Source organism: Pseudomonas sp. F2 (assembly GCF_057174385.1).
The window spans coordinates 3329618-3556636 of record NZ_CM169904.1 but is presented as its reverse complement, the minus strand read 5'-3'; the positions used below and the strand labels follow the sequence as shown (position 1 = coordinate 3556636).

Genomic DNA, 227019 nt, shown 5'->3' with positions numbered 1-227019 from the left:
GCCAGAACGACACGACCTATCCGGGGGAGAAGGGCTGGTATCTGCCTTTGGTGTACAACAATGTGCTGACCGGCGAGCGGGTGATCAATCAGGCCAGTCTGGTGCTCGGACGCATCGTGTTTACCACCGCCAGTGTCGACACCACGGACCCTTGTGCCAGTTTCGGTACCGGCAAACTGGTCGAACTCGATGCGTTCAGCGGTAAGATGCTCAACTACGCGGTGCTCGACACCAATTCCGATGGCGTGGTCGACAGCAACGACACGATTTCCAGTGGCGTGGTGTTCACCGGCGGGATTCCGACCCTGAACGCCATCGTCAACGGCGGGACTCGCAAGCTCGTCAACGATTCCAGTGGCACCGTGACCACGCTGGTGGAAAAATCCGGTGGCGGCAGCCGTCGTATCATGTGGCGACAAATACAGTAAGTGAGAGTTTGAGGCATGCGCAGATTCAACCGGGGCTTCACCCTGATCGAGATCATGATCGTGATTGCGATCATCGGGATCATCATCACCATCGCCGCACCGAGCTACACCGAGTACCTGAAAAAGGGCCGGCGCGCCGAAGTGGTGTCGCTGCTTTCGGAACAGGCGCAGATCCTCGAGCGCTTCTACACCAAAAACAACGTCTACACCGGCATCACCGGTCTGAGCACGGGCAATGATTTTTACACCATCACCCCGACGATCGCTGACCAGACCTTCCTGCTGACCGCCACCCGCAAGGCCGGTACGACCATGGCGACCGACAAGTGCGGTGATTTCACCCTGACCAACACTGGCGTCAGAAGCATGAACAACGCTACCACCGGGCTGACCACCAAGGATTGCTGGGGCCGCTGAGGTAACTTCTTACGGGCGACTCTTTGCGCCCGCTGTCTTCATTACGGTTGGATCAAACATGACCAGGCAACAGCAAGTGGTGATTGTCGGTGGCGGGGTGATTGGCCTGCTGACCGCCTACAACCTCGCCTCCGAAGTGCGCAGCGTGGTGCTGCTGGATCGCTCGAACGTCGGCCAGGAATCGTCCTGGGCCGGTGGCGGCATCGTTTCCCCGCTGTACCCGTGGCGCTACAGCCCGGCCGTCACTGCGCTGGCGCATTGGTCGCAGGATTTTTATCCACAGCTGGGCGAGCGGCTGTTTGCCGATACCGGGGTTGATCCCGAAGTGCACACCACCGGCCTGTACTGGCTGGATCTGGAAGATGAAACCGAAGCACTGGCCTGGGCCGAGCGGGAAAACCGTCCGCTGCGGGCTGTGGATATCTCGGCGGTGCACGACGCGGTGCCGGTGCTGGGTGGCGGGTTCGCCCGGGCGATCTACATGGCCGATGTGGCCAACGTGCGTAACCCACGGCTGGTGAAGTCGCTGAAAGCGGCGTTGCTGGCGCTGCCGAACGTGACGATTCACGAACAATGCGAAGTCAGCGGGTTTGTTCGCGAAGGCGAGCGAGTGATTGGCGTCGAGACGTCCAAGGGCCTGATCCGCGGCGAGCAGATCGTGCTGACGGCCGGGGCATGGAGCGGTGATCTGCTCAAGACATTGGATCTGACGCTGCCGGTGGAGCCGGTCAAGGGCCAGATGATTCTCTACAAGTGTGCAGCGGATTTCCTGCCGAGCATGGTGCTGGCCAAGGGACGTTATGCGATTCCACGTCGCGACGGGCACATTCTGATCGGCAGTACGCTGGAGCACGAAGGCTTCGACAAGACCCCGACCAAGGTCGCGCTGGAGAGCCTCAAGGCTTCGGCAGTCGAATTGCTGCCGGCGCTGGCGGAGGCCGAAGTGGTGGGGCATTGGGCCGGTTTGCGCCCGGGTTCGCCGGAGGGGATTCCGTATATCGGCCGGGTACCGGGGTTTGAGGGTTTGTGGCTGAACTGTGGGCATTACCGCAACGGCCTGGTGCTGGCGCCGGCGTCTTGTCAGTTGTTTGCCGATGTGATGCTCGGGCGTACGCCGATTATCGATCCGGCGCCGTATGCGCCTGAAGGTCGCATTTAGTCTGATATTTTCTGTAGCCTGGCAGATCGCTTTCGCGAGCATGCTCGCTCCCACAGTTGATCTTTGTCGGTCACAAAATCCAATGTGGGAGCGAGCCTGCTCGCGAAGGGGCCCTCAATCCAGCCCGAGTTTCTTCAGCCGATAGCGCATCGAGCGAAATGACAGACTCAATCGCTGCGCCGCTGCCGTGCGATTCCAGCGGGTTTCCTCCAGCGCCTGCAGGATCAGCTTGCGCTCGACGTTCTCCAGATAATCCTCAAGGTTGTCGATCCGGGTAAGATCGGCGATGCCGCCCTCAACCGTACAATTACCTTCGCTGAGCCGTAAGTCCGCCGCCTCGATCAACTGGTTTTCACACAACGTGTGCGCCCGTTCGAGGACGTTTTCCAGCTCTCGCACATTCCCCGGGAAGCGGTAGCTCTTCAGCGCCTCAAGCGCCTGAGGGTGCAGGCGGGCCGCCGCTCGTCCGCTGCCTGCCGCCAGACGCTGGAGCATGTGCGCAGCCAATACCTGAATGTCATCGCGCCGTTCGCGCAGGGACGGCACACGCAGTTCGATCACGTTCAAGCGGTAATACAGGTCCTGGCGAAAGCGCCCGGCGGCGACCTCGGCCTCAAGATCTTTGTGGGTAGCACAGAGAATGCGCACATCGACCACCGCTTCCTGCTGCCCGCCGACACTGCGCACGGCTTTCTCTTGAATCGCCCGCAGCAGTTTGACCTGCATCGCCAGCGGCAGGTCCGCCACCTCGTCGAGAAACAGGGTGCCGCCGTGCGCGGCCTGGAACAGCCCGGGTTTGTCCTCGACCGCGCCGGTGAAGCTGCCCTTGCGATGGCCGAAAAACTCGCTTTCCATTAGCTCTGACGGAATCGCCCCGCAATTGACCGGCACAAACGGCTTGCTGGCGCGCGGTCCCTGTTCGTGGATCAGCCGTGCGACCAGTTCTTTGCCGCTGCCCGATTCTCCGCTGATGTAGACCGGCGCCTGACTGCGCGCCAGCTTGTCGATCTGTTTGCGCAGATCGCGCATGGGCAGCGAGTCGCCGAGCAGGCGCCGGTCTATCGACGTGCCGGCGCCGCCCACCGCCGGCATGCGCAACGCGGTGCTGACCAGTTCACGCAAGCGCGTCAGATCAACCGGCTTGGTGAGGAAGTCGAAGGCGCCAGCCTTCAACGCGTTGATCGCGGTTTCCAGACTGCCATAGGCGGTGATCATCGCCACTGGCAGTTGTGGATGACGTTGCTGAATGTGCTGCACCAGGTCCAGCCCACTGCCGTCGGGAAGGCGCATGTCGGTCAGGCACAGGTCGAACGCATTGCGTTGTAACAGCGCCTGGGCTTCGCCGAGGTTGCGAGCACTGAAGGTGTCGAGTTTCATCCGTCCCAGGGTGATTTCCAGGAGTTCGCGGATATCCGGCTCGTCGTCGACGATGAGGATTTTTTGCCGTGGGCTCGTGTTCAACTTTGTTTCCGTCCGTGAGCAAAGGTGATGCGAAAGCAGCCGCCGCCTTGGCGTGGTTTGAAGTCTAGGCGCGCCTGGTTGCTTTCGCACAGCTCACGGGACAGATAAAGCCCAAGGCCGGTGCCCTGGCTGCTGGTGGTGAAGAAGGGTTCGAACAGATGCGGTTGTTGATCAAGCGGTACACCAGGGCCATTGTCTTGGACTTCAAGCACCGCCAGCTGGCTCTCGGGGTCGATGAACAGCGCCAGCCAGACCTCGGCCTGCTCGTGCAGCAGGGCGCTGTGGCGCCAGCCGTTACGTAACAGATTGTCGAGAATCTGCGTGAGCTGATCCGGATCCATCAACGTGATGAAGTCCCCGGAATTGATCCGCAAATGAATCGACTGCCGCTCGCTCGCCTGTTCGCGGCTCTCGGCAACGAAGTGCTCCAGCCATGGCTTGAGATCCAGGCGCTGAGGGGCGCTCTGCTGGCGGCGCGACAGTTGCAGGACGTTTTCGATGACTCGGTTCATGCGCTGGGAGTGGTCTTGAATGATCTGCGTCAGACGCCGATCCGCACCATCGAGTTCCTCGGACTCGCCCAGCAGCTGCGCGGCGTGACTGATGGCGCCCAGTGGATTGCGGATTTCATGGGAGATGCCGGCGGTCAGGCGCCCGAGCGCGGCGAGCTTGAGTTGCTGGGCCTGCTGCGCGACTTGCGCCAGATCTTCGAGGAACACCAGGGTTTGCTGGTTGGGGCTCTGATCGAGGGCGATGAAGTTCGGTTGCAGTTCCAGGCCATTGCCGGGAATCTTCAGGCTCTGCGGGCGCAGGGTCGGGTTGCTCAGCCACAGTTGCAGGCGCTCGACCAATGCCGGCGAATAGTCGCTGATCAAATGGCCTTCAAGATGCGACTGGGCCAGCAGGGTCTTCGCACTGTGGTTGGCCAGCTGTACCCGACGCTGCTCGTCGAGCACCAGGATGCCGGTGCGCATGCGTTGCAGAATCAGAGCGTTGAGGGCTTCAAGGCTGGTGACTTCGCTGGCGCGCTGTTCGGCGAGATTTTCGCTGACTTCCAGGCGCCGGATCAAACCCTGGACCAGCAGCGATGCGGCAAAGCACAAGGCGCCCAGGGTTCCGGCTTGCAGATAGTCATTGGCGCTCAGGGGATGGCTCAGGCTCAGCAGGAAGCTTGAGCCGACAATGCCAAGTGCGCCGATGGCGGCAATCAGCAGGCCAATGCGCCGGCGCAGCAAGGTGTTGCTGATCGCCACCGAGACGATCAGCAGGTTGCCGATCGCGCTGGCCACCCCGCCCGCCGCGTAGAACAAACCGCACAGCAGCAGCACATCTACCAGCGCCAGACTGAACAACTGCGAGGGCCGCCGGGTATTTTCCAGAAACACCACCAGCAGGATGTTCAGCACCAGATACAACCAGCTGCCACTGCGCAGCAGATCGTCGTCGGCCGACGTCAGCAGGCGATTGTCCATATTGCTGGAGATCAGCAGCACCAGCGTGATGCCGACGCTCAAACGGTAAAGATGATAAAGGCGCAGCAGGCGCTGCGCCTGTTTACGGTCGGCGTTGGCGGCCTCAGCGATCACTGGCGCCCGGGCCTTGCTCAAGATGAGCCTGGCTGCAATACCATTGTTGCTGAAGGTTCAGCGCACGGTCGCGGGGCAGATGCACGCCGCAGTGGGCGCAGCGCACCATCGGTGCGGCGTCTTGCTCGCGGGGCGATTGAGCAGACGAGGCGGGCGCCTTGAATTTGCGCCACAGCCATACCGCGGCGAAAATCAGGACAATCCAGAACAGTAAACGAAGCATGATGGGCGGCTTTTCGGCTAATGATTCGGCAGTTTAGCCAAGGAGCCGGCAGGCGCACAGACTATTAACGCGCCGCCACAAAAAAGGGAGATCCGCAGATCTCCCTTTTTATGTACCCGATGTGATCAGTCGAACACGCCGAAGGTCATGTAGCTGAACCACGAACGATCTTCGTTGTTGCCTTCGGCTTCATGACGCTCTTCCTCGATCACGTCGCCGTTTTCGTCTTTAGGCTTGAGCTCGTTCGGGATCGCGTCTTTCGCGTCCTGGAACTGCTTCTGCACGTCCTGGTTGGCGCGGGTTTCTCCCGGCGGCAGCGGTGGACGCGACTCGATCAGGCCAAGAGTGGCCTTGCTCAGCCACGAACGGTTGTCGGCTTCGGCAACCGAAGGCACGAACTGACCGTCCTGCAGGCTTGGGTGATTCGGGTAGTTGAGTTTCAGGGTTTCCAGACTGGTAGCGGCCAGTTCGTCCAGGTGCAGACGCTGGTAAGCCTCGGTCATCACCGCCAGGCCGTCGCCGACCGATGGGGTTTCCTGGAAGTTTTCCACTACATAACGGCCACGGTTGGCGGCGGCGACGTAGGCCTGACGGGTCAGGTAGTAGTCGGCTACGTGGATTTCGTAGGCGGCCAGCAGGTTGCGCAGGTAGATCATGCGCTGCTTGGCGTCCGGCGCGTAGCGGCTGTTCGGGTAGCGGCTGGTCAGTTGGGCGAACTCGTTGTACGAGTCGCGGGCAGCGCCCGGGTCACGCTTGGTCATGTCCAGCGGCAGGAAGCGCGCCAGCAGGCCGACGTCCTGGTCGAACGAGGTCAGCCCCTTGAGGTAATAGGCATAGTCCACGTTCGGGTGCTGTGGGTGCAAACGGATAAAACGTTCGGCGGCGGACTTGGCAGCTTCCGGCTCGGCGTTTTTATAGTTGGCATAAATCAGTTCAAGCTGTGCCTGATCCGCGTAGCGACCGAACGGATAACGCGACTCCAGAGCCTTCAGCTTGGCCGTGGCGCTGGTGTAGCTGTTGTTGTCCAGGTCGGTCTGAGCCTGCTGGTACAGCTCGGCTTCGCTCAGGTTTTCGTCGACGACTTCCTTCGATGAGCAAGCAGCGGTCAATGCGAGGATGGCGATCAGCAGCAGGTGTTTCACTTGCATGGCGGCTTGCGTCCCTATGACGGCCGCTGTCTTGGGCGGGGCCGTCCTGTTATGATGAGCGCCCCGTTGAAAAGCCTCGGGGCAAAAGACGCCGTATTTAACCACAAGCGCGCAGCCGAAACCAAAGGCTGTGCCGACGCCCAGTCAGAGCATGTCCGATAAAATTGAACTTCGCGCAGAGGTGCCGTCCGATTTGGGCGGCCAACGCCTCGATCAAGTCGCCGCCCAACTCTTCGCTGAGCACTCACGCTCGCGCCTTTCCGCCTGGATCAAAGAAGGTCGCCTGACTGTGGACGGGGCGGTCATCCGCCCGCGCGACATCGTGCATGGCGGTGCCGTCCTTGAGCTGACTGCCGAGCAGGAAGCCCAGGGCGAGTGGATCGCCCAGGACATCGAGCTCGACATCGTCTATGAAGACGACGACATCCTGGTGATCAACAAGCCTGCGGGCCTGGTGGTGCACCCGGCTGCCGGCCACGCCGATGGCACCTTGCTCAATGCCTTGCTGCACCACGTTCCGGACATCATCAATGTCCCGCGCGCCGGTATCGTGCATCGCCTGGACAAGGACACCACCGGTCTGATGGTGGTGGCCAAGACCATCCAGGCGCAGACCAAGCTTGTTGCCCAGCTGCAAAGCCGCAGTGTCAGCCGGATCTACGAGTGCATCGTGATCGGTGTGGTGACCGCCGGGGGCAAGATCAACGCGCCGATCGGTCGCCATGGTCAGCAGCGCCAGCGCATGGCCGTGATGGAAGGCGGCAAGCCGGCCGTCAGTCACTACCGTGTGCTGGAGCGTTTCCGGTCCCACACCCACGTGCGGGTCAAGCTGGAAACCGGCCGGACCCACCAGATCCGTGTGCACATGGCGCACATCAACTTCCCGTTGGTCGGCGACCCGGCGTACGGCGGGCGTTTCCGCATTCCGCCTGCTGCGAACCCGACCATGGTCGAGTCGCTCAAGCACTTCCCGCGTCAGGCGCTGCACGCGCGCTTCCTTGAGCTGGATCATCCGACCACCGGTGAGCGCATGAGCTGGGAATCGCCGCTGCCGGAAGATTTCGTCTGGCTGCTGACCTTGCTCAAGCAGGATCGCGAGGCCTTCGTCGGATGAACTGGCTGACGCCGGACTGGCCTGCGCCGGCCAGCGTCAGGGCCTGTGTCACCACCCGCGAGGGAGGTGTCAGCGAGGCGCCGTTCGACAGCCTCAATCTGGGCGATCATGTCGATGATCGCCCGGACGCAGTCGCCGAGAATCGTCGGCGTCTGACCGAACATTTCTCTATAAAGCCTGCCTGGTTGCAGCAAGTGCACGGTATTGTCGTGGCCCATGCTGATCCGGGCGTGGTGGCCACCGCCGATGCCAGTTGGACGGCAACTCCCGGGATTGCCTGCACGGCGATGACTGCTGATTGCCTGCCGGCATTGTTCTGCAACCGGGCCGGTACTCGCGTCGCGGCGGCCCATGCCGGTTGGCGCGGGTTGGCGGCGGGCGTACTGGAAGCCACCCTCGATCATCTCGACACCGCTGCGGCGGACGTGCTGGTCTGGCTCGGCCCGGCCATCGGCCCGAAAGCCTTTGAAGTCGGCCCGGAAGTACGCGAAGTCTTCGTCAAGCAACTGCCGGAAGCGGCAGCCGCCTTCTTGCCCAGCCACAATGCTGGCAAGTTCATGGCTGACATCTATCTGCTGGCGCGTCTGCGTCTGGCGGCCAAAGGTGTCACGGCGGTTTATGGTGGCGGTTTCTGCACGGTGACCGATCCGCGCTTCTTTTCTTACCGCCGTGCGTCGCGCACGGGGCGCTTTGCCTCCCTTGTCTGGCTCACCCGCTAAGCTTGTCTGATCTACATCAATCTCCCGACGCTTGAATCTCCCAGAATCGACCGCATCTACAGTGGTATCTGGCAGGTTTCTTTATTCAGGATGGTTTTTAGGTCCGACCTGCTCAAAAGGAAGGTGACCCCATGCGTATAGACCGTTTAACCAGCAAATTACAGTTGGCGTTGTCCGACGCCCAATCCCTGGCCGTTGGCCACGATCATCCGGCCATCGAGCCGGCGCACTTGATGCAAGCCATGCTTGAACAGCAGGGTGGTTCGATCAAACCTCTGCTCATGCAAGTGGGCTTCGACGTCAACAGCCTGCGCAAAGAACTGACCAAAGAGCTCGATCAATTACCGAAAATTCAGAACCCGACCGGCGACGTCAACATGTCGCAGGATCTGGCGCGTCTGCTCAATCAGGCTGATCGTCTGGCCCAGCAGAAGGGCGACCAGTTCATTTCCAGCGAACTGGTGTTGCTCGCCGCGATGGACGAGAACAGCAAACTGGGCAAACTGCTGCTCGGCCAGGGCGTGAGCAAGAAAGCCCTGGAAAACGCGATCAACAACCTGCGCGGTGGTGAGGCGGTGAATGACGCCAACCATGAAGAGTCGCGTCAGGCACTGGACAAGTACACCGTCGACCTGACCAAGCGCGCCGAAGACGGCAAGCTCGATCCGGTGATCGGCCGTGACGACGAAATCCGCCGTACCATTCAGGTGCTGCAACGTCGCACCAAGAACAACCCGGTGCTGATCGGTGAGCCTGGTGTGGGTAAGACCGCGATTGCCGAAGGTCTGGCGCAGCGCATCATCAACGGCGAAGTGCCGGACGGCCTCAAGGGCAAACGCCTGTTGTCGCTGGACATGGGCGCGCTGATTGCCGGTGCCAAGTATCGCGGTGAGTTCGAAGAACGCCTCAAAGCGCTGCTCAACGAACTGTCGAAGCAGGAAGGGCAGATCATTCTGTTCATCGACGAGCTGCACACCATGGTCGGCGCCGGTAAGGGCGAAGGCTCGATGGATGCCGGCAACATGCTCAAGCCGGCATTGGCTCGCGGTGAGCTGCACTGCGTCGGCGCAACCACGCTCAACGAGTACCGCCAATATATAGAGAAGGATGCGGCCCTCGAACGGCGCTTCCAGAAAGTGCTGGTGGACGAGCCGAGCGAAGAAGACACCATCGCGATCCTGCGTGGCCTCAAGGAGCGTTATGAGGTTCACCATAAGGTGGCGATCACTGACGGTGCGATCATCGCGGCCGCCAAGCTCAGCCATCGCTACATCACTGATCGGCAGTTGCCGGACAAGGCCATCGACCTGATCGACGAGGCCGCCAGCCGCATCCGCATGGAGATCGACTCCAAGCCGGAAGTGCTCGATCGTCTGGAGCGTCGGTTGATTCAGCTCAAGGTTGAATCCCAGGCACTGAAGAAAGAAAGCGATGAAGCGGCGATGAAACGCCTGGAAAAACTCCAGGAAGAAATTGTCCGCCTCGAACGTGAGTACTCGGATCTGGAAGAAATCTGGAACTCGGAAAAAGCCGAGGTACAGGGTTCGGCGCAGATTCAGCAAAAGATCGAGCAATCGCGTCAGGAACTGGAAGCCGCGCGCCGTAAAGGCGACCTTAACCGCATGGCCGAATTGCAGTACGGGGTGATCCCGGATCTGGAACGCAGCCTGCAAATGGTCGACCAACACGGCAAGAGCGAAAACCAGTTGCTGCGCAGCAAGGTGACCGAAGAGGAAATCGCCGAAGTCGTTTCGAAGTGGACCGGCATTCCGGTGTCGAAAATGCTCGAAGGCGAGCGCGACAAGCTGATGAAGATGGAAAGCCTGTTGCACCAGCGCGTGATCGGTCAGGACGAAGCGGTGGTCGCGGTGGCCAACGCCGTACGGCGCTCGCGTGCCGGGCTGGCGGATCCGAATCGTCCGAGCGGTTCGTTCATGTTCCTCGGCCCGACCGGGGTCGGTAAAACCGAGCTGTGCAAGGCGCTGGCCGAATTCCTCTTCGATACGGAAGAGGCAATGGTGCGGATCGACATGTCCGAGTTCATGGAGAAACATTCCGTGGCGCGGCTGATCGGTGCGCCACCGGGCTATGTTGGCTATGAGGAGGGCGGTTACCTGACCGAAGCGGTACGCCGCAAACCTTACTCGGTGATCCTGCTGGATGAGGTCGAGAAGGCGCACCCGGACGTGTTCAACATCCTGCTGCAAGTGCTGGAGGATGGACGCCTGACCGACAGCCACGGACGTACGGTGGATTTCCGTAATACCGTGATTGTCATGACCTCGAACCTCGGCTCGTCGCAGATCCAGGAACTGGTCGGTGACCGTGAGGCGCAGCGTGCAGCGGTGATGGACGCGCTGACCAGTCACTTCCGTCCCGAGTTCATCAACCGGGTCGACGAAGTGGTGATCTTCGAGCCATTGGCGCGGGATCAGATCGCGGGCATTACCGAGATCCAGCTGGGCCGTCTGCGCAGTCGTCTGGCCGAGCGCGAGCTGAAGCTGGAACTGAGCCCGGAAGCGATGGACAAGCTGATTGCCGTGGGTTACGACCCGGTGTATGGCGCACGTCCGCTCAAACGTGCGATCCAGCGCTGGATCGAAAACCCGTTGGCGCAGTTGATCCTGTCGGGGCATTTCCTGCCGGGCGACACGGCAACCGGCAAGGTCGTGAGCGACGAAATCGTTTTCGACTGAGCGGTAAAGCCAATGAAATAAGGAAGGCCTCGCTTTGCGAGGCCTTTTTTTCGTTAGGCTGTTGAACTCTAAGGAAAAGGCTTGTAAAGTGCGCCCCGCAGTCAGTCACCTGCAGCATCTCAGCTCACTGAGCTGAAATCTGAAATAAGTTGCAAATCATTAACTTGAAAGCGATTTAGGGGGTTGACAGAGGTGTTCTAGGTTGTAGAATAGCGCGCCTCAGACACACGAACGCAGCGATGCGAACGGCGTCTAAGAGCTGTAAGTTTCACCGTTGTAAATTGAAATATGTAGTTCCGTGATAGCTCAGTCGGTAGAGCAAATGACTGTTAATCATTGGGTCCCAGGTTCGAGTCCTGGTCACGGAGCCAATTTCAAACCGGGGTATAGCGCAGTCCGGTAGCGCGCCTGCTTTGGGAGCAGGATGTCAGGAGTTCGAATCCCCTTACCCCGACCATTTTTGGGTCGTTAGCTCAGTTGGTAGAGCAGTTGGCTTTTAACCAATTGGTCGTAGGTTCGAATCCCACACGACCCACCATTTTTGAAACCAGGTAACACTGGGATCGAATCTTAAGATCAGAGGCCAAAAGCGCTGATCGAAGAAGGCGATCTTTGAAAGGTCGCCTTTTTTTTACCGGGGTATAGCGCAGTCCGGTAGCGCGCCTGCTTTGGGAGCAGGATGTCAGGAGTTCGAATCCCCTTACCCCGACCATATTAAAAATCCTCGTATCGAAAGATACGGGGATTTTTTTTGTCCTCGCGCCAGACAATTCCTTTCAAGTCATCGTACAACTTGCCGATAGCCCGCTAACGAGAGGGGCTGCCACTGTTCGCCCCTTCAATCTGGCCAATACAAGAATAAGGGCGTTCGTCATGTTGCTTCGTCAGTTGAATATTGCTCCACGTGCCGCGCTGGGTTTTGCCCTGATCGCGGTCCTGGTGGCGTTGCTCGGCGTATTTGCCTTGGGGCAGATGTCGAGCATTCGTGACAGTGAGGTCGCGGTCGAGAGCCAGTGGCTGCCGAGCATTCGCGGCGGTGACGAAATTCGCGAGCTGATGTTGCGCATCCGTACGATTTCCCTGCGCATGGCTCTTGATCAGGATCCGCAGAACATCGCGACTTACCGCAGCCAGATGGACACCCGCGACAAAGAACTGAGCGAGAAGATCGCTGCCTACGACAAACTGGTCACCACGGCGGAAGGCCAGCAGCTCTATGACCAGTTCAAAAAGACCTTCGCTGCCTATCGCACCGGCATCGCGCAATCCTTCACCCTGGCCGATCAAGGCCAGCGTGACGAACTGACCAAACTGTTGCTGATTGATATGAAGACTGTGGTCGATGGCTCCGGCAAACAGCTCAATGACCTGGCGGATCTGTTCGCCAGGCAGGTCACCGCGGAAAGCCAGAAATCCGCTGACCACTACCAGACCTCGCGCACCATCGTCAGCCTGTTCATAGCGCTGGCGGCGCTGGCCACGGTGGCGCTGGCAATGTTGCTCACCCGCAGCATCGTCCGTCCGCTGAGCAGCGCCGTCAGCGCTGCCGAAAGCGTGGCCCGGGGCGACCTGACCCGGCCGATCGAAACCCACGGTAACGATGAAGTCAGCCGATTGCTCAAGGCGCTCGCGACCATGCAGCAAAACCTGCGGGAAACGCTGCAAGGCATCAGCGGTTCGGCCACGCAACTGGCGAGCGCTGCTGATGAACTCAACGCGGTGACGGTCGACAGCACACACGGCTTGCAGCAGCAGAACAACGAAATCGAACAGGCAGCGACGGCGGTCAATGAAATGACCACAGCCGTTGAAGAAGTCGCTCGCAATGCCGTGTCGACATCCGATGCCACCCGCCAATCCAGTGAGTCGGCGCAACTGGGGCAGGCGCGGGTCAGTGATACCGCATCGGCCATCAATGCGCTGGCCAGCGACGTGCAGCACACTGGCGAGTTGGTGCAATCGCTGGCCAACCAGTCACAGGACATCGGCAAAGTGCTGGATGTGATCCGTGCCATTGCCGAGCAGACCAACCTGCTTGCGCTCAACGCCGCCATCGAGGCGGCCCGCGCAGGGGAAAGTGGGCGAGGTTTTGCGGTGGTCGCCGACGAAGTGCGGGCGCTGGCCTATCGCACCCAGCAATCGACGCAGGAGATCGAGCAGATGGTGCAGGGCATGCGCAGTGGTTCAAGCCTGGCGCTGGATTCGATGCAGGCCAGCGCTGCACGGGCCACGACCACGCTGGCATTGGCCGAGCGCGCCGGGGAGGCGCTGGAAACCATCACCGCTTCGGTGCATGAGATCCATGAGCGTAATCTGGTGATCGCCAGTGCCGCCGAAGAGCAGGCGCAAGTCGCGCGGGAAGTGGATCGTAATCTGGTGAACATTCGCGACCTGTCGGTCCGTTCGGCGACGGGTGCCGATCAGACCCGTGCGTCGAGCCACGAACTGTCGCAACTGGCCAACGCGCTGCAAGGCATGGTGCGCCGCTTTCAGCTCTGATGAGCGGTGATCGATTGCAGGAATGAGCCTGCTGATTTTGTGAGCTGCACAAAACAATGTGGGAGCGTGGCTTGCCCGCGATAGCGGCGGATCAGTCGACATCATCGCCGACTGACTGACCGCTATCGCTGGCAAGCCAGCTCCCACACGTTTTGGTTTTAGTGCAGCTTCAGGCGTGGCTCGGTACCTCGACCGATCTTGCTGCCCAGCATCAGCATCGCCGTGCGGAACGGTCCGTACAGCGCCATCTGGTGCATGCGGTACAGCGACACGTAGAACATCCGCGCCAGCCAGCCTTCGAGCATCACGCTGCCGGTCAGGTTGCCCATCAAGTTACCCACAGCGGAAAAACGCGACAGCGAGATCAGCGAGCCGTAGTCGGTGTAATTGTACTCCGGCAGGGTTTTGCCCTCGATACGCAGCTTCAGCGACTTGGCCAGCAACGATGCCTGTTGGTGTGCGGCTTGTGCACGCGGCGGCACGTTGCGATCCGAACCCGGCTGTGGGCAGGCGGCGCAGTCACCGAAGGCGAAAATGTTTTCGTCGCGGGTGGTCTGCAACGTCGGCAGCACTTGCAGCTGATTGATGCGGTTGGTTTCCAGACCGTCGATATCTTTGAGGAAGCCCGGTGCGCGAATCCCGGCGGCCCAGACTTTCAGGCTGGCCTTGATCACGTTGCCATCGGCGGTGATCAGGCTGTCGGCGGTCACTTCGCTGACCGCCGCATTGGTCATGACATTGACCCCGAGTTTCTCCAGGGTCTTGTGCACCGGGCCGCTGATGCGTTCCGGCAGGGCTGGCAGCACTCGCGGGCCGGCTTCGATCAGGGTGATGTGCATGTTCTCCGGTTTGATCCGGTCCAGACCATAAGCCGCCAGTTCATGCGCCGCGTTGTGCAGTTCTGCCGCCAGCTCGACACCCGTGGCGCCGGCACCGACGATGGCCACGCTGATCTGCTCGACCACATCGGTCTGTCCGGCGTGCGCGCGCAGATAGTGGTTGAGCAACTGCTGGTGGAAACGCTCGGCCTGTTTGCGGGTGTCGAGGAACAGGCAGTGCTGCGCCGCGCCCTGGGTGCCGAAATCGTTGGTGGTGCTGCCGACGCTGATCACCAGCGAGTCGTAAGGCACTTCACGCGCCGGTACCAGTTCCACGCCGTTCTCGTCGTAGGTGGCGGCCAGCTGGATTTTCTTCTGCGCCCGATCAAGCCCGCTCATGCGCCCCAGCTGGAACTCGAAGTGGTTCCATTTCGCCTGGGCAACATAGTTGAGTTCGTCTTCGGAAGAGTTCAGCGATCCGGCGGCCACTTCGTGCAGCAGGGGTTTCCAGATGTGCGTCAGGTTCGCGTCGACCAGCATCACGCTGGCCGTGCCGCGCTTGCCCAGAGTCTTACCCAGACGGGTAGCCAGCTCCAGACCGCCGGCGCCGCCGCCGACAATGACAATACGATGGGACATAGGGATAACTCGCAAGGTTTTTAAAGGAAATCGGTGCGGTTACCCGAGCGAGCGCCAGGCAGCTCATAGCGTCAGGTAACTGATAAGTCGGCTCAGCAAGCCCAGACCAATGGTCACTGCCAGCACCAGCACCAGGAGCATCCACGGCCGGAAAGGCCGGCGCTCGACACGGTGTTGGGACAACTGCAGGTACTCTTCGACATGCTTCTGGTCTTCGGGGTTCAGGCGGCTGGTCATAAAGGCCTCGTCAGGTAGACGTTGCTGAAGGTGGAGACGCTACAGCGGTTTTTATCCCGGGTTGAACGCAGCATAGCCACTGGCCGGAACCGGTTCGACCGAAACACCGTCGTCGAGGCGGATGATCCCGCTTTGTAACACCCGAGCGGTAATTCCGCCATGCCCGCGCACCGCTTGAAAGGTGCCGGGGCCGAGGTTGTTTTGCAGGCGCGCGCAGGGCTGACACCAGCCAGTGGTCTCGAATATTGCCTGACCGATGCGAAAGCGCCGACCCTTGAGACTAAACAGATTGATACCGCTGATGACCAGATTGCGCCGCAGGTCTTCAGGCTTGACCGGATGATCCTCTGACCGGCCCATCAACGCGCTGATCACGGCCAGGTGTTCGAACTGGATCAACGTCACCTGCCGCGCGTTGCGCACCCCCGGGCGGGCGTGATCGCCAGTCAGTCCGGCCTCCAGTCGTGCTTCCACCGCGTCGAGTTCGATCATTGGCCCGCGAGACTCGGGGCGCACGCCGATCCAGCGCACGCGTCCGGTCTGCGGGACGTCGGCAATCAACTGCTGCAGCGGCGTCACAGGCTGATTCCGACATCGAAGACGATGCTGCGACCGAGGTTGCTGCGCAGGAAATCCGGTGCATCAGGATGCGCGAACAGCACCCGGGCGAAGGTCGGCCCGACCAGCGACAGCGAGCGCCAGCCCTGACGCAGGTATTCGGTCGGCGGTGGAAAGTGGCTGTTGAGGTCCAGCACTTCGCGCTTGAGGCTGGCGAAGGCGATGATGTCCAGTTCGCCCAGATCCATGCCGCGTTCCTTGTAGTTGTGCGCTTTTTTGCGCAAGGTCGGCGCCAGCCGCAGCAAGAATTCATTGGCCGGGATCCGCCGTGGCTTGGCTTCACGGCGCACCAGTTGGCTGAGGGAAAATGCACTGCGGCGGCGTTGCAGTTCGTCGCGCCATTCGTCGTTGAGTCGGCGGCCTTCGTCGAGCACGAAAAACACTTCGAAATTGGCATCGCGAAACAGCACGTCCGGCGGCTCGCCAGCAGGGGCAAACTCATCGGCGCGGTAAGGAATGTTCAAGCCTTGCAGCAGGCGCTGGCAGACCCAACGCTCACGCTCCCATTTGCGGGCATTGGACAGGAACGCGTTGGCTTGCTCGGCCGCGATGGTGAGCAGGCGTAAATAATCTGAGTCATCCATAAGCCCAAGCTTAGCGTTCAATTGCGACAAGCTGAAAGCACCACGCGGCAATGTGTGTCAGTGGGCGGTTGCAATGGGCGGTGTAGACTGAGGAAAACCGTCCATTAATGCCAAATCGAGGGGATGAACGTGAAATTTCGCTGGCTGCTGGTGTTGGCTGTGATTCCGCTGTGGGCCCAGGCGCTGGAAATCGGTGAGCGGCTGGCGCCCTGGACGTTGCTGGATCAATACGATCAGCCGTTCACCCTCGATAACCGCACCACGACGCTGCTGGTGGCGCGCGACATGGACGGCGCCAAGCTGATCAAGCAGGCGTTGAAAGACCAGCCAGAAGGCTATCTGGAGGCGCGCCACGCCGTGTTCGTCGCTGACATCCAGCGCATGCCGGCGCTGATCGCGAAGATGTTCGCGGTTCCGGCGATGCGTGACTACAGCTATCGGGTCATGCTTGATCGTGAAGGCAGGGTGGCGTCGCGTTATCCCGGCGCCGAAGGCTCGGTGCTGTGGCTGCAACTCAAGGACGGCCGACTGCTCGAGCAACATGAGTACACCGACGCGGCCCAACTGCACGAGGCACTGGAGAAGGCCCGCCCATGATCGGCGCCGAGTTGCTGTCATCGCAAAGCCTGACGGTCGGCTGGCTGATCTATCTGCCGGTGCTTATCTGGGCGATCTGTCGTGCGCCGTGGGTCGAGTTGTTCAGCGACAGTCGCCGTCAGCACCTGCTGTTCGGCACCGTGTTCGCCGTGTTTTTGCTGTGGATGGTGCGCAGGGATTTCGACACCGGGGTTTCTTATCACTTCATCGGCATGACCGCCGTGACACTTTTGCTGGACTGGCCGCTGGCGATTGTCGGCGGGCTGGTGGCGCAGATGGGGTTGGTGTTGCTCGGGCGTCAGGATCTGCTGGCGGTCGGGGTCAACGGTACGTTGCTGATCCTGTTGCCGGTGTTGATCACTGAGTGCGTGGCGATCATCGTCGAGCGTGCCCAGCCGCGAAATCCGTTCGTGTATATCTTCTGTTCCGGATTCTTTGCTGCGGCGTTGTCGGCCTTGTTGTGCCTGACGTTGAGCCTGGGCCTGCTGTGGTACGACGGCCTGTTTGCCATGCCGGAATGGCTGGAAGACTTCATCGGCTACCTGTGGCTGCTGATTTTCCCCGAAGCGTTCATCAACGGCATGGTGATCAGCGCGCTGGTGGTGTTCAGTCCCGAGTGGCTGGAGACCTTCAACCGCACCCGCTACCTTTCGGCGCCGTGGAAGGACGACGATCCCAAGTCTTGATCCACATCAAATCCGTCACCCTCGCGGCATTTCATGCTCAATCAAATCCCTTCAGGAGCAGCGGCATGAGTGTTTACGAGTGGGCGAGGCAGGAAACGCGGCAGAGTCTGGAGATGGCGCTGGAGGTCGGTTTCGATCCGGGCCTGAGTTTGCGCGCCTTGCTCAGCGCGGTGGTGCAGCAGAGCAAGACGGTGCGCAACGCCGAAGACCTGGCCGATGAATTGCGCTTTCTCGCGGAAAACCTCGACGACGATCAGGACTACGGCTTCATGCGGCCTTGATCGCGATCAGTGACGCGGGTCGAAATCGCCGGAGAACATTTCGTCTTCGGCATCCGGAGCGACCGGAATCTTGTGCTCTTCGGACGCCCAGGCGCCGAGGTCGATCAGCTTGCAGCGATCGGAGCAGAACGGGCGGAATTTGTTCTCTGGGGTGAATTCCACGGGGGCGCCGCAGGTTGGGCAGTCAACGGTTGGGATCGGGCTCATGCTTGGCCTCCGGATAAAGTCAGGTAAAAGTGATGCAGACGCTCGACTTCGCTGTGCAGCCAGGCGAGGTCGCGGTCGTTGACCACCACATCGTCGGCACGGCTCACGCGGTCTTCGCGGCTCGACTGGGCCTTGAGGATCGCCTGGACCTGCTGCTCGCTGGTCTGGTCGCGCTGCAAGGTGCGCTCGATCTGCAATTGTTGCGGGGCGTCGATCACCAGGATGCGCTGGGTCATCGCGTATTGCCCGGACTCGATCAGCAGCGGTGACACCAGAATCGCATAAGGCGATTTTGCCAGCGCCAGATGGTGAGCGATTTCCTCGGCGATCAACGGATGCAGCAGGGCTTCGAGCCAGCGGCGTTCTTCCGGCACTTCAAAGATCAACTTGCGCAGGGCCGCACGGTCCAGCGTGCCATCGGCTTGCAGGACGCTCGGCCCGAAGTGTTCGGCAATCTTCGCCAGCGCCGGACGCCCCGGCTCGACCACCCAGCGCGCTGCGTGATCGGCGTCGACCACATGGATCCCGAGATCGATGAAGTGCTGGGCCGCAGCGCTTTTGCCGCTGCCGATGCCGCCGGTCAGGCCGAGAATCCAGGGTTTTTCCACAGGGGTATTCATTTCAAACCGACAAACTGCCAATAGAAGTCGGTTATTTGACCACCCCAGAGCAAGGCAATCCAGCCGGCAATTGCCAGATACGGGCCGAAGGGCATCGGCGTCGAGGTTTTCTGTTCACGCAGCCGCAGCAGAATCACCCCGACAATCGCTCCCACCAGCGACGACAGCAGAATTGTCAGCGGCAGAATCTGCCAGCCGCCCCAGGCCCCGAGCAGCGCCAGCAGCTTGAAATCGCCGTGGCCGATGCCGTCCTTGCCGGTCAGCAGCTTGAACAGCCAGAACACCGACCACAGCGCCATGTAGCCGGCCACCGCGCCCCACAGCGCGGCGTGTAGCGAGACGAACAGCCCGAAGCTGTTGACGATCAACCCCAGCCACAACAACGGCAACACCAGCACATCGGGCAGCAACTGATGTTCGGTGTCGATCAGGCTCATCGCCAGAAGGCCCCAGGTGAGGACGATCAACAAGGCGGCCGGCCAGCCGAACCCCAGATGCCAGGCGACGAATGCCGAGAGCAGGCCGCAAGCCAGTTCGGTCAGGGGATAACGTTTGCTGATCGGGGCGGTACACGCCGAACAGCGTCCGCGCAGCAACAGGTAGCTGAGCAGCGGAATGTTTTCCCACGGCCGAATCCGGTGGCCGCAGTGCGGACACTGGGAGTGCGGCAGCATCAGGTTGTAGGTCGGCAGTGGCGTTTCGCTCGGCAGGCCGAGGACGTCCTGCGCCTGCTGGCGCCAATCGCGCTCGAGCATTTTCGGCAGACGCCAGACCAGCACGTTGAGGAAACTGCCCACCACCAGGCCCAGCAGCAGGGCGGTGCACACAAAGGCCAGCGGATACAGACTGAAGAGTTGGTCGATAGGCATGTCAGATCGCTGAGCCGAGCTGGAAAATCGGCAGGTACATGGCCACGACCAGCCCGCCGACGATGACCCCGAGCACCACCATGATGAACGGCTCCATCAGGCTGGTGAGGTTGTCGACCATGTTATCCACTTCGTCCTCATAAAAACCGGCGACCTTGTCGAGCATGTCATCCAGCGCGCCCGACTCCTCACCGATCGCGGTCATCTGTACCGCCATGTTCGGGAACACCCCGGTGCTGCGCATGGAAAAATTCAGCTGCATGCCGGTGGCGACGTCCTGGCGGATACGCAGCACTGCACGTTTGAACACCACGTTGCCGGTAGCGCCGGCTACCGAATCCAGTGCCTCCACCAGCGGTACGCCAGCGGCGAAGGTGGTCGACAAGGTGCGGGCAAATCGCGCCACCGCCGATTTGTACATCAGCGTGCCCACCAGCGGCAGCTTCAGCAGCCAGGTGTCCTTGCGGTCGCGCAATGCCTGGGATGTCTTCAGCGCATGACGGATGCCGAACACTGCTGCAATCAGGGCGCCGAGCACCGCCCACCACCATTGCTGCATGAACTCGGAGATGCTGATCACCATCAGCGTGAAGGCCGGCAGTTCAGCGCCGAAACCGGAAAATACCGCCTGAAACTGCGGCACCACTTTCACCAGCAAAATCCCCGTGACCACCATCGCCACCAGCACCACGGCTGTGGGGTAGGTCATGGCTTTCTTGATCTTGGCCTTGAGCGCTTCGCTTTTTTCCTTATAGGTTGCGACTCGTTCGAGCAACGTATCGAGTGCACCGGATTGCTCGCCGGCATCCACCAGGTTGCAATACAGCTCATCGAAATACTGCGGCTTCTTGCGCAGGGCGGCGGCGAAGCTGTTGCCGGCTGCCACCTCTTGCTTCACTTCGTCCACCAGTTTGCGCATCGCCGGGTTGTCGAAGCCTTCGCCAATGATGTCGAACGACTGCAACAACGGCACGCCAGCCTTCATCATGGTTGCCATCTGCCGGGTGAACAGGGCGATGTCCTGGGCCTTGATGCGTTTGCCGAGGCTGAGCAAGGAGGTGGATTTCTTGCGCACCTTGCCCGGGTTGATGCCTTGTTTGCGCAGCTGGGCCTTGATCAGCGCAGGGTTCTGCCCGCTCAACTCGCCCGTGACCTTGCTGCCTTTGCGATCCGTGCCTTCCCAGGCGTAAATGCTGATTTTCGCTGCCTTGACCGCCATGTTCAGTCCTTGGTGACCCGGTTGATTTCTTCCAGGCTGGTGATGCCTTGCATGGCCTTGTGCAGGCCCGAGGTGCGCAGGTCGTCGAAGCCGTCGCGACGCATCTGGCTGTCGATTTCCAGCGAGTTGCCTTCGGCCATGATCAGCCGCTGCAGCTCGGAGGTGTTTTTCACCACTTCATAAATCCCCACGCGTCCCTTGTAGCCGCCGTTGCAGTGATCGCAACCGACCGGCTCGTAGATCGTGAAATTGCCGATCTGTTCCGGAGGGAAACCTTCCTTGATCAGCGTTTCGCGGGGGATTTCGATCGGTTTCTTGCAGTGGTTGCACAGCTTGCGCGCCAGGCGCTGAGCGATGATCAGGCTTACCGAGGTGGCGATGTTGAACCCGGGAATGCCCATGTTGTGCAGGCGGGTCAGGGTTTCGGCGGCACTGTTGGTGTGCAGCGTGGACAGCACCAGGTGGCCGGTCTGTGCGGCCTTGATCGCGATCTCGGCAGTTTCCAGGTCGCGGATTTCGCCGACCATGATCACGTCCGGGTCCTGCCGCAGAAACGAACGCAGGGCCTGGGCAAAATCCAGACCCTGTTTCGGATTGACGTTGACCTGGTTGATGCCTTCCATGTTGATTTCCACCGGGTCTTCGGCGGTGGAAATGTTGATGTCGACGGTATTGAGAATATTCAGGCCGGTGTACAGCGACACGGTTTTCCCCGAGCCGGTCGGCCCGGTCACCAGAATCATGCCCTGCGGCTGCTTGAGCGCCGCCATGTACAGGTCTTTCTGCGCCGGTTCGTAACCCAATGCATCGATGCCGATCTGCGCGCTGGACGGATCGAGGATCCGGATCACCACTTTTTCGCCCCACAGCGTCGGCAGGGTGTTGACCCGAAAGTCGATCGACTTGGTCTTCGACAGGCGCATCTTGATCCGCCCGTCCTGGGGTTTGCGGCGTTCCGAGATATCCAGGCTGGCCATGACCTTCAGGCGTGCGGCGATTCGCCCGGCCAGTTGAATCGGCGGTTTGGCCACCTCGCGCAGGATGCCGTCGGTGCGCACCCGCACCCGGAAGTTTTTCTCGTAGGGTTCGAAGTGCAGGTCGGAGGAGCCACTCTTGATCGCATCGAGCAGCATCTTGTGCACGAAGCGCACGACCGGCGCGTCATCGGCGTCGAGCCCGCCGATGGCGTCCTGGCGGCTGTCGTCGACGGACTCGACATCCATGCCGTCGAGATCGACGTCGGCCATGTCTTCGAGTCCGCTGGCGTGGGTGTCGAAGAACTTCTCGATGGCCTCGGTGAGCTTGTCGTCCTCCACCAGAATGGCTTCGGTGCTCAGCCCGGTGCTGAACTGAATGTCATTGATCGCCTGATGATTGCTCGGGTCGGAAATGCCCACGAACAGTTTGTTGCCACGGCGCCACAAGGGCAGGGCGTGGTGCTGGCGCACCAGTTTTTCACTGACCAGGCCTTTGGGCTGGGTTTCCTTGTCCAGGCAATTGAGGTCCATGAAGGCCATGCCGAAATGCTCGGAAGCGATCTCGGCCACCTGTGAGCTCTTCACCAGTTTGTTCTGCACCAGGTAGCTGACCAGCGACAACCGATTGCGCTGCGCCTGTTGCCAGGCCTGCTGGGCGCTTTTTTCCGTGAGCAGTTCGGCCTGTACCAACTGCTTGGCCAGACCGCTCAGAGCGATGTCATTCATGGGAATTCCGGAAGCTGACAGTTCATGACTTATAGCCTAGTCAAGTGACAGCGCCAAACACCCCCGGTGCAGGTGACAAAAAGTGTCAGATAGTGCGGTTACAGGTTGTAGGAAAGCGCGATATCGCGCGTTTATGCCCAGCGCACGGGGTCTGCAGGCGGTTGGCATGGCCTGTGCTGAGCTCTTTGCAGATCATGAGATTCCGACTCATGCATGGAGAGCCTGTCTATGAACAAACAAAAAGGTTTCACTCTGATCGAGCTGCTGATCGTGGTGGCGATCATCGGCATTCTGGCGACCATCGCCCTGCCGCAATACTCCAAATACCAGGCCCGTTCGAAAGTGACAGCAGGTCTGGCAGAAATCAGCGCGCTCAAAGTGCCGTTTGAAGACACCATCAATCAAGGTACGGATCCGACGTTGACACTGGTGGCGGGCGGCGCTTCCGCAACCACGTCGAACTGCACACTCGCGGCCTCTGGAACGGCCTCGACCGGTGCCGGCTCCATCACGTGCACACTGGTGAACGCTCCTGGGCCGGTGTTGGGTAAAACAATCACGCTGACCCGTTCAGGGGCTGCAACGGGCGCCACCTCGGGTGTGTGGACCTGCGCAACGACCGTCAACCCTGACTACTCGCCAAAAGGTTGCACCGCCAGCGGCACTTGATGCGACAGCGCGAATGGCAAATGCCCCGACTTTCGGGGCATTTTCATTTCCAGAGCAGAAAAAAAGCTTTAATAATTTCAGCCAGTTAGGAACTTTCCAGAAAACCGCAAGTTGCATGTCGATAATGCGCGGGTCATGCAAATTGCATGATTCCGAAAATTTATCTAATTGGTAACTAGTTGATTTATAAGGGTTTATTGTCTTTGGAAAAGTTGGCACAGCGTTCGCAATATACCCAGTAACCCTGCTGACAAGACAACCAGCAGACTTTCCAGAAAAACAGGAGTTACTCGTATGAAGAAGTTCGCTATCACTGCCGCTGCTGCTACCGCGCTGACCCTGACCATGGCTTCCGGTGCCTTTGCACAATCCACCCAGGCTACTCAGGCTCCAATGACTCTGGCTGCTGGTGAAATGACCAAGGCTAAAGAAGCTACTTCCGATACCTGGATCACTACCAAAGTCAAAAGCGACCTGGTAACCGAAAAAGGCATTCCTGGTACCGACATCAAAGTCGAAACCAACAAAGGTGTGGTTTCCCTGTCTTCTGACGTCGCTGTCACCGAAGCTCAGAAAACCACCGCTGTGAACATCACCAAGAAAATCAAAGGCGTCAAAGCGGTCTCCGCTGACGGCCTGAAAGCCGAGTAAGGCATGACTTCTCGCCTGGACCGGGAGAAGACGCGACAGACGGGCCGAGCAATACGTCTGCCGCAACTTTAGAGTTCATGCGAACGGTCACACGGATGTGACCATTACGGGCCCCGGCACTTGTGTCGGGGCCTGTTCTATTTGCTAGAAGCAAAAGATCGCAGCCTCCGGCAGCGCCTACAGGGAATGCATTTCACTGTAGAAGCTGCCGGAGGCTGCGATCTTTTGATCTTTCAGTTACCGCGCTTGCTGTTGATCTGCCGCAGGCGATTGCCTTCAAAGCGCAGGTATTGATACATGCCGTTGCTCGGGCCGTAGGTCCATTCCTCGACCTGAAATTCTTCGCGGCGGTTGGCGCTGCGCTTGTAGCCGAGGACATCGCGGCTGACCGGTTCGCCACACTTCTGCAGCACTTCGCTGGCACGGTCGCCGAGACTGACCAGTTGGCTGCCACAACGCAGCGTGTCGGAGGCCAGCGCAGGGCTGCCGGCGAGCAGCAGCGTCAAAGCCACCCGCCATTTGCGGTTCATCATTCGGCGTCCAGATGCATTTGCGTCACGACCCGGCCATCGCTCTCAGCCTCGCCCAGATTGGCATCGATGAAGTACACCCGGTCGTCCGCCAATTGGCCTTTGTCGACGAGATAGTCCTTGATGCTGCTGGCGCGTTCCTGTCCCAACTGGCGCAGCAGAACATCGCTGGAACTCCAGAACTTGATCACGCCGTCACGCATTTTCGCCGTGCGTTCTTCCTTGCCCAGATCCTTCCATTCGGCCGGCGGCTGGGTTTTCAGACGCGTGCGGTAGATGCCTTCGAGCAACGGGCCTTTCTCGTTCTCCGGTACTTGCAGCAGGGAAGCCTGGGCCGGCACCTTGTCGCCACGGCGCTGGAGCATCTTGTAGTAATTGTACTGGTATTCGCGTTCCAGACGCTGTTCGGCCAGCAGCGGCCCGTCGCTGCTTTGCGCGGCGGTGCCTTCGATCTCCAGGCGCAGGGCCGGACGTTCCTTGAGCGCCTGGGACAGTTTGTCCAGCGCTGATTCGGCGTCTTTGCTCAGATCGCTCGACCCGGGTGCAAAGGACACGGTGCCGAGGTCTTGGGAACCGCCGCCACTGACCAGTCCGCCAATCAGCTTGAACGGCGCGGCAGCGGCTTTGACGATCAGATTGCGCAGGGTCTGCCAGACAATCGGCATTACGCTGAATTGCGGGTTGTTGAGGTCGCCGGTGACCGGCAGTTCGATGGAAATCTTGCCATCGACGTCCTTGAGCAGGGCAATCGCCAGTTTCAACGGCAGGCTCACGGCATCCGGGCTGTCGACTTTCTCGCCGAGTTGCAGCTGCTCGACCACCACTTTGTTTTCAGCCTTCAACTGGCCCTTGGTGATCAGGTAGTGCAGGTCGAGATTGAGCCGGCCCTTGCGGATGCGGTAGCCGGCGAATTTGCCGGAATACGGGGTGAGCGTGGTCAGTTCGACGCGTTTGAAACTGGTAGCGATATCGAGGCTGGCCATCGGGTCGAACGGATTCACCGCACCTTTGATGGTCACCGGCGCATAGCGGTCGACCTTGCCCTTGACGTCGACGCTGGCCGGTTTCGCCTGACGGCTGTCGATGGTGCCGATCTGGCCGTTGAGTTGCTGGATTGCCGTGGCGAAGTTCGGGGTCAGGCTGAAGTCGGCGAAGTTGGCCGAGCCGTCATTGATCGCGATACCGCCAATGTGAATGCCCAGCGGTTTCGAGTGATTGGCGGGTTTGGCCGCTGCCGTTTTCGCCCCGGAATCGGCAGGTTGCGGGATCAGCAAATCATCAATGTTGGTGGTGCGGTCATCGTTGATCATGAACCGCACGTACGGCTGGAACAGGTTGACCTTGTCGATCGACACACTGTCACCGTGTTGATAGTTGATGCCTTCAACCACCACTTGCTGCCATTTGAGGAAGTCGCGGGTTTTCAGGGTGTCGAGGGTGTGCAGTTGATCGATCTGCGCGCGCCCGGTAACGCTGAGTGCCAGTGGCTCGGTGCTCTTGAGGTTGACCTTGAGGTCACTGCCGAGCATGCCGCTGCGCAGTTCCAGGCGAATGAACGGATTGATGTAGGACTGCGCGACACGCAAGTCGATGTCCTGGGTCTTCACGTTGAGCTGGGCGGTAACCGGTGCGAGGTTGACCACGCCGTCGGCGTTGATCTTGCCTTGTTTGCCCAGACCGCTGTCGAGCCTGACCTTGAAAGGCGAACCGTTGAGGCTGTCAAAATCCTGCAGGTCGATATTCAGCGGCGTCACATCCAGCGCCACCGGCGGGTTGGCCGAACGGTCGGCGAGATGCACGATGTAGTTGCGCAACTGCACATCCTTGAGCAGCACCTGCCAGGGCTTGCTCGGCGCCGCCGGTTCTTTCGGCGAGTCGGCGGCGGCCGGAGTGGACTTGGGTTCGGCGGCGGCCTTGGCGGCAGGTTTTGACGGCTGACTGGCGAACAGTTTCTGCCAGTCGAGCTGGCCGTCGGCCTCGAGCGCGGCCCAGGTTTCCAGTTTGTTGCTGCGGATCTTGCCGACCACCACTTGCTGTTTGGCCAGGTCCAGCGAGGTTTCGCTGACATCGAGGCGTTCGAGTCTGGCCAGCGGACGTCCGTCCGGCGCCTTGATTGCGAACGGCGCAATATTCACCGCGACGTTGTTCAGCAGCAGTTCGGTTTGTTTCGACAGATTCAGTTTGTACTCGGTGCTGAGGTTGATCACACCGTCTTCGAGCACCAGCGGCAGCGCGTCACGCACATAGGGCCAGAAGGATTTCATCTTGCCGTCGGTGACTTTCAGGGTTCCTTCAGAGGTGAACGGGATCAGGCTGAAGTTGCCCTTCCAGTCGATCTGCCCACCGGCCGGGCCGGCAGCCACCAGGGTCATGTCGGCATTGTCTTCGGGCAGGGTGCTGAGGTTTTTCAGTTCGAAGTCGAGTTTGTCGTAAAGGAACTCGATGGGCTCGCTCGGCCGCGCGTCCTCGAAATGCACGTTGCCACCGGCCAGCTGAATGCGGTCGATGCGCAGCGGGAACGGTTTGGCATTCGGGTCGGCCGGGGTCGGCTCGCTGGCGGGAATCTTGAACAGGCCGAGCAGATTGAGCTGGCCGTCCTTGGCGAAGAGAATTTCGGTCTTGGGCTTGTCCAGCTCGATATCGGCCAGGTGCAGTGCTTTGGTCCACAGGCTGTCGAGTTGCAGGTTGGCGTACAGCCGCTCGAAGCCGACCTGCTCCTTGCCCGGCTCACCGACGACCAGGCCCCACAGGGTGACTTCAAGGCTGAACGGATTGAGCTCGATGCGCTGAATATGCGCTGGCACCGTGGCGTAGTTCGCCAGTTGCTGGTTGGCAATGCGCAGGGCAATGCCCGGCAAAATCAGAAACCCCAGCAGGCTGTAGAGGGCCAGAGCAGTCAACAAGGCGCCAATCGCGCGAATCAATCCTTTGGGCATGTGCGGCTTCATCTGTCTGAATCGGAGTGCCTTGGAGTATGGCACGCGATTCTGGTTCCGAAGTACATCGTGGGGGGCAGGATTGTTCAGATTCTTCTGTAGGACCAAGACACTGTGGGAGCGAGCTTGCTCGCGAAGGCGGCGGATCAGTCGAGAAATATGCTGACTGACGCGCCGCCTTCGCGAGCAAGCTCGCTCCCACATTGGATGGTTGCCAGTCCCGCAGGGGGGTTACAGCTGCAGGATCAGGGTCTTCAGCGGTGGCTGTTGATCCAGCGACGGGAAGTCGGCGCCCGGGGTCATCACGCTCCAGTCGCGGACCGGTCGCCCGGCCTTCTCGGCACAACGCAGCACCTGTTCACGCCAGTCGTCCATGCTGACTTTCGCCAGGTTGTTGCAGCAGATCAGCACGCCGTTGTCGGCGGTGGTCAGCAGCGCCGGTTTGAGCAGGCTTTGATAGTCGCGCAGCAGGTCGACGGTGCCGAATGCGCTCTTGGCCCAGGCCGGAGGATCGAGCAGCACCAGATCGTATTGGCGCTGTTCGAGGCGCTGGTAGCTCGGCAGTTTCTGCCCGCGCCGCTGGCTGATCGGCAGCCCGGCGAGCTGACGGATCGCCGGGAAATAATCGGACTGGATAAATTGCATCTCGGGCAATTGCGGGTTGAGCAGGCCGTTCTCACGGCCGACCGCCAGATTGCCTTCGGCGAAATCCAGATTGCACACCTCGCGCGCACCACCGGCAGCGGCACTCAGGCCGACGCCACAGGTGTAGGCAAAGAGGTTGAGCACGCTTTTACCCTTGGCGTGATCCTTCACCCAGCCGCGAGTGTTGCGCAGGTCGAGGAACAGCAGCGGATCCTGGCCGGCATGCCGCCCGCGCACGCGGTAGTTCAGGCCCCATTCGTGACCGACCAGATCCGCCAGCGCGGCGTCATCGGCTTTGTAGACATTGTCTTCGCGGTCGATCCGCGAGTTGCCGCGGGAGCGGTCGTTGTAGACCAGCAGGGTGTCAAACCCCAGGGTCTGGTTGACCATGGCGTGCAGTTGCAGCAGGTCGTCACGCTCCAGCGTCTGGTGAAAGCTCTGCACCAGCAGTTGCGGACCATAGCGGTCGACGGTCAGGCCGCCGGTGCCTTCCTGGCTGCCGTGGAACAGCCGATAGCAATCGGTACCCTGGTTGTGCAGCTCAGCGAGCAGATCCTGGCGTTTATCGAGGGCGGCGCGCAGCGCCTGATTCAAGGAAGACATGCGTGCGCCTTGCTGGTGAGAATGGGGGCGCGGGAGTTTAGCAGCTTGGCGGGCAATCGAGTTGTGCCCTTCGCGAGCAGGCCGCTCCCACACAGGATCTATGCTGCAAATCAATCTCCTGTGGGAGCGAGCCTGCTCGCGAAGCTTTCAGGTCAGCAAACCCATCCGACGTTTGGCCCGCTGCACCGAACCATTGCGCATCGCCCAGCGCAGCATCGGTGCGCTGCGCTTGACGCTGGCGCGGATCAGCTGGCGTTGCAGCGGATTCTGCCGTATGCCGAACATGGCGCTGGCCCAGTCCGGCAGCAAGTCGATGCCGGCCTTCATCATCAGGTCGCCAAAAGGTCGGGCCAGCACGCTTGGGGCCGGGGCGTCGAGCAGCAGGCGCAGGACTTCGCGGCTGCGCTCATCACAGAGCAGTTGCGGGCGCAGGCGTTGTAGATAGTCGGCCACGGCCTGTCGCGATTTCGGCACCTCCCGCGCACCGAGGCGCTCGGCGACCACGGCGATTTCTGCGTAGTAGCGATCCTGATCCGCCCCCGACAATTGCGGGTTGCGGTAACGCAGATGCGCGGCAAGAAAGTGACTGACCTCGGCTACGTGCACCCAGGTCAGCAGGTCCGGATCGCTGGCCGCATACGGTCGGCCGTCCGGCGCGATACCGACCACTTGCAGGTGAATGGTGCGCACTTTGTCAATCAGCCATTCGGCGTCGCGGCGCGAGCCGAACGTGGTGCCGGAAACAAATTGACTGGTGCGGCGCAAACGCCCGAGCATGTCCTGACGAAAATTCGAATGATCCCAGACCCCGGCCAGCGCCAGCGGATGCAGCGCTTGCAGCAACAATGCGCTGATGCCGCCGATCAGCATGCTGCTGAAATCGCCGTGCACTTGCCAACTGATCGAGTCCGGCCCGAACAGCCCGGGATCGCCCTTGGGGTTTTCCAGATCGAGCTGACCGAGGGACAGCCCGGTCAGGCTCATGAGTTGGTTTTCGATACGGCTGCGGATGAATTCCATGACAACTCATAGATGATGAACGGGCGCGGCCGGGTGACCGCGCCACGGATGTTACTGATTGAGGCGCTTGTCGATCAAACCTTGCACCACGCTCGGATCGGCCAGGGTCGAGGTGTCACCGAGGCTGTCGAGTTCGTTGCAGGCGATCTTGCGCAAGATGCGCCGCATGATCTTGCCCGAGCGGGTTTTCGGCAAGGCCGGCGCCCACTGGATCAGGTCCGGTTTGGCGAAGCTGCCGATTTCCTTGCTGACGTGGGCCAGCAGTTCTTTCTTCAGCTCATCGCTCGGCTCGAAGCCGTTCATGGGGGTGACGAAGGCGTAGATGCCCTGGCCTTTGACGTCGTGCGGGTAACCGACCACAGCGGCTTCGGCGATGCTGTCGTGCAGCACCAGCGCACTTTCGACTTCGGCGGTGCCGATGCGGTGGCCGGAGACGTTGATCACATCGTCGATGCGCCCGGTGATCCAGTAGTCGCCGTCCTCGTCGCGGCGTGCGCCGTCGCCGGTGAAGTAATAGCCGGGGTAGGGCTTGAAGTAGGTGTCGACCATTCGTTGCGGGTCGCCGTAGACGCTGCGGATCTGCGCCGGCCAACTCGACTTGATCGCCAGCACGCCGCTGCCGGCGCCTTTGATTTCCTTGCCGTGTTCATCGAGCAGCACCGGTTGCACGCCGAACATCGGCTGTGTGGCGCAACCCGGTTTGATCCGCTGGGCACTCACCAACGGGCTGAGCATGATGCCGCCGGTTTCGGTCTGCCACCAGGTATCGACAATCGGGCAGCGCTGTTCACCGACCACGTTGAAGTACCATTCCCACGCCTCCGGGTTGATCGGCTCACCGACACTGCCGAGCAATCTGAGGCTTTGGCGCGACGTTTCCTGCAATGGCCCGGCACCTTCGCGCATCAACGCGCGCAGGGCAGTCGGCGCGGTGTAGAAGATGTTGACGTGGTGTTTGTCGATCACCTGCCAGAAGCGTGAAGTGCTCGGGTAGCTCGGCACGCCTTCGAAGATCAGTGTGGTCGCGCCGTTGGCCAGCGGGCCGTAGACGATGTAGCTGTGGCCGGTGACCCAGCCGACGTCGGCGGTGCACCAGAACACTTCGCCCTCGCGGTAATCGAGCACGTACTTGAAGGTCATCGCCGCTTGCAGCAGGTAGCCGCCGGTGGTGTGCAGCACACCTTTGGGTTTGCCGGTGCTGCCGGAGGTGTAGAGGATGAACAGCGGATCTTCGGCGTCCATCGGCTCCGGCGGGCAGTCGTCGCTGACGTCACGCACGGCCTGGTGATACCAGAGGTCACGGCCCTCGACCCAATCGACCTTGCCTTGAGTGCGTTCGACCACGACGACGGTGCTGACGTCCGGGCAACTGCGCAGGGCCTTGTCGACGTTTTGCTTGAGCGGTACGAATTTGCCGCCGCGCACGCCTTCATCGGCGGTGATCACCGTGCGGCAGTCGGCGTCGAGGATACGGTCGCGCAAGGAGTCCGGGGAGAAGCCACCGAACACCACCGAGTGAATCGCGCCGATCCGCGCGCAGGCGAGCATCGCGTAGGCCGCCTCGGGGATCATCGGCATGTAGATGCACACCCGGTCGCCTTTTTTCACGCCACGGCTTTTCAGGACGTTGGCCAGGCGGCAGACGTGGTGGTGGAGTTTTTTGTAAGTGATCTGCGCCGATTCGGCAGGGTCGTCGCCTTCCCAGAGAATCACGGTCTGCTCGCCGCGCTGTGCGAGGTGGCGGTCGATGCAGTTGTAGCTGACGTTTAGTTGGCCGCCGGCAAACCAGGCCGCTTCACCGGTTTTCAGGTCGTAGCGCTGAACGGTCTGCCACGGTGTGCTCCAGTCGAGGAAGCGCGTGGCCTGTTCGGCCCAGAAGTTGCTGGGGTGTTCAATCGATTCGCGGTACAGGCGCTTGTAGTCGTCCTGACTCAACTGCGCAGCCCGGCGGACGGCATCGGCTTTGGGGAACGTGCTGATATCGAACATGACGGTTCCTTATTCTTGTTGTGCGACAGGAATAAAGATGCGCCGAGCGGCCTGGAGGTTCAAGTCATCCCTGAAACAACTGTGGGAGCGAGCCTGCTCGCGAATGCGCTGTATCAGCCACAAAGATGCTGAATGACACACCGAATTCGCGAGCAGGCTCGCTCCCACATTGGAAATGGCTTGCCCACAGGATTTGTGGGCCAGCCGTTCACCTCACCCGCGGTGACGACCGCGGAAGTAGTTGATCAGGCCTTGGGTGGAAGCATCGTCAGCGCTGGTTTCATCGCTGCCGACCAGACGGTTGTAAACGCCTTTGCCCAATTCCTTGCCCAGTTCCACGCCCCATTGGTCGAAGGCGTTGATGCCCCAGACCACGCTCTGCACGAACACTTTGTGCTCGTACATGGCGACCAGCGCGCCGAGGCGACGCGGGCTGATGCGCTCGACCACAAGGGTGTTGCTCGGGCGGTTGCCCGGAATCACCTTGTGCGGCGCGAGTTTGCGCACTTGCTCTTCGCTCATGCCTTTTTCGCGCAGTTCGGCCTCGGCTTCCGACAGGGTTTTGCCGAGCATCAGCGCCTGGCTCTGCGACAGGCAGTTGGCGTACAGCCACTGATGGTGATCGGAGACCGGGTTGAAGCTGACGATCGGCACGATGAAGTCGGCCGGGATCAGTTGGGTGCCCTGGTGCAGCAACTGGTGGTACGCGTGTTGACCATTACAGCCGACGCCGCCCCAGATCACCGGGCCGGTATCGGTCGACACCGAGGTGCCGTCCTGACGCACGCTCTTGCCGTTGGATTCCATGTCCAGTTGTTGCAAGTGCTTGGTGATGTTGCGCAGGTAGTGGTCGTACGGCAGGATCGCGTGGCTTTGCGCGCCCCAGAAGTTGCCGTACCACACGCCGAGCAAGGCCAGCAGCACCGGCATGTTCTGTTCGAACGGTGCGCTCTGGAAATGCTGGTCCATGGTGAAGGCACCGGACAGCAGCTCCTTGAAATTGGACATGCCGATGGCCAGGGCAATCGGCAGACCGATGGCCGACCACAGCGAGTAACGACCGCCGACCCAGTCCCACATCGGGAAGATGTTTTCTTCGCGGATGCCGAACGCGACGGCCGCCGCGTTGTTGCTCGATACCGCGATGAAGTGGCGATACAGCTCGGCTTCCGAGCCGCCCTGCGCCAGATACCAGGCGCGGGCGGCCTGAGCGTTTTTCAGGGTCTCGAGGGTGTTGAAGGATTTCGACGAAACGATGAACAGCGTGGTTTCGGCGCGCAGCTTCTGCGTCAGCTCGTGGAACTCACTGCCGTCGATGTTCGCCAGGTAGTGGCAGCGCACGCCTTTCTGCGCATAGGACAGCAACGCTTCGGAAACCAGCTCAGGGCCGAGGAACGAGCCACCGATGCCGATGTTGACCACGTCAGTGATCGGCTTCTCGGTGTAACCACGCCACAGACCGTCGTGGATGCGGCCGACCAGATCGGTGATCTGGTTCAGCACCTTGTGCACTTCCGGCATCACGTTGACGCCATTGACCGACAGCTTGTCGCCCACCGGGCGGCGCAGGGCGGTATGCAGCGCCGGGCGGCCTTCGGAGGCGTTGACGATTTCGCCGTCGAACAGCGCTTTGATCGCGCCTTTCAGATCGACTTCATTGGCCAGGCCCACCAGCAGGTTGCGGGTCTCGGCGTTGATCAGGTTCTTCGAATAATCGAGAAACAGGCCGCAGCTGCTGAGCGTGAATTGATTAAAGCGCTGCGGATCGGCGTTGAAGGCCTCGCGCATGCTGAAATCCTGCATGGCTTGGCGGTGATCTTTCAACGCCTGCCAGGCAGGCAGAGCGGTAACGTCATGAGGAGTGCGGTAGTACGCCATCGCTGCGGTTTTCCTTTTTACTTGAACGGCCTTTTGAACACAGAACAGACCGATACGCCCTGGTTGGGCGAGGGTCAAATGCGTCGACACGATTTTTCAACGCAGGGCGAATACAGTAAACCTCGCGCTGCGATCTGTCTTGACTTCTTCTGACCTGTTCCCTGTACTTTTTTAACATCAAAACCGGGAACGGGCCGACCAACGGAAGGGGAGTGGCGCGTCGAAGCGGCTCAGGCGAGCTGAACCGGAATCGCGTTGCTGGTGTGGCTCAGCTCATTGCCCGGCGCCATGTACAGCATGCGCGGTTTGAAATTGACCAGTTCCGCTTCGCTGTAATGGGCGTAGGCGCAAATGATCACGCGGTCGCCGACTTTGGCTTTATGCGCGGCTGCGCCGTTCACAGAAATCATCCGCGAACCTTCTTCGCCACGAATCGCGTAGGTGGTGAAGCGCTCGCCATTGTCGACGTTGTAAATCTGGATCTGCTCGTATTCACGGATGCCGGACAAGTCCAGCCACTCGCCATCAATGGCGCAGGAACCTTCGTAATCGAGTACCGCATGAGTGACTTCGGCGCGGTGCAGCTTGGCCTTGAGCATGATGGCTTGCATGAGGGATTTCCCGGGTTGGAAACGAACGGCGGGCAGTGTGCCCGAAGGCTTTGGAGGCGGCAATATGGTCTGTGTGGACACCAGAAACCAATGTGGGAGCGAGCCTGCTCGCGAAAGCGTCGGAACAGTCGACATCGTTGTCAACTGACAGATCGCATTCGCGAGCAGGCTCGCTCCCACAGGGGTATTGCGCTGTTTTTTAAGCTGGGCTATCGAGATTCAGATGCAAGTTGTCGATCAACCGCGTGGTACCGAGGAACGCGGCTACCAGAATCACCAGATCGCGGTCTTCAGCCGTTGCCGGACGCAAGGTCAGGGCGTGGCGGATTTCCAGATAGTCCGGGCGCAGGCCGGCGGCCTCCAGCTGTTGCACTTGAGCGGCGATCAACGCCGGATAGTCGCGCTCGCCTTGCTTGATCGATTCGGCGATTGCGCTCAGGGTCCGATAAACCACCGGGGCCACCGCACGTTGATCTTCGCTGAGGAAACCGTTGCGCGACGACAGCGCCAGGCCGTCGGCGGCACGCACGGTCGGTTCGCCGATGATCTGGATCGGCATGTTCAAGTCATGCACCAGCGCGCGGATCACCGCCAGTTGCTGGAAGTCCTTCTGACCGAAGATCGCCAAGTCCGGCTGCACCATGTTGAACAGCTTGCTGACCACCGTCGCCACACCTTCGAAGTGCCCCGGACGGCTGGCGCCACACAGGCCTTCAGACAGTTGCGGCACGCTGACCCGGGTCTGCCCGGCCATGCCGTCGGGGTACATCTCTTCGACGGTCGGGGCGAACAGTAAATGGCAGCCGGCTTGCAGCAGCTTTTCCTGATCCGCCGCCAGGGTGCGCGGGTACTTGTCGAGGTCTTCGCCGGCGCCGAACTGCAGCGGGTTGACGAAAATGCTCGCGACCACGAAATCCACGCGCTGAGTGGCTTTGGTGATCAACGCAATGTGACCGCTGTGCAGGTTGCCCATGGTCGGCACGAAGCCGATGCGCTTGCCTTCACTGCGGGCGCGGGCCACGGCGGCACGCAGTTCGCGTACGGTTTTGACAGTGTTCATGCAGAGAATCCGTGTTCGATGCCTGGGAACGTAACGCCTTTGACTTCGTTGACGTAGGCCTTCAGGGCGGACTGGATGCTGTCCTGACCCTGCATGAAGTTTTTGACGAATTTCGGTACGCGACCCGTGATCGACAGGCCGAGCATGTCGTGCAGCACCAGAACCTGACCGTCGGTATCGCTACCGGCGCCAATCCCGATGACCGGAATCTTCACGGCCTGGCTGATTTCCGCCGCCAGTTCGCTCGGCACGCATTCGAGCAGCAGCATGGCGGCCCCAGCCTGTTCCAGCGAGATCGCATCGGCACGCATCTGTCGCGCCTGGTTCTCGTTGCGGCCCTGCACTTTATAGCCGCCAAGAATGTTCACCGCCTGTGGGGTCAGGCCCATGTGTGCGCAGACCGGTACACCGCGCTCGGCCAGCAGACGGATCGACTCCGCCAGCCACAATGCACCTTCAACCTTGATCATGTGCGCGCCGGCCTGCATCAGCGTGGCGCTGTTGGTCAGGGTTTGCTCGGTCGTGGCGTTGGCCATGAACGGCAGGTCAGCCAGGATCAGGGCGTCGGTGTTGCCGCGTTTGACGCAAGCGGTGTGATAGGCCATTTCTGCGATGGTCACCGGCAAGGTGCTGTCGTGCCCTTGCAGAACCATGCCGAGGGAGTCGCCCACCAGCAGCACTTCGACACCGGCCTCGTTGCAGGCGTGGGCGAAGGTCGCGTCATAGCAGGTCAGCATGGTGATCTTTTCACCTTTCTGCTTGAGGCTCTGGAGCGTGGTCAGGGTGATGGCTGGCATGTAAAAAATCCTCGTTCAGGCGCTCTGGAAACTACTGCGAGTAACGCGCGTGATTCTTCGTCTACTCAGGCGCACGGTCTTTTGTCGTGCTTATAAGGCCTGGATTGCGCCCGTATGTGCCGGGTTGGCGGCAGCGGGACGCCTATAGTCGTGAGGAGAACCTAGGAAGTCAATTGCGTGTGTTACCGCATTGTTACGAGGGGAGTGTTACCGGCGTTACTGATGCGATTCAGCGGCACGGCGGGGCTGATTGGGAGGTTTTTTGTCCGACAAAAAACGAACACGGAACATCGCTTTTGTGGCGAGGGGATTCATCCCCGATGGGCTGCGAAGCGGCCCTTAAATGGTAGTACGCATTAATCAGTCACACCGTATTAGCCGGTTTTGCGACTGCTGCGCAGCCAATCGGGGATGAATCCCCTCGCCACAGAGGCCCCATCCACAGGGGGAGATTTGCGTCAGGCGTGGGAGAGGCGTTCGAGGCCGACGAACGGGCAGGCGGCGAGCAGGTCAGCCAATGTGCGGCCATCGGCCAGGCGCAGATCCTTGGGGGCCAGTTCGGCCAGAGGATAGAGCACGAACGCACGCTCCTGAATCTGGTAGTGCGGGACTTTCAGGCGCGGCTCGTCGATCAGGCGATCACCGAACAACAGGATATCCAGATCCAGCGTACGCGGCCCCCAGCGCTCCAGGCGCTCCCGACCTTGATCGTTTTCGATGGTTTGCAGGGCATCAAGCAGGTCGAGCGGCGCGAGATCACTGTCGAGGGCAGCGACCGCGTTGGTGTAACGCGGTTGCCCCGGCAGCAGTGAATCGCTCTGGTAGAACGCCGAAACACCAGCAAGGGAAGTCTGCGGCAATTGCCCCAGCGCATTGAGCGCGCTGCGCAATTGTTCGGCCGGGTCAGCGAGGTTGCTGCCCAGACCGATGTAGATGCGTTCCATGCCTTATTCGCCCGTCGAGCTGGAAGCCCCGGCGCGCTTGCGCTTGGAGCCACTGCTGCGGCGACGTTTGCGTGGCGCACCGCTGGCGTCATCACCTTTGCCGCTGAGATCGCGGATCATGTCGCGACGTTCGCTGTCGTTGGCGTCCTGATAATCCGTCCACCATTCGCCCAGGCCGTCTGTTTCCTCGCCAGCGCTTTCACGCAGCAGCAGGAAGTCGTAACCGGCGCGGAAACGTGGATTGTCCAGCAGCAGGTCGGCGCGTTTGCCGCTGCGGCGTGGCAGACGTTCCTGCATGTCCCAGATTTCGCGGATCGGCATGGTGAAGCGCTTTGGAATGGCGATGCGCTGACATTGTTCGGCGATCAGCTCATGCGCGGCTTCCTGCATGGCCGGAATCGGCGGCATGCCACGCTCTTGCAGGCGCAATACGCGGGCCGGCAGGGCAGGCCACAGCAGGGCGGCAAACAGGAACGCCGGTGTGACCGGTTTGTTCTGTTTTATGCGCAGGTCGGTGTTGGTCAGCGCTTCGCTGATCAACGTGTGGGTGTATTCCGGGTTGTATTCCAGTGCGTCGGCACTGGCCGGGAACAGTGGGGCAAACAGTTGCAGATCGACCAGCATCTCGAAGGTGATCGCGCCGTGGCCGGAGAGGAACAGCTTGAGCACTTCCTCGAACAGACGAGCCGACGGGATCTCGCGCAGCATCGGCGCCAGGTCGCGGATCGGCTGCACGGTGTGCTTCTCGATGCCGAAATTCAGCTTGGCAGCGAAACGCACGGCCCGCAGCATGCGCACCGGATCTTCCTGGTAACGCTGCTTCGGATCGCCGATCAACCGGATCAGGTGATTGCGGATGTCGTGCACGCCGTTGGCGTAATCGAGAATGCGCTCACTGACCGGATCGTAATACAAAGCGTTGATGGTGAAGTCGCGGCGTTGCGCGTCTTCTTCCAGAGTGCCGTAGACGTTGTCGCGCAGAATCCGCCCGCTCTCGTTACGCGAAGACTGGTTGCTGTCTTCGTCGTCTTCATTGACCGGGTGATTGGCACGGAAGGTCGCGACTTCGATGATTTCGCGACCGAAATGGATATGCACCAGCTTGAAGCGGCGACCGATGATCCGCGCATTGCGGAATTCGGCTCGGACTTGCTCGGGGGTAGCGCTGGTGGCGACGTCGAAATCCTTGGGCGTGATGCCCAGGAGCATGTCTCGCACGCAACCGCCGACCAGATAGGCCTGGTAACCGGCGCCCTGCAAGCGTTCGACGATATTCACCGCATAGCGGCTGAATTGCCCCTTTTGCAGCGAATGTTGGCCGCTGTTGAGCACTTCAGGAGTGCTGCGGATGTGTTGCGTACGACGCACGGGTGTTCGGAATGACTGGAACAGCTTCTTCAGCATGGGATGCACTGTTTGAAGGAATGTTCGGCCATACCAAAGAATGACCGCATGATGGGCGCAGATTCTAGCATTTAGTCGGGGGATGGTGTAGGACGCAGCAGATTTGCGCTGCAAGCCGCAGGCTACAGGCATCGGGCAGGGTCGAAACGGAGGTTTTTGCCGAAAGACAGAAACTACAAGGGGAGCCGAAGCTCCCCAAGAAGTAGTTGCGTGCTCTTTTTATTATTGATTCGGGCTTCTTGTTTTTGTTGAGTGCCCTCGTCATGAAGCTTTTCCTTCATGACCCTCCCAATCGGGAGCCAAGAGCAAACGGATTGCTTTGGTCGCTGTGTTGCAGTGATCTTGCGATCCAACCAGTACAGGCTCTGTCTTAGGACAGTTTTTGTTGTTCTCGGCCTGGTCGTGGGGCTAGCCCCAAATACAACGCCTCTCCAAAAGAATCAGTTAGCTGCGCCTCTCGCCGTCTTGTTTTTATTGTGCGTGAGTCGATTCGTCTTATTTTTATTGTCTTGTGCATTGCTTGTTATTGTTCTTGTACCAAACATATAGCAGGTGCCGTGCCAACTTTTGCCAAGCCCAATAAAACAAGGGGTTAGGTCGATATAACGGTTTTCTCGGGGCGAAAAAAAGCCGGGGTTTCGTTACCGATAACCCCGGCTTCTGTTACGTGAAAAAGCTGAGGTAACAGTTTTTTCACGTCTTCAAGCGTTACCCGCACACTCGACAGGTAACGTTCAGCTCTCGCTGGTGACCCCGGTCTTGCGCCGTGGAATGCCCAGGCGCTGACGGCGTTCCCACAGGCACTTGCGGCTGACGCCCAGTTTGCGCGCCAGCTCGGTCTCGGTCATGTGGTCCTGATGCTCAAGAACGAAGTGCTGGAAGTAATCTTCCAGCGACAGGTCTTCGGTCGGCTCATGGCTGCTGTTGCTGGTGTTACCTGGGGTTTGCGCAGGCAAGCCGATGAACTCGTCGTCTTCCAGATCGCTCAACTCGATGTCGATGCCCAGTAGGTCGGCGGAGATTTCCGGGCTTTCGCTCAGGATCACCGCGCGCTCCACGGCATTTTCCAGCTCACGCACGTTACCCGGCCAGGAATAGTGCCGGATGGCTTGTTCGGCATCGGCGGCAAATTTCAGGTCGGTACGGTTGATGCGCGCACTCTGGCGGGCGAGAAACGCCGTCGCGATTTCGTTGACGTCGGCGCCACGTTCGCGCAACGCCGGCAGTTTCAGGGCAATCACGTGCAGGCGGTAATACAGGTCTTCACGGAACTGGCCGATTTTCGCCAGGCTCTTGAGGTCACGGTGGGTCGCGGCGATCAAACGCACATCGACCTTCTGCGACTGCACCGAACCCACGCGGCGAATCTCGCCTTCCTGCAGCACACGCAGCAGACGAGCCTGGGCTTCCAGCGGCAGTTCGCCGATCTCGTCGAGGAACAGCGTGCCGCCATCCGCCGCTTCCACCAGACCGGCGCGCCCGGCGCTGGCGCCAGTGAACGCACCTTTCTCGTGGCCGAACAGTTCGGACTCGATCAGGCTTTCCGGGATGGCCGCGCAGTTCACCGAAATCATCGGTGCCTTGGCACGCTTGGACAGGTTGTGCAGGGCGCGGGCCACCAGTTCTTTACCGGTGCCGGACTCGCCCTGGATCAGGACATTGGAATCGGTCGGCGCGACTTTGCGGATCTTGCTGTACAGGTCCTGCATCGGCGGGCACGAGCCGATGATGCCGATCTCGCCGTTGCTGTTGTCGACAGACGATTTGCCGCTGCCACTGCTCGGTTTGCCGGCAAGCGCTTCGCCGGCGGCAGGCGCCGACTGGTGATCACGCAGGATCCGCGCAACCGCCTGAAGCATTTCATCGTGATCGAAAGGTTTGGCGATGTAGTCCACCGCGCCCATCTTCATCGAGTCGACCGCCGAGCGCAGGCTGGCGTAGCTGGTCATGATCAGCACCGGTTTGCCCTGGCCGAGCTTGATCAGCTCGGTGCCGGGGGCGCCAGGCAGGCGCAGGTCGCTGACGATCAGATCGAATGTGGGAATACTGAAGCGTTCTTGTGCTTCCTGCACTGAACCGGCTTCGCTGACCTGGTACTGGTTGCGTTCCAGCAGGCGGCGCAAGGCGGAGCGGATAATGGTTTCGTCTTCGACGATCAAAATGTGCGGCATTGATTCGATACTCTCGACGGTCTCAGTTCACAGCGGACGTCGCTTCGACATGACGCGGTAAGGTCACCCGGATTCGGGTGCCGCGCTGGCTCTGTACATCAGCCGGGCTGTCGATGGTGATTTGTCCATAATGCTCTTCAACGATGGAATAGACCAGTGCAAGGCCCAGACCGGTACCTTCACCCGGGTCCTTGGTGGTGAAGAAAGGTTCGAACAATCGGTCCATGATGTTCTGCGGAATACCACTGCCTTCGTCTTCGACGATCAGATCGACCGTGTGTTCGCCGGCTTCACTCTTGACCCGCACGGCGCTGCCCGCAGGCGAGGCATCACGGGCGTTGGAGAGCAGATTGATCAGCACTTGGGCGAGCCGCTGCGGATCGCCTTCGACCCAGTGATCCGGATCGCACAGGTTGTAGAACTGCACTTCGAAGTTGCGTCGGTTCAGCGCCAGCAGACCGATGGCGTCCTGCGCGACTTCGGCCAGACAAACCGGTTCGTCGCTGTGCTGATGGCTGCCGGCGTGGGCAAAGCTCATCAGCGACTGCACGATGCGCGACACGCGCTTGGTCTGTTCGAGGATCTGCCCGCTGATTTCCGTCAGTTCGCCGTCTTCTTCGCGCTCTTCGCGCAGGTTCTGCGCCAGACAGGCGATGCCGGTGATCGGGTTGCCGATTTCATGGGCCACACCCGCCGCCAGTCGACCGATGCTCGCCAGGCGCTCGGAGTGCACCAGTTTGTCTTCGAGCATCTGCGTTTCGGTCAGGTCTTCCACCAACAGCACCAGACCACTGTTGCCCGGCGCCAACGGTTCGTCGATCGCCGCTTTGTGCAGATTGAGCCAGCGGGTCTGGCCGTCGAGAGCCAGGTGCTGCTTGTGCAAGTGCTCGTCGGGCAGGTTGATGAAGCCTTGCAGCAATGGCTTCCACGGATCGGCGATGGTGCTCAGGCGTGAACCGACCACCCGTTGCGCAGCGATGCCGGTGAGTTCTTCCATGGCCTTGTTCCACATCAGGATCTCTTGATCCTTGGCCAGCGAGCAGACGCCCATCGGCAACTCCTGCAAGGTCTGGCGGTGGTAGCGGCGCAGGGCGTCGAGTTCGGCGGCCAGTCCGGTGAGGCGCGAGTGGTAATCCTCGAGGCGGCTTTCGATGAAGTGGATGTCTTCGGTCACATAGTTTTCGCCGCCGGCCTTGTACGGCAGGAAGGTTTCGACCATGTCCTGCGCCACGCTCGGGCCCATCAGGCCGGAGAGGTTGGCTTCGATGCGGTCGCGCAAGCGGCGCAAGGCATAAGGACGGCGCTCGTCGAACGGCAGATAGAGGTCGCGCAGGGCCTGCTCGACTTCTTTCTGCGCCGCCTTGGCGCCCAGCGGTTTGGCCAGTTGCGTGGCGAACTCCTGGGGCGAAGCAGCATGCAGTTCGCGGCGTTGCGGACGACGCACGTTATCCACCGCGCAGGCTTCGGCGGCGCTGGCTTCTTCGGGGCTGGCGTTGGTGAACAGCGAGATCAGGGTGAACATCAATACGTTGGCTGCCAGCGAGGCGATCGCCGCCATGTGCCAACTGGTGTCGTCCAGCACGTAAATCATGTTCAGCAGGGGAATGTAGAAACCCTGCAGATTGCCGACCAGTGGCAACAGCATGGTCACCACCCACACCACAATCCCCGCCAGCAGGCCGGCGATAAAGCCGCGCCGGTTGGCGGTCGGCCAGTACAGCACCGAAAGCACGCCGGGCAGGAACTGCAGCGTGGCGACGAAAGCGACGATGCCGAGGTTGGCCAGATCCTGCCCGGCGCCGAGCATCAGGTAGAAGCAGAAACCGGCCATGATGATCGCGACGATCAGCGCCCGACGCGTCCACTTCAGCCAGCGATAGATGTTGCCTTCGGCCGGCGGCTGATAGAGCGGCAGCACCAGGTGGTTCAGCGCCATGCCCGACAGGGCCAGGGTGGTGACGATGATCAGGCCACTGGCGGCCGATAGCCCGCCGACGTACGCCAGCAAGGCCAGCGGTTTGCTGTTGGCGGCGATGCCGATGCCGAGGGTGAAATATTCCGGGTCGGTGGTGGCGCCGAGCTTCAGGCCGGCCCACAGGATCAACGGCACCGCCAGGCTCATCAGCAACAGGAACAGCGGCAGGCCCCAGCTGGCGCTGACCAGCGAGCGCGGGTTGAGGTTCTCGGTAAAGGTCATGTGATACATGTGCGGCATCACGATCGCCGAGGCGAAAAACACCAGTAACAGCGTGCGCCATGGGCCTTCCTGCAGGGGCGTGTGCAGGGCGGCGAGGGCGGTCTGGTTTTGCAGCAGCCACAGTTCGAGTTGTTGCGGGCCGTCGAACACGCCGTACAGCGCATACAGACCGACGCCGCCGAGGGCGATCAGTTTGATCACCGATTCGAAAGCAATCGCGAACACCAGCCCTTCGTGTTTCTCGCGAGTGGCGATATGCCGGGAACCGAAGAAAATCGTGAACAGAATGATCAGCGCACAGAACGCCAGCGCGACGCGGCTCTGGATCGGCTCACCGGTAAGAATGCCAATCGAATCGGCCACCGCCTGAATCTGCAACGCCAGCAGCGGCAATACGCCGATCAGCATGAAGATCGTGGTCAGCGCGCCGGCCCAGGTGCTGCGAAAGCGGAACGCGAACAGATCGGCCAGCGACGACAATTGATAGGTTCGGGTGATTTTCAGGATCGGATACAGCAGCACCGGTGCGAGCAGAAACGCACCAGACACCCCGAGGTAACTGGACAGAAAGCCGTAGCCATACTGATAGGCCAGGCCCACCGTGCCGTAAAACGCCCAGGCACTGGCGTAGACCCCCAGCGACAGGGTGTAGGTCAGCGGGTGGCGAATGATCGCCCGCGGGATCATGCCCCGTTCGCTGATCCAGGCAACGCCGAACAGCACCGCCAGGTACGCGGCGCTGATCAGGATCATCTGGGTCAGGCTAAAGCTCATCGGCATCTTTTTGGCTCTGCAGGATGAAGGTCACGACAATCAGGATCAACCACAGCAGATACGGCCGATACCAGGCGCCCGTGGCGTCGATCCACCAATCCATGATGGCTGGCGAAAACAGATAGATTCCCACGACCAGAAGCAGGACCAAGCGATAGATGTACATCCCGGCCTCTCTTTTTTATACGCGTGCCCGAAAACGTGCGGCGATGGTAACGGATGGGCGCGCCACTGCAAGTGTCGTCATTGCAGTTGCGCCTCGGGCAACGTCAGTGTGCGCGGGATCTTCGATGCATCCCAGTGGGCTGCGCCCCATTTGAGCAATTCCTCGGGGGTGGCATGGGCCAGTTCGGCACCGGGGTTTTGCCCCAGCGCACGCAAGGCTCGCAACAGCAGCGGCGTGGCCTGATCGGCCTCAAGCGGCGGCGAACGGTAGGATTTGCCGAGCTTGTTGCCGTCCGGCTGCGTAATCAGTGGCAGGTGCAGATAGCGCGGCTGACGCAGGCCCAGCAGTTCTTGCAGGTAGAGCTGGCGTGGCGTGGAGTCGAGCAGGTCGGCACCGCGCACGATGTCGGTGATGCCTTGCCAGGCGTCATCCAGCACCACCGCCAGTTGGTAGGCGTAGAGACCGTCGCGGCGGCGGATTACGAAATCTCCCACGTCGCGCCCCAGATGCTGCCGGAACTCGCCCTGCACCCGATCGATAAAGTGGTATTCCAGTTCCGGCACGCGCAGGCGGATCGCCGCATCTTGCTGTCCATGACCGGCATTGCGGCACAAGCCCGGATAAATCCCGTGATACGGCTCCAGCTGCTTGCGCGAGCAGATGCAGGCGTAGGCGAGGCCGTGATTGAACAGGCTGTCGAGCACTTCGGCGTAGGCGGCGTGGCGGTCACTCTGGCGCACCATCTCGCCGTCCCACTCGAAGCCGTAACTTTCCAGCGCCTTGAGAATCGCCGCCTGCGCGCCCGGTTCTTCGCGGGGCGGATCGAGATCTTCCATGCGCACCAGCCAGCGGCCATTCACCGAGCGGGCATCCAGATAAGAAGCGAGCGCCGCTACCAGCGAGCCAAAGTGCAGGTGTCCACTGGGGGTCGGGGCGAAGCGGCCGATGTAGGCGGGGTTTTTGGCTGTCATGGAAACGAAGCTACTTTTCAGGCGATACGCAGGTCAACGGGTGGGAGCGAGCAGGCTCGCTCCCACAAGGGCAAAAGGCAGAAACAAAAACGGAGCGTTCGCACGCTCCGTTTTTCGTTCAGGTCGAGATTACTTGCCGACCTGCTTTTCCTTGATTTCCGCCAGGTTCTTGCAGTCGACGCACATGTCGGCAGTCGGACGGGCTTCAAGACGCTTGACGCCGATCTCGATCCCGCAAGAGTCGCACCAGCCGTACTCTTCGTCTTCGATCAGTTGCAGGGTCTTGTCGATCTTCTTGATCAGTTTGCGCTCGCGGTCGCGGGCGCGCAGCTCGAGGGCGAACTCTTCTTCCTGACTGGCACGGTCGGCCGGATCAGGAAAGTTGGCCGCTTCGTCTTTCATGTGATCAACAGTGCGGTCGACTTCCTGCATCAAGTCCAGTTTCCACTTGGTCAGGATCTTGGTGAAGTGCGCGCGCATTGGAGCGCCCATGTACTCTTCGCCCGCTTTCGGGACGTAGGGTTCGAAACCGCTGAGTGTCTGACTTGCCTGTTGCTTTGCTTGGGTGGGCATGAAATGGACCGCCTCTACTCTTGTAATCCATTGCGCAGGATTGCTCCATCACCGACACCTGCCGGCCCTGCGGCTGCAAGCGGGCGAACTTACCAGATCAATTCGGCCTGCGCTACTCCCGGATGTCGAGGCCCCGGCGGGCGGCGCTTGCAGAAGTTTGGCAAGTCATGTCTGACAGTGATGGAGGCCTGATCAATCTCTGATTTTAGTCAATCCTGGAGCGTACGCGCATATCGTTACAGTCCAGCGTTCTTGAGGCTGTGACCGCGACGGGTTCTCGCTCGTTCCGGCAGACAGGTAGAATCGTCTCTTTTTCCCCGTCGAAGGAAAACCCATGGCTCAGCCCTACAGTGCGCGCAGTCGTGCGATCGAACCGTTCCATGTGATGGCGCTGCTGGCGCGGGCCAATGAACTGCAGGCCGAAGGTCACGATGTGATCCACCTGGAAATCGGCGAGCCGGACTTCACCACAGCCGAACCGATCATCCGCGCCGGGCAAGCGGCGCTGACGGCGGGCAAGACTCGCTACACCGCGGCGCGGGGCATTCCTCAATTGCGCGAAGCGATCTCCGGGTTTTATCAAACGCGCTACGGCTTGAACATTGATCCGCGAAGGATCCTGATCACCCCCGGTGGTTCCGGCGCCCTGTTGCTGGCCAGCGCCTTGCTGGTCGATCCGGGCAAACACTGGCTGCTGGCGGATCCGGGCTACCCGTGCAACCGGCACTTCCTGCGTCTGGTTGAAGGCGCGGCACAACTGGTTCCGGTCGGGCCGGAGGTGCGCTATCAACTGACCCCGGATCTGGTGGCGCGGCATTGGGATCACGACAGCGTTGGTGCGTTGGTGGCTTCGCCAGCCAACCCGACCGGCACCCTCCTGACTCGCGACGAACTGGCCGGATTATCCACAGCAATCAAGGCGCGGCACGGCCATCTGGTGGTGGACGAGATTTATCATGGCCTGACTTACGGCACCGATGCCGCCAGCGTGCTGGAAGTCGATGACAGCGCCTTTGTCCTCAACAGCTTCTCCAAATATTTCGGCATGACCGGTTGGCGTCTCGGCTGGCTGGTGGCACCGGATGCGGCCGTCAGTGAGCTGGAGAAACTCGCGCAGAATCTCTATATCAGCGCGCCGAGCATGGCGCAGCACGCCGCACTGGCCTGTTTCGAGCCGGACACCATCAGCATTCTCGAAGAGCGCCGCGCCGAATTTGGCCGCCGTCGCGACTTCCTCCTGCCGGCGTTGCGCGAGTTGGGTTTCAATATCGCCGTCGAACCTGAAGGCGCGTTCTACTTGTATGCCGATATCAGCCAGTTCGGCGGTGATGCCTTCGCGTTCTGCCGGCATTTCCTCGAAACCGAGCACGTTGCCTTTACCCCGGGGCTGGATTTCGGTCGTTATCAAGCGGGCCATCATGTGCGTTTTGCTTACACGCAAAACCTCGCACGCTTACAGGAAGCGGTGGAACGCATCGCTCGTGGCTTGAAGAGCTGGCAAGGCTGATGCGTTTTTATCCGGCTCTGGAAGAGGCGCGGCTGATTCGCCGCTATAAACGTTTTCTGGCTGATGTTGAAACGGTCAATGGCGAGCTGTTGACCCTTCACTGCCCGAACACCGGTTCGATGCTCAACTGCCAGGTTGAGGGCGGACAGGTGTGGTTCAGTCGCTCCAACGACCCGAAACGCAAGCTGCCCGGCACCTGGGAAATTGGCGAAACCCCGCAGGGCCGGCTGTTTTGCGTGAACACCGGCCGTGCCAACGCACTGGTGGAAGAGGCGCTGCAGGCGGGAGTCATCAACGAGTTGAGCGGCTTTACGGCGCTTAAACGTGAAGTGGCGTACGGCCAGGAAAAGAGCCGCATCGATTTCCGCCTCGAGTACCCGAGCGGCCCGGCCTACGTGGAAGTGAAAAGTGTCACGCTGGGATTCGACGGAACGAATGTCGCGGCGTTTCCCGATGCGGTGACCCAGCGCGGCGCCAAGCATCTGCGTGAACTGGCGCATCTGGCCCGTGACGGCATTCGGGCGGTGCAGCTGTATTGCGTTAATCTCAGCGGGATTGACGCAGTGCGTCCGGCCGAGGAAATCGATGCGGCGTACGCCGATGCCCTGCGCGAGGCGGTGGCATGCGGAGTTGAAGTGCTGGCCTACGGCGTGCGCTTGAACCACGAAGAAATGGTGATCGACCGGCGGCTGGACGTGTTGCTCAACGGTTAAACATCGATCCACACCCCTTGGGCGTCCTCGCGGCAGGGGATGGCGATCAGGGATTGCCCGGCGCAGGGGCCGGCGACGCATTCGCCATCCTCGATCAGGAACAGTGCGCCGTGGATGGCGCACTGGATCAGGCTGTTGCTCGGGTCGAGAAACTGGTCGGGGTGCCATTCCAGGCCGACGCCACGATGCGGGCAACGGTTGAGATAAACATAGGCCTGACCATTGCGGCGCACGGCAAACAGTTTGTTGCCGTGGATGTCGAACCCACGGCTGCCGGCCTCGGCGAGATCGGCGCCCGCGCACAAAAACTTCATGACTATCCTCAACTGTCGGCTCGTTTCAGGAAATGTCCGAGCTTGACGTTTAAATGCAAACAATTATCAAATGGCCGCCTTTGCCCACTGTGCGCGGCTGCCGCCAAGGATACTTGGCCTGCCGGATCGCTGCCCGGGAAAACTGTTCAAGGAAAGCTGCGTATGCGCCTGATTATCCGCGTTGCTGTGCTGTGTGTCGGACTGCTCGCCAGCCTTCAGGTGACAGCTGCCGACTTGCCACAGCGTTGGGTCAGTGCCGGTGGCGCGCTTTCGGAGTGGGTCAGTGCGTTGGGCGGGGAGTCGAAACTGGTCGGCGTCGACACCACCAGCCAGCATCCCGAGTCGCTGAAGAAACTGCCAAGTATCGGCTATCAACGCAACCTGTCGGCAGAGGGCATTCTCAGCCTGCGCCCGGACATCCTTATCGGCAGCGAAGAAATGGGCCCGCCACCGGTGATCGCTCAGGTAAGGAGCGCCAAGGTGCAGGTCGAACTGTTCTCGGCGCAGCCGGATCTGCCGACGCTGGAAAAAAACCTCACGCATCTCGGGCAGTTGCTCGGCGCGCAAGCCCAGGCGACGCAGTTGCTGGAAAGTTATCAACAGCAGCTCGCCACGCAGAAGGCGCGAGTCACCGAGTGGCAGATCCGGCACAAGGCGCCCGGTGTGCTGGTGCTGATCGGACATGCCGGCGGCAAACCGTTGATTGCCGGCAAGGACACTGTCGCCGACTGGCTGCTGCAACGGGCCGGCGGACATAACCTGGCAACGCATACCGGTTACAAGCCGTTCTCTGTTGAGTCGCTGGCCGGGCTTGATCCTGAGGTGCTGGTGTTTGCGGATCGCGCGTTGAGCGGTGAGGCGGCAAAAGCGGCGCTGTTCAAGGAAAACCCCATCCTCAATTCAAGCCGTGCGGCCAAGACCGGACGGGTACTGGAGCTGGATCCGACGCTGCTGGTCGGCGGGCTCGGGCCGCGTTTACCGGCGGCGTTGAAGGGTTTGTCTGACGGCCTCTACCCGACTGCGAGCGGCCAATGACCGTACTGGTCAAACCACGCAGCCTGTTTATCGGGCTGACGCTCCTGTGTTTGCTGGCCATCTGGCTGTCGTTGGCGCTGGGGCCGGTGAGCCTGCCGCTGTTCGATACGTTGCGCGCGGCTCTGCGCATGCTCGGTGTGCCGCTGGCGCCGGACGGTCTGGAGCAGGCTGAGCTGATTCTCGGGCAGATCCGTCTGCCGCGGACCTTGCTCGGCCTGGCCGTCGGCGGCGTACTGGCGCTGTCCGGTGTGGCGATGCAAGGTTTGTTTCGCAATCCGCTGGCCGATCCCGGGTTGGTCGGAGTCTCCAGCGGTGCGGCGCTTGGTGCGGCTGTAGCCATTGTCGGCGGTGCGTTTTTTGGCGGTTTGCCAGAGTGGTTCGGGCCGTATTTGTTGTCGGCGTGCGCGTTTCTCGGCGGGTTGGGGGTAACGGCGCTGGTCTATCGGCTCGGACGGCGCAACGGCCAGACTCACGTCGCGACCATGCTGCTGGCGGGGATCGCGCTGACGGCGCTGGCCAGCTCGGCAGTCGGTTTGTTCACCTATCTGGCGGATGACGCGACCCTGCGCACGCTGACTTTCTGGAATCTGGGCAGCCTCAATGGTGCCAGTTACGCGCGTTTGTGGCCGTTACTGATTATCAGCGCCGGTGTTGCGCTGTGGTTGCCGCGTCGTGCCAAGGCGCTGAATGCGTTGTTGCTGGGTGAGTCCGAGGCAGGGCATCTGGGGATCGATGTCGAACGGCTCAAGCGTGAACTGGTGTTCTGCACCGCGTTGGGTGTTGGCGCAGCGGTAGCGGCGGCGGGGATGATCGGTTTCGTCGGGCTGGTGGTGCCGCATCTGGTGCGTTTATTGGCCGGGCCCGATCACCGGGTGCTGTTGCCGGCGTCGGTGCTGGCGGGTGCGAGCCTGCTGTTGCTGGCGGATCTGGTGGCGCGGCTGGCACTGGCGCCGGCGGAGTTGCCGATCGGTATTGTCACCGCGTTTATCGGCGCGCCATTCTTCCTTTATCTGCTGCTGCGAGGACGTGCCTGATGCTGTGTGCGCACAATCTGCACATCCGTCGCGGGCGCAAGACCGTCCTCAGCGACGTCACCCTGCAACTGGAGCCCGGTGAGGTGCTGGGTGTGCTCGGACCGAACGGTGCCGGCAAAAGCACCTTGCTCGGTGCCTTGTGCGGTGAGCTGACGGCGAGTGAAGGCGGGGTGTTGCTCGACGACAAGGCGCTGAATCACTGGACAGGTACGCAACGCGCCCAGCGTCTGGCGGTGTTGCCGCAGGTCTCGACGCTGGATTTTGCCTTTCGTGTGGAAGAAGTGGTCGGCATGGGCCGCTTGCCGTATCAAAGTGGTCGGGTGCGCGACGACGAAATCATTGCGGCAGCGCTGGACGCTGCGGATGCCGGGCACCTGAGCGGGCGCAGTTATCTGGCGCTGTCGGGTGGCGAGCGCCAACGCGTGCATCTGGCGCGGGTTTTGGCGCAGTTATGGCCGGGTCAGGCCGGGCAAACCCTGTTGCTGGACGAGCCGACCTCGATGCTCGATCCCTTGCATCAACACACCACGCTGCAGGCAATACGCGAGTTTGCTGATCGCGGTGCGGCGGTGCTCGTCATCCTGCATGATCTGAATCTGGCGGCGCGCTATTGTGATCGGGTGTTGCTGCTTGACGGCGGGCGCCCGGTGGCGCTGGATACGCCGCAGCAAGTTTTGCGACCGGACTCGCTCAAAGCGGTGTTCGGTCTCGAAGTATTGGTGCAGCCGCACCCGGAGCGTGGGCATCCGCTGATCATCGCCCGCTGATTTCTCATCGAGGTGATGGCATGCGCGGGATCTGGTTGTTGGCGGTGTTGTGGCTTGCGGGGTGTCAGCATGTTGCTGCGCCACCACCGGTCAGCGGTGAGATACGCGATCTGCACAGCGGTCAGGTGCTGACCGCGCAGGAACTGCTGACACGTCTGGCCGGTGCGCAACACGTGATCATTGGCGAGCAGCATGACAATGCCGATCATCACGCTGCGCAGTTGTGGCTGTTGCGGTCGCTGGGTGAGCAACGCCCTCAGGGCAGTCTGCTGCTGGAGATGCTTACGCCTGATCAACAGCCGAACGTTGATCAGGTTCGCCATGCAGCAGCGCGGCCCACCGATCTTGCCGCCGCTCTGGACTGGCAGGATGGCTGGGACTGGAAGCTTTATGGACCGATCGTTCGCTTCGTCCTCACACAATCCTATCCGTTGCTGGCAGCCAATCTGGACGACAGCGAGATCCGCGCGTTCTATCGTCAGCCGCCGGCCTTGACCGGCGTTCGCAGCAATGCGGCAACGGTAAAAGCCACGCTGCTTGAGCAGATAAGCGACTCGCACTGTGGCTTGCTGCTCAAATCGCAGATGCCGGCGATGCTCAGCGTTCAGCAACAACGTGATCGACGCATGGCCGAACGTTTGCTGGCGGCACCAACCCCCGCCATGCTGTTGGCGGGAGCCTGGCATGCGCGCAAGGATGCTGGCGTGCCGCTGCATGTGCTTGATCTTGGCGCAGCCCAAGCGCCCACGGTGCTGATGCTGGCCGAACAGGGCGCCGAGGTCAGCGCGGCGATGGCCGATTACGTCTGGTACACCCCGGTCGCGCCTGCGCAGGATTACTGCGCACAGATGCGCAAACAGTTCGGTCAATGAGTTTTCCACAGGCAAAAAAAGACCCGGTAAAAACCGGGTCAAATAACCGTGATTAGCCTGATGAGGAGATAATCTGAGAGTCCGAACCAAGGGCTTTTCAGAATATCGACTGATCTCGCGATCAGTTGTGATAATCATAGCGATTCTCATTAACGAGTCAACCACTGTTTTTCCATTCGCGTGATTTAGTCGTGCAAATGGCCGGAATGCCCCGGAAACAGGGGACTCAATGCGCAGCTTTCACCGCACTCAGTTGGGTGATTTGCTGGTTGAGCTGGCCAATGCGCCGGGCCATGCTCTCGATCAGGCTGTGGGCAATCTTCGGATTGTTGCGGGTCATGCTCAGAAACTGATCGCCGGGAATCAACATCACTGTACTTGGCTCGCGGGCAATGACCGTGGCGTTTCGCGGCTCGCCTGTGAACACGGCCATGGCGCCGAAAATCTCGTCTTTGGGCACGTCGCCAACCTTGTGCCCGTCAACAAACGCTTCGGCATGTCCATCGATGATCACAAAGACGTGATCGGCGGCATCGCCCTGCTGGATCAACACGTCACCGCTCTCGACCTGTTTAAAGCCATTGGTGCTGCGAAACTCCCGTGGCTTCAGTTCGGCCACCGCGTGTGCCAGCAGCGCCATCTGCCCCAGCAGATATTCCAGCCATTGCTCAGCCCGTTCCGGCTCGGCGTACAAATGTCGGAACAGATCGGTTCGTCGATAGGGCAGCAAGCGCAATAGTCCATCGCTGCGCAGTCGGCAATCGGTCCAGGCGTCACCTTGCTGCAGGCCGATCAGATCGCCTTCCTGCCAGTAAAACAGCGCACGGCCACCGATGTAGCCGTGGATCACGCCTTCTGTCAGCAGAAACAGCTGATCGCGTGGGAGCTGCGCCATAAGGCCGTCAGAGATTTCCGGCTCAAACGCTGGCCCGCACGGCGCAAGCCCTTCTAGCCAGCGTGCCGGCAAGCTCTGCAAACGATTGATCAGCGCATCGATCGATGCCGATTGTTCCCCGAGCAGATACATGGTCGTCAGCGCCTGGTCAGTTCTTGTGACGCGAGGAGATGGCTTCGAGCTGCTTGTTCAAGGCGTCTTTGCGTTCGGCCGGGATATCGTTCCAGTGCACATCCATCAGTGCCCCTTCGATCGCGTACAACAACACCTTTGATGCGCGAAACCCGCGGGTACGCACGGCCCGATAGGCGTCCACCGCCCCCAGGCGACGCAAGTCCGAGGCGCTGTGGATGCCCACGGCATGCAGCCATTGCGCCGACGTCTTGCCAAGATTCTTCAGGTGTTGCAGTTCATCATTCATCAAGCCTCCTTGCGACGGCCGAATGGTGCGTGGGCGATCTTCTCAGGAGTGTAGCCATCAGTAGGAAAAGCGTGGTTGTTTGGTCGGATTAGACGCAAACGCTTCTAAGAAGGCAGCTGTGAACGCAGAAAGGAGGGAAGAAATGCGGAAATAAATGTGGGAGCGGGTTTGCTCGCGGAGGCGTCCTGTCGGCCGCAGGATGTATCGACTGACACCACGCCTTCGCGAGCAAGCCCGCTCCCACGCGGGAAAGGCGTCGGGTCAGAGAAAGATAAAAATATCAGCGGGTGCGATAGCGCAGGCGGGTACCAAAATTCATCGACATCAGGATCTCGTCGGCGCTCAGTTCCGGTGGGAAGTACGCACCGGAAATCTGCGCATGGGCCAGGCTTGCGCCTTCGAGTGATGAATTACGGAAATCGATGCCGCGCAAATCGGCGGAGCGGAAGTAGGCGTCGCGGAAATCCACGCCGTCGGCGTTCAGTTCACGCAGATCGAGACCACGGAAGTCACCACCGACCATGTCGATCGGGCCGTCGTTCGGGCGTTCCTTGTTGAAGCCTGCGATGTCGTCTTTGTGCAGCAAAGCATAAAGCGGGGTGTCGAGAAGTTTCGGCTGGCTCATGTCACATCACCTGTTGGTTTTATGACGCCAGTATAGTGCCACTATTTGACAGCCGTGAAGCCACCGAGGGCTTCACGGCCGAAATAGTTTCTTACAGGCCTGGCAGGCGCTGACGAATCTGCGCCACTACGGTGTCGAGGGTCCCGCTTTCATTGGTCTGTACGCGCTTGCTGCGCAGAATTTCTTCTGGCGTCAGTGCTTCGCGGCTGGCCTGTTGGGCCTCGATGACCGCCAGCGTGGCGTCGGAAGGGTCCTTCTTGTCGGCCTGACGAATCGCCAGCCAGCTTTCGATCACGGCTTGCGGAGCGTTGCAGTCGAGAATCAGGAATGGCGTGCCGGTCGCCTCGGCGACTTTCGCCGCGCTGTCACGTTGCTCGCGCTTGAGGTAGGTCGCATCGATCACCACCGGGAAACCGGCGTGCAGGATCACTCCGGCAATCTCATGCAGACGGGCATAGGTGGCTACGCTGGCGTCGGCGCTGTAAATCCCTGCCTGCACGTCGTTGGCTACGGTCTGCTCGCCGAACAGACGCTTGCGCTCGACGTCTGAACGCAGGCGAATCGCGCCCAGCGCTTCGACCAGACGCATGGCCACGTGGCTCTTGCCGACAGCCGATACGCCGTGGGTGATCGCCATGAAGCGCGAAGGGATGGTGCTGTAGCTTTCCGCCAGATTGGCGTAGTTGCGGTACTGGCGCAGGGTCGTGGCGCGCTGCACCGGAGTGGCGTCTGCCGGCATGCTGAACAGCGCGACTTTGGCGCGGACCAGCGCGCGATAGGCTTTGTAGAAGTTCAGCACTTCCAGGCCTTGATAGTCGCCGGTCAATTCCAGGTATTGGCTGATGAAGCGGCGGGCCAGGGATTTCAGACCACGGTCTTCCAGGTCCATCGCCAGGAAACCGGTGTCGGCCCAGACGTCGGTGAAGCGGAACGGCTCGTTGAACTCGATGCAGTCGAAGATCACCACTTTGCCATTGATCACAGTGGCGTTGCCCAAGTGAATGTCGCCGTGGCATTCGCGAGTGAAACCCTCGGCCTTGCGCTTGCTGAACAGTGCCTTGAGACGGTCGAAGCTGCTCTCGGCCCAGGCTTGCAGGGCCTCGAGTTGCAGCAGATCGTTTTTGTCGCTGAGGAATGGCAGGATCTGTTCGAAGTTCTGGCGCACCGGGGCCATTACGCTTTCTGGTGTACCGGCCTCGTGTTCGGCCGGGACTTTTGGCGCACTGAGGTGGAATCTGGCGATCTGCTCGGCCATTTCGTCGATGTGCTGAGTGGTCAGTTCACCGTTGGCTTGCAGGGTGCTGAGCAGGCCGGTCTGCGGGAATTGGCGCATCTTCAACACATACTCGATCACCGGGCCGTCGCCGCCCAGTTGCGGCGCTTCGACGCTGCCGGTCACCGGCAACACGTCCAGATACAAATCTTCGGTCAGGCGCTGATTCAAACGCAATTCTTCAGCGCAGAAGTGCTCGCGCGCTTCGAGGCTGGTGAAGTCGAGAAAGCCGAAATTCACCGGCTTCTTCACTTTATAAGCAAACGACCCGGTGAGGATCACCCACGAGATATGGGTTTCGATGACCTGGAACCCGTCGACGGGGTGCGGGTAGAGGGCCGGGTTTTGCAGGGCAGCGATCAGTGACTGGCTCACGGGCGATCCTTCAGAGACTGGGAAATTCGAGGTCGCCATTATGGCCGCTCGCCAGCCTGACGCAAACCTCGGAGCGCTCCTGTTGAGGATGAATAAAGTGCGTATAATCCGCCGCCATGACTCGAACTCGATCCCCCCGTACCAAGAAAAAACCACCTGCCAAGGGCCTGCGGCCGTGGCTGGGGTGGGCCATTAAACTCAGTCTGGTCGGCCTTGTGGTGCTGGCCGGCTTCGCCGTTTACCTCGATGCCGTGGTGCAGGAGAAATTCTCCGGCAAGCGCTGGACCATTCCGGCGAAGGTGTACGCGCGTCCGCTCGAGCTGTTCGTCGGACAAAAGCTGAGCAAGGACGATTTCCTCACCGAACTCGACGCCTTGGGCTATCGCCGTGAAACCGTGAGCAATGGCCCCGGCGCTGCTGCCGTCAGTGGCAATACCGTCGATCTGAATACCCGCGGCTTCCAGTTCTATGAAGGCCTGGAGAAACCGCAGCCGGTGCGCGTGCGTTTCTCTGGCGACTATGTGGCCGAACTCTCCGGGCTCAACGGCGGGAAGTTGTCCGTGGTGCGGCTCGAGCCGCTGATGATCGGCGGCATTTACCCGAAAAATCTTGAAGACCGCATCCTGATCAAGCTCGATCAGGTGCCGCCGTATTTGCTCGATACGTTGGTCGCCGTTGAAGACCGCGACTACTATAGCCACTGGGGCGTGTCGCCGAAATCGATTGCCCGGGCCATCTGGGTCAACACCTCTGGCGGCAAGATGACCCAGGGCGGCAGCACGCTGACTCAGCAGTTGGTGAAGAACTTCTACCTCACCAACGAGCGCAGTCTGAGCCGCAAGCTCACCGAAGCGATGATGGCGATGCTGCTGGAGCTGCACTACGACAAGAAGGAAATTCTTGAGGCCTACCTCAACGAAGTCTTCGTCGGGCAGGACGGTCAGCGTGCCGTGCATGGTTTCGGTCTGGCCAGCCAGTTCTTCTTCGGCCAGCCTTTGTCCGAGCTGAAGCTGCATCAGGTCGCGCTGCTGGTCGGCATGGTCAAGGGCCCGTCCTACTACAACCCGCGTCGCAACCCCGAGCGTGCGCTGGAGCGCCGTAACCTGGTGCTTGATGTGCTTGAGCAGCAAGGCGTGGCGACTGCCGAACAGGTCGAAGCGGCGAAGAAAATGCCCTTGGGTGTAACCACGCGCGGCAAGCTCGCCGACAGCTCGTTCCCGGGCTTCATCGATCTGGTCAAACGCCAGTTGCGTGAAGACTACCGCGACGAAGACTTGACCGAAGAAGGCTTGCGGATCTTCACCAGTTTCGACCCGATTCTGCAGATGAAAGCCGAAGCGTCGGTTAACGACACCTTTAAACGTCTGGCTGGACGCAAAGGCTCCGATGATGTGGAAGCGGCGATGGTCGTGACCAACCCGGAGACCGGCGAAGTGCAGGCGATGATTGGTAGCCGTCAGGCCAGTTACGCCGGTTTCAACCGGGCGCTGGACGCCGTGCGGCCAATCGGTTCTCTGGTAAAACCGGCGGTCTATCTGACTGCGCTGGAGAAACCGAGCCACTACACGCTGACCAGTTGGCTGTCGGATGATCCGCTGTCGATCAAGGGTGCGGACGGCCAGGTGTGGAAGCCACAGAACTACGACCGTCGCTCTCACGGCACAGTCTTCCTTTACCAAGGGCTGGCGCATTCCTACAACCTGTCGACCTCACGTCTGGGCCTGGAAGTCGGTGTGCCGAATGTGCTCAAGACCATTGCGCGTCTGGGTGTGACCCGGGAATTCCCGGCGTTCCCGTCGATGTTGCTCGGGGCTGGCGGCATGACCCCGATCGAAGTGGCGACCATGTATCAGACCCTCGCCAACGGTGGTTTCAATACGCCGATGCGTGGGATTCGCAGTGTGCTGACTGCTGAGGGCGAACCGCTCAAGCGTTATCCGTTCCAGATCGAGCAGCGTTTCGATCCGGCGTCCATCTACTTGATCCAGAACGCTATGCAGCGGGTGATGCGTGAAGGTACCGGCAGCTCGGTTTACAACGTGTTGCCCAAGACCCTGACGCTGGCCGGCAAGACCGGTACCAGTAACGACTCGCGCGACAGTTGGTTCGCCGGTTTCAGTCAGGATCTGTTGGCGGTGGTCTGGCTCGGTCGTGACGACAACGGCAAGACCCCGTTCACCGGGGCGACCGGTGCGCTGCAGGTCTGGACCAGTTTCATGCGCAAGGCCGATCCGCTGCCGCTGGACATGCCGCAGCCGGACAACATCGTTCAGGCCTGGGTCGATTCGCGTACCGGACAAGGCTCGGATGCCAACTGTCCGGGAGCCGTGCAGATGCCGTATATTCGCGGCAGCGAACCGCCACCCGGTGCCGCGTGTGCAAGCGAAACGCCTGCTTCGCCGGAGTCGGTGATGGATTGGGTCAAGGGCTGGATGAATTAAGCAAAGAGGGTTTCAAGTGAACAAGTGGTTGATTCCAGCGGTGACCGCCGTGGCTTTGCTCAGCGGCTGCTCTACCGTACAGCGTGGTTCGATCCCGGTGGTGGACTCCGGCACAGCCGTGTCCAACAGCGAACGGCTGTCGGCCAACGGCGGTTTCCGCAAGACGACAGTCAAACGTCCAGTGCAGGGTCAGGCGCAATCCCAGGCCATTCCGCAAGGCGATACCGGCGTGGTGGTGATGGTGCCGGGTGGCGGTGCTGCGACATCGGCGCCGATCAGCTCCTCGCCGATCGTTCCAGGTCCGGCGTCCGGTGGGATTACGGCGGGTCCGTACAATCCTTCGCCGGTCGAGTCGGCACCGATCAACACTGGCAGCTACAGCATGCCTTCGACGCCGAGCGGCATTCCTTCGGCCAGCAGTGGCGGAGGTCTGTCCGCCGACGAGCAACTGGATGGTCCGGTGCTCGCCTTGCTGACCACTGCGCAACAGCAGCAGGCCGGCGGCGACCTCAACGGTGCATCCTCCAGTCTGGAGCGCGCTCAGCGAGTAGCTCCGCGTGAGCCGCAAGTGCTCTACCGTCTGGCGCAGGTGCGCATGGCCCAAGGTGATGCGCCGCAGGCGGAACAGTTCGCCCGTCGCGCGCTGACCATGGCCAACGGCCGTCCGGATCTGCAAGCCAACCTGTGGGAAATCATCGCGCAGTCCCGTGAGAAGCAGGGCGACTCCGCCGGCGCTGCACTGGCTCGTCAAAAGGCCAAGGTTTCGCTCTGATGGACACCCGTTTCCCGAAAATCGCCGATCAATTGCTGCTGATCGAGCGTGAACTGCGCACGCAGGGTTGGTGGGATGAGATCCAGCCATCAGCCGAAGCCTTGAGCAGTGTCGAACCGTTTTCGGTCGACACGCTGGATTTCGAGCAGTGGCTGCAATGGATCTTCCTGCCGCGAATGAAGATGATCCTTGAGCAGGACTTGCCGTTGCCCAATGCCTCGGGCATTCAGGAAATGGCTGAAATGGTCTTCGCCCAGCGCAATCTGCAGGGCAAGGATCGCCAGTTGCAGGTGCTGCTTAAAGAGTTCGATCTGCTGATCACCGCCTCCCGCTAGAGCCGATCCCCTGTAGGAGCTGCCGCAGGCTGCGATCTTTTGATCTTGCTTTTGAAAACAGCATCAAAAGATCGCAGCCTGCGGCAGCTCCTACAGATTTTTATTCGCAGTTCTGCGCAATCTGCTTCTGCGCTTCGACAATGCGCTCCTGACGCTGCGCATCATCCAGCCGCCGTACTTGTCCCTCCACTTCCTCCCGCAAACGCGGATTGTTCTGCAATTGCGCCAGGTTCGTTCGTGCCTGCTCGCAAAATTCCTTGAGCTGCGCCTGCTGCTCCGCCACCTGTTTCTTCACCTTGTCGTCGATGGCTTTCTGATCGCCCAGCGCACCACTGCCAGGCATGGCGGCAGGTTTCGGTGGGGGCGAGGAGGGCGTCTGCACAGTCGTCGCCGGCAGCCCTTGCGGCGGCTGCGCATCGAAGTGCGTGACGCCTTGAGCGTCGACCCATTTGTAGATCTGAGCGGCCGAGCACCAGGGGGTGAGGCCGATCAGCAGAGTTAACAGAAGCGTTCGCATGCTGATTCCTTGGCAAAATTGCGCAATTGACGCTAACAGAGTAGCTGTTTTCAGGTTTTTTCTTGCGTTCTCATGTGCTTACCCACAATTAAGCACATTGACGGCTTGACTTGGAGAGGGCGAAACAGAAGAATCCAAAGTCCGCTGTAGAGGGACTGCCAGAAGCAGACCCACTCGGCAGATCATGAGGCGCCTATCCGCGTCGACCTGTTACACCCGCAACGCGTTACCTCGCGCTGGGTGGGAAAGGCCCGCAACACTTGGGACGATCCCAATACTTGCTCAGTCAGTGCTGACGTAGTCGGCGACCACCGTCGCTCATGCTCTGCCGAGAAGTAAACCTATTAAGACCCGCCCCTTTTTGTGGACGGTATTCTGGCGTTTTAGAGGTGAACAACGTGGAGCTTTTATCTGGCGGTGAGATGCTCGTCCGCTTCTTGCGTGACGAAGGCGTCAAATATATCTACGGGTACCCGGGTGGTGCTCTCCTGCATGTTTACGATGCCCTGTTCAAAGAACCGGAAGTGACCCACATTCTGGTTCGTCACGAACAAGCGGCGACCCATATGGCTGACGGCTACGCCCGTGCCACCGGTAAAGCCGGCGTGGTATTGGTGACTTCCGGTCCAGGCGCCACAAACGCCATCACCGGTATTGCCACCGCCTATATGGATTCGATTCCAATGGTGATCATTTCCGGTCAGGTGCCAAGCACCATGGTCGGTACCGACGCGTTCCAGGAAACCGACATGATCGGTATCTCCCGGCCAATCGTGAAGCACAGCTTCATGATCAAGCACGCCTCGGAAATCCCGGAAGTCATGAAGAAGGCGTTCTACCTGGCGCAATCCGGTCGTCCAGGCCCGGTCGTGGTCGATATCCCGAAAGACATGACCAACCCGGCCGAGAAGTTCGAATACGTTTTTCCGAAAAAAGCCAAGCTGCGCTCCTACAGCCCGGCCGTTCGCGGTCACTCCGGGCAAATCCGCAAGGCGGCAGAAATGCTCCTGGCGGCCAAGCGTCCCGTGCTCTATTCCGGTGGCGGCGTGATTCTGGGCAACGGTTCCGCACCGCTGACCGAACTGGCGAAAATGCTCAACCTGCCAGTGACCAACACCTTGATGGGCCTGGGCGGTTTCCCGGGTACTGATCGTCAGTTCATCGGCATGCTCGGCATGCACGGCAGCTACACCGCCAACCTGGCGATGCACCATGCCGACGTGATCCTGGCTGTTGGCGCACGTTTCGATGACCGTGTGATCAACGGCGCGGCGAAGTTCTGCCCGAACGCCAAGATCATCCACATCGATATCGACCCGGCTTCGATCTCCAAGACCATCAAGGCCGACGTGCCAATCGTTGGTCCGGTGGAAAGTGTCCTGACCGAAATGGTCGCGATCCTCAAGGAAATCGGCGAGACCCCGAACAAGGAGTCTGTGGCCAGTTGGTGGAAGCAAGTCGATGAGTGGCGCGGTGATCGCGGCCTGTTCCCTTATGAAAAGGGCGACGGCAGCCTGATCAAGCCGCAGACCGTGATCGAGACCCTGTGCGAAGTGACCAAAGGCGATGCCTTCATCACGTCCGACGTGGGCCAGCACCAGATGTTCGCGGCGCAGTACTACAAGTTCAACAAGCCGAACCGCTGGATCAACTCCGGTGGCCTGGGCACCATGGGCTTCGGTTTCCCGGCGGCCATGGGCATCAAGTTGAGCTTCCCGGATGACGACGTTGCCTGTGTCACCGGCGAAGGCAGCATCCAGATGAACATCCAGGAACTGTCGACCTGCCTGCAATATGGCTTGCCGGTGAAAATCGTCATTCTGAACAACGGTGTTCTGGGGATGGTTCGTCAGTGGCAGGACATGAGCTATGGCAGCCGTCACTCGCACTCTTATATGGAGTCGCTGCCTGACTTCGTCAAACTGGCTGAAGCCTACGGTCACGTCGGCGTGCGCATCACCGATTCGAAGGATTTGAAGTCGAAGATGGAAGAAGCGTTCGCCATGAAAGATCGTCTGGTGGTGATCGATATTTCGGTCGATACCAGCGAGCACGTCTATCCGATGCAGATCAAAGACGGCTCCATGCGCGATATGTGGCTGAGCAAGACGGAGCGTACTTAATCATGCGGCACATTATTTCCCTGCTTCTGGAAAACGAACCCGGTGCTTTGTCTCGCGTAGTCGGCCTGTTCTCGCAGCGCAACTACAACATTGAAAGCCTGACGGTGGCGCCAACCGAGGACCCGACGCTGTCGCGTCTGACGCTGACCACTGTCGGCCACGATGAAATCATCGAGCAGATCACCAAAAACCTGAACAAGCTGATCGAAGTGGTCAAGCTGGTGGACCTGTCGGAAAGCGCTCACATCGAGCGTGAGCTGATGCTGGTCAAGGTCAAGGCCACTGGCGCCCAGCGCGCCGAGATCAAACGCACCACCGATATTTACCGTGGACAGATCGTCGACGTCAGTGCCAGCGTGTATACCGTTCAATTGACCGGTACCAGCGACAAGCTCGACAGCTTCATTCAGTCCATCGGCACCGCATCGATTCTGGAAACCGTCCGTAGCGGCGTGACCGGCATTGCCCGCGGCGACAAAGTACTCAGCATCTAAACCAAATTAGCGAATGGCCTGAACGGCCTGGATATATAGGGGAAATTCATGAAAGTTTTCTACGATAAAGACTGCGACCTGTCGATCATCCAGGGCAAGAAAGTTGCCATCATCGGTTACGGTTCCCAGGGCCACGCCCAGGCGTGCAACCTGAAAGATTCCGGTGTCGACGTTACCGTTGGTCTGCGTAAAGGTTCGTCCACTGTTGCCAAGGCCGAAGCTCATGGTCTGAAAGTGACCGACGTGGCTGCTGCCGTTGCCGGCGCCGACCTGGTCATGATCCTGACCCCGGACGAATTCCAGTCCCAGCTGTACAAGAACGAAATCGAGCCGAACATCAAGAAAGGCGCCACCCTGGCCTTCTCCCACGGCTTCGCGATCCACTACAACCAGGTTGTTCCGCGTGCCGACCTCGACGTGATCATGATCGCGCCGAAAGCTCCGGGCCACACCGTACGTTCCGAGTTCGTGAAGGGCGGCGGTATCCCTGACCTGATCGCGATCTACCAGGACGCCTCGGGCAACGCCAAAAACGTTGCGCTGTCCTACGCAGCTGGCGTGGGCGGCGGTCGTACCGGCATCATCGAAACCACCTTCAAGGACGAGACCGAAACCGACCTGTTCGGCGAACAAGCCGTACTGTGCGGCGGTACCGTTGAGCTGGTGAAGGCCGGTTTCGAAACTCTGGTTGAAGCTGGCTACGCGCCGGAAATGGCCTACTTCGAGTGCCTGCACGAGCTGAAGCTGATCGTTGACCTCATGTACGAAGGCGGTATCGCCAACATGAACTACTCGATCTCCAACAACGCTGAATACGGCGAGTACGTGACCGGTCCGGAAGTGATCAACGCCGAATCCCGTCAGGCCATGCGCAACGCCCTGAAACGTATTCAGGACGGCGAATACGCCAAAATGTTCATCAGCGAAGGTGCAACCGGCTACCCTTCGATGACCGCCAAGCGTCGTAACAACGCCGCTCACGGTATCGAAATCATCGGCGAGCAACTGCGCTCCATGATGCCGTGGATCGGTGCCAACAAGATCGTCGACAAAGCCAAAAACTAAGTCGTCGTCCCTTGTACGAAAAACGCGGCCTCGGCCGCGTTTTTTCGTTTGAAACCGATGGTTCTGGTATAAAGCTGCATCGTTTGTGGCCGAACCGTCGTCACAGACACCTGTCGAAACTTTCCAAACCGTTGCAAGGTAATGTCCATGAGCGAACGTCCCGAAGAGCCGAACCAGGCTTCTGACGCCGAAAGCCTGCTGCCCATCGATGAACATGTCGAGGAAGGGCACGACGCAGAAGGTCGTAAAGTCCGGCATCGTGGTATCTATCTGCTGCCGAACCTGTTCACCACTGCGAACCTGTTTGCAGGGTTTTATTCCATCATCAACTCGATGAGTGCCCAGGCTGCCTTGAGCGCCGGGGATTCTGCGAATGCGAGCAAGTATTTTGCCTTTGCCGCGATCGCGATTTTCGTGGCCATGGTGCTCGATGGTCTCGATGGCCGCGTGGCGCGCATGACCAATACACAAAGTGCATTCGGCGCCGAGTATGACTCGCTGTCCGACATGGTTGCCTTCGGTGTGGCACCGGCGCTGCTGGCGTTCGGCTGGGCGCTGGGCGACATGGGCAAGGTCGGCTGGATGGTGGCCTTCATCTATGTGGCCGGTGCAGCGCTGCGTCTTGCGCGTTTCAATACTCAGGTCGGTACGGCCGACAAGCGCTACTTCATCGGTCTGGCCAGCCCGGCGGCGGCAGGCGTGGTGGCGGGGATTGTCTGGGCGTTCAGCGATTACGGTATTCAGGGTTCGAAGATGTCGTTCCTGGTCGCTCTGATGGTGGCGGCTGCCGGCATGCTGATGGTCAGCAACATCAAGTACAACAGCTTCAAGGAGCTGGATCTGAAGGGCCGTGTGCCGTTCGTGGCGATCCTCGCCGTGGTCCTGGTGTTCGCTGTGGTGTTCAGCGACCCGCCGCGAATTTTGCTGCTGGTGTTCCTCGCCTACGCGGCTTCCGGCCCGGTGCAATACCTGTTGCATCTTCGTCGGCACAAAAACGCCGAGTGATGTAATTTCCCGCATACTCCGCAGTCTATGGGTGCATCTGTCCTCCAAAGCTGCGGAGTTGTCATGCTGATCAAAATCCCCAAAGCGTCCGACTGCCATGAGTCGGATGTCACGCCTGAGTCCATTTATCTCTCCCGTCGTCAATTGCTCGGAGCTACTGCGGCCGGTATCGCCGTGAGCAGCCTGCCGCGTTGGGCCAGTGCCGAGGACGCGGCGCGCTATGCTGATGTCGAGCCAGGCAAGGCGCCTGCCTGGTTTGCCGAGAAGCTCCGTTCTACCAAGTGGGGGGCAGTCAACGTCAAGGATGAGGCGATCACGCCTTATAAAGACGCGACCCATTACAACAACTTCTATGAGTTCGGCACCGACAAGGGCGATCCCGCAGCCAATGCCGGCTCGCTGAAAACCGAGCCGTGGAGCGTGGTCGTCGATGGGGAGGTGGGTAAGCCCGGGCGTTACGCGCTCGAAGACTTCATGAAACCGTACCAGTTGGAGGAGCGTATCTATCGCCTTCGCTGTGTTGAAGCGTGGTCGATGGTCATCCCCTGGATTGGTTTTCCGATTTCCGCACTGCTCAAGCAGGTCGAGCCGACCTCTAACGCCAAGTACATTCGCTTTGAAACCTTGCAGGATCCCAAGAGCATGCCTGGGCAGCGCTCGGGTTTCGCGCTGATCGATTGGCCGTATGTAGAGGGCTTGCGTCTGGATGAGGCGATGAATCCCTTGGCGATTCTGGCGGTTGGCATGTATGGCCGCGAATTGCCCAATCAGAATGGCGCGCCGCTGCGTCTGGTGGTGCCGTGGAAGTATGGCTTCAAGAGTGTGAAGTCCATTGTGCGGATCAGTCTCGTCAGCGAGCAGCCCAAGACTACCTGGCAGAGCATCGCGGCAGATGAATACGGTTTTTATGCCAACGTGAATCCGACGGTCGATCATCCGCGCTGGACTCAGGCAAGAGAGCGGCGTCTGCCGAACAGTTTGTTCAAGCCGAATGTACGTGATACCCAGATGTTCAACGGCTACTCGGATGAAGTCGCTTCTTTATATACAGGGCTCGATCTGCGGAAGAACTACTGATGCGATATCCGTTTTGGCGTGCAGGCGTTTTTATTGCGGCGGCGATCTGGCCACTGTTTTGGTTTTATCAGGCGTTTGCCGATTTGCTCGGTCCGGATCCCGGCAAGGTGCTGGTTGATCGACTGGGGCTGGGGACGCTGGTATTCCTGCTGATCACGTTGAGCATGACGCCGTTGCAGAAATTGACGGGGTGGGCGGGCTGGATTGCTGTTCGCCGTCAGGTGGGGCTCTGGTGTTTTGCCTATGTGGTTCTGCACCTGTTCAGCTATATGGCGTTCATCCTTGGTTTCGACTGGTCACAGTTGGGTGTGGAGTTACGCAAGCGGCCGTACATTATTGTGGGTACGCTGGGTTTTCTTGGATTGTTGGCACTGGCAGTAACCTCAAATCGTTACAGTCAGCGTCGTTTAGGTGTGCGCTGGAAGAAATTGCATCGGGTGGTGTACGTGATTCTGGGGCTGGGATTGCTGCACATGTTGTGGATCGTGCGTGCTGATCTCAAGGAGTGGGCGATCTATGCCTTTATAGGTGCAGTGCTTTTACTGCTGCGTGTGCCTACAGTTGCCCGTCGAATCCCGCGTTTATTGGCTAAAAAGCAGGTTTTGCAATAAAACTGAAATTAACGGTTGACGGCAGATTCTGGAGGTCTATAATTCGCCCCACTTCCGGCGCAGTCGAAACGGAAAACTCCTTGAGATTCAAAGAGTTACGCAGTTTTCGACGGCGGATCGCTTCAGTTCATCGAAGCCTGGAAGGAGTTGAAGGAGCGGTGATGTTTGGCTCTTTTGACGGTTCGGTCTTCTCGGTCGAAAGCGGTGAAAAAGAGGTGTTGACAGCAGCGTGTAACGCTGTAGAATTCGCATCCCGCTAACGAGAGATCGAAGCGCAAGTGGTTGAAGTTGTTGAAGAATTCTTCAAAAACTTCTGAAAATAATCACTTGACAGCAAATGAGGCTGCTGTAGAATGCGCGCCTCGGTTGAGACGAAAGCTCTTAACCAACCGCTCTTTAACAACTGAATCAAGCAATTCGTGTGGGTGCTTGTGGAGTCAGACTGATAGTCAACAAGATTATCAGCATCACAAGTTACTCCGCGAGAAATCAAAGATGTAACCAACGATTGCTGAGCCAAGTTTAGGGTTTCTTAAAAACCCAAAGATGTTTGAACTGAAGAGTTTGATCATGGCTCAGATTGAACGCTGGCGGCAGGCCTAACACATGCAAGTCGAGCGGATGAGAGGAGCTTGCTCCTGGATTCAGCGGCGGACGGGTGAGTAATGCCTAGGAATCTGCCTGGTAGTGGGGGACAACGTTTCGAAAGGAACGCTAATACCGCATACGTCCTACGGGAGAAAGCAGGGGACCTTCGGGCCTTGCGCTATCAGATGAGCCTAGGTCGGATTAGCTAGTTGGTGAGGTAATGGCTCACCAAGGCGACGATCCGTAACTGGTCTGAGAGGATGATCAGTCACACTGGAACTGAGACACGGTCCAGACTCCTACGGGAGGCAGCAGTGGGGAATATTGGACAATGGGCGAAAGCCTGATCCAGCCATGCCGCGTGTGTGAAGAAGGTCTTCGGATTGTAAAGCACTTTAAGTTGGGAGGAAGGGTTGTAGATTAATACTCTGCAATTTTGACGTTACCGACAGAATAAGCACCGGCTAACTCTGTGCCAGCAGCCGCGGTAATACAGAGGGTGCAAGCGTTAATCGGAATTACTGGGCGTAAAGCGCGCGTAGGTGGTTTGTTAAGTTGGATGTGAAATCCCCGGGCTCAACCTGGGAACTGCATCCAAAACTGGCAAGCTAGAGTATGGTAGAGGGTGGTGGAATTTCCTGTGTAGCGGTGAAATGCGTAGATATAGGAAGGAACACCAGTGGCGAAGGCGACCACCTGGACTGATACTGACACTGAGGTGCGAAAGCGTGGGGAGCAAACAGGATTAGATACCCTGGTAGTCCACGCCGTAAACGATGTCAACTAGCCGTTGGGAGCCTTGAGCTCTTAGTGGCGCAGCTAACGCATTAAGTTGACCGCCTGGGGAGTACGGCCGCAAGGTTAAAACTCAAATGAATTGACGGGGGCCCGCACAAGCGGTGGAGCATGTGGTTTAATTCGAAGCAACGCGAAGAACCTTACCAGGCCTTGACATCCAATGAGCTTTCCAGAGATGGATTGGTGCCTTCGGGAACATTGAGACAGGTGCTGCATGGCTGTCGTCAGCTCGTGTCGTGAGATGTTGGGTTAAGTCCCGTAACGAGCGCAACCCTTGTCCTTAGTTACCAGCACGTTATGGTGGGCACTCTAAGGAGACTGCCGGTGACAAACCGGAGGAAGGTGGGGATGACGTCAAGTCATCATGGCCCTTACGGCCTGGGCTACACACGTGCTACAATGGTCGGTACAGAGGGTTGCCAAGCCGCGAGGTGGAGCTAATCCCACAAAACCGATCGTAGTCCGGATCGCAGTCTGCAACTCGACTGCGTGAAGTCGGAATCGCTAGTAATCGCGAATCAGAATGTCGCGGTGAATACGTTCCCGGGCCTTGTACACACCGCCCGTCACACCATGGGAGTGGGTTGCACCAGAAGTAGCTAGTCTAACCTTCGGGAGGACGGTTACCACGGTGTGATTCATGACTGGGGTGAAGTCGTAACAAGGTAGCCGTAGGGGAACCTGCGGCTGGATCACCTCCTTAATCGACGACATCAGCTGCTCCATAAGTTCCCACACGAATTGCTTGATTCATTGAAGAAGACGATAGAAGCAGCTTTAAGCTCCAAGCTGATAGCTCTGAGCTAATCAGTTACGCGCTCGAAATTGGGTCTGTAGCTCAGTTGGTTAGAGCGCACCCCTGATAAGGGTGAGGTCGGCAGTTCGAATCTGCCCAGACCCACCAATTTTGTATGGGGCCATAGCTCAGCTGGGAGAGCGCCTGCCTTGCACGCAGGAGGTCAGCGGTTCGATCCCGCTTGGCTCCACCATTAACTGCTTCTACTTGTTAGAGCTTAGAAATGAATATTCCGGCGTGAATATTGATTTCTAGTCTTTGATTAGATCGTTCTTTAAAAATTTGGGTATGTGATAGAAAGATAGACTGAACGTTACTTTCACTGGTAACGGATCAGGCTAAGGTAAAATTTGTGAGTGACTCTTAAGAGTTTTGCGAATTTTCGGCGAATGTCGTCTTCACAGTATAACCAGATTGCTTGGGGTTATATGGTCAAGTGAAGAAGCGCATACGGTGGATGCCTTGGCAGTCAGAGGCGATGAAAGACGTGGTAGCCTGCGAAAAGCTTCGGGGAGTCGGCAAACAGACTTTGATCCGGAGATGTCTGAATGGGGGAACCCAGCCATCATAAGATGGTTATCTTGTACTGAATACATAGGTGCAAGAGGCGAACCAGGGGAACTGAAACATCTAAGTACCCTGAGGAAAAGAAATCAACCGAGATTCCCTTAGTAGTGGCGAGCGAACGGGGACTAGCCCTTAAGTGGCTTTGAGATTAGCGGAACGCTCTGGAAAGTGCGGCCATAGTGGGTGATAGCCCTGTACGCGAAAGTCTCTTAGTCATGAAATCGAGTAGGACGGAGCACGAGAAACTTTGTCTGAATATGGGGGGACCATCCTCCAAGGCTAAATACTACTGACTGACCGATAGTGAACTAGTACCGTGAGGGAAAGGCGAAAAGAACCCCGGAGAGGGGAGTGAAATAGATCCTGAAACCGTATGCGTACAAGCAGTGGGAGCAGACTTTGTTCTGTGACTGCGTACCTTTTGTATAATGGGTCAGCGACTTATTTTCAGTGGCGAGCTTAACCGAATAGGGGAGGCGTAGCGAAAGCGAGTCTTAATAGGGCGTCTAGTCGCTGGGAATAGACCCGAAACCGGGCGATCTATCCATGGGCAGGTTGAAGGTTAGGTAACACTGACTGGAGGACCGAACCGACTACCGTTGAAAAGTTAGCGGATGACCTGTGGATCGGAGTGAAAGGCTAATCAAGCTCGGAGATAGCTGGTTCTCCTCGAAAGCTATTTAGGTAGCGCCTCATGTATCACTGTAGGGGGTAGAGCACTGTTTCGGCTAGGGGGTCATCCCGACTTACCAAACCGATGCAAACTCCGAATACCTACAAGTGCCGAGCATGGGAGACACACGGCGGGTGCTAACGTCCGTCGTGAAAAGGGAAACAACCCAGACCGTCAGCTAAGGTCCCAAAGTTATGGTTAAGTGGGAAACGATGTGGGAAGGCTTAGACAGCTAGGAGGTTGGCTTAGAAGCAGCCACCCTTTAAAGAAAGCGTAATAGCTCACTAGTCGAGTCGGCCTGCGCGGAAGATGTAACGGGGCTCAAACCATACACCGAAGCTACGGGTATCACGCAAGTGATGCGGTAGAGGAGCGTTCTGTAAGCCTGTGAAGGTGAGTTGAGAAGCTTGCTGGAGGTATCAGAAGTGCGAATGCTGACATGAGTAACGACAATGGGTGTGAAAAACACCCACGCCGAAAGACCAAGGTTTCCTGCGCAACGTTAATCGACGCAGGGTTAGTCGGTCCCTAAGGCGAGGCTGAAAAGCGTAGTCGATGGAAAACAGGTTAATATTCCTGTACTTCTGGTTATTGCGATGGAGGGACGGAGAAGGCTAGGCCAGCTTGGCGTTGGTTGTCCAAGTTTAAGGTGGTAGGCTGAGATCTTAGGTAAATCCGGGATCTTAAGGCCGAGAGCTGATGACGAGTTACCTTTCAGGTGACGAAGTGGTTGATGCCATGCTTCCAAGAAAAGCTTCTAAGCTTCAGATAACCAGGAACCGTACCCCAAACCGACACAGGTGGTTGGGTAGAGAATACCAAGGCGCTTGAGAGAACTCGGGTGAAGGAACTAGGCAAAATGGCACCGTAACTTCGGGAGAAGGTGCGCCGGTGAGGGTGAAGGACTTGCTCCGTAAGCTCATGCCGGTCGAAGATACCAGGCCGCTGCGACTGTTTATTAAAAACACAGCACTCTGCAAACACGAAAGTGGACGTATAGGGTGTGACGCCTGCCCGGTGCCGGAAGGTTAATTGATGGGGTTAGCTAACGCGAAGCTCTTGATCGAAGCCCCGGTAAACGGCGGCCGTAACTATAACGGTCCTAAGGTAGCGAAATTCCTTGTCGGGTAAGTTCCGACCTGCACGAATGGCGTAACGATGGCGGCGCTGTCTCCACCCGAGACTCAGTGAAATTGAAATCGCTGTGAAGATGCAGTGTATCCGCGGCTAGACGGAAAGACCCCGTGAACCTTTACTATAGCTTTGCACTGGACTTTGAATTTGCTTGTGTAGGATAGGTGGGAGGCTTTGAAGCGTGGACGCCAGTTCGCGTGGAGCCATCCTTGAAATACCACCCTGGCAACTTTGAGGTTCTAACTCAGGTCCGTTATCCGGATCGAGGACAGTGTATGGTGGGTAGTTTGACTGGGGCGGTCTCCTCCTAAAGAGTAACGGAGGAGTACGAAGGTGCGCTCAGACCGGTCGGAAATCGGTCGTAGAGTATAAAGGCAAAAGCGCGCTTGACTGCGAGACAGACACGTCGAGCAGGTACGAAAGTAGGTCTTAGTGATCCGGTGGTTCTGTATGGAAGGGCCATCGCTCAACGGATAAAAGGTACTCCGGGGATAACAGGCTGATACCGCCCAAGAGTTCATATCGACGGCGGTGTTTGGCACCTCGATGTCGGCTCATCACATCCTGGGGCTGAAGCCGGTCCCAAGGGTATGGCTGTTCGCCATTTAAAGTGGTACGCGAGCTGGGTTTAGAACGTCGTGAGACAGTTCGGTCCCTATCTGCCGTGGACGTTTGAGATTTGAGAGGGGCTGCTCCTAGTACGAGAGGACCGGAGTGGACGAACCTCTGGTGTTCCGGTTGTCACGCCAGTGGCATTGCCGGGTAGCTATGTTCGGGAAAGATAACCGCTGAAAGCATCTAAGCGGGAAACTTGCCTCAAGATGAGATCTCACTGGAACCTTGAGTTCCCTGAAGGGCCGTCGAAGACTACGACGTTGATAGGTTGGGTGTGTAAGCGCTGTGAGGCGTTGAGCTAACCAATACTAATTGCCCGTGAGGCTTGACCATATAACACCCAAGCAATCTGAATGCTCGAAAGAGACCAGATTGCGGTGTGTGAAGACGCAATGAACCGAAAGTTCGCGCTGCTCACAAACACCTGTATCACATACCCGATTTGCTGAAGCGAGGCCAGTTGGTCACGAGTCAGTACCCGAATTTCTTGACGACCATAGAGCGTTGGAACCACCTGATCCCATCCCGAACTCAGAAGTGAAACGATGCATCGCCGATGGTAGTGTGGGGTTTCCCCATGTGAGAGTAGGTCATCGTCAAGATTAAATTCCGAAACCCCAATTGCGAAAGCAGTTGGGGTTTTGTTTTGTCCGCAGGAAAGTATTTTTACTTAGGCAGCGAACAATTTTGCACAGTTATTTTCGAATCAGAACACTAGAATAGCCCCATCCTTTTCGGAGCCAGAGCCTTTATGTCAGATCCGGTTGACGCCCAAGGGCTGTCAGATTTACCGCTGGAAGACTTGGTGGCTTGTCATGAGTGCGACCTGCTGATACGCAAGCCCAAGCTTGCCCATGGCGAAAAAGCACTCTGCCCTCGCTGCGGTTACGAGTTGTACGCCCATCGCCATAATGTGGTGCAGCGCAGCCTTGCCTTGGTAATCGCAGCACTGTTGTTGTACATCCCGGCAAACTTTTTACCCATCATGCAACTCAATATCCTCGGACAATCTTCGCAGGATACGGTCTGGAGCGGCGTGCTCGGCTTGTTCAATACGGACATGCAGGGCGTTTCGATCGTTGTATTCCTGTGCAGTATGGCTATTCCGTTGCTGAAGTTGCTGTGCCAGTTATTCGTATTGCTGACGATCCGTTTCAACGTCGGGCGTAGCTACGGTTTGCTGCTGTATCGCATTTATCACCACCTCAAAGATTGGGGAATGCTCGAGGTTTACCTCATGGGCGTCCTCGTGGCGATCGTCAAACTGGCGGACATGGCGGCCATCACCGTCGGCCTCGGTCTGGCGTGTTTCATCGGTTTGTTGTTAGTTCAGATCTGGCTGGAAGTGGTGATGTCACCGCATCAGATCTGGCAGGCGTTATCAGGAGAGGATGCCCATGCGGGCGATTGATGCGGGCATTCTGATCTGTACCGAATGCCATGAATTGAACAAACTGGATGCGGACATCGACGAGCAGACCTGCACCCGCTGCGGTGCGCTGGTTCACGCTCGTCGTCCGAACAGTCTGGCCCGAACCTGGGCCCTGCTAATCACGGCTGCGATTATCTACATCCCGGCCAATGTGTTGCCGATCATGACGGTCAGTTCGCTGGGTCAGGGCGATCCCAGCACCATCATGTCCGGCGTGATCCAGTTGGTGCAGCACGGCATGATCCCGATTGCCGCAGTGGTGTTCATCGCCAGTATTCTAGTGCCGACGTTCAAACTGGTCGGTATCGCGCTGTTGCTGTTTTCTGTACAGCGCCGCCAGCCATTGTCTGCACGGCAGCGGATCTGGATGTACCGCTTCATTGAGTTCATCGGTCGCTGGTCGATGCTCGACATTTTTGTGATCGCCATTCTGGTGGCGGTTGTCAACTTCGGCCGGCTTGCCAGTGTCGAAGCCAATCTTGGCGCCATCGCTTTCGCCAGCGTGGTGATTCTGACGATGCTTGCCGCAGTAACTTTCGATCCCCGACTGATTTGGGATAACACGGAGTCGGACGACGACCATGACTGATTTGCCTGTAGCGAAAACCCGACCGGCCTCCAACTGGTCTGCCATCTGGGTACTGCCCCTGATCGCCCTGATCATCGGCGGCTGGCTTGGCTGGCGTGCCTATAACGAAACCGGTATCGAGATTCAGGTTCGTTTCGAAAGCGGTGAAGGCATCCAGGCCAACAAAACCGAGGTCATGTACAAAGGCATGTCGGTCGGTAAGGTGAAGACGCTCAAGCTCGACGACGAAGGCAATTCCAAAGGCGTGATCGCCACTGTGGAGATGAACAAGGACGTCGAACAATACCTCAAGACCAGCACCCGCTTCTGGTTGGTGAAACCAAGCGTCACCCTGGCCGGCATCACAGGACTGGAAACACTGGTTTCGGGGAACTACGTGGCCATCAGCCCGGGTGAAGGCGAGCCGACCCGCAAGTTCAAGGCCCTGGCTGAAGAGCCGCCATTGTCGGATTCCAAGCCTGGCCTGCACCTGACTATCAAGGCCGATCGCCTCGGTTCGCTGAATCGCGGCAGCCCGGTGTTCTACAAGCAGATCAAAGTCGGTCAGATCAAAAGCTACGTGCTGTCTGAAGACCAGAGCACCGTTGAACTGAAAGTGTTCATCGAACCGACCTACGCCAAACTGGTGCGCAAACACACGCGTTTCTGGAATGCCAGCGGCATCAGCATCGACGCCAACCTGTCGGGGGTGAAAGTGCGCAGCGAGTCCCTGGCGAGCATCGTCGCCGGCGGTATCGCCTTCGCTACTCCGGAGAATCGCAAGGACAGTCCACCCACCGATCCAAGCCTGCCGTTCCGTTTGTATGAGGACTTCGACGCCGCCGCTGCCGGCATTCGGGTCAAGGTCAAACTCAGTGACTTTGAAGGCCTGCAGGCCGGTCGCACGCCGGTGATGTACAAGGGCATTCAGGTCGGCAACCTGAAAGCGTTGAAAATCGATCCGGATCTCAACAGCGCCACGGCCGAACTGACGCTGGATCCTCTGGCCGAAGACTACCTGGTCGATGGCACGCAGTTCTGGGTGGTCAAGCCGTCGATTTCCCTGGCCGGTATTACCGGGCTCGAAGCGTTGGTAAAAGGCAACTACATCGCCGTGCGTCCGGGCGACAAAGGTGCTGCGCCGAAACGCGAATTCGAGGCGCGGCCAAAAGCCCCGCCACTGGATCTGCGCGCCCCCGGTCTGCATCTGGTGCTGTTCACCGATGTTCTCGGTTCGATCGAAGTCGGCAGTCCGATTCTGTACAAACAGGTCAAGGTTGGCTCGGTCCAGAGCTATCAATTCTCCAAGACCAAAAAACAGATCGTCATTGGCGTGCATATCGAGAAGGAGTACGAAAACCTGGTCAACGCCTCGACGCGCTTCTGGAATGTCAGCGGCATCACCCTCACCGGTGGTCTGACGGGCGGAATTCAAGTGAAGAGCGAGTCGTTGCAGACGTTGATGGCCGGCGGTATCGCTTTCGAAACCCCGCAAGCCAAGGCGCCGTTGCAGAAGCGTATTCCGCGCTTCCGTCTGTTCGCCAACCATGACGAGGCCAACCAGAAAGGCACGCTGGTGACGATCAAGGTCGACCGCGCCGATGGTTTGCGCCCGGGCACCCCGATTCGTTTCAAGGGGCTGGATGTCGGCAAGATTGAAGACGTCGATCTGACCGACGATCTGCAAGCCGTGATGATTACCGCGCGGATCACTGAAGTGCCGGAGAAGATTGCCCGGGTCGGCAGCCAGTTCTGGGTGGTCAAGCCGGAGTTGGGGCTGATCAAGACCCAGAATCTGGAAACCCTGGTCACCGGGCAGTACGTGGAAGTGCAGCCGGCGGCGAAAAATCTTGGCCCGCAGAAGAACTTCGTCGCGCTGGCGAATCCGCCGGAGGTGGTCAAGCAAGAGGCCGGTTTGAGTCTGGTGTTGAGTGCCGCCCGTCGTGGCTCGCTGAAACCGGGCGTACCCGTGACCTACCGGGAAATCACCGTGGGCAAGGTCACCGGTTATGAACTGGGGCAGACGGCCGACCGGGTGTTGGTGCACATTCTGATCGAGCCGAAATATGCGCCGTTGGTGCGCAGCGGCAGCCGATTCTGGAATACCAGCGGCGTCGGTTTTGACATTGGCTTGTTCAATGGTCTGACAGTGCGCACAGAGTCGCTGGAGACGGCGATTCAGGGGGGCATCGCTTTCGCTACCCCGGACGGTGAACGGATGGGCAACCAGGCGCGTGCGGAACAGACGTTCCCGCTGTTCGACAAGTTCGAGGATGAGTGGCTGACCTGGGCGCCGAAGATTTCGCTCGGTAAGTAATCCGGTATTGATGTGGCGTCTACAAAGACGCCATCGCTGGCAAGCCAGCTCCCACAGGGTTTCATGTCGTATACAGAATGTGTGTTCAACGCAAAAACCTGTGGGAGCTGGCTTGCCAGCGATGAGTTCCTCCTATTCAGCACAAATCCAAAGCCATAAAAAAGGGCCGCGATCCCAACAGATCGCGGCCCTTTTTGGTTTTCAGCTAAAGCCGGTCAAACCTCATCCAGCTCTGGCTCATCGGCTTGCACGTTGACGGTGGCCTTCACCACATCATGCCGGCGGATGTACTTCCAGTCCGCCTCATCGATGTAGATCCCCGCCGGGCCGCTGCCGCCTTCCAGGTCGATGGCGACACTGGCGCAGACCTGCGGCTTCACACTCGCCAGAATCGGCACGAAGCCCAATTGCAGGCTGGTTTCCAGCAATGCGGCCTGGTTCTTCTCGTCGATGTCTGCCGCCTCATCGAGGTAGTACGGCAGGCGCACGCGACCGGCCAGGTCGCGATCCATCAAGTGCAGCAACAAGTACATGTTGGTCAGCGCCTTGATGGTCATGGTGGTGCCGTTGGAGGCCGCGCCGTCGATGTCGGTGTGAATCACCGGCTGACCGTTGACCTTGGTGATCTCGAACGCCAGTTCGAACAAGTCCTTGAGGCCGAGCTGGTTGTGGTTCGCCGCCACCAGCCGTGCCAGGTATTCCTTGGCCTCTTCGTTCTTGTTGTCCTGCTCCGCGCTTTGGCTCAGGTCGAACACCGACAGGGTTTCGCCTTCTTCGTACTGACCGGCGCTGTGGATGATCTGGTCGATGTGCTTGAGCGCTTCCTTGTTCGGCGCCAGGACAATGCGGAAACTCTGCAGGTTGGATACCTGACGCTTGTTGATCTCGCGGTTGAACAGCGCCAGTTGGTGCTCAAGGCTGTCGTAGTCGCTGCGAATGTTGCGCAGGGTCCGGGCGATGTCGGTGACCGCCGCACGCCGCGCTTTGCCCAATGTCAGGGCTTCGTCGGTGCGGTGCGCGTAAGCGTTGATCAGCAACGACAGACGGCGCTCCATGTCGTCTTCGCTGTCGAACTTGGCCACGCCTTTCAGACGCACTTGCGCGTACAGCGCTTCGATCTGTCCGTCGGCGCGCAGCAGACCCTGCCAGCTGTCCTGATAGTCATTGAGCAGCGGCAGCAGGTTGTCCATCGAATCGTCGACCGGATCCATGAACGGCGTACCGAATGGCAGATCCGCCGGCAGCAGCTGACGGCGGCGCAGGGCATCGTCGAGGGTGCGTTGCTTGGCTTCCATGTCGGCGATCTGCCGGCCGACCAGTTGCAGCTTGGCCGAGAGTTGCTGGACGCGCTCGGTGAACGCGTCGCTGGAGCGCTTGAGTTCGTCCTGCGCCGCTTCCATCTGCGCCAATTGCTCGAGCTTGTCGCCCTCTTCGGCGCTCAGCGTTTGGGTGCGACGGAAATCTTCCAGGGCTTTCTGCGCGTCCAGCACTTGCTGGTACAGCGCTTCGGTCTGGGTCTTGCTCGCGGCGCGGTCGGCGGCCACGGCTTGCTGAGTCTTGAGCTGCTTGAGCTCTTTTTCCAGACGCTCTTTCTGGTCACGCAGCGCGGCGCGGTCGGCCAGCGCTTGCAGAGCCGGCGGCTCGATGTGCGAGATGTCGATCGACAGCCCCGGCACTTCGAAACGCTCGCCCTTGAAGCCATCGAGGATCAGCTCGACCGATTTGACCCACTCGCCATCGTCGTCGAGGGTGATGCCGTGCTCGCCCAGCGGCAGGCTGAACAGCGCGCTGTTGAACAGGCGCATCAGGCGCTCGACGTCCTGCTGCGAGAATTCTTCACGCAGGCGGGCGTAGCTGTTGTTGTCGGCGTGATCGAGTTGCTGCTTCACCGACTTCAGACGCTTTTCCAGATCGCGCAGACGTTCTTCCAGATCCTCGGCGCTGAACTGCCGGGACTGGGCCAGCGCACCGGCCAGTTCGTCGTGAGCGTCCTTGGCTGCGAGCAGTTGTTGCTCCAGCACTTTGACGTCATCGACCAGCGCAAAGCGGTTCTTCAGCACCGACAACTCGCCGAGCCAGCGCTGGATACCGGAGATTTCCCGCTCCAGACGCATCAGCTCCTGCGTGCCGCCACGCTGGTCGTTTTGCAGATCGTCCTGCTCGCGACGGTAGTGTTCGGCCTGAATCGTCAGTTCTTCCTTGCGTGCATTGGCGTAGTCCGACCAGGTGCCGAGCAACGAGTCGAGCAGCGGCGACAGGCGATGCAGTTTGCCGCGCAGCACGTCGCGCTGTTTTACGCCGTTGGCCAAGGCCTCGACCAATGGGCCGGCGGCGACCAGCGAGTTGTAGTCCTGCTCCATCCGGCGCACATCGCGGAAGGCTTCTTCGCACGCAGCAATGTAGTCGACGCTGCCGGAACGCAGGCTGTGCTCGAAGGCATCGAGGAACAGTTGCTTCAACTTGGCCGCAGTGATTTCGCGCATGTGCAGCAGGTTGATGAACAGCGCGCGGAAGGTCTTCAGGCTCTGCTCGCTGGTGGAGCGCAGCGGAATCAGCGTCAGGTCCAGCGGGATCGAGGTGTGCCCGCCCACCAGCAGACGACGCAATTCATCAGGCTTGAGTTCGTAGGCTTTCAGGCCTTCTTTCTCAAGGTTGCTGAACAGCTCTTTCTGCCGCAGGCAGGTATCGTTTTTCTGGTAATGCGCCAGGTCGAGCTTGCCGGCGTAAGCGAAGAACTGGTGACCGAAACCACCGCCCGGGCCGCGACCGACCACGCCGATCACGTGCGGGCCGTGAGGCAGATTGACTTCGACGAGGATGTAACTGGTGTCGGAGGCGAAGTAGAAGCGCCGCGATTGTTCCAGGCTGTACTTGCCGAAACTCATGTCCGACATGCGCGCCAGAATCGGGAACTGCAAGGCGTTGATCGAGGCGGACTTGCCGAGGTTGTTCGCGCCGTAAACCGATAGCGGTTCTTCCAGCGGGAACAGGCCGAGGCTGTAACCGGCGGTGTTCAAAAGGGCAAAGCGGCGAATGCCGTAGCGTTCCTGGCTCATGCGTCGGACTCCTGTTCTTCGGCAATGGCGCGGGCCAGTGCGTCTTCTTCGCTTTCTTCTTCGAATTCGGACAGATCAAGCGGATCGTCGGTTTCGAGGAATCTGGCTTCGGCTTCCTCGTCGATCAGCACCGGTGCCGGCAGTGGCAGCACGCTGTGCACGCTGGCCGCCAGATCGCGGTCCTGCTGCACCGACAGGCACACGTCGAGGAAACGGTGCATCGGCGGCAGGAAACGGTACACGCCGTTTTCTTCGCTGGCGAAACCGAGCTGGGTCATGCGGCGCATGATTTTTTCTTCCAGCTCTTCAACGGTCTGAACTTCGGCCTGGATGAACAGGTCGCGGTATTTATCCAGCAACGACGGCAGCTCTTCACGGCCGAGGCTGCCGCCGTCGAGCACGGCGATCGGGTCGCGGCCCTGATCGGCCAGATGCTCGACGAGGATGAAGGTGAACAGCGCCAGGCGCTGGGCGGTCTTGTTCACCGCCGCAGCGGCCATGTCCGGCACGAAGTAGTAGAAGCCACGGGTGTCGCAGACCAGCTCGAACCCCAGCGCCTTGAACAGCGTGCGGTATTGATCCTGGAAGTTCGACAGTTGCGCGTACAGTTCCGGGTCGCGGCGGCTGACGTGGTAGCCCTTGAACAGCTCGCGGAAGATCGGCGCCAGTTGGGACAGTTCGGATAGATCAAGATGCATTGGGGATGCTCGCAGAATCCTCGGCGGCGGCAGGGTCGCGGGCCGAGAGCAGGGCGAAGGAGCGCAGGCTGACCTGATGCTCGTGAGTGTGGTATTCGCGGCGTTCCAGACGCTCGCGGGTGAAGCGTTTTTCCCGCGACAGGCGCGAGAACCAGTACAGCAATTCGTCGGTGGCGCCGTCCGGTTCCTGTTCCAGCAGCCAGGTCATCAGATCCGGCATTGGCAGGGACTCTTCGCAACGCTCGACCATCTCGCGCACGGTGCGCGGTGCACGCGGGGCGTCGCCGGATTTCTGGGTCTTGTGGGCTTTGGGGAACCGCGCCGGTTTCGGCTCGAAACGCGCCAGGGCGTAGACGTAAGCTTCGACCTGACTGGCGCTGCCGAGGAAGGTGCTTTGCGGCCGGGTAAACAGCGGCATCGCCGCTTGCGGCACCGCATCGATACCTTTGCGACGGATCGCCGCCAGTGCCAGCGCGGCGCCACGGGTCACGGCGTTGTGTCGGCGCGCTTCTTCCCGCAGCGGCAGCAGCAGTTCGCGGGCATGACGCAGGGTCAGCTGGGCACTGGTCTGCATTTCGAGGATGCGCGCGTGGGTGCGCAGCAGCATGTCGTCATCGACCAGGTGGCCGAGGCGCTGCTGTTCGCTGAGCATTTTCAGCAGCACGGTTTCGACCTTGCGCACGCCTTGTTCGAAGGCGCCGTCCGCGTTCACCAGATCGATCATCGGCTCGACGTATTCGTCCCAGGTCGCCAACACTTCGGCATAACGCTGACGCAGCGGAATCTGCCGGTCGCTGGTCTTGGCCCGTTCGGCGACGGCCACCAGCGCCTGTTCGTCGTTGTCGAGTTTCTTCAATACGTCGCGCACGCGCATGTCGAGCAAGCGCAACTGACGGGCGAGGTCGTTGCCGTCGCGCACATCGAACGCGTCCTGAATGTAGCCGGCCAGCCGTTCGAGGTGGCGCAGATAGGCTTCGATTTCCAGGCACAGGCCCAGCCGGTGTTCCCGGCGCAGGTAGGCAAGGAAGTCGTGAATTTGCGCATTGAGCTCGAAACGGTTCGGGCTTTTCGCCACGGGTACCAGAATGTCGAGGCGAATCCACACGTCGAGCAGGCTGGTGATGTCCTGCGGCGTGCTGTCCAGTTGTTGGGCGGCCAGTTGCGTGCGCAGTTCGTTGAGGCTCAGGGTGCCTTGGTCGAAGTGCTCGCACAGTGGCTCAAGAAGTGCCCAGTGTTCAGCGAGGGCGCGCAAGACGCGCTTGGGTTCGATCATCGGAATGGCCGGCTGGTTGGCGATTAAAAGCCGCGATTGTACTGCATCAGGAGGGATGCGATTCACTCTCGGGACCGGCTGTCGCATTTTCTAAGGGAGCGAGCCCAGGTAAAGGCTATCGATCAACAGCAAGCGATCTTGAACGAAGGGCTGTAGAATCAGCCCACTTCAGTTATCCACAAGTGGCCGACCCTTTGCTTATCGAGTCCCGCCGCCGCGCCTATTTGAACGCCATGCAGGTGGTCAACTGGCTGCCGCGCACCGAATTGCCTTTCGCCGCCCCGTCGCGGCCCGAGCTGCTGGACATGCCCGAGCCTGAGCCAGAGGTCGCGGTGATGCCGGTAGTGCAGGCCGAGGCTCCGGCGCAGCCTGCCGCCCGTCCGGTCGAACGGCCGAAGATCGAAGTGCCGCGCCCGTCGCTCGCCAGTACCCGCAACGGCGCCAAACCGGTGGAAGAGGTCGAGGAGGCGCCAGTTGTCGCCAGACCCGCGCCGGTGCCGCCCCCGCGTTTCGCCCTGCAATTGCTGCGCGCCGGGGCTTGCCTGCTGCTGGTGGAGTTACCCACCGGCGAAGCGTTCCAGAGCCGCGATCCGGCCTATCTGTTGCTCAAGGACATGCTGCGCGCCGCCGGGCTGCCGGATGCGCCACAAATTGTCGGCGAGCCGGTGCGCTGGCCGTGGCTGAACCGCGGCACCATGGATCAAGGTCCGGAAGCGGCGCGCGACTTTGTTCAGGGTTTCCTCTCGGTACAGATGGAAGCGGCACCTTGCGCCTGCCTGTGGTTGATTGGCCTGCCGGCGGTGCGCTTTGCCGGTGAAGCGGACGCTGAAGCGTTCAACAGTGAGTTGCAGATCGAAGGCCTGGGCCTGGCCTGGGCCATTCCCGGTCTGGAATTGTTAATGGAAGAGCCACAGCGCAAAGCCGCTGTGTGGCAAGCCATGCGTCGGCTGATGGCGCGCTGGAAACCATCGAATGAGTGAAGCTGTATCGTTCCGCCCGATGACCGAGGCGGATCTGGACGCGGTGTTGAAGATCGAATACGCGGCGTACAGCCATCCCTGGACGCGCGGGATTTTTCTCGACGGGCTGGGTAAGTATCAGATCTGGCTGATGTTCGAAGGCCAGCAGCAAGTCGGCCATGGCGTGGTGCAGATCATTCTGGATGAGGCGCACCTGCTCAACATCACGGTCAAACCGGAGAATCAGGGGCGAGGGCTGGGGCTGACGCTGCTGGAGCATCTGATGTCGATTGCCTACAAGGCTGACGCTCGGGAATGCTTTCTGGAAGTGCGTGACAGCAATACCGCAGCGTTCAAGCTGTATGAGCGCTATGGCTTCAACGAAATTGGCCGGCGCCGGGATTATTATCCGGCGGTGGGCGGGCGTGAAGACGCCGTGGTCATGGCCTGCACCCTGGTTGACTGAATACCTGTAGGCGCTGCCGCAGACTGCGATCTTTTGATTTTGTTTTTAGAAGCAAGATCAAAAGATCGTAGCCTGCGGCAGCTCCTACAGTGAGTCGCGTCACATCAGGAGATCAGCGATTGCCATCCAGCGGATTACGCCGCGCCAGCTCCGCCTCATCCAGACCATTGCCGCCGCCGATATCGTCCTCGTCGACAATGCTCAGGTCCCAATCCGCCTGATTGCCTGCGCCAGCCTCTTCGGCATCGCGCGCACCGTCTTCACGAATCAGCGTTTCCGGGCTCAGATCATCGTCGGTCGGCTCATGGTCCGCCGTCGATGCACCCGTAAACCCGGCCTCACGCACGCGCTCGTTGGGCATCAGTTGTTCGCGTTCTCGCGCCGGGATCTCGTCACCAATCTTGGCGCTGGGTTCGTCTTCATCAAAATCCAGTTCATGCACCGAGCCCATGCGGTCCTCGTTATCATCGATCGGTTCCGGTTGCACCGCATCGTACGGACGTCGTGAATCAGTCATGGCAAATCCTCATACTGTGGGCCTTACTAGGTGGACTCACCGCACACCCAGGAATTCCAACGAAAACACTTGCGACCCTTGCGTGACCCCGACGGGTGGTCGTCTGTCATACCTGCGCATCTTTCTTGAGGCCTTAACCATGCACGACTTACAAGACCTGATTGATAACAACGAGCGCTGGGCTGACGCGATCACCAAGGAAGATCCGGAGTTCTTCGCCAAACTGGCGCGCCAGCAGACCCCGGAATATCTGTGGATCGGCTGCTCCGACGCACGGGTGCCGGCCAACGAGATCGTCGGCATGCTGCCGGGCGATCTGTTTGTGCACCGCAATGTCGCTAACGTCGTGCTGCACACCGACCTCAACTGCCTGTCGGTGATCCAGTACGCGGTCGACGTGCTCAAGGTCAAACACATTCTCGTGACCGGCCACTATGGCTGTGGCGGTGTGCGTGCCTCGATGCAGGATCGCCAGTTCGGCCTGATTGATGGCTGGCTGCGCTCGATCCGTGACCTGTACTACGAAAAACGTGAAGAACTGGCCAAGTTGCCGACCGAGGAAGAACAGGTCGACCGTCTCTGCGAGCTGAACGTTATCCAGCAAGTGGCCAACGTCGCCCATACCAGCATCATCCAGAACGCCTGGCATCGCGGCCAGAGCCTGTCGATTCACGGTTGCATCTACGGCATCAAGGACGGTCGCTGGAAAAGCCTGAACACCACCATCAGTGGTTTCGAGCAACTGCCGCCGCAGTACCGTCTGCGCCCGGTCGGAGCGTTGTAACTCAGTCTGGATGTCGCCAGCGCTGCAAAAAGTGCTGGCCCTCGATCGTGGGTGGTTCATCGTAACCGGTGATCCACCCACGGCAGCGCGGCGAGCCGCAAGTACAGGCGAACTGTTGCAGCAAACGGTCTTCGGTGGCCGCGAAGTCGATGGTCAGGTGGTCTCCCGGCTGAATATCGCGCAGCGCCCATAACCACAATTCGCTCATGTCGAGGAACGTATTCGGGTCGCAGGCATGTTCGAGCAATCCGCAAAAACGCGGATCGTAGAGATGGATGCCGACCAGTAGCTGGCGAGTCTGGCGGCAGCGATAGGGCAGCAATTGCCCGGACACCCGACACATCCGGGTGATCCGCAGGAACGCCCGGCGCGCCACCACCGACGCGCGGCCATCGTCGTGCTGAACGATTTCGAAGTCCTCGCTGGATGGGAAACCCAGGCGCACGGGCAATCCGGCAAACGGATAGATACCGGGAGCGTCGCGGGGTATGTGATGCGGATGAGCCTGATTGTTCATAACGGTCCCTGTCGGCAAATGTTGCGACTTCCCTGGTCTGACGTCCTGTCAGCGCTGCAACATGTTTGGATCCAATCCTCTCGCGTATACCCCAGAGCGTCTACTGTCAGATCTGACAGGCGTGATCGGCTGCTTCCCGTGTCAGCATCGACTGACACGGGAAGGCTTTCAGCCCATCAGAGGTGTGGCGCGGGAACGGCGGTGGCCGGCATTTCGCCCTGAAGCTGTTGCAGTTGTGCCTTGATCGGCGTGGTCGAGCACTTCGCGGCAGCCTGGGCCGGGGTCAGGTTGCGGATCGAGGTGTAGAACAACTCGCAGGTCTTGCCCTTTTGCGTCACTTGCCAGGTTTGCGTACAGCTGCTGAGCAGGGTTTTCGCATCGGTGCCGGGCTTGCTGCCCATCCCGGCCTGCCAGCAGGCCGCGCTCAAATCCTGGCCCATGACCTTCAAGCCGGCGGCATCGGCTTTCGCTTCATCACCGTCGTAGCTGGCCGGATCGGCGGCGTACCAGATGTAGCTCGGATGGTTCGAACCCAGCACCGGCACGTTCACCCCCGCACTCGGGCTGATGGTCGCCAGCCCCAGTACGGCGACGGTCGGGCCATATTGCTGCTTGATCCAGTTACGCACCGGTGCGCCGAACGCGACCATCGGCAGGGTGGTGCCGGCGCTGGTCTGGCTGAACTGCTTGATCAGCGTGGTCTGATAATCCTTGAAGTAGTCGTAGACACCTTCCAGGTCACTGCCGGCATTGGACGGCGCCGCGATGGGGGCGATGTCGATGATGGTCTGATAGGCCGGCGTCTGGTCGGCCGGAATGCCGTTGGCGGTCAACAGCGTGGCCCAGCGATCCGTGGTGTTCGAGCGCAGGTAATCCTGGGCCTGGGTCAGCGAGTAATCCGGCGGGAAGTGCAGCAGCTCGACGCTCTTGCGGTTTTCCAGGGCCATGCCCAGCGGCAGGAAGAGGTACCAGTTGTACGCCCATTTGCCATCGGCATTGAGCTTGCTGGCGCCGGTATAGGCCAGATCACCGGCGTCGAGCAGCGCTGACAGCGGCTTGTCGTAGCCTTCGGGAACGCCGCTGATCTCGGCGTAAATCTGCCCGTTATCGTTCTTCACCAACACCTTCGCATTGCTGTAGCCATCGCGTTGCACGCTCTGGCTCAGGTAATGCGCGACGGTCTGCTCCCGCGTCCAGTTGCGATAGCAGATCACGCTGCAGTTGTTGGGGTAAGCAAAAAGGCGAGTGACGCGCTCGGTGCTGCCCAGCTTCAGATCGACATCGGCGTGGGCCGCCGCGCTCAATGTGAGCGCGGCGAGTGTCAGCGCGGCGGGGGTAAATCCTGCGAGTTTGAACATGCTCAGATCCTTTTCAGCGTGGGTTCCCCGAGTTTGGGGCGCTTCATATTGGATCAGCCGTGTTGCACAGTGAAGCTGTCATTCGCGGATTTTTTCGTCAGCTCGCCGCGCTCGGCTCACGCCTGAAAATGCAGGGCGTTGCTCAGATCGCCCATGGGTTTCTGGCCACGGGCAATCATTGCTTTATCGCGCTGCTTGAGGCCGTCGAGGGTTTCCAGTTGGAACACCCGGGTGATCAGGCGCAGGATCGACGCCGTGTCGTAGACCGTGTGATCCACCGTGCCTTTGCGGGCGAACGGCGACACCACCAGCGCCGGCACCCGCGATCCCGGCCCCCAGCGATCGCCCTTGGGCGGTGCCACGTGGTCCCACCAGCCGCCGTTTTCATCGACGGTGACGATCACCACCATGTTTTTCCATTGCGGGCTTTCGCGCAGCACTTTGAGGGCGCGGACGATGTGCCGGTCACCGGAGGCCACGTCGGCATATCCGGCGTGCATATTCAGGTTGCCTTGTGGTTTGTAGAACGTGACCGCTGGCAACTTGCCGGCCTCGGCGTCGGCGAAGAATTTGTTGGTGCTCGATTCATCCCCCAGCCCGGCATCGCGCAGGCGTTTGCTGCGCTCCTGCGGGTTTTCCGGGCCTTGTTGTTGGAAATAGTTGAACGGCTGGTGGTGATATTGAAAGTTGGGGATCTTCGGAATCCCGCCGGAATCCTTGTATTGATCCAGCGTCGCCTGCCACGCGCCGGCGTACCAGGCCCAATCGACATTCTTCTTCGACAGCTTGTCGCCGATGTGCTCGTGGGTCTGCGGCACCAGCACATTGGGCAGATCCGGTTTGGAGTACGCCGGACGCTCCGGGTCGCGAATCCATGTCGGCCAGTACGGCGGGGCAAGGGTGTTGACACCGTAACCGTCCGGCGTCAGCGCACTCGGGCCGAACTGCGGCGGGCCGCTCATGGCGCTGGCTGGCGATGCCTCCAACGGCTTGAGGCGCGGATCGGTCGGGTCAGCGCTTTGCAGCGCGGCGATCTGCGACTTGGCCACCGAATTGGCCGCGTCCGGATAGAACGGCGCGGTGGCGCTGATCAGGTATTGGTGGTTGAGGAACGAGCCACCGAATGCGCCCTGGAAGAAGTTATCGCACAGCACGAATTCCTGAGCCACGTCCCACAGACGCAGGGAATAACGGCTCTGAGCATAATGGCTCATGGTCAGCCCGCCGGAATCGGCCCAGGCAACAAAGCCATCGTTCTTGCCCCCGTTGATCTGCATCTGGTTCTGATAGAACACGTGCCACAAGTCGCGGGTGACCAGACCGAATGGCAGGTCTTCACCGTTCGGGCCTTTGAGGGCGAACGGTGCGTTGGGCAGGTTTTCCTGAAACTGCACGGCGGCGGGGTAGGTCACGCCATCGAGGGTTTGCGGGCCGATCTGCAACACGCCGCCCCAGACGGGCGGCAGTGTCTGCAAAAGACTGCCGTCGCGATCACGTTGCTGGTAATTGGCAGGTTTGAGCGCAGACAGCGGCTTCTCGACACCGGGGAAATCACCGAACAGGTTGTTGAAGCTGCGGTTTTCGGCATAGATCACCACCACGGTTTTCACGTTATCGCGCAGGGCCTTGTCCAGCTCGGCTGACGTCAGCGGGCGCTCGGCCGGTTTGCCCGGCGGGTTGCTGGCGTTACCGCAACCGGCCAACGTCGCGCCCACACCGAGGACGGCAACTCCACCGAGGAAGCGGCGGCGACTGGTGTCGGTGGGGGTGTCGGATTCAGGTGCGTCAGTGCTGTCTGTTTCGTCTTTCATCTGTCAGCCCGTTTTGCTTAATTGTTTCAGTTTGTTTCGGGCGGACGCTAGCAAGGGAATGTGACGGTTGGGTTACAAAATCGTGCGGTGTCTACGACCCCTTCGCACTGCTAGACTGCTGCAATAGCGAAACTGGCCTGAGTGAACCATGAAGCCTTCCATTGCTCTTGATCTGCAACGAGCTGCCGTTCGTGAGGTTGTCGGCAGATTCCGTGTGGCCAATCCGCGTGTGTTTGGCTCGACGCTGCTAGGTACCGATATGGAGGGCAGTGACCTTGATCTGTTGGTCGATCCATTGCCCGGTACCACCTTGTTTGATCTCGGCGGGCTTCAGGTTGAGCTCGAAGATTTGCTGGGCGTTACCGTCGACCTGTTGACCCCAGGAGATCTTCCGCTGAAGTTTCGTCAGCAGGTACTTGAACAGGCCCGTCCCGTATGATCGCGAACCGGCTTGGCGATTACCTTGAGCATATGCGTCAAGCTGCAAGCGATGCGCTGGTCTTCGTCGAAGGTCTGAGCAAGGAAGAGTTCGTCGACGACAAACGGACGCAACAAGCGGTCATCATGAGCCTGGTCATTATTGGCGAAGCGGCAACCAAAATAATGGACCGGTTTCCGGAGTTCGCGGCTCAGAACACTCAAACTCCCTGGCGCAGCATGCGCGGGATGCGTAAGCGGATCGCTCATGGTTATTTCGACATCAATCTGGATGTCGTTTGGGAAACAGTTCAGGTTGCCCTGCCTGAGCTATTGAGAGTCTTGCCCTCCGAGTAACATTGATAGCACCTGCCCTGAGGCAGGTGCTATCTCGTCAATCTATGGCATCACCGGCGGCGTATACGCCAATGTCGTCCCCAGCACCCACAGCAGGAACAGCACCAGCGGCGTGTGCACCAGCAATTGCACGAACGAGAAGCCGATCAGGTCCCGCGCCTTCAAGCCGAGCACACCCAGCAGCGGCAGCATGTAGAACGGGTTGATCAGGTTCGGCAGCGCTTCAGCGGCGTTGTAGATCTGTACCGCCCAGCCGAGGTGGTATTGCAGATCGTTGGCCACTTGCATCACGTACGGCGCTTCGATGATCCACTTGCCGCCGCCGGACGGGATGAAGAAACCGAGAATCGCCGAGTACACGCCCATCAACAGCGCGTAGGTGTCGTGGGACGCGATGCTGACAAAAAAGGTCGAGATGTGATGCGCCAGCGTCTGCGCATCGGCACCTTTGACCGTGGTCAGCAGCGCAGCAATCGAGCCGTACAGCGGGAACTGGATCAGCACGCCAGTGGTGGTCGGCACCGCGCGGGCCACCGCATCGAGGAAGCTGCGCGGGCGCCAGTGCAGCAGCGCGCCGAGCATGATGAACAGGAAATTATAGGTGTTGAGCCCGGAAATCGCGGTGATCGCCGGTTTGGTCGAGAACTCGTGGAACAGCCAGCCGGCCGCCAGCAATACCAGCAGAATGATCAGCAGGGGACTGTGCTCCAGCCATTCCCCGGGCCGGGTGCGCGGTTGCAGCGGTGGCAGATTGAACGCCGGGTCGATGCCGCAATCCTTGGCGTCGCGCGCAGAGTTCGGGCCGGGCGCGGTGGCGTAGGCGACGATGATCGAAATCACGATCAGCGCCAGCAGCATCGCACCGGACTGCCAGAGGAAAATGGTCTGCGTGAACGGAATCACCCCGGTGATCGACAGGATCGCCGGCGGCAGGCTGGCCGGGTTGGCCTGCAATTGTGCCGCCGATGATGACAGGCCCAGGGCCCAGACCGCACCGAGGCCCAGATACGCCGCCGCACCGGCCGCGCGGTAATCCATTTTCAGATCGGTGCGGCGGGCGAGGGCGCGCACCAGCAAACCGCCGAACACCAGCGACAGACCCCAGTTCAACAGCGAAGCGACCATCGAGATCAGCGCGACCCAGGCCACGGCGGAGCGGCCGTTTTTCGGGATGCGCGCCAGTTTGTCGATCAGTTTGACCGCCGGCGGCGAACTGGCGACCACGTAGCCGCCAATCACCACGAAGGCCATTTGCATGGTGAACGGGATCAGGCTCCAGAACCCGTCACCGAAGGCCATCGCGGCATCGGTGGGTTTGGCGCCCATGGCCAACGTGGCCAGCGCGACAATGATTACGGCCAACGCGGCGAACACCCAGGAGTCGGGGAACCAGCGTTCGGCAAAGTTTGAACAGCGCAAGGCAAAGCGCGCGGAGCGGCTATCTTCGATATCAACGGCCACAGGGAGTACCTCGGATTTTTATGGTTATTGTGGTCCTTGGGACATTCAAACCCGACAACTCTGTGGCGAGGGAGCAAGCTCCCTCGCCACAGAGGTAGACCTGATTCAGATGTGTCCCGCCAGACAAGCCTCAACAGTAAATCAACCGCCGCCATTTTGTGAGCAGGTTCTGCCAAACCGTGACCATGGTCTAACGGGTTGTCCCCGGGCGGATTTGCGTAGACCATGAGCGACTTGGTTTTTTGCCTGCCAGAGTGCTTTGCCATGACTGCCCAATCCCCAGCCCGACCGGCGCCGTTCAGCCGTTCCGATTACAAGACCCTCGGCCTTGCGGCCCTTGGTGGGGCGCTGGAGATCTACGATTTCATCATTTTCGTGTTCTTCGCCCTTGCCCTCAGCCAGTTGTTCTTCCCGCCGGAAATGCCCGAATGGCTGCGGCTGCTGCAAAGCTTCGGGATCTTTGTTACCGGGTATCTGGCGCGTCCGCTGGGCGGGATCCTGATGGCGCATTTCGCCGATCGCCTGGGCCGGAAAAAGGTCTTCAGCCTGAGCATCCTGATGATGGCGCTGCCGTGCCTGCTGATCGGGATCATGCCGACTTATGCCCAGATCGGTTATTTCGCGCCGCTGCTGTTGCTGGCGCTGCGCATCCTGCAAGGCGCAGCGGTTGGAGGGGAGGTGCCGAGTGCCTGGGTGTTCGTCGCCGAGCACGCGCCTGCCGGACATCGCGGTTACGCGCTGGGCTTTTTGCAGGCCGGGCTGACCTTCGGTTACTTGATTGGTGCGCTGACCGCGACTTTCCTTGCACACGTGTTCAGCCCGGCGGAAATCCTCGATTACGCCTGGCGTTATCCATTCCTGCTCGGTGGCGTGTTCGGCGTGATCGGTGTGTACCTGCGCCGTTGGTTGAGCGAAACCCCGGTGTTCATGGCCATGGAGGCGCAGCGTGAAGCGCGGGTCGAACTGCCGCTGCGTACGGTGCTGCGCGAGCATCGACTGGCGATGTTGCCGGCCATGCTGCTGACCTGCGTGCTGACCTCGGCCGTGGTGGTGTTCGTGGTCATTACGCCGACCATGATGCAGAAAACCTTTGGCATGACCGCCAGCCATACCTTCGCCCTCAGTGCGCTGGGCATTGTCTTCCTCAACATCGGCTGTGTGATCGCCGGGCTGCTGGTCGACCGTCTGGGGGCCTGGCGCACCGTCATGCTCTATAGCCTGCTGCTGCCCTTGGGAATCGGCGTGCTTTACAGCTGCTTGATCATGGGCGGTCACTGGATCGGGCTGGCATACGCCATCGCCGGTCTGGCCTGCGGTGTGGTGGGTGCGGTGCCGTCGGTGATGGTCGGGTTGTTCCCGGCGCGAATTCGCGTGTCGGGCATCTCCTTCACCTACAACATTGCCTACGCCGCGTGGGCGAGCATCACACCGTTGTTGCTGATCGGTCTGATGCCGTGGAGCCCGTGGATCTGCGTGATGTTCTGTGCGGTGATGGGCGTGGTGGGGCTGTTGAGTGCGCTGTATTTCGGCTCGCGAATGCCGCGTACAGGGCAATGCCAGGTGGCCGGAACTGTCTGATCGCACGCCAGTGAACTATTTTTGACCGACGGGTCTCAAGCGCTCTTCAGAAACGAAATTCAAGGCCGATGGCTAGTCTGCATCCCGCTTTCTTTCCATCGGTATCTGCCCATGTTCAACAAACGCCTCAAGCAAGAGCTGGCCACTCTTCGTGAAGAACTCTCCAGCCTGCTGCAGGTGAAGGAAAGCCTGGAAAGCGAGATGCTGGTGCTGACCCTGGAACCCGATGGCCGGATTCAGTCGGTCAACCAGAACTTCCTCGGCGAGATGCTCTACAAGAGCCAGGACCTGGTGGGGCGCGCCATTGAAGACATCGTTCCGGCGCACGTGAAGGCCGATGACTTTCACCATCGTTTCAAGGCCGCCCTGACCCGTGGCGAACATTTCGCTGGTGCAGTGCGCTTGCTGCGCGGCAATGGCGAAGAAGCCTGGCTGCGCTCCATCGTGCAGCCGGTGCGTGCTTCGGACGGGCGGATCAAGCATTTCTCGATCTTCTCCAGCGACCTGACCCGCACCATCGAAGCCTCGCGCGAACACGAAAACCTGATCGGCGCTCTGGTGCGCTCGACAGCGGTGATCGAATTCGACCTCAACGGCAACGTGCTCAATGCCAACGAGCGTTTTCTGCAGGGCATGGGTTACAGCCTGGCGCAGATCAAAGGCAAACATCACCGGATGTTCTGCACGCCTGAGGAGTACAACAGCGCCGAGTACCAGAATTTCTGGCGTCGCCTGAACAATGGCGAATTTGTCGCCGACCGTTTCAAACGGGTCGACAGCCACGGTCGTACGGTGTGGCTGGAGGCGTCCTACAACCCGGTGGTCGATGCCAACAACAAACTGTACAAGGTAGTGAAGTTCGCCACGGTGATCACCGATCAGGTCAACCGTGAACAAGCGGTTGCCGACGCGGCCAGCATTGCCTACAGCACTTCGCAGCAAACCGACAGCACCGCGCAACGTGGCACCACGGTGGTCACCGAGGCGGTGAATGTGATGCGTGATCTGTCGCGCCACATGCAGGCGGCCGGTGAGGGCATCGAGGCACTGAACGAGCAGTCGCAGGTAATCGGGACTATCGTCAAAACCATCAGCGGCATTGCCGAGCAAACCAACCTGCTGGCGCTCAACGCAGCCATCGAAGCGGCCCGCGCCGGCGAGCAGGGCCGGGGCTTTGCGGTGGTGGCCGACGAAGTCCGACAACTGGCTTCGCGCACCAGTCAGGCGACCGAAGAGATCGTCGGCGTGGTGCGGCAGAACCAGGAGATGGCGCGTAACGCCGTGGCCCTGATGACCGATGGTAAGCTGCAGGCGGAACAAGGCCTGGCGCTGGCGGCGGAAGCGGGCACGGTGATCGTCGAGATTCAGGACGGCGCGCAGAAAGTGGTGGATGCGGTCGGGCAGTTTGCCAATCAACTCTCTAACTGATTCCCCCGCCAATACCTGTAGGAGCTGCCGAGTGCAACGAGGCTGCGATCTTTTGATGTTGATTTCAAGGATCAACATCAAGATCAAAAGATCGTAGCGTGCCGCAGCTCCTACAGGTTTTCACCAGCGGCTGGCGCTACAATCTGTTCCTTTTTCCCGGAGCAGATCCCCATGAGCGCCTCCCACCGCCGCCCGGTTCCCCTGAACAAAGCCTACCGTCTGCTCAATCACGGGCCTACCGTGCTGGTCAGCGCCGCTCATGACGGCCAGCGCAACATCATGGCCGCCGCTTGGGCAATGCCACTGGATTTCGAACCGCCGAAAGTGGCCGTCGTCCTCGACAAGTCCACTTTGACCCGGCAGTTGCTCGAAGCGTCCGGCACTTTTGTGCTCAACGTGCCGTGTGTCAATCAGGCTGACATCGTGCAAACCGTCGGCAATACCTCGGGGCTGGAGATCCAGCAGAGTCAGGGGCTGGACAAGTTTCAGGCTTACGGCTTGCAAACCTTCACCGGTGAAACTGTCGAGGCGCCGTTGCTTGAAGGCTGCGTGGCCTGGCTCGAATGCCGCTTGCTGCCCGAACCGCGCAATCACGAGCAGTACGACCTGTTCCTCGCCGAAGTCATCGCCGCTCAGGCCGATGAACGGGTGTTCAGCGACGGCCGCTGGCACTTCGACGGGCACGACGGTTTGCGCACGCTGCACCACGTGGCCGGCGGGCATTTCCTGACGATTGGCGATGCGGTGGACGGTAAAACCCTGCCGGTTTGATTCGCGAGCCTTTTGCGGCAGATGAGCACAATTTATCAGGCATAAAAAAGGCTTACCTCGCAGTAAGCCTTTTGTTTTCCGTGCGTAGCCTCAATCTCCCAACGCTTCCCCTTCACGCCGCGGATCCGCACCACCCGCCAACGACGCTTTACCCTGCGCATCCTTGACCCGCACGATGGCCTGGGTGCCGCTGGTCATGTCGATTTCTTTGACTGTGTGGCCCTTGTCTTTCAACGCCTGAATCAACGCAGGGCTGAACTGGCCTTGTTCCAGTTCGGTCGGGCCATTGCGGCTGCCGAAGTTGGGCAGGCTGATCGCGCTTTGCGGGTCGAGGTTCCAGTCGAGCAGGCCGACAGTGGTCTTGGCCACGTATTCGATGATCTGCGAGCCGCCCGGCGAGCCGACGCTGGCGAAGAACTCGCCGCTGTCGCGATCAAAGATCAATGTTGGCGCCATCGACGAGCGCGGGCGTTTGCCGGGTTCGACGCGGTTGGCGACTTTCTGCCCGTTCTCTTCGGGGATGAACGAGAAGTCGGTCATCTGATTGTTCAGCAAAAAGCCCTGCACCATCAGGTGCGAGCCGAACGCCGCTTCGATGGTGGTGGTCATCGATACCGCGCCACCGAGGTCATCCACCGCCACCACTTGCGAGGTGGAGATACGCAGCGGTGAGCGATCCGGCGCGTAGGCCACCTGTACGCCCGGCGGCGTGCCGGGTTTGGCGCTGCCCATGCTCCGTTCGCCGATCAGGCTGGCGCGGCTGGCCAGATAACCCGGATCTACCAGACCCTTGACCGGTACCGGGACGAAGTCGGTGTCGGCCACGTATTGCGCGCGGTCGGCATAGGCCAGGCGTTCGGCTTCGGCGATCAGGTGCACGGCTTGTGGATTGGGTTCGATACCGGCCGGTTTGTTGGTTTTCACGGGTTTGAGCGGCGTCAGCGACAGGCGTGGATCGCGGCTTTCCAGCGCTTGCAGGGTACCGAGAATCTGCGCCACGGCGATCCCGCCCGACGACGGCGGCGGCATGCCGCAGAGCTGCCAGCGTTTATAGTCGGTGCACAGCGGAGCGCGCTCTTTGGCCTTGTAGCCTTGCAAATCATTCAGCGACAAGCTGCCGGGGTTAGCGTGGCCCTGCACCTTGGCGACGATCTCTTCGGCGATCGAGCCTTTGTACAGCGCGTCCGGACCTTCGTGGGCGATGCGCTTGAACACGGCGGCCAGTGCCGGATTCTGCAGGCGCGTGCCGACAGCTTTGACGCTGCCGTCGCGGTTGAGGAAGTAGGCGGCCATGTCCGGCGATTTACCGATCACCGGGTCGGACGCCAAGAGCGAATGCAGGCGCGGCGAAATCGCGAAGCCCTGCTCGGCGAGTTTGATCGCTGGCTCAAACAGCGTGGCCCACGGCAGCCGGCCATGTTGCTTGTGCGCCATCTCCAGTGCACGCAACACGCCCGGCGTGCCCACCGAGCGCCCGCCGATCTGCGCCTGCGGGAACGGCATCGGTTTGCCGTCGGCCTGCAGGAACAGCTTCTCGGTGGCGCCGGCCGGGGCGGTTTCGCGCCCGTCGTAGGTACGCACCTGTTTGCCGTCCCACAACACGATCATCGCGCCGCCACCGATCCCGGAGGATTGCGGCTCGACCAGGGTCAGCACTGCTTGCATGGCAATCGCCGCGTCGATGGCCGAACCGCCCTTGCGCAGCATCTCGCGCCCGGCCTCGGCGGCCAGCGGGTTGGCGGCTGCGGCCATGTGTTGACTGGCGTGGCGAGTCTGCAGATCGGTGCGGTAACCGGAAGCGGCTTCCGGTGCCAGCGGCAAGGTCGAGGAAGGCGGGGCGTTGCACGCGGTGAGGGTCAGGGCGCTGATGATCAGCGTCAGGGCAGGCAGGCGAAAGCGGCTCAGGGGCAGGGCTGGGAACACGTGGGGCTCTCCGTCCGTGGGGTAAAAGGTCTGACGGACTTTATCGACCGGCCGGTCGCGACGCAAACCGCCGGGCATTTTTGCCTTTCTTTTCGGGGCGGATGTTCGCTAGGGTCAATGCCAAATTGATCGAACTGAAACAAAGCCCTTGTGGGAGCGAGCTTGCTCGCGAATGTGGCGTGTCAGGCAATCAGAATGTTGAATGCGCAATCGCCTTCGCGAGCAAGCTCGCTTCCACACATACAAAACCAACAAGAGGCCGACATGCACAGCGAGTTTCCCACCGAGTCCAGTTACCGTGATCAGCGCGAACAGTTTCTGACCGCCGCCCAAACTGCCGGAGCCACGCTCACCTCGTACGCCCATCCGCGTTGCGGCCCCTTCGGCGAACCCTTGAGTACCGACGTCGCTGTGCTCGGTGATCCGCAGGCCAAACGTCGTTTGATGGCACTCAGCGGCACTCACGGGGTCGAGGGCTATTACGGTTCGGATTGCCAGATCGACTGGTTGCAAGCTTTCGTTCCCGGCTCGCTGCCCAAGGATGTCGCGGTTGTGATGATCCACTTGATCAACCCATGGGGCACCGCGTGGCTGCGCCGGGTCAACGAAGACAACATCGACCTCAACCGCAATCATCTGGATTTCACCGCCCCGTTGCCGGATAACCGCGCCTACGCCACGCTGCACGAGATATACGCCTGCACCGATTTGCACGGACCGCAGCGCGCGCAGGCCGATGCCTTGCTCGACGCAGAGATTGCCGAACACGGCTGGCCGGCGGTGATGTCGATTGTCGAGGGCGGTCAGCACAGTCATCCCGATGGCCTGTTCTATGGCGGCCGCGCACCGAGCTGGTCGAATCGCACCTTGCATCAGATTATCGACGCGCATTTGACCGGTGCTGAAACCGTGATGTGCTTCGACCTGCACACCGGTGCTGGCGAGTACGGCCATCCGATGTTGCTGACCATCACCCAAGCGCCTTACCCGGCGCTGGTGCAAGCGCAATCGATCTACGGCCCGTGGCTTTACACCTTGCACACCGGCGCGCAAACGTTGAGCGAAACCGGTGTCGCAGCGACGGCGACCGGCTACACCTCGCAGGCGTTGCTCAACGCATTACCGGGTGTGCAACTGATGCCGTTCGTGATTGAGTGCGGAACGTATCCGGGGCCGGAGGTGCATCGTTATTTGCGCGATGACCAATGGCTGCACCTGCATGGTGATCCGCTGGATGCGACGGGGCGGGCGATCAAGTTGAATCTGCTGGAGCAGTTTTATCCGGCCGATCCGGACTGGCGTGCGATGGTCGGGTTGCGTACTCGGCAGATCTGGGCGAAAGGACTGACAGCACTGGCAAGCTGAAAACCAGATGAGGGGAGAAATCCCCTCATCGCAAAATCGGACTTTTCTTGAGGCATAAAAAAACGGCCTACCTTTCGGTAAGCCGTTTTTAGTACTTGGTGGCTACACAGGGACTTGAACCCCGGACCCCAGCATTATGAATGCTATGCTCTAACCAACTGAGCTATGTAGCCAAGTGGCGCGCATTATTCCCCTGAAACGGAAAAGCGTCAAGCGTAAATTTAAAAATTTTTTCTACGCTTTCAACCGTTTATCAAAATCACAGGCCAAGCAGCGGCGAAGGACAACGTTCGAACCAGCGGCTGGCCTGTTCATAGGCGTGCGCCAGTTGCAGAACCGCGAAGTCGGCCTGGTGCCGGCCGATGATCTGCAGCCCCATCGGCAACCCCTGCGCATTGAAGCCGGCCTGAACGCTCGCCACCGGGCAACCCGACAGCGTGCCGGGGATGACTACCTCCATCCAGCGGTGATACGTGTCCATGCTCACGCCCTCGATAGACTTCGGCCAAGGCTGGGTTTTATCGAACGGGAAGAGCTGTGCACTGGGCAGCAGCAGGTAATCGAAGCGTTCGAACAACCGGGAAATCGCCCGATACCAATCGCTGCGCACCACCGACGCGGCGAACACTTCGCTGGCCGACAGCTTCAGACCGTTTTCCACTTCCCAGCAGGCTTCCGGTTTCAACTGCGCGCGTTTCTGCGGATCGGCGTAGGCCGCGCCCAACGAACCCGCGACCATCCAGTGCCGCAAAGTGCGCCAACTGCTCCACAGTCGCTCAGGCGCGAACCCCGGCTGAACGGATTCAACGTGGCAGCCAAGGCTTTCAAAGTCGGCAAAGGTCCTCTCGCACAGCGACAGAACGCCGTTTTCCATCGGCAGATAACCGTTGAAGTCTCCCAGCCAACCCAATCGCGTGCCTTTGAAGTCACGCGCCAGCGGCGCGGCGAATGCCGCTCCCGATTCGCTGATCGACAGCGGCGCCCGCGCATCGCCCCCAGCCTGCACCGACAGCAGCAACGCCGCATCGCGCACGCTGCGGGCCATCGGTCCTTCATAGCCAAGTTGATCGAAAAACAGATCGGCACTGTCATCAAACGGCACGCGGCCCTGAGACGGGCGGAAACCAAAGATATTGTTGAACGCCGCCGGGTTGCGCAGCGAACCCATCATGTCGCTGCCATCGGCCACTGGCACCAGATGCATCGCCAGCGCCGCTGCTGCGCCGCCGCTGCTGCCTCCGGCGGTTTTGCTCGGGTCAAAGGCGCAGCCGGTAGCGCCGAACAGCGTGTTGTAGCTCTGCGAACCGAGGCCGAATTCCGGAGTGTTGGTCTTGCCGATGATGATCGCGCCGGCAGCCTTGATCCGCTCGACCATGATGCCGTCGCGCTCGGGAATAAAGTCCTTGAACAACGGTGAGCCGAGCGTGGTGCGGATGCCTTGGGTCAGCGACAGATCCTTGATCGCGTGGGGCAGGCCGTGCATCCAGCCACGGTATTCACCGCGCGCCAGTTCGGCGTCGCGCGCATCGGCCTGGGCCAGCAGAACATCCGGTACCTGCAGGCTGATCAGCGCGTTGACCTGCGGGTTGAAGCGTTCGATATGGGCAAGATAAGTCTGCATCACTTCGCGGCAGGACACTTGGCGCAGGCGGATGCGGTCGGCGAGGGCGTGGGCCTGTAAAAGGACCAGTTCGCTGATGTTATTGGAGTTCATGACAACGGCGCCTTTCAGACGGCTGAAGAAACGCCCCGGCGTCATGCCGAGGCGGCAGGAATCAACGCATCAGGTTGGTCCAGAGACGGTCAGCGAGGCGGATCGCGCCTTCGCCGCAGGTCTTGCTGAACACCACGTGGGTGCCCTCGGGAATGTGCAATTCCGGCGCATCCTTGAGCGTCGCATCGAGGAACGGTTCGACGCCTTTGATCGGGCTCTGGTGTTTGAGGAAGTTCTGGGTCATCGCCGCGTTTTCCGGCTGGCTGAGGAAGGCGATGAACGCCTTGGCATTCGCCGGGTTCTTGCTGCCGGTGGGGATGACCATGTTGTCGACCCAGGCCAGTACGCCTTCTTTCGGGTACAGGTATTTCAGGCTCGGTTTCATCTCGCGGGCGCGCATCGATGAGCCGCCCCAGAACATCGACATGTCGATTTCACCCGAGGCGAGGTTTTCGCGGATCGAGCCGGCCTTGGAGCTGTAAGTCTTTACGAACGGCTTCTGCGCCTTGAGCAGCGTCAGCACCTGTTGCATCTGTTTCGGGTCTTCACTGCACAGCGGCACATTCAGATAGAGGCTGGCCATGTCGACCATTTCGCTGGTCGAGTCGAACATGTTGATCCGTCCCTGCAACTCGGCTGGCGGCTCGTACAAAACCTTGTAGCTGTCAGTCGGGCCTTTATAGCGCGCGGTGTCGAGGACCACGCTGGTGGTGCCCCAGATGAATGGCACCGAGTACGCGCCCTCCGGGTCCCAACTCGGTTTTTTCAGGTTATCCACAACGCTGGCGTAGTACGGCTCCTTGACCGGGTCGAAGCGCTCCAACAGGTTTTCCTTGATCAGGATCGGGATGAACTGGTGCGAAGGAATCGCCACGTCGTAACCGGCGCCGCCCTGTTTCAGTTTGGCCAGCAGGGTCTCGTTGGAGTCGTAGGAATCGACGGTGACTTCGATGCCGGTCTGCTTCTGGAACTTGGCGAGAATCTCCGGCGAGAAGTAGCCGCTCCAGCTCACCACGTTGAGTTTTTCCGCAGCCTGAACGCTGCCGGCCATCGCCAGCGGCACAGTCAGGAACAACGCAGTGCTGACGCTTTTTATCCACTTGCTCATGCTATTTCCCCACAGTTCTTGGAAGGTTCAGGCGTTCTTTTTGCCCAGCAGGTAAGAGAGGCTCACAAACAGCACCGAGACGCCGAGGATCAGGGTCGACACGGCGTTGACGTCGGGTGTCACGCCCATGCGCAACAGGCCGAAGATGAAGATCGGCAGCGTTGTCGTACCGGCCTGGGCGACCATCATCGAGATCACGAAGTTATCCAGCGAGACGATAAAGGCCAGCATCAGCCCGGAGAAAATTCCCGGCATCAGCAGCGGCAAGGTCACCTTGCGGAAGGTCCGCCACGGGCCGGCATACAGGTCGGCCGAGGCTTGCTCCAGCGACAGGTCCATGTCGTTGAGACGCGCACGGATCGGCAGGTAGGCGAACGGAATGCAGAACACCGTATGCGCGATGATCAGGTTGCCGTAGCCCAGCGACAGGCCGATGGTGGAGAACAGCGCCAGGGTCGCCACACCGACGACAATTTCCGGCAGCACCAGCGGCAACATGATCGCGCCCATCGACAGTTGCAGCCCTTTGAACTTGGCGCCGCGTGAGGTGCCGAGGGCGGCGAGGGTGGCAATCGCCGTGGCGATCATGCTCGCGCAGACCGCGATCAACAGGCTGTTGCCGGCAGCCTGGCGCAAGGCCTGATTGGCGAACGCGGCGCGATACCAGTCGAGGCTGAAGCCGGTCCACACCGTCGCGGATTGGTTGGCGTTGAACGAGAACACCACCAGCACCACGATCGGCGCGTACAGGTACAGATAGAACAGGAAACTGAAGCCGCCGAAACCGGGGAAGTCCTGCACGCCCAGCCCTTTGCGTTTGAATGGCGCGAGCATCACGCACCTCCTTTAGCGATGCGCTGGCGCTCGGCGCGCAGGGCATACACGGTCAAGACCAGCATCACGGCGGCCATCAGCACCAGCGACAGCGCGGCGCCGAAAGGCCAGTTACGTGCATCGCTGAACTGCCGGAAAATCAGGTTGCCGAGCATCATCCGCGTGCCGCCACCGAGCAGTTCCGGGGCGATCATCGCACCCAGGCACGGCACGAACGTGAGGATGGCGCCGGCGAGAATTCCCGGTTTGGCGATCGGCAACACCACTTTGCGCAAGGTGCGCACGCGGCCGGCGTACAGATCCTGCGCCGCTTCGAGCAGGCGGATATCCATCTTTTCCAGCGTGGCGTAGATCGGCAGCACCACGAACGGCGCGTAGGTATAAACCAGCCCCAGCAGCACCGCGCCGTCGGTGTACAACAGCTGCAACGGCTCATGGTTGACGCCCATGCCCAGCAGACTGTTGTTGATCACCCCGGTATTGCGCAGCAGCAGAATCCACGCGTAGGTGCGGATCAGCAGGTTGGCCCAGAACGGCACGGTGATCAGGAAGATCAGCAAGCCACGCCGATGCGCCGGTTGCATCGCCAGCCACACCGCGACCGGGAAGCCGATCAACAGCGTGATGAGTGTGGTCAGCCCGGCAATGCCGACCGAACGCAGGGCGATGATCAGGTAGGAATCGGCGAAGGCCAGGCTGTCGTCCATTTGCCGTTCGAACAGCAACGAGGTGTAGGCATCGCTGCTGAAGACTTTGTTGACCCCGCCGTAGGGGTTGGCTTCCATCAGCGAGTAGCCGATGACGATCAGGATCGGCACCAGCAGAAACAGGCCGATGGCGACCAGCGCCGGGCTGACTCCGAGGAAGCTCTGGAAGGCCTTGCGGCGTTCCAGCGTGTTGGTAATCGGTAAGGTGTGCATGGCAACTCCTCAGGCTCAATCGTGCAGGACGCTGGCGCTTCCCCGGTCGAACAGCAGACCGGCCTGAGAACCGACGGCAAAGCGCAGGCTCTGGTCGACGCAGTTGGGCGTGCGCACGGTGAGGCGCGAGCCGTCGCCGAGGCTGACCTGATATTGCAGATCGGTGCCGAGGTAGATCTGCGCTTCGATCCGGCACGGCAGCGCGGCCTCGGTTGCGGCAGGCACCAGATGCAGGCGCTCGGGGCGTACCGACAAGGTCACGCTGGCGCCGATCGCCACGTCGCTGCACGCTTGCGCCGGCAGCGGGTGCCCGGCCGACCCGGCGAACCAGGCCATGCCGTCCTCGATCTTCGTCACCGTGCCCTGGATGAAATTGGTTTCGCCGATGAAGTCGGCGACGAAGCGATTGCGCGGGCGTTCGTAGATATCTTCCGGACGGCCGACCTGCTGCACTTCGCCCTCGGACAACACGGCGATGCGGTCTGACATGGTCAGCGCTTCTTCCTGGTCGTGGGTGACGAAGATGAAGGTGATGCCGGTCTTGGCCTGAATGGTTTTCAGCTCTTCGCGCATGGCCTGGCGCAGCTTCAGATCGAGCGCGGAAAGGGGTTCGTCGAGCAGCAATACTTTCGGGTGGGGTGCCAGGGCGCGGGCGAGTGCGACGCGCTGTTGCTGGCCACCGGACAACTGCGCCGGCTTGCGATTGGCGAAGCGTTCCATCTGCACCAGCGCGAGCATCTCCCGCACGCGCTCGGTGATTTGCGCTTTGTTCAGCACCTTGCCCATCGGCTGCGATTCGAGGCCGAAGGCCAGGTTCTCGGCGATGGTCATGTGCGGGAACAGTGCGTAATGCTGGAACACCGTGTTGACCGGGCGCTGGAAGGGCGGGCGATCAGCGATGTTTTCGCCGTACAGCAGAATCTCGCCTTCGGTGGGAAACTCGAAGCCGGCGATCATCCGCAGCAGGGTGGTCTTGCCGCAACCGGAAGGGCCGAGCAGGGTGAAGAATTCGTTGTCGCGGATGTCCAGATCGATGTTTTTCAACGCCACCGGACCGGTGTCCGGATCACCGTAAACCTTGCGCACCGAGCGGATCGACACCGCCAGCGTTTGCAGCGAATGCAGGGCATTCATGCGTTACCTCCGATTCCCCCATCGCCTGCGATTGCGCTGCGAATCAGCGAAGTCGTCGGGCCATGGATATTATTTTTCTGGGCAGGATCGAGATTGCGTACGGGGTGAAACCAGCTGTTTTATTGTTCTGCTGTGGCTCGATTATCAGCCAGTGCTTGCGTGAGGCGACACTTCAATTTAAACATGGCAGCTGTTAGTTAATTTAACAACCAAAGGCGCCAGGAATCATGCCCGACCACCGTTTGCCGCCGCTCAACGCGGTGCGTGCGTTTGATGCCGCCGCACGCTTGGGCAGCTACGTCGAAGCCTCGAAAGCCCTGCACGTGACCCAACCGGCGATTGGTCGGCATGTGAAGTTGCTGGAGGACTGGCTGGGCATTCAGCTGTTCGAGCGCACCTCGCGCGGGGTCAATTTGACGCCGGCGGGTGAGAAGTACCACCGCAAGATCAGCGCGGCGTTGCAGTTGATCATTGAGGCCGGCAAGGAGGCGCGTCCGAAAGATGCCGAGCGCTGGTTGCGGATCATGGTGGTGCCGGGGTTTGCCAAGCGCTGGTTGATGCCAAGGATCGAAACCCTGCGGCATCTGCGACCGGGATTGAAACTGGCGATCGAGCCAAACTCCACCTTCACCGAAGTCGATGGCAAAAGTGCCGATCTGGGCATCGTCTATGGCCTCGACGGGCAGTACGCCAACTCCCGTGCAGCATTGATCTGCCCGCGCGTGTTTCCGATCTGCACCCCGCAATACCTCGCCAGCATCGAGCCTGTGATCGGCCCGGCAGATCTGGTTCGCCATGAACTGATCCACGTCGATGACGGCGAGTGGTGGAACCTGTGGTTCGCCGCCAACGAGCTGGATATTCACCTCAATTCCGACATGCTTTACGTCAACAACGATCACGCGCTGTCGGTGGCCGAGAGCGGGCAGGGCATTGCCTTGGCCAATGAAGTGCTGGTTCGCGAGGAGCTCAAGTCCGGCAAACTGGTGCGCGCGGTGGACGCGCAGGTGAAGCTGGAAAGCTATCGGGTCCTCACGCCGTCCGCCGAGTTCTCGGCGGATGTGGCGTGGTTTATCCAGTGGCTGAAGACCGAGCTGGAAGCGGACTTCCCCGAAGCCGTGATCAGCTGAGCCGGAAGCGTGCGGTGTTGTCGCTCAGAGCCTTGCTGCCCTGACTCAGGGTATCCGCCGCGAGATTCACCGCGCGGGCGCCCTCAAGCAGACGCACCGCGGCTTGATCGACCTGCTGGATATTGCCGCTGACTTCATCGGCGGTGCTTGCCTGTTCCTCCACGGCGGTGGCGATCTGCGCCAGGGTGTCAGTGACACTCTGCACTGCGCTGGCGATTTCGCCGAGACGTTCACCAAGACCGGTCACGGCTTCGGCATCCGACTGCGCCTGGCCGCAGGCGGCTTCCATCAGGCTCACCGCCTCGTTGACCGTGGCGCGCAGGCTGTCGACCGTGCCGGCGATTTGCGCGGTCGATGACTGGGTACGTTGCGACAGGCTGCGCACTTCATCGGCGACCACGGCAAAGCCGCGTCCCTGTTCGCCGGCGCGCGCGGCCTCAATGGCGGCGTTGAGCGCGAGCAAGTTGGTTTGCTCGGCGACGCCACGGATGGTGTCGACCACCAGTTGAATCTGCTGCCCCTGCTCGCTGACGCGACCGAGTGCCGCTGCGGTGTCGTTCAGGCGTTGGTTGAGTTGCTGAATGCTCGCCGTGGTGCGCTGGCTGTCGCGGCTGCTGTCGGCAGCGATGCGCCGGGTCTGTTGGGCGCTGCCGGAGGCCTGTTCGCAACTCTGCGCCACACCTTGCGAAGTGGCGGCCAGTTGCGTCGCAGCGGCGGCGATCTGGCTGATCTGCAACTGCTGCGCTTCGACTTCGCTCAGCGCGCCGCTGGAATGATCGTTGAGGCTGCGCACCGCGTGACTCAGTTGCGAGGTTTCGTGATCGACCCCGAGCATGCTGGCGCGCAGTTGCACCACGGCGACGTTGAGCGCGGTGCTGATCGCCGCCAGCTCATCGCGGCCCACCACCGGCACTTGCAGGCTCAGGTTGCCGTCACGCAGGGCTTCGGCAAGCAGGGTAATGCCGCTGGCGCTGCGGCGGATCGAGGCTTGCAGGCAGACGAACAGGTACAACGCCGCCAGCAACAGGCAACCGAACACCGCGGCGACCACGATGAACTGGCGAATCGCCGAAGCGTGGTAAGCGTCCAGGCGCTGATCCAGCGACAGCAGTGATTGCTGGCGCAACGAGGCGAGATCGCCCAACAGTGCATCGAGGCTGCGTTCGAAGTCTTCCGGTTTGAGTGTAATGCTGCCGCCAAACACGCCGTCATCCAGCACCTTCAGCCCGGCATCAAGGCGCTTGAGACTGTCGTGATACTGACCGGCCCAGGTGTGCAAATCGCTCGGCAGACGCGCTTCGAGCAGACCTGCGGTTTTGACAAGCTGTTCGCGGGCATCGCCGATGCGGCCACGCAGATCGCGCAGTTGCAAGCGACTCTGCAAAGTGAATTGTCCCGAGACCACTGAAGCCTGGCCGACGGCGGCGAGGCGGCCTACGCGCTCGATCAGATCCGGTGCGTGCTGCGTGGAGATCTGCGTCAGCAGATAGGTTTCCAGCCATGGCGCCAGCGTCAGGCGGTTGTCCATGACGATTTGCTCGCGCAACGCTTGCAGGGCGCTGAGGGCGTTGGTGAAGCGGTCGTAACCGTCCGGCCACCAGCCGACGCTGCTCAGGCTTTTCGAATCCAGACCGCCGAGCGCAGTTTGCAGGGCTTGATAGCGGGCGAAAGTTTCACCTTCGGCGCCTTCCTTGTTCAGAGCATTGCCCAGATCGCTGGTGGCTTGCTGGAGGGCCGGTTGCACGGCGTCAAATGCAGCCATGGCGGCGAGGGTGGCCGGGGTCGGCTGGCGATTGGTTTCGGTGGCGCGCCAACGGGCGGCGCGGTCACGCTGGGCGGCGAGCAGGTTGTCCAGGGCATCGAGGCTGAGCAACTGGCGCACGCCGGCACGCTCACCGGCAATCAGATTGAGTTTGTTGCGATAGTCCTGACCAATCATCAACAGGCTGCCGGCCAACGGCAGAATGAACAGCAGAAACAACAGCTGGAATTTACGCGCGAAGCCAAACCGCCCCAGCAATTTGATCCCCGGTGAAAGGAAAGCCTGCATGCCCCATGACTCCTCTGGACACCACGCACCAATGGCGTGCATCGCGGTCGTGCGACCTCGATGTTGTGCCCTGCTAAAAGGCCTCGAAAGTTCACTCTCGCCCGCTCGGTAGGCCGGCTCTGTAGCGAAACTTCCCATTCTCGACGACCTTTGTAAGGCCGCCGCGTTCGAGGGGAGAAGCAAGGCAAGATTCAGACCATGGCGTTGAGCTATCACTCTTCTCTCTGTAGGAGCTGCCGAAGGCTCGGGCCGCGATCGGACGATCTTTTGATCTTGCCCTTTAGAAACAAAATCAAAAGATCGCAGCCTGCGGCAGCTCCTACAGGGATTGATGAGTTATCGAACCGGACGTTAGTTAGCTGGCTAAGGGGATGGCGTTGGTGCACCGAAAAATGGCACATTGACGCACCTGCCTGCGTGCACCCATCTGCTGTACGGAAACTTCCATGGCTATCAGCAACGTTCAGACCGCCGCTGCCTCGGCGTCCTCTCCCTCCCAAAGCAGCCCGTTGGTGATGCGTATCATCGGCGCGGTGGCGCTGGCGCATTTGATCAACGACCTGATTCAGTCAGTGCTACCGTCGATCTACCCGATGCTCAAAGCCAACTATGGCTTGAGCTTCACTCAGGTTGGGCTGATCACGCTGACCTTCCAGTTGACCGCATCGCTGTTGCAGCCGTGGGTCGGTTACCACACGGACCGCCATCCAAAACCGTGGCTGTTGCCGGCGGGCTCGATCTGCACGCTGATCGGCATCGTGATGATGTCGGTGGTCGGCAGTTTCCCATTGATTCTGCTGGCGGCGGCATTGATCGGTATCGGTTCTTCGACCTTTCACCCCGAAGCCTCGCGAATTGCCCGGCTGGCCTCGGGCGGGCGCTTTGGTCTGGCGCAATCGACCTTCCAGGTCGGCGGTAACGCCGGTTCCGCGTTCGGCCCGTTACTGGCAGCGGCGATCATTATTCCGTTCGGTCAGGGCAACGTGGCGTGGTTCGGTCTGTTCGCGGTGTTTGCGCTGTTCGTGCTGTACCGCATCAGTCGCTGGTACGCCCATCACTTGAACCTGTTCAAGCTCAAGGCTGGCCAGGCGGCGACTCACGGGCTGTCGAAGGGCAGGGTGATCAGTGCGCTGGTGGTGCTCGGCTTGCTGGTGTTTTCCAAGTATTTCTACATGGCCAGCCTTACCAGCTATTTCACCTTCTACCTGATCGAGAAGTTCGACCTGTCGGTGGCCAGTTCGCAGTTGCACCTGTTCCTGTTTCTCGGTGCGGTGGCGGCGGGGACGTTCTTCGGCGGGCCGATTGGCGACAAGATCGGGCGTAAGGCGGTGATCTGGTTTTCGATTCTTGGCGTGGCACCGTTCACCTTGCTGATGCCGCACGTCGATCTGTTCTGGACCTCTGTCCTCAGTGTGGTGATCGGCTTCATCCTCGCCTCGGCGTTCTCGGCGATTGTGGTGTACGCGCAAGAGCTGGTGCCGGGTAATGTCGGGATGATTGCCGGCGTATTCTTCGGCTTGATGTTCGGTTTTGGCGGGATCGGTGCGGCGTTGCTCGGGCATCTGGCGGATGTGCACGGCATCGAGTACGTGTATTTCCTGTGCTCGTTTTTGCCGTTGTTTGGCGTGCTGGCGATCTTCTTGCCACGAACCAAGAAGGCCTGACCCCACACCATTTCCAACTGTGGGAGCGAGCCTGCTCGCGAATGCGGTGTGGTATTCACAGAGGTGTGACTGACACTCCCTTTTCGCGAGCAGGCTCGCTCCCACAGGGGAAATATGTTCAGCAGTAAATTTCAGGCACAAAAAAGCCGCGTATCAAACGCGGCTTTTTCTTGGACGTAACGCTTACACGTTGAAGCGGAAGTGCATCACGTCGCCATCCTTGACGATGTAGTCCTTGCCTTCCAGGCGCCATTTACCGGCTTCCTTGGCACCGGCTTCGCCCTTGTACTGGATGAAGTCGTTGTAAGCGATGACTTCGGCGCGGATGAAGCCTTTTTCGAAGTCGGTGTGGATCACGCCGGCAGCTTGGGGTGCGGTGGCACCGACGCGGACGGTCCAGGCGCGGACTTCTTCGACGCCGGCGGTGAAGTAAGTCTGCAGGTGCAGCATTTCGTAGCCGGCACGGATCACGCGGTTCAGGCCAGGCTCTTCCAGGCCCAGGGCCTCGAGGAACATGTCCTTCTCTTCGCCGTCTTCGAGCTCGGCGATTTCCGCTTCGATCTTGTTGCACACCGGAACCACCATGGCGCCTTCTTCTTCGGCGATGGCCTTGACCACGTCCAGGTGCGGGTTGTTCTCGAAACCGTCTTCAGCGACGTTGGCGATGTACATGACCGGTTTGGTGGTCAGCAGGTGGAAACCCTTGATGATCGCCTTCTCGTCGGCGCTCATGTTCTTCATCAGGCTGCGCGCAGGCTTGCCTTCGGTGAAGTGAGGGATCAATTGCTCCAGCAGGGCTTTCTGAGCCACTGCGTCCTTGTCACCACCCTTGGCATTGCGCGCGACTTTCTGCAGTTGCTTCTCACAGCTGTCGAGGTCGGCGAAGATCAGTTCCAGGTCGATGATTTCGATGTCGCGCTTCGGGTTGACGCTGTTGGACACGTGGATCACGTTGTCGTCTTCGAAGCAGCGCACCACGTGAGCGATGGCGTCGGTTTCACGGATGTTGGCCAGGAACTTGTTGCCCAGACCTTCACCTTTCGAGGCGCCGGCTACCAGGCCTGCGATGTCGACGAATTCCATGGTGGTCGGCAGGATGCGCTTCGGATTGACGATGGCCGCCAGAGCGTCCAGACGCGGATCCGGCATCGGCACGATGCCGCTGTTCGGCTCGATGGTGCAGAAGGGGAAGTTCTCGGCCGCGATACCGGATTTGGTCAGGGCGTTGAACAGGGTGGACTTGCCGACGTTAGGCAGGCCGACGATGCCGCAATTGAATCCCATGGTGTTTCCCCTCGGATTAGAGTCAGGCCTTCTGGCTGTGCAGGTTTTTCATCGCGCGGTTCCATTCACCGGCGAGGATATCCGGCAGCACGCCGAGGGCAAAGTCGATGCTGGCATCGAGTTTTTCCTGTTCGGCGCGTGGCGCACGACCCAGGACGAAATTTGAAACCATACTGGCGACGCCCGGGTGGCCGATGCCAAGCCGCAGGCGGTAGAACGTATTCTGATTGCCCAGTTGCGCGATGATGTCGCGCAACCCGTTGTGACCGCCATGGCCGCCGCCCTGCTTGAGCTTGGCGACGCCCGGAGGCAGGTCGAGTTCGTCGTGCGCCACCAGGATTTCTTCAGGCTTGATGCGGAAGAACCCGGCGAGTGCCGCCACGGCCTGGCCGCTGCGGTTCATGTAGGTGGTGGGAATCAGCAGACGAACATCCTGACCCTGATGCGAGTAGCGCCCGGTCAGGCCAAAATATTTGCGATCGGCCACAAGGTTCACACCTTGCGCGGCAGCGATGCGCTCAACAAAAAGGGCCCCTGCGTTATGCCGGGTCTGTTCGTATTCGGCGCCTGGATTTCCCAGGCCAACGATCAGTTTGATGGCAGTCACGATAGGGGCCCTTCCTTGGAGTGGTGTTTGACATCGCCGCGATCAGTGAAGGCGGCGAAAGTGGACGAAAATTGCTCATTTACCATGAATGTAAACTCCGCGTTCCCGCCCGCTTTCTCGCTACGTTCCAGTCCGCGATGTTTCACTCACTCCGACGAACAGAGTGAAATTACTCTGCTGCGCCTTCTTCGGTAGCTTCTGGAGCAACACGTGGAGCGTGGACGTTGGCTACTGCCTTGTCATCGCCGTGTGCCAGAGCAACGAACTCGACACCTTTAGGAGCTTTGAGGTCCGACAGGTGAACGATGGTGCCGATTTCAGCGTTAGCCAGGTCGACTTCGATGAACTCAGGCAGGTCTTTTGGCAGGCAGGAAACTTCGATCTCGGCAACAACGTGCGAGATTTCGCCGCCTTTCTTCACTGGAGCAGCTTCGTTGATGAAGTGCACAGGAACGATAGCGGTCAGTTTCTGGCCAGCGACAACGCGTACGAAGTCAGCGTGCATCACGTGGCCTTTGGCCGGGTGACGTTGCAGTGCCTTGATCACGACGTTTTGTTTCTTGCCACCAACGTTCAGCTCGATGATGTGGCTGTAAGCCGCTTCGTTTTCGAGCAGTTTGGCAACTTCTTTGGCCAGCATGCTGATGGATTCAGGGGCTTTGTCGCCACCGTAAACAACAGCTGGAACCAGAGCGGCGAGACGACGCAGGCGGCGGCTCGCACCTTTCCCCAGGTCGGAACGCACTTCAGCATTCAGAGTAAAATCGTTCATTTTGTATCTCCAAAATAGCCATGACCGAGCGGCGTTTGCGACCAGCGCCAAACACGGTATGGGCAAAAAAGCCCCGCCCCGACAGGTATGCCGGGGCGGGGCGCTTTTCGTCAACGAGACATTTCGAGAAGGGCAGGGCCCTTAACGGAACATCGCGCTGATCGATTCTTCATTGCTGATGCGGCGAACCGCTTCGGCAACAACCGGTGCGATATCCAGTTGACGGATACGTGCACAGGCTTGTGCTGCAGCGGACAGCGGGATGGTGTTAGTCACCACCAGCTCGTCCAGCACGGAATTTTCGATATTCTCGATGGCCCGACCCGACAGCACAGGGTGTGTGCAGTAGGCAAAGACCTTGGCTGCGCCATGCTCTTTCAGGGCCTTGGCCGCGTGGCACAGAGTGCCGGCGGTATCGACCATGTCATCGACCAGAATGCAGGTACGCCCTTCGACATCACCAATGATATGCATCACTTCAGAGTGATTGGCTTTCTCACGGCGTTTGTCGATGATCCCGAGATCCACGCCCAGCGACTTGGCAACGGCACGTGCACGCACGACGCCACCAATGTCCGGGGACACGATCATCAGGTTTTCGAAGCGCTGATCTTCAATGTCATCCACCAGAACCGGGGAGCCGTAGATGTTATCTACCGGAATATCGAAGAAGCCCTGAATCTGGTCAGCATGCAGATCAACCGTGAGCACACGGTCGATGCCGACTACGGTAAGCATGTCAGCAACGACTTTCGCGCTGATAGCCACACGTGCGGAACGCGGACGGCGATCCTGACGGGCATAACCAAAATAAGGAATAACAGCAGTGATACGAGTAGCCGAGGAGCGGCGGAAGGCATCAGCCATCACGACCAGTTCCATCAGGTTATCGTTGGTCGGGGCGCAAGTCGGCTGAATAATGAAAACGTCTTTACCGCGAACGTTTTCATTGATCTCGGCAGTAATTTCGCCGTCGGAAAACTTGCCGACAGAGATGTCACCGAGAGGGATATGCAGCTGACGTACAACACGCCGAGCCAGATCGGGGTTAGCGTTCCCCGTAAAGACCATCATCTTGGACACGCGCAGTACCTAGAGGCTGAGGGTAACCTGGATGAGTATAGAAAATGGCAGGGGCGGCTGGATTCGAACCAACGCATGGCAGGATCAAAACCTGCTGCCTTACCGCTTGGCGACGCCCCTGTATCTGTTGCTTCAAGTGCCTGGCACTTGATTCCTTTTAGAGCAGACTTTGCAGCTTGCGATGCAACATCGAAACGTTGCTTCCTTTTGCTACAAACCCTGTAAGGGTCTCTGTAAGAAGGGCCGAGACTTTATCAGCTTCAGCTTTGCTTGGGAAGCCCCCAAACACACAACTTCCAGTTCCGGTGAGTTTTGCTTCGGTAAATTTACCTAACAAATCCAATGCGTTACGTACCTCTGGATAACGCCTTGCAACCACCGGCAAGCAGTCATTTCGACTGTTTCCCTCGGGAACGGGGCGCACTTTAATGGGCGGCGTGTTACGTGTCAACAAAGGATCGGAAAAAATTTCTGCCGTACTTACAGAGACTTGCGGCACGAGCACCAGATACCACGGTTCTTCGGGGTCGACCGGGGTCAGTTTTTCGCCCACGCCTTCGGCAAATGCCGCGTGGCCACGGACGAAAACCGGCACGTCAGCGCCGAGCGACAGGCCCAGTGCCGCGAGGCGATCCTCATCCCAGCCCAGTTGCCACAGGTGATTGAGACCGAGCAGGGTAGTGGCCGCGTTCGAGCTGCCGCCACCGATGCCGCCACCCATCGGCAGCACCTTGTCGATCCAGATGTCGATGCCCAGTGGGCAGCCAGACTGTTGCTGAAGCATTTTCGCCGCGCGCACGATCAGGTTGCTGTCGTGGGGCACGCCAGCGAATTCGGTGTGCAGCTGTATCACGCCGTCGTCGCGCACGGCGAAGGTGATTTCGTCGCCGTAATCGACAAACTGAAACAGCGTCTGCAGTTCGTGATAACCGTCTGCACGGCGCCCGAGAATGTGCAGCATCAGATTGAGCTTGGCCGGCGACGGCAGCGTCAGACGTGGAGCGGTCATGGGTTATTGCCCCAATTTACGCGGTTGCCAGGTCTTGATCACCAGCGTCACGTCCAGATCGGTGCCATGCAGTTTGATCCGCTCGGGCAGCCAGTAACCGTTCTGCTCGGCGTAGCTGAGGTACTCGACCTTCCAGCCGTCCTGTTCCAGATTGGCCAGGCGACTGTCGTTATCCAAAGTCAGACGGCTTTTGCTGCTGGGTGCCGGCAAGCCACGGACCCACCAGGCCAGATTCGACACGGGCAACTTCCAGCCCAGTTGCTCTTCGAGCAGCGCTTCCGGTGACTCGGCGTCATAGCGGCCCTGATTGGCGACTTCCAGCGAGACCTTGCCCGGACGCCCGGTCAGACGCGCCGCGCCACGACCCAGCGGGCCGGACAGACGAATGTCGTAATAGTCCTGGCGTTGCAGCCAGAACAGCGTGCCGCTACCGGAATCTTTCGGTGCGCGGATGCCGATCTTGCCGTCGATCTGCCAGCCGTCGAGGCCGGTCAGCTGTTGTTTGTTCGCGGCCCACTGAGCCGGACTGCCGTGGCCCTCGACCGATTCGCGAGCACCGAAGCCCGCGCAACCGGCGAGCAGGGCGATGAAACTGAAAACAATAACGTGGCGCAAAAACATGAGTTAAAGAGTCTCGGATCCGGTCAGGCGCTTGATGGTGCTGCGCAGGATGGTGCTGTCGGGCTGATCCTTGAGGAATTTGCCCCAGACTTGTTTGGCTTCGCGCTGATTGCCCTTGACCCACAGGACTTCGCCCAGGTGCGCGGCGACTTCGTGGTCCGGGAAGCGCTCGAGCGCCTGACGCAGATACTTCTCGGCGTCGTCCAGATTGCCCATGCGGAAATTCACCCAGCCAAGGCTGTCGAGTACCGCCGGGTCTTCCGGATTGATCTGGTGCGCCTGTTCGATCAGGGCTTTGGCTTCGGCATAGCGGGTAGTGCGATCGGACAGGGTGTAGCCCAGCGCATTGAGCGCCATGGCGTTGTCCGGGTCGCGCTTGATGATCAGGCGCAGGTCTTTTTCCATCTGCGCCAGGTCATTGCGCTTTTCCGCGAGCATGGCGCGGGTGTAGAGCAGATTCAGATCGTCCGGGTATTGCAGCAGCGCTTGCTGCAGGACCTTCCAGGCCTTGTCGTCCTGTTTGTTGGCCGACAGGGTTTCGGATTCGATCAAATACAGCTGGATTGCGTAATCCGGCTGGGCATCGCGCTCAGCCGCCAGTTTGCTCTGGGCTTCGGCGGTCTTGCCGTTGTTCATCAGAATGTCCGCCTGACGCAGTTGCGCCGGCAGATAGTCATTGCCCGGGCCGACCTGGGCGTATTCGATCAGCGCGCCTTGTGGATCGTTGCGCTCTTCAGCGATGCGGCCGAGGTTCAGGTGTGCCGAATCGACGTGGCTTTCCCGGGCGATCAGGTCTTCCAGGTAGCCCTTGGCCTCGTCCCAGGCCTTGGCTTCCAGGCAGACCAATGCCAGCGAGTAACGCAGTTCGTCATCTTCCGGGTATTGCTGAACCAGGGTGGAGAACTCGACTTTGGCGTCGTCCATCCGGTCCTGTTCGACCAGGGTGCGCGCATACGTCAGGCGCAGGCGCTTGTCGTCCGGGTATTGCTTGATGCTTTTGCGCAGCAGTGGCAATGCTTCGTCGCCACGATTCAGGGTTTGCAGCAGACGTGCGCGCAACAGGATCGGAGCAATCTCGCCTTCTTCCGGCGGGTTGTCTTCGAGCAGGGTCAGTGCGGCTTTATTGTCGCCGTCCTGTTGCAGCAACAGGGCCTTGCCGAAAATCAGCTGACTGTTCTTCGGGTGGCGCTGCAGCAGACGGTCGAAACTTTTCATCAAACCGTTGCGGGTTTCCTGATCGGTGTCGGCCGCCGACAGTGCGAGGAAGTCGAAATGAGTGTCGCCCTTGCCCTGCAGAACTTTCTCCATGTAGACCATGGAGTCGTCGTAACGCCCGGCGCGGGCCAGCTGCACGGCAGCGGCGCGCTGCGCTTCGAGGTCGTCCGGGGCGTTTTTTGCCCAGATCAGTGCGGTATCCAGCGCAGGCTGGTCGGCACCGAGGTATTCGGCGATGCGGAACGCGCGCTCGGAAACCCCCGGATCCTGGGTGTTGATCGCCTGGGTCACGTAGTTGTCCAGGGCAATGTCGAAACGATTGCGCTGGCCGGCGAGTTCGGCGCTCAGCAGGCTGAAGACGGTTTCCTCGCTGAACGAGCTGTAAACCTTGGGTTTTTCAGGCGCGGGCGTGGTGTCTTCGACCGGCGGGGTACCGTCCGGCGAAACGGGTGCCATGGCCTGGCAGCCGCTGAGGAAGACAAAAACAAGGAGCAACGCGGAAGATCTATTCATATAGGAGAAGGACGACTAACCTGCGGTCGGATCATCATGACACAAGCCTTCGGTCAAACATAACCGAGTCTCGAATGTGGCCTTTATAGTGGCCGACAATTGGGACAATAGTCAGCGGTAGTTGTTCTGAATCTGACGAAGTAGGACAATTGCCGGCTTCACGTCACCATCAGCGACCTTGAATGGCCTTCCTTGCACTCGGTATTAACCACAAGACTGCTTCAGTAGACGTCCGCGAGCGCGTGGCCTTTACCCCTGAGCAGCTGGTTGAGGCCTTGCAGCAGCTCTGCCGACTCACCGACAGCCGCGAAGCTGCGATCCTCTCCACCTGCAATCGCAGTGAGCTTTATATAGAACAGGATCAGATTTCCGCTGATCTGGTTCTGCGCTGGCTGGCGGATTATCACCATTTAAGCCTCGATGAGCTGCGCGCGAGCGCTTATGTGCACGAAGATGATGCGGCAGTTCGTCACATGATGCGCGTCGCCTCCGGGCTCGACTCGCTGGTGCTGGGCGAACCGCAGATCCTCGGCCAGATGAAATCGGCCTACGCCGTGGCGCGTGAGGCGGGCACCATCGGCCCGCTGCTGGGGCGGCTGTTTCAAGCGACGTTCAATGCCGCCAAGCAAGTGCGTACCGACACCGCCATCGGCGAAAACCCGGTGTCCGTGGCGTTTGCCGCCGTCAGCCTGGCCAAACAGATTTTCAGTGATTTGCAGCGCAGCCAGGCCCTGTTGATCGGCGCCGGCGAGACCATCACGCTGGTCGCCCGCCATTTGCACGAGCTGGGGGTCAAGCGCATCGTGGTGGCCAACCGTACGCTGGAACGCGCCAGCCTGCTGGCCGAGCAGTTCGGCGCGCATGCGGTGCTGCTCTCGGACATTCCGGCAGAACTGGTGCGCAGCGATATCGTGATCAGTTCGACCGCCAGCCAGTTGCCGATCCTCGGTAAAGGCGCCGTCGAAAGCGCGCTGAAGCAGCGCAAGCACAAGCCGATCTTCATGGTCGACATCGCCGTACCCCGCGACATCGAGCCGGAAGTCGGCGAACTCGACGACGTTTACCTGTACAGCGTCGACGATCTGCACGAAGTGGTCGCCGAGAACCTCAAGAGTCGGCAGGGCGCAGCCCAGGCGGCGGAAGAGATGGTTTCGGTCGGCGCCGACGATTTCATGGTGCGTCTGCGCGAACTGGCGGCGGTCGATGTGCTCAAGGCTTATCGGCAACAGAGCGAACGCCTGCGTGACGAGGAGTTGCAAAAGGCCCTGCGTCTGCTGGCCAACGGCGGCAACGCCGAAGAGGTGCTCGGGCAACTGGCCCGTGGCCTGACCAATAAACTGCTGCATGCGCCCAGCGTGCAGTTGAAAAAGCTTTCTGCCGAAGGCCGCCTCGATGCGCTGGCCATGGCCCAGGAACTCTTCGCCCTCGAGGGCTCACCGGATAGTTTTTCGGATAAAAAACCGCAATGAAAGCGTCACTGCTCAACAAGCTGGACACCCTCCAGGACCGTTTCGAGGAACTGACCGCGCTGCTCGGCGACGGCGAAGTCATTGCCGACCAGGCCAAATTCCGCGCTTATTCCAAGGAATACGCCGAACTCGAGCCGGTGGTACAAGGCTATAAAAAGCTGCTCGGCGTACAAAGTGATCTTGAAGGCGCCCAGGCGCTGCTCAAGGACAGCGACCCGGACATGCGTGAAATGGCCGTGGAGGAAGTCCGCGAAGCCAAGGAATTGCTGATCAGACTGGAAGATGATCTGCAGCGCATGTTGCTGCCCAAGGATCCCAATGACGGGCGTAACGTCTTTCTCGAAATTCGCGCCGGTACCGGTGGCGACGAAGCGGCGATCTTCTCCGGCGATCTGTTTCGCATGTACTCGCGTTACGCCGAACGGCGTGGCTGGCGCGTGGAGATCCTTTCGGAAAACGAAGGCGAGCACGGTGGCTATAAAGAAGTCATCGCCCGCATTGAAGGCGACAACGTTTACGGCAAGCTGAAATTCGAGTCCGGCGCGCACCGCGTACAGCGTGTACCCGCCACCGAGTCCCAGGGCCGTATCCACACCTCGGCCTGCACCGTGGCGGTGTTGCCCGAGCCGGACGAGCGGGAAGCCATCGAGATCAACCCGGCGGATCTGCGTGTCGACACTTACCGCTCCTCCGGGGCCGGTGGTCAGCACGTCAACACCACCGATTCGGCGATCCGCATCACGCACATACCGACCGGCACCGTCGTCGAGTGCCAGGAAGAACGTTCCCAGCACAAGAACCGCGCGCGGGCGATGGCCTGGCTGTCCGCCAAGCTCAACGACCAGCAGACCGCCGCAGCGGCCAATGCGATTGCCAGCGAGCGTAAATTGCTGGTCGGTTCCGGCGACCGTTCCGAGCGTATTCGTACTTACAACTTTGCTCAGGGCCGGGTCACCGACCATCGCGTCAACCTGACCCTGTACTCCCTGGATGAAATTCTCGCCGGTGGCGTTGAAGCGGTGATCGAGCCTCTGCTGGCCGAATACCAGGCCGACCAGCTTGCAGCGATAGGTGAATAAATGACCATCATTGCCAGTCTGTTGCGTGCCGCCGAACTGCCGGATTCGCCGACGGCGCGTCTGGATGCCGAATTGCTCCTGGCGGCGGCACTGGGCAAGCCGCGCAGCTTCCTCCACACCTGGCCTGAGCGCATCGTGCCCAGCGAAGCGGCGCTGCTCTTCGCCGAGTATCTGCAGCGACGTCGCGGCGGTGAGCCGGTGGCCTATATTCTCGGTCAGCAGGGGTTCTGGAAACTCGATCTGGAAGTTGCACCGCACACGCTGATTCCACGTCCGGACACCGAATTGCTGGTCGAAGCCGCGCTGGAGTTGCTGGCGGCGACGCCGGCGAAAGTGCTCGATCTGGGCACCGGCAGCGGCGCGATTGCCTTGGCCCTGGCCAGCGAACGTCCGGCGTGGCAAGTCACGGCGGTGGATCGCGTGCTGGAAGCCGTGGCCCTGGCCGAACGCAACCGCCAGCGCTTGAGCCTGAACAACGCCACGGTGGTGAGCAGCCACTGGTTCAGCGCCCTCGAAGGCCAGCGCTTCCATCTGATCATCAGTAACCCGCCCTACATCGCCGCTGCCGACCCGCATCTGGTCGAGGGCGACGTGCGCTTCGAACCGGCCAGTGCGCTGGTGGCCGGTGTCGACGGGCTCGACGATCTGCGCCTGATCGTCGCCCAGGCGCCGGATCATCTGGAAGCCGGCGGCTGGCTGATGCTCGAACACGGCTATGATCAAGCCGAGGCCGTGCGTGATCTGTTGCTGACCCGCGGTTTTGAACAAGTCCACAGCCGCACCGATCTGGGCGGCCATCAACGGATCAGCCTGGGGCGCCTGCCGTGCTGAATGATCAGGAATTGCTGCGCTACAGCCGGCAGATTCTGCTGCAACACATCGACATCGATGGGCAACTGAAGCTCAAAGACAGCCGCGTGCTGATCGTCGGCCTTGGCGGTCTCGGTGCGCCGGTCGCGCTGTATCTGGCAGCGGCCGGTGTCGGTGAGTTGCATCTGGCGGATTTCGACACGGTCGACCTGACCAATCTGCAGCGCCAGATCATTCATGACACCGACAGTGTCGGCATGAGTAAGGTCGACTCGGCGCTCAAGCGCCTCGGCGCGATCAACCCCGAGATTCAATTGGTGCCGCACCGTCTGGCGCTGGACGAGGACTCCCTTGCCGCTGCCGTGTCGGCGGTGGATCTGGTGCTCGACTGTTCCGACAATTTCTCCACCCGCGAAGCGGTCAACGCCGCGTGCGTGGCCGCGCGCAAGCCGCTGGTCAGCGGCGCGGCGATTCGTCTGGAAGGGCAGTTGGCGGTGTTCGACCCGCGTCGCCCGGAAAGTCCGTGTTATCACTGCCTGTACGGGCATGGCAGCGAAGCCGAACTGACGTGCAGCGAGGCCGGTGTGGTCGGGCCACTGGTGGGCCTGGTCGGCAGTCTTCAGGCGCTCGAAGCCTTGAAAGTGCTGGTCGGTTTCGGCGAACCACTGGTAGGCCGCTTGCTGCTGATCGATGCCTTGGGTTCGCGCTTTCGTGAGCTGCGGGTCAAGCGCGATCCGGGCTGCAGCGTCTGCGGATCGCACGATGCGTGAGGCACCGATCGCGGTGTTCGATTCCGGTGTCGGCGGCTTGTCGGTACTGGCCGAAGTCCAGCGGTTGCTGCCCCATGAGTCGCTGCTGTACTTCGCCGATTGCGGGCACATTCCCTACGGCGAGAAATCCCCTGAGTTCATCCGCCAGCGCTGCAAGGTGATGGCCGGTTTTTTCCGCGAGCAGGGCGCCAAGGCCCTGGTGATTGCCTGCAACACCGCGACGGTGGCCGCTGTTGCCGATCTGCGCCGGGATTTCCCCGAGTGGCCGATTGTCGGCATGGAGCCTGCGGTCAAACCTGCTGCTGCCGCGACCCGTAGCGGTGTGGTTGGCGTACTTGCCACCACCGGCACGTTGCAGAGCGCCAAGTTCGCCGCGTTGCTTGATCGTTTCGCTACCGACGTTCGCGTCATCACCCAGCCGTGCCCCGGTCTGGTTGAGCTGATTGAAAGCGGTGATCTGCATAGCGCCGAGCTGCGCGCATTGCTCCAGCACTATGTCGAGCCGCTGCTGGCCAATGGTTGCGACACGATCATTCTCGGCTGCACCCACTATCCGTTTCTCAAACCGATGCTCAAGACGATGATTCCCGACAGCATCAGCCTGATCGACACCGGTGCCGCCGTCGCCCGCCAGTTGCAGCGGCTGCTGGCCGAGCGCGGGTTGCTCGCCCACGGACCGAACCAGCCAGTCAGATTCTGGACCAGCGCGGATCCGGCGTCCTTTCGCAAAATCCTGCCCCTGTTGGGCCAAGCCGCCGGCGACGTCGAAAAATTCACCTTGTAAAAAAAATGTGAAATATCTAAAAAGTCAGCTGAACTTCTGCTCAAGCGCTGATTTCTATACCGCTGGGTTTACTAAAAAACCAAACGATCGTTCCGGAAAAGGAAGTTTCAAAGTGAAGCGACTATTCTGCTTGGCCGCGATTGCGGCTGCACTGATGGGGCAAAGTATTACCGCACAAGCGGCAGGCGTTGAGTTTGCAGTGGGTGCGACCAGCGATTCGACAATGACGTATCGCCTCGGCATGAATTTCGATTGGGACAAGAGCTGGCTGCAAAGTGACGTCGGTCGCCTGACCGGTTACTGGAGCGGTGCCTACACGTATTGGGAGGGTGACAAGACTTCCAGCAACAACAGCCTGTCGTTCTCGCCGGTGTTCGTTTACGAGTTTGCCGGTCAGTCGGTCAAGCCGTATGTTGAAGCGGGCATTGGTGTCGCAGCGTTCTCCAACACCAAATATGAAAGCAACAACATCGGCGGCTCTTTGCAGTTCGAAGACCGCATCGGTTTTGGCCTGCGCTTCAATGGCGGGCATGAAGTCGGGATCCGTGCGACGCACTATTCCAACGCCGGCCTGGCCAGCAGCAACGACGGTGTAGAAAGCTACGCGCTGCATTACACGATGCCGCTGTAAGCAAGATCAAAAGATCGCAGCCTGCGGCAGCTCCTACAGGAAAACCCAATCCCCTGTAGGAGCTGCCGCAGGCTGCGATCTTTTTGCATCTAATCAACGGTAGGCCGTGGCAATGCCTTTGCGTTCTTCAAGGCACTCCGGTGCCCCCATTTCGAACTCGCGACAGATCAGCGGACGTCGTTCGTAGATCGTGCACATCATGCTGTCGCGATCCAGCGCCGCGCACCAGCCGTCGTCCAGACGCAGCATCACTTCACCGCCCCACTCATCGTTATCGATAAAGCGCTCAGGCACGCCGGTGTCGGTGATCAGCATCACTTCAAGCTGGCAGCAGCACGCAGCGCAGGTCGAGCAGGTGACCGCTGGCTCGGTGATTTGCTGGTGGGGAATGGTTTTCATGCCGGGCAGTGTAAGGCAGCCGCCGGTTGTCGTGTGAAAGGTCTGACAGACGCTCAGTGGCTCAAGCGCCGCGCCATGGCATGCAATAACGGAAACAGCAGGGCCCACAGCAGGCCGATGCCGATCAGGGTCGGCACTTCACCGTAGGGGAATCGCACGCCGGCCAGATGTCCGCCGCCGTAATAGGAGACAGCGCCGCCCACTGCGCCGAGTCCGCTGGCCAGCCACCAGGGACGGGCGCTCCACTGCAGGCAATGACGCAACGTGGTGGCGAGCAAGGCCCAGAGCAGCATCAGCCATAGCGGAATCAGCGGCGACAGATCCTGGAATTCGAACACCCCGGCAGCCCGCAACAGGCTGTCTACCGCCGTGCCGACAATCACCACGCTGAGGATCAAGCGACCTTCCGCCGCCCAACTGCTGACCAAGCCCAGATGAATCACCAGCACCGCCAGCGCCAGCAGCAGCCACAGACTGTTGCCACCGATGACACAAGCCAGCCAGCCGACCTGAAACAGTACGGCATTGGCCACTCGCTCAAGCATCGAAGCGCCCGAGCAACGGCGCCGGCATGGCCGCCGGTTTCGCCAGCAGCAATTGCGCCGTGCCGATGGTGCGCTCCAGAAAACCGCCTTCGCAGTAGCACAGGTAAAACTCCCACAGCCGCAGGAAGTAATCGTCGTAACCCAATTCACTCAAGCGGCCGTGGGCGCGGCGAAAGTTTTCGTGCCACAGGCGCAGGGTACGGGCGTAGTGCAGGCCGAAATCTTCCATGTGCAGCAGGTTCATGTCGGTTTCGCGGCTGACCACTTCAAGCATTTTTTGTACGCAGGGCAGGGCGCCGCCGGGGAAGATGTAGCGCTGGATGAAGTCGACGCCGCGCTTGGCCTGTTCGTAGCGCTGCTCGCGAATGGTGATTGCCTGCAACAGCATCAGGCCGTTGCTCTTGAGCAGGTGCGCGCATTGTTTGAAGTAGGTCGGCAGAAAGCGATGGCCGACCGCTTCGATCATTTCGATCGACACCAGTTTGTCGTACTCGCCGGTAAGGTCGCGGTAATCCTTGAGCAGCAGCGTCACCCGATCCTGCAACCCCAGGGCTTCAATACGCTTGGCGGTAAACGCGTACTGCTCTTTCGACAGGGTCGTGGTGGTGACGCGGCAACCGTAATGCTGCGCAGCATAGAGCGCCATGCTGCCCCAGCCGGTACCGATCTCCAGCAGGTGGTCTTCGGGTTGGAGCGCGAGCTTCTGGCAGATCCGTTCCAGCTTGTTCAGTTGTGCCTGTTCCAGGTTGTCCTCGGGCGTGAGGAACTGCGCGGCCGAATACATCATGGTCGGGTCGAGAAACTGTTCGAACAGATCGTTGCCCAGGTCATAGTGCGCGGCGATGTTTTTCTGCGAGCCCTTGCGCGTGTTGCGGTTGAGCCAGTGCAGGCCTTGCACCAGTGGCCGGCTGAGGCGGGCCAGACCGCGTTCCATGGCGTCGAGTACGTCGAGGTTGCTGACGAACACGCGCACCACCGCGGTCAGGTCCGGCGAACTCCAGTAACCGTGGATAAACGCTTCACCGGCACCGATCGAGCCGTTGCCGGCGACCATGCCCCACACTGCTGCATCCTGGACATGGATTTCACCGAGCAGGTGGCTGCCCGGCGTACCGAACATCAGGCGTTCGCCGTCCTCGACCACCAGTAATTGCCCGTGTTTGAGTCGGCTCAGTTGCCGCAATACGCCGCGCCGCAGCAGCGAGCCGGTCAAGCCGTTGGTGCTGAAGCGACTGACAGTCAGGCTAGAGGATTTCATGGCGGTGCTCCTTGGGAGGCACAGTGGCGATTTGGAAGCTGCCGTCGGCAGCCTGATGAGCAAAAATCGGCGCGCGTTTGAGCAACAGGCGCAGGGCTTGCCAATAAATGGCCAGACAGGTTTTCGCGGTCATCCACGGAAAACGCCGCAAGTAGCGGTGCAGGCTGCGGCGATCAAGGGGCTCGCGTTGCAAGTTCAGCGTGGCGTCGAACAGCTTGAGGTCGCCCTGCCAGTCGGCCATGTGCACGCCGAGGTTTTGCGCAGCCGGGCTGAAACTCATGCGGTACTCCAGATCGCGCGGCAGGAACGGCGAAACATGAAAGGCCTTGGCCACGGCGAAATGCTGATGAAAGTCTTGCAAGTGGGTCGGCGTGCGGGCGGGCAAAACGTAGTGATAACGTTCGCGCCACGGCGTGTTGGTCACTTCGCAAAGAATCGCCGCCAGTTGCCCGTCGGCTTCGTGACAATAAAAGAAGCTCACCGGATTGAACGCCAGACCCCAACTGCGCGGCTGGGTCAGCAGGCAGACCGAACCTTGCGGCTGATAGCCAAGGGCGCCTGCGACCTGCTGGCGTACCGCGTCGATCAGGCGCATGCCGCTGCCGGTAAAGGCTTTCAGGTAATCGGTTTCGCGAAACGAAAACGGCGCAAAACGGCTGCGGCTGGCAAACGGCGACAGTTCGAACACGGCGTCCTGTTCGGCCAGGTCGAGGTACAACAGACCGATGCGGTAGCGGAATTCGTGGCGTCTGGGCGCAAAGCGCCGATGACCGATCCAGCCGCTGTACAGGGCGCTGTTCATAAGCTTTCCCCGAACGCGGCGGCCACGCGCAATGCGCTGACCACGCCGTCCTCATGAAAGCCGTTGGCCCAGTAAGCGCCGCAGTAGTGGGTGTGCTGCTGACCGTCGATTTCGGCCCAGCGGTTCTGCGCCGCAACGGCCGCAAGGCTGAATTGCGGGTGGGCGTAGGTGTATTTGGCGAGTACCTTGAACGGGCTGATTCCGGCGCTCTGGTTGAGGCTGACGCAGAACGTGGTGTCACTCTGAATGCCCTGCAGGATGTTCATGTCGTAAGTGACTGCCGCGTGAGTATGGCCGGCGCCGCTCAAGCGATAGTTCCAGCTGGCCCACGCCAGTCTTCGGGTCGGCAGCAGACGGGTATCGGTATGCAATACGACTTCGTTATCGGCATAAGGCAGGGCGCCGAGGATCGAGCGTTCATTATGGTTGGGCGTGCCCAGCAGTTGCAGGGCTTGATCGCTGTGGCAGGCGAGCACGACCTTGTCGAAACGCTCGATGCCGGCCGGGCTGTGGATAACCACGCCGTGCTCGTCGCGGTCGATACGGGTTACTGGGCAACTGAGGCGGATCTTGTCCTTGAATGCAGCCGTCAGCGGCGCGACATAAGCACTTGAGCCGCTCTCGATCACTTGCCATTGCGGGCGGTCACTGACTGACAACAGGCCATGGTTCTTGAAGAAACGCACGAAGAATTGCAGCGGAAAATTGAGCATCTCGGCCATCGGCATCGACCAGATCGCCGAGCCCATCGGCACGATGTAGTGCAGGATGAAACGTTCACCGTAACCGCCAGCCTTGAGGTAATCGTCGAGGGTGGTGTCGGCGGCGATCCGCTGTTCGGCGAGGTCGCGCTGGGCTTCTTTATTGAAGCGCAGGATGTCGCGCAACATCCCCCAGAAGCCCGGTGACAGCAGGTTGCTGCGCTGGGCGAACAGGCTGTTGAGGTTATTGCCGTTGTATTCCAGGCCGGTGTCCGGGTCGGTCACCGAGAAGCTCATTTCGGTCGGCTTGAACGACACACCGAGCTGGCCGAGTAAACGAATGAAGTTCGGGTAGGTCCAGTCGTTGAACACGATGAAGCCGGTATCCACGTGGTATTCGCGGCCGTCGACGGTTACCTGCACGGTGTGCGTGTGGCCGCCCACCCAGTCGCTGGCCTCGAACACCGTGATGTCGTGGCGGCGATTGAGCAGGTAGGCGCAGGTCAGGCCGGCGATCCCGCTGCCGACAATGGCAATCTTCATATCGGGTCTCGCAGCGGTGGGTTGCTGCGCACCATGCGCTTGCCGATCGCCAGTTGCAGGCGCGCCGGCAGCTTCGACAGTGGCCACAGCGCCGCCATGAACAGTGCGGGAAAGGCGATCTCCAGCGGACGATCCTTGAGCTTGGCGAAGATGTGCCGCGCGGCTTTATCCACAGGCCAGCTCAACGGCATCGGGAAGTCGTTTTTCGCGGTCAGCGGGGTTTCGACAAAACCCGGGCTGATGATGGTGACTTCGATGCCCTCGACGGCCAGATCGATCCGCAGCGATTCGAACAGATAGCGCAGCCCGGCTTTCGACGCGCCGTAGGCTTCGGCTCGAGGCAGCGGCAGGTAGGTCACGGAGCTGGCCATGCCGACCAGATGCGGCGCGGTACCTTTGCGCAACAACGGCAGGGCGGCTTCGATGCAGTAACTGCTGGCGAGCAGGTTGGTGCGCACCACGTGTTCGATGATCGAGGCATCGAACTGGCGGGCGTCCACGTATTCGCAGGTACCGGCATTGAGAATCACGCTGTCCAGTGACCCCCAGGCCTGTTCGATCTGCTGACCGATTTCGCGCACGGTCTGACTGTTGGTCAGATCGCCCGCCACCACCAGCACTTGCCCCGGATAGCGTTGCGACAACACTTTGAGTGGTGCCACTTGCCGCGAGCTGACGGCCAGATGCGCGCCGCTTTTCAGAATCTCTTCAGCCAGTGCTGCGCCGATGCCACTGCTGGCACCGGTCAGCCAATACCGCCGCGGAGGTGTACGACTCATCCCATTCTCCTTTTCAACCAGGCGATCGCCCGGCCCAATACGGGTAAATGTTCATACAGCATGGCCCCGGCATCGAAATAATCCCGGTGGCGATAAACCTTGTCTCGCCAGAGCAGGTGCGAACACCCGGCGACGCGAATCAAACGGCCGCCGGCCAGACGCGGGTGGCGGTAACTCATGACCCAGCGCAAGTAGCCTTCGCCGTCAGCGATCTGGTCGAAGCCGTGGAAATCGAAGCGCAGCTCGCTGACGTTGGCATACAACTCGCTGAAGTAATGGCGCAGTTGTTTCAAACCCTGCACTTCATGCAGCGGGTCGGTGAAGTGAATGTCATCGCTGTACAGCTCGCCCAGGCGTTGCAAGTTGTCTTTGTTCAACCCGGCAAACTGGTGGGCGAAGCGGCGCAGGAATTCACTCATGGACCTCTCCTGTAGACGAGCGCGACGGCAGGTTCTTGAAAGCCGCCAGCGCGCGTTCGCGCGAAGCCCCGAGATTGACGATCGGCGCCGGATAGTTGGCGACGCCGAACAGTCCGCCGGCGCTGGCCGGGTCATGTACTTCTTTCTTGTTCAGGCCAGCCAGCTCAGGCAGCCAGTGCTTGATGAACAAGCCTTCGCTGTCGAATTTTTCCGATTGGCTGATCGGGTTGAAAATACGGAAGTACGGTGCCGAATCAGTACCGGTCGAAGCGCTCCATTGCCAGCCGCCGTTGTTCGCTGCCAGGTCGCCGTCGATCAGGTGCCGCATGAAAAAACGCTCGCCTTCACGCCAGTCGATCAACAGGTTTTTGGTCAGGAACATCGCCACCACCATCCGCAGACGGTTGTGCATCCAGCCGGTTTCCAGCAATTGGCGCATGGCCGCATCAATGATCGGCAAACCGGTGCGCGCTTCTTGCCACGCGGCCAGATCGTCCGGCGCATCACGCCAGGCCAGGGCCTCGGTTTCCGTGCGAAACGCGCGGTGACGCGATACCCGTGGGTAGCCGACCAGAATGTGCTTGTAGAACTCACGCCACAGCAGCTCGTTGATCCACGTCACCGCGCCGACCTTGCCGCTGTCGAACTCGCCCTGATTGCTTTGCAGGGCCGCATGCAGGCATTGGCGCGGCGAAATCACCCCGGCGGCCAGATAGGCCGAGAGTTGACTGGTGCCGGGTTTGGCCGGGAAGTCGCGTTCGCTCTGGTAGTAGTCGATCTGCGCGTCGGCGAAGGTGTCGAGACGGCGCCGGGCTTCCTGCTCGCCGGCCGGCCACAGGGCGCGCAATGACTCGCTCGGTGCTGCAAAACCTTTGATTGAGGCCGGCACCGGATCGCTGTCGACATTCAGCTTCGCTTGCTTGCCGGGGGCTTTTACCAACGCTGGCACCGAACGATGCAGGCGCTCATAGCAAACCTTGCGGAACTGGCTGAACACCTGAAAGTAGGTTTCGGTTTTGGTCAGTACCGTGCCGGGCTTGAACAGCAGCTGGTCAAGGTAGCTGTGGAAAGCGATGCCTTTGGTCTTCAGGGCCACCGCCACCGCGGCGTCGCGCTGGCTTTCGTGGATGCCATATTCTTCGTTGACGTGCACAGCTTGAATATTCAATTGCACACAAAGTTCGAGCAGCACCGCCGGGGCCTGATCCCAATGATTGGCAGTGCGCAGCAGCAACGGGATATTCAGCGCACCAAGGCTGGCGCTCAATTCACGCAGGTTGCGCAACCAGAAGTCGATCTTGCACGCCGCGTCGTCATGTTCCAGCCACTGCTGCGGGCTCAACAGATACACGGCAACCGTCGGGCCGCGCGCAGCGGCAGCCGCGAGGGCGGTGTTGTCATGTTGGCGCAAGTCGCTGCGCAGCCAGATCAATTGCATCGCGGTTTCCATTAAATCAGCCCACGCTGAACGAGTACCTGATGGGCCGAGAGCGAATCTTCGGCCAGGATCAAATCAGCGATCTCAAGGGGTCTTACGGACAACTCGGTCTGGTGGATGCATACCGTTGGTCCGACGAGCATTTTTGCCGCGCTGATGCCGTTCAGCAGTTTCGGCAGCTGCGCCAGGTTCATTGCCTTGCTGGAATACAGCAGCACTCCTCGCGCTTGCAGATGATCGACCGCCAGCGCCAGTTCTCCGGCCGGAAGAGGCCAGTCGAACACTTGTACCGGACAGTCGGCACTGCTGATCAGCCACGCGCAGAGCCACAGGTGTGGTTCCAGCGCCAGGTCCGAGTGATTGATCAGCAGCAGCGGTGCAGCGTGCAATTGCCGATTGTTATGGTAGATGCGCGCGCCGAATTTGCTGCGCAACCACGAATAAAAGAACACACGCTCCATCTGCGCACCGAACTGTCCTTGCCAGCGCTGTTCGAGTTCCGCCAGCAGCGGCAGGAGTAATTGCTCGCACAGCGTGCGTGGCGGGTACAGGGCCATGGCCTGGTTGATGCTGTCGTCGAGATTGCGCTCATTGAGCTGGATGACGGCGCCGAGCAAGGACTGACGCTGTCGTTGCCAGTCATTCTCCACCGTCTCGGTGAAGGCTTGCGGCGCGTCGAGCAACGGTTTGACCTGACTGACCGCCACGCCTCGGTTGAGCCAGGTCAGAATGGTCAGGATCCGTTGCACATGTTCGCTGGAGTACAGACGATGGCCCTTGGGCGTGCGCTGCGGCACGATCAACCCGTAACGGCGCTCCCAGGCGCGCAGGGTAATGGCGTTGACGCCGGTCTGCCGCGCCACTTCGCGGATGGGCAGCCAGCCCTCGTCGAGGGCTTTCTTGAAGTCCGCACCGAGGTCTTCCCGGGCGCTGCTGTCGAGTGTGTCGTTCATCAAATGGCGTTTCGCAGGCTGAGGTTTTCCGGATGCGGCTGCAGGTACACCTGTTGCGCGATGTACGGATCCGGGTGTTGGCGAAAATGATGTTTGAGCAAGGTCAGCGGCACCACCAGCGGCACGATGCCGTGACGGTACTGGCCGATGACATGTTGCATTTCCTGTTTGTCTTCAGGGCTGATCGCCTGTTTCAGATAGCCGCTGATGTGCTGCAGGACGTTACTGTGGGTGCGGCGGGTGGCGCATTTCTTCAACGCGCTCATCAGCTCGCTGAAATAGCGCGGGCCGAGTTCGACCGGATCGGTCTGGGCCATGTTGCCCAGCAATTTGCCCAAGGCTTTGTATTGCTCAGGGTTGTGCGCCATCAACAGGTATTTGTAGCGCGAGTGGAATTCGGTCAGTGCGCGGCGGCTCAAGCCTTGTTTGAGCACTTGTTGCCAGGCGCTGTAGGCGAGTACGCGGGTGATAAAGTTCTCCCGCAACACCGGATCGTTCAGACGTCCGGCTTCTTCCACCGGCAGATCCGGGTGCTGTGCGCAGAACGCCTGGGCATAGATGCCACGGCCGCCGCCATTCACCGGCGCGCCGTTGGCGTGATAGACCTTGACCCGCTCCAGACCGCATGAAGGCGACTGTTGCATGAAGATGTAGCCGCAGATGTCATTGAGCTCGCCGGCCATTTTCTGCCCGTAGGCTGCCAGCGGTTCGGTGACATTGATCTGCGGATTGACGGTGCCGACCGCTTCAGGAGCGTCCGGATCCCCGACCAGCCGGATCGGCTCGCGAGGAATGCCCAGGCCAATCGCGACTTCAGGACAAACCGGGACGAATTCGAAATGCTCGGCGAGTGTGCGGCTGCACAGCCGCGATTCCTTGTGCCCGCCGTTGTAGCGCACTTCGGCGCCCATCAGGCAGGCGCTGATGGCGATTTTGGGCCGCAAAGCAGAAAGATCGGACATGCACACCTCGAATCTATTCCTGTACAGGTATTTATTTCTGTACAACTTTTCCTCAGCATAGATTCATGCGTGTACAAGTCAACTCATTTGTATAAGTTTTTCCAGGTTTAACGCTCTCAACTGTGGGAGCGAGCTTGCTCGCGAAGGCGTCGGATCACGGGGAGTGGTTACTTCCAGCCCTGGAGCCATTCAGTCGAAATTTTCAGGCGCTGCCAATCAAGCCTTTCGCTGCGCTGCGTCAGGACTGCCTGCAACTCGATCTCCAGCACCGTACCTTCCTCATCACGGAACAGCTCGGTGACCAGAAAATGCTTTTCACGGTTTTGCGGGTGGGCTGCTGTCCACTTCGAGAGCAGCAGCTTTTGCGGATTGATGCGGTTCATTGCAAGTGTTCATGCAAACGGCGTGCAGCTTCCTGGCCGCTGAGCCAGGCCCCCTCGACGCGCCCCGACAGACACCAGTCGCCGCAGGCATACAGGCCCAGATCGGCGTCGGCCAGCGTGCCCCATTCGTGGCCGGTCGCAGGGCGCGCATAGAGCCAGCGGTGGGCGAGGCTGAAGGTCGGCGCGGGCATGGCGCTGTGCAGCAGTTCGGCGAAGGCACCGTGCAGTTGCTCGATCACCGCTTCCTTGGGCAGGTCGATGTGTTGCCGGCTCCAGGCGCTGCTGGCGTGCAGCACCCAGGTGTCGCACGTCGTGTCACGTCCCGGTTTGCTGCGGTTGCGTGCCAGCCAGTCGAGCGGACTGTCCTGCACAAAGCAACCTTCGATCGGTGTGTCCAATGGCGTATCGAAGGCGAGGGCAACGGCCCAGGTCGGGTCCATTTTCACCCCGGCGGCCGCGCCGGCGAGTTTCGGTGCAGCGGCCAGCAATGCAGTGGCTTGTGGCGCCGGAGTGGCGATCACCACATGGCTGAAGGGACCATGGGTGAAGCCTTCGGCGTCCTGCAAATGCCAATGTTCTTCGCCGCGAAACACCTCGGTGATGCGGCAGGCGAAGTGCACTTCCAGGCCATTGAGCAAGCCGCGGGTGATGGCGCTCATGCGCGGCGTGCCGACCCAACGGGTCTGCTCGTCCGGCGACAGATTCAATTGCCCGCCCTGACAGGTGTAGAGCTGCGGTTGCCATTCGGCGACCCAGCCCTGGCTTTGCCATCGCTGCACCTCGGTGACGAAGCGTCGGTCGCGGGCGGTGAAATATTGCGCGCCCATGTCCAGAGAGCCGGCGTCGCTGCGTTTGCTCGACATGCGCCCGCCGCTGCCGCGGCTTTTGTCGAAGAGCTGGACGGTGTGTCCGGCCTCTGTCAGCGCTTGCGCGGCGGAGAGTCCGGCGATGCCGGTGCCGATGATTGCGATAGGTACAGTCATAGGGGCCTCGTTTACCTTTCTGTACAGACTACGCCGTCAATGAAACCTGTACAATTTTGTTTTTTGGTATAACTTCTAGCGTTCTCGTTCTGACAGCTTGGCCTATGGTTAAACAATAGAGCCTGCCCGATAGAAAAGATCCCTGCTTATAAAAATAGACTAGTGATCCGGGTAAAACGCCACGCGAGGAAGATGTCATGCGCATATTGCTGACCGGCGGTACTGGTTTGATCGGACGTCAGCTCTGTCAGTATTGGTCCAGGCAAGGCCATCAACTGACGGTGTGGAGTCGGCGTCCGGAGAAAGTCGCGCAGATCTGCGGTGCGCAGGTGCGTGGTATTGCCCGTCTCGAAGACTTCGGCAACGAGCCACTGGACGCAATCGTCAATCTGGCTGGAGCACCGATCGCGGATCGGCCATGGACTCATCGGCGCAAAGCGTTGTTGTGGAGCAGCCGCATCACCCTGACCGAAACCCTGCTGGCGTGGCTGGAAGCGCGACAACAGAAACCGGCGTTGTTGATTTCCGGTTCTGCAGTCGGTTGGTACGGTGACGGCGGTGAGCGCGAGCTGACCGAGGATTCACCGCCGGTGATCGACGATTTTGCCAGCCAGTTGTGCATTGCCTGGGAGGAAACCGCGCAGCGTGCCGAAGCGTTGGGCGTGCGCGTGGTGCTGGTACGAACCGGGCTGGTGCTATCAGCCGAGGGCGGCTTTTTGTCGCGGCTGTTGCTGCCGTTCAAGCTTGGGCTGGGCGGGCCTTTGGGCAATGGTCGGCAGTGGATGCCATGGATTCATATTGATGATCAAATCGCCCTGATTGATTTTCTTCTGCACCGCGATCAGGCGAGCGGTCCTTATAATGCCTGCGCGCCGAAACCGGTGCGCAATCGCGAGTTTGCCAAGACGCTGGGCAGCGTGCTGCATCGTCCGGCGTTCATGCCGATGCCGGCCCTGGCGCTGAAGGTCGGGCTTGGCGAAATGTCTTTGCTGTTGCTGGGTGGCCAACGCGCCATGCCGGCACGCTTGCTGGAAGCGGGTTTCACTTTCCAGTTCACGGATTTGCGTGCGGCTCTGGATGATCTCTCCGGCCGCCTTTGAAATAGGACGATGCATGACCGATCACGCCTTGCTTCTGGTCAACCTGGGCTCCCCGGCCTCGACTTCGGTGGCTGATGTACGCAGCTACCTCAATCAATTTCTGATGGACCCGTACGTGATCGACCTGCCGTGGCCGGTGCGGCGGCTGTTGGTGTCGCTGATCCTGATCAAGCGCCCCGAACAATCGGCCCATGCCTACGCGTCGATCTGGTGGGAGGAGGGTTCGCCGCTGGTGGTGCTGAGCCGTCGTCTGCAACAGCAGGTGACCACCCAGTGGACCCATGGCCCGGTGGAACTGGCCATGCGTTACGGCGAGCCGTCGATTGAAACGAAATTGCTGCAACTGGTCGCCGCCGGGCACAAGCGCATTACCCTGGCGCCGCTTTATCCACAGTTCGCCGACAGCACCACCACTACGGTAATCGAAGAAGCCAAGCGGGTGATTCGCGAGAACAAGCTCGACGTGAAACTGTCGGTGCTGCAACCGTTTTACGATCAGCCGGAATACCTCGATGCACTGGTCGCCAGCGCCCAACCGCACTTGCAGCAGGATTACGATCACTTGCTGCTGAGTTTTCATGGCCTGCCGGAGCGGCACCTGACCAAGCTCGATCCAACGGGCTATCACTGCTTAAAAAACGAAGACTGCTGCAAGAATGCCTCGCCGGCCGTGCTGGCCACCTGTTACCGCGCTCAGTGCCTGCGCACTGCCTCCGAGTTCGCCAGGCGTGCGGGCATTGTCGATGGCAAATGGTCGGTGTCGTTTCAGTCGCGTCTGGGGCGGGCGAAGTGGATCGAACCCTACACCGAAGCGCGGCTGGACGAGCTGGCGAAAAGCGGCGTGAAAAAGATGCTGGTGATGTGCCCGGCGTTTGTCGCCGATTGCATCGAGACGCTGGAAGAGATTGGGGATCGCGGCCAGGAACAGTTCCGCGAGGCGGGGGGCGAGGAGTTGGTGCTGGTGCCGTGCCTGAATGACGACCCGCAATGGGCGAAGGCGTTGGCAACCCTGTGTGAACGAGCGCCGTTGGCGCTGTAGCTGTTGTGGCGAGGTAGTTTGCTCCCGCTGGGTTGCGAAGCAGCCCCAAACCCTGCGAACGCGGTTCACAGGAAACCGCATCCGCCGAGTTTATGACTGCTTCGCAGTCAAGCGGGAGCAAGCTCCCTCGCCACAGGTCATGAGCCAGATTTTAGATCAGCGGCTCATCCGCCTTCTTGTGCTTCCAGCTGTCATTGCCCGGCAGGATCAGGTTCAGCGCAATGGCCACCACCGCGCACAACGCGATGCCTTTGAGGCCGAAGTCATCAGGGCCGGTGCCAGTGCCGACCAGCACACCGCCGATGCCGAACACCAGAGTCACCGAGACGATCACCAGATTGCGCGCTTCGCCCAGATCGATCTTGTGGCGGATCAGGGTGTTCATCCCCACTGCAGCAATCGAGCCGAACAGCAGGCACAGAATCCCGCCCATCACCGGCACCGGAATGCTTTGCAGCAGCGCGCCGAACTTGCCGATGAACGCCAGGGTGATGGCGAAGATCGCCGCCCAGGTCATGATTTTCGGGTTGTAGTTCTTGGTCAGCATCACCGCGCCGGTCACTTCGGCATAGGTGGTGTTCGGTGGGCCGCCAAACAGGCCGGCGGCCGTGGTAGCGATGCCGTCACCCAGCAAGGTGCGATGCAGGCCCGGCTTTTTCAGATAGTCACGACCGGTCACGCTGCCCACGGCAATGACGCCGCCGATGTGCTCGATGGCCGGCGCCAGCGCCACCGGAACGATGAACAGGATCGCCTGCCAGTTGAACTCGGGGGCGGTGAAGTGCGGCAGGGCGAACCATGGCGCGGCAGCAATCTTCGCGGTATCGACCACGCCGAAATAGAACGACATGGCAAAACCGACCAGCACCCCGGAAATGATCGGCACCAGGCGGAAAATGCCTTTGCCGAACACCGCCACGATCAACGTGGTCAGCAGCGCCGGCATCGAGATCATCATCGCGGTCTGGTAATGGATCAGCTCGGAACCATCACCCGCCTTGCCCATTGCCATGTTCGCGGCAATCGGCGCCATCGCCAGGCCGATGGAGATGATCACCGGACCGATCACCACCGGTGGCAGCAGACGGTCAATGAAGCCAGTGCCTTTGATCTTCACGGCAAGGCCGAGGAAGGTATAGACGAAACCGGCCGCCATCACGCCGCCCATGGTCGCGGCGAGGCCGAACTGGCCCTTGGCGAGAATGATCGGAGTGATGAAGGCAAAGCTCGACGCGAGGAACACCGGCACCTGACGCCCGGTGACGATCTGGAACAGGATCGTCCCTAAACCCGCGGTAAACAGTGCCACGTTCGGGTCAAGACCCGTGATCAGCGGCATCAGCACCAGGGCGCCGAAAGCCACGAACAGCATCTGGGCACCGGACAGCACCGTGCGCCAGAGCGGATCGTTGAACTCTTGCTGCATGTTTACGCGTCCTTCTGCTTGGTGCCGAAGATCTTGTCACCGGCGTCGCCAAGCCCAGGGATGATGTAACCGTGCTCGTTCAAGCGCTCATCGATGGACGCGGTATAGATGGTCACGTCCGGGTGAGCCTTTTCTACGGCAGCAATGCCTTCGGGCGCGGCGACCAGCACCATCGCGCGGATGTCCTTGCAGCCGGCTTTCTTCAGCAGGTCGATGGTTGCGACCATGGAGCTGCCGGTGGCGAGCATCGGGTCGATGATCATCGCCAACCGTTCGTCGATTTCCGGAACCAGTTTTTCCAGGTAGGTGTGCGCTTGCAGGGTTTCTTCGTTGCGGGCGACGCCCACTGCGGAAACCTTGGCGCCCGGGATCAGACTCAGCACGCCTTCGAGCATGCCGATGCCGGCGCGCAGGATCGGCACGACGGTGATCTTCTTGCCGGCGATTTTCTCCACCGACACGGTGCCGCACCAACCTGGAATATCGTAGGTTTCCAGGGGCAGGTCTTTTGTAGCTTCATAGGTCAACAGGGCGCCGACTTCCTGAGCAAGCTCACGGAAATTCTTGGTGCTGATGTCAGCGCGGCGCATCAGGCCGAGTTTATGGCGGATCAGCGGATGGCGGATCTCGAGGATGGGCATGGAAAAACTCCGGCGGCGGGCAAAAAAACCGGCCTAGATTAATCTATCCGAGGGTGATGTCCTATAGGACATTGAGTACGTTAGTCCATTAACGCTTGATTCGACCTCGCGGGATGCGTACCTTTGCCCGCTTTTCCAATTCCGCCACCCCTGGAGAGCGCCATGTCCGCTGATCTCGAGCATATCCGTCAAATCATGCGAGAGGCTGACTGCCTGTACACCGAAGCTGAAGTCGAGGCCGCCATCGCCCGCGTCGGTGCACACATCAACGAACAACTGGCCGACAGCAACCCGGTGGTGTTCTGCGTGATGAACGGCGGCCTGATTTTCTCCGGCAAACTGCTGACTCATCTGCAGTTCCCGCTGGAAGCCTCCTACCTGCACGCCACCCGTTATCGTAACGAAACCAGCGGCGGCGACCTGTTCTGGAAAGCCAAGCCGGAAGTCTCATTCATCGACCGCGACGTGCTGATCATCGACGACATTCTCGACGAAGGTCACACCCTGGGCGCGATCATCGACTTCTGCAAACACGCCGGCGCGCGCAAAGTGCACACCGCCGTGCTGATCGACAAGGACCACGACCGCAAGGCACGTCCTGACCTGAAGGCGGACTTCGTCGGCCTGCCGTGCGTTGACCGCTACATCTTCGGTTACGGCATGGACTACAAAGGCTACTGGCGTAACGCCAACGGGATCTTTGCCGTTAAAGGCATGTAAGCAAGATCAAAAGATCGCAGCCTTCGGCAGCTCCTACAGGAGATTGATGTACACCCTGTAGGAGCTGCCGAAGGCTGCGATCTTTTGCTTTTAATCCCATGCTAGAGTGCTCGGCCTCGCCCCCGGAGCCTGTCATGAGCCTTCTGATCCGCAGCTTTGCCGCCCTGTTGCTGACCCTCAGCCTGCCCCTGGCCGCCGCCCCGGCGCCGATGCACAGTCAGTTTCTACCGCCGGACGACTTGACCCTGCGTGATGCCGAACCCGAGCAGCAACAACTGCTGCAGGTCACCGATTATTCTGTGGTGGTCGGTGCGCAACGCCAGTCCAATCAGCAGCCGATTCCGGTGACCTCACCGTTGATGATCCGCCTCAAGGGCAAGTCGCTGAACAAGGGCGCAACCATCACCCAGGTGCTGGTCAATTTCGACGGCGAAAGCAAAAGCCTGAAAAAACCGGTTTATGACGACACGCGCAAAACCCTGACCCTGTTCTACCCGCTGGCCCAGTACCGGGTGGTGATCGACCTGCTGCGCAACGACACCGTGTATGTACAGTTCCTCAGTTACGCCAACGGCCACATCTGGGCCGATCTGCACACCGGAGCCGTTCGTGCGCGTTGAGCCTTGAGGCTGGGCAGGGGTAAACTGCCCGCCCCGTGTAATGTCTGCGAGCTGGAGTCGGCAATGCGTAAAGATAAGAAACAGGTGATTGGTGACGAGATCGGCGATGAGCAGATCAAGCTGTTCCTCGATTTTGAACCGGTCGACGCCACTTCGCCGTCGCTGCACAAACTGATCAAGGCTTATCGTGGTTTGCGCATCGACGATTTCGAGCGCTTCCTGACGTTCTTCGTGGCTGCCGGTTACGACGTGGATGGCAAGGATGAGCAGGGCCAGACGTTTGTTGATCTGATCAAGGATCAGCGTAACGCGGCCGAGTACATTGAGCTGATCGACAAGGCGCGCGGTTAAGATCAAAAGACAAGATCAAAAGATCGCAGCCTGCGGCAGCTCCTACACTGGATTTGTGTTTACCCTGTAGGAGCTGCCGCAGGCTGCGATCTTTTGCTTTTCAGGGCCATAAAAAACGCCCCGCACTCACTGAGTACGGGGCGTTTTTCATGCCGCAAGATCAAGCGAAGCTTGGGGTCTCGCTGCTTTCTTCAACCAGTTCCAGGGCGATGTTGTTCTGCGTGTTGATCTTGCGATACAGCGCAGCATCGGTTTCCAGAACCTTTTCACGGGCCGGGAAGATCTCCGCCAGTTTGGCCGCCCACTCACCCTTGGCCTTGGCCGGGAAGCATTTCTCGATCAGTTCCAGCATGATCGAAACGGTCACCGAAGCGCCTGGCGAAGCGCCGAGCAGGGCGGCGAGGGAGCCGTCCTTGGCTGCGACCAGTTCGGTACCGAATTGCAGGATGCCGCCCTTTTTCGGGTCTTTCTTGATGATCTGCACCCGTTGGCCGGCCACTTCCAGGCGCCAGTCTTCGGCTTTCGCTTCCGGGTAGAAGCGGCGCAGGGAGTCCAGACGCTGCTCCATCGATTGCATCACTTCGCTGACCAGATATTTGGTCAGGTCCATGTTGTTCTTCGCCACCGCCAGCATCGGCCCGATGTTGCCGGCGCGAACCGACAGCGGCAGGTCCATGAAGGAACCGTGCTTGAGGAACTTGGTGGTGAAACCGGCGTATGGTCCGAACAGCAGGGATTTCTTGCCGTCGACCACGCGGGTATCCAGGTGCGGCACCGACATGGGTGGCGAACCCACCGCGGCCTGGCTGTAAACCTTGGCCTGGTGGTGCTTGACCACTTCCGGGTTATCGCAACGCAGCCACTGGCCACTGATCGGGAAGCCGCCGAAGCCTTTGCTTTCCTCGATGCCCGAAGCCTGCAGCAGCGGCAGGGCCGCACCACCGGCGCCGAGGAAGACGAATTTGGCATCGACTTCACGGCTGTTGCCGCTGTTGACGTCCTTGATGCTGACGGTCCAGCCGGCGCCGTTACGCTTGAGGCCGGTCACGCGCTTGCAGTATTTGACCTGGGTGTCCGGTGCGCTGGTCAGGTGCTTGAGCAACTGATTGGTCAGGGCGCCGAAGTTGACGTCGGTGCCGTTCATCACGCGGGTCGCAGCCAGGACTTCGTCCGGCGAACGGCCCGGCATCATCAGCGGCATCCACTCGGCCATCTTGGCCTTGTCTTCGGTGTATTCCATGTCGGCGAAGGCGTGGTGCTTGTGCAGCACGTTGAAGCGTTCCTTGAGGAACGACACGCCTTTGTCGCCCTGGACGAAGCTCAGGTGCGGCACAGGGCTGATGAAGGACTTGCACGAGCCGAAGGTGCCTTTTTTGGTCAGGTACGACCAGAACTGCTTGGACACTTCGAACTGGGTATTGATGTGCACGGCTTTCTTGATGTCGACGCTGCCGTCGGCGGCCTGCGGCGTGTAGTTCAGCTCGCACAGGCCGGCGTGGCCGGTACCGGCGTTGTTCCACGGGTTGGAACTCTCCGCGGCCCCGGAATCCATCAACTCGACGACTTCCAGCTTGATCGTCGGGTCGAGTTCTTTGAGCAGTACTGCCAGGGTGGCACTCATGATGCCGGCCCCAACCAGAACTACGTCGACTGCTTCGTTATGCGCCATTTAACGCGTCTCCAAAATCTGCAGCACCAAATTGTCGGCATGGCTGCCAGGGCGTGGCGGGGCAGGTCAGTTAAGCCCCGGATAACCCATGGTCAGGTTCGTCATGTCCGAATCTTCGCAATTTTTCGCAACTTCGACGGATGCATGCGGCCTGGCTTCAAGAGTTGCATGAACTCATTTCAGCACGCGGCTGGCAATTCGACTTATGGTCGAGACATCCGTTTTGTGCAACCAAATCCGTAGCGGACAGGCTTCAGGCTCCGATGTTCGAGGTATCCCCGGTCCTGTGTCGTTGGGCTGTTACAGACGCTAATGGTGCATGTTCAGACGCAAAACTATTCATTTGCTCGCCACACTCTTGTGAAGTTGTGAAAACCCGTTTTTTTCACGCTCTTTTGAAGACGTGAACCTCAAAAAAGGGCTGTCCAGGCCTGGCACCGTGCCCGCAAAGGCAAAACAACGCGGTGGCCGAGCGTATGACAGCTCTGCAGATTCGCGAAAAGCGGGGTTTTGCCGGAAGAACAGGCAAGCGCGCCAACTTCACTCGATCTGTGTGGGCGGCTCTCTGTGGGCGATTTTGATGGCGAATGCAGGGCATTGCCGGTGTTGCGGGGCCCGATCAGGAGACGTCCTTATAATCGGGGGGAGATTGTATCGAAGAAATGCGGGCAGTTGGTCGAGTTTAATGACTTTTATTAGGCATCCGGTCAGATGCTCAACATCGCCTGGGCACGTGCGCGAGGTTGTTGCTCTATGACCCGGGCGCTGGCGGGCAGCGGCTGGTGCAACCAGTTGAGGCGGATTTCTTCGATTTCCACCCAGCCGTCGCCCATTGGCTTGAGGCTGCACTGTTTGAAGGCCTGGCAGTGACCGTTGCGATCCAGCAGGGCGAAGCTGCGGTGCAGCGGACGTGGCGCGAACAACGAGATCAGATAACGCATGGCAAGTACCTTGTTGGGGACTGGTTTGAAGCTTGCCAGGCGGCCGTGACGCCAAGGTGTATGGGCGGTGAATAATCTGTGACAGGAACCGCATTCTCTCGGCTGGGTCAGACATTTGAGTATTCACTGTCGAGTGCTGGTTACCCGCAGTGGCCCACCGCTATACTGCCGGCCTGTTTGTGCCTGATTCTGGAGAAAAGAGCATGTTGCAACGCCTGTTGTTCGGTTTGATCACTGTGACCAGTTTGACCCTGGTTGGCTGCGCCCACAGCCCGCAACAACTGAGCCCGGAACCGAAGCTGACCACGCAGTTGGCCCCGGTCGGCCATGGCCAGCAAGTGGTGGTGCGCGTGGTTGACGGTCGTCCGTCGCCAACCCTCGGCACCCGTGGCGGCCTGTACCCGGAAACCAGCGCCATCACTGTACAACGCGAGCAGATCCTGCCGAAGTTGCAGGCCCAGGCTGAAGCCGCCGTGCGGCTGCTCGGCTTCACCCCGACCAGCAACGCGATGAATGCGCCGCAGCTGACCGTGACCCTGACCGAGCTCAAGTACCAGTCGCCGAAAGAAGGCATGTACGTGACCGAGGCCACCATCGGCGCGACCTTCCGTTCCGACGTGCAGAGCGGCAACCGTCGTTACAGCGGCCGCTACGGCGCTTCGCTGGACCAGCGTTTCGGCATGGCGCCGAACCAGGAAACCAACACCAAGCTGGTCAGCGACGTGTTGAGCGACGCCTTGACTCGCCTGTTCAAGGACCCGACCGTGGGTCAGATCCTCGCCGAGTAAACTGTTCGGCTGATGTGAAAAAGCCCGGACCAGTAATGGCGCCGGGCTTTTTCATGCCTGCAGGACGACGCTAATCCCCTGTAGGAGCTGCCGCAGGCTGCGATCTTTTGACTTTGATTTTTAAAACAACATCAAAAGATCGCAGCCTGCGGCAGCTCCTGCAGAGGACGACGTGGGTCAGGCGGCCTGGGAGTAGAAGTCGAGCACGCTCACGCCCGTCAGCAGATCAGTCTCCGGCAAATCCGCATGTTGATGCCCGCCGAGGGCGCAATACACCAGCCAGTGGCGATCCTGAACATTGAAGGCAAGGCTGCCGACGAGGCTTTGTTGTTCGTCGGACGGGGTGATGAGGTACAGGCGATCCTGGTTTTCGGCGTGCAGCATGTCGCGTTCCATGTGTGTTTCGAGGCGCGCATGGTGGCCGATGTAAATGACGATGCCGTGACACAAGACAGCCATCGGTCGATTGTCAGGTTATTTGTCGCAAAGGGTAGGGCGGTGGCGGAGTGTTTCGGTAGAATCCGCGCCGCGGTCGTCGATCGGGCGCCTGCCACACTGATTCAGATCCGAGGTCTGTGATGTCGCTGCACTTGATGACGCTGTTTACCGCCCATCCCGCCAAATTGATCAACCTGCTGGCGCTGGCTCTGGCTTTCCCGGGCAGTTGGCTGCTGCATGCGACCCGCCGTCGTGAACAACGCGCCATGGCCAGCATCGCCGCTCAGCGCCAGGCCCAACCGAACGCCGAACCGATTCTGGATTGGGCGACCTTGCGCATGAACCGCTTTTTCTACCGCTTCGGTTTTGCCTGCCTCGGCCTGGCCCTGATCGTCTCCTGGATCAGCACGCGCTTCTGAAGTGAATGCAAAACCTTGTGGCGAGGGGATTTATCCCCGATGGCCTGCGCAGCAGGTCCATAATTATTCAGGCAGAATCCTGGGGTCGCTTCGCGACCCATCGGGGATAAATCCCCTCGCCACAGTGTGATTTGCCAACAGTTTTTATAACGGCAACCCGGCTTTTACGCGGTACTGATTACGCACCGGCGTCGCATATTGCAGCACCAGATACGGACGGTGCTCCTCAGGGCAGGCATCCAGACGGCTCTGCCATTCTTCCTGCGCCTTGGCCAGTTCATCGGCGGGGAACAGCTCGGCAGCCTTCGGCACGTTCAGTTGCGGATCGGCGTCGGCCCACTGCGCATATGCCAGGTAATGCACCGGGAACAGGCGATAACCACCGAGGATCTGCTTGTCCATCTCGACCGCCAATTGCTTGGTGTCTTCGAACAGCTCGGTGATGGGCGCGGCGAAGTTCACGTGCACTCGACCCTTGTAGCCCGTAATGCCCTTGGCAATGCTCACGTCATCCTCGCCCGGTGCCTTGGCGTAGGTGCCGGTGGTGGCGCGGATGTACAGCTCGCGGGCCTTGGCCTGGTCGCACGGGTCGTATTCGTAACTGATCGACACCGGGGTCAGGTTCAGCGACTGGATCACTTCGCCGAACGGCTCGTCCTTGCGGCTCATGTGGAACATCTTGAGGATCGCCGACTCGGTACGGTCGTCGCCGTCCTTGGCCCGGCCTTCGGCCTGCGCGATCCAGATCGAGGCGCAATCGTTGCGGATCGAGTGGTTGATGTACGCCGACAGCAATTGATACGCCGCCATCTTCTCGCGGCGCCCGGTGATCGAACGGTGCACGATGAAGCTCTTGTTCAGGCGCATCAGATCGCTGACAAAGGGCTTTTGCAGCAGATTGTCGCCGATTGCGATGCGCGGCGTCGGCAGGCCGGCGTGGTACACCGCATAGTTGACGAAGGCCGGGTCCATCACGATGTCGCGGTGGTTGGCGATAAACAGATAAGCGCTGCCGGACTTGAATTGCTCGACACCCGTGTAGGTCACGCCGTCGGTGGCGCGCTCGATGGTGTGGTCGACGTAGGACTCGATCTTGTCCTGCAACGTCGCCACCGAGGTCACGCTGGCGAACTCACGACGCAGCCGATGGGCTATAAGTGGTTTGAGCATCCAGCCGAAGGCACCGGCAAAACGCGGGAAGCGGAAGTGGGTGAGGATATCTAGAAACGCCTTGTCGCCGAGCAGTCTTGCCAGTACCACAGGTACTTCGCTGTCGTCGTAAGGTCGGATGGCATCGAATTCGCCCATCATGCTCTCTTGTTGGAAACGGCTAGGGTAAGTAAAGGTTTTGATCGAAAACCAACGGGGCACGGTCTGAAAAAGTAGCCAGACAAAAATAGCCCTGCAAATAGACCGGCGATTATACGCACAAGTCACCTGGGAGACCGCGATGCTGGAAAGCGCACTGTATGAATGTCCGTATTGTGGTGAAGAGGTCGAAACGACGGTGGACCTGTCCGCAGGCGATCAGACCTACATCGAGGACTGTGAGGTGTGTTGTCGACCGATCACGTTTGTCTTGCAGGTTCACGGCGAGGACTGGTTTCTGGAAGTGTTCAGTGAAAACGAATGAGGGGCGCCCATGCAGCGAATCTACGAGCCGGAAAACCTGATGGAAGGCGAGATGCTCAAGGGCATGCTCGCCAGCGAAGGCATCGAGGCGCATCTGGTGGGCCGGGATCTGCTCGGCGGCACGGGGGAGTTGCCGATTTTTGGCCTGCTGGGGTTGTCGGTCGATAACGATCAGGCCGAATACGCCCGCGAGCTGATCACCGCGTACAATGCCGCGCTGCCGCTGCCCGGCGATGAACCGGAGAGCTTCCCCGGGACGCTGGTCTGTTAGGCTGACGTTCGTTTTATTGCTGAGTCGTGTTGCCCCATGTGTGGACGTTATGCCCTGTTTCGCTGGAACCGCGACTTCGCGGCCCTGCCCGGATTTCCCGCCGATCAGCAGGCGCAGTGGAATATTTCTCCCAATGATTCGGTGTTGATGCTGCGTGCCGAGGCCGACGGCCAACGCACGCTGGCCCGCGCCCGTTGGGGATTGACGCCGCCGTGGCTGACCGATCTGTCGAAAACCCCGGCGCATGCCCGGGCGGAAACCGTCGCCGAACAGCCGATGTTCCGTGAAGCGCTGCGCCTGCGTCGTTGTCTGCTGCCGGCCAACGGTTTCTACGAATGGCGCGGCAATCTGCGCAAGCGCCCGTACTGGCTGACGCCCGGAGAGGGTTCGTCGTTGTTTTTCGCTGCGATCTGGGAGGCGTACCCGGTGCAGGAGCAGGTGTGGCTGAGCACCGCGGTCATCACCCAGCCGGCGGCCAGTCAGCGCCGACCGTTGATTCTCGATGAGGCGGGGCAGGCGGCCTGGCTCGATCCTGCGACGCCGTTGCATGTGCTGCAGGGCTTGCTCGCCAGTGAGCCGGCGGCATTGCGCGAGCGGGTGCTGGCGAATCTGGTGAATGATCCGAAGCTCAATGGGCCGGAGTGTCTGACCCCGGGTTGAGGTGAAAAGCGAAAAGATCGCAGCCTGCGGCAGCTCCTACAGGATTGGTGTAGGAGCTGCCGCAGGCTGCGATCTTTTGATCTTGCTGTTAAACCTTGAACTGATTGATCAACCGCCGCTGCTGCTCCGCCAGTTTGGTCAGGCCGGCACTCGCCGAACTCGACTCATCCGCACCGCCCGCCACCTCATTCGCTACCTGACCGATATTGATCACGTTGCGGTTGATGTCATCCGCCACGGCGCTTTGCTCTTCAGCGGCACTGGCGATCTGCGTGTTCATGTCATTGATCACCGACACCGCCTGAGTAATCGTCTCCAGCGCTTCAGCCGCTTTCGCCGCGTGCTGCACACTTTCGTCGGTGCGGTTCTGGCTGTCCTCCATGACCCGCACCACGTCGCGGGTGCCCTGTTGCAGTTGCTGGATCATGCTCTGGATTTCTTCTGTGGCCTTCTGGGTCTTCTGCGCCAGATTGCGCACCTCGTCCGCCACCACGGCAAAGCCCCGCCCCTGTTCGCCGGCACGCGCCGCTTCGATCGCGGCGTTCAGCGCCAGCAGGTTGGTCTGCTCGGCGATCCCGCGAATGGCAGTCAGGATCGCGTTGATGTTTTCACTGTCCTTGGCCAGGGTCTGCACCACGCCCACGGCCTTGCCGATTTCCAGCGCCAGCGCACCAATCGAATTCGAGGTATCACGGACGATCTGCATGCCTTGGCCTGCGGCCTGATCCGCATGGCTGGCGGCTTGCGCCGCCTGGGTGGCGTTGCGCGCCACGTCCTGCGCAGTGGCGGTCATTTCCTGCACGGCCGTGGCGACCTGATCGATCTCGGCCATTTGTTTCTGAATGCCGATGTTGGTGCGAATGGCGATGTCGGCCGTGTGTTCGGAGGAATCGCTGACGCTCTGCACCGACGTCACCACCTGCGTGATCATCGCCTGCAATTTGGCGAGGAAGGTGTTGAAGCCTTTGGCAATCGAGCCGAGTTCATCGCTTCGATCACTGCTCAAGCGACGGGTCAGATCGCCTTCACCTTTGGCAATGTCGTCGAGCATAGCGACCATCTGCTTCAGGGGGCGGGCGATGCCGTGGCCCACCAGCCAGATCACCAGCAGGCCGATGCCGGCGATGATCAGACCGACCATGGCCATGCCGAAGGTATCGGATTTGCGCTGGGCCTCGAGGTCGGCCTGAAGTTTCTGCAGATCGGCCATTACCGCGTTAAGCGGCAGCTGCAGCATCAGGGTCCAGCGCGCGTCGGTCTGGCCGATGCCGAATGGCAGGTACAACTCGATGCGGCCCTTGTCCTTGTTGACGGAGTAGGTGACTTCGCCGCGTTTGAGATTGGCCATGTTGGCAATCTGTTCGGCGTCGAGAATGTCGCTGACCTTTTCACCGAATTTGCTCGGGTCCTGGGTGTAGGCGACGATCCGCCCGTTGCCGCCGATCAGGGCCATTTGCCCGGCGCCGCTGTACAGCTTCTGGTTGGCGGCGAGAAGCATGTCCTGAATGAAGTTCACCGACAGGTCGGCGCCGACGATGCCCTGGAACGCGCCGTTGAGCATGATCGGTTCAATGAACGAGGCGAGCATGACGACTTTGTCGCCGACTTTGTACGGTGCCGGATCGATCACGCAGGGTTTTTTGGTTTCCTTGGAGCAGAGGTAATACTCACTGGCGCGCACCCCGGTGGACAGGGTTTTCTGATCGTCGACATCGGCCAGTTTGTCCACGCCCAGACTGCCGTCGGTATTGCGGAACCACCACGGCAGGAAACGTCCATTGGCGGGATCGATACCGGTCACGGCGCTGCCGAGGTAGGCCGCGTCATTGTGGTCCAGTGCGTTCTTTTCCCAGCCGATGTAGGTGCCGAGAATTTTCGGGTTCTGCTCGACGTTTTCCTTGATCAGGCTGATCAATTGCTCGCGGCTGATGTTCAGTCGCGGCTGGCCGTCGGCGCCCGGTGTGCCGAGCAACGTGTTGACCCGCACCAGTCCGCCGGCGATCAGCAGCGGCGCTTCGAGTTCGCGCTGGATCTGGCTGACCTGGGTCTGCGCCAGCGAGGTCAGGCGCTGTTCGATGACTTGTTCGAATTGCGCCTGGGTGCGCTGTTGCACCATGTCTTGAGTGCGGGCGCCGGAAAACAGCGCGTACAGCACCAGCGCAGCGACCACGCTGAGGACGATGGCGCCGGCCAGGGCGGCGACGGAAAACTGGATCGACTTGAACTTCATGGGAGCTCCGCACGCGAGAGGACGTCTGCGCTGTTGTATCGGCAGCAGGCATGGCGCCATGAGTGTTAAGCGGAACAAAGGGCGGAGGATGTCGCAAATGGATCGGTGCGCGACGCAGCGGCAGCAGACTTGCCGGTTGCTGTGAATTTTTTACGACAATAGCGGTGGGAAACTTCCGAAAGACGCTGCAACACGTCTGTTGTATCTGGCGCCGATACAATTCACCCCCTAGGATACGCGGCAGGTTTTCAGGGAGCTTTTGAATGAACAAGACATTGGTTGTAAGTGCACTGAGCGCAGCGTTGTTGCTGGCCGGTTGTCAGTCGGTCAACACCACCAGCGGCGGAGCCGTGGGCGTGGAGCGCAAGCAGTACATGTTCAGCATGCTGTCCTCGCAAGAGGTCGACCAGATGTATGCCCAGTCCTATCAGAAGACCGTCGGCGAGGCGTCGAGCAAAGGCGTGCTGGACAAGACCAGCCCGGAGGCCAAGCGGGTTCAGGCAATTGCCAACCGGCTGATCGCTCAGGCGCCGAATTTCCGCCCGGATGCCGCGCAGTGGCAATGGGAAGTCAACCTGATCAAGAGCGATGAGCTCAACGCCAACTGCGGCCCCGGCGGCAAGATCATTTTCTACACCGGGCTGATCGACAGCCTGAAGCTGACCGACGATGAAATCGCCGCAGTCATGGGCCACGAAATCGCCCACGCCCTGCGCGAGCACGGTCGTGAAGCGATGTCCAAGGCTTATGGGATCGAGATGGCCAAGCAGGGTGCCGGTGCACTGTTCGGTCTGGGCCAGGACAGCCTGGCGCTGGCCGACACTGTGGCCAACTACGGCATGACCTTGCCCAACAGCCGCGCCAATGAAAACGAAGCCGACCTGATCGGCCTCGAACTGGCCGCCCGCGCCGGCTACAACCCGAATGCCGCGATCACCTTGTGGAACAAGATGAGCAAGGCCTCGGAAGGCGCGCCGCCGGAATTCATGAGCACTCACCCGGCCTCGTCCAGCCGGATCGCTTCGTTGCAGGCGGCGATTCCGAAGGTAATGCCGTTGTACGAGAAAGCCCCTAAATCCTGATAGGCATTCCGGGCAAGTCGAACCTGCTGCTGTAGTGAGGGGATTCATCCCCGATGGGCTGCGAAGCAGCCCCAAAACCTATGACTGCGGTGTACCAGGTACACCGAGGTGGTCAGCTTTGGGGCGCTTCGCAGCCCATCGGGGATAAATCCCCTCACCACAGATTTTGTGGGGTTCAGTGGATAGGGTTAAACCCAGCCGCTGCTCTGCATCGCCTTGTACACCGCAACAATCGCCAGAATGAAGAACGCCGAAGCCGCCAGGCGACGGATCAACGTCAGTGGCAATTTCTCCGCAGCAAAGTTACCCGCCAATACCACCGGCACGTTGGCAATCAGCATGCCTGCCGTGGTGCCGATAATCACCAGCCACAGCTCAGGGTATTGCGCCGCCAGCATCACAGTGGCGATCTGCGTCTTGTCACCGATTTCCGCGAGGAAAAACGCGATCAGCGTGGTCAGGAAGGGCCCGAACTTGCGCGCGGTGCTGGCTTCATCGTCATCCATCTTGTCCGGGACCAGCGTCCACAGTGCAGTGGCGGCGAAACTCGCGGCAAGAATCCAGTGCAACACCGAGTCGGAGAAGAAGCTGCCGAACCAGGCGCCTACCGCACCGGCTGCTGCGTGGTTGGCCAGGGTCGCGGCGACGATACCGGCAATGATCGGCCAGGGTTTGCGAAAGCGAGCGGCGAGAATCAGCGCGAGCAGTTGCGTCTTGTCGCCGATTTCGGCCAAGGCAACGATTGCGGTGGGAACGAGTAACGAGTCCAGCATCAGGATTTTCCTAAGGGGCGGGTCGACACGGCTATGACACGTACAGCCTTCCCGCCCCGGGTAAGGTGTGCGTGTCATAGGTCTTGTCAAACCCTGCGATCCGTCTGGTGCGGACGCTGGGGTCGCATACGCCATGATCTGAGGATCAAGTATGTTGACGTATGCCGGACGAGCTTGGCGCTCGTGGGAGACTACTCCCCTAGGACGGAGCGGATTCTGCCTAGGCAGAATCCATTCGGCAAGTGCTAATTTTCAGCCGCGCTTGGCACGGTAAATCCGGAAACCATTGCCTTCGGCCTTGATCGCGCACACGCCCAGGTGCTCTTCGATCAATGGCTGATATTTCAGGAAGCTGTTCGCAACCAAGCGCAGTTCGCCGCCGTTTTTCAGATGTTTGGCTGCTTTTCGCAGCAAATTCTCAGTAGCGAAATAATCCGTATGCACCCCGACATGGAACGGCGGGTTGCTCAGAATCGCGTTCAAACCCATGGGGGCAGCGTCGATGCCGTCACCGGTCAGCACTTCGGCTTCCAGACCGTTTGCCGCCAAAGTCAGACGACTGCTGGCGGCGGCGAAGGCATCGACGTCGAGCAGGGTCACCTGATTGTGCGGATAACGCCGTTTGACCGCCGCGCCCAAAACCCCGGCGCCACAACCGAAATCCAGCAGATGACCGCTCGGCAGTTTGTCCAGGTGTTCCAGCAGCAGGGCGCTGCCACGATCCAGCCGGCCATGACTGAATACACCGGGCAGGCTGATGACTTTCAGCGGGCCTTCGGCCAGTGGCAGCTCGTACGTCTGCGCCAGGCTTTCCAGCGATTTGGCTTCCGGCGCGTTGGCCACGGTCACTTGCCACAGTTGGCAATGGCGCGCGCTGTCGAGTTTGCGCGGTTTGCCAAACGGGTTGAGCTGCTTGGATGCGCCCTCGATACCGCTGCGTTTTTCCCCCACCAGAAACACCTCGCGCCCGGGCAGACGTGCGGCCACCGCGTTGAGGATGTAATCGGTCAGGTCCTTGGACTTGGGCAAAAACACCACGGCGCTGTCGAACGCGCGCTCCGGCACGTTTACGCCGAAATGGCTGCGACCTTCGAAACGTGCATCGAGTGCCGCCTGATCGCCGGCGTGCCAGCACCAGCCGAACGCATTCGGCAAACGCCCGAGCAAATCGTCGGCGGGCAAACCGGCCAGCAACAGCGAACCCTGGAATAACTCGGCCTGACGAAGCAGTACTTCACTGCGCGGATCCATAACTGCTCCTTGGAAAAAAAGTGCCGCAGTTTATCAACTGACGACCCGCAGCGCTGTACCGCTGAAGAACGCCTGGGCGTTTTCGGTCAATTGGCCAACGATACGCTGCCGTGCTTCGCGACTGCCCCAGGCGTTGTGCGGAGTGACGATCAGCCGTGGAATATCGCCCGCCAGCAGCGGGTTGCCGTTGACCGGCGGTTCGACACTGAGCACATCGGTCGCCGCACCGCCGAGGTGACCGTTGCGCAGGGCATCGGCCAAGGCTTGCTCGTCGATCAAACCACCGCGAGCGGTGTTGACCACAAAGGCACCGGGTTTCATCGCCGCCAGCTCGCGGGCGCCGATGACGTGTCGGGTGTGTTCATTAAGCGGGCAGTGCAACGTCAGGGCGTCGATCTGCGGCAGCAGTTCGTCCAGGGGCAGACGATCCGGGCGTGCCGGGCGGCCGGGAATCTGCCCGAGCAACACACGCATGCCAAAGGCTTCGGCCAGCCTTGCGACCGCGCCGCCGAGTTCGCCATGACCGAGCAGACCGAGGGTTTTGCCCTCCAGTTCGACGATCGGGTAGTCCAGCAGGCAGAACTGTCTGGCTTGCTGCCAGCGACCATCGCCGACGGCTTTTTGATAATCGGCCAGGCGGGTGGCGAGGTTGAGCAGCAACATGATCGTGTGCTGCGCCACCGACGGCGTGCCGTAACCCTGACAGTTGCACACGGTAATGCCGTGGGCGCGGGCCGCGTCCAGATCGACGTTGTTGGTGCCGGTGGCGGTGATCAGGATCAGTTGCAGATCTGGATTCGCGGCCATCGCGGCGGCGTCGATGCGGATCTTGTTGGTGATCGCCACGCAGGCACCGTGCAGGCGTTCGGCGACTTGTTCCGGTGCGGTCTGGGCGAACAGTTGCAGGTCGCTGAAGCAGGTGCGCAAGGGGCTGAGGTCAAGATCGCCGAGATCCAGAGACGGGTGATCGAGGAATACGGCGCGGCGCGGGTTCGTCATCAACTGTACCTTTTGTGCTTGGAACGGAAGGCGTAATCTGCCGAGCCTACCAGATGAAACAATTGGTTACTCAGCCAGAGGCAGGCGCCTTCCCTGTGGCGAGGGAGCTTGCTCCCGCTGGGCTGCGAAGCAGACCCAGACCCATTCACCGTACTGTGTCAGGCACACCGGTGTTTCAGGTTACGGCTGCTGCGCAGCCGAGCGGGAGCAAGCTCCCTCGCCACAGGGTTTGAACCAGTTGATGAATTGTTTTTACTCATTAAAGAGGAGCCCCCATGTACTGGACCGAGTTCTTGACCGTTGCCCTGATCCACCTGCTGGCCGTGGCCAGCCCCGGACCGGACTTTGCCGTGGTGGTGCGCGAGAGCGTGACCCATGGTCGTCGCGCCGGCACCTGGACCGCGCTGGGTGTGGGCACGGCGATTTTCCTGCATGTGGGTTATTCGCTGCTGGGCATCGGCCTGATCGTGTCGCAGTCGATCGTGTTGTTCAACGCCTTGAAATGGGCCGCCGCCGCTTACCTGCTGTACATCGGCTTCAAAGCCTTGCGCGCGCAGCCGACGAAAACCGTTACCGATGACCTGCACAAGGAAGCTGGCGTGCGTACCGCGCGCGGCGCCTTCACTTCGGGCTTCGTCACCAATGGCCTGAACCCGAAAGCCACGCTGTTTTTCCTTTCACTGTTCACCGTGGTGATCAACCCGCACACCCCGCTGGCGGTGCAGGCCGGGTACGGGGTTTACCTGGCGGTGGCGACTGCGACCTGGTTCTGTCTGGTGGCGATGCTGTTCAGCCAGCAACGCGTACGCGCCGGTTTCGCCCGCATGGGCCACTGGTTCGACCGCACCATGGGTGCGGTGCTGATTGCGATCGGCGTGAAACTGGCGTTCACCGAGATGCATTGATCAACACTCACTGTAGGAGCTGCCGCAGGCTGCGATCTTTTTATCTTCTAAAAGCAGAATCAAAAGATCGCAGCCTCGTTTCACTCGACAGCTCCTACACGAGTTCGCTCAGCTTGCTCAGGGTTTGCAGATAATCCCGAGGATTCTCCCCGAGCAAACGGCGAAACATCGCGCTGAACGCCCGCGCGCTGCCGTACCCCAGGTCCCGCGCCACGCGCTGCACGCTGTCCCCGGCTAGCAGGCGCGGCAGCGCTTCCATCAGGCGCAGTTGCTGGCGCCAGGCGTTGAAACTCATCTTCAATTGTCGCTGGAACAGCCGCGCCAGAGTGCGTGAGCTGGCGCCGACCTGCTGCGCCCAGTCTTCCAGGGTGTTGGGGTGATCCGGGGTGTCCAGCAACGCCAGACAGATGTTCTGCAGGCGTCGGTCGGTGGGCATTGGAATGTGTAGCGGCAGGTTTTCCAGGCTGGCGAGCTCTTCCAGCATCAACTGCTGGATCAGCGGATTGTCCGCGTGCGGCGGGCCTTGTACGGCGCGCAGGATCAGCTCGCGCAGTAACGGCGTCACCGCCAGCACGCAGCACTGTTGCAGGCTGGCCGGTGATAGTTCGGGGGCAATGAACAGCGAGCGCATCTGCACATCGCCGGACATGAATATCTCGTGCGCGACTTGCGGTGGAATCCATACCGCGCGGCTTGGCGGAATCACCCAGGCACCGAGGGCGGTGACCACCCGCATGATCCCTCTGACGGCATACAGCAACTGCGCCTCGCGGTGCAGGTGCAGCGGCTGGTGCGCGCCGTCCAGATAATCCCGGGGATAGGCACTCACCGGGGCGTGTTCGAAGTGGCTGATCAACATGTCGGATTCGATGACCTGGTTGGCAGGTATGCGCTTTTTCGCCAACTTAGCATAAAGCCGCTGACAACCATTCGCCCATAACAAACTAAAGCGTGCCGCCATGAACCAATCCCGAAACGTGATCCGCTACGTCAATGCTGCCCATGTGATCGATCACATGTTCATGCTGATTTTCCCCGCCGCCGTGCTCGGCATGACCCAGGCCTTTGGTCTCGATTACGCCGCGCTGATCGGTCTGTCCCTGGGTGGGTTCATTGCCTTTGGCGCCTGCTCGTTACCCGCCGGCTGGCTGGGCGATCACTGGAGCCGGCGGCAGATGATGCTGGTGTTTTTCTTCGGCATCGGCGCCTCGGCAATCTTCACCGGGCTGAGCACCAGCCCGACGATGCTGGTGATCGGGTTGACCTTGATCGGAATTTTCGCCGCGATCTACCACCCGGTGGGCACCGCGATGCTGGTGGCCTACGCGCAGAATCGCGGGCGGGAGATCGGCATCAATGGCATGTGGGGCAACCTCGGCGTGGCGTTCTCGGCGCTGGTCACCGGTTTGCTGGTGGCGCAGTTCGGCTGGCGTTCGGCCTTTGTGTTACCGGGCGTGGTGGCGATCATGCTGGGAATCGGCTTCGCCGTGCAGGTGCGCGAAGAGCCGATCCCGCAGCGTCCGCACACCGCACTGAAGGGCGCTGCCGGGCAGCGGATTTCGATGCTCATGGTGTTTGGTGTGCTGGCACTGGCGACGGCCACCGGCGGTGTAGTGTTCAACGCCACCACCATGACCTACCCGAAGCTGTTTCAGGAACGTCTGCATGACTTGTTCGCCTCGCCGCAAACCCTCGGCGTGGTGGTCAGCCTGGCGTATGCCTTTGGTGCAGTGGCGCAGTTGAGCATCGGCCAGGTGTTGCACCGAGTCAGCCTGAAATGGCCGTTTATTGTGTTGACGCTGTTTCAGGCGCCGCTGTTGTACGCCATGGCGTATGTCGATGGCTGGGCAGTGATCGTGCTCGGTGCGGCGTTCATGTTCGTGGTGTTCGGTCAGGTCACGGTGAACGACTCGATGGTCGCCAATTTTGTCGCGCCGCAGTGGCAGTCACGGGTCTTCGCCCTGCGTTACTGCCTGTCGTTCGGCGCCAGTGCGACAGCGATTCCGCTGATTGCCTATGTCGAGCCGCGTCATGGTTTCGCAGGGCTTTACTTGATTCTGGCGGGTTTCGGCGCATTGACCTTCCTTGCTGCGCTGGTTTTCCCACGGACGCCTTCCGAAGCGGCTGTAGGGCAAACGGCCTGATCGGCGCTGAAATACCGGCAAATGCTGGCGCAAAGCTAGCATTTGTACGGCTGTGCAAATCATTCCTTCGGCTGATTTGGCTGGGGTATAACGGCTCTAGAGTAATGCTCTCTACGCCAACACCGTGCAGCCAGAAAAGGGATTCATATGTTGCAGACTCGCGTCATTCCCCCGGCCGATGGGGCCTACCAGTATCCATTGCTGATCAAGCGGTTGCTGATGTCCGGCGCCCGTTACGAGAAAACCCGCGAGATCATCTACCGTGACCAGTTGCGTTACAGCTATCCGACCCTGATCGAGCGGGTTGCGCGGCTGGCCAACGTGTTGACGGCGGCCGGGGTGAAAGCGGGGGACACCGTGGCGGTGATGGACTGGGACAGCCATCGCTACCTGGAATGCATGTTCGCCATCCCGATGCTCGGCGCGGTGATTCACACCATCAACGTACGGCTGTCGCCGGAGCAGATCCTCTACACCATGAACCACGCCGAGGACCGCTTCGTGCTGGTCAACAGCGAGTTCGTCGGACTGTATCAGGCCATCGCGCCGCACCTGACCACGGTGGAGAAAACCCTGCTGCTGACCGATCTGCCGGAAAAGACCGCCGAGCTGCCGAATCTGGTCGGGGAGTACGAGCAACTGCTGGCCGCCGCCAGTGCGCACTACGACTTTCAGGATTTCGACGAGAACTCCGTCGCCACCACGTTCTACACCACCGGTACTACCGGCAATCCGAAGGGCGTGTACTTCACCCATCGGCAACTGGTGCTGCACACCATGGGCGTGTCGACGATCATGGGCGCGATCGACAGCGTGCGCCTGCTCGGCACCAACGACGTGTACATGCCGATCACGCCGATGTTCCATGTGCATGCCTGGGGTTTGCCGTACGTGGCGACGATGCTCGGGCTCAAGCAGGTTTATCCGGGGCGTTACGACCCGGAGTTCCTGGTCGAGCTGTGGCGCAAGGAGAAGGTCACGTTCTCCCACTGCGTGCCGACCATCCTGCAAATGCTGCTCAACGCCAAAGGCGCGCAGGGCACCGATTTCGGCGGCTGGAAAATCGTCATCGGCGGCAGTGCGCTCAATCGCACGCTGTATGAAACCGCCAAGGCCCGGGGCATTCAGTTGACGGCGGCGTACGGCATGTCGGAGACCGGGCCGCTGGTCTCGTGTGCGCACCTCAACGATGAATTGATGGCCGGCACCGAAGATGAGCGCACCACTTACCGGATCAAGGCCGGTGTGCCCGGGCCGCTGGTGGAAGCGGCGATCGTCGACGCCGAGGGCAACTTTCTCCCCGCCGATGGCGAAACCCAGGGCGAGCTGGTGCTACGCGCGCCGTGGCTGACCGAAGGCTATTTCAACGAGCCGCAGAAAGGCGCCGAACTGTGGGCCGGCGGGTGGCTGCACACCGGCGATGTGGCAACGCTCGACAGCATGGGCGTGATCGACATCCGTGACCGTATCAAGGACGTGATCAAGACCGGCGGCGAGTGGATCTCTTCGCTGGACCTTGAAGACCTGATCAGCCGTCATGTGGCGGTACGTGAAGTAGCAGTGGTGGGCATCGCTGATCCGCAGTGGGGCGAACGGCCGTTTGCGCTGCTGGTGATCCGCGAAGGTCACGAGATCGGCGCGCGCGAGCTCAAGGAACACCTCAAGCCGTTCGTGGAATTGGGGCACTTGAGCAAGTGGGCGATTCCGAGCCAGATCGCCCTTGTTACGGAAATTCCCAAGACCAGTGTCGGCAAGCTCGACAAGAAGCGCATCCGCCTCGACATCACCGAATGGCAGGCCAACAACAGCACCTTCCTCTCGACACTTTGAGTGTCTGCTGGCGCGCCGAAAACGGCGCGCCAGACCCACCAAGCAAGCGCTTGGCTTGTTAAATCGAAAAAATCAGCCATCCTTGCCGGGCCGACATCTGTCGGACTGGCGAAAGGACTGTTCCAGAGTGGCTGGCAGCTGCAAATCACACTTTAGAGGGATCAAGCGATACCCACCTGCTGGCTATAGTCCGCTCAAGGATTTTTAAGAACGGGGCACACGCACGACACGGGGCGATGCAACTTTGGAGTGACGTCGGGCGGCTACTGGCTCCCGGTCTTCCAGGCGTTTTTAAAAGTACTCAATGCCATAACAATAATGCACATGGAGTAGCGTCGATGACATCAGTAAACCAGTTCTGGCGCCGGGCTAAACTGCCTCTGGCCGTCAGTCTTGCCTCTACGCTCGCCGGGCCCGCATTCGGCGTCAGTTTCAACGTCGGTGAAATCGAAGGTCAGTTCGACTCTTCGCTCTCCCTGGGCATGAGTATTTCGACTCAGCAGCCGAACAAGGACCTTATTGGTGTCAACAACGGCGGCAAGGGTTTGTCCCAGACCTCCGACAACGGCCACCTGAACTTCAAGAGCGGGCAAGCCTTCTCGAAGATCTTCAAGGGCATCCATGATCTCGAATTGAAATACGGCGACACCGGGGTCTTCGTCCGAGGCAAATACTGGTACGACTTCGCGCTGCAGAACCAGGACCTGGAATACAAGGACGTCAGCAACCACAACCGCGATGTGGCGGCGCGTTCTTCCGGCGGGCAGATCCTCGACGCCTTCGTTTACCACAACTACTCGATTGCCGATGAGCCAGGTTCGGTGCGCCTGGGCAAGCAGGTAGTGAACTGGGGCGAAAGTACCTTCATCGGCGGTGGCATCAACTCGATCAACCCGATCGACGTGTCCGCGTTTCGTCGTCCGGGTGCCGAGATCAAGGAAGGTCTGATCCCGGTCAACATGTTCTATGTGTCGCAGAGCCTCACCGAAAACCTTTCGGCCGAAGGTTTCTATCAGATCGACTGGCAGAAGACCGTCACCGACAACTGCGGCACGTTTTTCTCGCAGCCGGACATCGTCACTACCGGTTGCGACGACAACCTGCGGGTATTGAACAAGCGCTCGACCATCCCGGCCATCGCGCTCGGCCCGTTGGCAGGCGCGGGTGTCGACGTCAACGAAGAGGGTGTGCTGGTGCGCCGTTCGCCTAATCGCAATGCGCGTGACAGCGGACAGTGGGGCGTTTCCGCCAAGTACATGTTCGACCCACTGGCCACCGAGTTCGGTGCCTACTTCATGAACTATCACAGCCGCGCGCCGATCTTCAGCGCCACCGGCGCGCCACAGTCGATCTATAACGGCGTGGCAGCATTGCCGGGACCATTCCGGGCGCTGGGGCCACTGGTGGTCGCGGGCAACTCGGAATACTTCATCGAATACCCTGAAGACATTCGCCTCTACGGTCTGAGCTTCTCCACCACCCTGCCTACCGGCACGGCGTGGAGCGGTGAGGTCAGCTACCGGCCGAATGCGCCGGTACAGTTGAACTCCACCGACATCCTGTTCGCCGGCGTGCGTCCGCTGGGTGGTGCGTTGAGCAATGCATCGGTCCTCAACGGCGTGCCGGGCCAGGACCTGCACGGTTACAACCGCAAAGAGATCACCCAACTGCAAACCACCCTGACGCACTTCTTCGATCAGGTGATGGGCGCCAACCGCCTGACCCTGGTGGGTGAGGTCGGCGTGACCCACGTCGGTGGCCTGGAGAGCAGATCCGAAGCCCGCTACGGCCGCGACCCGGTGTTCGGCCCGGGTGAGTTGCCTGCCACTGGCGGTCTGAACACCTGCTCGCAGATCCTCAACACCTCGACCATCAACGGTGCCGGTCCGGGGGCGTCGCGCGATAACGTGTCCAGCAACTGCAACAACGACGGTTTCACCACCTCGACCTCGTGGGGCTATCGCGCTCGTGCGATCTGGGATTACAGCGACGTGTTCGCCGGTGTGAACCTCAAGCCGAACGTGGCCTGGTCGCATGACGTGAAAGGCTACTCGCCAGGCCCTGGCGGCAACTTCGAGGAAGGTCGCAAGGCGATCAGCCTCGGTCTGGATGCCGAATACCAGAACACCTACACGGCGAGCCTGGCCTACACCAACTTCTTTGGCGGCGACTACACGACCGTGGACGATCGTGACTTCGTTGCCCTCAGTGTTGGCGTGAACTTCTAAGCACAGTTTTTTCAGGACGAACACACATATGAAAATAACAAAGAGTCTGTTCCAAGCCGGTGTTCTGGGGCTGTCGCTGCTGGCGACCAGCGTCATGGCGGCCGTTCCCGCCGCCGAAGCCGACAAACTGGGCAAGAGCCTGACGCCGATGGGCGCTGAAATGGCAGGTAACGCCGACGGTTCGATTCCGGCCTGGAAACCGCTGCCGAAGAATGCCGGTACCGTCGACAGCAAGGGTTTCCTGTCCGACCCGTTCGGCAGTGAAAAACCGCTGTTCACCATCACCGCGCAGAACGTCGAGCAGTACAAGGCCAAGCTTGCTCCGGGCCAGTACGCAATGTTCAAGCGTTACCCGGATACCTTCAAGATGCCGGTGTACCCGTCCCATCGCGGCTCGACCGTGCCGGATGACGTGTTTGCCGCGATCAAGAAGAACGCCACCACCACCAATCTGGTTGCCGGCGGTAACGGTCTGGAAAACTTCGACACCGCCGTGCCGTTCCCGATTCCGAAAAGCGGTCTGGAGGTGATCTGGAACCACATCACCCGCTATCGCGGTGGCAGCGTGACCCGTCTGGTCACCCAGGCCACGCCGCAAACCAACGGCTCGTTCAGCCTGGTGTATTTCCAGGACCAGTTCGTGTTCCGCGACAAGATGAAGGATTACGATCCGGCCAACCCGGGCAACATCCTGTTCTACTTCAAGCAGAAAGTGACCGCGCCGGCACGTCTGGCCGGTACCGTGCTGCTGGTGCACGAAACCCTCGACCAGGTGAAGGAACCGCGCAAGGCCTGGGTTTATGCCACTGGCCAGCGCCGTGTACGTCAGGCACCGCAAGTGTCCTATGACGGTCCGGGTACTGCCGCGGATGGTCTGCGCACTTCCGACAACCTCGACATGTACAACGGTGCGCCGGATCGCTACGACTGGGCGCTGGAAGGCAAGAAAGAGATGTACATCGCCTCCAACAGCTACAAGATCGACTCGCCGACCCTCAAGTACGCCGACATCATCAAGGCCGGTCACATCAATCAGGATCTGACCCGTTACGAGCTGCGTCGGGTCTGGCACGTGGTCGCTACCCTGAAACCGGGTCAGCGCCACATCTATGCCAAACGTGACTTCTACATCGACGAAGACACCTGGCAGGCAGCGGTCATCGACCATTACGACGGTCGCGGTCAGCTGTGGCGTGTGGCCGAGGCGCATGCCGAGGATTACTACGACAAGCAAGTGCCGTGGTACGCGCTGGAAGCCCTGTACGACCTGCAATCGGGTCGCTACCTGGCGCTGGGCATGAAGAACGAAGAGAAATCAGCGTATGACTTCGGTTTCTCTGCCACCAAGAGCGAATTCCAGCCGGGCAACCTGGGCCAGGACGGTATCCGCTAAGCTTTGACCCGAGGCCGCATCCTCGAAAAAACGCCCCGACTGGTTCGGGGCGTTTTTTTTCGTCGCGATTTTGTGCACGAGCGCCTGCTGGCTCGTAGTCTTTTTGTAGCCATTTGTAGCAATAACCTTCAAACCCTCTACGTTTACCGCTAGTCTGCGGACATCTGCTACGCCGCCAACAGCCATTCAAACAAGAGCCGGCCATGACTGATCTGTCCCCGCTTCCGGATCCTGCAAGCGCTGCCGTCGCGACACTGGACGGGCGTTTTTTTCGCCCGCCACTGCCCGACGGATACGTTTTGCGACCGCGTCTGTGTGAGCGCCTGAGTGCGGGGCTTGCGGGGCGCCTGTTGCTGGTCTGTGCGCCAGCAGGTTTCGGCAAAAGCTCGCTGGCGGTGGAGTTCTGTCAGAGCCTGCCGGCGCACTGGCGAAGCCTCTGGTTGGGCCTGAGCCCGCGGGATAACGATCCGGGACGTTTTCTCGAGCGTTTGCTGGAGGGGTTGCAGGACTACTTTCCGAATCTGGGCAGTCGCGCACTAGGCCTGTTGAAGATGCGCCAGCGCCATCAACCGTTTGCCTTCGAAGAATGGCTCGACGGCTTGCTCGATGAGCTGGCGCTGCAACTGCAGCCAACGGCGCCACTGTTGCTGGTGCTCGATGATTACCATCTCGCCCAAGGCCCGGTGCTCGACCGCTGCCTGCAGTTTTTCCTCAATCATCTGCCCGATGGCTTGCTGGTCATGGTCACCAGTCGGCAGCGCCCGGACTGGCATCTGGCGCGCCTGCGCCTGTCGCGGCAACTGCTGGAACTGCACGAGCAGGATCTGCGACTGACCCATGACGAAGCACTGACCCTGCTTGATCGACACAGCAGTTCATTGCGCGGTGAAGCCCTGGAAAACCTGATCCAGCGCAGCGAAGGCTGGGTGGCTGGGCTGCGTTTCTGGTTGCTGGCGGCATCTGAAGCCGGCAGTGAGGCCGCGTTACCGCAAGCGCTGAACGGCGGGGAGGGGCTGATTCGCGACTATCTGCTGGAGGAAGTCATCGATTGCCTGCCCGCCGAGGTACAGGCATTTCTCTACGACACCGCGCCTCAGGAACGCTTTTGCAGCGAACTGTGCGACGCGGTGCGTGAAGCCCACGACAGCGCCGAAATCCTGCGGTTTCTGCTGGCGCATCAGGTGTTCCTGGTGCCGCTGGACGAGCACGGTCACTGGTATCGCTATCACCATTTGTTTTCCGATCTGCTGCGCAGCCGGCCCGTGACCCAGACGCTGGTGCCGGCGGCGACCCTGCATCTGCGCGCCTGCCGCTGGTTCAATGCTCAAGGGCTGCTCGACGAAGCGGTGGAGCAGGCCTTGCGCGCCGGCCATCTGGATGTGGCGGCGAACCTGGTGCAGAACCTGTCCGAGGAACAACTGCTCGCCGAGCAGAATATCGGCATGCTGCTGCGCTGGAAGATGGACTTGCCCGACAGCCTGTTGATCAGTACACCCCGCTTGATCGTGCTGTACAGCTGGGCGCTGGGGCTGGCCTGTCAGCTGGATGCCGCTGAAGAGCTGGCCAGTCATTTGAGTCGCTTCCTGCCGGCGCCTTCGGCCTCTGCGCAGAAGTCGATGCTTGCACAATGGCTTGCGCTCAGCGGGATCATCGCTCGTGGGCGTGGTCATCGTGAATTGACTCAACGCTATTGCAGCGAAGCGCTGGAAAGCCTGCCGGTAAAACGTTACGGGCAACGTCTGATGTGCCTGTCGACCTTGTCCAATCTGGCGATCGCCGACGGCGACCTGTGGCGTGCGCGGGGCCTGAATCGCGAATCCCTCGAACTGGCGCAGCGGGTCGGCAATCCGTTGTTCGAAGCCTTGGCGCATTACGACCGGGCTCGGGTACTGCAGTCGCGCGGGGAAATACTGCGCGCGCTGGATGAGGTGCATCAGGGCCTGGAACGGTTGCGTGGACTGTCCCCGCAACGTCTGTATGCGGTGCGTGCGCGGCTGACGCTTTACGAAGGTTTTCTGTTGTCCATGCGCCTGCAACCCCAGCAGGCCCGGGCTCGATTGCTGAGCGGTCTGGCCGAAGCGCGGGCCTGCCGCGATATCAGTGTGTTGATCGGCCACTGCGTGATCGCTCGTCTGGACGGCAGCTCAGGCGAGTTTGCCAGGGCCTTTGCCGAACTCGCCGAAGCCGAGCGCCTGATGCATATCTGGGATGTGCCGCCGATCTACTACCTGGCGATGATCACCCTGGTCAAATGCGAACTGTGGCTGGTGCAGGGCCGTACCGATCTGGCCGAGGCTTGGCTGGCGCGTCTTGGTCAGACCTATACCGGCGAGCGTGCAGCGGCGCCACCGGAATTTCATCCTCAATTGCCATTGCATGTCGAACTGCAGCAAGCGCTGCTCGATGTGATTCAAGGGCAGCCGATGCTCGCCGAAGGACGGTTGAATGTGCTGTTGGAAAGCGGTCAGCAAACCGGTCGACAGTTGCTGTGTGTGATGGCGCTGGCGCAGAAGGTCGCCTTGTTGCTGGGCACTGGCCGCGAACCGGAAGCACGCAAAGTATTGAGTCAGGCGCTGGAAGCGGCGGCGGGTGGCGTGATACAGCCGTTTGACGCACTGATCCGAGAATATCCGGACTGGTTGCGCAGTCAATTGCATGCTTCGCCGGCATTGGCAGGACAACCGTTACTGGCGCATTTTCCGCTGGTGGCGACTCGGCCAGTGGTCGAGTCCACCGCAGCCGAACAACTCAGCAGCCGGGAGCTGGCGGTTCTGCGTTTGATTGCCCAGGGCTGTTCCAATCAGGAAATCAGCGAGCAACTGTTCATTTCACTGCACACCGTGAAAACCCATGCCAGCCATATCAACAGCAAGTTGGGGGTCGAGCGGCGTACGCAGGCGGTGGCGCGGGCCAAGGAATTGGGTGTGTTGACCTAGCCCACTGACTTGGATGACGCCAACAAAAACGCCCCGAATTATCGGGGCGTTTTTGTTGGGGGTCGCGACCTGCGACCAGGTCGGTTACGGTTGTATCAGGCCACCAGATCGTTGGCGCTGAAACTGTTTACACCCACCAGTTGGATCTCGAAGTCCGCACCGGCGTTGCCGCTGACATTACCGGACAGCACGTGGTCGACGAAGCGCACTTGACCGGCGCCAGTGAAATCGCCCGCACCAATAAAGGTGAAGCCGTTGAAGCCAGCAGTCAGCAAGTTGGCATCAAACTTCGTCAGGTCGATCTTGTCGCCTTGCGCGCTGTTGAAGTCAGTGATGACGTCCCTCAGATTGCCAGTACCGGTTTCGTTCCAGGCGTTGAACACGAAGGTGTCAGCACCTGAACCACCCGTCAACGTATCGGTGCCCAGACCGCCGATGAGAAAGTCATTGCCGGCTCCGCCGTTGAGCAGGTTGTTCCCGTCGTTGCCGGTCAGGGCATTGTTCAGGCTGTTGCCGGTGCCATTGAGGTTGTTGCTGCCGGTGAGGATCAGGTTTTCCAGGTTGGCGCCGAGAGCGAAGTTGACCGACGCCCGCACGGTATCGATTTCACTGGCCAGAGTGCTGGTTTCGATGACGGTGTCGCCGGCGTTGTCGACGATGTAGGTGTCGTTGCCCAGACCACCCTCCATGCGGTCGGCACCCAGGCCGCCGTCGAGGATGTTGTTGCCGTCATTGCCGGTCAGGGCATTGTTCAGGCTGTTGCCGGTGGCCTTGAGGTCGGCGTTGCCGAGCAGGCGCAGGTTTTCGACGTTGGCCGTAAGGGTGTAGTCGATGCTGGAGAAAACGCGGTCGAGGGCGGTCAGCGAAGTGTCGGTTTCGATGACCACATCGCCGACATTGTCGACATAGTAGGTATCGAAGCCACCACCACCGATCATGGTGTCGGCACCGGCGCCGCCATTGAGGGTGTTCTCCATGTCGTTGCCGGTCAGGGTATTGTCCAGGCTGTTGCCGGTGCCGTTGATATTGGTGTTGCCGGTCAGCACCAGATTTTCCAGGTTGGTGCCAAGAGTGAAGTCGATCGAGGAGCGCACGGTATCGATTTCACTGGCCAGAGTGCTGGTTTCGATGACGGTGTCGCCGGCGTTATCGACGATGTAGGTGTCGTTGCCCAGACCACCTTCCATGCGGTCAGCACCCAGGCCGCCGTCGAGGATGTTGTTGCCGTCATTGCCGGTCAGGGCATTGTTCAGGCTGTTGCCGGTGGCCTTGAGGTCGGCGTTGCCGAGCAGGCGCAGGTTTTCGACGTTGGCCGTAAGGGTGTAGTCGATGCTGGAGAAAACGCGGTCGAGGGCGGTCAGCGAAGTGTCGGTTTCGATGACCACATCGCCGACATTGTCGACATAGTAGGTATCGAAGCCACCACCACCGATCATGGTGTCGGCACCGGCGCCGCCATTGAGGGTGTTCTCCATGTCGTTGCCGGTCAGGGTATTGTCCAGGCTGTTGCCGGTGCCGTTGATATTGGTGTTGCCGGTCAGCACCAGATTTTCCAGGTTGGTGCCAAGAGTGAAGTCGATCGAGGAGCGCACGGTATCGATTTCACTGGCCAGAGTGCTGGTTTCGATGACGGTGTCGCCGGCGTTATCGACGATGTAGGTGTCGTTGCCCAGACCACCTTCCATGCGGTCAGCACCCAGGCCGCCGTCGAGGATGTTGTTGCCGTCATTGCCGGTCAGGGCATTGTTCAGGCTGTTGCCGGTGCCATTGAGGTTGTTGCTGCCGGTGAGGATCAGGTTTTCCAGGTTGGCGCCGAGAGCGAAGTTGACCGACGCCCGCACGGTATCGATTTCACTGGCCAGAGTGCTGGTTTCGATGACGGTGTCGCCGGCGTTATCGACGATGTAGGTGTCGTTGCCCAGACCACCTTCCATGCGGTCAGCACCCAGGCCGCCGTCGAGGATGTTGTTGCCGTCATTGCCGGTCAGGGCATTGTTCAGGGTGTTGCCGGTGGCCTTGAGGTCGGCGTTGCCGAGCAGGCGCAGGTTTTCGACGTTGGCCGTAAGGGTGTAGTCGATGCTGGAGAAAACGCGGTCGAGGGCGGTCAGCGAAGTGTCGGTTTCGATGACCACATCGCCGACATTGTCGACATAGTAGGTATCGAAGCCACCACCACCGATCATGGTGTCGGCACCGGCGCCGCCATTGAGGGTGTTCTCCATGTCGTTGCCGGTCAGGGTATTGTCCAGGCTGTTGCCGGTGCCGTTGATATTGGTGTTGCCGGTCAGCACCAGATTTTCCAGGTTGGTGCCAAGAGTGAAGTCGATCGAGGAGCGCACGGTATCGATTTCACTGGCCAGAGTGCTGGTTTCGATGACGGTGTCGCCGGCGTTATCGACGATGTAGGTGTCGTTGCCCAGACCACCTTCCATGCGGTCAGCACCCAGGCCGCCGTCGAGGATGTTGTTGCCGTCATTGCCGGTCAGGGCATTGTTCAGGCTGTTGCCGGTGCCATTGAGGTTGTTGCTGCCGGTGAGGATCAGGTTTTCCAGGTTGGCGCCGAGAGCGAAGTTGACCGACGCCCGCACGGTATCGATTTCACTGGCCAGAGTGCTGGTTTCAATAACGGTGTCGCCGGCGTTGTCGACGATGTAGGTGTCGTTGCCCAGACCACCCTCCATGCGGTCGGCACCCAGGCCGCCGTCGAGGATGTTGTTGCCGTCGTTGCCGGTCAGGGCATTGTTCAGGCTGTTGCCGGTGGCCTTGAGGTCGGCGTTGCCGAGCAGGCGCAGGTTTTCGACGTTGGCCGTAAGGGTGTAGTCGATGCTGGAGAAAACGCGGTCGAGGGCGGTCAGCGAAGTGTCGGTTTCGATGACCACATCGCCGACATTGTCGACATAGTAGGTATCGAAGCCACCACCACCGATCATGGTGTCGGCACCGGCGCCGCCATTGAGGGTGTTCTCCATGTCGTTGCCGGTCAGGGTATTGTCCAGGCTGTTGCCGGTGCCGTTGATATTGGTGTTGCCGGTCAGCACCAGATTTTCCAGGTTGGCGCCAAGAGTGAAGTCGATCGAGGAGCGCACGGTATCGATTTCACTGGCCAGAGTGCTGGTTTCGATAACGGTGTCACCGGCGTTGTCGACGATGTAGGTGTCGTTGCCCAGACCACCTTCCATGCGGTCAGCACCCAGGCCGCCGTCGAGGATGTTGTTGCCGTCATTGCCGGTCAGGGCATTGTTCAGGCTGTTGCCGGTGCCATTGAGGTTGTTGCTGCCGGTGAGGATCAGGTTTTCCAGGTTGGCGCCGAGAGCGAAGTTGACCGACGCCCGCACGGTATCGATTTCACTGGCCAGAGTGCTGGTTTCAATAACGGTGTCGCCGGCGTTGTCGACGATGTAGGTGTCGTTGCCCAGACCACCCTCCATGCGGTCGGCACCCAGGCCGCCGTCGAGGATGTTGTTGCCGTCGTTGCCGGTCAGGGCATTGTTCAGGCTGTTGCCGGTGGCCTTGAGGTCGGCGTTGCCGAGCAGGCGCAGGTTTTCGACGTTGGCCGTAAGGGTGTAGTCGATGCTGGAGAAAACGCGGTCGAGGGCGGTCAGCGAAGTGTCGGTTTCGATGACCACATCGCCGACATTGTCGACATAGTAGGTATCGAAGCCACCACCACCGATCATGGTGTCGGCACCGGCGCCGCCATTGAGGGTGTTTTCCATGTCGTTGCCGGTCAGGGTATTGTCCAGGCTGTTGCCGGTGCCGTTGATATTGGTGTTGCCGGTCAGCACCAGATTTTCCAGGTTGGCGCCAAGAGTGAAGTCGATCGAGGAGCGCACGGTATCGATTTCACTGGCCAGAGTGCTGGTTTCGATGACGGTGTCGCCGGCGTTGTCGACGATGTAGGTGTCGTTGCCCAGACCACCCTCCATGCGGTCGGCACCCAGGCCGCCGTCGAGGATGTTGTTGCCGTCATTGCCGGTCAGGGCATTGTTCAGGCTGTTGCCGGTGGCCTTGAGGTCGGCGTTGCCGAGCAGGCGCAGGTTTTCGACGTTGGCCGTAAGGGTGTAGTCGATGCTGGAGAAAACGCGGTCGAGGGCGGTCAGCGAAGTGTCGGTTTCGATGACCACATCGCCGACATTGTCGACATAGTAGGTATCGAAGCCACCACCACCGATCATGGTGTCGGCACCGGCGCCGCCATTGAGGGTGTTCTCCATGTCGTTGCCGGTCAGGGTATTGTCCAGGCTGTTGCCGGTGCCGTTGATATTGGTGTTGCCGGTCAGCACCAGATTTTCCAGGTTGGTGCCAAGAGTGAAGTCGATCGAGGAGCGCACGGTATCGATTTCACTGGCCAGAGTGCTGGTTTCGATGACGGTGTCGCCGGCGTTATCGACGATGTAGGTGTCGTTGCCCAGACCACCTTCCATGCGGTCAGCACCCAGGCCGCCGTCGAGGATGTTGTTGCCGTCATTGCCGGTCAGGGCATTGTTCAGGCTGTTGCCGGTGCCATTGAGGTTGTTGCTGCCGGTGAGGATCAGGTTTTCCAGGTTGGCGCCGAGAGCGAAGTTGACCGACGCCCGCACGGTATCGATTTCACTGACCAGAGTGCTGGTTTCGATAACGGTGTCGCCGGCGTTGTCGACGATGTAGGTGTCGTTGCCCAGACCACCCTCCATGCGGTCGGCACCCAGGCCGCCGTCGAGGATGTTGTTGCCGTCGTTGCCGGTCAGGGCATTGTTCAGGCTGTTGCCGGTGGCCTTGAGGTCGGCGTTGCCGAGCAGGCGCAGGTTTTCGACGTTGGCCGTAAGTGTGTAGTCGATGCTGGAGAAAACGCGGTCGAGGGCGGTCAGCGAAGTGTCGGTTTCGATGACCACATCGCCGACATTGTCGACATAGTAGGTATCGAAGCCACCACCACCGATCATGGTGTCGGCACCGGCGCCGCCATTGAGGGTGTTCTCAAGATCGTTGCCAGTCAGGGTGTCGTCGAAAGCCGAACCGATTGCGTTCTCGATTTTGGCGCCAAAAGCAATGGCCAGACCATCATTGATCATCGTTTGATTGGCGCCGTCAACGAACGCTTTACCGATTTGGCTGAAGGCACCTTCATTGAGATTCAGGCTGACCGGGGCCAATTGGTTGCTTGCATCAATCGTATCGTTGCCACCCGCGTCCCAAATCGTCTCGAATACAGATTGATCCGCGCCCCATTTGTAAACATTGTCACCGGTTTGCCAAAGCATATTGGCACCGTAGAGCTTCTGAATGACCAGAATATCCAGCAGCATCGGTGTGGTCGGCTGGTACGAATATGCGTTGTTGTAGCTCATGAGCGTGTAGTGCGAATCGTCCAGTACCGGCGCGATCACGTTGGTATTGGTCGGGCTTGCCTCGAAGGGATGCTTGAGACCAAGAGCATGACCAATTTCATGAATGAAGGTCATGTAGTCATAGGTGCCTTTGACAGGATTCGGATTATCCGTCGCGGGTCCGATCCAGACATCGCCGGCCAGTGGCTTTCTATCAGGAAAATAGGCCCAGGCAGCGGTTTTCGGATCCATGCCGGCGTAACCGCCAAAGCGCAGATCTCCTGCAGAGTTAAAATTGTCACTGACCAGTGTGAACTTGATATTGGCTACGGAACTCCATGCGCTGAGGGCACTGGTGACAGCAATCTGCTGGGCCGTGGTCAGGGCGAAACTGTTCAGGAATTCGTTATCAGGACTGTAGTCTTTTGCGAAGTACGATTGCCCGGGTGTGACGAAGCTGTATGTCAGCCGGGTTGAAAAAAAGTCCACACCGCCGAAATCAGGGCTCAGCCACTGTGTGCCGTAGATCAGGCTGTCGGCTTGTGCATTGCCGGTTAAAAATGACGACTGAGTAAGCGCATAACCTAGTGGAGACGACATCTGGAAATCCTGAGTGGTGTTACGACCGTCCTGGCGTGGTCGCTGGTAAGAGATAATTTTGTATCAGATACAGCGTTAATTGATATCACCTTGCCATTATTTTTATCGTGACGCCAGAAAACTGAATCGCTTATTTATCGTTATGCGCAGCCGCATCTTTAGTGGGAATTCGGCTGGTATTCTGGGGGCTTTAATCCGCAGGACCATTCGATGACGCTTTCCGCTAGTACACTCATCCGCGAAACTTTCCCCGTCGGCCCCCTGCAATGCAACTGCACGATCATCGGCGACCCGCTCACTAAAAAAGCCATCGTGGTCGACCCGGGCGGCAATCCTGACCTGATCATGGCGCGCCTTGATGCCCACGGTCTGAAAGTGGTCAGCATCATTCATACCCACGCGCATCTCGATCACTTCCTTGCCTCCGGGCAGATGAAGGAGAAAACCGGTGCCACCTTGCACCTGCACAAGGACGATCAGTTCCTGTGGGACAACCTCGAAATGCAATGCCAGATGTTTGGTGTGCCGTACACTCCGGTGCCGTCGCCGGATCGCTGGTTGAGCGACGATGAAGAACTGGCCTGTGGCTGCGGTGTCGCGCTGCATACGCCGGGACATACGCCCGGTTCCATGAGCTTTTGGTTTTCCGAGGCTAAGCTGTTGATTGCCGGCGACACGTTGTTTCGTCGCGGGGTAGGGCGCACGGATTTGTGGGGCGGCGATCAGGCGACCATCGTGCGATCGATCAAGCAGCGGCTGTACACGCTCGACGAAGACGCCATCGTGGTTGCCGGGCATGGTCCGGACACGCGTCTCGGAGATGAAATGCGCGAAAACCCGTTCGTGCGCGCCTAAACATTTTGTCACGAGTATGCGGCGGAATTTTTCGGCATTGTCATGATCCAACGCCCGCACAGGTCTATTGCCTAGGGCCGCTGCCACACAGAATGCGAAAAAACCAGGAGCTCTTCATGTTCACCACGCCTCGTTTGATTATTGTTGCTACCGCTGTGGCCATGTTGGCCGGTTGCGCCTCGCCCAACCCGTATGACAATCAGGGGCAGGCCGACGGTGGCTCGCAAGGCATGAGCAAAACTGCCAAGTACGGTGGACTCGGCGCTCTGGCCGGTGCCCTGGCAGGTGCCGCCATCGACCACAACAACCGTGGCAAGGGCGCCTTGATCGGCGCGGCGGTGGTCGGTGCTTCGGCCGCCGGTTACGGTTACTACGCCGACCAGCAAGAGAAAAAGCTGCGCGCCAGCATGGCCAATACCGGGGTTGAAGTGCAGCGCCAAGGCGATCAGATCAAACTGATCATGCCGGGCAACATCACCTTCGCCACCGATTCGGCGAACATCGCCCCGAGCTTCTATCAGCCTCTGAACAATCTGGCCAACTCCCTGAAGGAGTTCAACCAGAACCAGATCGAAATCGTCGGCTACACCGACAGCACCGGCAGTCGCCAGCACAACATGGATTTGTCCCAGCGTCGTGCACAGAGCGTGGCAACTTACCTGACCTCGCAAGGTGTCAGCGGTGCCAACCTGTCGGCCCGTGGCGCCGGCCCGGATAACCCGATTGCCAGCAACGGCGACGTCAATGGTCGCGCGCAGAACCGCCGCGTCGAGGTCAACCTGAAGGCGATTCCGGGTCAGCAGTATGGTGGTCAGCAGCAACAGCCGGGTACGGTTCAGCAATATCCGTAACTGAATGCTTGAGTGATGAAATGCCCGGTCTTGTGACCGGGCATTTTTTGCCTGAACGCAGTCGCCCTGTAGGAGTTGCGGCACGCTGCGATCTTTTGATCTTCAGCTCTCAACAGCACGATCAAAAGATCGCAGCCTCGTTTCACTCGACAGCTCCTGCAGGGTTGCTGGGCCTGTGCAGCACCACAAACTCCATAGGCACAAAAAAGCCCCCGAACAAGCGAAATGTCCGGGGGCTTTTTGTTGGGCGCGAAACCCGATTACTTCTTCAGACCGTAATGCTCATCGAGCATGCCCGGTGAGTTCGGGGCTTTTGGCGCGTAATCACGCGGCGGCTCCTGATCGCGCGGTGGCGTCAGACGTTCGCGCGGTGCCTGGGTGGCATCGGCGTGCAAAGCGGCGATCAGGCGTTGACGGGTCTGCTCGTCCAGGGCCAGACGGTTGGCGCCCTCGGCGAGATGATCCTGCACTTCCTGATAGCTCTGGGTCAGCTTCTTGACCAGCATCGCGGTGCTGTTGAAGTGGGTGACCACCTCGTTTTGATAGCTGTCGAAACGCTCCTGGATATCATCCAGTTGACGCTGCGTGCGGCTCGGCGCGGCATTCGGTGCGACGCGAGCGATCAGGAATCCAATGGCGACACCCACAACCAGGGCAAGAGTCGGTAACAACCAAACTAAGAGCGAGTGTTCCACGAGTCCTTCCTCTATAAACGGCTTTGCTTTACGTTAACGGCTCGAACCTGCGCTGTATACCGCGATTCACTCGCAATAGATTGGCACAGACAATTTGCTAGACGAGTCGACCCGATTCGAGGTCACGGAGTTCCTTCCTTGCTGATGCGTGAAACCCCTGTAGTCATTGCCGGCCCAGTCGGCCAAATCGAAGCGCTGTACCTCGATAACGAGCAGCCAGTCGGCATCGCGCTGATCTGCCATCCGAACCCGGTGCAGGGCGGCACCATGCTCAACAAGGTCGTCTCGACCCTGCAGCGCACTGCGCGCGACGCCGGGCTGATTACATTGCGCTTCAACTATCGCGGCGTCGGTGCCAGCGAAGGCTCCCACGACATGGGCAGCGGTGAAGTCGACGACGCCCAGGCCGCTGCCGCCTGGCTGCGGGAAAAGCATCCGGATCTGCCGCTGACCCTGTTCGGTTTCTCCTTCGGCGGATTTGTTGCAGCAAGTCTCGGCGGTCGTCTCGAAGCGCAAGGCGTACAGCTCAAGCAGCTGTTCATGGTCGCGCCGGCGGTGATGCGTCTGGGCGATCAGGATCAACTGCCACAGCACGCCGAGCTGACCGTGATCCAGCCGGAAACCGACGAAGTGATCGATCCGCAGCTGGTCTATGACTGGTCGGAACAACTCCAGCGCCCCCATGAGCTGCTGAAAGTGGCAGAATGCGGACACTTTTTTCATGGCAAGCTGACCGATCTCAAGGATCTGATCCTGCCGCGTCTCTCGAATTGATTGCAGTCTGACAAGCGATTACCCATGACGAACCGTACCCGTATCCTCACCGGCATCACCACCACCGGCACGCCGCACCTGGGCAACTACGCCGGCGCCATCCGCCCGGCGATCCTCGCCAGCCGCGACAGCAATGCCGATTCGTTCTATTTCCTGGCCGACTACCACGCCCTGATCAAATGCGATGACCCGCTGCGCATCCAGCGCTCGCGTCTGGAAATCGCCGCGACCTGGCTGGCCGGTGGCCTGGATGTCGACCGTGTGACCTTCTATCGCCAGTCCGACATTCCGGAAATTCCCGAGCTGACCTGGCTGCTGACCTGCGTCGCCGCCAAGGGCCTGCTCAACCGTGCGCACGCCTACAAGGCCTCGGTGGACAAGAACGTCGAGAGCGGTGAAGACCCGGATGCCGGCATCACCATGGGCCTCTACAGCTACCCGGTGCTGATGGCAGCGGACATTCTGATGTTCAACGCGCACAAGGTCCCGGTCGGTCGTGACCAGATCCAGCACGTGGAAATGGCCCGCGACATCGGCCAGCGCTTCAACCACTTGTTCGGCCAGGGCAAAGAGTTTTTCACCATGCCTGAAGCGCTGATCGAGGAGAGCGTGGCGACGTTGCCAGGCCTCGACGGGCGCAAGATGTCGAAGAGCTACGACAACACCATCCCGCTGTTCTCCAGCGCCAAAGAGATGAAGGACGCGATCTCGCGGATCGTCACCGACTCCAAGGCGCCGGGCGAAGCCAAAGATCCGGACAACTCGCACCTGTTCACCCTGTTCCAGGCGTTCGCCACACCGGTGCAGGCGGACGAATTCCGCAGCGAACTGCTCGGCGGTCTGGGTTGGGGCGAGGCGAAGAACCGTCTGTTCCAGTTGCTCGACAATGAACTGGGCGAGTCCCGCGAACGTTATCACCAACTGATCGAGCGCCCGGCGGATCTGGAAGACATCCTGCAACACGGTGCGAAAAAGGCCCGTGCGGTGGCGACGCCGTTCCTCAACGAACTGCGTGAAGCGGTTGGCCTGCGTTCGTTCGTCAATCAGGTGCAAGTCGCGGCGACCACCAAGAAGAAAGCCGTGAAAGCTGCACGTTTCGTCAGTTTCCGTGAAGACGACGGCAGCTTCCGTTTCCGTCTGCTGGCGGCCGATGGCGAGCAACTGCTGCTGTCGCGTAACTTCGCCGACGGCAAAACCGCCGGCCAGGTGACCAAGCAACTGCAAACCGGTCAGGCGCTGGACATCCGCAATCAAGACCTGAGCTTCAGCGTATGGCTGGAAGGCGAGTGCGTGGGTGACAGCCCGGCGTTCGCCGATGCTGCTGCGCGGGACGCGGCCATCGAAGCTTTGCGTGTAGCGCTGACCCCGGTTCAGGACTAAACAACGGCGCGGCCCGACCAAGGGCTGATTGCCATTCCCACGGGCCGTCGCTACAGTGACGGCCCGTTTTTGTTGCCTTGCTAACGAATTATGACGCCCCTAGAACGATACCAAGCTGATCTGAAACGCCCGGACTTCTTCCATGACGCTGCGCAGGAAACTGCTGTGCGTCATCTGCAGCGCCTGTACGACGATCTGATCGCGGCCGAGCAGAACAAGCCGGGCTTGCTGGGCAAACTGTTTGGCAAGAAGGATCAGACGCCGGTCAAAGGCCTGTACTTCTGGGGCGGCGTGGGGCGCGGCAAGACTTATCTGGTCGACACCTTCTTTGAAGCGCTGCCGTTCAAGGAAAAGACCCGCACCCACTTCCACCGCTTCATGAAGCGCGTGCACGAAGAGATGAAAACCCTCGGCGGCGAGAAAAACCCGCTGACCATCATCGCCAAGCGCTTTGCGACCGAGTCGCGAGTGATCTGCTTCGATGAATTCTTCGTCTCGGACATCACCGACGCGATGATCCTCGGCACGCTGATGGAAGAGCTGTTCAAGAACGGCGTGACCCTCGTCGCGACCTCGAACATCGTTCCGGACGGCCTCTACAAGGACGGCCTGCAACGCGCGCGCTTCCTGCCGGCCATTGCGCTGATCAAGCAGAACACCGAAATCGTCAACGTCGACAGCGGCGTTGACTACCGTCTGCGTCACCTCGAACAAGCGGAGCTGTTCCACTATCCGCTGGACGAAGCGGCGCACGAAAGCCTGCGCAAGAGCTTCAAGGCCCTGACACCGGAATGCACCGCAGCGGTCGAGAATGATGTGCTGATCATCGAGAACCGCGAAATCCGTGCCCTGCGCACCTGCGACGACGTGGCCTGGTTCGACTTCCGCGAACTGTGCGACGGCCCGCGTAGCCAGAACGACTACATCGAACTGGGCAAGATCTTCCACGCCGTGCTGCTCAGCGGCGTCGAGCAGATGAGTGTCACCACCGACGACATCGCCCGGCGCTTCATCAACATGGTCGACGAGTTCTACGACCGCAACGTCAAGCTGATCATTTCTGCCGAAGTCGAGCTGAAAGACTTGTACACCGGCGGACGCCTGACGTTCGAATTCCAGCGTACGCTGAGTCGTCTGCTGGAGATGCAATCCCACGAATTCTTGTCGCGGGCGCACAAGCCTTAAACAGATTCGGTGCATAAAAAAGGGCCTGCATTTGCAGGCCCTTTTTTATGCACTGAAGATCAAAAGATCGCAGGCTTCGCCAGCTCCTACAGGTGTACGCCATTCTGTAGGAACTGCCGCAGGCTGCGATCTTTTGCTTTTAGGCAGCCTGCTGAAACTGCTGCCGATACTGGTTCGGCGACAGCTCGGTGTGCTGGCGGAAAAGCCGCGCAAAGAAGCTCGCATCGTCGTAGCCGACCTCATAACTGATGGTCTTGATGCTCTTGCGGCTGCCCGACAACAGACCTTTGGCAGTCTCGATGCGCAGGCGTTGCAAGTAGTGCAGCGGCTTGTCGCCAGTCGCAGTCTGAAAGCGGCGCATGAAATTACGGATGCTCATGCCGTGCTCGCGGGCCACGTCTTCGAAGCGGAACTTGTCGGCGAAATGCTCTTCGAGCCAGTGCTGGATCTGCAGGATGATCACGTCCTGGTGCAGCTTCTGTCCGCCGAAACCGATACGTCCCGGCGAATAACTGCGCTGCACTTCATACAGAATGTCGCGCGCCACGGCTTGCGCCACGTTGGCACCGCAGAAGCGTTCGATCAGGTAGATATACAGGTCGCAGGCCGAAGTGGTGCCCCCGGCGCAATACAGATTGTCGGCGTCGGTCAGGTGCTTGTCCTGATTGAGGTACACCTTGGGGAAGCGCTCGGCGAAGGCATTGAAGAAGCGCCAGTAAGTGGTCGCTTCCTTGCCGTTGAGCAGACCGGCCTCGGCCAGCCAGAACACCCCGGTGGCTTCGCCGCAGAGCACGGCGCCGCGGGCATGCTGCTCACGCAACCACGGCAGGATTTGTGGATAACGGCCGCACAGGGTGTCGAAATCGTCCCAGAACGCCGGGAGGATGATGACGTCGGCGTTTTCCAGGCCGCCGTCCACCGGCATCATCACGTCACTGAAGCTGTTCACCGGTTTGCCGTCGGGGCTGACCAGGCGGGTTTCAAACGCCGGTGTCAGGCCGTGGCCCAGTTGTTTGCCGTAACGCAGGCTGGCCAGATGGAAAAAGTCCTTGGCCTGCATGAGAGTGGATGCGAAAACCCGGTCGATTGCCAGGATGCTGACGCGCCGCAAGGGCGTGGAGACTTGCTTGGACATAATTCAACTTTTGTTTTGTTTTTATAAGGGAAAGTGGTCACCAGACGGCTGGATCGTCTTATTTTTTGTCGGATGTGTCCAGTGTCCTGTGTCGGAGGTGAGGCTTAGTCTCTGAACGTCACATTCCTCCAACAAGAATGAAAGGTGCCGCATGATCCCCAGAACCTTGTTCAGCTCCGAGCACGAATTGTTCCGCGACAGCGTACGAACCTTCCTCGAAAAAGAGGCCGTGCCGTTCCATGCGCAATGGGAGAAACAAGGCCACATCGACCGCAAACTGTGGAACAAGGCGGGGGAGGCGGGGATGCTCTGCTCGCACCTGCCGGAAGAGTACGGCGGCCTGGGCGCGGACTTTCTGTACAGCGCCGTGGTGATCGAAGAGGTCGGTCGCCTGGGTCTGACCGGTATCGGTTTCTCGCTGCATTCGGACATCGTCGCGCCGTACATCCTGCATTACGGCAGCGAAGCGCTTAAGCAAAAATACCTGCCGAAACTGGTCTCGGGCGAGATGGTCAGCGCGATTGCGATGACCGAGCCGGGTGCCGGTTCCGACCTGCAAGGGGTCAAGACCACCGCAGTGCTGGACGGCGACGAGTACGTGATCAACGGCTCCAAGACCTTCATCACCAACGGCTTTCTCGCTGATTTGGTGATCGTGGTCGCCAAGACTGATCCGAAGGCCGGCGCCAAGGGCACCAGCCTGTTTGTGGTAGAGGCGAATACGCCGGGCTTCGAGAAGGGCAAACGCCTGGAGAAGGTCGGAATGAAGGCGCAGGACACGTCGGAATTGTTCTTCCAGGACGTGCGTGTGCCGAAGGAAAACCTCTTGGGCCAGGCCGGGGCAGGGTTTGCCTACCTGATGCAGGAATTGCCACAGGAACGACTGACGGTAGCCATCGGAGGTCTGGCCTCAGCCGAAGCTGCGCTGCAATGGACGCTGGATTACACCCGTGATCGCAAGGCGTTCGGCAAGGCCATTGCCGACTTCCAGAACACCCGCTTCAAACTGGCGGAAATGGCGACGGAGATTCAGATCGGCCGAGTATTTGTCGACAAGTGCCTGGAATTGCATCTGCAAGGCAAGCTCGACGTTCCGACAGCAGCGATGGCCAAATACTGGGGCACCGACCTGCAATGCAAGGTGCTCGACGAGTGCGTGCAGTTGCATGGCGGCTACGGCTTCATGTGGGAGTACCCGGTGGCCCGGGCGTGGGCGGATGCACGGGTGCAGCGGATCTATGCCGGTACCAACGAAATCATGAAGGAGATCATTGCGCGGTCGCTTTGAGTTCTGTGGTGAATTGACGGGCCCCTTCGCGAGCAGGCTCGCTCCCACAAGGATCACGCTGTACCTGTGGGAGCGAGCCTGCTCGCGAAGCTTTTAACGGCCGATCAAGGCGCCGGGTTCGGATGATCCTTGTGGATCGCCTCGATCCCTGCCAGCACTTCATCGGAAAGCTTCAGATCAAAACTGGCAATGTTGCTGTCCAGTTGCTCCAGCGTCGTCGCACCAATGATGTTGCTGGTGACGAACGGTTGCTGAGTGACGAACGCCAGCGCCATCTGCGCCGGATCCAGACCGTGTTCACGGGCCAGGGCCACGTAACGGCTGCAGGCCGCTTCCGATTGTGCGTTGAAATACCGGCTGAAGCGGCTGTAGAGGCTCAGGCGACCTTTCGGTGGGCGAGCGCCACCTTCGTACTTGCCGGACAGGAAACCGAACGCCAGCGGCGAATAGGCGAGCAGGCCGCACTGTTCGCGGATGGCGATTTCCGCCAGGCCGATTTCAAAGCTGCGGTTGAGCAGGTTATACGGGTTCTGGATCGACACCGCGCGCGGCCAGCCACGGGCTTCGGCCAGGGCAAGGAAGCGCATGGTGCCCCACGGCGTCTCGTTAGACAGGCCGATGTGGCGGATCTTGCCGGCCTTCACTTGCTCGTCGAGGGCTTCGAGGGTGTCTTCGAGCGGCGTCAGGTTGGCTTCGATCTTGTGTTTGTAGCCCAGTTGTCCGAAAAAGTTGGTGCTGCGCTCCGGCCAGTGCAGTTGATACAGATCGATGTAATCGGTCTGCAGGCGCTTGAGGCTGGCATCCACCGCTTCGGTGATGTGCTGGCGGTTGTGGCGCAGGTTTTTGTCGCGGATGTAGTCGATGGTATTGCCCGGGCCGGCGATCTTGCTGGCGAGGATCCAGTCGGCACGATCACCACGGCTTTTGAAATAATTGCCGATGTAGCGCTCGGTGGTGGCGTAGGTTTCGGCTTTCGGCGGCACCGGGTACATCTCGGCGGTGTCGATGAAATTGATCCCGGCTTCTTTGGCCCGTTCGATCTGGGCGAAGGCTTCAGCTTCAGTGTTTTGCTCGCCCCAGGTCATGGTGCCGAGGCAGATTGCACTCACGTTCAGGTCGGTACGGCCTAGCTGGCGATAGTCCATCGGGTGCTCCTTGGGCAAAACAATCATAAAAGCAGGTTGAAAATTTTTTCGCAATCTGCATAATTGCCGACCTCTTTCTGCAGTGGAAGTGATGCGCCGCCGCCGAAGAATCTTGCCGTTGAACGGACGCGCCGACCCGAGCCCCCGAAAGCGTCTGTATCCGGCTGCCTTTGACTTGTCAAAGTACGCACTATTCAGTAAGATCCGCCGTCTTATTTACAGGCGGCCCCTGAGGCTATAAAGAATGAAAACTTTTACTGCTAAACCGGAAACAGTAAAGCGCGACTGGTTTGTCGTCGACGCTGCTGGTCAGACCCTGGGTCGTCTGGCCACCGAAATCGCGAGCCGTCTGCGTGGCAAGCACAAGCCTGAGTACACTCCTCACGTTGACACCGGCGACTACATCGTCGTCATCAACGCCGAGCAGATCCGTGTAACCGGCGCTAAAACCACTGACAAAATGTACTACTCCCACTCCGGTTTCCCGGGCGGCATCAAGTCGATCAACTTTGAAAAGCTGATCGCCAAGGCCCCTGAGCGCGTGATCGAGACCGCGGTTAAAGGCATGCTGCCTAAGAACCCGCTGGGTCGTGACATGTACCGTAAGCTGAAAGTCTATGCGGGCGCTGCACACCCTCATACTGCTCAGCAGCCCCAAGAACTGAAGATTTAACGGAATAGTTCATTATGTCGGCGACTCAAAATTACGGCACTGGCCGTCGCAAGACCGCAACCGCACGCGTTTTCCTGCGTCCGGGTACTGGTAACATCTCCATCAACAACCGCTCCCTGGACTCGTTCTTCGGCCGCGAAACTGCCCGCATGGTAGTTCGTCAGCCGCTGGAACTGACCGAGACTGTCGAGAAATTCGACATCTACGTCACTGTCATCGGCGGCGGTGTAAGTGGTCAGGCTGGCGCAATCCGCCACGGCATCACTCGCGCTCTGATGGACTACGACGAAACCCTGCGTAGCGCTCTGCGCAAAGCTGGCTTCGTTACTCGCGACGCCCGTGAAGTTGAACGTAAGAAAGTTGGTCTGCGTAAAGCGCGTAAGCGTCCGCAGTACTCGAAGCGTTAATTCGTTTCCACGTTCAAAAAAGAACGCCCGATTCCTCACGGAACCGGGCGTTTTTTTATGCCTGCGATTTATTAAAGAATTGCGCTGTGACAACTTGCCACATTCGTAGACCCCCTATACTACAAGGCTTGAGGGTGGGAGCTCCCGGTAATTCCCTTGTCAGAATTGGGGCTTTTCATTACCATCTCGGCAAAATTTTTATAAGTAACATTGATTTATTTAGTAGATGCCTGATTTAACAGGCCACAAAGCTGATGGGAGAGGACTGAATGAGCAATGACGGCGTGAATGCAGGCCGGCGTCGCTTCTTGGTAGCAGCCACATCCGTGGTGGGTGCTGCAGGAGCGGTGGGGGCTGCGGTCCCGTTCGTGGGGTCATGGTTTCCCAGTGCCAAGGCGAAAGCCGCCGGTGCACCGGTGAAAGTGAATGTCAGCAAGATCGAGCCAGGACAGCAGATGATTGCCGAATGGCGCGGCCAGCCGGTGTTCATTGTCCGCCGTACTGCGGAAATCCTGGGGAATCTCAAGAAGATCGAGGGCCAGCTCTCCGATCCGACTTCCAAAAACTCCACGCAACCTACTTATGTCGATCCTGAAGTGCGCTCGATCAAGCCGGAAATCCTGCTGCTGATCGGGATCTGCACTCACCTGGGTTGCTCACCCACCTTCCGTCCCGAAGTGGCGCCTGCGGACTTGGGTAAAGACTGGGTCGGCGGCTATTTCTGCCCTTGCCACGGTTCCCACTACGATCTGGCTGGTCGCGTCTACAAGTCGCAACCCGCGCCTTTGAACCTGCCAGTTCCCCCGCATTCCTATGAGACCGATGACCTGATTGTCATTGGCGTCGATACGGAGAAAGCGTGATGAGCAAGTTCATGGATTGGGTGGATGCGCGCTTCCCCGCTACCAAAATGTGGGAAGACCATCTCAGCAAGTATTACGCGCCAAAAAACTTCAACTTCTTCTATTTCTTCGGCTCGCTGGCACTGCTGGTGCTGGTCAACCAGATCGTCACCGGTGTCTGGCTGACGATGAGCTACACCCCGTCGGCAGAAGAGGCGTTCGCTTCCGTCGAGTACATCATGCGCGACGTCGAGTACGGCTCGATCCTGCGTCTGCTGCACTCCACCGGCGCTTCGGCGTTCTTCATCGTGGTTTATCTGCACATGTTCCGGGGCTTGCTCTACGGTTCGTACCAGAAACCGCGTGAGCTCGTCTGGGTGTTCGGCATGCTGATCTACCTGGCGCTGATGGCTGAGGCCTTCATGGGTTATCTGCTGCCTTGGGGGCAGATGTCCTACTGGGGTGCCCAGGTGATCATCTCGCTGTTCGGTGCGATTCCCGTCATCGGCAACGACCTGACCCAGTGGATTCGTGGTGACTACCTGATCTCCGGAATCACGCTGAACCGCTTCTTCGCCTTGCACGTCGTGGCGTTGCCGATCGTGATTCTCGGTCTGGTGGTGCTGCACATCCTGGCGCTGCACGAAGTCGGTTCGAACAACCCGGACGGCGTCGACATCAAGAAGCACAAAGACGAAAACGGTATCCCGCTGGACGGCATTGCCTTCCACCCGTACTACACCGTGAAAGACATCGTCGGCGTGGTGGTGTTCCTGTTCATCTTCTGCTTTATCGTGTTCTTCTTCCCGGAAATGGGCGGCTACTTCCTCGAAAAGCCGAACTTCGAGCAAGCCAACCCGTTCAAGACGCCTGAGCACATTGCACCGGTCTGGTACTTCACGCCGTTCTACGCGATCTTGCGTGCGATTCCGGACAAGCTCATGGGCGTGATCGCCATGGGCGCCTCGATTGCGATGCTGTTCGTGCTGCCGTGGCTGGACCGCAGTCCGGTCAAATCGATGCGCTACAAGGGCTGGATGAGCAAAATCTGGCTGCTGGTGTTCTGCATTTCCTTCGTGATCCTTGGCATTCTGGGTGTACTGGCCCCGACGCCGGAGCGCACGCTGGTGTCGCAGATCTGCACCTTCCTGTACTTCGCCTACTTCATTCTGATGCCGTTCTACACCAGGCTCGAGAAGACCAAACCGGTTCCGGAAAGGGTGACTGGCTGATGAAAAAGTTATTTTTTGCTCTGATTTTCGCTGCGCTGCCTGTGCTGTCTTTTGCCGCCGAACACGGTGGTCCGGAGCTGGAAAAAGTCGACATCGACGTGTCCGATAAAGCTGCCCTGCAGGACGGTGCGCGCACCTTTGCCAACTATTGCATGGGTTGCCACAGTGCCAAGTTCCAGCGTTACGAACGGGTGGCCGATGACCTCGGCATTCCCCACGACATGATGCTCGAGAAGCTGGTGTTCACCGGCGCCAAAATCGGCGACCACATGAACATCGGCATGCAGCCGGCAGACGCCAAGACCTGGTTCGGTGCGGCACCGCCGGACCTGACCCTGGTGGCGCGCGTGCGTGGCACCGACTGGCTCTATGGTTATCTGCGCTCGTTCTACGAAGATCCGGCGCGCCCATGGGGCGTGAACAACAAGGTCTTCCCGAACGTCGGCATGCCTAACGTGCTGGTCGGCCTGCAAGGTCGTCAGGTGGTGGGCTGCAAGCAAGTGCAGATCGTCGAGGACGGCAAGAAGCAATACGATCCGCTGACCGGTACGCCGCTGACGCATGAAGCATGCGATCAGCTGACCATCGTGCCGAAAACCGGTGCTCTGAACGAAGAGCAGTTCGATGAGAAGGTCAAGAATCTGGTAACCTTCCTGGCTTACTCGGCTAACCCGGTTAAGCTGCAACATCAGCGCATCGGTACTTACGTCTTGCTGTACCTGGCGTTCTTCTTTGTGTTCGCCTACCTGCTCAAGCGTGAATACTGGAAAGACGTGCACTGATACGCTTCAAGCATTGCTGTTAATCGCGCGCGCCCAAGGGTGCCTCCGATAACGCAATGTCTGGTTCGCCAGGCATTGCGGGAGGCGCCCTCTGGGCGCGCGCGTTTTTCCGGTTCCAATCATTTCAACAAGCGAGGAGGATCGCCATGGGCGTGACCAATCGGTTGGCCTGTTACTCCGACCCCGCCGACCACTATTCCCACCGAGTGCGCATCGTGCTTGCAGAGAAGGGTGTCAGCGCCGAAATCATTTACGTGGAAGCTGGCCGCCAGCCGCCTAAACTGATTGAGGTGAACCCTTACGGCAGTCTCCCGACACTGGTCGATCGCGACCTGGCGTTGTGGGAGTCGACCGTGGTGATGGAATATCTGGATGAGCGTTACCCGCATCCGCCACTGATGCCGGTTTACCCGGTGGCGCGTGCCAACAGCCGTCTGCTGATTCACCGTATTCAGCGCGACTGGTGTGGTCTGGTGGATCTGATCCTGGATCCGAAAACCAAGGAAGCCGCGCGTGTCGTGGCACGCAAGGAATTGCGTGAAAGCCTGACGGGCGTGTCGCCGTTGTTTGCCGACAAGCCGTTTTTCCTCAGTGAGGAACAAAGTCTGGTGGATTGCTGCCTATTGCCAATACTCTGGCGTTTGCCGATTCTGGGTATTGAACTGCCGCGGCCGGCCAAGCCGCTGCTTGATTATATGGAGCGCCAGTTTGCGCGTGAGGCTTTCCAGGCGAGTCTGTCTGGCGTCGAACGCGATATGCGCTAAGGCTTAAGGAGCCGCTATGAACTCCAGTCGACCTTATCTGGTCCGCGCGCTCTACGAGTGGATTGTGGATAACGATTGCACCCCGCACATGCTGGTCAATTCCGAATACCCGGCCGTGCAGGTGCCGCAAGGTTTCGCCAGCGACGGGCAGATTGTCCTGAACATTTCGCCCAGTGCCGTGCGGCACTTGCACATGGACAACGACGTGGTGACCTTTGAGGGTCGCTTCGGTGGCGTTCCGCATAGTCTCTATGTGCCGATCAGTGCAATTCTGGGTATTTATGCCCGGGAAAACGGTCAGGGCATGGTGTTCGATCTCGAGTCGCCGATGGATGACGAAGACGATATCGAGCCCGATGACGACTTGCCGCCACCGGGCAGCGAACCGCCGCGCCCAAGTGGCCGGCCAAGTTTGAAAGTGGTGAAGTAATAAAAAAGGCGACCCGAGAGGGTCGCCTTTTTTATTACGTAGGAGCTGCCGCAGGCTCGGGCCGCGTTCGGACGATCTTTTGATCTTGTTTTTCAAGACCAATATCAAGATCTAAAGATCGCAGCCTGCGGCAGCTCCTACATGGGTATCGGTCAGTCGATGTATTCGAACAGCTTCACGATCTTCTGCACGCCGGCAACGCCTTGCACCAGATTGGTCGCCTGTTGTGCTTCCTGTTTGGTCAGCAGGCCCAGCAGGTAAACGATGCCGTTCTCGGTCACGACCTTGATGCGTGAGCCGGGAATGCTGGCGTCGGTCAGCATCTGGGTCTTGATCTTGGTGGTCAGCCAGGCGTCGTTCTGGCGAGCGAGGAAGCTTGAAGGTGCAATCACTTGCAGTTCGTTGTGCACCTTCTTCACGCGCTGCACGTTGGCGGCGGCCTGTTCGGCCTTGGCCTTGAGGTCTTCGCGCGGCGTCTGGCCGGCAAGCAGGACCACGCCGTTGAAGCTGGTGACGACGATATGTGAATCCTTGTCCAGGCCGGGGTCGGCCTTGGCCACGTTGACGCCGACTTTGGTTTCGATCAGCGAGTCGTCGATTTTACTGCCGAAGGTCCGGGTGCCGCGGTCGTCTTCAATCGGCGCTTCACGGCTGGCATTCACCACCGAGGTGCAGCCGCTGATGCCGAGGCACAGGGTCAAGGCCAGAAGGCCAAGGCGATTAGGGGTCATTCTTCACTCCCGAACAGTTGGCTGTCGATCAGATCGCAGAGGCAATGGATCGCCAGCAGATGGACTTCCTGAATACGTGCAGTGACATGGGCCGGTACGCGAATCTCGACATCTTCAGGCAGCAGCAGTGAAGCCATGCCGCCGCCATCGCGGCCAGTCAAAGCTACGACAACCATTTCGCGATCATGTGCGGCCTGGATTGCTTGAATGATGTTTGCCGAGTTGCCGCTGGTCGAGATCGCCAGCAATACGTCGCCGGGTTGACCCAGTGCGCGGATCTGCTTGGAGAACACTTCGTTGTAGCTGTAGTCGTTGGCAATCGAGGTGATGGTCGAGCTGTCGGTGGTCAGGGCGATGGCCGGCAGGCTCGGGCGTTCGCGCTCGAAGCGGTTGAGCAGTTCGGAAGAGAAGTGCTGGGCGTCGCCGGCAGAGCCGCCGTTGCCACACGAAAGCATTTTGCCTTCGTTGAGCAGGGCGTTGACCATGATCTGGCTGGCTTGCTCGATGTGCGGTGCAAGTACGTCCATCGCCTGTTGCTTGGTGTCGATACTGGCCTGGAAAAGCTGGCGAATTCGGGATTGCATGTCCATCTGTGTGACCTTAAGTAGCGCGGCTGTTCGGCACGTGAATGTGCAGCCCGCAAAGCAAAGAGCAAAAATTGTCGGTGAAAGTGTCCGGGGTGGTGTGCAGAGAATCAACCATCGAACGCATTCTGCAACCAGTTCAACTGATCCGGGTGCCTGTCGATGGCCACCACGTCGAAGCGGCAAGGGGAATCGGCCCAGCGCGACTCGCGCTGAAGAAAATACTGTGCGGCGAAAATCAGCTTCTGCCGTTTGCGCTCATCGATGCTAGCGAGCGCGCCACCCCATTGAGTGTTTTTTCTGTAGCGGACTTCGACGAATACTACTGTATCGCCATCAAGCATGACCAGATCAAGCTCGCCCCGTTTGCATGACCAGTTCTGCGCCAGCAGGCGCAGACCCTGGTGTTGCAGATGCTCGAGCGCCTGGCGCTCGGCATCTTTACCGCTTTGCAGGTGCGAGCCGTCGGGCATCAGCGCGGGGTGTCCGGCAGGCGTTGAACCTGACCGTTGACGAACTGCGCCCATGGCAACTGACGCACCACGCGTTGGGTCTGGGTCATGCCCAGGCTGCCCGACTGACCTTCGATGCGGCTGTCCGGCAACGCCTTTAACTGACCCAGGCGCGGCGCCAGACGGTAGGCGTCGACGCCCATGGCGTAAAGGCGGCCAAGGCTGCCGGCCGCTTGCGGCCATTGCGCGGTGACTTGCTGACGCAGCGGGTCATTGGCTTCCAGCAACCATGGGGTTTCGCAGAAGCGCACGCCGTTCATGTCGTTGTACTGGTTCACATCGCCACTGGCGCTGTACACGTGGGAAGTTGCGTACACCGGAACATCACCTGCGTACTGGAAGTTCAGGGTCGGCTTGATCTGTTGCGCTTGCTGCGGGGTGGCTGCCAGGAAGATGAACTCGATGTCCTGACGACGCGACGGCTGCGCGGCGACGTTGGTGCCAACAGCGTTCTGCAGGCTCTTGGCGCGGGCTTCGCTTTGGCGCAGCTGGAACATGTCGGCGATCTGCTGGGCCAGCTGCACTGGTTGATCAACGCGTTCGGTGGCAACGATGCTGCCGCCATTGGCCTGCCAGTCCTGGCTGAAGGCGCGCAGTACGCGGTCGCCCCATTCGCCTTTCGGCACCATGATCGCCGCGCGATGCAGGCCGTCGGCGCGGGCGCGACGCGAAACTTCGCGAGCTTCGTCTTCAGCTGCCAGACCGAACTGGAACAGTTGCGCCGGACCTTGATCGCCTTCGCTGTAGTTCAATGCGAGGGTGGTGATTGGCAGTTGCGGACGGATGCTCAATTGTTTGACCAACGGTTTTTCCAGCGGGCCGACCACCAGTTGCACGCCATCGGCCTGGGCCTTGCGGTAGAACTCGTCCATCGAGGTCAGTTTGGAACTGTCGTAAAACTCGATGGCGGGCGGCTTCTGACCGGCCTGTTGTGCTTGATAGTGCGCCGCCATGAAACCTTCACGCAGCGCTTTACCGACCGAGGCCAGTGGGCCGTCTTGCGGCAGCAGCAGGGCAATCTTGCTCAGGGGCTGGCTGGCCAGTTCCTTGAGTTTGGTCAGTGGCAGCGGCAGGTTGATTGCGGCTGGGTGCTTTGGATTCTGTGCGCGCCAGGCATCGATCGCCGCTTGCTGCTGTTCCAGGGTGCCGGCAGTTTTCACGGCCAGGGCCAGGCCCATCCAGCCGCCGAGATCGTCGGCGGTGTTGGGTTGCAGTTGATCGGTCGGCAGCGAAGCGATCAGGGTCCAGATGGCTTCGTGGTTCTTGCTCGCGGCTTCGCCTTTGAGCATTGGAGCGATGAAGATGCGCTCGCGAGCGGCTGCCAGGGTCTGGCCGTCGGCTTCCAGTGCACGGGCGTGCACGGTGCCGGTGCGCACTTGCTGATCTTCCGGCATTTCGCTCAGGTGCTGCAGGCTCGGATGGCTCAGAGCGGTCAGCGCAGCTTTCGGCTGATTGCGGGTCATCGCCAGTTCAGCGGAAAGGGTGCTGGCGAAGATCTGCTGGCCTGGCTTCAACTGCTCCATCGGCACTTGTTGCAGGATCTGCGCGGACTGGCCGGCATTGCCCTGGCGATAAGCGAGGTCTGCCGCGCTCAGGCGCAACAACGCAGCTTTTTCCGGCGTTTTGGCCTGGGTAGCCTGTTCGAGCAGTTGCTCGATGCTGGCATCCGGAGTCCGTGGAAGTTCGCCAAGGCTGGAGGAAGGGGAGCTGGCGCAGGCCGCCAATAAGGCAGCGAGGCAGAGGGCAGTGAACAGCCGCAGGCAAGCGATCATGTAAGTGTTCCTGATACTCGATCAAATTAGCGTGGAATTGTACCCAAGCGCTGGCCGGGGCGCGATGTTACTGGCGTGAAACCGTCAATTTAGCTGAAGCAAATGTTGCGGCATCGCACAAAGGCGCGCAAAACCGGCGTCGGCCGGAACGCATCGCAAGCCTCATGACGCGTTACAATGCCGGCTTTTACCGATCATGAGGTGTGCGCTTTGACTGCTCCAGGTCCTTTGAATTCCGCTGCTGGCTCGCTTTATGTGGTGGCGACGCCCATCGGCAACCTGGACGACATCAGCGCCCGGGCTCTGAAAATCCTCCGCGAAGTGGCACTGATCGCCGCCGAAGACACGCGGCACTCGGCGCGCTTGATGCAGCACTTCGGCATTGCCACGCCGCTGGCCGCGTGCCATGAACATAACGAACGTGATGAAGGTAGCCGCTTTATTACCCGTTTGCTGGCAGGCGATAACGTCGCGCTGATTTCCGATGCCGGGACACCGCTGATTTCCGATCCGGGTTATCACCTCGTGCGTCAGGCGCGGGCGGCAGGGATCAATGTGGTGCCGGTACCGGGTGCCTGTGCGTTGATCGCTGCGTTGTCGGCGGCGGGGCTGCCCTCCGACCGGTTCATTTTCGAAGGCTTTCTGCCGGCCAAGTCGGCAGGGCGCAAGGCGCGCCTGGAATCGGTAAAGGAAGAGCCGCGCACGCTGATTTTCTACGAGGCCCCGCATCGCATTCTCGAGTGCCTGCAGGACATGGAAGCGGTGTTCGGTGGCGAGCGTCAGGCGTTGCTGGCCCGGGAAATCACCAAAACCTTCGAGACGCTCAAAGGCTTGCCGCTGGCTGAGTTGCGGGCGTTTGTCGAGTCCGACAGCAATCAGCAGCGCGGCGAGTGCGTGGTGCTGGTCGCGGGCTGGTCTGCACCGCAGTCCGAGGACGCGGTCAGCAGTGAGGCGATGCGCATCCTCAATCTGCTGCTCGACGAGATGCCGCTCAAGCGCGCCGCCGCCCTGGCCGCGCAAATCACCGGTGAGCGCAAAAATGTGCTGTATCAGGTCGCGCTGGAACAGCAGAAGGGCGAGTAACCCGTCGAGCAGACGGGTTTCACGGCTATTAGCGCTTGTTCTTCGGGCGCTCTGCCGTTAACCTGCGCGGCGGAGAGTCGATCGGACAGTCGCTGCCCTCTATGAAAATTAGGGGGGGGAGGAAAGTCCGGGCTCCATAGGGCGAAGTGCCAGGTAATGCCTGGGAGGCGTGAGCCTACGGAAAGTGCCACAGAAAATAACCGCCTAAGCGCTTCGGCGCCGGTAAGGGTGAAAAGGTGCGGTAAGAGCGCACCGCACGTCTGGCAACAGTTCGTGGCTAGGTAAACCCCACTTGGAGCAAGACCAAATAGGGTCCCAAGGCGTGGCCCGCGCTGGGACCGGGTAGGTTGCTAAAGATGTCCAGTGATGGCCATCGTAGACGAATGACTGTTCAAGACAGAACCCGGCTTACAGATCGACTCTCCACCTTTTTCTTTCCCTGCTTGAATCAATGGCATCAGGGCTGGTTATTATCGGCAGGCCTGCGCTAAAGTCCGGCAGCGGCAATGCGGTAATAGCCATTTCCCACTTTGCTTCAATCAACAGCAGAAGCGCTTTTGTAATACCGAAAAAATCTTACTCTTAACAAATCACTTTAACTTCCGAGCGCAGCTTTCAGTGCTGCATCAAGTTATTGGTCAAAAGTATCCGCCAAATTGTCGTTGCCCCTCCTTTTAAGCTCCTAAATCTCCGTTCTGTAAGGGTTTTCCTTTAATCCGCGCCTTGACGGTGTGGTGGGCGCATTCCTATAGTGTGCGCAAGTGGCGGAAAGTGGCATGAAGTGGGTTTTTTGAGCTCAAAACGATAAAAATTGGAGAAACGCTGACGTGTTTCGCGGAGCTAACGCTATCAGTCTCGATGCAAAGGGCCGTCTCGCCATGCCGAGCCGGTACCGTGACGAGCTCGTTTCGCGTAGTTCCGGCCAGTTGATCGTGACCATTGATGCCGTTGATCCGTGCCTGTGTGTCTACCCGCTCGACGAGTGGGAGATTATTGAAACCAAGTTGCGTGCACTCCCTTCGCTTCGCGAAGAGAACCGTCGCCTGCAGCGTTTATTGATTGGTAATGCCGTCGACCTCGAACTCGACGGCAGTGGTCGTTTTCTGGTTCCACCGCGTCTGCGCGAATACGCAAAGCTTGATAAGAAAGCGATGCTGGTGGGCCAACTGAACAAGTTCCAATTGTGGGACGAGGATGCATGGAACGCGGTGTCTGCCGCTGACCTTGCTGCTATTCAACAACCGGGCGCCATGCCTGACGAACTGCGTGATTTGATCCTGTGACTATTGATAGCGGCTTTAACCACATCACCGTACTGCTTGACGAAGCCGTCGAGGCTCTCGCCGTACGTCCTGATGGCTGCTATCTGGACGGTACGTTCGGGCGCGGCGGGCACAGTCGGCTGATCCTCAGCCAGCTCGGGCCGGACGGCCGACTGATCGGATTCGACAAGGATCCTCAAGCGATTGCCACCGGGCAAACGCTAGCGGCCGAAGACGGCCGCTTTGTCGTTGTGCAGCGCAGCTTTGCCGAACTGGGTTCGGTGGTTGCCGAACAAGGGCTGAGCGGCAAGGTCAGCGGTATCCTGCTCGATCTCGGCGTGTCGTCGCCGCAACTGGATGACGCCGAGCGCGGCTTCAGTTTCCTCAATGACGGCCCGCTGGACATGCGCATGGATCCGTCCCGTGGCATCAGCGCCGCCGAATTCGTCAACACCGCGCCGGTGGAAGAAATCGCCCGGGTGTTCAAGGAATACGGCGAAGAACGTTTCTCCGGGCGCATGGCCCGTGCCGTGGCCGAGCGCCGCGACATCAAGCCATTCGAGCGCACCGCCGATCTGGCCGAAGTTCTGAAAGTCGCCAACCCGGCGTGGGAGAAGGGCAAGAACCCGGCGACCCGTGCGTTCCAGGGCTTGCGCATTCACGTCAACAACGAACTGGGCGATCTGGAAGCCGGCCTTGAAGCCGCACTGGATGCTCTGGAAGTCGGTGGCCGTCTGGTGGTCATCAGCTTCCATTCGCTGGAAGACCGCATCGTCAAACTGTTCATGCGCAAACTGGTGAAAGGCGAAGCCGACAACCTGCCGCGCAACCTGCCCGTGCGCCACGTGGCGTTCGAACCGAAAATCAAAATCCATGGCAAAGCGCAGACGGCCTCCGACGCCGAACTCAAAGCCAACCCACGTTCCCGTAGCGCTGTCATGCGTGTCGCGGAGAAGTTGCGGTGAGCAAGCTTTTCGCCAAGCCCCTGCCGGGCGGCAGCTTTATCATGCTGCTGCTGTTTGTCGGCGTGCTCGTGTCGGCCATCGGCGTGTCTTACAGCGCGCACTGGAACCGGCAGTTGCTTAACACCCTGTACAACGAACTCAGTGTGCGCGACAAGGCGCAGGCCGAGTGGGGGCGCCTGATTCTCGAGCAAAGCACCTGGACAGCGCACAGCCGCATTGAAGTGCTGGCCACTGAACAATTGAAAATGCACATTCCGGGCGCGGCTGACGTGAAGATGGTGGCGCCATGATGAAACTCGAAGGCGCACTCTTCCCGTGGCGCTTCCGCCTGATGGTGGCTCTGCTCGGCGTGATGGTCGCGGCGATCTGCTGGCGCATCATCGACCTGCAAGTGGTTGACCGCGACTTCCTCAAGGGACAGGGCGACGCACGCAGTCTCCGTCACATCCCGATTCCTGCTCACCGTGGTCTGATCACCGACCGTAACGGCGAGCCGTTGGCCGTGAGCACCCCGGTGACGACGCTGTGGGCCAACGCCAAGGAAATGCAGACGGCCAAAGAGAAGTGGCCGGCACTGGCCGCGGCGCTGGGGCAGGATCCGAAAGCCCTGGCCGAACGTCTCGAAGCTCAGGCCAACAAAGAATTCATTTACCTGGTGCGCGGGCTGACCCCCGAGCAGGGCCAGGCTGTGCTCGACCTGAAAGTCCCGGGCGTTTACGGCATCGAAGAATTCCGCCGCTTCTACCCGGCCGGTGAAGTCACCGCGCACATGGTCGGCTTTACCGACATTGACGATCACGGGCGTGAAGGCGTCGAGCTGGCCTACGACGAGTGGCTGGCCGGGGTGCCGGGCAAGCGGCAGGTCATCAAGGATCGGCGCGGTCGGCTGATCAAGGATGTCCAGGTCACCAAGAACGCCAAGGCCGGCAAGCCCTTGGCGTTGTCGATTGACCTGCGTCTGCAATACCTGGCCAACCGCGAGCTGCGCAACGCGATCATCGAGAACGGCGCCAAGGCTGGCAGCCTGGTGATCATGGACGTGAAGACCGGCGAGATCCTCGCCATGGTCAACCAGCCGACCTACAACCCGAACAACCGTCGCAACCTGCAACCGGCGATGATGCGTAACCGCGCGATGATCGACGTGTTCGAACCGGGTTCGACCATGAAAGCGATCTCGATGAGTGCCGCGATCGAATCCGGGCGCTGGAAACCGACCGACACCGTCGAGGTGTATCCGGGCTCGCTGCAGATCGGCAAGTACACGATCAAGGACGTGTCGAAGACCGAAGGTCCGGTACTCGACATGACCGGCATCCTGATCAATTCCAGTAACGTCGGCATGAGTAAGGTCGCGTTCGATATCGGCGGTGAAACCATTTACCGTCTCGCACAGAAAGTCGGACTCGGCCAGGACACCGGCCTGGGCTTTCCGGGCGAGCGCGTCGGCAACCTGCCGAACTACCGCGACTGGCGCAAAGCCGAAACCGCGACACTGTCTTATGGCTACGGTATTTCCGTGACCGCAATCCAGCTGGTGCACGCATTCTCGGCGCTGGCCAACAACGGGCGTCTGGCGCCGCTGACCCTGATCAAAACCGACAAGCCGCCGCAGACCACTCAGGTATTGCCGGAAGCGGTCGCGAAAACCATGCAAGGCATGCTGCAGCAAGTGATCGAAGCACCGCGCGGCGTGTTCCGTGCGCAGGTGCCGGCGTATCACGTGGCCGGCAAGTCGGGTACTGCGCGTAAAACGTCGGTAGGCACCAAGGGTTACGCCGAAAACTCCTACCGCTCGCTGTTCGCCGGTTTCGGCCCGATGAGCGATCCGCGTTACGCCATCGTGGTGGTGATCGATGAACCGTCCAAGGCCGGTTACTTCGGTGGTCTGGTGTCGGCGCCAGTGTTCAGCCGTGTGATGTCCGGCACCCTGCGCCTGATGAACGTGACCCCGGACAACCTGCCGACTACCCAACAGGCCAACGCTACCCCGGTCGTTCCGCTGAAAGCCAATGGAGGGCGCGGCTGATGTCTCTGAGTCTGAACAAGATATTCCCCCACGCCGGCCATGATCTGTTGATCCGTGAATTGGCGCTGGACAGCCGCAACGTGCGCGCGGGCGACCTGTTCCTCGCTGTGCCCGGTGGCAAGTTCGATGGCCGTGCGCACATCGCCGATGCCTTGCAGCGCGGCGCGGCTGCGGTTGCGTATGAAGTGGAAGGCGCCACCGTGCTGCCGATCACCGAAGTGCCGTTGATTCCGGTCAAAGGCCTGGCGGCGCAGCTGTCCGACATCGCCGGGCGCTTTTATGGCGAGCCGAGCCATCACTTGAACCTGATCGGTGTTACCGGCACCAATGGCAAAACCAGCGTGACCCAACTGGTCGCGCAGGCACTCGATCTGCTTGGTCAGCATTGCGGCATCGTCGGTACGCTGGGTTCCGGCTTCCATGGCGCGCTGGAAAGCGGCCTGCACACCACGCCGAATCCGATCGCCATGCAAGCCACTCTGGCCGACCTGAAAAAGGCCGGGGCCAAAGCCGTGGCCATGGAAGTGTCGTCTCACGGTCTGGATCAGGGTCGGGTCACCGCATTGGCATTTGATGTGGCGGTGATGACCAACCTGTCCCGCGATCACCTGGATTATCACGGCACCATGCAGGCGTACGCCGAGGCCAAGGCCAAGCTGTTCGCCTGGAATGACCTGAAGTGCCGCGTGGTCAACCTCGACGACGATTTCGGTCGGCAGTTGGCCGGCGAAAAACGCGAGTCGCGTTTGATCAGTTACAGCCTGCTCGACAGCAGCGCCTATTTGTATGTCCGCGAAGCGCAGTTCGATGACCACGGCGTACGCGCCACGCTGGTCACGCCGCAGGGCGAACACCACCTGCGCAGCACGCTGCTCGGTCGTTTCAACCTGAGCAACGTGCTGGCGGCGGTCGGCGCTTTGCTCGGTCTGGATTATGCGCTCGACGAAATCCTCAAGGTGCTGCCGAAACTTGAAGGCCCGGCCGGGCGCATGCAGCGTCTGGGTGGCGGCACTCAGCCACTGGTGGTGGTCGATTACGCCCACACCCCGGATGCCCTGGAAAAAGTTCTGACCGCGCTGCGTCCACACGTCAAAGGCCAGTTGCTGTGCCTGTTCGGCTGTGGCGGTGATCGTGATCGCGGCAAGCGTCCGCTGATGGCCGAAGTGGTCGAGCGTCTGGCCGATCGCGTACTGGTCACCGATGACAACCCGCGCACCGAAGATCCGGCGCAGATTTTCGACGACATCCGCGCCGGTTTCACCGCTGTGGATAAAGTCACCTTCGTCGCCGGCCGTGGTCAGGCGATTGCCCAGCTGATCGCTGCTGCATCGGCCGATGACGTGATTGTGCTGGCCGGCAAAGGTCACGAGGACTATCAGGAAATCAACGGCGAGCGGCACGCTTTCTCCGATCTGGTCGAGGCCGATCATGCCCTCACCGCGTGGGAGGTGGCCCATGCTTAAGGCCCTGACATTGAGCGAACTGACCAACGTGCTCGACGCACGTCTGATCAGCAGCGACGCCAGTTTCGATGGCGTCAGTATCGACAGCCGTGCGATCACCGCTGGCCAACTGTTTATTGCCCTGACTGGCCCGCGCTTTGACGGTCATGACTACCTGAACGATGTCGCCGGCAAAGGCGCGGTGGCGGCACTGGTCGAGCGTGAAGTCGCCGACAGCACCTTGCCGCAACTGCTGGTCAAGGACACCCGTCAGGCCCTCGGCCAGTTGGGTGCGCTGAACCGTGCCGCGTTCACGCAACCGGTGGCGGCCATTACCGGCTCCAGCGGCAAGACCACGGTCAAGGAAATGCTCGCGAGCATCCTGCGTACCCGCGGTCCGGTGCTGGCGACTCGCGGCAATCTGAACAACGACCTCGGCGCACCGCTGACCCTGCTCGAACTGGCGCCGGAACACACTGCCGCCGTGATCGAACTGGGCGCCTCGCGTCTGGGCGAAATCGCCTACACCGTCGGGCTGACCAAGCCGCATGTGGCGATCCTCAACAACGCTGGCACTGCCCACGTTGGCGAGTTCGGCGGGCCGGAAAAAATCGTCGAGGCCAAGGGCGAGATCATCGACGGTCTCGCGGCAGATGGTATTGCCGTGCTCAACCTCGACGACAAGGCCTTTGGCATCTGGAAGCTCCGCGCCGGCGCACGCAAGGTGCTGACCTTCTCCCTGAGCAATCCGCAGGCAGATTTCTACGCCAGTGACCTGAGCACCGATGCCCGGGGCTGCCCGGCTTTCAACCTGCATACACCTGAAGGTGTGGAGCACGTTCAGCTGAACCTGCTCGGCACCCATAACGTCGCCAACGCCATGGCTGCCGCCGCTGCCGCTCACGCCCTGGGCGTGTCGCTGTTCGGCATTGCTACCGGGCTTGGCGCGGTACAGCCGGTCAAGGGTCGCACCGTCGCGCAACTGGCGAAGAACGGCATGCGCGTGATCGATGACACTTACAACGCAAACCCCACCTCCATGTGCGCTGCCGTTGATATACTCGCCGGCTTTTCCGGCCGCACCGTCCTGGTGCTCGGAGATATCGGCGAGTTGGGCGACTGGGCGGAGCAGGGGCACCGCGACGTGGGCGAATACGCCCGGGGCAAGGTTTCCGCGCTTTACGCGGTCGGGCCGAACATGGTCCACGCCGTGAACGCATTCGGCCAAGAGGCGCATCACTTCGGCACGCAAGCCGAACTGATCCAGGCCCTCGACGCCGAGCAGGACACAAACACCACCATTTTGATCAAGGGTTCGCGCAGTGCAGCGATGGAAAACATCGTTGCGGCTCTGTGCGGGTCCAGTCTGGAGAAACATTAATGCTGCTGCTGCTAGCGGAGTATCTGCAACAGTTCTACAAAGGCTTCGCGGTCTTCCAGTACCTGACCCTGCGCGGGATCCTCGGTGTGCTGACCGCGCTGGTTTTGTCGCTGTGCTACGGCCCGTGGATGATCCGCACCCTGCAGAACCGTCAGATCGGCCAGTCCGTTCGCAACGACGGCCCGCAATCGCACCTGTCCAAGTCGGGTACGCCGACCATGGGCGGCGCGCTGATTCTGTCTTCCATCGGTGTCAGCACCCTGTTGTGGGCTGACCTGAGCAACCGCTACGTCTGGGTCGTGCTGCTGGTGACTCTGCTGTTCGGCGCCATTGGCTGGGTCGACGACTACCGCAAAGTGATCGAGAAGAACTCCCGTGGCTTGCCAAGCCGCTGGAAATATTTCTGGCAGTCGGTCTTTGGCCTGGGCGCAGCGATCTTCCTTTATATGACCGCCACCACGCCTGTGGAGACCACGCTGATCCTGCCGATGCTCAAGGACTACAGCATTCCGCTGGGCGCCGGGTTCATCGTGCTGACCTACTTCGTGATCGTCGGTTCGAGCAACGCGGTCAACCTGACCGACGGCCTCGACGGTCTGGCGATCATGCCGACCGTGATGGTCGGCGGTGGCCTGGGCATCTTCTGCTACCTGTCGGGTAACGTGAAATTCGCCGAGTATCTGCTGATTCCTTACGTGCCGGGCGCAGGCGAGCTGATCGTGTTCTGCGGCGCGCTGATCGGTGCGGGGCTCGGGTTTCTCTGGTTCAACACCTACCCGGCGCAAGTGTTCATGGGCGACGTCGGTGCTCTGGCACTTGGCGCGGCACTGGGCACCATCGCAGTGATCGTCCGTCAGGAAATCGTCCTGTTCATCATGGGCGGTGTGTTCGTGATGGAAACCCTGTCGGTGGTTATCCAGGTGGCCTCTTTCAAGCTGACCGGGCGCCGTGTGTTCCGCATGGCACCGATTCACCACCACTTTGAACTCAAGGGCTGGCCCGAGCCACGCGTGATCGTCCGTTTCTGGATCATCACCGTGATTCTCGTGCTGATCGGCCTTGCCACCCTGAAGCTGAGGTAGAACGAGTGTCTCTGATCGCTTCTGACCACTTCCGCATCGTTGTCGGCCTCGGCAAGAGCGGCATGTCCCTGGTTCGCTTCCTGGCGAACCGGGGCGTGTCGTTTGCCGTCGCCGATACGCGGGACAATCCACCGGAACTGGCCACGCTCAAGCGTGACTATCCGCACGTGGAAGTGCGTTGTGGCGAGCTGGACGTCGAATTCCTGTGCCGCGCCGACGAGCTCTACGTGAGTCCCGGTCTGGCGCTGGCGACCCCGGCCCTGCAAGCCGCTGCCGCCCGTGGCGTGAAAATGTCCGGCGATATCGAGCTGTTCGCGCGTAACGCGCGGGCGCCGATCGTGGCCATCACCGGTTCCAACGCGAAAAGCACCGTCACCACCCTGGTCGGCGAGATGGCGGCTGCGGCCGGCAAACGCGTCGCGGTGGGCGGCAACCTCGGCACGCCGGCGCTGGACCTGCTCAGCGACGACGTCGAGCTGTACGTGATGGAACTGTCGAGTTTTCAGCTGGAAACCACCGGCCAGCTCAACGCTGAAGTGGCTACCGTGTTGAACATCAGCGAAGACCACATGGACCGCTACAGCGGCCTGCCGGCGTATCACCTGGCCAAGCACCGGATCTTCCGTGGCGCCAAGCAGTTCGTGGTCAACCGTCAGGACGCACTCAGCCGTCCGCTGATCGGCGAGGGCCAGCCGTGCTGGACCTTCGGCTTGAACAAACCGGATTTCAAGGCTTTCGGCCTGCGCGAAGAAGACGGCGAGAAATACCTGGCCTTCGAATTCCAGAACCTGATGCCGGTGCGCGAACTGAAAGTGCGCGGTGCGCATAACCAGGCCAATGCCCTCGCGGCACTGGCACTGGGGCATGCGGTCGGCCTGCCGTTCGACGCCATGCTGTCGGCCCTGCGCAATTTCGCCGGTCTCGAACACCGCTGCCAGTGGGTGCGTGATCTCGACGGTGTCGGTTATTACAACGATTCCAAGGCCACCAACGTCGGCGCCGCGCTGGCCGCCATCGAAGGCCTCGGTGCGGACATCGACGGCAAGGTCGTGCTGATCGCCGGTGGCGACGGCAAAGGCGCCGAGTTCAACGACTTGCGCGATCCGGTGGCGGCCAACTGCCGCGCCGTGATCCTGATGGGCCGCGACTCCGACAAGATCGGCGCGGCCATCGGTGACGCCGTGCCACTGATTCGCGCGACCTCGCTGGTCGACGCCGTTGCGCAATGCCGCGCAGTCGCCCAACCGGGTGACGTGGTGCTGCTGTCGCCAGCCTGCGCCAGTTTCGACATGTTCAAGAATTACGAAGACCGTGGTCACCAGTTCGTCCGCGCCGTGGAGGATCTGGCATGAGCCTGCGCAATATCATCAAACCGTACCCGTCACCGATCATCACCGGCCGTGGCATCGACCTCGACTTCCCGATGCTCGCCGGCTGCCTGGCGCTGCTGGGCCTGGGCCTGATCATGATCGCCTCGGCTTCCACCGAAGTGGCGGCGGCGCAGTCGGGCAGCGCGCTGTACTACATGATTCGCCACCTGATCTATGTGGCGCTGGGCCTGGGTGCCTGCATCATCACCATGATGATTCCGATTGCCACCTGGCAGCGTCTGGGCTGGATGATGCTGATCGGTGCATTCGGTCTGCTGGTGATGGTGATCGTCCCCGGGATCGGCCGTGAAGTGAACGGGTCGATGCGCTGGATCGGTTTCAGCTTCTTCAACGTGCAGCCGTCGGAGATCGCCAAAGTCTTTGTGGTGATTTACCTCGCCGGTTATCTGGTGCGTCGGCAGAAAGAAGTGCGCGAGAGCTGGATGGGTTTCTTCAAGCCGTTCATCGTGCTGCTGCCGATGGCGGGCCTGTTGCTGATGGAGCCGGACTTCGGTGCCACCGTGGTAATGATGGGGGCTGCGGCGGCGATGCTGTTCCTTGGCGGAGTCGGGCTGTTCCGCTTCTCGCTGATGGTGGTGCTGGCAGTCGGGGCGGTGGTCTTGCTGATTCAGATGCAGCCTTATCGAATGGCGCGTCTGACCAACTTCGCCGACCCGTGGGCCGACCAGTTCGGCGCCGGTTATCAGTTGTCGCAGGCGTTGATCGCCTTCGGTCGCGGTGAGTGGCTGGGCGTCGGCCTGGGCAACAGCGTGCAGAAACAGTTCTACCTGCCGGAAGCGCACACCGACTTCGTATTCTCGGTGCTGGCCGAAGAGCTGGGCGCCGTCGGTTCGCTGTGCACCGTGGCGCTGTTCGTCTTCGTGTGTATTCGCGGCATGTATATCGGTTTGTGGGCGGAGAAAGCCAAGCAGTTCTTCGCCGCTTATGTGGCTTACGGCCTGTCGTTCCTGTGGATCGGTCAGTTCCTGATCAACATCGGGGTGAACGTCGGCCTGTTGCCGACCAAGGGCCTGACGCTACCGTTCCTCAGTTATGGCGGCAGTTCCCTGGTGATCTGCTGCGCCTGCCTTGGCCTGTTGCTGAGGATCGAGTGGGAGAGTCGGACCCACCTGGGCAGTGAAGAGATGGAATTCCATGAGAGCGACTTCGCCGAGGAGCCGAACCATGGGCGCTAACGTATTGATCATGGCCGGCGGCACCGGCGGCCACGTGTTCCCGGCGCTGTCCTGTGCCCGCGAATTCCAGGCACGCGGTTACACCGTGCACTGGCTCGGCACGCCACGCGGGATCGAAAACGATCTGGTACCGGCTGCAGGTCTGGAACTGCACCGGATCAATGCCACGGGTTTGCGTGGCAAGGGCAAGCTGTCGCTGCTCAAGGCACCGTTCATGCTGCTCAAGTCGGTGTGGCAGGCGCGGGCGGTGATTCGCAAGCTGCGTCCAGTCTGCGTGGTCGGCTTCGGTGGTTATGTGACCGGGCCTGGCGGTATCGCCGCGAAACTGGCCGGTGTGCCAGTGATCGTTCACGAGCAGAACGCCGTGGCCGGCACCGCCAATCGGTTGCTGGTGCCGTTCGCCGCCCGGGTGTGTGAAGCGTTCCCCGACACCTTTACTCTGTCGGACAGCCGCCGTACCACCGGAAACCCGGTGCGCAGCGAGCTGTTCCTCGAAACATCGCGACCGGCTCTGGCCGGGCGCAAAGCGCGTTTGCTGATCCTCGGCGGAAGCCTGGGCGCAGAACCGTTGAACAAGTTGCTGCCTGAAGCCCTGGCGCAAGTCCCTGCCGATTTGCGTCCGGACGTGTTTCATCAGGCCGGCAAAAACCACGATGAAGTGACTGCAGAGCGCTATCGCGCCGCCGGCGTGGATGCGCAGGTGCAGCCGTTCATCAAAGACATGGCCCAGGCCTATGGCTGGGCTGACCTGGTGGTGTGCCGCGCTGGCGCGCTGACCATCAGTGAGCTGGCCGCCGTTGGTCTGCCCTCGATGCTGGTGCCTTTGCCCCACGCGATCGACGATCACCAGACCCGCAACGCCGATTATTTGGCCCGTGAAGGCGCTGCCTTCGTGATGCCGCAAAGAACGACTGGTGCCGCGGACCTTGCCGCGCGCCTGACAGAGGTCTTGATGCAACCGCAACGACTCGAAGAAATGGCCCAAGCGGCCCGCCGTCTGGCCAAACCCGATGCCACCCGCAGCGTGGTCGATACCTGCCTGGAGGTGGCCCATGGTTGAGAATCAGAAAGCCATGCCACAACCGGAAATGCGCCGCATCCGTCGTATCCACTTCGTCGGTATCGGCGGCGTGGGCATGTGCGGCATCGCTGAAGTGTTGTTGAACCTGGGCTATGAAGTGTCCGGTTCCGACCTGAAGGCTTCGCCGGTGACCGAGCGTCTGGAATCGTTCGGCGCGCACATCTACATCGGCCACCGTGCCGAGAACGCTGCCACCGCCGACGTACTGGTGGTCTCCAGCGCTGTGAACACCTCCAACCCGGAAGTGGCGACCGCTCTTGAGCGTCGTATCCCGGTGGTACCGCGTGCCGAGATGCTCGCCGAGCTGATGCGCTACCGCCACGGCATTGCCGTCGCCGGTACTCATGGCAAAACCACGACCACCAGCCTGATCGCTTCGGTGTTCGCCGCCGGTGGCCTGGATCCGACCTTCGTCATCGGTGGCCGTCTGAATGCGGCGGGCACCAATGCCCAGCTCGGCACCAGCCGCTACCTGATCGCCGAAGCCGACGAAAGCGATGCGAGCTTCCTGCACCTGCAACCGCTGGTGGCGGTGGTGACCAACATCGACGCCGACCACATGGCGACCTACGACGGTGACTTCAACAAACTGAAGAAAACCTTCGTCGAGTTCCTGCACAACCTGCCGTTCTACGGTCTGGCCGTGATGTGCCTGGACGATCCGGTGGTGCGTGAAATCCTGCCGCTGGTCAAGCGTCCGACCGTGACCTACGGCTTCAGCGAAGACGCCGACGTGCGCGCGATCAATGTACGCCAGCAAGGCATGCAGACCTTCTTCACCGTGCTGCGTCCTGACCGCGAGCCGCTGGATGTTTCCGTGAACATGCCGGGCAACCACAACGTGCTCAACTCGCTGGCGACCATCTGCATCGCCACCGACGAAGGCGTCAGTGACGAAGCCATCGTTCAGGGCCTGTCCGGGTTCCAGGGCGTTGGCCGACGCTTCCAGGTCTACGGCGAACTGCCGGTGGACGGCGGCAACGTGATGCTGGTCGATGACTACGGTCACCACCCGACCGAAGTCGCGGCGGTGATCAAAGCCGTGCGCGGTGGCTGGCCGGAGCGCCGTCTGGTGATGGTTTACCAGCCGCATCGTTATAGCCGCACCCGTGATCTGTATGACGATTTCGTCAATGTACTGGCCGATGCCAACGTGCTGCTGCTGATGGAAGTCTATCCGGCCGGCGAAGAGCCGATCCCGGGCGCGGACAGCCGCAAGTTGTGCAACAGCATCCGTCAGCGCGGTCAGCTCGACCCGATCTACATCGAGCGCGGTGTCGACCTCGCGCCGCTGGTCAAGCCGTTGCTGCGCGCCGGCGACATCCTGCTGTGCCAGGGCGCCGGGGATATCGGCGGTCTCGCGCCGAAACTGTTGAAAAGTGAATTGTTCGCCGGCGCCGTGGCGGCGTCGGTCGAGGGGAAGTTGAAATGACTGCTGCCTACGCCAACCTGTTCTCCACCATCGCGCCGAAAGACTTCGGCCGGGTCGCCGTGCTGTTCGGTGGCATGAGTGCCGAGCGTGAGGTTTCGCTGAAGTCCGGTAACGCTGTGCTCGATGCGCTGCAAAGCGCGGGTGTGGACGCGTTCGGGATCGACGTCGGCGAGGATTTTCTGCAGCGTCTGCTGAGCGAAAAGATCGACCGTGCGTTCATCATTCTCCACGGTCGTGGCGGCGAAGATGGCTCGATGCAGGGCCTGCTCGAGTGCGCCGGCATTCCCTACACCGGCAGCGGCATCCTCGCTTCAGCACTGGCGATGGACAAACTGCGCACCAAGCAGGTCTGGCACAGCCTCGGAATTCCGACGCCGCGTCACGCCGTGCTGTGCAGCGAAGCCGATTGTATTTCCGCGGCGACGGAACTGGGCTTCCCTTTGATCGTCAAACCGGCGCATGAAGGTTCAAGTATCGGGATGGCCAAAGTGAGTTCTGCGTCCGAGTTGATCGACGCATGGAAAGCGGCCAGTACCTACGATTCGCAAGTCTTGGTGGAGCAATGGATTCAAGGTCCGGAGTTCACCATCGCCACCCTGCGTGACCAGGTGTTGCCTCCTATCGCCCTGGGTACACCGCACACGTTCTACGACTACGACGCCAAGTACATCGCCAACGATACCCAGTACCGCATTCCGTGCGGGCTGGATGCCGTCAAGGAACAGGAACTCATGGATCTCACGGCCAAGGCCTGTGAGGCGCTGGGTATTGCCGGTTGGGGCAGGGCGGACGTGATGCAGGACGCCGACGGGCAGTTCTGGTTCCTGGAAGTGAACACCGCACCGGGCATGACCGATCACAGCCTGGTGCCGATGGCGGCCCGTGCTGCCGGTCTGGACTTCCAGCAACTGGTTCTGGCCATTCTGGCCGCCAGTGTTGAAGGCTCCGGTCACACAGAGGCGCGAGGTTAAGACCATGCAAGGCGCTCAGCTCAGACATCAGCCACCCGCACCCGGCCGCAAGCCGGTGCCGCGGGGTGCCAGCCGAATGGTGGCCAAAGAGCCGATGTCTGCGCGCCTGCCGAAAGCCAATTTCGGCTTTCTGAAAAGCCTGTTCTGGCCAGTGCTGCTGGTGGCGTTGGGGTTCGGTACCTACGAAGGCGCGCAGCGTTTGCTGCCGTATGCCGACCGGCCGATCACCAAGATCGCGGTGCAGGGCGACCTGAGCTACATCAGTCAGCAAGCGGTGCAGCAGCGAATCGCCCCGTACGTGGCGTCGAGCTTCTTCACCATTGATCTGGCCGGCATGCGCACCGAGCTTGAGCAGATGCCCTGGATTGCCCACGCCGAAGTACGCCGGGTGTGGCCGGACCAGGTGGTGATCCGCCTGGAAGAGCAACTGCCCGTGGCCCGTTGGGGCGACGAATCGCTGCTCAACAACCAGGGCCAGGCGTTCACGCCCAAGGAACTGGCGAATTACGAACACCTGCCACAGCTGTTCGGCCCACAACGGGCCCAGCAGCAAGTGATGCAGCAATATCAGGTGCTGAGCCAGATGCTCCGGCCGCTGGGTTTCTCGATCGCGCGCCTGGAACTGCGTGAACGTGGCAGCTGGTTCCTGACCACCGGTGCCGGCAGCTCCGGCCCCGGCATCGAGTTGCTGCTGGGACGCGGCAACCTGGTGGAAAAGATGCGCCGCTTCATTGCCATCTATGACACGACGCTTAAAGACCAGATTACGAACATTGCGCGCATCGATCTGCGCTACGCCAACGGCCTCGCTGTTGGCTGGCGGGAACCAGTAGCGCCGACGACAGCCCAACCCGCTGTCGCAAAGAATTAAGAAGAGGCAGGACCCATGGCAAACGTGCAAAGCGGCAAAATGATCGTCGGTCTGGATATCGGCACCTCCAAGGTGGTGGCGCTGGTAGGCGAGGTCGCGGACGACGGCACGCTGGAAATCGTCGGTATCGGTACTCACCCGTCCCGCGGCCTGAAAAAGGGCGTGGTGGTGAACATCGAGTCGACCGTGCAATCGATCCAGCGCGCGATCGAAGAAGCCCAACTGATGGCGGGCTGCCGCATTCACTCGGCGTTCGTCGGCGTGGCCGGCAATCACATCCGCAGCCTGAACTCCCACGGCATCGTGGCGATTCGTGACCGCGAAGTGAGCTCGGCTGACCTGGAGCGTGTACTTGACGCTGCCCAGGCCGTGGCGATCCCGGCTGACCAGCGCGTGCTGCACACCCTGCCGCAGGACTACGTGATCGATAACCAGGAAGGCGTCCGCGAGCCTCTGGGCATGTCCGGTGTGCGTCTGGAAGCCAAGGTTCACGTGGTCACCTGCGCCGTCAACGCCGCACAGAACATTGAAAAGTGCGTGCGTCGCTGCGGTCTGGAAATCGACGACATCATTCTCGAGCAACTGGCCTCGGCCTACTCGGTACTGACCGACGACGAAAAAGAGCTGGGCGTGTGCCTGGTCGACATCGGCGGCGGCACCACCGACATCGCGATCTTCACCGAAGGCGCGATCCGCCACACCGCGGTGATCCCGATTGCCGGTGATCAGGTGACCAACGACATCGCCATGGCGTTGCGCACCCCGACCCAGTACGCCGAAGAGATCAAGATCCGCTACGCCTGTGCCCTGGCCAAACTGGCCGGTGCCGGCGAAACCATCAAGGTGCCAAGCGTTGGCGACCGTCCGCCGCGCGAACTGTCGCGTCAGGCCCTGGCCGAGGTGGTTGAGCCGCGTTACGACGAACTGTTCACCCTGATCCAGGCCGAACTGCGTCGCAGCGGCTACGAAGACCTGATCCCGGCGGGCATCGTCCTGACCGGCGGTACCTCGAAGATGGAAGGCGCCACCGAGCTGGCCGAAGAAATCTTCCACATGCCGGTGCGCCTGGGCGTGCCGCACGGCGTGAAGGGGCTGGATGACGTAGTGCGCAACCCGATTTATTCCACTGGCGTTGGCTTGCTGATGTACGGCCTGCAGAAGCAGTCCGACGGGATCTCGTTCTCGGGCATCGGCAGCCGCGACAGCTACAGCAACGATGAGCCACAGGCGCCGTTGCTGGACCGATTGAAGAAGTGGGTTCAAGGCAACTTCTAACGCTTTACCGCAACACCGCTACAAAAATGCAGTAGGCGAAAAAACTAGAGAATGTAAGGAGAGGGAAAATGTTCGAACTCGTAGACAACATCCCCGCAAGCCCGGTAATCAAAGTTATCGGTGTTGGCGGTGGCGGCGGCAACGCTGTCAACCACATGGTCAAGAGCAACATCGAAGGCGTTGAATTCATCTGCGCCAACACTGATGCTCAAGCGCTGAAAAACATCGGCGCGCGCACCATCCTGCAACTCGGCACCGGTGTGACCAAAGGCCTGGGCGCCGGCGCCAACCCGGAAGTCGGCCGTCAGGCTGCGCTGGAAGATCGCGAGCGCATCGCTGAAGTCCTGGCCGGCACCAACATGGTGTTCATCACCACTGGCATGGGCGGCGGTACCGGTACCGGTGCTGCGCCGATCATCGCCGAAGTGGCCAAGGAAATGGGCATCCTGACCGTTGCGGTCGTGACCCGTCCGTTCCCGTTCGAAGGCCGCAAGCGTATGCAGATCGCCGACGAAGGCATCCGCATGCTCTCCGAAAGCGTCGATTCGCTGATCACCATTCCGAACGAGAAGCTGCTGACCATTCTCGGCAAAGACGCCAGCCTGCTGTCGGCTTTCGCCAAGGCTGACGACGTACTGGCCGGTGCCGTGCGCGGTATCTCCGACATCATCAAGCGTCCGGGCATGATCAACGTCGACTTCGCCGACGTGCGTACTGTGATGAGCGAAATGGGCATGGCAATGATGGGCACTGGCTGCGCCAGCGGTCCGAACCGTGCACGTGAAGCGACCGAAGCGGCCATCCGCAACCCGTTGCTGGAAGACGTGAACCTGCAAGGCGCTCGCGGCATTCTGGTGAACATCACCGCCGGTCCTGACCTGTCCCTGGGTGAGTACTCCGACGTGGGTAGCATCATCGAAGCCTTCGCTTCCGAACACGCGATGGTCAAGGTCGGTACTGTGATCGATCCGGACATGCGCGACGAACTGCACGTTACCGTGGTTGCCACCGGTCTGGGCGCGAAAATCGAGAAGCCTGTAAAGGTCATCGACAACACCGTTCACACCTCCATGGCTTCCGCTCAGGTTCAACAACCGGCTCCTGCGCGTCAGGAAGCTCCGGCGGTGAACTACCGTGACCTGGACCGTCCGACCGTCATGCGCAACCAGGCTCAGGCCGGTGCTGCGACTGCCGCGAAGATGAACCCGCAGGACGATCTGGATTACCTGGACATCCCGGCATTCCTGCGTCGTCAGGCCGATTGATGGAATGTATCAGGGCTATGACGGTGATTGGTGTTCAGCAAAGGCTCGGTCTGCTATTATCGCCAGCCTTTGTTGATACCAGTTCGCAATTTGCGCTGAAGCGGCCCAAGCCATGATTAAACAACGCACACTGAAAAATATTATCCGTGCCACAGGTGTAGGCCTGCATTCCGGGGAGAAGGTCTACCTGACCCTCAAGCCTGCGCCTGTCGACACTGGCATTGTGTTTTGTCGCGCTGACCTCGACCCTGTGGTGCAGATTCCTGCCCGCGCGGAAAACGTCGGTGAAACCACTATGTCGACGACGCTGATCAACGGCGACGTCAAAGTGGACACGGTAGAGCACTTGCTCTCGGCCATGGCTGGCCTGGGCATCGATAACGCCTACGTCGAGCTCTCCGCGTCCGAAGTCCCGATCATGGATGGCAGCGCTGGACCGTTCGTATTCCTGATTCAATCGGCTGGCCTGGAAGAGCAGGACGCCGCCAAGAAATTCATCCGCATCCTGCGTGAAGTGACAGTGGAAGACGGCGACAAGCGCGCCACTTTCGTCCCTTTCGAAGGGTTCAAGGTGAGCTTCGAGATCGATTTCGATCACCCGGTTTTCCGGGACCGCACCCAGAGTGCAAGCGTGGATTTTTCCAGCACTTCGTTCGTAAAAGAAGTCAGCCGCGCCCGTACTTTCGGTTTCATGAGTGACATCGAGTACCTGCGCAAGCACAACCTCGCACTCGGCGGCAGCGTTGAAAACGCGATCGTGGTGGATTCCGATGGTGTACTGAACGAAGACGGCCTTCGCTACGAAGACGAATTCGTGAAGCACAAGATCCTCGATGCGATTGGCGACCTGTACCTGCTGGGTAACAGCCTGATTGGTGAGTTCAAAGGCTTCAAGTCCGGTCATGCACTGAACAACCAGCTGCTGCGCAAGTTGATTGAGCAGACAGATGCTTGGGAAGTCGTGACGTTCGAAGACGCCAGCACTGCACCGATCTCTTACATGCGCCCGGTTGCGGCAGTGTAAGTAAAAAACCTCTCTAGTTTTTTGAAGGCCATCCTCGGATGGCCTTTTTTTATGCCCTTATTAAGAGCAAAAGATCACAGCCTTCGGCAGTTCCTACAGGGAAAGATATTCCAACTGTAGGAGCTGCCGAAGGCTGCGATCTTTTGATCTTACGAACTGACAACCCGATTGCGACCGCTCTCCTTGGCCTGATACAGCGCCTTGTCCGCCGCAAACAGCAGTTGCTCCAGTGACATCTCGACTGCCGATGTCCAGGTGCTGATACCGATACTGACGGTCATTGCCACGTCCGCGCCCTCGACCTTCGGCATCTGCTCCACCGCCTGACGAATGTGTTCAGCAATTTGCCGGGCACCGTTGCTGTCGGTCTCGGCGAGAATCACCGAGAACTCTTCGCCGCCGTAACGGGCGACCAGATCGCCGGGGCGGCGCACGTTTGCCGTGATCACCTTGGCCAGTTCGCGTAGCGCCTGGTCGCCGGCCTGATGCCCGTGACGGTCGTTGAACGCCTTGAAGTGGTCGGCATCGATCATCATCACCGACAGCGGCTTGCCCGAACGCTGGGCGCGGAACCATTCGTGGCGCAGCGACTGATCGAGCATCCGCCGGTTGGCCACGCCGGTCAGCGCATCGGTGGCAGCCAGTTGCGCCAGTTCGCGTTCGGCGCGCTGGCGCAAGCGCAGCTCGCGAGCGAGCAGCCAGGTCAGCCACAGCAGCCCGGCACACAGCACGCCGGTGGCACCACTGACCAACAGCGCCGTGCGCCGCCAAGTGCCGAACACCTCATCACTGGAGAGCGCGACCATCACCGTCAGCGGCAAGTTGCCGACCCGCGAATAGGTGTAAAGCCGTTGCTGGTGATCCATGCTCGAAGTGCTGGTGAAACTGCCGCTGCCATCCTCGTCGCCGAGAATCCGTACCACGTTGGGTCGGTTGCCGAAGCTCTTGCCGATGGAGTCGTTTTGCAGATGCGGCTTCTGCGCCAGCAGCACGCCGTCGCTGTTGATGATGTTCAGGGTGCTGTCTTTGCCGATGTCGAGGCTGTTGAACAACTGATCGAAGTAGTCGAGTTTCATCGACGCCACCGCCACTCCGGCGAATTCGCCGGTTTCCGAGGAGATCCGCCGACTGAAGCTGATGCGCCACTGATTGGCGTCGTCGCAATCGCAGCGGGTCTTGAACGGGCGACTGATGAACATGCCGGTATCGCGGTTGAAGGCGTGGGCAAGGAAGTAATCGCGATCGGCGAAGTTGCCTGGTTTGGGTTCGATCCGCGATGAGTCGGCAACCACATCGCCATGCTTGTCCAGCAGGAGGATGTCGCCCTTGAAACGCGCGGTGGTCGAACGGTCGAACAGCGCCAGATGGCGAATCTGCGGGGTGACGTCGCGCAAGTCATCGCGCTGGGCGGCGGCGATCAGGCCTTGCAGGGTCAGGTCGTACAACTCGACCGTGCGCAGGACGTCGGCGTCGATCAACTGGGCGATGGTGGTGGCACTGCGGGTGGCCGCTTCCTGAGCGTTGGCGTGCTCACGAATCAGCAAAAAAGTGACGATGCACAGAATCGCGATCACGGTCAGCGAACTGCCGCAGATCAGCAGCAATTCGGGGCGTCCGGGCTTGCCCGCCAGAGGTGGGGTACGGCTCGCGATCATGATGGGCTGTCGGTTGGGGTGAGACTTATAAGAGTAGTTGCACAAACACTGCGGGGGATAACACTAAAACAGATCTACTGTGGGGAGGGGATTTATCCCCGATGGGCTGCGAAGCGGCCCCAAAAAAGGGTCTGCTGCGCAGCCCATCGGGGATAAATCCCCTCGCCACAAAATCTATTCCATTCAAAAAAGGATCAGTTGTTACTGAGCTAGAGGTGATCTTAGAAGACGTTGATCGGGTAGTCGACAATCACACGGTATTCATCGGTGTCGGTATCGATCGCGCCGTAGCCGTTGCCGCCACGGTTGGTTGCCCATTGCAGGCGCACCGCGAGATCTTTCGCCTGGCCGCTCTGTACCACGTATTTCAGATCGAGGTCGCGTTCCCAGTGCTTGGCGTTGCGACCGTCAGCGCTGTACCACGAGGCATAGCCCTTGCTGTCCGGATCGACCTTGGTCAGGTCCACGGTGCCACGCGAATAGGAAACCGCCGACGTCAGACCCGGCAGACCGAGACCGGCGAAGTCGTAGGCGTACTTGAGCTTCCACGAGCGCTCGTTGGGGCCGTTGAAGTCCGAGTACTGCTGCGAGTTGTCGAGGTAAACGCTATCACCCTGGCTGATGTAGTCGAACGGTGTGTTGCCGTTCACGCGCTGGTACGCAGCGGTGACGCTGTGGTTGCCGATGCCGACGGTGAAATGCAGGCTGTAGGTGTTGTTGTCGATGTCGCCCAGCAGCGCGTCGCCGGTGTCCTGCGTGTGATAGAAGTGCAGGCCCGGGTTGAGGCTGACCAGATCGTTCAACTGCCAGGTGTAATCCAGGTCGTAGTAGTACTGGTTCCAGATGTCCTTCAGTTCAGCGGCATACAGATTGCTGGTCAGGCCCTCGACGCCGCTCCAGGACACGCCGGCCCAGTTCAGGTGGCGGCTTTCGTCGCCCTCGGCGAGTTTGCCGTACGAGGTGCCGATGCGCTGGCGACCGCTCTGGTTGTACGGCTTGGTAAAACTGGCCTGGCCACCTTCGAACATCCAGCCGTCGAAGCTGTGGTTGGTCAGGCTGACGCCACGAAAGGTCTGCGGCAACATGCGCGATTCACCGCCGGCAATCACCGGGTTGGTGAGGAACAGGTCACCGGCCTTCAACTCGGTATCGAACGCGCGCATTTTCAACGTGCCACCTGCGGTCGAGAACGAACCCGGCGCTTTGCCGTTGCCATCGCTGATCGGCAGGATGCTCGAGCCATCGGTACCGCCACCGCCGTCGAGCTTCAGCCCGAGCATGGCATGGGCATCAATGCCGAAGCCGACCGTGCCTTCGGTATAACCCGACTGGAAGATCCCGAGAAAACCCTGACCCCACTCGATGTTATCGTCCGTCTGCTGCAGGCGGTTGCGATTCATGTAGTAGTTGCGAGCGTTGAGGTTGAGGCTCGAGCCGTCGACGAAACCTTCCCTGGCGGCTTCGTCGGCATGGGCGGCGGGGGCAATCGTTGCGGCAATTGCAATGAATAGCGGGGTGAAGCTGACTGGGTAACGCACTTGCGATGGAGCTCCTTGGGTCAACTGACACTTCAATGTCTTGAGGTGCGGGATGTTTCTTGTTGTTACAGACGAACCAAACGGCTTTCAGACCACAACGAAAAAAGGCCGCTGAAAAGGCAGCGGCCTGGAAGGACGACGGTTGAACGGGAAGAGCCAAACAACCGCGTCGAGGGAAATGTTTCGCGGTGCGCGACTCAGCTGTCTTTCTCGGCCGCTTGAGCCTGGGAAGTGGCGGCCTGTGGGGCTTGCGAGGCGTCTTGCGACTTGGCCATCACTTCTGCCTGAGATTGTTCGAAGGCGTGAGCGCGAGCAGCATTCTGCGCGACGAACGCCTGCGATTCTTCAGCCATCGCCATTGGCGACAGGATCAATGAGGACAAAACGAAAGCGCTGGCAATACCCATACTGTTGGACATCTTGAAAACCTTCTTGCTTGGCAAGTGCTGTTTGGTGCGGGCAAAGATAAGGTTGCCGAGCGTTGGGAAACAGCGTGATTTTCATAAATGACTGTTACAGCAAAAGCAAAGATCAACCACGGGTGAACGCCATTCCTTGTGGCGAGGGGATTCATACCCGATGGGCTGCGAAGCAGCCCTCAATCCTTTGTACTGGTTGTGTCAGGAAGATCGCTATTGCTGATTTTGGGGTCGCTTCGCAACCCATCGGGGATGAATCCCCTCGCCACAGGGGACTTTAATCAGCGATTAAACGGGGAGGTGGATGCCGAAGGTATTCATCCCCCGATCACTGCGCACAAACACATCCCCACCGTGCATCAGCGCAATCGCCTTGACGATCGCCAGCCCCAATCCATGGTTGTTGCCGCTGTTGCTGCGCGAGGCATCGACCCGGTAGAAGCGCTCGAACAGTCGCGGCAAATGCTCGCTGGCAATCGGCGATCCCGGGTTGGCCACGCCGATGCTGACCTGATGTTCCTCAACCTCGATCCGCACTTCGATCACCTTGCCCGGCTCGGTGTGCTGCACGGCGTTGCTCAGCAGATTGATCAATGCCCGGCGCAGATGTGCGATCTCGATCCGCACCTGCGCATCGCCACTGACGTGTACCTGCACCTGCGCGTCTTCGAGGATGAAATCCAGATACTCGAGCGTAGTCGCGACTTCATCGGCCAGCGACGTAGATGTCAGTTTGGTCGCCTTGCTGCCCTGGTCGGCGCTGGCGAGGAACAACATGTCATTGATGATCGAACGCAGGCGCTCGAGCTCTTCAAGATTCGACTGCAGCACTTCGAAGTAATGCTCGGCGGAGCGTCCGCGCGTCAATGCGACCTGGGTCTGGCCAATCAGGTTGGTCAGCGGCGAGCGCAGTTCATGGGCGACGTCGGCGTTGAACGATTCCAGCCGCGAGTAGGCCTGTTCGACCCGCTCCAGCGTGGAGTTGAACGAATCGACAAACTGCTCAAGCTCCGGCGGCAATGGCGACATCCGCAAGCGTCCAGCCCGCAGGGGAGGCGCGAGGCGCTGGGCTTCATCCGACAGTTTGATCAACGGCTTGAGGCCGATTCGCGCGACCCAGTACCCCAGCGCCGAGGCCATCAGCACACCGACAATCGCGAGGCTGACGAGAGCGATCAACAGCTTGTGTTGGGTCTCGTGGAACGTTTCGGTGTCGATGCCGATCATGAACCGCAGCGGCGGGCGCTGATCCTTGGCCGGCAACTCGGTCAGCAGCACTTTCAGCGGATAAGGATGTTCAGGCAACTGCAGATCATGCATGCCGGTCGGGCCCTGGGCGAAGGCGCGGATTTGCGCGTCCGGCTCGCCATACTCGTAACCGGGATCAGCGCTGACCACCCAGAAACGGATGCGCTTGTCCTCTTCGCCGAGCAGCTTGAGCTTGGCGTTGATCTTCACCCAATGCTCGGGTGTGCCATAACGATTGAGCGCCGATTCAAGCACGCTGTAACGCGCATCCAGCTCGGCTTCCGGGAGCAGGCCAAGGCCCTTGTCGACCTGCTGATACAGTGCGCCGCCGATCAACAGAAACACCAGCAGCGCCACCAGCGTAAACATCCCGCTTAAACGCAGGGCAATCGAATTACTGGACACCACGGCTCTCCAGCACATAACCCATGCCACGAATCGTGTGCAGCAGTTTCTCGTCGAACGGCCCGTCGAGCTTGGCCCGCAGCCGTTTGATCGCGACTTCGACGACGTTCGCATCGCTGTCGAAATTGATGTCCCAGACCATCTCGGCAATCGCGGTTTTCGAGAGGATTTCGCCTTGCCGGCGCGCCAGCACGCTGAGCAGCGAGAATTCTTTCGCGGTCAGGTCCAGTCGGGTGCCGGCACGGGTCGCCTTGCGGCTGATCAGGTCGATCCACAGGTCGGCGATGCTCACTTGCACCGGTTCATGCCCGCCGCTGCGTCGGGTCAGCGCTTGCAGGCGCGCCACCAGTTCAAGGAAGGAAAACGGCTTGCCGAGGTAATCGTCGGCGCCGTCGCGCAGGCCCTTGATGCGGTCTTCGACGCGCTCGCGGGCGGTGAGCATGATCACCGGAGTCTGCTTGCGCGCGCGTAACGCACGCAGTACGCCAAAGCCGTCCAGGCCCGGCAACATCACGTCGAGGACGATCACCGCGTAGTCGCTTTCCAGCGCCAGGTGCAGGCCTTCGACGCCGTCGCGGGCCAGGTCCACGGTGTAACCCTGTTCCGTCAGACCGCGGTGCAGATAGTCCGCGGTTTTTTCCTCGTCTTCGATAATCAGAACGCGCATGACCGCCTCAGTCTGTAGTCGCCAATGCCGTCGTGGGCATTGGTTTGGGCCTGTGGAACAGCCGCTCAAGCCACAAGTATATGACCGGCGTGGTAAACAGCGTCAGCATCTGGCTGACCAGCAAGCCGCCCACCACCGCGATCCCCAGCGGCTGGCGCAGTTCGGCGCCGGTGCCATAACCGAGCATCAGCGGCAGGGCACCCAGCAGGGCGGCGAGAGTGGTCATGATGATCGGCCGGAATCGCGTCAGGCACGCTTCGTAAATCGCATCCTGCGGCGGCAAGCCGCGATTGCGCTGCGCCTCGAGGGCAAAGTCGATCATCAGGATGCCGTTCTTTTTGACGATACCGATCAGCAACACCAAGCCGATCAACGCCATGATCGAGAAGTCCTGGCCGCAGATCCACAGCATGATCACCGCACCGAGACCGGCTGCCGGCAGGGTCGAGATGATCGTCAGCGGATGCACAAAGCTCTCATAAAGCACGCCGAGAATGATGTACACCGCCACCAGCGCCGCGAGAATCAGCCACGGCTGGCTGGCCAGCGAACTCTGGAACGCCTGCGCCGCGCCCTGGAAGTTGCCGCTGATCGCGGTCGGCATGCCGATTTCGGCCTTGGCCTGATTGAGCAGAATCACCGCATCACCCAACGCCACGCCGGGCGCCAGGTTGAACGACAGGTTGGCGGCGGGGAACATGCCGTCATGAGCAATCGACAGCGGGCCGATGGTCGGCGCATCGAATTTGGCCAGCGCCGACAGCGGCACCATCTCGCCGCTCAACGGCGAGCGCAGGTAGAAATAATTGAGGCTTTCGGCCTTGCCGCGTTGCTTGGTGTCCAGTTCCAGAATCACGTTGTACTGATTGACCTGGGTCTGGAACTCGTTGATCTGCCGTTGACCGAACGCATCGTACAGGGCCTCGTCGACATCACTCGCCGTCAGGCCGAAACGCGCGGCGGCGCTGCGGTCGATGCTGATGTGGGTGATGCTGCCGCCCAGTTGCAGGTCGTTGGAAATGTCGCGGAACGCCGGGTTGCTGCGCAGCTTTTCCGTCAGGCGCTGGGTCCAGGTGGCGAGGGTCGCGCCGTCATTGCTCTTGAGCACGTATTGGTACTGCGCGCGGCTCGGGCCGGAGCTGAGGTTGATGTCCTGACCGGCGCGCAGGTACAGGACGATGCCCGGGACTTTCATCAGTTGCGGACGAATCCGGTCGATGAACTGGCTGGCCGAGACGTCGCGGTCACCGCGTTTTTTCAGGGCAATCCAGAAGCGGCCGTTTGCGATGGTCTGGTTGCTGCCGGACACACCGACCGAGTGCGAGAACGCCTGAACGGCCGGATCGGCGGCGACGATTTCGGCCATAGCCAAGTGTTTTTTCACCATGTCGCCGTAGGAAATATCCGCAGCGGCTTCGGTGGTGCCGAGGACAAACCCGGTGTCCTGCACCGGGAAGAATCCCTTGGGGATAAAGATGTAACCGGCAATCGCCAGTGCCAGCGACAGGCCGAACACGCCGATCATCAGTTTCTGGTGGGCGAGGGCGCGGCGCAGACCTTTTTCGTACCAGGCCAGCAAGCGTTCGCTGAAGCCCGGTTTGTCGTGGGCGTGGTGCACGGGTTTGCGCATGAACAGCGCTGCCAGCGTCGGCGCGAGGGTCAGCGACACCACCACCGAAATCAGAATGGTCGAGGTCGCGGTCAGGGCGAATTCCTTGAACAGCCGCCCGACCACACCGCCCATGAACAGCAGCGGAATAAACGCTGCCACCAGCGAGAAACTGATCGACACCACGGTAAAGCCGATCTCGCCGGCACCTTTGACCGCCGCTTCGCGCATGCTGTCGCCGGCCTCCAGATGCCGGTGGATGTTCTCCACCACCACAATCGCATCGTCCACGACAAACCCGACCGCGACGACGATCGCCACCAGCGTCAGGTTGTTCAGGCTGAATCCCAGCAGGTACATCAGGGCGAAACTGGCGGTCAGCGACACGCCGAGTACCGCCGAGACGATCATGGTCGCTGACAACTGGCGCAGAAACAGCGCCATCACCGCCACCACCAGCAGGATCGCGATCAACAGGGTGATCTCGACTTCATGCAGCGAGGCGCGGATGGTCTGGGTGCGGTCGATAAGGGTTTTCACCTGCACCGAGGCCGGGAGCATGGCTTCGAGGCCGGGCAGGGCGGCTTGAATGCGGTCGACGGTTTCGACGATGTTCGCGCCGGGCTGGCGCGAGATCACCAGGTTCACTCCGGGTTGATCACCGGCCCAGGCCTGCACGTAGGCATCTTCCGAACCGTTGACGACTTTGGCGACATCCCGCAGGTGAACCGGGGCGCCGTCCTTGTAGGAAACGATGAGTTGGCTGTAGTCCTCGGGTTTGAACAACTGGTCGTTGGTCGACAGCGTCGAGATGCTCGATTCGCCGTACAACGCACCTTTGGCAAGGTTGAGGCTGGTCTGCTGGATCGCCAGACGAATGTCGGCCAGGGTCAGGCCGATCGCCGCCAGTTTGTCGGCCGAGGCTTGCACGCGAATCGCCGGACGTTGCTGACCGGTGATGTTGATTTGTCCTACGCCGTCGATCTGACTGATCTGACGCGAGAGCAGGGTTTCCACCAGGTCGCTGAGTTCGGTGCCGGGCATTTGCGTCGAGCTGACGCTTAAGATCAGCACCGGGCTGTCGGCCGGGTTGACCTTCTTCCAGGTCGGCAGCGTCGGCATGTCCTTGGGCAGTTTGCCGGCGGCGGTGTTGATCGCCGCTTGTACTTCCTGAGCGGCGGTGTCGATGCTCTTGTCTAAGGTGAATTGCAGGGTCAGCAGGCTGGAGCCGAGCGCACTGCTGGAGGTCATCTGGGTCATGCCGGGGATGGCGCTGAATTGCACCTCCAGCGGCGTGGCCACGGACGAGGCCATGGTGTCGGGGCTGGCGCCAGGCAACTGCGCCGAGACCTGAATCGTTGGAAATTCCGCTTCCGGCAGTGGGGCAATCGGCAGGCGCGGAAAGGCAATCACCCCGACCAGCACCAGCGCGATGGTCAGCAGAATGGTCGCGACCGGGTGATCGATGCACCAGGTGGAGACGCCTGTGTGCTGCTTCATGGCTTGGGCTCCGCTTGCACCACCTGCGGCGGCTCGCTCATGACCTGCACGGTAGAGCCGGGTTTGAGCCGTGACTGGCCGTCGCTGACCAATTGATCACCAGCCTTCACGCCTTTGATGATGTCCTGGCCGCTGCCTTGATAAACCATCTGCACCTGCACGGCTTCGACCTTGTCGCCGTTCACGCGATAGACGAAGTGTTGATCGAGACCGCGCTGGACGACGGTGGGCGGCACCACCAGCGCATCCTTGTCCAGCGCCGTCTGAATTTTTACCGTCACCAACAGGCCCGGCCAGAGTTTCTGGCTGGCGTTGTCGAACTCGGCCTTGGCGCGGATGGTGCCGGTGTTGGCGTTGATCTGGTTGTCGATCAGGGTCAGGTGACCTTCGCCGAGCAGGTTGCCGGTTTCGCCATCGGTGTCGGCGCCGATGTAGGCCTTGACCTGCGCGTGCTGCGGGTCGTTGATCAGGCCCTGCAGGGTCGGCAGCATTTGCTGCGGCAGCGAGAACTCCACGGCAATCGGGTCGATCTGGGTCACGGTGAACAGGCCGGCGGTGTCGGTCATGCGCAGGAAGTTGCCTTCGTCGACTGTACGAATACCGACGCGGCCGGTGACTGGTGAGCGGATCTGCGTGTAGGAAAGTTGTACCTGCGCCGCGTCAATCGAGGCCTGGTTGCCTTGGGCGGTGGCCTTGAGTTGGTTGACCAGGGCCTGTTGCTGGTCGTAGGTCTGCCTGGAGACGCCGTCGTCGACGCTGAGCAGTTTGTAGCGCTTGAGGTTGACCAGGGCGACTTGCAGTTGTGCCTGGCTTTCGCCCAGTTGCGCGCGGGCCTGGTCGAGGCTGGCGCGGATCGAGCGGTCGTCGATGGTGGCGAGCAGGTCGCCGGCTTTGACGAGTTGGCCTTCCTTGACGAGGATTTTGGTGAGGATGCCATCGACTTGTGGGCGCACTACAACGCTGTGCAATGAGAGGACCGAACCGATGCCGCTGGTGTAGCGGGGGACGTCTTTTTCGCTGACCGTGACGACGCGGACCGGGATGGCGGTCGGGGTGGCCAGTTTGGTCGGGGCGGGTTTCATTGCCCACCATGTGCCTGCGGCGGCCAGGGCGATCACTAGGGCTAGCAGGGCTTGGTTTTTCTTGATTCGCATGAAATGGGGCGCCAAGGGCTGGAGTTTGGGCAGGTTGGGTCTTTATAAACTTGTTTGGGGGTCAGGAGGGTGACGGCTGGCTGTCAGCGCTGTCAGTTTCGCCGGGGTGTATATCCGTTTCTGCGGGTGTGGCTGATTAGGGTTTCGCCCTTACGGCGAGTCACTTTTGACAAACGCCTCAAAAGTAACCAAAAACGCTTGCTCCTGCGTTCGGCCCGCTCGCTGGGGCTCGGGGTCCCTTCGCTGCGGGATCGATCCGGGCGCAGCGCCTACGGTTTGCTTCGCTGCACCTCCTCTCGCTGTGTTTGGCTGCGCCAAACGGTCGCTGCGCTCCCACGCCCGGATCAATCCCTCCGCTCAGCCTTCCGACGTCGCCCGTGGATCAAGATCAAGAGCTGCAGCCGAGCTAACGCTCATCCTGTTGAGTGGAGCGGCATGCGCCGCGTGCGGGTTGTACTTATTTTCCCTGTTGGAGCTGCCGCAGGCTGCGATCTTTTGATCTTGCTTTTGCTTTTGCTCTTTTGTGGGAGCTGGCTTGCCAGCTGACCATCTCTGGCGGGTGTACTCGGTTCACCTGTGGGAGCGAGCCTGCTCGCGAAGACGGCCTGACAGCCGCTGCAAATCTTCAGGTGCCGAGTCCGGGCGCGCAGGTATACTGCGCGCCTTCACGGCTCACTGTTCGGGCCGGACTTTTTGCTTTGCGGAGCTTTTATGACTTCCCCGATCCAACCGCCGGTTGACGACGCTGTGAGCGATGTCCCGGCCGAGCTGACTGACGCCAGCGAGACCAAACCCGAGATCCCGGCGTTCAAGTTCCCGTTCAAACCGGGTGAACTGGCGGCCGCCAAGGGTTCGAATCAGCCGTGGTATAAGAACGGCGCCAAGAATGGTCACACCAAGACCCCGGGCATGGCCCCGCCGGGTACCCGCCGTTCGATGGGCAAGCGCTGAGTTTCATCCCGCCTTCAGCCATCGACTGCGATTTTCCGTCGCAGTGATGGCTAAGTGCTCATCCCCTGAGCCAGATCAATATTTGACCAATTGGTGCGCTTAGAGTCAGCAGCCCTGCCGACTCTTCCCATAAAACGAGCGCGCTTTCCATGAAGATCAATCTCCCGGTAACCGGCCGTAACGTCGATGTGGCGCTGGATGCGAACATTCTTTCGACCACCGATCTGACCAGCGCGATCACTTACGCCAACGACGATTTCATTCAGATCAGCGGTTATAGCCGCGACGAATTGCTCGGCACGCCACACAACTTGTTGCGTCACCCGGACATGCCGGCGCAGGCGTTTGCCCATATGTGGCAGACGCTCAAGAGCGGTCGTTCGTGGATGGGGCTGGTGAAGAATCGTTGCAAGAATGGCGACCATTATTGGGTCAGCGCCTATGTCACGCCGGTCACGCAGAATGGCGTGGCGGTGGAGTATCAGTCGGTGCGCACCCGGCCTGATGCGCGGTGGGTGGCCGCGGCGGAGCGGGTTTATGCGCAGTTGCGTGGCGAATTGAAGGGAAGGCGGTCGCTGCTCAGGTTAGGTTTGCGCGGCCGGATCACGGCGTTGGCCAGTGCGTTGCTGGGTCTGGTGTTGGGGATCGAGGCCTGGTTGCGTCCGGAGTCGGCGTGGATCGATGGCACGGCATTTGTCGTCGGCAGCAGTGTTTGTGCATTAGGCGTGCGCTGGATTCTGCGTCCGCTGGAACGGCTGAGCGAGCGGGCGCGGCAGGTGGCGGACAATCCGTTGAGCCAGGGCATTTACACCGGGCGCAGCGATGAGTTCGGCCAGATCGAGTTTGCCCTGCAGATGCTCGAAGCCCAGGTCGGCGCGGTGGTCGGGCGTATGGGTGACGCATCGCAACAGTTGGCCGGGCATGCGGCGCAACTGGTTGATCATCTGCAAATAAGCCACAGCAGTTCGCTGGCGCAGCAGGCGGAAACCGATCAGGTGGCGGCAGCGATTCACCAAATGGCCGCGAGTGTCGCGCAGGTCGCCAGCCATGCGCAGCAGGCGTCGGTGGCGGCGGACCTGGCCGATACGGAAACCCGTGAAGGGCATTGGCTGGTCGGTGAAAGTCGCAGTGCGGTGTTGCGTCTGGCCGAGGAATTGCGGCGGGCGACCGAGGTGATCCATCAGCTCGAAGGCCACAGCAGCGAGATTTCCGGGGTGCTGGAGGTGATCCGCAGCATCGCCGAGCAGACCAATCTGCTGGCGCTTAACGCGGCGATCGAAGCGGCGCGCGCTGGTGATGCCGGGCGCGGTTTTGCAGTGGTGGCTGATGAAGTGCGCGGGTTGGCGCGGCGCACGCAGCAATCGACCAACGAGATTCAACGAATGATCAGCACCTTGCAAAACGGCGCGCGCGATGCGGTGCTGGTGATGCAGCAAAGCAGTGAGCATGTGGATAACAGCGTCGAACAGGCACAGCGTGCGGCGCGGGCGCTGGACGGGATCAGCGAGCGGGTCGAGCAGATCACCGAAATGAGCCTGCAGATTGCCGCAGCGGTGGAGCAGCAGAGCGCGGTGAGCGAAGACATCCATCGCAATATCGTCAGCATTCGCACGGCGTCCGAATTGACGGTGGATGAGGGGCGGCTGAGCCAGCGCAACTCTGAGGATGTGGCGGGGTTGGCGGGGGATTTGCGCTTGCTGGCGCGGGAGTTCTGGAGGCGGCGGCAAGGCCAGGATTGATGCTGTTCCCACTGGCCTCATCGCTGGCAAGCCAGCTCCCACAGGTTTCTCGAGTGTTCACATGACTTGTGCACGATATGGAACCTTGTGGGAGCTGGCTTGCCAGCGATGAGGCCAGTCCAATCGGCAGGAATTTCCGATCAAGCCGCCCGCAGAGAGATAAACGCATACGTCTGCGCCGGCTCCGTCACCACCAGCGCCCCAGCCGCCAGCAATTGCCCGGCCACGTCGTCTCCGGACAAGTGAAACAGCCATTCACTGGATTCTGTGTTCAGTGGCTGTGAAGACACCTGATCGATCACAGACGCAAAAGCGTCCATCTGCGGTAAATACGCGGTGAACCCATCGCCCTTGAGCGCTGTGGTGCGAATTCCCAGTGCGGCACAGATCGCGTCCTTGATCCGGATGTCGTCGCGATCAGCCTGGCGTGAGCGCTGGATCAATTCCAACAGCTCCTGGTCAACCAACTCCCCGCCGGCAATCAGCAGCGGCCCCTGCTGCCACGACTCTGGCGGGCAATCCTTGGCGGCCGGATTGAGCGGGATGTGCGGATTGATCTCAGCGGGATAAATCCTGCACACCAACGGTCGGCGCTCGTAGATGCGGCACCGGTTGTCTTCGTCAAGATTCCGGCAGCGACCGACGTTGTAAGCGGCGAAAGTGATTGCCACGTGGGCCTCGGTAGTACCGCTGCGCACGGCCGCTGAACGTCGTTCAGCGTGTTCACGCTGCTGCGCCGGCAGGCCCAGGCCGTTGCCGAGAAAGGCCTCCACCAGCACGATCACCTGACCACCGTCCGCCGCCCACATGCGGGCTTCGGCGAGGGTCAGGGGCACATGGTGGTCGGTGCAGCATTTGCCGCAGCCAACGCAGGAAAACGTCGTATTCATTGCACGATCAATCTTCAATCAAGGTGTGAAACGGCGACGTAAAGTCGCCAGGCTGAGGCTGATCGAAGCAAGTTGTGCGCCAGTCCTCAAGGCTTGGCGGTCGGATGAATCGAGTCCCATTCGGTGACGAACGCGGTTTTCGACTTTTTGTTGTACAGGCACAGTTCGGTGCCTTGCTGGCCTTTCATGTGTTTTTGCGGGTATTGGCCTTGCAGCAGCACGGCGGTATAGCCGACGCGGTCATCGAACTGCGCGGGGCTGCCGACCGGTTTCGCAGCTTTCAGGCCGCTGGCCCTGGTGCAACTGGCGAGCACGGTTTTGTCGTAAGCGGCCCAGGCGTCGGGGCTGGAGGCGTGGGCCTGGGAGGCGAGGGCGGTGAGGCAGAGCAGGCTTAGGGTGAGGGTTTTCATGGTTGGGTATCCTTGTATTGGCGAGGGATGGAGTATGCCGAGAGTGAAAAGTTGCCTTTAAGGCCGTCATCGCTGGCAAGCCAGCTCCCACAGTGATGGGCGCCGCTCACAAAACCTGTGGGAGCTGGCTTGCCAGCGATGGCGGTGTATCAGGCGGGAACAATCTCCCGGCGAACCACATACATCCCGGCACTCTCATACAACCGCTGCGCCCGCAGGTTGTCTTCCAGCACCTTCAGATCGACAAATCCTTCGCGCCTTTGCTGAAACACCTTGAATGCATTCAACAGCAACGCCCGACCCAGTCCACGACCCTGAGCGCGTGGATGCACCACCAGATTCTTGATGTAGGAACTGGTCCAGCACTGCGCCACCCCGATCACGCCTTCGGCGTCTGTGGCAATCCAGCACAACTCGGGATCGTATTCGGCATCGCTTTCAAAGCGCAGTTGCCACTCCTCCAGCGCTGGCACGCGACCGCCGCCCTCGCGGTAACCGCGTTGCATCAGTTGATGCACGGCCGCCGCCAGTTCCGGGCGGTAAGTGCTCAGCTCAATGCCTTCCGGCCAGTGCGGCGGCGGCACGTCTTGACGAAGGTCGCGCCGCATCAGAAAGCAGTACGTCTGGCTCAAGAATCAATGACCGTTGGCAGCGACGTGTTTGGCGGCTTCGATCAGGCGCTGGGTCAGTTCCGGCGACGAGAACTTGGTCAGCACCGCGTTGGCCCCGGCCAGGCGGGCCTTTTCGCTGTTCATCGCGCTGTCGAGTGAGGTGTGCAGCAGCACGTAGAGGTGGGCGAAGTCCGGCGTCTCGCGCAGGGTGCGGGTAAAGGCATAGCCGTCCATTTCGGACATTTCGATGTCGGAGACGATCAGGTTGATCTGCTGCGCGGTGCCTTGCAGATCCAGCAGGCAGTCGATGGCTTCCTTGGCACTGCGCGCGGTGTGGCATTGCAGGCCGAGGTTGCGCAGGGTGTGCACCGATTGCTGCAGCGCTACCTGGCTGTCGTCGACTACCAGAATCCGTGCATTGCCCAGCACCTCGGCATCTTCCATGCTCAGGTCGGTCGGAGCCATTTCGATCTGCGCCGGGGCGATGCTGTGGATGACTTTCTCGATGTCGAGCACTTGCACCAGCGTGCCGTCGACCGAGGTCACGCCGGTGATGTAGGCGCGCGAACCGCCGGAGCCGAACGGTGGCGGCTTGATGTCGGTGGTCAGGCAATGGACGATTTTGCTCACCGCCTGCACGTGCAGTCCCTGCTTGGAGCGGCTGACGTCAGTAACGATCAGGCAGCCGCCGTTCGGGTCTTCCAGCGGTCGCTCGCCAATGGCGCGGCTGAGGTCGATCACCGACAGCGACGCGCCGCGCAGGGTGGCGATGCCTTTGATGTGCGGATGCGACTCGGGCATTTTGGTCAGCGGCGGGCAGGGGATGATTTCACTGACTTTCAGCAGGTTGATCGCCATCAGCTTGCCGCTGCGCAAAGTAAACAGCAGAAGCGAAAGTGAATCTGCGCGGGCTTTGGTGGAAGACATATAAACCTTCTGTGGAAAAAGGTGATGGGCGAGGGTGCAAATCGCCAGAAACTATTGATGCCGGGTTATCGGCGTTAACGGGGTGGGCTTTAGGTCGGTTATCGGGTAGGGCAAGAATCATCTGTGGCGAGGGGATTTATCCCCGATGGACTGCCCAGCAGTCCCATTTCTTGGTGCCGCTGCGCAGCACATCGGGGATAAATCCCCTCGCCACAAGGAATCCACTCAAACTGGATGAAGTGATTACTTCATGCCTAATCGCTTGGCCATCCGCCCCAGATTCGCCCGGTCCAGCCCCAACTCCCGCGCTGCACTCGCCCAGTTATCCTGATGACGCTCAAGCGCAGCGCTGATCAACTGCCGCTGATATTGCTCGGTGGCGCTGCGCAAATCACCGCTGATCAACGGTATCGCCGGTACTGCAGAGGCAGGCGCTGGCGAGTTATCCACAACCTCACGCGGCAAATCCAGATCCGCCGCGCTCAGGCTGAGAATCTTCGGCCTGACCTTGCAGTTGCCCAGCGCCTTCAGCGCACTGCGCCCGATCAAGTGTTCCAGCTCGCGCACGTTGCCCGGCCAAGTGTAGGCGAGCAGCGCGTCCTGGGCGTCGCTGCTCAGGCGCAGGCTGTTGAGGCCCATGCGCGAACGGTTCTGTTCCAGAAAAAAGCCGCTGAGCAGCAACACATCCCGCCCGCGATCGCGCAGCGCCGGGACTCGCAGCGGGTACACGCTCAAGCGGTGATAGAAGTCGGCGCGGTAACGGCCGCTGCGCACTTCTTCGGCCAGATCGCGGTTGGTTGCGGCGATCAGGCGCACATCGACCTGATGTTCCTTGTCCGAACCGAGCCGCTGCAACTGGCCGCTTTGCAGCACGCGCAACAACTTGGCCTGCACGGTCAGCGACAGTTCGCCGACCTCATCGAGAAACAGCGTGCCGCCATTGGCCAGTTCGAACTTGCCGCGACGGTCACTGGTGGCACCGGTAAAGGCGCCGCGCACATGGCCGAACAGTTCGCTTTCGACCAGCGTATCGGGCAGGGCCGCGCAGTTGAGGCTGATGAGCGGTTTGTCGGATCGCGGGGAGGCGGCGTGAATCGCTTGCGCCACCAGTTCCTTGCCGACGCCGGTTTCGCCGGTGATCAGCACGGTCAGGTCGCTGCCACCGACCAGATTGATTTCCTCCACCAGCCGTTTGTGCGCCTTGCTCTGGCCGATCATTTCGCGCTGCTGCTGGCCGCTGGCCTGGCGATAGACCTCGGCGCGCTGATGCTCGTCTTCGGCGCGCAGCGCCAGGCGTTCGATACGTTCAGCGGCGTTGACCGTGGCCGAGGCGAGGCTGGCGAAGGCTTGCAGGGCATCGAGTTCGATCGGTTCGAAACGCTCCGGATCAAGCGCATCAAGGGTGATCAGGCCCCAGAGTTTTTCATCGACGAACAGCGGGCAGCCGAGGCAGTCATGCACTTCGAGGTGATCGCCCAGACCATCGACCAAGCCGTCGTAAGGATCGGGCAAGTCGCTGTCGGCGGCGAACCGCGTTGGCCCGGCGCCGTCCAGCAGGATCTCGAAACGGGGATGTTCGCTGACCTTGAAGCGCCGGCCGAGGGTGTCGGTGCTCAAACCATCCACCGCCAGCGGCACCAGCCATTCGCCATCCAGGCGCAGCAACGCGGCGGCGTCGCACGGCAGCAGGGCGCGCAGGGCTTCGAGCAGGCGCCGATAGCGCTCGCCTTCGGGCAGTTCGCGGGACAGGTCGGAGACCAGCGGCAGTAAAGCGGTGAGCAGGGATTTGGCGGTCATGGTATGTAGTCAATGAGACTCGATGTGGTCGAGATGACTATAAAGTGCTTCGTGTCTAAATGACTACGTAAAAATTAAACTATTGATTTATAACGATAAAATATCTGGCATGAAAGCTGATAAGCCTAAGGCAATTCTCAAAAAAGCTCTGGAGTCACTCTTATGCTTAGCGTTCAGGATCGTGCCATTGTCAAATCCACTGTGCCTCTGCTGGAAAGCGGCGGTGAAGCGCTGATCACCCACTTCTACCGCATGATGCTCTCCGAATACCCTGAGGTGCGTCCGCTGTTCAACCAGGCGCACCAGGCCAGTGGTGACCAGCCACGTGCCTTGGCCAATGGCGTGTTGATGTACGCCCGACACATCGATCAGCTCGACCAGTTGGGCGATCTGGTGGCGAAGATCATCAACAAGCACGTCGCCCTGCAAATCCTCCCGGAGCATTACCCGATTGTCGGCACCTGCCTGCTGCGCGCCATTTCCGAAGTGCTCGGCGACGAGATCGCTACGCCGGAAGTGATGAGCGCGTGGGGCGCGGCGTACGGGCAACTGGCCGAGATCCTGATTGGCGCTGAAGCGGCGATCTACGACCAGAAGGAACAAGCGCTCGGCGGCTGGCGCGGGGCGCGGGAGTTCATCGTGGTGGACAAGGTCGAGGAAAGCGCGGAAATCATCTCGTTCTACTTCGAACCGGCGGATAAGGGGCCGATCCTTGCCGCCGAGCCGGGTCAGTACATCGGCATGAAGCTGATCCTCGATGGCGAAGAAATCCGCCGTAATTACTCGCTGTCGGCACTGGCCAATAAAGGTCAGTACCGCATCAGCGTCAAACGCGAACCGGGTGGTCGTGCGTCCAACCATTTGCACGATCAATTGCACGTCGGCGCGAGCATTCAACTGTTCCCGCCATCGGGCGAGTTCACCCTGACGGCCAGCGACAAACCGCTGGTGCTGATCAGCGGCGGTGTCGGCATTACCCCGACCCTCGCGATGCTCGAAGCGGCGTTGCAAACCGAGCGCCCGGTGCATTTTATCCACTGCGCGCGCAACGGCAGCGTGCATGCGTTCCGCGACTGGATCGACGGGCTGGCGGCGCGTCATCCGCAGCTCAAGCGCTTCTATTGCTACGCCGAAGATGACGGCGTGAGTCCGGCGGCGGACAAGGTCGGAATGCTCAGCCAAGAGCAATTGGCTGAATGGCTGCCGGCGCAACGGGATGTCGACGCTTACTTCCTCGGGCCGAAGGGCTTCATGGGCGCGATCAAGCGGCATCTGAAAGCACTGGGTGTGCCGGAGCAGCAGAGCCGTTATGAGTTCTTCGGGCCGGCGGCGGCTTTGGAGTAATTGCAAACACCGAGTCGTCTGCATCGCGGGCAAGCCCGCTCCCACAGGATTTGTGGCGTGCACAAAATGTGTGAACGACGCTGAATCTGTGGGAGCGGGCTTGCCCGCGATGGCCGTTACGCGGTCTCGATTCTTAAATTCTGTTTAAAGGTTAATCGTTTCTTAACCGGTTTATCGTTTATTCCCCGATGCTGATGATAGGCGCTCGTTCGTTTAACTGATCAGGATCGCCCCCATGTCGCACATCATCTTCTCCTCTCGTTCGAGCCTGGCAACGCTTGGCCTGTCGGCTGCTTTGCTGGCCAGTCCGTTTGCTTCGGCCGAATCGGCGTTGATCGCACCACAGACCCTGATCGTCGATCAGAGCCTGCCCAAGGCTCAACGTGATGCAATGGAACTGGCGGCGCGGCGTTACGGCAGTTTCTGGAACAGTGGGGAAGAGGCCCTGGCCACGGCAGCCTTGTCGCCGCAGTTTGTCGACGAGACACCGCCCGAAGGGCGGGTGCAGGGCCCGAGCGGGCCGTTGCTGGCGTCGAAGTTCTTTCGCACGGCGGTGCCAGACCTGAGCTGCGAGATCGAGCAAATGATCATTGCCGGTGACCGCGTGGTGGTGCACCTGCACTTTCGCGGCCACTTCAGCGGTACGTTCAAGACTCTCAAAGGGCAGGGCCAGCGTGTAGACTTCCGGGCAACCGATATCTATCAGATCGACAACGGTCGCATCGCGGCCAATTGGCATATCGAAGACAACATCAGTCTGATGGCGCAACTGCAAGCGCAGCCGCCAGCCAGCTGAACCATGGGCATACAAGGGAAACGCGATGAGCGAGGAAACGATTCGACTGGGACGTGAGCGGCGCTTTCTGGTGCTGCTGGGCATCATCTGTCTGGCACTGATCGGCGGTGCGCTGTACATGCAGATCGTGCTGGGCGAGGCGCCATGCCCGCTGTGCATCCTGCAGCGTTATGCATTGCTGCTGATTGCGCTGTTCGCGTTTATCGGCGCGGCGATGCGCACCCGCCGCAGCATCACGGTGTTTGAGGTGCTGGTGGTGATCTGCGCGATCGCCGGTGCCGGTGTCGCCGGGCATCATGTGTACACCCAGTTCTATCCGGCGGTGAGCTGCGGCATCGACGTGCTGCAGCCGATTGTCGATGACCTGCCGCTGGCGAAGATCTTCCCGCTGGGCTTCCAGGTCGACGGTTTCTGCTCGACGCCGTACCCGCCGATCCTCGGCCTGTCGCTGGCGCAATGGGCACTGGTGGCCTTCGTACTGGTGGTGATCCTGGTGCCGCTGCTGACCTCGCGTAACCGAAAAGCACTGCGCTGAGTCAACTCTTCGACGGATTGGCCGATACAGAAAACGCCCCGATTTGCGGATCAGCCGCGCGGGGCGTTTTGCATTTCAGAGAGTTTGTGAAATCACCGTGACGAACGGCAATGGAGCGTGCGACAGGTGTGCGACATGTTGTCACACACATCCTGTCGCAGGGCGTTTCAGCAACCCGGATTGGCGTAATGTTACAAAAAAGGATTGGTCTGTTTCGGCATTTTTCTGGTTTTGCACGCAGGTGCCAGATCAGGCAGTTTTAACAGGCTCTGGCAGATGGCCAGAGGCCTTTGAATATCGGGCTTTGCGCCAATTCGGTGTCGGGAAAAAGCCTTAGGAGCTGTCTGAACTGAGGTGTATAGGCCTACATTTTTTGGTGTTTTTGTTGAGAATCGATTTCGATAACATGCGGAACTTTTGCAAAAACGGTGATGGATTGTTGCTCTGAGCGATAAAAATTATTTCGGGATAAGACATGGTGTATAGGGCGCTACCTATCTACAATCGCCCGCACTGAATTCCCGGCACTGTTCAACCTTTATTAAGGAACTGGACAGGAAGTCGGGTGTCGAGCAGGCCGAAAGGCTTTCGAGACACCCAGGTGTCGGTGCCTTCCAACTTTCCGCACCAAATGGAATTGGTCTGTAACAAGGCCTTTGACCACGAATTCGAATAAGAACTGACCGCTGTCCCAAGGTTTTGTCGAGCGTCTGACGCGCGACGGGCGGCCCTTATTCAATCCAAAGAAAATGCCAACCCTTGGCAGGGTGAAGTGTTGGCGATCAAAACCCAACTGCATTGCGCAAGCTGCTTTAGAGGTCGTGAGATGAGTAAAAACAGGTACCCCAGATTACTAGGCCTAGTGCCGCTGCTCGGCACGTTGTTGCTGGGAGGCTGCAACATGACCCTGCTCAATCCAACGGGCCAGGTCGGCCTGGAACAGCGCAACCTGATCATCACCGCCACGCTGCTGATGCTGTTGGTCGTTGTGCCGGTTATCGTCATGACCTTCCTTTTCGCCTGGAAGTACCGCGCGTCCAACAAGGATGCCGTCTACACCCCGAAATGGTCGCACTCGACCAAAATCGAAGTGGCGGTCTGGACCATCCCGGTTCTGATCATCATCGCCCTGGGTTACATCACCTACATTTCGACCCACAAACTGGACCCGTACCGTCCGATTGAATCCGACGTCAAGCCGGTGACCATCGAAGTCGTTGCGCTGGACTGGAAGTGGCTGTTCATCTACCCGGAACAAGGCATTGCCACGGTCAACAAGATCGTGTTCCCGGCGCATACCCCGGTCAACTTCCGGATCACTTCCGACGCCGTGATGAACTCGTTCTTCATCCCGGGCCTGGGCGGCCAGATCTACGCGATGGCGGGCATGACCACCAAACTGCACCTGATCGCTGACCGCAACGCTGAAATGGACGGTATCTCCGCCAACTACAGCGGCGCTGGTTTCACCGGTATGAAATTCAAAGCGATCGCAACTTCTCAGGAAGATTTCGACGCCTGGGTAAGTGAAGTCAAAAAGGCACCTAAACAGCTTGAACAAGCTGAATACGCAGCCCTTGCCAAGCCAAGCCAGAACAATCCAGTCGAGCTCTACTCCTCGGTCACGCCGAACCTGTTCCAGACCATCGTCGACAAGTACGAAGGCATGAAACCGGGCAAGCCGCTGAAGCACGAGAAGAAAGAGAAAGAAGTGGCGGCAACGGACATGGACTCGAATTCGCATTCAGCTGCCGGGGCAGAGGAGTAAACGATGTTTGGTAAATTAAGTTGGGAAGCGATCCCTTTCCACGAGCCGATCGTGATGGTCACCATCTCGATGATCGCGCTCGGTGGTCTGGCGTTGTTCGCTGCAATCACCTACTTCAAGAAGTGGACCTACTTGTGGACCGAGTGGCTGACGTCGGTCGACCACAAGAAAATCGGCGTGATGTACATCATCGTTGCCATGGTCATGCTGCTGCGTGGCTTTGCCGATGCGATCATGATGCGTACCCAGCTGGCCATGGCCACCGAAGGTTCGCCTGGCTACCTGCCACCTGAACACTATGACCAGATCTTCACCGCTCACGGTGTGATCATGATCATCTTCATGGCGATGCCATTCTTCACCGGCCTGATGAACCTTGCAGTGCCGCTGCAGATCGGCGCGCGTGACGTTGCCTTCCCGTTCCTGAACTCCCTGAGCTTCTGGCTGCTGGTGTCTGGCGTTGTGCTGATCAACCTGTCCCTGGGCGTCGGCGAATTCGCCAAGACCGGCTGGGTTGCCTATCCGCCGCTGTCGGGTCTGCAATACAGCCCTGGCGTGGGGATGGACTACTACATCTGGGCGCTACAGCTATCCGGGTTGGGTACGACGCTGACGGGGGTCAACTTCCTCGCCACCGTGCTGAAAATGCGTACCCCTGGCATGAAACTGATGGACATGCCGATCTTCACCTGGACCTGCACCTGGGCTAACGTCCTGATCGTGGCTTCGTTCCCGATCCTGACCGCTACCCTGGCACTGCTGACCCTCGACCGTTACATGGATTTCCACATTTTCACCAATGAACTTGGTGGCAATCCAATGATGTACGTCAACCTGTTCTGGGCCTGGGGCCACCCTGAGGTTTACATCCTGATCCTGCCGGCATTCGGCATCTTCTCGGAAGTGATCTCGGCGTTCACCGGCAAGAAACTGTTCGGCCACCACTCGATGATCTACGCTTCGGGCGCGATCTCGGTACTGGGCTTCATGGTTTGGCTGCACCACTTCTTCACCATGGGTTCGGGTGCCAGCGTCAACGCCTTCTTCGGTCTGGCGACGATGCTGATTTCCATCCCGACGGGTGTGAAACTGTTTAACTGGCTGTTCACCATCTACCAGGGCCGTCTGCGCTTCACCAGCCAGGTCATGTGGACCCTGGGCTTCATGGTGACCTTCGCCATCGGCGGCATGACCGGCGTACTGCTGGCCATCCCGGGTGCTGACTTCGTTCTGCACAACAGCCTGTTCGTGATTGCGCACTTCCACAACGTGATCATCGGCGGCGCGGTATTCGGCTACATCGCAGGTTTCGGCTTCTACTTCCCGAAAGCGTTCGGCTTCAAGCTGCACGAAGGCTGGGGTAAAGCAGCGTTCTGGTTCTGGATCTCGGGCTTCTTCGTCGCGTTCATGCCGCTCTATGCACTGGGCTTCATGGGCATGACCCGTCGTCTGAACGCCACCACCAACCCTGAGTGGGTACCGTACCTGTACGTGGCCATGTTCGGTGCGATCCTGATCGCCGTGGGCATCGCCTGCCAGCTGATCCAGCTGTACGTCAGTGTGCGTGACCGCAACAAGCCAGAGAACATGTGCGAACACGGTGACCCGTGGAATGCCCACACTCTGGAATGGTCGACCTCGTCGCCACCTCCGTTCTACAACTTCGCTGTGCTGCCTAAGGCTGACTGCATCGACCCGTTCACCGAAGCCAAGGAAAACGGTACTGCGTACCAGGCTCCGGCCAAGTACGAGCCGATCCACATGCCGAACAACACCGCCACTGGCGTGGTGATGGGCGCACTGCTGACCGTCTTCGGTTTCGCGATGATCTGGCACATCTGGTGGTTGGCGATCGCCAGCCTGGCCGGCACTGTCATCTACTTCGTGATCCACGCGGCACGTGACGACCAGGGCTAC

201 protein-coding genes, 8 tRNA genes, 3 rRNA genes, 1 other RNA gene, 3 pseudogenes and 1 riboswitch (2 of these 217 only partly in view) are annotated in these 227019 nt (G+C 60.1%); of the genes and pseudogenes, 113 read left to right on the top strand and 103 right to left on the bottom strand.

Annotated features, from left to right (window positions below; genetic code table 11):
• The 3 genes in view from AC193Q_RS15955 to thiO are tightly spaced (at most 58 nt apart) and all read left to right on the top strand, a layout consistent with a single transcriptional unit that may run on beyond the window.
• On the top strand, window positions 1-428 hold the final stretch of the coding sequence (locus tag AC193Q_RS15955; RefSeq protein WP_483878600.1) for a pilus assembly protein. It extends 2662 nt beyond the left edge of the window; only the last 428 of its 3090 coding nucleotides appear in the window; its start codon lies off the left edge, out of view; the stop codon is at window positions 426-428.
• A 15-nt stretch (window positions 429-443) separates the two neighbouring features.
• Window positions 444-845, top strand: coding sequence for a type IV pilin protein (locus AC193Q_RS15950; RefSeq protein WP_041065326.1), 402 nt, complete (start codon window positions 444-446; stop codon window positions 843-845).
• 58 nt (window positions 846-903) lie between these two features.
• Window positions 904-2004, top strand: a complete 1101-nt coding sequence (gene thiO, locus AC193Q_RS15945) for a glycine oxidase ThiO (RefSeq protein WP_483878599.1) — start codon at window positions 904-906, stop codon at window positions 2002-2004.
• Window positions 2005-2118: 114 nt separating this feature from the next.
• On the opposite strand, the gene AC193Q_RS15940 is transcribed toward thiO, so the two are convergent.
• From AC193Q_RS15940 to AC193Q_RS15925, 4 genes are all read right to left on the bottom strand, one after another.
• A complete protein-coding gene (locus AC193Q_RS15940; protein WP_095668289.1) occupies window positions 2119-3465 on the bottom strand; it encodes a sigma-54-dependent transcriptional regulator in 1347 nt (448 codons plus the stop codon).
• Entirely contained in the window at window positions 3462-5051 is a 1590-nt protein-coding gene (locus AC193Q_RS15935) for a sensor histidine kinase (protein ID WP_047296636.1), read from the bottom strand. Before AC193Q_RS15935 ends, AC193Q_RS15940 begins: the two co-directional genes overlap by 4 nt.
• Entirely contained in the window at window positions 5041-5274 is a 234-nt protein-coding gene (locus tag AC193Q_RS15930; protein ID WP_027612810.1) for a PP0621 family protein, read from the bottom strand. Before AC193Q_RS15930 ends, AC193Q_RS15935 begins: the two co-directional genes overlap by 11 nt.
• A 125-nt stretch (window positions 5275-5399) precedes the next feature.
• The gene (locus AC193Q_RS15925) at window positions 5400-6422 is read right to left on the bottom strand and encodes an outer membrane protein assembly factor BamD (protein WP_047296635.1); all 1023 of its coding nucleotides are present in this window, start codon (window positions 6420-6422) and stop codon (window positions 5400-5402) included.
• A gap of 151 nt (window positions 6423-6573) precedes the next feature.
• Here AC193Q_RS15925 and rluD point away from each other — a divergent pair, with 151 nt between their 5' ends.
• From rluD to AC193Q_RS15885, 8 genes are all read left to right on the top strand, one after another.
• Window positions 6574-7536, top strand: coding sequence for a 23S rRNA pseudouridine(1911/1915/1917) synthase RluD (rluD, locus tag AC193Q_RS15920; RefSeq protein WP_047296633.1), 963 nt, complete (start codon window positions 6574-6576; stop codon window positions 7534-7536).
• On the top strand, window positions 7533-8255 hold the full coding sequence (gene pgeF, locus AC193Q_RS15915; RefSeq protein ID WP_483878598.1) for a peptidoglycan editing factor PgeF: 723 nt from the start codon (window positions 7533-7535) through the stop codon (window positions 8253-8255). The genes rluD and pgeF overlap by 4 nt, the downstream gene beginning before the upstream one ends.
• Before the next feature lie 131 nt (window positions 8256-8386).
• Window positions 8387-10951: an ATP-dependent chaperone ClpB gene (gene clpB / locus AC193Q_RS15910; RefSeq protein ID WP_047296631.1), complete on the top strand. Its 2565-nt coding sequence runs from the start codon at window positions 8387-8389 to the stop codon at window positions 10949-10951.
• Window positions 10952-11246: 295 nt separating this feature from the next.
• Window positions 11247-11322, top strand: a tRNA-Asn gene (locus tag AC193Q_RS15905).
• A 9-nt stretch (window positions 11323-11331) separates the two neighbouring features.
• A tRNA-Pro gene (locus AC193Q_RS15900) sits at window positions 11332-11408 on the top strand.
• 5 nt (window positions 11409-11413) lie between these two features.
• Window positions 11414-11489: transfer RNA gene (locus tag AC193Q_RS15895), tRNA-Lys, on the top strand.
• Between the two features lie 97 nt (window positions 11490-11586).
• Window positions 11587-11663: transfer RNA gene (locus tag AC193Q_RS15890), tRNA-Pro, on the top strand.
• Window positions 11664-11824: 161 nt separating this feature from the next.
• Window positions 11825-13450 carry a methyl-accepting chemotaxis protein gene (locus AC193Q_RS15885; protein WP_483878597.1) on the top strand — a complete coding sequence of 542 codons (1626 nt, stop codon included), beginning with the start codon at window positions 11825-11827 and terminating at the stop codon, window positions 13448-13450.
• Window positions 13451-13608: 158 nt separating this feature from the next.
• Here the strand turns inward: AC193Q_RS15885 and AC193Q_RS15880 are convergent, their stop codons facing one another.
• From AC193Q_RS15880 to AC193Q_RS15865, 4 genes are all read right to left on the bottom strand, one after another.
• The gene (locus tag AC193Q_RS15880; protein WP_483878596.1) at window positions 13609-14907 is read right to left on the bottom strand and encodes an NAD(P)/FAD-dependent oxidoreductase; all 1299 of its coding nucleotides are present in this window, start codon (window positions 14905-14907) and stop codon (window positions 13609-13611) included.
• A 63-nt stretch (window positions 14908-14970) separates the two neighbouring features.
• On the bottom strand, window positions 14971-15144 hold the full coding sequence (locus AC193Q_RS15875; protein WP_003228304.1) for a DUF3094 family protein: 174 nt from the start codon (window positions 15142-15144) through the stop codon (window positions 14971-14973).
• A gap of 51 nt (window positions 15145-15195) precedes the next feature.
• Window positions 15196-15723 (bottom strand): MOSC domain-containing protein, encoded by a 528-nt coding sequence (locus tag AC193Q_RS15870; protein WP_095668292.1) that lies wholly within the window; start codon window positions 15721-15723, stop codon window positions 15196-15198.
• Window positions 15720-16346 (bottom strand): DUF1780 domain-containing protein, encoded by a 627-nt coding sequence (locus tag AC193Q_RS15865; RefSeq protein WP_003228301.1) that lies wholly within the window; start codon window positions 16344-16346, stop codon window positions 15720-15722. The genes AC193Q_RS15870 and AC193Q_RS15865 overlap by 4 nt, the downstream gene beginning before the upstream one ends.
• A gap of 129 nt (window positions 16347-16475) precedes the next feature.
• Between AC193Q_RS15865 and AC193Q_RS15860 the strand changes: the two genes are divergently transcribed.
• The 3 genes from AC193Q_RS15860 (at window position 16476) to AC193Q_RS15850 (ending at window position 17910) form a co-directional block, all read left to right on the top strand.
• Window positions 16476-16943 carry a hypothetical protein gene (locus AC193Q_RS15860; RefSeq protein ID WP_047296911.1) on the top strand — a complete coding sequence of 156 codons (468 nt, stop codon included), beginning with the start codon at window positions 16476-16478 and terminating at the stop codon, window positions 16941-16943.
• Window positions 16940-17629 carry an energy-coupling factor ABC transporter permease gene (locus tag AC193Q_RS15855; protein WP_182402523.1) on the top strand — a complete coding sequence of 230 codons (690 nt, stop codon included), beginning with the start codon at window positions 16940-16942 and terminating at the stop codon, window positions 17627-17629. Before AC193Q_RS15860 ends, AC193Q_RS15855 begins: the two co-directional genes overlap by 4 nt.
• 65 nt (window positions 17630-17694) lie before the next feature.
• Window positions 17695-17910 carry a hypothetical protein gene (locus tag AC193Q_RS15850; RefSeq protein ID WP_041065358.1) on the top strand — a complete coding sequence of 72 codons (216 nt, stop codon included), beginning with the start codon at window positions 17695-17697 and terminating at the stop codon, window positions 17908-17910.
• 6 nt (window positions 17911-17916) lie between these two features.
• Here AC193Q_RS15850 and yacG read toward each other — a convergent pair whose 3' ends face one another.
• From yacG to pilB, 5 genes are read right to left on the bottom strand one after another with little or no spacing between them, the layout of a single operon-like run.
• On the bottom strand, window positions 17917-18117 hold the full coding sequence (gene yacG, locus AC193Q_RS15845; RefSeq protein WP_007963861.1) for a DNA gyrase inhibitor YacG: 201 nt from the start codon (window positions 18115-18117) through the stop codon (window positions 17917-17919).
• On the bottom strand, window positions 18114-18737 hold the full coding sequence (gene coaE / locus AC193Q_RS15840; RefSeq protein WP_483878595.1) for a dephospho-CoA kinase: 624 nt from the start codon (window positions 18735-18737) through the stop codon (window positions 18114-18116). The genes yacG and coaE overlap by 4 nt, the downstream gene beginning before the upstream one ends.
• Window positions 18734-19606 (bottom strand): prepilin peptidase, encoded by an 873-nt coding sequence (locus AC193Q_RS15835; protein WP_476286163.1) that lies wholly within the window; start codon window positions 19604-19606, stop codon window positions 18734-18736. Before AC193Q_RS15835 ends, coaE begins: the two co-directional genes overlap by 4 nt.
• Before the next feature lies 1 nt (window position 19607).
• The gene (locus AC193Q_RS15830; RefSeq protein ID WP_095668296.1) at window positions 19608-20825 is read right to left on the bottom strand and encodes a type II secretion system F family protein; all 1218 of its coding nucleotides are present in this window, start codon (window positions 20823-20825) and stop codon (window positions 19608-19610) included.
• A 2-nt stretch (window positions 20826-20827) separates the two neighbouring features.
• A complete protein-coding gene (gene pilB / locus AC193Q_RS15825; protein ID WP_041065369.1) occupies window positions 20828-22528 on the bottom strand; it encodes a type IV-A pilus assembly ATPase PilB in 1701 nt (566 codons plus the stop codon).
• 228 nt (window positions 22529-22756) lie between these two features.
• On the opposite strand from pilB, the gene AC193Q_RS15820 reads away from it, so the two are divergent.
• A complete protein-coding gene (locus AC193Q_RS15820; protein WP_483878594.1) occupies window positions 22757-23197 on the top strand; it encodes a pilin in 441 nt (146 codons plus the stop codon).
• A gap of 294 nt (window positions 23198-23491) precedes the next feature.
• Window positions 23492-23848 carry a BON domain-containing protein gene (locus tag AC193Q_RS15815; protein ID WP_007963876.1) on the top strand — a complete coding sequence of 119 codons (357 nt, stop codon included), beginning with the start codon at window positions 23492-23494 and terminating at the stop codon, window positions 23846-23848.
• A 233-nt stretch (window positions 23849-24081) separates the two neighbouring features.
• On the opposite strand, the gene AC193Q_RS15810 is transcribed toward AC193Q_RS15815, so the two are convergent.
• The 16 genes from AC193Q_RS15810 to dksA all read right to left on the bottom strand — a co-directional run bounded on the left by AC193Q_RS15810 (window position 24082) and on the right by dksA (window position 45117).
• The gene (locus tag AC193Q_RS15810; RefSeq protein ID WP_095668297.1) at window positions 24082-24378 is read right to left on the bottom strand and encodes a DUF2845 domain-containing protein; all 297 of its coding nucleotides are present in this window, start codon (window positions 24376-24378) and stop codon (window positions 24082-24084) included.
• Complete coding sequence (locus tag AC193Q_RS15805; protein ID WP_483878593.1) at window positions 24378-27326, bottom strand: DUF748 domain-containing protein; 2949 nt, start codon at window positions 27324-27326, stop codon at window positions 24378-24380. Before AC193Q_RS15805 ends, AC193Q_RS15810 begins: the two co-directional genes overlap by 1 nt.
• A gap of 219 nt (window positions 27327-27545) precedes the next feature.
• Window positions 27546-28562 carry a class I SAM-dependent rRNA methyltransferase gene (locus tag AC193Q_RS15800; RefSeq protein WP_121187229.1) on the bottom strand — a complete coding sequence of 339 codons (1017 nt, stop codon included), beginning with the start codon at window positions 28560-28562 and terminating at the stop codon, window positions 27546-27548.
• A 147-nt stretch (window positions 28563-28709) separates the two neighbouring features.
• Window positions 28710-29582: an oxygenase MpaB family protein gene (locus tag AC193Q_RS15795; protein WP_095668300.1), complete on the bottom strand. Its 873-nt coding sequence runs from the start codon at window positions 29580-29582 to the stop codon at window positions 28710-28712.
• A gap of 51 nt (window positions 29583-29633) precedes the next feature.
• Window positions 29634-31571: an acetate--CoA ligase gene (gene acs / locus AC193Q_RS15790; RefSeq protein WP_121187225.1), complete on the bottom strand. Its 1938-nt coding sequence runs from the start codon at window positions 31569-31571 to the stop codon at window positions 29634-29636.
• A gap of 213 nt (window positions 31572-31784) precedes the next feature.
• On the bottom strand, window positions 31785-33449 hold the full coding sequence (pgi, locus tag AC193Q_RS15785) for a glucose-6-phosphate isomerase (RefSeq protein WP_095668302.1): 1665 nt from the start codon (window positions 33447-33449) through the stop codon (window positions 31785-31787).
• A gap of 230 nt (window positions 33450-33679) precedes the next feature.
• Window positions 33680-34060, bottom strand: a complete 381-nt coding sequence (gene panD, locus AC193Q_RS15780; RefSeq protein ID WP_041065393.1) for an aspartate 1-decarboxylase — start codon at window positions 34058-34060, stop codon at window positions 33680-33682.
• Between the two features lie 199 nt (window positions 34061-34259).
• The gene (gene panC / locus AC193Q_RS15775) at window positions 34260-35120 is read right to left on the bottom strand and encodes a pantoate--beta-alanine ligase (RefSeq protein WP_086792834.1); all 861 of its coding nucleotides are present in this window, start codon (window positions 35118-35120) and stop codon (window positions 34260-34262) included.
• Window positions 35117-35917, bottom strand: a complete 801-nt coding sequence (gene panB / locus AC193Q_RS15770; protein ID WP_121187223.1) for a 3-methyl-2-oxobutanoate hydroxymethyltransferase — start codon at window positions 35915-35917, stop codon at window positions 35117-35119. The genes panC and panB overlap by 4 nt, the downstream gene beginning before the upstream one ends.
• 458 nt (window positions 35918-36375) lie before the next feature.
• The gene (gene folK, locus AC193Q_RS15765) at window positions 36376-36861 is read right to left on the bottom strand and encodes a 2-amino-4-hydroxy-6-hydroxymethyldihydropteridine diphosphokinase (protein ID WP_047296601.1); all 486 of its coding nucleotides are present in this window, start codon (window positions 36859-36861) and stop codon (window positions 36376-36378) included.
• A gap of 3 nt (window positions 36862-36864) precedes the next feature.
• The gene (locus AC193Q_RS15760) at window positions 36865-38265 is read right to left on the bottom strand and encodes a polynucleotide adenylyltransferase PcnB (protein ID WP_041065404.1); all 1401 of its coding nucleotides are present in this window, start codon (window positions 38263-38265) and stop codon (window positions 36865-36867) included.
• A gap of 734 nt (window positions 38266-38999) precedes the next feature.
• Window positions 39000-40436: a sigma-54-dependent transcriptional regulator gene (locus tag AC193Q_RS15755; RefSeq protein WP_483878592.1), complete on the bottom strand. Its 1437-nt coding sequence runs from the start codon at window positions 40434-40436 to the stop codon at window positions 39000-39002.
• Window positions 40437-40458: 22 nt separating this feature from the next.
• Window positions 40459-43413: a sensor histidine kinase gene (locus tag AC193Q_RS15750; protein ID WP_161794896.1), complete on the bottom strand. Its 2955-nt coding sequence runs from the start codon at window positions 43411-43413 to the stop codon at window positions 40459-40461.
• Window positions 43397-43573: a hypothetical protein gene (locus AC193Q_RS15745; protein ID WP_003176118.1), complete on the bottom strand. Its 177-nt coding sequence runs from the start codon at window positions 43571-43573 to the stop codon at window positions 43397-43399. Before AC193Q_RS15745 ends, AC193Q_RS15750 begins: the two co-directional genes overlap by 17 nt.
• Window positions 43574-43650: 77 nt before the next feature.
• Window positions 43651-44544, bottom strand: coding sequence for a tRNA glutamyl-Q(34) synthetase GluQRS (gluQRS, locus tag AC193Q_RS15740; protein ID WP_483878591.1), 894 nt, complete (start codon window positions 44542-44544; stop codon window positions 43651-43653).
• A gap of 129 nt (window positions 44545-44673) precedes the next feature.
• The gene (gene dksA / locus AC193Q_RS15735; RefSeq protein ID WP_007959616.1) at window positions 44674-45117 is read right to left on the bottom strand and encodes an RNA polymerase-binding protein DksA; all 444 of its coding nucleotides are present in this window, start codon (window positions 45115-45117) and stop codon (window positions 44674-44676) included.
• Window positions 45118-45451: 334 nt separating this feature from the next.
• On the opposite strand from dksA, the gene AC193Q_RS15730 reads away from it, so the two are divergent.
• Together AC193Q_RS15730 and sfsA are read left to right on the top strand one after the other, a co-directional pair.
• Window positions 45452-46624, top strand: a complete 1173-nt coding sequence (locus tag AC193Q_RS15730; RefSeq protein ID WP_476286138.1) for a pyridoxal phosphate-dependent aminotransferase — start codon at window positions 45452-45454, stop codon at window positions 46622-46624.
• A complete protein-coding gene (sfsA, locus tag AC193Q_RS15725) occupies window positions 46624-47337 on the top strand; it encodes a DNA/RNA nuclease SfsA (protein WP_131671603.1) in 714 nt (237 codons plus the stop codon). The genes AC193Q_RS15730 and sfsA overlap by 1 nt, the downstream gene beginning before the upstream one ends.
• On the opposite strand, the gene AC193Q_RS15720 is transcribed toward sfsA, so the two are convergent.
• Window positions 47334-47651, bottom strand: coding sequence for a Rieske (2Fe-2S) protein (locus AC193Q_RS15720; protein WP_121187211.1), 318 nt, complete (start codon window positions 47649-47651; stop codon window positions 47334-47336). The two genes, sfsA and AC193Q_RS15720, sit on opposite strands and share 4 nt — an antisense overlap.
• A 162-nt stretch (window positions 47652-47813) precedes the next feature.
• On the opposite strand from AC193Q_RS15720, the gene AC193Q_RS15715 reads away from it, so the two are divergent.
• Genes AC193Q_RS15715 through AC193Q_RS15700 form a run of 4 tightly spaced genes read left to right on the top strand, consistent with a single transcriptional unit; the run spans window position 47814 to window position 51359 of the window.
• Window positions 47814-48686 carry an ABC transporter substrate-binding protein gene (locus tag AC193Q_RS15715; RefSeq protein WP_476286135.1) on the top strand — a complete coding sequence of 291 codons (873 nt, stop codon included), beginning with the start codon at window positions 47814-47816 and terminating at the stop codon, window positions 48684-48686.
• 50 nt (window positions 48687-48736) lie between these two features.
• Window positions 48737-49720: an iron chelate uptake ABC transporter family permease subunit gene (locus AC193Q_RS15710; RefSeq protein WP_476286347.1), complete on the top strand. Its 984-nt coding sequence runs from the start codon at window positions 48737-48739 to the stop codon at window positions 49718-49720.
• A complete protein-coding gene (locus tag AC193Q_RS15705; RefSeq protein ID WP_121187203.1) occupies window positions 49720-50487 on the top strand; it encodes a heme ABC transporter ATP-binding protein in 768 nt (255 codons plus the stop codon). Before AC193Q_RS15710 ends, AC193Q_RS15705 begins: the two co-directional genes overlap by 1 nt.
• A 20-nt stretch (window positions 50488-50507) precedes the next feature.
• Entirely contained in the window at window positions 50508-51359 is an 852-nt protein-coding gene (locus AC193Q_RS15700; protein WP_121187201.1) for a ChaN family lipoprotein, read from the top strand.
• A gap of 226 nt (window positions 51360-51585) precedes the next feature.
• Here AC193Q_RS15700 and AC193Q_RS15695 read toward each other — a convergent pair whose 3' ends face one another.
• The 4 genes from AC193Q_RS15695 to AC193Q_RS15680 form a co-directional block, all read right to left on the bottom strand.
• Window positions 51586-52386, bottom strand: coding sequence for a cyclic nucleotide-binding domain-containing protein (locus AC193Q_RS15695; RefSeq protein ID WP_121187199.1), 801 nt, complete (start codon window positions 52384-52386; stop codon window positions 51586-51588).
• 16 nt (window positions 52387-52402) lie between these two features.
• Window positions 52403-52675: a TfoX/Sxy family protein gene (locus AC193Q_RS15690; RefSeq protein ID WP_003228231.1), complete on the bottom strand. Its 273-nt coding sequence runs from the start codon at window positions 52673-52675 to the stop codon at window positions 52403-52405.
• A gap of 280 nt (window positions 52676-52955) precedes the next feature.
• Window positions 52956-53300 carry a pentapeptide repeat-containing protein gene (locus tag AC193Q_RS15685; protein WP_007963914.1) on the bottom strand — a complete coding sequence of 115 codons (345 nt, stop codon included), beginning with the start codon at window positions 53298-53300 and terminating at the stop codon, window positions 52956-52958.
• 91 nt (window positions 53301-53391) lie between these two features.
• Complete coding sequence (locus tag AC193Q_RS15680) at window positions 53392-54948, bottom strand: bifunctional aminoglycoside phosphotransferase/ATP-binding protein (RefSeq protein WP_047296577.1); 1557 nt, start codon at window positions 54946-54948, stop codon at window positions 53392-53394.
• Window positions 54949-55064: 116 nt separating this feature from the next.
• Here AC193Q_RS15680 and mrcB point away from each other — a divergent pair, with 116 nt between their 5' ends.
• Genes mrcB through AC193Q_RS15665 form a run of 3 tightly spaced genes read left to right on the top strand, consistent with a single transcriptional unit; the run spans window position 55065 to window position 58496 of the window.
• A complete protein-coding gene (mrcB, locus tag AC193Q_RS15675) occupies window positions 55065-57389 on the top strand; it encodes a penicillin-binding protein 1B (RefSeq protein WP_121187195.1) in 2325 nt (774 codons plus the stop codon).
• Between the two features lie 16 nt (window positions 57390-57405).
• A complete protein-coding gene (locus AC193Q_RS15670) occupies window positions 57406-58161 on the top strand; it encodes a tetratricopeptide repeat protein (protein WP_047296575.1) in 756 nt (251 codons plus the stop codon).
• Entirely contained in the window at window positions 58161-58496 is a 336-nt protein-coding gene (locus tag AC193Q_RS15665) for a YqcC family protein (RefSeq protein ID WP_047296574.1), read from the top strand. The genes AC193Q_RS15670 and AC193Q_RS15665 overlap by 1 nt, the downstream gene beginning before the upstream one ends.
• Before the next feature lie 100 nt (window positions 58497-58596).
• On the opposite strand, the gene AC193Q_RS15660 is transcribed toward AC193Q_RS15665, so the two are convergent.
• Window positions 58597-59013 carry a DUF4124 domain-containing protein gene (locus AC193Q_RS15660; protein ID WP_121187193.1) on the bottom strand — a complete coding sequence of 139 codons (417 nt, stop codon included), beginning with the start codon at window positions 59011-59013 and terminating at the stop codon, window positions 58597-58599.
• 398 nt (window positions 59014-59411) lie between these two features.
• Here AC193Q_RS15660 and AC193Q_RS15655 point away from each other — a divergent pair, with 398 nt between their 5' ends.
• The 14 genes from AC193Q_RS15655 (at window position 59412) to AC193Q_RS15590 (ending at window position 74876) form a co-directional block, all read left to right on the top strand.
• Entirely contained in the window at window positions 59412-61136 is a 1725-nt protein-coding gene (locus tag AC193Q_RS15655) for an acetolactate synthase 3 large subunit (RefSeq protein ID WP_041065497.1), read from the top strand.
• Window positions 61137-61138: 2 nt separating this feature from the next.
• The gene (gene ilvN, locus AC193Q_RS15650) at window positions 61139-61630 is read left to right on the top strand and encodes an acetolactate synthase small subunit (protein WP_003205610.1); all 492 of its coding nucleotides are present in this window, start codon (window positions 61139-61141) and stop codon (window positions 61628-61630) included.
• Between the two features lie 48 nt (window positions 61631-61678).
• On the top strand, window positions 61679-62695 hold the full coding sequence (ilvC, locus tag AC193Q_RS15645) for a ketol-acid reductoisomerase (RefSeq protein ID WP_007924618.1): 1017 nt from the start codon (window positions 61679-61681) through the stop codon (window positions 62693-62695).
• A gap of 147 nt (window positions 62696-62842) precedes the next feature.
• Entirely contained in the window at window positions 62843-63700 is an 858-nt protein-coding gene (gene pssA, locus AC193Q_RS15640; protein WP_003228213.1) for a CDP-diacylglycerol--serine O-phosphatidyltransferase, read from the top strand.
• 63 nt (window positions 63701-63763) lie between these two features.
• On the top strand, window positions 63764-64777 hold the full coding sequence (msrP, locus tag AC193Q_RS15635) for a protein-methionine-sulfoxide reductase catalytic subunit MsrP (RefSeq protein WP_121187191.1): 1014 nt from the start codon (window positions 63764-63766) through the stop codon (window positions 64775-64777).
• Window positions 64777-65388, top strand: coding sequence for a protein-methionine-sulfoxide reductase heme-binding subunit MsrQ (msrQ, locus tag AC193Q_RS15630; protein ID WP_047296567.1), 612 nt, complete (start codon window positions 64777-64779; stop codon window positions 65386-65388). Before msrP ends, msrQ begins: the two co-directional genes overlap by 1 nt.
• A gap of 552 nt (window positions 65389-65940) precedes the next feature.
• Window positions 65941-67477 (top strand): 16S ribosomal RNA (locus tag AC193Q_RS15625).
• Window positions 67478-67601: 124 nt separating this feature from the next.
• A tRNA-Ile gene (locus AC193Q_RS15620) sits at window positions 67602-67678 on the top strand.
• Window positions 67679-67687: 9 nt separating this feature from the next.
• Window positions 67688-67763: transfer RNA gene (locus tag AC193Q_RS15615), tRNA-Ala, on the top strand.
• A 237-nt stretch (window positions 67764-68000) separates the two neighbouring features.
• A 23S ribosomal RNA gene (locus AC193Q_RS15610) occupies window positions 68001-70892 on the top strand.
• A 153-nt stretch (window positions 70893-71045) separates the two neighbouring features.
• Window positions 71046-71161, top strand: a 5S ribosomal RNA gene (rrf, locus tag AC193Q_RS15605).
• The 16S, 23S and 5S rRNA genes sit together here with 2 tRNA genes alongside, the layout of an rRNA operon.
• Window positions 71162-71310: 149 nt before the next feature.
• Window positions 71311-71970, top strand: coding sequence for a paraquat-inducible protein A (locus AC193Q_RS15600; RefSeq protein WP_121187189.1), 660 nt, complete (start codon window positions 71311-71313; stop codon window positions 71968-71970).
• Window positions 71957-72580 carry a paraquat-inducible protein A gene (locus AC193Q_RS15595; protein ID WP_047296557.1) on the top strand — a complete coding sequence of 208 codons (624 nt, stop codon included), beginning with the start codon at window positions 71957-71959 and terminating at the stop codon, window positions 72578-72580. The genes AC193Q_RS15600 and AC193Q_RS15595 overlap by 14 nt, the downstream gene beginning before the upstream one ends.
• Window positions 72573-74876: an MlaD family protein gene (locus tag AC193Q_RS15590; protein WP_121187186.1), complete on the top strand. Its 2304-nt coding sequence runs from the start codon at window positions 72573-72575 to the stop codon at window positions 74874-74876. The genes AC193Q_RS15595 and AC193Q_RS15590 overlap by 8 nt, the downstream gene beginning before the upstream one ends.
• Window positions 74877-75091: 215 nt before the next feature.
• On the opposite strand, the gene mksF is transcribed toward AC193Q_RS15590, so the two are convergent.
• From mksF to mksB, 3 genes are read right to left on the bottom strand one after another with little or no spacing between them, the layout of a single operon-like run.
• A complete protein-coding gene (gene mksF / locus AC193Q_RS15585; RefSeq protein WP_047296553.1) occupies window positions 75092-77932 on the bottom strand; it encodes an Mks condensin complex protein MksF in 2841 nt (946 codons plus the stop codon).
• Window positions 77929-78630: an Mks condensin complex protein MksE gene (gene mksE / locus AC193Q_RS15580; protein WP_047296552.1), complete on the bottom strand. Its 702-nt coding sequence runs from the start codon at window positions 78628-78630 to the stop codon at window positions 77929-77931. Before mksE ends, mksF begins: the two co-directional genes overlap by 4 nt.
• Entirely contained in the window at window positions 78620-79903 is a 1284-nt protein-coding gene (gene mksB / locus AC193Q_RS15575) for an Mks condensin complex protein MksB (RefSeq protein WP_047296550.1), read from the bottom strand. Before mksB ends, mksE begins: the two co-directional genes overlap by 11 nt.
• 233 nt (window positions 79904-80136) lie before the next feature.
• Between mksB and AC193Q_RS15570 the strand changes: the two genes are divergently transcribed.
• Together AC193Q_RS15570 and rimI are read left to right on the top strand one after the other, a co-directional pair.
• Window positions 80137-80883 carry a hypothetical protein gene (locus AC193Q_RS15570; RefSeq protein ID WP_047296549.1) on the top strand — a complete coding sequence of 249 codons (747 nt, stop codon included), beginning with the start codon at window positions 80137-80139 and terminating at the stop codon, window positions 80881-80883.
• Complete coding sequence (rimI, locus tag AC193Q_RS15565) at window positions 80876-81328, top strand: ribosomal protein S18-alanine N-acetyltransferase (protein ID WP_041074813.1); 453 nt, start codon at window positions 80876-80878, stop codon at window positions 81326-81328. The genes AC193Q_RS15570 and rimI overlap by 8 nt, the downstream gene beginning before the upstream one ends.
• 112 nt (window positions 81329-81440) lie before the next feature.
• Here the strand turns inward: rimI and AC193Q_RS15560 are convergent, their stop codons facing one another.
• Window positions 81441-81845, bottom strand: coding sequence for a serine kinase/phosphatase (locus tag AC193Q_RS15560; RefSeq protein ID WP_121187184.1), 405 nt, complete (start codon window positions 81843-81845; stop codon window positions 81441-81443).
• Between the two features lie 139 nt (window positions 81846-81984).
• Between AC193Q_RS15560 and can the strand changes: the two genes are divergently transcribed.
• Complete coding sequence (gene can, locus AC193Q_RS15555) at window positions 81985-82629, top strand: carbonate dehydratase (protein WP_041074817.1); 645 nt, start codon at window positions 81985-81987, stop codon at window positions 82627-82629.
• Window position 82630: 1 nt separating this feature from the next.
• Here can and AC193Q_RS15550 read toward each other — a convergent pair whose 3' ends face one another.
• From AC193Q_RS15550 to AC193Q_RS15540, 3 genes are all read right to left on the bottom strand, one after another.
• Window positions 82631-83146 (bottom strand): SET domain-containing protein-lysine N-methyltransferase, encoded by a 516-nt coding sequence (locus tag AC193Q_RS15550; protein ID WP_483878590.1) that lies wholly within the window; start codon window positions 83144-83146, stop codon window positions 82631-82633.
• A 176-nt stretch (window positions 83147-83322) separates the two neighbouring features.
• On the bottom strand, window positions 83323-84504 hold the full coding sequence (locus tag AC193Q_RS15545) for a hypothetical protein (protein ID WP_483878589.1): 1182 nt from the start codon (window positions 84502-84504) through the stop codon (window positions 83323-83325).
• Between the two features lie 116 nt (window positions 84505-84620).
• Window positions 84621-86315 carry an acid phosphatase gene (locus AC193Q_RS15540; RefSeq protein ID WP_483878588.1) on the bottom strand — a complete coding sequence of 565 codons (1695 nt, stop codon included), beginning with the start codon at window positions 86313-86315 and terminating at the stop codon, window positions 84621-84623.
• A 148-nt stretch (window positions 86316-86463) separates the two neighbouring features.
• Between AC193Q_RS15540 and AC193Q_RS15535 the strand changes: the two genes are divergently transcribed.
• Together AC193Q_RS15535 and AC193Q_RS15530 are read left to right on the top strand one after the other, a co-directional pair.
• Window positions 86464-86754 carry a nucleotidyltransferase family protein gene (locus AC193Q_RS15535; RefSeq protein ID WP_041074825.1) on the top strand — a complete coding sequence of 97 codons (291 nt, stop codon included), beginning with the start codon at window positions 86464-86466 and terminating at the stop codon, window positions 86752-86754.
• Window positions 86751-87089, top strand: coding sequence for a HepT-like ribonuclease domain-containing protein (locus AC193Q_RS15530; protein WP_483878587.1), 339 nt, complete (start codon window positions 86751-86753; stop codon window positions 87087-87089). Before AC193Q_RS15535 ends, AC193Q_RS15530 begins: the two co-directional genes overlap by 4 nt.
• A 42-nt stretch (window positions 87090-87131) precedes the next feature.
• Here the strand turns inward: AC193Q_RS15530 and AC193Q_RS15525 are convergent, their stop codons facing one another.
• Window positions 87132-88550, bottom strand: coding sequence for a short-chain fatty acid transporter (locus AC193Q_RS15525; RefSeq protein ID WP_108183795.1), 1419 nt, complete (start codon window positions 88548-88550; stop codon window positions 87132-87134).
• Window positions 88551-88814: 264 nt separating this feature from the next.
• On the opposite strand from AC193Q_RS15525, the gene AC193Q_RS15520 reads away from it, so the two are divergent.
• The 4 genes and pseudogenes from AC193Q_RS15520 to AC193Q_RS15505 all read left to right on the top strand — a co-directional run bounded on the left by AC193Q_RS15520 (window position 88815) and on the right by AC193Q_RS15505 (window position 92327).
• A complete protein-coding gene (locus tag AC193Q_RS15520; protein ID WP_483878586.1) occupies window positions 88815-90128 on the top strand; it encodes an MFS transporter in 1314 nt (437 codons plus the stop codon).
• 111 nt (window positions 90129-90239) lie between these two features.
• Window positions 90240-90968 (top strand): annotated as a pseudogene (locus tag AC193Q_RS15515) (PAS domain-containing protein); the annotation flags it as partial.
• On the top strand, window positions 90948-91556 hold the full coding sequence (locus AC193Q_RS15510) for a methyl-accepting chemotaxis protein (RefSeq protein WP_373557817.1): 609 nt from the start codon (window positions 90948-90950) through the stop codon (window positions 91554-91556). The pseudogene AC193Q_RS15515 and the gene AC193Q_RS15510, both read left to right, overlap by 21 nt.
• Window positions 91557-91727: 171 nt before the next feature.
• The gene (locus AC193Q_RS15505; protein WP_483878585.1) at window positions 91728-92327 is read left to right on the top strand and encodes a flavin reductase family protein; all 600 of its coding nucleotides are present in this window, start codon (window positions 91728-91730) and stop codon (window positions 92325-92327) included.
• A 90-nt stretch (window positions 92328-92417) separates the two neighbouring features.
• Here the strand turns inward: AC193Q_RS15505 and ggt are convergent, their stop codons facing one another.
• Window positions 92418-94250 carry a gamma-glutamyltransferase gene (gene ggt / locus AC193Q_RS15500; protein ID WP_483878584.1) on the bottom strand — a complete coding sequence of 611 codons (1833 nt, stop codon included), beginning with the start codon at window positions 94248-94250 and terminating at the stop codon, window positions 92418-92420.
• A gap of 264 nt (window positions 94251-94514) precedes the next feature.
• On the opposite strand from ggt, the gene AC193Q_RS15495 reads away from it, so the two are divergent.
• On the top strand, window positions 94515-95615 hold the full coding sequence (locus tag AC193Q_RS15495; RefSeq protein ID WP_483878583.1) for a DUF2817 domain-containing protein: 1101 nt from the start codon (window positions 94515-94517) through the stop codon (window positions 95613-95615).
• 96 nt (window positions 95616-95711) lie between these two features.
• Here the strand turns inward: AC193Q_RS15495 and AC193Q_RS15490 are convergent.
• The 6 genes from AC193Q_RS15490 to AC193Q_RS15465 all read right to left on the bottom strand — a co-directional run bounded on the left by AC193Q_RS15490 (window position 95712) and on the right by AC193Q_RS15465 (window position 101325).
• A tRNA-Met gene (locus AC193Q_RS15490) sits at window positions 95712-95788 on the bottom strand.
• An 86-nt stretch (window positions 95789-95874) separates the two neighbouring features.
• Window positions 95875-97329, bottom strand: a complete 1455-nt coding sequence (locus AC193Q_RS15485; RefSeq protein ID WP_483878582.1) for an amidase — start codon at window positions 97327-97329, stop codon at window positions 95875-95877.
• Between the two features lie 61 nt (window positions 97330-97390).
• On the bottom strand, window positions 97391-98437 hold the full coding sequence (locus AC193Q_RS15480) for an ABC transporter substrate-binding protein (protein WP_047296526.1): 1047 nt from the start codon (window positions 98435-98437) through the stop codon (window positions 97391-97393).
• A 27-nt stretch (window positions 98438-98464) separates the two neighbouring features.
• Entirely contained in the window at window positions 98465-99271 is an 807-nt protein-coding gene (locus AC193Q_RS15475) for an ABC transporter permease (protein WP_047296524.1), read from the bottom strand.
• Complete coding sequence (locus tag AC193Q_RS15470) at window positions 99271-100191, bottom strand: ABC transporter permease (RefSeq protein WP_483878581.1); 921 nt, start codon at window positions 100189-100191, stop codon at window positions 99271-99273. The genes AC193Q_RS15475 and AC193Q_RS15470 overlap by 1 nt, the downstream gene beginning before the upstream one ends.
• A gap of 15 nt (window positions 100192-100206) precedes the next feature.
• Window positions 100207-101325, bottom strand: a complete 1119-nt coding sequence (locus tag AC193Q_RS15465) for an ABC transporter ATP-binding protein (protein WP_131671046.1) — start codon at window positions 101323-101325, stop codon at window positions 100207-100209.
• A 227-nt stretch (window positions 101326-101552) separates the two neighbouring features.
• Here AC193Q_RS15465 and AC193Q_RS15460 point away from each other — a divergent pair, with 227 nt between their 5' ends.
• Window positions 101553-102455 carry a LysR substrate-binding domain-containing protein gene (locus AC193Q_RS15460; RefSeq protein ID WP_483878580.1) on the top strand — a complete coding sequence of 301 codons (903 nt, stop codon included), beginning with the start codon at window positions 101553-101555 and terminating at the stop codon, window positions 102453-102455.
• Here the strand turns inward: AC193Q_RS15460 and AC193Q_RS15455 are convergent.
• The gene (locus AC193Q_RS15455) at window positions 102448-104505 is read right to left on the bottom strand and encodes a methyl-accepting chemotaxis protein (protein ID WP_483878579.1); all 2058 of its coding nucleotides are present in this window, start codon (window positions 104503-104505) and stop codon (window positions 102448-102450) included. The two genes, AC193Q_RS15460 and AC193Q_RS15455, sit on opposite strands and share 8 nt — an antisense overlap.
• 446 nt (window positions 104506-104951) lie before the next feature.
• Here AC193Q_RS15455 and AC193Q_RS15450 point away from each other — a divergent pair, with 446 nt between their 5' ends.
• The gene (locus tag AC193Q_RS15450) at window positions 104952-106169 is read left to right on the top strand and encodes an MFS transporter (protein WP_483878578.1); all 1218 of its coding nucleotides are present in this window, start codon (window positions 104952-104954) and stop codon (window positions 106167-106169) included.
• Window positions 106170-106352: 183 nt separating this feature from the next.
• Here AC193Q_RS15450 and ychF read toward each other — a convergent pair whose 3' ends face one another.
• The 8 genes from ychF to AC193Q_RS15410 form a co-directional block, all read right to left on the bottom strand.
• A complete protein-coding gene (gene ychF / locus AC193Q_RS15445; protein ID WP_041072487.1) occupies window positions 106353-107453 on the bottom strand; it encodes a redox-regulated ATPase YchF in 1101 nt (366 codons plus the stop codon).
• A 22-nt stretch (window positions 107454-107475) separates the two neighbouring features.
• Complete coding sequence (gene pth, locus AC193Q_RS15440) at window positions 107476-108060, bottom strand: aminoacyl-tRNA hydrolase (RefSeq protein WP_003228164.1); 585 nt, start codon at window positions 108058-108060, stop codon at window positions 107476-107478.
• Between the two features lie 169 nt (window positions 108061-108229).
• The gene (locus tag AC193Q_RS15435; RefSeq protein ID WP_007967646.1) at window positions 108230-108832 is read right to left on the bottom strand and encodes a 50S ribosomal protein L25/general stress protein Ctc; all 603 of its coding nucleotides are present in this window, start codon (window positions 108830-108832) and stop codon (window positions 108230-108232) included.
• Window positions 108833-108973: 141 nt separating this feature from the next.
• Window positions 108974-109915, bottom strand: a complete 942-nt coding sequence (locus tag AC193Q_RS15430; protein WP_003171603.1) for a ribose-phosphate pyrophosphokinase — start codon at window positions 109913-109915, stop codon at window positions 108974-108976.
• A 45-nt stretch (window positions 109916-109960) separates the two neighbouring features.
• A tRNA-Gln gene (locus tag AC193Q_RS15425) sits at window positions 109961-110035 on the bottom strand.
• A gap of 37 nt (window positions 110036-110072) precedes the next feature.
• A complete protein-coding gene (gene ispE / locus AC193Q_RS15420; protein WP_182402462.1) occupies window positions 110073-110924 on the bottom strand; it encodes a 4-(cytidine 5'-diphospho)-2-C-methyl-D-erythritol kinase in 852 nt (283 codons plus the stop codon).
• Window positions 110925-110927: 3 nt separating this feature from the next.
• Window positions 110928-111545, bottom strand: coding sequence for a lipoprotein insertase outer membrane protein LolB (lolB, locus tag AC193Q_RS15415; protein ID WP_041072477.1), 618 nt, complete (start codon window positions 111543-111545; stop codon window positions 110928-110930).
• A gap of 3 nt (window positions 111546-111548) precedes the next feature.
• Complete coding sequence (locus tag AC193Q_RS15410; RefSeq protein WP_483878577.1) at window positions 111549-113273, bottom strand: tetratricopeptide repeat protein; 1725 nt, start codon at window positions 113271-113273, stop codon at window positions 111549-111551.
• Window positions 113274-113455: 182 nt separating this feature from the next.
• Here AC193Q_RS15410 and hemA point away from each other — a divergent pair, with 182 nt between their 5' ends.
• The 6 genes from hemA (at window position 113456) to AC193Q_RS15380 (ending at window position 118816) form a co-directional block, all read left to right on the top strand.
• On the top strand, window positions 113456-114742 hold the full coding sequence (hemA, locus tag AC193Q_RS15405) for a glutamyl-tRNA reductase (protein WP_041072472.1): 1287 nt from the start codon (window positions 113456-113458) through the stop codon (window positions 114740-114742).
• Entirely contained in the window at window positions 114739-115821 is a 1083-nt protein-coding gene (gene prfA / locus AC193Q_RS15400) for a peptide chain release factor 1 (protein ID WP_027612234.1), read from the top strand. Before hemA ends, prfA begins: the two co-directional genes overlap by 4 nt.
• The gene (gene prmC / locus AC193Q_RS15395) at window positions 115822-116652 is read left to right on the top strand and encodes a peptide chain release factor N(5)-glutamine methyltransferase (protein ID WP_476284113.1); all 831 of its coding nucleotides are present in this window, start codon (window positions 115822-115824) and stop codon (window positions 116650-116652) included. It begins immediately after the preceding gene.
• The gene (locus AC193Q_RS15390) at window positions 116646-117401 is read left to right on the top strand and encodes a molybdopterin-synthase adenylyltransferase MoeB (RefSeq protein WP_047296503.1); all 756 of its coding nucleotides are present in this window, start codon (window positions 116646-116648) and stop codon (window positions 117399-117401) included. The genes prmC and AC193Q_RS15390 overlap by 7 nt, the downstream gene beginning before the upstream one ends.
• A complete protein-coding gene (murI, locus tag AC193Q_RS15385; protein WP_239778115.1) occupies window positions 117394-118185 on the top strand; it encodes a glutamate racemase in 792 nt (263 codons plus the stop codon). Before AC193Q_RS15390 ends, murI begins: the two co-directional genes overlap by 8 nt.
• A 112-nt stretch (window positions 118186-118297) precedes the next feature.
• Window positions 118298-118816 carry an acyloxyacyl hydrolase gene (locus tag AC193Q_RS15380; RefSeq protein ID WP_047296500.1) on the top strand — a complete coding sequence of 173 codons (519 nt, stop codon included), beginning with the start codon at window positions 118298-118300 and terminating at the stop codon, window positions 118814-118816.
• A 93-nt stretch (window positions 118817-118909) separates the two neighbouring features.
• On the opposite strand, the gene AC193Q_RS15375 is transcribed toward AC193Q_RS15380, so the two are convergent.
• The 12 genes from AC193Q_RS15375 to AC193Q_RS15320 all read right to left on the bottom strand — a co-directional run bounded on the left by AC193Q_RS15375 (window position 118910) and on the right by AC193Q_RS15320 (window position 128981).
• Window positions 118910-119215, bottom strand: a complete 306-nt coding sequence (locus tag AC193Q_RS15375; protein WP_047296498.1) for a YkgJ family cysteine cluster protein — start codon at window positions 119213-119215, stop codon at window positions 118910-118912.
• 53 nt (window positions 119216-119268) lie between these two features.
• Window positions 119269-119760 carry a DUF2878 domain-containing protein gene (locus AC193Q_RS15370; RefSeq protein WP_483878576.1) on the bottom strand — a complete coding sequence of 164 codons (492 nt, stop codon included), beginning with the start codon at window positions 119758-119760 and terminating at the stop codon, window positions 119269-119271.
• Complete coding sequence (locus AC193Q_RS15365) at window positions 119753-121018, bottom strand: SAM-dependent methyltransferase (RefSeq protein WP_131671050.1); 1266 nt, start codon at window positions 121016-121018, stop codon at window positions 119753-119755. The genes AC193Q_RS15370 and AC193Q_RS15365 overlap by 8 nt, the downstream gene beginning before the upstream one ends.
• Entirely contained in the window at window positions 121005-121820 is an 816-nt protein-coding gene (locus tag AC193Q_RS15360) for a DUF1365 domain-containing protein (RefSeq protein WP_047296492.1), read from the bottom strand. Before AC193Q_RS15360 ends, AC193Q_RS15365 begins: the two co-directional genes overlap by 14 nt.
• Complete coding sequence (locus tag AC193Q_RS15355; RefSeq protein WP_483878575.1) at window positions 121817-123064, bottom strand: NAD(P)/FAD-dependent oxidoreductase; 1248 nt, start codon at window positions 123062-123064, stop codon at window positions 121817-121819. Before AC193Q_RS15355 ends, AC193Q_RS15360 begins: the two co-directional genes overlap by 4 nt.
• Entirely contained in the window at window positions 123061-123843 is a 783-nt protein-coding gene (locus AC193Q_RS15350; RefSeq protein ID WP_047296488.1) for an SDR family NAD(P)-dependent oxidoreductase, read from the bottom strand. The genes AC193Q_RS15355 and AC193Q_RS15350 overlap by 4 nt, the downstream gene beginning before the upstream one ends.
• On the bottom strand, window positions 123840-124262 hold the full coding sequence (locus AC193Q_RS15345) for a nuclear transport factor 2 family protein (RefSeq protein ID WP_047296486.1): 423 nt from the start codon (window positions 124260-124262) through the stop codon (window positions 123840-123842). Before AC193Q_RS15345 ends, AC193Q_RS15350 begins: the two co-directional genes overlap by 4 nt.
• On the bottom strand, window positions 124255-125700 hold the full coding sequence (phrB, locus tag AC193Q_RS15340; protein ID WP_483878574.1) for a deoxyribodipyrimidine photo-lyase: 1446 nt from the start codon (window positions 125698-125700) through the stop codon (window positions 124255-124257). The genes AC193Q_RS15345 and phrB overlap by 8 nt, the downstream gene beginning before the upstream one ends.
• A gap of 11 nt (window positions 125701-125711) precedes the next feature.
• Complete coding sequence (locus AC193Q_RS15335; protein WP_047296481.1) at window positions 125712-126653, bottom strand: MerR family transcriptional regulator; 942 nt, start codon at window positions 126651-126653, stop codon at window positions 125712-125714.
• Window positions 126653-127615, bottom strand: a complete 963-nt coding sequence (locus AC193Q_RS15330) for a YbgA family protein (RefSeq protein ID WP_041072444.1) — start codon at window positions 127613-127615, stop codon at window positions 126653-126655. The genes AC193Q_RS15335 and AC193Q_RS15330 overlap by 1 nt, the downstream gene beginning before the upstream one ends.
• A 167-nt stretch (window positions 127616-127782) precedes the next feature.
• Complete coding sequence (locus AC193Q_RS15325; RefSeq protein ID WP_047296480.1) at window positions 127783-127998, bottom strand: TIGR02450 family Trp-rich protein; 216 nt, start codon at window positions 127996-127998, stop codon at window positions 127783-127785.
• A complete protein-coding gene (locus tag AC193Q_RS15320) occupies window positions 127995-128981 on the bottom strand; it encodes an NAD(P)/FAD-dependent oxidoreductase (protein ID WP_047296478.1) in 987 nt (328 codons plus the stop codon). Before AC193Q_RS15320 ends, AC193Q_RS15325 begins: the two co-directional genes overlap by 4 nt.
• 197 nt (window positions 128982-129178) lie before the next feature.
• Between AC193Q_RS15320 and AC193Q_RS15315 the strand changes: the two genes are divergently transcribed.
• Window positions 129179-130081 carry a TIGR01777 family oxidoreductase gene (locus AC193Q_RS15315; RefSeq protein WP_121187157.1) on the top strand — a complete coding sequence of 301 codons (903 nt, stop codon included), beginning with the start codon at window positions 129179-129181 and terminating at the stop codon, window positions 130079-130081.
• 13 nt (window positions 130082-130094) lie between these two features.
• Window positions 130095-131120 (top strand): ferrochelatase, encoded by a 1026-nt coding sequence (hemH, locus tag AC193Q_RS15310; protein WP_483878573.1) that lies wholly within the window; start codon window positions 130095-130097, stop codon window positions 131118-131120.
• Between the two features lie 151 nt (window positions 131121-131271).
• Here the strand turns inward: hemH and AC193Q_RS15305 are convergent, their stop codons facing one another.
• Together AC193Q_RS15305 and upp are read right to left on the bottom strand one after the other, a co-directional pair.
• Entirely contained in the window at window positions 131272-132546 is a 1275-nt protein-coding gene (locus tag AC193Q_RS15305; RefSeq protein WP_007951684.1) for a uracil-xanthine permease family protein, read from the bottom strand.
• Window positions 132547-132548: 2 nt separating this feature from the next.
• Window positions 132549-133187 (bottom strand): uracil phosphoribosyltransferase, encoded by a 639-nt coding sequence (upp, locus tag AC193Q_RS15300; protein ID WP_041072432.1) that lies wholly within the window; start codon window positions 133185-133187, stop codon window positions 132549-132551.
• A gap of 162 nt (window positions 133188-133349) precedes the next feature.
• On the opposite strand from upp, the gene AC193Q_RS15295 reads away from it, so the two are divergent.
• The 3 genes from AC193Q_RS15295 to AC193Q_RS15285 all read left to right on the top strand — a co-directional run bounded on the left by AC193Q_RS15295 (window position 133350) and on the right by AC193Q_RS15285 (window position 134878).
• Window positions 133350-133907 carry a hypoxanthine-guanine phosphoribosyltransferase gene (locus AC193Q_RS15295; protein ID WP_041072430.1) on the top strand — a complete coding sequence of 186 codons (558 nt, stop codon included), beginning with the start codon at window positions 133350-133352 and terminating at the stop codon, window positions 133905-133907.
• Window positions 133908-134041: 134 nt separating this feature from the next.
• Window positions 134042-134527, top strand: coding sequence for a hypothetical protein (locus AC193Q_RS15290; RefSeq protein ID WP_047296473.1), 486 nt, complete (start codon window positions 134042-134044; stop codon window positions 134525-134527).
• A gap of 63 nt (window positions 134528-134590) precedes the next feature.
• A complete protein-coding gene (locus AC193Q_RS15285) occupies window positions 134591-134878 on the top strand; it encodes a PA4642 family protein (RefSeq protein ID WP_041072426.1) in 288 nt (95 codons plus the stop codon).
• Between the two features lie 160 nt (window positions 134879-135038).
• Here the strand turns inward: AC193Q_RS15285 and mqo are convergent, their stop codons facing one another.
• Both mqo and AC193Q_RS15275 read right to left on the bottom strand, forming a co-directional pair.
• Complete coding sequence (mqo, locus tag AC193Q_RS15280) at window positions 135039-136547, bottom strand: malate dehydrogenase (quinone) (RefSeq protein ID WP_041072424.1); 1509 nt, start codon at window positions 136545-136547, stop codon at window positions 135039-135041.
• A 707-nt stretch (window positions 136548-137254) separates the two neighbouring features.
• Entirely contained in the window at window positions 137255-137488 is a 234-nt protein-coding gene (locus tag AC193Q_RS15275) for a hypothetical protein (RefSeq protein WP_041072422.1), read from the bottom strand.
• 203 nt (window positions 137489-137691) lie between these two features.
• Here AC193Q_RS15275 and AC193Q_RS15270 point away from each other — a divergent pair, with 203 nt between their 5' ends.
• Entirely contained in the window at window positions 137692-138276 is a 585-nt protein-coding gene (locus AC193Q_RS15270; protein WP_025109324.1) for a YajG family lipoprotein, read from the top strand.
• A 177-nt stretch (window positions 138277-138453) separates the two neighbouring features.
• Here the strand turns inward: AC193Q_RS15270 and AC193Q_RS15265 are convergent, their stop codons facing one another.
• On the bottom strand, window positions 138454-138660 hold the full coding sequence (locus AC193Q_RS15265; protein ID WP_047296561.1) for a hypothetical protein: 207 nt from the start codon (window positions 138658-138660) through the stop codon (window positions 138454-138456).
• Window positions 138661-138854: 194 nt separating this feature from the next.
• Here AC193Q_RS15265 and AC193Q_RS15260 point away from each other — a divergent pair, with 194 nt between their 5' ends.
• A complete protein-coding gene (locus tag AC193Q_RS15260; RefSeq protein ID WP_007967709.1) occupies window positions 138855-139133 on the top strand; it encodes a hypothetical protein in 279 nt (92 codons plus the stop codon).
• A gap of 144 nt (window positions 139134-139277) precedes the next feature.
• Here AC193Q_RS15260 and AC193Q_RS15255 read toward each other — a convergent pair whose 3' ends face one another.
• Window positions 139278-140441 carry a 1-acyl-sn-glycerol-3-phosphate acyltransferase gene (locus AC193Q_RS15255; RefSeq protein WP_179294961.1) on the bottom strand — a complete coding sequence of 388 codons (1164 nt, stop codon included), beginning with the start codon at window positions 140439-140441 and terminating at the stop codon, window positions 139278-139280.
• A 142-nt stretch (window positions 140442-140583) separates the two neighbouring features.
• On the opposite strand from AC193Q_RS15255, the gene AC193Q_RS15250 reads away from it, so the two are divergent.
• The 3 genes from AC193Q_RS15250 to AC193Q_RS15240 are packed head-to-tail and all read left to right on the top strand — an operon-like array spanning window position 140584 to window position 141696.
• Complete coding sequence (locus AC193Q_RS15250; RefSeq protein WP_047296468.1) at window positions 140584-140766, top strand: CPXCG motif-containing cysteine-rich protein; 183 nt, start codon at window positions 140584-140586, stop codon at window positions 140764-140766.
• 9 nt (window positions 140767-140775) lie between these two features.
• Entirely contained in the window at window positions 140776-141036 is a 261-nt protein-coding gene (locus tag AC193Q_RS15245; RefSeq protein ID WP_025109321.1) for a putative signal transducing protein, read from the top strand.
• A gap of 36 nt (window positions 141037-141072) precedes the next feature.
• Window positions 141073-141696, top strand: a complete 624-nt coding sequence (locus AC193Q_RS15240) for an SOS response-associated peptidase (protein WP_047599203.1) — start codon at window positions 141073-141075, stop codon at window positions 141694-141696.
• Between the two features lie 88 nt (window positions 141697-141784).
• Here AC193Q_RS15240 and AC193Q_RS15235 read toward each other — a convergent pair whose 3' ends face one another.
• Complete coding sequence (locus tag AC193Q_RS15235) at window positions 141785-142489, bottom strand: methyl-accepting chemotaxis protein (protein WP_483879636.1); 705 nt, start codon at window positions 142487-142489, stop codon at window positions 141785-141787.
• Between the two features lie 198 nt (window positions 142490-142687).
• A pseudogene (locus AC193Q_RS15230) lies at window positions 142688-142747 on the bottom strand (hypothetical protein); the annotation flags it as partial.
• Between the two features lie 1442 nt (window positions 142748-144189).
• Here AC193Q_RS15230 and AC193Q_RS15225 point away from each other — a divergent pair.
• Window positions 144190-145008 (top strand): M48 family metallopeptidase, encoded by an 819-nt coding sequence (locus tag AC193Q_RS15225; protein WP_025109318.1) that lies wholly within the window; start codon window positions 144190-144192, stop codon window positions 145006-145008.
• Window positions 145009-145196: 188 nt separating this feature from the next.
• Here the strand turns inward: AC193Q_RS15225 and AC193Q_RS15220 are convergent, their stop codons facing one another.
• The 3 genes from AC193Q_RS15220 to AC193Q_RS15210 all read right to left on the bottom strand — a co-directional run bounded on the left by AC193Q_RS15220 (window position 145197) and on the right by AC193Q_RS15210 (window position 148031).
• Window positions 145197-145781, bottom strand: coding sequence for a TMEM165/GDT1 family protein (locus AC193Q_RS15220; RefSeq protein WP_047296462.1), 585 nt, complete (start codon window positions 145779-145781; stop codon window positions 145197-145199).
• Between the two features lie 88 nt (window positions 145782-145869).
• Window positions 145870-145994, bottom strand: a riboswitch (yybP-ykoY riboswitch).
• Between the two features lie 39 nt (window positions 145995-146033).
• Window positions 146034-147032 carry a methyltransferase gene (locus AC193Q_RS15215; protein WP_047296460.1) on the bottom strand — a complete coding sequence of 333 codons (999 nt, stop codon included), beginning with the start codon at window positions 147030-147032 and terminating at the stop codon, window positions 146034-146036.
• Between the two features lie 33 nt (window positions 147033-147065).
• The gene (locus AC193Q_RS15210; protein WP_047296459.1) at window positions 147066-148031 is read right to left on the bottom strand and encodes a 2-hydroxyacid dehydrogenase; all 966 of its coding nucleotides are present in this window, start codon (window positions 148029-148031) and stop codon (window positions 147066-147068) included.
• Window positions 148032-148306: 275 nt separating this feature from the next.
• On the opposite strand from AC193Q_RS15210, the gene AC193Q_RS15205 reads away from it, so the two are divergent.
• Window positions 148307-148936 (top strand): LysE family translocator, encoded by a 630-nt coding sequence (locus AC193Q_RS15205; protein WP_047296457.1) that lies wholly within the window; start codon window positions 148307-148309, stop codon window positions 148934-148936.
• Between the two features lie 94 nt (window positions 148937-149030).
• Here the strand turns inward: AC193Q_RS15205 and AC193Q_RS15200 are convergent, their stop codons facing one another.
• Window positions 149031-149795, bottom strand: a complete 765-nt coding sequence (locus tag AC193Q_RS15200; protein WP_121187146.1) for an AraC family transcriptional regulator — start codon at window positions 149793-149795, stop codon at window positions 149031-149033.
• Window positions 149796-149895: 100 nt separating this feature from the next.
• On the opposite strand from AC193Q_RS15200, the gene AC193Q_RS15195 reads away from it, so the two are divergent.
• From AC193Q_RS15195 to AC193Q_RS15175, 5 genes are all read left to right on the top strand, one after another.
• Window positions 149896-151080, top strand: coding sequence for an MFS transporter (locus AC193Q_RS15195; RefSeq protein ID WP_121187144.1), 1185 nt, complete (start codon window positions 149896-149898; stop codon window positions 151078-151080).
• A 147-nt stretch (window positions 151081-151227) separates the two neighbouring features.
• Window positions 151228-152910: a fatty acid--CoA ligase gene (locus AC193Q_RS15190; RefSeq protein ID WP_047296451.1), complete on the top strand. Its 1683-nt coding sequence runs from the start codon at window positions 151228-151230 to the stop codon at window positions 152908-152910.
• 338 nt (window positions 152911-153248) lie between these two features.
• Window positions 153249-155138, top strand: coding sequence for a DUF1302 domain-containing protein (locus AC193Q_RS15185; protein ID WP_047296449.1), 1890 nt, complete (start codon window positions 153249-153251; stop codon window positions 155136-155138).
• Between the two features lie 28 nt (window positions 155139-155166).
• Window positions 155167-156531 carry a DUF1329 domain-containing protein gene (locus AC193Q_RS15180; protein WP_047296448.1) on the top strand — a complete coding sequence of 455 codons (1365 nt, stop codon included), beginning with the start codon at window positions 155167-155169 and terminating at the stop codon, window positions 156529-156531.
• Between the two features lie 203 nt (window positions 156532-156734).
• On the top strand, window positions 156735-159467 hold the full coding sequence (locus tag AC193Q_RS15175) for a winged helix-turn-helix domain-containing protein (RefSeq protein WP_121187142.1): 2733 nt from the start codon (window positions 156735-156737) through the stop codon (window positions 159465-159467).
• 95 nt (window positions 159468-159562) lie between these two features.
• Here AC193Q_RS15175 and AC193Q_RS15170 read toward each other — a convergent pair whose 3' ends face one another.
• Window positions 159563-165373 carry a M10 family metallopeptidase C-terminal domain-containing protein gene (locus AC193Q_RS15170; RefSeq protein WP_483878572.1) on the bottom strand — a complete coding sequence of 1937 codons (5811 nt, stop codon included), beginning with the start codon at window positions 165371-165373 and terminating at the stop codon, window positions 159563-159565.
• Between the two features lie 210 nt (window positions 165374-165583).
• Between AC193Q_RS15170 and AC193Q_RS15165 the strand changes: the two genes are divergently transcribed.
• Window positions 165584-166228 (top strand): MBL fold metallo-hydrolase, encoded by a 645-nt coding sequence (locus tag AC193Q_RS15165; RefSeq protein WP_121187140.1) that lies wholly within the window; start codon window positions 165584-165586, stop codon window positions 166226-166228.
• Between the two features lie 116 nt (window positions 166229-166344).
• Window positions 166345-167079, top strand: a complete 735-nt coding sequence (locus AC193Q_RS15160) for a YiaD family glycine zipper/OmpA-like lipoprotein (RefSeq protein ID WP_007961595.1) — start codon at window positions 166345-166347, stop codon at window positions 167077-167079.
• A gap of 260 nt (window positions 167080-167339) precedes the next feature.
• On the opposite strand, the gene AC193Q_RS15155 is transcribed toward AC193Q_RS15160, so the two are convergent.
• Window positions 167340-167774, bottom strand: coding sequence for a Z-ring associated ZapG family protein (locus AC193Q_RS15155; protein ID WP_121187138.1), 435 nt, complete (start codon window positions 167772-167774; stop codon window positions 167340-167342).
• Between the two features lie 144 nt (window positions 167775-167918).
• Between AC193Q_RS15155 and AC193Q_RS15150 the strand changes: the two genes are divergently transcribed.
• The 3 genes from AC193Q_RS15150 to zapE all read left to right on the top strand — a co-directional run bounded on the left by AC193Q_RS15150 (window position 167919) and on the right by zapE (window position 171113).
• Window positions 167919-168548 carry an alpha/beta hydrolase gene (locus AC193Q_RS15150; RefSeq protein WP_121187824.1) on the top strand — a complete coding sequence of 210 codons (630 nt, stop codon included), beginning with the start codon at window positions 167919-167921 and terminating at the stop codon, window positions 168546-168548.
• 24 nt (window positions 168549-168572) lie between these two features.
• Entirely contained in the window at window positions 168573-169928 is a 1356-nt protein-coding gene (locus AC193Q_RS15145; protein ID WP_095668345.1) for a tryptophan--tRNA ligase, read from the top strand.
• A 90-nt stretch (window positions 169929-170018) separates the two neighbouring features.
• A complete protein-coding gene (gene zapE, locus AC193Q_RS15140) occupies window positions 170019-171113 on the top strand; it encodes a cell division protein ZapE (protein WP_041074841.1) in 1095 nt (364 codons plus the stop codon).
• A gap of 139 nt (window positions 171114-171252) precedes the next feature.
• Here zapE and AC193Q_RS15135 read toward each other — a convergent pair whose 3' ends face one another.
• Window positions 171253-172149, bottom strand: coding sequence for a GlxA family transcriptional regulator (locus tag AC193Q_RS15135; protein ID WP_179295013.1), 897 nt, complete (start codon window positions 172147-172149; stop codon window positions 171253-171255).
• Window positions 172150-172399: 250 nt separating this feature from the next.
• Here AC193Q_RS15135 and AC193Q_RS15130 point away from each other — a divergent pair, with 250 nt between their 5' ends.
• A complete protein-coding gene (locus AC193Q_RS15130; protein ID WP_108183751.1) occupies window positions 172400-173536 on the top strand; it encodes an acyl-CoA dehydrogenase family protein in 1137 nt (378 codons plus the stop codon).
• Between the two features lie 104 nt (window positions 173537-173640).
• On the opposite strand, the gene AC193Q_RS15125 is transcribed toward AC193Q_RS15130, so the two are convergent.
• Window positions 173641-174681: an NADP(H)-dependent aldo-keto reductase gene (locus AC193Q_RS15125; protein WP_041073179.1), complete on the bottom strand. Its 1041-nt coding sequence runs from the start codon at window positions 174679-174681 to the stop codon at window positions 173641-173643.
• 244 nt (window positions 174682-174925) lie between these two features.
• On the opposite strand from AC193Q_RS15125, the gene rplM reads away from it, so the two are divergent.
• From rplM to AC193Q_RS15090, 7 genes are all read left to right on the top strand, one after another.
• A complete protein-coding gene (gene rplM / locus AC193Q_RS15120) occupies window positions 174926-175354 on the top strand; it encodes a 50S ribosomal protein L13 (protein ID WP_003228062.1) in 429 nt (142 codons plus the stop codon).
• A 14-nt stretch (window positions 175355-175368) separates the two neighbouring features.
• Window positions 175369-175761, top strand: a complete 393-nt coding sequence (gene rpsI / locus AC193Q_RS15115) for a 30S ribosomal protein S9 (protein WP_007961615.1) — start codon at window positions 175369-175371, stop codon at window positions 175759-175761.
• 269 nt (window positions 175762-176030) lie between these two features.
• Window positions 176031-176624: a ubiquinol-cytochrome c reductase iron-sulfur subunit gene (gene petA / locus AC193Q_RS15110; protein ID WP_003228055.1), complete on the top strand. Its 594-nt coding sequence runs from the start codon at window positions 176031-176033 to the stop codon at window positions 176622-176624.
• Window positions 176624-177835: a cytochrome b gene (locus tag AC193Q_RS15105; protein WP_095668348.1), complete on the top strand. Its 1212-nt coding sequence runs from the start codon at window positions 176624-176626 to the stop codon at window positions 177833-177835. The genes petA and AC193Q_RS15105 overlap by 1 nt, the downstream gene beginning before the upstream one ends.
• On the top strand, window positions 177835-178617 hold the full coding sequence (locus tag AC193Q_RS15100; RefSeq protein WP_007961619.1) for a cytochrome c1: 783 nt from the start codon (window positions 177835-177837) through the stop codon (window positions 178615-178617). The genes AC193Q_RS15105 and AC193Q_RS15100 overlap by 1 nt, the downstream gene beginning before the upstream one ends.
• A gap of 146 nt (window positions 178618-178763) precedes the next feature.
• Window positions 178764-179381 (top strand): glutathione S-transferase N-terminal domain-containing protein, encoded by a 618-nt coding sequence (locus AC193Q_RS15095; RefSeq protein WP_003228048.1) that lies wholly within the window; start codon window positions 178764-178766, stop codon window positions 179379-179381.
• Window positions 179382-179397: 16 nt separating this feature from the next.
• Entirely contained in the window at window positions 179398-179811 is a 414-nt protein-coding gene (locus AC193Q_RS15090; protein ID WP_027612189.1) for a ClpXP protease specificity-enhancing factor, read from the top strand.
• Window positions 179812-179963: 152 nt separating this feature from the next.
• Here the strand turns inward: AC193Q_RS15090 and AC193Q_RS15085 are convergent, their stop codons facing one another.
• From AC193Q_RS15085 to AC193Q_RS15070, 4 genes are all read right to left on the bottom strand, one after another.
• Entirely contained in the window at window positions 179964-180542 is a 579-nt protein-coding gene (locus AC193Q_RS15085; RefSeq protein ID WP_041073173.1) for a BON domain-containing protein, read from the bottom strand.
• A complete protein-coding gene (locus AC193Q_RS15080; protein WP_025109297.1) occupies window positions 180539-181132 on the bottom strand; it encodes a phosphoheptose isomerase in 594 nt (197 codons plus the stop codon). Before AC193Q_RS15080 ends, AC193Q_RS15085 begins: the two co-directional genes overlap by 4 nt.
• Before the next feature lie 104 nt (window positions 181133-181236).
• A complete protein-coding gene (locus tag AC193Q_RS15075) occupies window positions 181237-181599 on the bottom strand; it encodes a YraN family protein (protein WP_007961623.1) in 363 nt (120 codons plus the stop codon).
• The gene (locus AC193Q_RS15070) at window positions 181599-183410 is read right to left on the bottom strand and encodes a penicillin-binding protein activator (RefSeq protein ID WP_121187132.1); all 1812 of its coding nucleotides are present in this window, start codon (window positions 183408-183410) and stop codon (window positions 181599-181601) included. The genes AC193Q_RS15075 and AC193Q_RS15070 overlap by 1 nt, the downstream gene beginning before the upstream one ends.
• A gap of 177 nt (window positions 183411-183587) precedes the next feature.
• Between AC193Q_RS15070 and rsmI the strand changes: the two genes are divergently transcribed.
• From rsmI to lpxC, 18 genes are all read left to right on the top strand, one after another.
• Window positions 183588-184493, top strand: coding sequence for a 16S rRNA (cytidine(1402)-2'-O)-methyltransferase (gene rsmI, locus AC193Q_RS15065; protein ID WP_121187130.1), 906 nt, complete (start codon window positions 183588-183590; stop codon window positions 184491-184493).
• 73 nt (window positions 184494-184566) lie between these two features.
• An RNA gene (gene rnpB / locus AC193Q_RS15060) (RNase P RNA component class A) lies at window positions 184567-184920 on the top strand.
• Window positions 184921-185320: 400 nt separating this feature from the next.
• Window positions 185321-185776 (top strand): division/cell wall cluster transcriptional repressor MraZ, encoded by a 456-nt coding sequence (gene mraZ / locus AC193Q_RS15055; protein ID WP_003228026.1) that lies wholly within the window; start codon window positions 185321-185323, stop codon window positions 185774-185776.
• A complete protein-coding gene (rsmH, locus tag AC193Q_RS15050; protein ID WP_041073160.1) occupies window positions 185773-186720 on the top strand; it encodes a 16S rRNA (cytosine(1402)-N(4))-methyltransferase RsmH in 948 nt (315 codons plus the stop codon). The genes mraZ and rsmH overlap by 4 nt, the downstream gene beginning before the upstream one ends.
• The gene (gene ftsL, locus AC193Q_RS15045; RefSeq protein ID WP_041073157.1) at window positions 186717-187010 is read left to right on the top strand and encodes a cell division protein FtsL; all 294 of its coding nucleotides are present in this window, start codon (window positions 186717-186719) and stop codon (window positions 187008-187010) included. Before rsmH ends, ftsL begins: the two co-directional genes overlap by 4 nt.
• Window positions 187010-188749, top strand: coding sequence for a peptidoglycan D,D-transpeptidase FtsI family protein (locus AC193Q_RS15040; RefSeq protein ID WP_174376919.1), 1740 nt, complete (start codon window positions 187010-187012; stop codon window positions 188747-188749). The genes ftsL and AC193Q_RS15040 overlap by 1 nt, the downstream gene beginning before the upstream one ends.
• Window positions 188749-190212: a UDP-N-acetylmuramoyl-L-alanyl-D-glutamate--2,6-diaminopimelate ligase gene (locus AC193Q_RS15035; RefSeq protein ID WP_047296423.1), complete on the top strand. Its 1464-nt coding sequence runs from the start codon at window positions 188749-188751 to the stop codon at window positions 190210-190212. Before AC193Q_RS15040 ends, AC193Q_RS15035 begins: the two co-directional genes overlap by 1 nt.
• Window positions 190205-191572: a UDP-N-acetylmuramoyl-tripeptide--D-alanyl-D-alanine ligase gene (locus AC193Q_RS15030; RefSeq protein ID WP_047296421.1), complete on the top strand. Its 1368-nt coding sequence runs from the start codon at window positions 190205-190207 to the stop codon at window positions 191570-191572. Before AC193Q_RS15035 ends, AC193Q_RS15030 begins: the two co-directional genes overlap by 8 nt.
• Window positions 191572-192654 (top strand): phospho-N-acetylmuramoyl-pentapeptide-transferase, encoded by a 1083-nt coding sequence (mraY, locus tag AC193Q_RS15025; protein WP_025109289.1) that lies wholly within the window; start codon window positions 191572-191574, stop codon window positions 192652-192654. Before AC193Q_RS15030 ends, mraY begins: the two co-directional genes overlap by 1 nt.
• Window positions 192655-192659: 5 nt before the next feature.
• Window positions 192660-194006, top strand: coding sequence for a UDP-N-acetylmuramoyl-L-alanine--D-glutamate ligase (gene murD, locus AC193Q_RS15020; RefSeq protein ID WP_121187128.1), 1347 nt, complete (start codon window positions 192660-192662; stop codon window positions 194004-194006).
• Window positions 194003-195220, top strand: a complete 1218-nt coding sequence (gene ftsW / locus AC193Q_RS15015) for a putative lipid II flippase FtsW (RefSeq protein ID WP_003228018.1) — start codon at window positions 194003-194005, stop codon at window positions 195218-195220. The genes murD and ftsW overlap by 4 nt, the downstream gene beginning before the upstream one ends.
• Window positions 195210-196280: an undecaprenyldiphospho-muramoylpentapeptide beta-N-acetylglucosaminyltransferase gene (gene murG / locus AC193Q_RS15010; RefSeq protein WP_047296414.1), complete on the top strand. Its 1071-nt coding sequence runs from the start codon at window positions 195210-195212 to the stop codon at window positions 196278-196280. Before ftsW ends, murG begins: the two co-directional genes overlap by 11 nt.
• Window positions 196273-197733 (top strand): UDP-N-acetylmuramate--L-alanine ligase, encoded by a 1461-nt coding sequence (gene murC, locus AC193Q_RS15005; protein WP_007961634.1) that lies wholly within the window; start codon window positions 196273-196275, stop codon window positions 197731-197733. Before murG ends, murC begins: the two co-directional genes overlap by 8 nt.
• Window positions 197730-198704 (top strand): D-alanine--D-alanine ligase, encoded by a 975-nt coding sequence (locus tag AC193Q_RS15000; RefSeq protein WP_047296412.1) that lies wholly within the window; start codon window positions 197730-197732, stop codon window positions 198702-198704. Before murC ends, AC193Q_RS15000 begins: the two co-directional genes overlap by 4 nt.
• Before the next feature lie 4 nt (window positions 198705-198708).
• The gene (locus tag AC193Q_RS14995) at window positions 198709-199575 is read left to right on the top strand and encodes a cell division protein FtsQ/DivIB (RefSeq protein WP_121187126.1); all 867 of its coding nucleotides are present in this window, start codon (window positions 198709-198711) and stop codon (window positions 199573-199575) included.
• Window positions 199576-199590: 15 nt separating this feature from the next.
• A complete protein-coding gene (ftsA, locus tag AC193Q_RS14990) occupies window positions 199591-200850 on the top strand; it encodes a cell division protein FtsA (protein WP_003228014.1) in 1260 nt (419 codons plus the stop codon).
• Between the two features lie 68 nt (window positions 200851-200918).
• A complete protein-coding gene (ftsZ, locus tag AC193Q_RS14985; protein WP_003228013.1) occupies window positions 200919-202115 on the top strand; it encodes a cell division protein FtsZ in 1197 nt (398 codons plus the stop codon).
• Between the two features lie 112 nt (window positions 202116-202227).
• Window positions 202228-203139, top strand: coding sequence for a UDP-3-O-acyl-N-acetylglucosamine deacetylase (lpxC, locus tag AC193Q_RS14980; RefSeq protein WP_007961638.1), 912 nt, complete (start codon window positions 202228-202230; stop codon window positions 203137-203139).
• 149 nt (window positions 203140-203288) lie between these two features.
• On the opposite strand, the gene AC193Q_RS14975 is transcribed toward lpxC, so the two are convergent.
• The 7 genes from AC193Q_RS14975 to AC193Q_RS14945 form a co-directional block, all read right to left on the bottom strand.
• The gene (locus tag AC193Q_RS14975) at window positions 203289-204794 is read right to left on the bottom strand and encodes a sensor domain-containing diguanylate cyclase (RefSeq protein WP_121187124.1); all 1506 of its coding nucleotides are present in this window, start codon (window positions 204792-204794) and stop codon (window positions 203289-203291) included.
• A 221-nt stretch (window positions 204795-205015) separates the two neighbouring features.
• Window positions 205016-206332: an OprD family porin gene (locus AC193Q_RS14970; protein WP_121187122.1), complete on the bottom strand. Its 1317-nt coding sequence runs from the start codon at window positions 206330-206332 to the stop codon at window positions 205016-205018.
• 197 nt (window positions 206333-206529) lie between these two features.
• Complete coding sequence (locus AC193Q_RS14965; protein ID WP_027612176.1) at window positions 206530-206751, bottom strand: hypothetical protein; 222 nt, start codon at window positions 206749-206751, stop codon at window positions 206530-206532.
• Between the two features lie 288 nt (window positions 206752-207039).
• On the bottom strand, window positions 207040-208404 hold the full coding sequence (locus AC193Q_RS14960) for a heavy metal sensor histidine kinase (RefSeq protein WP_095668356.1): 1365 nt from the start codon (window positions 208402-208404) through the stop codon (window positions 207040-207042).
• Window positions 208394-209071: a heavy metal response regulator transcription factor gene (locus AC193Q_RS14955; protein ID WP_007916978.1), complete on the bottom strand. Its 678-nt coding sequence runs from the start codon at window positions 209069-209071 to the stop codon at window positions 208394-208396. The genes AC193Q_RS14960 and AC193Q_RS14955 overlap by 11 nt, the downstream gene beginning before the upstream one ends.
• A 7-nt stretch (window positions 209072-209078) precedes the next feature.
• Complete coding sequence (locus tag AC193Q_RS14950; protein WP_483878571.1) at window positions 209079-212180, bottom strand: multidrug efflux RND transporter permease subunit; 3102 nt, start codon at window positions 212178-212180, stop codon at window positions 209079-209081.
• Window positions 212177-213334: an efflux RND transporter periplasmic adaptor subunit gene (locus AC193Q_RS14945; protein ID WP_483878570.1), complete on the bottom strand. Its 1158-nt coding sequence runs from the start codon at window positions 213332-213334 to the stop codon at window positions 212177-212179. Before AC193Q_RS14945 ends, AC193Q_RS14950 begins: the two co-directional genes overlap by 4 nt.
• Window positions 213335-214045: 711 nt before the next feature.
• Between AC193Q_RS14945 and AC193Q_RS14940 the strand changes: the two genes are divergently transcribed.
• The 3 genes and pseudogenes from AC193Q_RS14940 to AC193Q_RS14930 all read left to right on the top strand — a co-directional run bounded on the left by AC193Q_RS14940 (window position 214046) and on the right by AC193Q_RS14930 (window position 216024).
• Window positions 214046-214285 carry a hypothetical protein gene (locus AC193Q_RS14940; protein ID WP_047296393.1) on the top strand — a complete coding sequence of 80 codons (240 nt, stop codon included), beginning with the start codon at window positions 214046-214048 and terminating at the stop codon, window positions 214283-214285.
• Between the two features lie 149 nt (window positions 214286-214434).
• A pseudogene (locus AC193Q_RS14935) lies at window positions 214435-214716 on the top strand (PAS domain-containing protein); the annotation flags it as partial.
• Window positions 214717-214920: 204 nt separating this feature from the next.
• Window positions 214921-216024, top strand: a complete 1104-nt coding sequence (locus AC193Q_RS14930; RefSeq protein WP_483879635.1) for a methyl-accepting chemotaxis protein — start codon at window positions 214921-214923, stop codon at window positions 216022-216024.
• Window positions 216025-216164: 140 nt separating this feature from the next.
• On the opposite strand, the gene AC193Q_RS14925 is transcribed toward AC193Q_RS14930, so the two are convergent.
• The 5 genes from AC193Q_RS14925 to norR form a co-directional block, all read right to left on the bottom strand.
• On the bottom strand, window positions 216165-216914 hold the full coding sequence (locus AC193Q_RS14925; RefSeq protein WP_483878569.1) for a YkgJ family cysteine cluster protein: 750 nt from the start codon (window positions 216912-216914) through the stop codon (window positions 216165-216167).
• 86 nt (window positions 216915-217000) lie between these two features.
• Window positions 217001-217324 (bottom strand): hypothetical protein, encoded by a 324-nt coding sequence (locus AC193Q_RS14920; protein WP_095668361.1) that lies wholly within the window; start codon window positions 217322-217324, stop codon window positions 217001-217003.
• Window positions 217325-217473: 149 nt separating this feature from the next.
• Complete coding sequence (locus tag AC193Q_RS14915; RefSeq protein ID WP_121187114.1) at window positions 217474-217932, bottom strand: GNAT family N-acetyltransferase; 459 nt, start codon at window positions 217930-217932, stop codon at window positions 217474-217476.
• Window positions 217933-217959: 27 nt separating this feature from the next.
• Window positions 217960-218862: a chemotaxis protein CheV gene (locus AC193Q_RS14910; RefSeq protein WP_007968390.1), complete on the bottom strand. Its 903-nt coding sequence runs from the start codon at window positions 218860-218862 to the stop codon at window positions 217960-217962.
• Between the two features lie 243 nt (window positions 218863-219105).
• Window positions 219106-220659: a nitric oxide reductase transcriptional regulator NorR gene (norR, locus tag AC193Q_RS14905; protein WP_483878568.1), complete on the bottom strand. Its 1554-nt coding sequence runs from the start codon at window positions 220657-220659 to the stop codon at window positions 219106-219108.
• 162 nt (window positions 220660-220821) lie between these two features.
• Between norR and hmpA the strand changes: the two genes are divergently transcribed.
• The 5 genes from hmpA to cyoB form a co-directional block, all read left to right on the top strand.
• Window positions 220822-222003: an NO-inducible flavohemoprotein gene (hmpA, locus tag AC193Q_RS14900; RefSeq protein ID WP_095668364.1), complete on the top strand. Its 1182-nt coding sequence runs from the start codon at window positions 220822-220824 to the stop codon at window positions 222001-222003.
• Window positions 222004-222238: 235 nt separating this feature from the next.
• The gene (locus AC193Q_RS14895; protein WP_483878567.1) at window positions 222239-222799 is read left to right on the top strand and encodes an ester cyclase; all 561 of its coding nucleotides are present in this window, start codon (window positions 222239-222241) and stop codon (window positions 222797-222799) included.
• Window positions 222800-222824: 25 nt separating this feature from the next.
• Window positions 222825-223334 (top strand): disulfide bond formation protein B, encoded by a 510-nt coding sequence (locus tag AC193Q_RS14890; RefSeq protein WP_025109264.1) that lies wholly within the window; start codon window positions 222825-222827, stop codon window positions 223332-223334.
• A gap of 826 nt (window positions 223335-224160) precedes the next feature.
• The gene (gene cyoA, locus AC193Q_RS14885; protein ID WP_027612162.1) at window positions 224161-225102 is read left to right on the top strand and encodes a ubiquinol oxidase subunit II; all 942 of its coding nucleotides are present in this window, start codon (window positions 224161-224163) and stop codon (window positions 225100-225102) included.
• A gap of 3 nt (window positions 225103-225105) precedes the next feature.
• Window positions 225106-227019, top strand: the 5' portion of a protein-coding gene (gene cyoB, locus AC193Q_RS14880) for a cytochrome o ubiquinol oxidase subunit I (protein WP_047296376.1). 114 nt of this gene lie beyond the right edge of the window; the window shows 1914 of its 2028 coding nt (coding positions 1-1914); it begins with the start codon at window positions 225106-225108; its stop codon lies beyond the right edge, outside the window.

What these genes read in the sequence shown, in the direction of transcription:
- AC193Q_RS15950 (WP_041065326.1), top strand. Translation starts at nt 444, where the DNA reads ATGCGCAGATTCAACCGGGGCTTCACCCTGATCGAGATCATGATCGTG.
- thiO (WP_483878599.1), top strand. Translation starts at nt 904, where the DNA reads ATGACCAGGCAACAGCAAGTGGTGATTGTCGGTGGCGGGGTGATTGGC.
- AC193Q_RS15930 (WP_027612810.1), bottom strand. Translation starts at nt 5,274, where the DNA reads ATGCTTCGTTTACTGTTCTGGATTGTCCTGATTTTCGCCGCGGTATGG.
- AC193Q_RS15925 (WP_047296635.1), bottom strand. Translation starts at nt 6,422, where the DNA reads ATGCAAGTGAAACACCTGCTGCTGATCGCCATCCTCGCATTGACCGCT.
- rluD (WP_047296633.1), top strand. Translation starts at nt 6,574, where the DNA reads ATGTCCGATAAAATTGAACTTCGCGCAGAGGTGCCGTCCGATTTGGGC.
- pgeF (WP_483878598.1), top strand. Translation starts at nt 7,533, where the DNA reads ATGAACTGGCTGACGCCGGACTGGCCTGCGCCGGCCAGCGTCAGGGCC.
- clpB (WP_047296631.1), top strand. Translation starts at nt 8,387, where the DNA reads ATGCGTATAGACCGTTTAACCAGCAAATTACAGTTGGCGTTGTCCGAC.
- AC193Q_RS15885 (WP_483878597.1), top strand. Translation starts at nt 11,825, where the DNA reads ATGTTGCTTCGTCAGTTGAATATTGCTCCACGTGCCGCGCTGGGTTTT.
- AC193Q_RS15880 (WP_483878596.1), bottom strand. Translation starts at nt 14,907, where the DNA reads ATGTCCCATCGTATTGTCATTGTCGGCGGCGGCGCCGGCGGTCTGGAG.
- AC193Q_RS15875 (WP_003228304.1), bottom strand. Translation starts at nt 15,144, where the DNA reads ATGACCAGCCGCCTGAACCCCGAAGACCAGAAGCATGTCGAAGAGTAC.
- AC193Q_RS15865 (WP_003228301.1), bottom strand. Translation starts at nt 16,346, where the DNA reads ATGGATGACTCAGATTATTTACGCCTGCTCACCATCGCGGCCGAGCAA.
- AC193Q_RS15855 (WP_182402523.1), top strand. Translation starts at nt 16,940, where the DNA reads ATGATCGGCGCCGAGTTGCTGTCATCGCAAAGCCTGACGGTCGGCTGG.
- AC193Q_RS15850 (WP_041065358.1), top strand. Translation starts at nt 17,695, where the DNA reads ATGAGTGTTTACGAGTGGGCGAGGCAGGAAACGCGGCAGAGTCTGGAG.
- yacG (WP_007963861.1), bottom strand. Translation starts at nt 18,117, where the DNA reads ATGAGCCCGATCCCAACCGTTGACTGCCCAACCTGCGGCGCCCCCGTG.
- coaE (WP_483878595.1), bottom strand. Translation starts at nt 18,737, where the DNA reads ATGAATACCCCTGTGGAAAAACCCTGGATTCTCGGCCTGACCGGCGGC.
- AC193Q_RS15835 (WP_476286163.1), bottom strand. Translation starts at nt 19,606, where the DNA reads ATGCCTATCGACCAACTCTTCAGTCTGTATCCGCTGGCCTTTGTGTGC.
- AC193Q_RS15830 (WP_095668296.1), bottom strand. Translation starts at nt 20,825, where the DNA reads ATGGCGGTCAAGGCAGCGAAAATCAGCATTTACGCCTGGGAAGGCACG.
- pilB (WP_041065369.1), bottom strand. Translation starts at nt 22,528, where the DNA reads ATGAATGACATCGCTCTGAGCGGTCTGGCCAAGCAGTTGGTACAGGCC.
- AC193Q_RS15820 (WP_483878594.1), top strand. Translation starts at nt 22,757, where the DNA reads ATGAACAAACAAAAAGGTTTCACTCTGATCGAGCTGCTGATCGTGGTG.
- AC193Q_RS15815 (WP_007963876.1), top strand. Translation starts at nt 23,492, where the DNA reads ATGAAGAAGTTCGCTATCACTGCCGCTGCTGCTACCGCGCTGACCCTG.
- AC193Q_RS15810 (WP_095668297.1), bottom strand. Translation starts at nt 24,378, where the DNA reads ATGAACCGCAAATGGCGGGTGGCTTTGACGCTGCTGCTCGCCGGCAGC.
- AC193Q_RS15805 (WP_483878593.1), bottom strand. Translation starts at nt 27,326, where the DNA reads ATGAAGCCGCACATGCCCAAAGGATTGATTCGCGCGATTGGCGCCTTG.
- AC193Q_RS15800 (WP_121187229.1), bottom strand. Translation starts at nt 28,562, where the DNA reads ATGTCTTCCTTGAATCAGGCGCTGCGCGCCGCCCTCGATAAACGCCAG.
- AC193Q_RS15795 (WP_095668300.1), bottom strand. Translation starts at nt 29,582, where the DNA reads ATGGAATTCATCCGCAGCCGTATCGAAAACCAACTCATGAGCCTGACC.
- acs (WP_121187225.1), bottom strand. Translation starts at nt 31,571, where the DNA reads ATGTTCGATATCAGCACGTTCCCCAAAGCCGATGCCGTCCGCCGGGCT.
- pgi (WP_095668302.1), bottom strand. Translation starts at nt 33,449, where the DNA reads ATGGCGTACTACCGCACTCCTCATGACGTTACCGCTCTGCCTGCCTGG.
- panD (WP_041065393.1), bottom strand. Translation starts at nt 34,060, where the DNA reads ATGCAAGCCATCATGCTCAAGGCCAAGCTGCACCGCGCCGAAGTCACT.
- panC (WP_086792834.1), bottom strand. Translation starts at nt 35,120, where the DNA reads ATGAACACTGTCAAAACCGTACGCGAACTGCGTGCCGCCGTGGCCCGC.
- panB (WP_121187223.1), bottom strand. Translation starts at nt 35,917, where the DNA reads ATGCCAGCCATCACCCTGACCACGCTCCAGAGCCTCAAGCAGAAAGGT.
- folK (WP_047296601.1), bottom strand. Translation starts at nt 36,861, where the DNA reads ATGGAACGCATCTACATCGGTCTGGGCAGCAACCTCGCTGACCCGGCC.
- AC193Q_RS15760 (WP_041065404.1), bottom strand. Translation starts at nt 38,265, where the DNA reads ATGCTGAAGAAGCTGTTCCAGTCATTCCGAACACCCGTGCGTCGTACG.
- AC193Q_RS15755 (WP_483878592.1), bottom strand. Translation starts at nt 40,436, where the DNA reads ATGCCGCACATTTTGATCGTCGAAGACGAAACCATTATCCGCTCCGCC.
- AC193Q_RS15750 (WP_161794896.1), bottom strand. Translation starts at nt 43,413, where the DNA reads ATGCCGATGAGCTTTAGCCTGACCCAGATGATCCTGATCAGCGCCGCG.
- AC193Q_RS15745 (WP_003176118.1), bottom strand. Translation starts at nt 43,573, where the DNA reads ATGTACATCTATCGCTTGGTCCTGCTTCTGGTCGTGGGAATCTATCTG.
- gluQRS (WP_483878591.1), bottom strand. Translation starts at nt 44,544, where the DNA reads ATGACAGCCAAAAACCCCGCCTACATCGGCCGCTTCGCCCCGACCCCC.
- dksA (WP_007959616.1), bottom strand. Translation starts at nt 45,117, where the DNA reads ATGCCCACCCAAGCAAAGCAACAGGCAAGTCAGACACTCAGCGGTTTC.
- AC193Q_RS15730 (WP_476286138.1), top strand. Translation starts at nt 45,452, where the DNA reads ATGGCTCAGCCCTACAGTGCGCGCAGTCGTGCGATCGAACCGTTCCAT.
- sfsA (WP_131671603.1), top strand. Translation starts at nt 46,624, where the DNA reads ATGCGTTTTTATCCGGCTCTGGAAGAGGCGCGGCTGATTCGCCGCTAT.
- AC193Q_RS15720 (WP_121187211.1), bottom strand. Translation starts at nt 47,651, where the DNA reads ATGAAGTTTTTGTGCGCGGGCGCCGATCTCGCCGAGGCCGGCAGCCGT.
- AC193Q_RS15715 (WP_476286135.1), top strand. Translation starts at nt 47,814, where the DNA reads ATGCGCCTGATTATCCGCGTTGCTGTGCTGTGTGTCGGACTGCTCGCC.
- AC193Q_RS15705 (WP_121187203.1), top strand. Translation starts at nt 49,720, where the DNA reads ATGCTGTGTGCGCACAATCTGCACATCCGTCGCGGGCGCAAGACCGTC.
- AC193Q_RS15700 (WP_121187201.1), top strand. Translation starts at nt 50,508, where the DNA reads ATGCGCGGGATCTGGTTGTTGGCGGTGTTGTGGCTTGCGGGGTGTCAG.
- AC193Q_RS15695 (WP_121187199.1), bottom strand. Translation starts at nt 52,386, where the DNA reads ATGTATCTGCTCGGGGAACAATCGGCATCGATCGATGCGCTGATCAAT.
- AC193Q_RS15690 (WP_003228231.1), bottom strand. Translation starts at nt 52,675, where the DNA reads ATGAATGATGAACTGCAACACCTGAAGAATCTTGGCAAGACGTCGGCG.
- AC193Q_RS15685 (WP_007963914.1), bottom strand. Translation starts at nt 53,300, where the DNA reads ATGAGCCAGCCGAAACTTCTCGACACCCCGCTTTATGCTTTGCTGCAC.
- mrcB (WP_121187195.1), top strand. Translation starts at nt 55,065, where the DNA reads ATGACTCGAACTCGATCCCCCCGTACCAAGAAAAAACCACCTGCCAAG.
- AC193Q_RS15665 (WP_047296574.1), top strand. Translation starts at nt 58,161, where the DNA reads ATGGACACCCGTTTCCCGAAAATCGCCGATCAATTGCTGCTGATCGAG.
- AC193Q_RS15660 (WP_121187193.1), bottom strand. Translation starts at nt 59,013, where the DNA reads ATGCGAACGCTTCTGTTAACTCTGCTGATCGGCCTCACCCCCTGGTGC.
- ilvN (WP_003205610.1), top strand. Translation starts at nt 61,139, where the DNA reads ATGCGGCACATTATTTCCCTGCTTCTGGAAAACGAACCCGGTGCTTTG.
- ilvC (WP_007924618.1), top strand. Translation starts at nt 61,679, where the DNA reads ATGAAAGTTTTCTACGATAAAGACTGCGACCTGTCGATCATCCAGGGC.
- pssA (WP_003228213.1), top strand. Translation starts at nt 62,843, where the DNA reads ATGAGCGAACGTCCCGAAGAGCCGAACCAGGCTTCTGACGCCGAAAGC.
- msrP (WP_121187191.1), top strand. Translation starts at nt 63,764, where the DNA reads ATGCTGATCAAAATCCCCAAAGCGTCCGACTGCCATGAGTCGGATGTC.
- msrQ (WP_047296567.1), top strand. Translation starts at nt 64,777, where the DNA reads ATGCGATATCCGTTTTGGCGTGCAGGCGTTTTTATTGCGGCGGCGATC.
- AC193Q_RS15600 (WP_121187189.1), top strand. Translation starts at nt 71,311, where the DNA reads ATGTCAGATCCGGTTGACGCCCAAGGGCTGTCAGATTTACCGCTGGAA.
- AC193Q_RS15595 (WP_047296557.1), top strand. Translation starts at nt 71,957, where the DNA reads ATGCGGGCGATTGATGCGGGCATTCTGATCTGTACCGAATGCCATGAA.
- AC193Q_RS15590 (WP_121187186.1), top strand. Translation starts at nt 72,573, where the DNA reads ATGACTGATTTGCCTGTAGCGAAAACCCGACCGGCCTCCAACTGGTCT.
- mksF (WP_047296553.1), bottom strand. Translation starts at nt 77,932, where the DNA reads ATGAGCCAGGAACGCTACGGCATTCGCCGCTTTGCCCTTTTGAACACC.
- mksE (WP_047296552.1), bottom strand. Translation starts at nt 78,630, where the DNA reads ATGCATCTTGATCTATCCGAACTGTCCCAACTGGCGCCGATCTTCCGC.
- mksB (WP_047296550.1), bottom strand. Translation starts at nt 79,903, where the DNA reads ATGATCGAACCCAAGCGCGTCTTGCGCGCCCTCGCTGAACACTGGGCA.
- AC193Q_RS15570 (WP_047296549.1), top strand. Translation starts at nt 80,137, where the DNA reads ATGCAGGTGGTCAACTGGCTGCCGCGCACCGAATTGCCTTTCGCCGCC.
- rimI (WP_041074813.1), top strand. Translation starts at nt 80,876, where the DNA reads ATGAGTGAAGCTGTATCGTTCCGCCCGATGACCGAGGCGGATCTGGAC.
- AC193Q_RS15560 (WP_121187184.1), bottom strand. Translation starts at nt 81,845, where the DNA reads ATGACTGATTCACGACGTCCGTACGATGCGGTGCAACCGGAACCGATC.
- can (WP_041074817.1), top strand. Translation starts at nt 81,985, where the DNA reads ATGCACGACTTACAAGACCTGATTGATAACAACGAGCGCTGGGCTGAC.
- AC193Q_RS15550 (WP_483878590.1), bottom strand. Translation starts at nt 83,146, where the DNA reads ATGAACAATCAGGCTCATCCGCATCACATACCCCGCGACGCTCCCGGT.
- AC193Q_RS15545 (WP_483878589.1), bottom strand. Translation starts at nt 84,504, where the DNA reads ATGTTCAAACTCGCAGGATTTACCCCCGCCGCGCTGACACTCGCCGCG.
- AC193Q_RS15540 (WP_483878588.1), bottom strand. Translation starts at nt 86,315, where the DNA reads ATGAAAGACGAAACAGACAGCACTGACGCACCTGAATCCGACACCCCC.
- AC193Q_RS15535 (WP_041074825.1), top strand. Translation starts at nt 86,464, where the DNA reads ATGAAGCCTTCCATTGCTCTTGATCTGCAACGAGCTGCCGTTCGTGAG.
- AC193Q_RS15530 (WP_483878587.1), top strand. Translation starts at nt 86,751, where the DNA reads ATGATCGCGAACCGGCTTGGCGATTACCTTGAGCATATGCGTCAAGCT.
- AC193Q_RS15520 (WP_483878586.1), top strand. Translation starts at nt 88,815, where the DNA reads ATGACTGCCCAATCCCCAGCCCGACCGGCGCCGTTCAGCCGTTCCGAT.
- AC193Q_RS15505 (WP_483878585.1), top strand. Translation starts at nt 91,728, where the DNA reads ATGAGCGCCTCCCACCGCCGCCCGGTTCCCCTGAACAAAGCCTACCGT.
- AC193Q_RS15495 (WP_483878583.1), top strand. Translation starts at nt 94,515, where the DNA reads ATGCACAGCGAGTTTCCCACCGAGTCCAGTTACCGTGATCAGCGCGAA.
- AC193Q_RS15485 (WP_483878582.1), bottom strand. Translation starts at nt 97,329, where the DNA reads ATGAACTCCAATAACATCAGCGAACTGGTCCTTTTACAGGCCCACGCC.
- AC193Q_RS15480 (WP_047296526.1), bottom strand. Translation starts at nt 98,437, where the DNA reads ATGAGCAAGTGGATAAAAAGCGTCAGCACTGCGTTGTTCCTGACTGTG.
- AC193Q_RS15475 (WP_047296524.1), bottom strand. Translation starts at nt 99,271, where the DNA reads ATGCTCGCGCCATTCAAACGCAAAGGGCTGGGCGTGCAGGACTTCCCC.
- AC193Q_RS15470 (WP_483878581.1), bottom strand. Translation starts at nt 100,191, where the DNA reads ATGCACACCTTACCGATTACCAACACGCTGGAACGCCGCAAGGCCTTC.
- AC193Q_RS15465 (WP_131671046.1), bottom strand. Translation starts at nt 101,325, where the DNA reads ATGAATGCCCTGCATTCGCTGCAAACGCTGGCGGTGTCGATCCGCTCG.
- AC193Q_RS15460 (WP_483878580.1), top strand. Translation starts at nt 101,553, where the DNA reads ATGCCCGACCACCGTTTGCCGCCGCTCAACGCGGTGCGTGCGTTTGAT.
- AC193Q_RS15455 (WP_483878579.1), bottom strand. Translation starts at nt 104,505, where the DNA reads ATGCAGGCTTTCCTTTCACCGGGGATCAAATTGCTGGGGCGGTTTGGC.
- AC193Q_RS15450 (WP_483878578.1), top strand. Translation starts at nt 104,952, where the DNA reads ATGGCTATCAGCAACGTTCAGACCGCCGCTGCCTCGGCGTCCTCTCCC.
- ychF (WP_041072487.1), bottom strand. Translation starts at nt 107,453, where the DNA reads ATGGGATTCAATTGCGGCATCGTCGGCCTGCCTAACGTCGGCAAGTCC.
- AC193Q_RS15435 (WP_007967646.1), bottom strand. Translation starts at nt 108,832, where the DNA reads ATGAACGATTTTACTCTGAATGCTGAAGTGCGTTCCGACCTGGGGAAA.
- ispE (WP_182402462.1), bottom strand. Translation starts at nt 110,924, where the DNA reads ATGACCGCTCCACGTCTGACGCTGCCGTCGCCGGCCAAGCTCAATCTG.
- lolB (WP_041072477.1), bottom strand. Translation starts at nt 111,545, where the DNA reads ATGTTTTTGCGCCACGTTATTGTTTTCAGTTTCATCGCCCTGCTCGCC.
- AC193Q_RS15410 (WP_483878577.1), bottom strand. Translation starts at nt 113,273, where the DNA reads ATGAATAGATCTTCCGCGTTGCTCCTTGTTTTTGTCTTCCTCAGCGGC.
- hemA (WP_041072472.1), top strand. Translation starts at nt 113,456, where the DNA reads ATGGCCTTCCTTGCACTCGGTATTAACCACAAGACTGCTTCAGTAGAC.
- prfA (WP_027612234.1), top strand. Translation starts at nt 114,739, where the DNA reads ATGAAAGCGTCACTGCTCAACAAGCTGGACACCCTCCAGGACCGTTTC.
- prmC (WP_476284113.1), top strand. Translation starts at nt 115,822, where the DNA reads ATGACCATCATTGCCAGTCTGTTGCGTGCCGCCGAACTGCCGGATTCG.
- murI (WP_239778115.1), top strand. Translation starts at nt 117,394, where the DNA reads ATGCGTGAGGCACCGATCGCGGTGTTCGATTCCGGTGTCGGCGGCTTG.
- AC193Q_RS15375 (WP_047296498.1), bottom strand. Translation starts at nt 119,215, where the DNA reads ATGAAAACCATTCCCCACCAGCAAATCACCGAGCCAGCGGTCACCTGC.
- AC193Q_RS15370 (WP_483878576.1), bottom strand. Translation starts at nt 119,760, where the DNA reads ATGCTTGAGCGAGTGGCCAATGCCGTACTGTTTCAGGTCGGCTGGCTG.
- AC193Q_RS15365 (WP_131671050.1), bottom strand. Translation starts at nt 121,018, where the DNA reads ATGAAATCCTCTAGCCTGACTGTCAGTCGCTTCAGCACCAACGGCTTG.
- AC193Q_RS15360 (WP_047296492.1), bottom strand. Translation starts at nt 121,820, where the DNA reads ATGAACAGCGCCCTGTACAGCGGCTGGATCGGTCATCGGCGCTTTGCG.
- AC193Q_RS15355 (WP_483878575.1), bottom strand. Translation starts at nt 123,064, where the DNA reads ATGAAGATTGCCATTGTCGGCAGCGGGATCGCCGGCCTGACCTGCGCC.
- AC193Q_RS15350 (WP_047296488.1), bottom strand. Translation starts at nt 123,843, where the DNA reads ATGAGTCGTACACCTCCGCGGCGGTATTGGCTGACCGGTGCCAGCAGT.
- AC193Q_RS15345 (WP_047296486.1), bottom strand. Translation starts at nt 124,262, where the DNA reads ATGAGTGAATTCCTGCGCCGCTTCGCCCACCAGTTTGCCGGGTTGAAC.
- phrB (WP_483878574.1), bottom strand. Translation starts at nt 125,700, where the DNA reads ATGCAATTGATCTGGCTGCGCAGCGACTTGCGCCAACATGACAACACC.
- AC193Q_RS15335 (WP_047296481.1), bottom strand. Translation starts at nt 126,653, where the DNA reads ATGAACGACACACTCGACAGCAGCGCCCGGGAAGACCTCGGTGCGGAC.
- AC193Q_RS15330 (WP_041072444.1), bottom strand. Translation starts at nt 127,615, where the DNA reads ATGTCCGATCTTTCTGCTTTGCGGCCCAAAATCGCCATCAGCGCCTGC.
- AC193Q_RS15325 (WP_047296480.1), bottom strand. Translation starts at nt 127,998, where the DNA reads ATGAACCGCATCAATCCGCAAAAGCTGCTGCTCTCGAAGTGGACAGCA.
- AC193Q_RS15320 (WP_047296478.1), bottom strand. Translation starts at nt 128,981, where the DNA reads ATGACTGTACCTATCGCAATCATCGGCACCGGCATCGCCGGACTCTCC.
- AC193Q_RS15315 (WP_121187157.1), top strand. Translation starts at nt 129,179, where the DNA reads ATGCGCATATTGCTGACCGGCGGTACTGGTTTGATCGGACGTCAGCTC.
- hemH (WP_483878573.1), top strand. Translation starts at nt 130,095, where the DNA reads ATGACCGATCACGCCTTGCTTCTGGTCAACCTGGGCTCCCCGGCCTCG.
- AC193Q_RS15305 (WP_007951684.1), bottom strand. Translation starts at nt 132,546, where the DNA reads ATGCAGCAAGAGTTCAACGATCCGCTCTGGCGCACGGTGCTGTCCGGT.
- upp (WP_041072432.1), bottom strand. Translation starts at nt 133,187, where the DNA reads ATGCCCATCCTCGAGATCCGCCATCCGCTGATCCGCCATAAACTCGGC.
- AC193Q_RS15295 (WP_041072430.1), top strand. Translation starts at nt 133,350, where the DNA reads ATGTCCGCTGATCTCGAGCATATCCGTCAAATCATGCGAGAGGCTGAC.
- AC193Q_RS15290 (WP_047296473.1), top strand. Translation starts at nt 134,042, where the DNA reads ATGAGCCTTCTGATCCGCAGCTTTGCCGCCCTGTTGCTGACCCTCAGC.
- AC193Q_RS15285 (WP_041072426.1), top strand. Translation starts at nt 134,591, where the DNA reads ATGCGTAAAGATAAGAAACAGGTGATTGGTGACGAGATCGGCGATGAG.
- mqo (WP_041072424.1), bottom strand. Translation starts at nt 136,547, where the DNA reads ATGGCGCATAACGAAGCAGTCGACGTAGTTCTGGTTGGGGCCGGCATC.
- AC193Q_RS15275 (WP_041072422.1), bottom strand. Translation starts at nt 137,488, where the DNA reads ATGCGTTATCTGATCTCGTTGTTCGCGCCACGTCCGCTGCACCGCAGC.
- AC193Q_RS15270 (WP_025109324.1), top strand. Translation starts at nt 137,692, where the DNA reads ATGTTGCAACGCCTGTTGTTCGGTTTGATCACTGTGACCAGTTTGACC.
- AC193Q_RS15265 (WP_047296561.1), bottom strand. Translation starts at nt 138,660, where the DNA reads ATGCTGCACGCCGAAAACCAGGATCGCCTGTACCTCATCACCCCGTCC.
- AC193Q_RS15260 (WP_007967709.1), top strand. Translation starts at nt 138,855, where the DNA reads ATGTCGCTGCACTTGATGACGCTGTTTACCGCCCATCCCGCCAAATTG.
- AC193Q_RS15255 (WP_179294961.1), bottom strand. Translation starts at nt 140,441, where the DNA reads ATGGGCGAATTCGATGCCATCCGACCTTACGACGACAGCGAAGTACCT.
- AC193Q_RS15250 (WP_047296468.1), top strand. Translation starts at nt 140,584, where the DNA reads ATGCTGGAAAGCGCACTGTATGAATGTCCGTATTGTGGTGAAGAGGTC.
- AC193Q_RS15245 (WP_025109321.1), top strand. Translation starts at nt 140,776, where the DNA reads ATGCAGCGAATCTACGAGCCGGAAAACCTGATGGAAGGCGAGATGCTC.
- AC193Q_RS15240 (WP_047599203.1), top strand. Translation starts at nt 141,073, where the DNA reads ATGTGTGGACGTTATGCCCTGTTTCGCTGGAACCGCGACTTCGCGGCC.
- AC193Q_RS15235 (WP_483879636.1), bottom strand. Translation starts at nt 142,489, where the DNA reads ATGACCGCCACTGCGCAGGACGTGGCGCGCAACGCCACCCAGGCGGCG.
- AC193Q_RS15225 (WP_025109318.1), top strand. Translation starts at nt 144,190, where the DNA reads ATGAACAAGACATTGGTTGTAAGTGCACTGAGCGCAGCGTTGTTGCTG.
- AC193Q_RS15220 (WP_047296462.1), bottom strand. Translation starts at nt 145,781, where the DNA reads ATGCTGGACTCGTTACTCGTTCCCACCGCAATCGTTGCCTTGGCCGAA.
- AC193Q_RS15215 (WP_047296460.1), bottom strand. Translation starts at nt 147,032, where the DNA reads ATGGATCCGCGCAGTGAAGTACTGCTTCGTCAGGCCGAGTTATTCCAG.
- AC193Q_RS15210 (WP_047296459.1), bottom strand. Translation starts at nt 148,031, where the DNA reads ATGACGAACCCGCGCCGCGCCGTATTCCTCGATCACCCGTCTCTGGAT.
- AC193Q_RS15205 (WP_047296457.1), top strand. Translation starts at nt 148,307, where the DNA reads ATGTACTGGACCGAGTTCTTGACCGTTGCCCTGATCCACCTGCTGGCC.
- AC193Q_RS15200 (WP_121187146.1), bottom strand. Translation starts at nt 149,795, where the DNA reads ATGTTGATCAGCCACTTCGAACACGCCCCGGTGAGTGCCTATCCCCGG.
- AC193Q_RS15195 (WP_121187144.1), top strand. Translation starts at nt 149,896, where the DNA reads ATGAACCAATCCCGAAACGTGATCCGCTACGTCAATGCTGCCCATGTG.
- AC193Q_RS15190 (WP_047296451.1), top strand. Translation starts at nt 151,228, where the DNA reads ATGTTGCAGACTCGCGTCATTCCCCCGGCCGATGGGGCCTACCAGTAT.
- AC193Q_RS15185 (WP_047296449.1), top strand. Translation starts at nt 153,249, where the DNA reads ATGACATCAGTAAACCAGTTCTGGCGCCGGGCTAAACTGCCTCTGGCC.
- AC193Q_RS15180 (WP_047296448.1), top strand. Translation starts at nt 155,167, where the DNA reads ATGAAAATAACAAAGAGTCTGTTCCAAGCCGGTGTTCTGGGGCTGTCG.
- AC193Q_RS15175 (WP_121187142.1), top strand. Translation starts at nt 156,735, where the DNA reads ATGACTGATCTGTCCCCGCTTCCGGATCCTGCAAGCGCTGCCGTCGCG.
- AC193Q_RS15170 (WP_483878572.1), bottom strand. Translation starts at nt 165,373, where the DNA reads ATGTCGTCTCCACTAGGTTATGCGCTTACTCAGTCGTCATTTTTAACC.
- AC193Q_RS15165 (WP_121187140.1), top strand. Translation starts at nt 165,584, where the DNA reads ATGACGCTTTCCGCTAGTACACTCATCCGCGAAACTTTCCCCGTCGGC.
- AC193Q_RS15160 (WP_007961595.1), top strand. Translation starts at nt 166,345, where the DNA reads ATGTTCACCACGCCTCGTTTGATTATTGTTGCTACCGCTGTGGCCATG.
- AC193Q_RS15150 (WP_121187824.1), top strand. Translation starts at nt 167,919, where the DNA reads ATGCGTGAAACCCCTGTAGTCATTGCCGGCCCAGTCGGCCAAATCGAA.
- AC193Q_RS15145 (WP_095668345.1), top strand. Translation starts at nt 168,573, where the DNA reads ATGACGAACCGTACCCGTATCCTCACCGGCATCACCACCACCGGCACG.
- zapE (WP_041074841.1), top strand. Translation starts at nt 170,019, where the DNA reads ATGACGCCCCTAGAACGATACCAAGCTGATCTGAAACGCCCGGACTTC.
- AC193Q_RS15130 (WP_108183751.1), top strand. Translation starts at nt 172,400, where the DNA reads ATGATCCCCAGAACCTTGTTCAGCTCCGAGCACGAATTGTTCCGCGAC.
- AC193Q_RS15125 (WP_041073179.1), bottom strand. Translation starts at nt 174,681, where the DNA reads ATGGACTATCGCCAGCTAGGCCGTACCGACCTGAACGTGAGTGCAATC.
- rplM (WP_003228062.1), top strand. Translation starts at nt 174,926, where the DNA reads ATGAAAACTTTTACTGCTAAACCGGAAACAGTAAAGCGCGACTGGTTT.
- rpsI (WP_007961615.1), top strand. Translation starts at nt 175,369, where the DNA reads ATGTCGGCGACTCAAAATTACGGCACTGGCCGTCGCAAGACCGCAACC.
- petA (WP_003228055.1), top strand. Translation starts at nt 176,031, where the DNA reads ATGAGCAATGACGGCGTGAATGCAGGCCGGCGTCGCTTCTTGGTAGCA.
- AC193Q_RS15105 (WP_095668348.1), top strand. Translation starts at nt 176,624, where the DNA reads ATGAGCAAGTTCATGGATTGGGTGGATGCGCGCTTCCCCGCTACCAAA.
- AC193Q_RS15100 (WP_007961619.1), top strand. Translation starts at nt 177,835, where the DNA reads ATGAAAAAGTTATTTTTTGCTCTGATTTTCGCTGCGCTGCCTGTGCTG.
- AC193Q_RS15095 (WP_003228048.1), top strand. Translation starts at nt 178,764, where the DNA reads ATGGGCGTGACCAATCGGTTGGCCTGTTACTCCGACCCCGCCGACCAC.
- AC193Q_RS15090 (WP_027612189.1), top strand. Translation starts at nt 179,398, where the DNA reads ATGAACTCCAGTCGACCTTATCTGGTCCGCGCGCTCTACGAGTGGATT.
- AC193Q_RS15085 (WP_041073173.1), bottom strand. Translation starts at nt 180,542, where the DNA reads ATGACCCCTAATCGCCTTGGCCTTCTGGCCTTGACCCTGTGCCTCGGC.
- AC193Q_RS15080 (WP_025109297.1), bottom strand. Translation starts at nt 181,132, where the DNA reads ATGGACATGCAATCCCGAATTCGCCAGCTTTTCCAGGCCAGTATCGAC.
- AC193Q_RS15075 (WP_007961623.1), bottom strand. Translation starts at nt 181,599, where the DNA reads ATGCCCGACGGCTCGCACCTGCAAAGCGGTAAAGATGCCGAGCGCCAG.
- AC193Q_RS15070 (WP_121187132.1), bottom strand. Translation starts at nt 183,410, where the DNA reads ATGATCGCTTGCCTGCGGCTGTTCACTGCCCTCTGCCTCGCTGCCTTA.
- rsmI (WP_121187130.1), top strand. Translation starts at nt 183,588, where the DNA reads ATGCCGGCTTTTACCGATCATGAGGTGTGCGCTTTGACTGCTCCAGGT.
- AC193Q_RS15040 (WP_174376919.1), top strand. Translation starts at nt 187,010, where the DNA reads ATGAAACTCGAAGGCGCACTCTTCCCGTGGCGCTTCCGCCTGATGGTG.
- AC193Q_RS15035 (WP_047296423.1), top strand. Translation starts at nt 188,749, where the DNA reads ATGTCTCTGAGTCTGAACAAGATATTCCCCCACGCCGGCCATGATCTG.
- AC193Q_RS15030 (WP_047296421.1), top strand. Translation starts at nt 190,205, where the DNA reads ATGCTTAAGGCCCTGACATTGAGCGAACTGACCAACGTGCTCGACGCA.
- mraY (WP_025109289.1), top strand. Translation starts at nt 191,572, where the DNA reads ATGCTGCTGCTGCTAGCGGAGTATCTGCAACAGTTCTACAAAGGCTTC.
- ftsW (WP_003228018.1), top strand. Translation starts at nt 194,003, where the DNA reads ATGAGCCTGCGCAATATCATCAAACCGTACCCGTCACCGATCATCACC.
- murG (WP_047296414.1), top strand. Translation starts at nt 195,210, where the DNA reads ATGGGCGCTAACGTATTGATCATGGCCGGCGGCACCGGCGGCCACGTG.
- murC (WP_007961634.1), top strand. Translation starts at nt 196,273, where the DNA reads ATGGTTGAGAATCAGAAAGCCATGCCACAACCGGAAATGCGCCGCATC.
- AC193Q_RS15000 (WP_047296412.1), top strand. Translation starts at nt 197,730, where the DNA reads ATGACTGCTGCCTACGCCAACCTGTTCTCCACCATCGCGCCGAAAGAC.
- AC193Q_RS14995 (WP_121187126.1), top strand. Translation starts at nt 198,709, where the DNA reads ATGCAAGGCGCTCAGCTCAGACATCAGCCACCCGCACCCGGCCGCAAG.
- ftsA (WP_003228014.1), top strand. Translation starts at nt 199,591, where the DNA reads ATGGCAAACGTGCAAAGCGGCAAAATGATCGTCGGTCTGGATATCGGC.
- ftsZ (WP_003228013.1), top strand. Translation starts at nt 200,919, where the DNA reads ATGTTCGAACTCGTAGACAACATCCCCGCAAGCCCGGTAATCAAAGTT.
- lpxC (WP_007961638.1), top strand. Translation starts at nt 202,228, where the DNA reads ATGATTAAACAACGCACACTGAAAAATATTATCCGTGCCACAGGTGTA.
- AC193Q_RS14975 (WP_121187124.1), bottom strand. Translation starts at nt 204,794, where the DNA reads ATGATCGCGAGCCGTACCCCACCTCTGGCGGGCAAGCCCGGACGCCCC.
- AC193Q_RS14965 (WP_027612176.1), bottom strand. Translation starts at nt 206,751, where the DNA reads ATGTCCAACAGTATGGGTATTGCCAGCGCTTTCGTTTTGTCCTCATTG.
- AC193Q_RS14955 (WP_007916978.1), bottom strand. Translation starts at nt 209,071, where the DNA reads ATGCGCGTTCTGATTATCGAAGACGAGGAAAAAACCGCGGACTATCTG.
- AC193Q_RS14950 (WP_483878571.1), bottom strand. Translation starts at nt 212,180, where the DNA reads ATGAAGCAGCACACAGGCGTCTCCACCTGGTGCATCGATCACCCGGTC.
- AC193Q_RS14945 (WP_483878570.1), bottom strand. Translation starts at nt 213,334, where the DNA reads ATGCGAATCAAGAAAAACCAAGCCCTGCTAGCCCTAGTGATCGCCCTG.
- AC193Q_RS14940 (WP_047296393.1), top strand. Translation starts at nt 214,046, where the DNA reads ATGACTTCCCCGATCCAACCGCCGGTTGACGACGCTGTGAGCGATGTC.
- AC193Q_RS14925 (WP_483878569.1), bottom strand. Translation starts at nt 216,914, where the DNA reads ATGAATACGACGTTTTCCTGCGTTGGCTGCGGCAAATGCTGCACCGAC.
- AC193Q_RS14920 (WP_095668361.1), bottom strand. Translation starts at nt 217,324, where the DNA reads ATGAAAACCCTCACCCTAAGCCTGCTCTGCCTCACCGCCCTCGCCTCC.
- AC193Q_RS14915 (WP_121187114.1), bottom strand. Translation starts at nt 217,932, where the DNA reads ATGCGGCGCGACCTTCGTCAAGACGTGCCGCCGCCGCACTGGCCGGAA.
- AC193Q_RS14910 (WP_007968390.1), bottom strand. Translation starts at nt 218,862, where the DNA reads ATGTCTTCCACCAAAGCCCGCGCAGATTCACTTTCGCTTCTGCTGTTT.
- norR (WP_483878568.1), bottom strand. Translation starts at nt 220,659, where the DNA reads ATGACCGCCAAATCCCTGCTCACCGCTTTACTGCCGCTGGTCTCCGAC.
- hmpA (WP_095668364.1), top strand. Translation starts at nt 220,822, where the DNA reads ATGCTTAGCGTTCAGGATCGTGCCATTGTCAAATCCACTGTGCCTCTG.
- AC193Q_RS14895 (WP_483878567.1), top strand. Translation starts at nt 222,239, where the DNA reads ATGTCGCACATCATCTTCTCCTCTCGTTCGAGCCTGGCAACGCTTGGC.
- AC193Q_RS14890 (WP_025109264.1), top strand. Translation starts at nt 222,825, where the DNA reads ATGAGCGAGGAAACGATTCGACTGGGACGTGAGCGGCGCTTTCTGGTG.
- cyoA (WP_027612162.1), top strand. Translation starts at nt 224,161, where the DNA reads ATGAGTAAAAACAGGTACCCCAGATTACTAGGCCTAGTGCCGCTGCTC.